The following is a 226,269-nucleotide window of genomic DNA, read 5'->3' on the forward strand; positions in this document are numbered from 1 at the left end:
GGGGCGTTTGCGGTTCACTGGCGGGCGCACGGGCTCTCATACGGCATTCCGAATTCCGTTCGCGACCATGTCGAAGCCGGCGGTCTTGCTGTCGTCAATGGATCGCGGCATGCCATGCCCGCTATTGCCAGGGCGTTTCCAGTTCTGCATGTGGTCGAGATCACCGCCGATCCGGCAATTCTCGCCCGCCGGCTAGCGGTACGGGGACGAGAGACAGCCGAGATGATCGCGGCGCGTCTGCGCCGTCCCCGGGCGGGCGCACCGGGCCTGCCATTGCCGACCGAGATCGACAATTCCGGTTCCCCAGAAGAAGCCGCCGCGCGCCTTGTCGCCCTTATCGGCAAGCTGGCGACCGGCGACTGAACGGTTTGTCCGGCTCGCCGCCTGCCATCAGAAGTCAAAGACAAGGGTCTTGTGGTGCACTCGGGCAGGACCGACTGTTCGTCCCGCTCCTGACCGTTCGAACCGGCACGGTTCCGATTAATTGATATCAAGCCGCAATTGTCTCGTTCCTGCCTCCCCTATTCTTACCAGTGGAACGGAACAAAAGGGGACAAGAGTTGATGGCGTCTGTTTCGCAGTCCTTGCGATCGCCCATGGACATTGTGCATATCGCATTACAGGGCTGCCTTCGCCTCGGTACCGTCGATTACGGTGTGACGTCCGATACGGGTGGCCATATTCGTTATCTTCAGGAACTGGTTGGCGCGCTCGATGGCGACGATCGCGTCCGGCGGCAGACCATCGTGACGCGCGGCTTCGACCGTCCCGACCTCGGATCGGACTACGCCCGGCCAGCCGAACAGCAGGGCGCCGTCGATCTTGTCCGCCTCTTCGATGGCGACAACCGTTATTTGCCGAAGGAAGAACTGTGGCGGCGGCATGAAGGCCTGGTGGCCGCCTTTCTCGATTATCTGCGAGGGCTGGAAAGACAGCCCGATCTTATTCACGCCCATTACGCCGACGCCGGCATCCTCGCCATCGCGGCCAAGAAAACCTTCGGTATTCCCTACATCTTCACCGCCCATTCGCTTGCCGAGGTGAAACGCGGGACGCTGAAAGGCGAGCCCTCTTCGCCAGCTTGCCGGACGGTGATCGAAACGATCGACCGCCGCTCCCGGATCGAAAACGAGGTTCTGGAGAAAGCGGACCTGGTTATTACATCGTCCCGCGACGAAGCGGAAAACCAGCTCGGTCTCTATTCCGGCGTTCGGCCCGAGCGAATCCGCGTGCATCCTCCCGGTTGCGATCTTGCGGCATTTGAGGCGCATACGGAGCAACCCGTTCGGCATTTCTGCGGCATCGAACGCTTCTTGCGCGAGCCGGATAAGCCCTGCCTTCTTGCCATCGCCCGGCCCGTGCGCAAGAAAAACCTCTCCGCGCTGATCGACGCCTACGGCAATAGCCCCGAACTTCAGAACGCCTGCAATCTGGTGATCGTCGCGGGCACACGGACCGACCTTTCCGAGCTGGAAGACGAGAACCGCGAGGTCATCGAGGATTTGATCCTTCGGATCGACCGCTACGACCTTTGGGGCAAGGTCGCCCTGCCGAAACGGCACCTCGTGGGCGATGTGCCGAACATCTACGCCTGGGCGCGGGAGCGGCGGGGCATCTTCGTCAATCCGGCCCTGAACGAGCCTTTCGGCTTGACGCTTCTGGAAGCGGCGGCATCGGGCCTGCCGGTGGTGGCGACCAATCAGGGCGGGCCGAACGACATTCTGGAGCGGTGCGGCAATGGGGTCCTCATCGACCCGAACAAGCCGGACGATCTGGCGCGCGACGCGCTCGATCTTCTGCAGAACGCGGAGAAATGGGATAGGCTGGCGCAAACCGGGCAGCGCAAGGTTCGTTATTACGACTGGGACCGCCACGCGCGCGACTATCTGGACGATGCACGGCTTATCGTTTCCGCCCACCATCTTCGGGCCAGCGACCCGCCGCTTCAGGGTGAGATCTTTCTTCTATCGGATATCGACAACACGCTGGCAGGCAGCACCGCGGCGCTCGGACGGTTTCAGAGCTTTCTGGAAAGACAGCCCGATATTCTTTTTGGAATCGCAACGGGGCGGTCGCTGCACGCCGCGCTCGCCATTCTGAAGGAAATCGCCGCGCCCATCCCGCGAATTCTCGTGACCTCGGTCGGCTCGGAGATCTACTACACCACGAGCGCCTCCTGGCTGCTTCGCCACGACGACGCCTTCGCGCGCCATATCGACCGGGACTGGGATCGGTCCGCCATCGCGGCCTTCATGACGCGGCAACCGGACGTGATGCCACAGGGGCCGATGGAGCAGCGACGTTTCAAGCTTAGCTATTTCGCCGATTTTTCCGCTGACGATGTGGACGCGCTGCGAGCACGGCTGAAAGCGCAAGGGCTCAACGCGAGCGTCGTTTATTCGCATGGGCGTTATCTGGACATCCTGCCGGTGCGGGCAGGCAAGGGAAAAGCACTGCGCTGGCTCGCCCGACAGTTCGGCATCGGCCACGCCGCCACCTTCGCCGCCGGCGACAGCGGCAACGATGTCGATATGCTGCTGGCCGCGGGAACCGGACTGGTCGTCGGCAATCACGACCAGGAAATCGCCCATTTGACGAGCCAACCCCATATTCGCTTCTGCAAGGCGCATTATGCGGGCGCAATCGTGGAGGGCATGGAGATCAGCCTCGCTTCGCTGCCGAACATGGCCACTCAACCCAGACTGACAACGAATTCGGAGGCTACGGCCGGTGTTATCTCTTCTTACGCTCGTACGCGGGCGCCGGGCGCAGCTGGCCAATCTGCTGAAGGGCGTAGCAGCTCAGAAGGTGGCGCCGGACGAGGTAGTGATCGCCAGGATGGACGCCGACCCGATTGATCTCGGCGGCTATGAAGGGCCCCCGGTCCGGATCGTCGATGTAGAGGGCGCGGAGGATTCTCTACCGCTTGCCAAAGCGCGGAACGACGCCGCTGCTTCTGCAACCGGCGATCTGCTTGTCTTTCTCGATATTGACTGCATCCCCTCACCCAGCCTGGTCGCGAGCTACCGCCAAGCGCTTGGCCGGGAGGATGGCTGCTTCATGGGTGAAGTGCGCTATCTGGCAATCGTTCCTCCAGCTGGAGAGCCGCTCGACATGGCGAAGCTCGATCGCCTGTCGTCCCGCCACGTTGCCAAGTCCGCACCGCCTACGGCCAATTACGTGATCGAGCCCGATCATGGCGAATTATGGGGACTCTCTTTCGCGCTTACCCATGCCGCTTTCGACCGAGCTGGCGGATTCGACGAGCGCTTCGACGGTTATGGCGGCGAGGAGACTGATTTTGCGATGAGCCTAAAACGGGCGGATATCCCTCTTTACCGCCTGGCCAATGCCTGCGCCTATCATCAGTACCATCCAATCCATATTCCACCGCTTCAGCATTTCGATAGCATCCTATCCAATGCGGAGCGGTTCCGGGAGAAGCACGGGCGGTGGTGTATGGATTACTGGCTCGGCCAGTTCGCAGAAAAGGGATTGATCGAATGGTCGACCGCCACCGACCGGATCGTCCGGCTGCGCCAGCCGACGGCGGATGAGGTTGCCAGGAGCTGCGCGCCCGATGGCACACTTTACAGCTAGGATCATTCGGTCATGAAGATCGCACAGGTTGCGCCCCTCTGGTTTCCCGTTCCGCCGATCGATCACGGTGGAACCGAGCGGGTCGTCCACGATCTGACGAACGCCCTTGTCGATCTTGGCCATGAGGTGACGCTTTTCGCGGCGGACGGGTCGAAGACGAATGCGCGACTGATACCCCAAGGCCCGGCGATCGCGTCGATACCCGATGCCCCGCCCTCCATGCCGAGCGCGGCGGAATGCGTGATGCTCGATCGCGTGGCGGCGATGGCCGACGCATTCGACATTATCCACTGCCACACCGAACTCTATCACGCGGCGGTTCTGCATCCTTATCGGCACAAGCTCTGCATGACGATCCACTGGCGTGCGGACGAAGCGGACCGGAAGGCCTATTTCTCCCATTTCGACGATCTGGCCGTGATTGCGATCTCGAAGAGCCAGCAGGGGCAGTTGCCGCCATCCAACCGCGCCGGCCTCGTCCATCACGGCATTCCAGGAAATCGCCTCGCCTTCGAACCGTCGGAAGAAGGGCGCCTTGCCTTTCTGGGTCGCATGACCGACCAGAAGCGCCCCGACCGGGCTATTGCGATCGCACAGGCGGCAGGCCTTCCGCTCGACCTTGCCGGCACGGTCGATGTCGGCAATCCCAGCTATTTCGAAAGCCATGTGACGCCGCATCTTTCCGAGACGATCCGTTATGTCGGACCAGTCAACGAGACCGGCAAGCAGGCGCTGCTCGGTGGGGCGACCGCTCTTCTGTTTCCCATCGACTGGCCGGAACCGTTCGGCCTGGTCATGATCGAGGCCATGGCTTGCGGCACGCCGGTCATCGCCTGGCGGAACGGCGCAGCGCCCGAAATCGTGGAAGACGGCGTGACCGGTTTTGTCGTGGAGACGGTGGACGAAGCGGTCGAAGCCGTTCGCAAGGCGCGGCAACTCGACCGCGCCACGATCCGAAAGCGTTTCGAAGAGCGCTTCACCGCGCCCGTCATGGCGGAAAACTATCTGGCGGCGTATCGGCGCCTGATCGAAGGCTCCGCGCGGTCGGCCGGATCATGAGGGTTCCGTCCGATGTGCCGACATGCTGGCCGAACGCCGATCCGTTCTGCGAGCTGGATACGGCTCGTTCCATCGCGATTGTCGGCAACCGCCCCGACGATTTCGGCGAAGGTGAGTTCATCGACGCTGCCGACCGTATCTATCGCTTCAACAACGCTTTCGGGTTCGGTGGGCAGACCGGCCATCGTATAAGCGACCTCGTGGTCGTCAATTATGGTGGGGCGATGGCCGAATGGCTCGATGAAGCCACGCTTGAACAAAGCCCTGCATTCGCCGCCGCGCAGCGCATCATTCTTCCCATCCATCCGGACAAGGACCATGCGGTCGTGCCGCCGCTGACTGCTGGCGAATGGGCCGAGCTCGACGGACCGCCGCTGACCGAACGCGCCATTCGCCGCTTCTCGCATCGTGGCAAGAGGGTTCGGTTGCTGCCGGCAACCTGTTTCATCTCGGCCGCCACCGCCATCGGCATAGAGCCTCTTCGCCGCAACTCCCCCGCTCCCAGTTCCGGCTATCTGCTGGTCAGCGCCATTCTGGAAAGGACCCATCCCGACCAGACCGTCACCATTCATGGGTTCGGATTCGAAGGCTGGAACGGTCATGATTTCGACGCCGAACGGCGATGGTTCGCGCGTCAGGCGAGCGCAGGTCGGCTGATCTACGCGCCATCCTCCAGCATCGAACGGTAGATTGCGAGCGTGGCCGCGCCGAGAGCCTCGCGCGTCAAAGTCGCCGCGTGATCGATTCCCGCTTCCCGAAAATCTGCCTGTCTTGCGGGATCGAGCGCCGTGACAATGGCGTCGGCAAGGGCGGTGTCGTCACAGCGTTCGGCCAGGACGCCGCAGGGCACGGCTGCGAGGAAGGCCCGTGCGCTAGGATCCTCGCGACAGGCGATGAGGGGCCGACCGAATGCAGCCGCTTCCCGATAGACGATGCCGTAACTCTCGTATCGCGACGGCGCGACCACAGCGGCAACCGACCCCAGCAATCGGCGGATCGTCCGGTCGTCCGCACGGCCATGCCAGACGATGTGTTTGGCCGTGTCTTCCGGCAGATCGTCTCGTACACGTTGCCATTCATCGTCGCTCAGCCCGACCAGATGAAGCGTGAGCGGCGGCTCGCCGCGCTCCGCGCGCTTCCGGTTCGCCAGAGGCATGGCCGCCATCAACGCATCGAACCCCTTCCGGCGTTCGGCCCGACCGATGAACAGCAGAGCGGCGGCGTCCGGTGCGGGCTTCGATCGTGCGCCCTCGGCAATGAGGTCGTCGGCAAGCGACAGGCCGACCACGCGATGGTTCGGATCGTCGGGCGGCAGGCCATAGAGGTCGACGATCGTCTGCCGGTGCGGCCTCGTGTTGCTGATAAGGGCATCGGACCGCCGCGCCGTCTGCCGTTCCAGCCGGTGCGCGTACCAATTGTCGATCCTGTTGCGCGGCGAAGGCTGCGCTTCGAAGGCATCGGCCGCCGGCGTGGAATTGCGAACCAGTAACGGCACCGATCCGCCCGTAAGAAAAGCCGCCGGCGCATACCAGTTGGTCGCCTCGATCACATCAAACGGCGTTTGCCTGTGGGCCCGCCGAAACGCCGATGCGAACGCCGCCGGCGCGACAAGATGGCCGATAGCCGCACGTTTTCGCAGGAAGGCCGGTAAACCCGTTTTCGCAGGCGCGCAGCCGATCATCCGCCCGAATGCGGTCTCTTCGGTTCCAGACCGGTCTGCCGAAAAAACGGTCACTTCCGCTCCATGTCCGGCTAGCCCGTGTGCGATCTCGCTCGCCGCACGGCCAAGGCCGGTCGGTTCCGGCGGGAAGTCCCAACTGAGAAGCGCGACACGCATGGTCAGGCCGTGGACCAGAACGGCAAGCGAAGAGCAAGGAGATCGGCATTGCGATCGGCGCTTTGGCCGAGTTGCGCATAGGCCCGGTGCCGCGCCTCGATCCGTTCGCCGCTCAGGAAATGATCGAGCGCCCCGGTCAGAGCAATCGTCGTGCGCGGCCATTCATTGCAGGCATCGGGCCGCTCGTGGACGGCTCCGACGAAGCGGACGTGATTGCGGATCAGACGGTACTGCGTGTCCGGGAAAAGGCTGGCCATCTGTCCATCGACAAGATTGCGCCGTGGGAAGCCGACTGCGTCGATACCGTCCTGCCTGGCCAGTTTCGCCAGCGGCCGCATCGTTGCGAGAAGCGAGTGATCCGGCCATTCGTCTATGTCGAGATGAAAAGCCCAGCCGGTCTTAACAATGGCCTGTGCCGCATTGCGCTGACCGGCAAAATCGCCATCGATGCGCCGCTCCAGAACGGTCATCGCTTCATCGTCCGCCAGCCGGACCGGGCCGGCGGTCGTATCCTCCAGAACGATGACGATCTGGTCGAAACAGAAACGGAGATCCCGCACGCGAACGAGAAGATCGGATGTGACCCTCGGGGCGAGCATGACAAGCGCAATCGTCTCCTCCGCCGCCTGGACCCGTTGAAACGGAATGATCTCGGCGGGCGGGCGATAGTCGGCGTGGCCGGATGGCCGGTGCTTCGTTCGCAGCCATACATGCTGCTCGCTTGCCGCAATGCGCGCCGTATAGGCATCCATATAATGCGAGCTGTCTCCGAGCCGTCCTTCCGGCAGAACGCGCCGTCCGAGCGTAGCCGCTTCGCCAAGGTCGCGGTTCGCCGTATCAGCCTCCCATCTGCCCGACTTACATCGCGCACCGCAAAAGTCGCATATCGTCCAGCCGCCTTGAACGGGACGATGCGCTGCATTCGGTGCGGAACACACCGCGCAACGGCCTGGCAATCGGGGAAAGAGCCGCTTCATCGCAGCGAAATTAGAACCCTGTGGCTCGTGGCCAATAAGCGGCTTCACTTGATAAAGATTGATCGCTTCGCGCTTTGTTCGGCAAGGCTGCGTTCTAGATGACTCTCCCAGGACATTTCCCTGTTTCGAGTTTCATCATGCCGTCCGACATCCATGCCCTGCCATCGAACGAGATAGCCGATCGGAGGCCGATCGGCTTCTTCGTCCATCATCAGGGGCGCGGCCACGCCAAACGCTGCGAGGCGATCATCCGGCACCTGCCGGACCGGCCGATCACCATCTTCACCGCCGATCCGTCGATCATCTCGCTCGAGCAGGACAATGTGTCCGTCGTTCGCCTGCCGGAGATGATCGCGCAGCCATCACGCACCCATGCGCTGCACGAACAGGTCGCACCGAGGATCATGCATTGCGCGCCGCTTGGCGTCCGCGCCCAGACCGAACATATGGGCATCATGGCCAAATGGATGATGGAGGCGGATCCGGCGCTGATGTTCATCGACGTCTCTGCGGAGATCGCCATGCTCTGCCGGATCCTGAGCATACCGGCGGTCAAGGTGCGGATGCATGGCGACCGGAACGATGCGGGTCATCTGGGCGCCTATGATTGCTGCGTGGCGATGTTCGCTCCTTACGCGGAAGCATTGGAACAGCCCGACTACCCCCGCGAATGCCACCGGCGAACCTTCTATTCGGGTGGGTTGTGCACCACAACCGACGCCGTACCGGCGAAGAAGGAGGCGAGGCGGACCTTAGGATTGGCGGAGGATCGGGAGATCGTTCTCGTCCTGTCGGGCGGCGGTGGAGCCGGCGCGCCGTTGGCGCCACTCACCATGGCGGCCCGCGCCAGGCGGGACGCGCTCTGGCTGACGGTCGGGCCGGTCAGCCGCGAAGGCCATGAGACCGAGTTTCACAATCTGCAGGAATGCGGTTGGGTACAGCGGCCGCTCGACTACATTGCCGCCGCCGATATTGTCATCGCATCGGCGGGCGACAACACCGTCCATGAGATCGCACGGGTCGGGCGGCCCTTTCTGTGCATTCCAGAATGGCGCTATTTCGATGAGCAGCGGATCAAGGCCGAGCAGATCGAACGCCTCGGAGCCGGTGCGGCGGCCATGGTCTGGCCTGGCAGCACCGATCAGTGGCTCGCGGCACTGGAGAAGGCGCGTCAGACCGACATCGAAGCGCAGAAGAAGCTGTTTTCAGCCGATGCCGCCGAGCGCAGCGCTGAATGGCTCAACCGGCTGATCGACCGCCTTTGGCAGGGCGACGGCCAATTGCACGACGACGAAACCGTTCTAAACGGCATCGCGGCGCAATAAGGCGTTACGAAACCGCCTCGCCGCTCCAGATTCGTGCCAGCGCCTGATCGTCCAGATAGAGGTAGGACGGCTCGAACTCGGCAAGTTTCCAAAGCTCCTTCAGATCGGCGATCTCGACCGTGCCGTCCTTGAAATAGGCGACTTCGCGCTCGCGCAGTTCGCGCAGAACGCGATTGGTATGGATCGCCGTGATGCCGACCACTTCAGCGATATCGGTCTGTTTGAGAGCCAGATCGAATGTCGACTTATCGGCAATGCCAATGCCGACTAACCGTGCGTGGCATTCGGCGAAGAAATGCGCAACGCGCGCCACGGCGCGCAGTGTGCCGATCCGCCAGATCCACTGGCGGTGAACGGCCGCGTCCAGAAGGGTGGCGAACCAGAGCTTCCGCGTAAGGTCGGGATGGTCGTATTGAAGCTGGCGAAGGTCGGCATGTTTGAAAACGGCCAGCGTGACATCGCTGAGCGCGCCGACATCGTGATCGAGATATTTCAGCGGATAAGCGTGAAGGTCGAGAAAGTCGCCGGGGAAATGCAATGACAGGAGCTGTCGGCGTCCTTTCCGGTCATCGCGCTGGCGGCTGACGATTCCGCTCATGCACAGAAGCGAAATGTCCAGTTCCTCATTGCGCCGGACGATAGTCGAGCGGGCTTCGATCTCTCGCTTCTCGAAGACCAGATCGGAGAGGATCGCCTTTTCCTCATCCGTCAATTGTCCGTGCGAACGGCCTTCGAGGAGATACGGGCTGATGGCGTGCCCGGACGATGGCAGCCCCGTCGCCCCGATAGGGCTATTCGATGAGTGGTTTGACACGAGCCGCCTCTTCTATCGCACCCGACACCAATGGAATAGATGACGAATTAAAGCGGCGAAACAGGCATTCAAGCTGTAACCGTGACAGAGGAGACGTTTAAAGCCCCGGCCCATCCTTCGAGGACAAGAAAGAGCTTTACCCCCGCGATGACGGCAGGAAAGATACAAAGACAGCATCTCTTTTGGAGACAACCAGCTGGACCATGCTGTTTGGGACTATCGCGCGGATCATCGTGGCTGTTCTTCTAGAATATTCGATTTCGGCAGCGGCGCAAAAAGCCCGCCTCAGCTTTCTGGAACGTCGGCATCGCCGTGGCGATCTGCGGCGTACTGTTTGGCCAGGGCAGGCTCTCTTTAGCGGCGGGAAAGCCGCGCCCGCAGCATGATCCGAGCCGATTCAGCTTATGCCGCGCAGTACCAGACGTGCTTGACGGTCATATAATTGTCCAGTCCTTCGGAGCCGCCTTCGCGCCCGTAACCGCTTGACTTCACCCCACCGAACGGTGTTTCCGGCATGGATGCTTCCAGCGTGTTGATCGACAGGTTGCCGACTTCGACTTCGTCCACCAGACGGTCGATATAGTCGGCGCGATTGGTGAATGCGTAGCCGGCAAGACCGTAAGGAACCGAATTGGCCTTCTCGATCGCATCGTCCAGAGACCGAACCGAATTGATGACCGCCAACGGGCCGAACGGCTCTTCCTGCATGATCCGCGCATCGTCCGGCGCGTTCAGCACGACCGTGGGCTGAAGGAAGTAGCCCTCATTGCCATGCCGCGCGCCGCCGGTGGCGATAGTCGCGCCCTTCTGCCGCGCATCCTCGATAAGCTCGGTCAGAGCGGGCAGCCGCCGGCTATTGGCCAGCGGACCCATCTCGACTCCTTCATCCAGACCGTTGCCGACAACCGTCGCGGCCGCGCGGGAAACGAAGGCCGAAGCGAACGTATCGAACAGGCTTTCATGAACGAAGAAGCGGGTCGGCGAGGTGCAGACCTGTCCGGCATTGCGCATCTTGCGAACTGCGCCAGCCTGGCCTGCGTCCTGCGCGCCGGCATCCTCGCAGACGATGACCGGCGCATGTCCGCCAAGCTCCATCAGAACCGATGTCATATTTTCGGAGGCCATCGTCGTCAGATGCCGCCCGATGGCGGTCGAACCGGTAAAGGCGACGAGACGGACGGGGTCCTGCGGAATGAGATGGGCGGATATCGCCGCCGGATCGCCGAAGACGAGGTTCAGAACGCCGCGTGGCAAACCGGCATCCTCAAAGGCTTTGGCGATGTGAATAGCCCCGGCGGGGGTCTCTTCGGCCGCTTTCAGAATGACGGAGCAGCCCGCCGCCAAGGCGCCGCCGATCTTCCGGGCGGGCTGGCTCATGGGAAAGTTCCATGGCGCGAAAGCCGCGACAACGCCGATAGGCTGGTGATGAACGGCAAATTTCTGCCCCTTCGGGGCGGGAATGATCCGGCCATATGTGCGCATCGCCTCGCCGGCGTCCCATTCGAAGAACTCTGCGCCGCGAATAACTTCGAGCCGGGCCTGTGCGAGCGGCTTTCCCTGTTCGAGCGTGATGGCCTGGGCGATAGTCTCCTGGCGTTCGCGCATCAGCCGGGCGGCGCGTAGAATGATGTCGGCGCGATCTCGCGGCGACGTCCGGCTCCATATCCGAAGGCCCGCCTGCGCGGCGGTCAGCGCGTCGTCCAGATCGCTCGTCTGCGCACATGGCAAACGGCCGATCACAGCCTCGGTCGCCGGATTGACCACCGGCATATCCGTAGCCGAGCCGCGCCATTCGCCTGCGATGTAGAGCTTCAGTTCAGGGTACATTACGCCGACGCCTCCTTGATCCAGCGTCTCCAAATCAGGCAAGTGCGCCCATCACTTCAAGTGAATTAGCCGAATACCGATATCGATTCGACGAATACCAGCCCATCGCCGGACACGGCTCTCCGCACCCGACTGTCAAAACCAGGGACATGGCGGCGATCCCGCGACGCTAGCGTTGCGCGGCAGCAGTATGGAGCGCCTGCCGGAAGGCGAGTCCAGCCGGCGAAAGGCTGCCATCGGTTCGATAGGAAATACCGATGGGTCCCCGCCCGAATGGCACAGCCCAGTCGAGCCGCGACAGATTGCCGTTTTCGATGTCCTGCGAGACCACTTCCGCCGGCATGAGACCAATCAGATCGCGCATCTGCAGGAGCGATCGGGTCGGCAGATAGGAGACCGACTCGATGGCGAGTTGAGGCTGGTATTGCCCTTCATTGACGAAGAACTGGTTGATCTGACGCCGCAATGTGGTCTCGAGCGGCGGGAGGATCCAACCGAACGGCTTGATCTGATCGAAGGACAGCGCCGCCTTCCCGGCCAACGGGTGCTGGTTGCCGACCACGGCGAGAACACGATCTTCGAACAGAATTTCCTGCGTGATCTTGTCGCGATGGCGATGCGACGGCAAACGCCCCACCACCATGTCGATCTCGCCTGAAAGCAGGGCCGGCATCAGTACCTCATTGGTGCCCTCATTGATCTTGATCGCGACTTTCGGCCGTTCGGTCAGCAGACTGTCGATCGCCGCGGGCAGCAGGCTCGTGGATGCGGCAAGCAGAGTGCCGACCACCACCCGACCGCTATTGCCTTCATTGAGATCGTCGAGCTCCTGCGCGGCGTTCGACACCTGCGCGAAGATAAGCTTGCCATGACGGATCAGGGTCTGACCGAAAACGGTCGGAATCACGCCCCGGTTCGTGCGGCTGAACAGCTTCACCTCGAAATCGAGTTCGAGATCCTGAATCATCTTGGTGGCGGCAGGCTGGGAAATGCCGAGCTCGCGCGCCGCGCTCTGTATATTGCCATGATCGCCCACGGCAACGAGCAGGCGCAGCTGGCGCAATTTAAGCCGGGTCAGGGCGCGGTCGACAATACGGGAATGCCTGGCGATCATAAGCGCTACTATATGGCGATCGGCTGGAATGTCTGTTCCAGCTTGCTGACGGCGCTCATCGCCGCGAGAGCCGAACTGCGCGGATTGTTCGGCAAAGAGCGGCCCTTGATCTCAAAACGCAGACTTCCGAACTCCCCCTCCGCCTCGATCTGGTGGATATTCTCCGTAATGTCGGCGTCCGCGATCAATTGGACTTCCGTTGCGTCGAACCCGACCCCGGCCAGCGCGACGGCCGCCGCGACATTGGCGTTCTTCGGGTAGGCCAGCGCCGCCTCGCGGGCCGTGCCCTTGAAATGCGGCCATGCGCCGCTTTGAAGCCGGTCCAGATCCAGCGACGCCTCCGCCGGCGATCCCTTCCATCCGCCCGGCGGCTTGCGTCCGGTATAGGTCACGCGGTCCAGCCGACCGATACGGGCAGCCTGAAGGCAATCAAGCGCGCCGATGGCGCCGCTGGCAAGATGTAGCCGTGCCTTGCCGTGGCGCGCGGCCGCCTCCAGCTCTTCGTGCAACCTGATGTCGGCCAGCGCCCCGACCGAAACGGTAATGAGACTGATCCCACTGGCCAGAATGTCGGGACCGTAATAGGCGAGTGCGGTATGACCGGCGCAGTCGATCACCGCATCCAGATCGTCCGGCAGATCCTGAACGGCCGCGACCTGGAGCGGCTGACCCCGCTCGATACTTCTTTCACGCAGCAGAACTGCGCCCACCACATGGCCACGCTCTTCGAGAGCGGTGCTCACATAATGCGCGATCGCACCTTTTCCGATCAGGCCCAGTTTCATCGTCACATCTCTCTTTTCGCAATGAAGTAGCCTGAATTGAAAGGAGTTTGGTATCGAAATTTTTGATAGCCAGTTTTCGTCTTTCGCATTGGCTGCGGCGGCCGGACGCGCCCTTTTAGGCGGCTTTCACGAATAGCTGGCCAGGAAGGTACTGACAGATGAAATACAAGGCTCTCGATGCGAAAGAGTATGCGCGCGAGAACATGAAGGGGATCTGGGCCGCCGCGCTCAACCCGTTCGACGGCGATCTGGCTCTCGACGAACAGGCGCTGCGATCCAACATCCGCCACTGGATCGACGAACTGGACATTCAGGGCCTGTTCATCGCTGGCAAGCAGGGCGAGTTCTTCTCCATGAGCCTGGAGGAACGCAAACGCAATTTCGAGATCGCGGTGGACGAATGCGCCGGAAAGGCCGGGGTGATCGTCTCCGTCTCGGACCAGAATATGAACACGGCCATGGAACTGGCCCTGCATGCGCAGGATTGCGGCGCCGACTATATCGTGCTGCACGCGCCGGTGCTGAGCTTCGTTCAGGATCGCGGCGAAGTTCTCTACCGCTACTACAAAGCATTTTGCGACGAACTCGACATCGGCATCGCCATGTGGAGCCATCCCGATAGCGGCTACGTCATGCAGCCGGAGGAATGCGCGCGCATTGCCGAGCTGCCCAACATCGTGGCGATCAAATATTCGGTGCCTCGCCCGATGTATGTGGAACTGTCGCGTATGGTCGGCGATCGGATTTTGGTGTCGACCTCTTCGGAAGACGAATGGCTCGACAATATCGAGGAGCTTGGATGGCAGCTCTACCTCTGCTCATCGCCCCCCTATCTGCTGCAATCGGCCAAGGACAAGCGGATGGACGCCTATACGCAGCTGGCCTTCGCCGGCCAGTTCGAGGAGGCCCGTAAAATCCGCGACAGTCTGGAACCGGTCCGCGAAGCCATCAAGCGTGCGCGCCCTGCCGATAAGCCGCAGGCTTTCGGAAAATACTGGCAGAGCCTCCTGGGCCAGGCCGGCGGGCGGGTGCGCGCGCCCATGCTGGAACTGACCGACGCCGAAAAGACGCTAATCGGCGAGGAATTCGGCCGGTGCGGCCTCAAGGTCTGATCGTTTGGCCCGGGACGCTTCGATATAACCAATTCCGATACCGACTTCGCCAATAGAGCTTTGCGGTCATGGGCGAAATCCCGGAAGTTTTCATCGACGGAGACACACCCATGACAAAACTCAAAGCTTTCAACTTTCAGGCCTGGATCGATGAGCACCGCCATCTTCTGAAGCCGCCGGTCGGCAACCAGCAGATCTGGGAAGATGCCGACCTTATGGTCACGGTGGTTGGCGGGCCGAACAAGAGAACCGATTATCACGACGATCCGGTCGAGGAATTCTTCTATCAGCTCGAAGGCAATATGGTGCTGAAGATCTATGACGGAGAAGAGTTCTACGACGTGCCGATCCGCGAAGGCGAAATCTTTCTTCTGCCACCGCATGTCCGCCACTCGCCGCAGCGGCCCGAGAAAGGCTCCATCGGTCTGGTTGTCGAACCCAAGCGTCAGCCCGGCGAACTGGATGCCATCGAATGGTACTGTTTCGAATGCAGCTCTCTCGTCCATCGCGCAGAAATGCAGTTGAAATCCATTGTCGATGACCTGCCTCCCGTTTACGAACAGTTCTATGCATCGGAAGATCAAAGAACGTGCCCGAACTGTAAAACGGTGCATCCTGGAAAAGAACCGCCCGAAGGCTGGGTAACTGTCTGAAACCATAACGCATGTAACGCAATGGACCGACCGGGGACGATAATGACACGATTTGCAAAACTTCTCGTATCGACTGCCATTCTGGCCACGACGGCTTTTTCGGCCCATGCCGAAGATTTCCGTCTGGGCCTGATCACGCCGCCGCCGCACATCTGGACCAAGGCGGCCGAGGCCTTCGGCGCCGAACTGGCCGAAAAGAGCGATGGCGCGCACAGCGTATCGGTCTTTCCCGCACGACAACTGGGCAATGAAGCCGAAATGCTGCAGCAGCTTCAGACCGGCGCGCTGGATATGGCGTTCATGACCGTCGCCGAAGTGTCCAACAGGGTGCCCGACCTCGGTGCGTTCTATGCGCCCTATATGGCCAAAGACATCGAACATGCCGGCCGTATCCTGCGTTCAGACGTCGCAGCATCGTTGCTCGAACCGCTGCCCGGCCAGGTCGGCGTGGTCGGTGTCGGCTACGGCATGGCGGGTCTGCGGCAGATCGTCAGCCGTGGAGACGTGGACAGCGCTGACGATCTGAGCGGCCTGAAGCTGCGGATCACCCCTTTCGCGCCTATTCTCGATTTCTACAACGCCCTCGGCGCGGCCCCGACGCCGATGCCGCTCCCCGCCGTCTACGATGCGCTCGCCAATGGGCAGGTCGATGCGATCGACATGGATGCCGAACTGATCTGGGTGTTGAAATATTACGAACACGCCGACACGATCCTGCAATCGGATCACATGATGTTCCCGATGGTGGGGCTGGTCTCGGCCAAGGTCTGGTCCCAGCTTTCCGAAGAGGATCGCGCCATGATCCGGGAACTGATGGCCAAGCATGTCGACACCACGATCGACAGCTACATCGCCAAGGAGGCGGACTGGCTGAAACAGATCGAAGGCACCGGCAAGACCTATACCAAGGTCGACGCATCCTTCTTCGGCGACGCCATCGAGAAATGGAACGCGATCTGGTCCGAAAAAGCCTCCTCCCTGGCCGATTTGCGCTCCGTCGCCAAGGATACCGAGTAAACTTCGCGACGGGGGCCTGTCGATGCGCAGGTCGAGCCTTCTTTGTTTCTGTAAGGATCGGTCATGCTATATCGGCTCTCGGCAGCCTGGGCGAAGATTGAACTTGGATGCGCCGCGTTTCTGGCGCTCGGCGTCACGGTATTGATCCTCCTCAATGTCGTGACGCGAACCGCCGGCAACGCTCTGTTCTGGGTTGACGAACTGGCCATCTACGCCATGGCCTGGATGACCTTTCTTGGTGCATCCGCTTCCCTTCATTACCGCACGGCCGTCGCCATAACGCTTTTGCCGGATGCGGTACCGCCGCGAGCGCGGGCCGTTATTCTGAAGACGGTGGATGCGATGGTTTTCGCCTTCGCCCTCATGATGGTCTGGTTCTGCTGGCGCTGGTTCATGCCGCTCGAACTGTTCAGGGCCGGGCTTGACACGATCGCTTTCCAAGGCACGACCTTCAACTTCATCTACGCGGAACCGACCTCGACCCTCGGCGTACCGAAATATCTCTTCTGGCTGGTAATGTGGCTGTTCGCGCTGGGCGCGACACTGCACTCCGCCGTGCATTTGCTGCGTCCGCCGCTAAGCGAGCCCGGCGCATGAGCCCGATCGTCTTTTTCGTCGCGCTGTTCGCCTCGGTTCCCGTCGCGATCGTTCTGGCGATCACCGCGATCTGGTACATCTGGGAAAGCGGCAATACGATTCTGTTCGACAGCTTCGCGCAGAAGATCTTCGGCGGCGTGGAGAACTACGGTCTCCTGGCCATCCCGCTCTTCATGCTCACGGGCGAACTGATGAATGAAGGCGGCATGACGCGCCGCCTGATCCGTATGGCGCAGGCTTTCGTCGGCGGCTTCCGGGGCGGCCTCGCCTATATCAACCTTCTGGCCAACACCTTCATGGCCGCCATAATCGGCTCGGCGACCGCGCAGATCGCCGTCATGGCCCGCGCTATGGTGCCGGCCATGGAGAAGGAAGGTTACGACAAGGGGTTCGCGGCGGCCACAACTGCCGCCGGCGGACTGCTTGCGCCGGTCATTCCGCCCTCGATGATGTTCGTCATCTACGGCGTTCTGGCGCAGGTGCCGATTGGCGAGATGTTCATTGCCGGCATCATTCCCGGCCTTCTGCTCGTGATCGCTTTCGCTCTCGTCATCACGCTGATCGGCTGGAGCCGGGAGTTTCCCAAGGGCGAATGGATGCCCTACAGACAAGCAGGCCGCGCCGTGCTGGAAGCGCTGCCCGCGCTTCTTATTCCGCTCGCCATTATCGGCGGCATTCTGCTTGGCATCGCCACGCCCACCGAATCGGCGGCGATCGCTTCGCTCATCGCCTTCATCGTCGGCTGGCTCGCCTATCGCGATCTGAAACCCAGTCATCTGGGGGCGATTTTCCGTCGAACGGCCGCAAACGCCTCGATGGTCATCTTCATGATCGCGGCGGCGAACGTCTTTGGCTGGGTGATCATCTACGAAGAGGTGCCGCAGAAGCTGGCAGCGCTCATCACCTCGATCACCGCCGATCCGTTCATGTTCCTTCTGATCGTGAACCTGGCTTTGCTGCTGGTGGGTATGGTGATCGACGGGATCGCGGCAGTCATCCTCATCACGCCGATCCTGCTGCCGATCGCGACGGGTTCCTACGATATCAGCCCCTACCAGTTCGGCGTCGTAATCTGCCTCAACCTGGTTCTGGGCCTCCTGACCCCGCCCGTCGGCATCGGCCTCTATATCGCCTCGTCCATGAGCGGGACGTCTCCGACCGCCATTCTTCGGGCGATCTGGCCGTTCCTTCTGGCGGTCGCGATCGTTCTCGTGCTGCTGAGCTATTTCGAGGTGCTTTCGACCGCCTTGATCTAAGCTCGGGTGCAATTGCACCACCGCCCACGCCTTAGAACGTATCGGCCAAAAGGCCGGATCGTTGCTCTTACCGTGGGCAGCGGTGCTTTTACGACAACATCAAGCGGACTGCATAAGCAGTGCCTTTCCCAGCCAGCCATCGTCATCGACGGCCCGCGCCAGCGTCGCGGCGACATCGCCGCGAGCAGCCTCGGCTTTCGGGTCCACCTCGTCGCCAAGAAGAATGTCGCGCGTGCCGTCTTCATCGGTCAGTCGCACCGGGCGGAGAATCGCATAAGGCAGCCCGGACGCCTTCAGATGTTCGTCGGCCTCATGCTTGGCATTGAGGTAATGGGCCAGTTCGGATTGCGGATCAGGGTCGTCGGCCCCTACCGAACTCAGCATTACGAAACGCTTCACCCCTTCCTTCGCCGCCAGATCGATCAGACGCTTGGCGCCATCGCGATCGACCTTGTCCGTCATTTCCGGACCGGTGTCGCCGCCCGATCCAGCGGCAAAGACGACCGTGTCGCAGCCTTTGCAGACCCCGTCCTGCAGATCCGTGAGATCGCCTCTGCGAAGGGTGACGTCCTCCGGCAGGCCGTTGGTGTCGGAACCGTCGCGGACAAGTGCGATGGGACTGTGGCCATTTGCGATCAGTTCTCCGATCAATCGTTTTCCGGTATTGCCGGTCGCTCCTGCAACTAGAATGTTCATCGAATTTCCTTTTCTACGGTTCGTTCTGGCGTCTCTCAGCACCTTTGATCAGGGCAGAAAGATCGCCTTGGCATTGGTGAATTCCTTCATGCCGAAACCGCCATGCTCGCGGCCGTAACCGGAATTCTTCACGCCGCCGAACGGCATATTGGGGTCTGCCGCGCCAAAATTGTTGATCCGCACCATGCCCGTATCGAAATGGTCGCGGGCCAGCCGGATGGCCTTGTCTTCGTCGCGAGTGAAGATACCGCCACCAAGGCCATAACGGCTGTCATTGGCTATGCGCATGGCGTCTTCGTCGTCGCGGGCCTTTATGATCGAGGCTACCGGACCGAAGAGTTCGTCATCATAGGCGGGCGTGCCGGGCTGACAGTTGGCCAGCACCGTAGCCGGATAGTACTGGCCGGGCCCGTCCTGCGGATCGCCGCCGCAGAGCAGGTCGGCGCCGCCATCGAGACTTTCTTGGACCTGCTCGACCAGCGTGTCGAACTGATCCTTACTCGATACGGGGCCGAGCTGGGTCTCGTCCGCCGTCGGGTCGCCGATCCTGACCGCCTTCATCTGGGCGACGAAGCCTTCGACGAAAGCGTCGTAAACCGCTTCGGTCACGACGAAACGCTTGGCCGAAACGCAGGTTTCGCCATTGTTGAACAGCCGCCCCATGACACAGGTCTTCACAGCCAGTTCGATGTCGGCATCTTCGAGAACGAGAAAGGCGTCGTTGGAGCCCAGTTCGAGAACGGTCTTTTTGAGGTTCTTGCTGGCCAACTGGCCGATGTGACGACCCGCAGCGTCGCTACCCGTCATGGTCACGCCGCGGATCAGATCGTGTTCGATGATTCTGTCGGAAGTGTCGTGGTCGATCACAAGCACGTCGAACAGGCCTTCGGGCAAACCGGCTTCACGGCAAATTTCCAGCAGTTTGAGACCGCTGCCGGTGCAAATGCTGGCATGTTTAAGGATAACGCCGTTGCCAGCCATGAGATTGGCCGCCAGAACCCGGACCGGCTGATAGATCGGGAAATTCCAGGGCTGGATGGAGTAGATCACGCCGATGGGCGCATGGGTAACAATGCCGCGCTTCTTGCCGCCCTCATAGGTGCGTTCCTCGTCCGCGAGGACCTTCGGCCCCTGATTGGCGCTGTATTCGAAGATCTGGGCGCAAAGCTCGACCTCCATTCTGCCATCGCGCAGCAGCTTGCCCGTTTCGTGCGTCATCAGCGCGGACAGCGCTTCGGCGTTGTCGCGCAGCCCCTTTGCAATGGCTTGCAGATAGGGCGCACGCTCGTCATGAGATTTGAGCCGCCAGTCGCGAAACGCCATGTGAGAGGCTTCGATCCTAGCGAAGGCCTCATCCTCGCCCATCAACTCGTAGGTTTCCAGCTTTTCGTCGGTGGCAGGATTGACCGTGGTAATCGATGTCATTGAAAAATCCCCTTTTGAAATGCGAGGAAAAAAATGGGGCGCAGCGCTTGGCCGCGCCCCTGCACTTAGCTGAGCAAAGCCAGTATTTCGCGCGCCGCTTCAGCGGACGAAGCAGGGTTCTGGCCCGTTACGAGCTTGCCATCGCGCAGCACGAAGCTGGCCCAGTCGTCGCCGCGGGCATAGTCGCCGCCTTTCTCCTTCAGCATGTCTTCGACCAGGAAGGGCACCACATCGGTCAGACCTGCGGCTTCTTCCTCGCTATTGGTGAAACCAGTGACCTTGCGGCCTTTCACGAGGGGAGCACCCGACGCAGCTGTGACATGACGGAACACCGCCGGTGCGTGGCACACGGCCCCCACCGGACGATCGCTGGATGCGAACGCCTCGATCAGGCGGCGGCTGTCGGCGTCTTCCGCGAGATCCCAAAGCGGTCCGTGTCCGCCGGGGTAGAAGATCGCATCGAAGCTGGTGGCGTCGACATCGGCCAGACGCTCCGTCGTCGCCAGATGCTGCTTTGCCTCTTCATCGCCCTTGAACCGCTCGGTTGCCTCGGTCTGGTTGTCCGGCTCATCGCTGGTCGGATCGATGGGCGGCTGACCGCCTTTGGGAGATGCAAGCGTGATATCCGCGCCGGCATCCTTGAAGACATAATAGGGCGCGGCGAATTCTTCGAGCCAGAAGCCGGTCTTCTTGCCGGTATCGCCGAGTTCGTCATGCGAAGTCAGAACCATCAGAATTTTCATAATATCTTCCTTTACTTGTCACTTTACTTGTCAGAAATGCGGATAACCCGCTTGCCGAAGTTCTCGCCTTTCAAGAGACCAATGAACGCTTCAGGCGCGCTCTCCAGTCCGTCGATCACCTCTTCGCGATATTTGACCTGACCGCTTTCGACCCATTGCTGCATCTGCTTGGCGAAATCCGGGTAGAGATGGCCGAAATCGTCGAAGATGATGAAGCCGCGCATGGTGATCTTCTTGCGCAGGATCTGGCCCATCAGCCATCCCATACGGTCCGGCCCTTCCGGCAGCGCGGTGGCGTTGTACTGCGACACCAGCCCGCATAGCGGAACGCGCGCATTGGCATTCAGAAGCGGCAGAATGGCGTCGAATACCCTGCCGCCGACATTTTCGAAGTAAACGTCGACACCGTCCGGGCAGGCGTCCTTCAATCGGTCGGCAAAATCATCGGCCTTGTGATCGATGCAGGCATCGAAGCCCAGCTCATCGACCGCGTAGGCGCATTTTTCGGCGCCGCCGGCAATGCCCACAACACGGCAACCGAGAATCTTACCGATCTGACCGACGGTGGCGCCGACGGGACCCGTCGCCGCAGCCACGGCGATGGTCTCGCCTTTCTTCGGCTGGCCGATCTCCATCAATCCTGCCCAGGCTGTGAAACCCGGCATGCCGAGAATGCCCAAGGCCCACGAGGGGTGATCGATGCCGCCGAGCTTTTGCAGTCCCTGCCCGTCGGAAAGCGCGTAATCCTGCCACCCGTTGAAGGACAGAACCAGATCCCCGCCCTCAAAACCTTCGACATTCGAGGTGACGACTTCGGCGACGGTGCCGCCGACCATGACGCCGCCGATCTCCACCGGGGCTGCATAGGACGGCGCGTCGGACATGCGTCCACGCATGTAGGGATCGAGCGAGAGATAGAGTGTGCGAAGGAGCATCTGCCCTTCGCCAGGTTCAGGCACGGCGGAGGTTTCAAGCCGCAGCGTATCTTCGGTCGGCTCGCCCTTCGGCCGCTCCGCCAGCACGAGCTGACGGTTCGTATCGTTTGTCTGTGTCATGTCTATGCTCCTTACGCAGCCGCGTTCAAAATACGGCGGGCGTCTTCCGGGGTGATGGCGCCATGCTCGCCCATCTCGGTCATGCCATGGTCCTTGAGCGCGGAAACGATATGATCGATGCCAGCTTCGCCGACGCCGTAATCGGCCAGTCGGGTCTCTATGCCCATGGTTTCGAAGAAATCGCGCGTCGCGGCGATGGCCGCATCAATTCGCGTGGCGTCTTCGCCCTCGTTGATGTTCCAGACATTGGCGGCATATTGCAGCAGCTTGCCCGTCTTCCGGTCGCGCTGGTCGTCCATCAGCGCGGGGAGTACGACCGCGAGCGTGCGCGCATGGTCGGTGTCGTTGAGGGCGGTGATCTCATGGCCAATCATGTGGCTCGACCAGTCCTGCGGCACACCGGCACCGATCAGGCCGTTAAGCGCCAAGGTCGCGGTCCACATCAGATTGGCGCGAACCTCGTAGTTCTTCGGATCCCTGAGCGCTCTCGGGCCGAGATCGATAAGGGTGCGCAGAAGGGTCTCCGCAAAACCGTCCTGCACACGGGCGTCGACCGGGTAGGTCAGATACTGCTCGATGATATGCACGAAGGCGTCCGCAACGCCGTTGGCGATCTGACGCTCCGGGAGAGTGAAGGTCACTTCGGGATCGAGAACAGAGAATTGCGGATAGCAATGCGCGTTCATGAAGGCGAGCTTCGCCCCCTTCTCCTCATTGGTAATGACCGAGCCCGGGTTCATCTCCGAACCTGTCGCCGGGATCGTCAGGACAGTGCCAAAGGGAGCGGCCTTGCCGACAACCGAACCATGGGAGGTCAGAATCTCCCAGGCATCGCCGTCATGATACATCGCGGCGGCAATGAATTTCGTGGCGTCGATCACCGACCCGCCACCAACGGCAAGCAGGAAATCGACGTCGTTCTGCCGGGCGGTATCGACCGCTTTCATCGCCGTGGCGTAACGCGGGTTCGGCTCGATACCTCCAAACTCCGTGATCGTGCGTTCGCCCAGCGCCGTGCGAACCTGGTCGAGAACGCCGGTCCGCTCGGCACTGCCGCCGCCGTAGAGGATCAGCACGCGAGCATTGTCCGGTACATGATCGTCCAGATCGGCAATGCGTCCTTTGCCGAAGAGGATACGCGTCGGGTTGTGATAGGTGAAATTCTTCATGTTCAAACGTCTTTCGTGTCGATGTGGAGGCGAACCTCGATATTGCCTCGGGTCGCATGGGAGTACGGGCAGACCTCATGGGTCGCCTCTACGAGTTTGCGGGCGTCGTCATCGGCCATTCCGGGCAGATGCGCGGTGATGTCGAGATCGAGCGCATAGCCGCCGTCCTGACGCTGGCCGATCCCGACCTCGACGGTGCTGGAAGCGTCTTTCGCGGAGAGACCGAGCTTTTTGGCGACAAGCTCCATGGCACTGTCGAAGCAGGCGGCATAACCCAGCGCGAACAGCTGTTCGGGGTTCACACCCGTCTCGCCGCTATCTGGGCGAACCATATTGACGGCAAAGCTTCCATCATCGAGCCGGGACTCGCCGGATCGGCCACCTCTGGCGGTCGCGGCGGTTCGATAAAAGATCTTCATGGCATATTCCTTCCTAAAATTAGACCGGTCGTCTACAACCTTGCAAAATTTTTTATCCCGCAGGGATTCTCTCGCGCGTGTCCTTCATTGCAGCGACAAGGGGAGCATCGCTACGCGACAGGCTGGCCACGAGGCTGGCGCCCAGCCATTGATTGTAGATCGACCAGGCCAAGGCGTCGGGATGTGCAATGAACGCAACGCTTCCGTCTTCGTTCCCTTGTCGCAGGGTCAAGGCCAGGCGATCGACGATCCGCGATACGCCACTTTTCAGGATGTCGCTCATCGTATCGGAAAGGTCCGCAACTTCAGCCGCCAGTTTCACGACCAGACAACGATCCTGAAGGTTCGAGCTGACCTGATTGCGATGCCAGTCCGCGAAATAGGCCAGAAACCGCTCCCGCCCATTCATGCCCGGATGATCCAAGGATGCGGCCAGTCGGGTCTGATAATCGTCGACGAAGGCCTTCAGAAGCGCGCAGCCATAGGCTTCCTTCGACGAGAAGTAATGGTAGAACGAACCTTTCGGAACGCCGGCCTCGGTCAGGAGTTCGCTCAGTCCCACACCGGTATAGCCGCGTTGCGCCGTCAGACGTCGCCCGACCTGGAGAATGTGGCTGCGTGTATCGGTCTGCTGATCCATGACTGCCATATAGGTGGTGTAGACCGATCGTCTAGAGGGCGCGTCTGCGGTTTGGCATATTTTGTTAGATCGATGCTCGACTCTTTCGGCCTGACATCGTCCCGGCCTGCGAGCCAATGGGCCGCTCCGTCTGTCGATCCGCAGCGTTTTGGCGCTACGCCGGCAGAAGAAAACGCTTGTCGCTGTGCCCCATATTTCATAGATTAGAGGTTCCTGGAATGGAGCTTTTATGTCCCGGTAAAGTGGGGAGGCGCAACGGCCCTCCCGATGCAGATTCGACGACGATCAAGGCGGCCGAGCATGTTTCGGCGCCCGCGTTGATTTGCGACCTCAGCTCATACCGACACTTTACGACCGCGCCTGGTTCGCGGTGCAGACGTGAAAGCGACCCATCATGCCACGGGACTATTCCGCATTGTTTCCCCTACAGAGCCGCACGGCCAGTACGCCACGGCCACCCTCGACCATTGAAGCACTTGGCTGGAAACCCTTCTTCGCCAGTCAGATCAGCGCCGATGAATTTATCCGCACACCACCGGTTCGCGTCGTCGAAGTGCATCGCGGCGCGCTTCACGTTCTCGGCAACGAAGTCGATGAAACCATTCCCCCGCTTCCCGATACGACGACCGGCGACTGGGTGCTGCTCGACCGCGAGCGCCATAAATCGAGCCGCGTTCTTGAGCGCACCAGCGTAATCAAGCGACGTGCGCCGGGAACGGATCGGCAGGTTCAGTTGATCGCCGCCAATATCGACACGATCTTCATCGTTTCGTCCTGCAATCAGGACTTCAACATCGCCCGCCTCGAACGTTACGTCGCCATTGCATTCGAGGCCGACGTCACGCCTGTCGTCGTCCTGACCAAGGCCGATCTGGTCGGCGATACCGCCGATTATGCGGCAATGGCGCAGACCATCTCGGAATTGGTTCCGGTCGTGACCCTCGATGCTCGCGGCGATGAGCCAAGAGTAAAGCTGGCCGAATGGTGCCGTCCGGGTCAGACCGTTGCGTTTCTGGGCTCGTCGGGTGTCGGTAAGTCGACGCTCACCAACGCCTTGGCCGACACGCAAGCCATTGCCACGCAACCCATTCGCGAAGATGACGCCAAGGGCCGCCATACGACCACACGGCGGCAATTGCACATGGTGCCCGGTGGCTGCGTCGTACTCGACACCCCAGGCACGCGCGAATTGCAGCTGACCGAGGCCGCAAGCGGTATCGACAGCGTATTCGCCGACCTTCACGACCTGGCGGCCCGGTGCCGTTTCAACGACTGCCAACATCTGTCGGAGCCCGGTTGCGCGGTGCGGGAGGCCATCGAAGATGGAGCGATCGATCCGGTACGGTTGGAACGCTGGCGCAAGCTCAGGGCGGAAGAGGCGTTCAATACCGCAAGCCTTGCCGAGCGCAGGTCGAGAGACAAGGCCTTCGGCAAGATGGTCCGCCGGGTGATGAAAGCGAAGGACTCGGAAGGAAGACGGTAATGGCCGGAATCGACGGACCCACCCCTTCCACGAACCGGCGCACATGAAATCACCCGGTTCGACAGCAGTGGCCCGCTTTGGCAAGGCGACCGGTATGATCGGCCCGACGATCCTCGTTCACACGGCCCGGTCGCTGCTCGGTCCGCCAGCCTGGGAAAACAGCGCTTTCGCCTAGGGATGGAAAAGCGTTCCGACCGCAAAGGCAATCGCCGCGGCCGTCCCGCCGATCAGAAGGGTTTCGGCGGCGGTCCACCATGAGGAGCGGAGCGACCACAGTCCGCGGATGGCGCCGATCGCGACGAAGACGATGAAAGTCATCACCCACGACACGGTAAAGGCATTTGCCAGCCCGAAGACGAAGGGGAGAAGCGGGACCAGCCCTGCAACCAGGAAAGCGCCGAATGTCGCAAGCGCGGCGCGTATCGGCGCCGGCGCCACAGGCGAGACGCCATATTCGTCGACGAGCATCATGTCGATCCACGCCGTTTCGCGGCTCGAAATGGCGTCGACCGCCTGTTCGAGCGGCTCGCCGGACAGCCCCTTTGCGGCGAGGATCTGCCGCAATTCCTCGCGCTCGCCCTCAGGTGCCCTGGCAATATGGTCCGCCTCGACGGCGCGCAGCCGCGCCACTTCCTCCGATTCCGCCCGCGTGCCCGCGTAATTGCCGGCCGCCATGGAGAAGCCGTCGGCGACGATATTGGCCGCGCCAAGTGCGATGATGACCTTTGGCGAGAAACCGGCGCCCTGAACTCCCGCGACGATGGCAAGCGTCGTAACGGCGCCGTCGATGCCGCCATAGATGAAATCCTTCAGATGGCTCGGCGTTTTTGCATCGGCAATCCTTCTCGCAATTCCTTCATGCGAGTGATCGTGAAGCGGTACGAGCGATTTGCGTTTCATGAATGGGGCCTCTGCGACTTGCGGCGGATTGCGACGGCCTTGACGAGTTCGGGCACGACGATGAGCGGTAGCGCCAGCAGGCCGATGGTCGTCCAGTGTTCGAGCGATAACGGAACGGTCTTCAGAAGCGCCTGCAAAGGCGCCCAATAGACAGCCGCCACCTGCAGGCAAAGGCTGACGGAGAAAGCGATGATAAGGACACGGTTGGAAAGCCAGCCAATGCTTGTCACCGGACGCCGGAGCGAGCGGAACGCGAAAACGCTGACCTTTTCGAAAACCAGCATGGCCGTGAATGCCGCGGTGCGCGCCAGATCGGCGCCGAAAGGCAGCAGGCTGTAGAAAATCCAGAGCGACGCCGCTGCGGTATATGAGCCGAAGAGGACGATGAGTGCGAGACCGTTCATGCCGAGGATCGGCTCATCGGCGGCGCGAGGCGGCCGATCCATCAGGTCCGGCTCCTCCTTCTCCAGCCCCAGCGCGACGGCCGTTACCCCGTCGGTCACCAGGTTCATCCAGAGGATCTGCGTGGCCAGAAAGATCAGCGGTCCGCCGATAAGGAGATTGACGACGATGGCGATGACCTCACCAGCATTCGACGACAGCAGATAACGAACGAATTTGCGAACGTTTTCGAATTGCCGGCGCCCCTCGCCGATCGCCTTGACGATCGTTGAGAAATTGTCGTCGAGAAGGATCAGATCCGCGGCGCTTTTCGACACCTCGGTTCCGCGAATGCCCATTGCGATGCCGATATCCGCCTGCTTGAGGGCCGGGGCGTCGTTGACGCCATCTCCCGTCATGGCAACGATTTTGCCATTCGTCTGCAGCGCCTTGACGATACGCAGCTTGTGCTCCGGGCGGGTCCGCGCAAAGAGGACGTCGCCTGTCAGGCGCGCGGCCAGCTCTTCATCGTCCAGACCGTCGATCTCCGCGCCCTCGATCACGTCGGGTGTGCCCAGCCCGATCTGGCAGGCGATGGCCGACGCGGTGACCGCCCCGTCGCCGGTAATCATCACGACCCGTATTCCCGACGCCCGCGCCAGATCGAGCGCGGCCTTCACTTCGACCCGTGGCGGGTCGATCATGCCGACGAGGCCGAGAAAAGAGAGCCGCTCTTCGGCCATATCGCCCGGCGCGGCATTTCGCACGGCAAGGGCCAGCACCCGCAGTCCCCGCCCCGCCATGCGGGCGTAGGATTGCAGAGCCGCATCGCGCGTCGTGCCATCCAGCGGCTGCGGGCCCGCACCGGTCATCACGTCGGTGCAGCGCTCCAGAATGGTTTCCGGCGCGCCCTTAACGAAGAGACGAACCGCCTCGCCATCCTGAGCCAGAACGCTCATCCGTTTGCGTTCGCTGCTGAACGGATTTTCGGCTAGGCGTTCAGCCTGATGGATGGGAGGCGACCATCCCTTGAACGCCAGCGTCACGAGCGCGCCTTCCGTCGGCTCGCCGATCATCTGCCAGGCCGGGCCGTCCTTCTGCAGGACGGCATGGTTGCAGACGAGTCCGGTCTTTAGAAGCGCGGCAAGGACCGGGTCGTCCCCGGCGCGCACCGGCTGTCGGTCGGTTTCGATACGTCCGGTGGGATCGTACCCCTCGCCTGTCACGACATAGGTCCGCTCTGCCGTCCAGACCTCGGTCGCCGTCATCTGGTTTTCCGTCAGCGTTCCGGTCTTGTCCGTACAGATGACCGAGGCCGCGCCCAGCGTCTCGACGGCCTGCAGCCGGCGTGCCAACGCCTTCTTGCGCGCCATCGCCGAGGCGCCCAGCGCCAGAGTGATCGTCACGACGGCGGGAAGACCCTCGGGCACCATGGCGACCGCAAGCGATAGGCCCGTCATGAACATTTCGAAAAGCGGACGACCGACGGCCATACCGATCGCGACGACCACGCCTGCAATGGCGATCGCACCGATCCCGATCTTCTGGGCCAGACGACCGAGACGGCGCTGAAGATTGGTTCGTTTTTCGCTGAGCTGTCCGGTCAATCGGGCGATGTTGCCGAATTGCGTGGCCTGGCCGGTAGCGGTCACGAGGCCTTGCGCCCGACCTTTCACAAGCGCTGTTCCGGCGAATATCCTGCTGTCGTCGCCTTCGGCATTTTCCGACTTTTCGACCGGTAGCGATTCGCCCGTCAGGGCGCTTTCGTCGACGCTGACATTCGTTGCCGCAGTGATCCAGATATCGGCGGGGACGGCGGCGCCTGTCGCAAGTATCACCAGATCGCCTGGCAGTAGCTCACGGGCGGCAATCTCCTGCTCGCGACCGTCCCTGACCACGATGGCCGTCGGCGACAGCATGGACCGCAAGGCATCGAGCGCGGTTTCGGCGCGCCATTCCTGAACAAAACCGATCACCGCATTGAGGATGAGGACGAGACCGATCGCCAGGGCATCGACCCGTTCACCGAGGAAGAAGGCGATGGCCGCAGCAATGACGAGAATTAGAACGAGCGTGCCCCGAAACTGCCTCAGGAAAACCCCTAGAGGCCCCGGTAATGGCGGGCGCGGCAGTTCATTCCAGCCATATTGGCCGCGCATCTTCTCAATCTGGTCGGAGGTCAAGCCATCGGAGGACTGTCGATCCAATGCCGTCACGCGCGTTTTCAAAGGTTCCGTTCCTTCCAAGTCTGATTGGCAATCGGCCGCGCCGGTTTCGTCATGTAAAATCAGTCTCGCCGTGGTTGACCGGGCGTCTAGAGAGCCGTTCTAGGCACGATCAGCGCGCCGTCGGTCAGATCTTCACGAGGATGCTCGACCACACGATCCCCGGGTGAAAGCCCCGATATGGCGACAGCGAAGCGCGCATTCCGGCGGCCTAGCTCGATCGGCACACGCGACACCCGGTCGCCGTCGGCCTTGAAGACCGCCCAGTCATCGTCAACCCGAAAGGTGGCGCTGAGCGGCACGAGAACCGCGTTTTCCTCTTCGTGGATCACGACGCGCAGATAGGCGGCGAAGCCGTGACCCAACTGTTCACGTGTTTCGGGCGGCGCCAGAAGATCGAACACCGCATCGACGCGCTGCTCTTCGATACCGAGCGCCGAGACCTTGGTCCGGCCAGCGGGCTCGATACGGGACAGGCGCGCCTCCAGCGGCTCTCCGCCCCATCGTTCCACGCGCGCGCGGGCGTTATCCGGCAGGCGCACGGCGTCCGACGAAAGAAGATCGGCGACCAGTTCGATCTGCGCCGCATCGCCGATCGTCAGCAGGCGCTGGCCCGCCGTGACGGGCCGCGCGCTGACATGGTCGATCTCGAGCACGACGCCATCGGCAGGCGCGACAATCGGAACGCAGCAGACTTCGGCGCCATTGCCCGGTTCTGCCTCGACCAGTGCCGCCCTGGCGCGTTGCAACCCACTTTTCGCCTGGTCGATACGCGCCCTCTCCGCCTCCAGCGCCGCCTCGGTCACAGCCAGCTGCTGCTGGATGTCTTCCAGCCGCGATGCCGATACCACACCACGCTTCGCCAAAGTGTTCGTCCGCTCGAATTTCAGTCGGGCGTAGGAATGAACTTCCAGGGCCTCGGCCAAGCCGGTCTGAGCCACGGAGAGGGTCGCTTCGGCCTCGCGAACCGCCGCCTCGGCCTGTAACCGCGTGCGCGCATCGAGCAGTCCGGGCGCCGAAGGCTCGACCCGCGAGACCACAGTCTCCCCCGCCACGACCGGGTCGCCCACCCGCACGGGCGAACGCATCGCCATGCCCGAGATCGGTGTGGAGACTTCGAAGATTTCAGCCACGCGGGTGGTGCCGTCGACATCCACGGTAATCTCGAACTTTCCTGTTTCGACCGTGTGCAGATCGACCGGGATCGGCTCTGGCCGGAACGTCAGGAACAGAAGCCCGCCGACCACACCGGCGCCGATCAGGCCAAGAACGATATTTCTGCGCGCATGGGCCATGGGTTCACTCTCTGGTTTTCATGACGGAAACGAGGTCAATGCGATCGAGTCGCCGGCGGACGACAAGGACGGAGGCCATCGCTGCTCCGAGGACGATAAGGCTGGCGGAGGAGAAGGTGGAAACCTTCAGAACCATTGGGATCGCGTAGAGATCGCTCGTGAAGCTATCGGTCATCAGCTTGGCGACCGCCCAGCCGATCCACCAGCCGAGCGGCTGCGCGATCAGGGCGAGCAGCATGATTTCGCCCATCAGGATGTAGGCGACCTCGCCACGGGTGAAGCCGAGAATCCGCAGGCTGGCCAGCTCCCGAGCGCGTTCGGAAAGTTGGATGCGCGCGCCATTGTAAGCGACGCCGACCGTGATCAATATACCGAGCAAAGCGTAGACCATTGTGGAAACAAGGATATTCTCGCTGATCGTTTCCTCGAAACCCCTGCGGTTCTCGACCATCATCGCCCGGCCGCCGAGCCGCGGCAGTTCCTTGAGCGCGGCCTGGAACGCCGCGTTGCGGGCGGGATCGACCGTCACATTGATGACCGAGACCTGCGGCGCCTGCTGGAAGAGGCGATCGGCGGTCTCTTGGTCCATATAGGCGCCCAGGCCGAAATATTGCGTGACAAGCCGCGTGACCGGCAGATCGTAGGCGCCCTTCCGGTTGCCCAGAAATTCGACCTCGACCATGTCGCCGACCGCGAGACCGAGCTGCGCCGCCAGCCGCTCGGACAGCATGATTCCACCCGGCGGCGCATCGACGATCTCGCCTTCGGCGGAGACGATACGGCTCAGATCGTTGCCCGGCCGCCGGGCCTCGATGACCGCACGTTTCTGCCGGTGCTCGTGGCGCAGAATCACGGGCAGATATTGCTGGCCCTCGACCTGCAGGACGCCGGGCAGGCGCGCGGCGTCCTCGAGGGCGCTTTCGTCCATGGTGTCGTTGAAGAACAGCACGACATGCTGCCGGTTCGACTGGTGAAAGCCGGTATCGATGATCAGATCGAGGGAATCGGGAAAGAAGTTGGACGATACCAGAATGGCGACGGCCAGCGACAGGCCGAGCACGCTCATCGCTGCACGCACGGGCCATCGGATCAGACTTCGAAGGATCATCATCGTCGGCTGGCTGACATGCATCCGACGAAGAGCGACGTCGATCCAGTTGCGCCTGAACCGGGGCGGCGCCGTTGGCGACATCGCCGTGGCGGGCGCGAGCCGTGCCGCGCTCCATGCCGCCCGCGCCGCCCCGGCGCTGGCTGCGAACAGCCCCAGCAGGCCGGAAACGACATAGGCGTTCCAGGACACCGTGTAGATCAGATAGGGAAATTTCAGGAAGTCCGCGTAGAGCCGCGCCAGCCCGTAGCTCAGCCAGCTGCCGACCGCGTAACCCAGCGCGACGCCGCAGACCGCCACGAGCCCGGCCAGCAGAAGATAATGAAAGAGGATTGCGATATCGGAGTAGCCGAGCGCCTTCAGCAGACCGATCTCGGCCCGTTCGAGCGCGACGATCCGTCCGATCACCATGTTCACCAGAAATATTGTGATCCCCAAAAAGACGGGCGGCAGGATGTAAGCCAGTGCGCGAAGCTGTGTGATCTCGGCATCGATGAAGGCGTTCGACGTCTGCTCGTCACGTCCGATCGCACCCCAGCTTCCATAAGGCTCCAGCAGCTGGTCCAGCATGTCGATGATCGGCTTTGGCCGGGCGCTGGGGCGCAGCTTGACGGCCAGATTGTCGAACGCGCCCGTCCGGTCCAATAGCGCGGCCAGCGCGCGTTCGGGCATCCAGACGATCCCGTAATCCTCGTCGTCGGGAATCAGGCTGCCCGGCCCGATCGTATAGATGAATTCCGGCGACAGCGCCCAGCCAACGACGGTCAAATCGCGTTTGACGCCGTTGAGCGTTGCGGTGAACCGGTCGCCCGGCCACAGATCGTTCGCCTCGGCAAAGGGTGCGTTCAATACGACCTCGCCGGTCGATTGCGGATCGGGCCATTGGCCGCGGCGCAGCGTCGGCCGGTTCAGGACCGGGCCAGCAGGCGCGAGCGAGGCCACATAGGCAACCGTCGTGTCGATCTTTCCGGGAATGTCGAGCGTCGTGAATGTGGTGACCCGTGCTTCGACTGCCTCGATTCCGTCGATCCGGCGGATGATCTCGACGAACGAGATCGGTACGCTGCGCGCATCGACGAAGATATCGGCAAACCGGTTGCGCTCGTAATAGGTCTTGCGGGTGTCCTCCAGCGCCGCCGACATGCCAAAGGACATGAGAAGCACCGCAACGCCGGCTGCCAGAACCAGCGAGATCGCCAGAAATTGGGGCCAGAGCCGTATGAAGTCGCGAAGGAGTTTCCGGTCGAGCGCTTCCACCGTCGTCACCAGTCGATCTCGGCCGGTTCAAGCCGTTCGTCATTGATCTCGGTATTGGCAATTCGGCCGTCCTGAAACCAGATGACCCGGTGCGCCATCTTTCGGATCTCTGCAGCGTGTGTGATCACGACGGTCGAGGTTCCCAACTCCTCATTCAGGTGTTTCAGGACCTCGAGAACCTGAATGCCGGTCTTGCTGTCGAGCGCCCCGGTCGGCTCGTCGCAGAGCAGCACTTCGGGCCGTTTCGCAACGGCGCGAGCAATCGCGACACGCTGCTGCTCGCCGCCCGACAGTTGCGCGGGGAAGTGATCGAGCCGGTGCGACAGGCCGACACGCTCCAGCGCTTCTTCCGGCGTCATCGGGTCGCGCGCGACATCGGTGACGAGCTGGACGTTCTCCCGCGCCGTCAGACTGGGCACCAGATTGTAAAACTGGAAAACAAAACCGACATGGTCGCGGCGGAAGCGCGTCAGGCCGCGGTCGCCCAAATCGGTCAGTTCCAGATCGTGGAACCAGACACGCCCGTCCGTTGCGTGATCGAGCCCGCCCAGAATGTTCAGAAGGGTCGATTTGCCGCTACCGGACGGGCCGAGCAGCACGGCCAGTTCACCGGAGAACAGTTCCAGATCAACCCCGGCAAGAGCGAAAACCTTCACCTCGCCCGTCTGGTAAACCTTCGTCAGGTTGTCGGTTCTGAAAACGAGTTCTTGGCCAGACATCGCATGCGCTCCTTTCGGGGTCCAATTTAAGTTCGCCATGCGGTATCGAGATTGAGCCATATCAATTACGCCGCACCTTTGCCGTGCGAGTGCTCCGGCCGCCATGACCACACCTTGGTCCCGATGCCCGACATTCTGCTGTCACACCGGGACGATACGGGGCGACCACGCAGCGACAGATGGGCTTACCGATGAAACAGATGCCGACCGTTCCGGCCGCCGACCGCCACCCCCTGACACCGCTGTTCGACCCCCGCTCCATCGCCGTTTTCGGCGCAAGCGAACGGTCCGGCAGCGTAGGCGCCCAGGTTTTCAGGAAGCTGGCGGCATCCGGCTTCGCGGGCAAGGTCTACCCGGTGAACACCCGGCACAAGACGGTGATGGGCCACCGCTGCCTCCCATCGATCAGCAAAGCGGGACAGCCTGTCGATCTCGCGGTGATCTGCACCCCCGCCAAAACAGTGCCAGCGATCCTCAAGGATTGCGCGGCGCACGGAACGAAGCACGTTATCGTGCTTTCGGCCGGTTTCGGTGAGGCCGATAGCGGAACGGCAATGCGCGACGAGTTGCTCGCCATCGCTCAGAAGTCCGGCATTCGCGTGCTCGGCCCCAATTGCGTGGGTCTCGTGCGCCCATGGCTGGATCTCGACGCCACCTTCCTGCGCACCACGGCTCCGAAGGGCTCGCTCGCCATCGTGTCGCAATCGGGCGCGCTGTGCTCGGCCATTTCCGACTGGGCAGAGCCGAACCATCTCGGGCTGTCCGCGCTCGTGTCGCTCGGCAACGGGCTGGATATCGGCTTCGGCGATGTGGTGGATTTCCTGGCAGACGATCCGAAGACCAAGGCGATCCTTCTCTATGTCGAAGGCGTGCGCAACGGCCCCGCCTTCGTGTCCGCCCTGCGCTATGCGACCTGGCACAAGCCCGTCGTCGTTCTCAAGGCCGGACGCAGCGCGGACGCTTCACGCGCCGCGGCAACGCATACGGGCGCGCTGATGGGCAATGACGACGTCTTCAACGCCGCGCTCGAACGCACTGGCGCGGTGCGCGCGATGACCTTCGCCCAGCTCTTTGCCGCCGCGGAAATTCTATCGTTCGGGCAGAAGGTTCGCGGAAACCGTCTTGCCATCGTGACCAATGGCGGCGGGGCCGGCGTTCTTGCTTCGGACCGCGCCAGCGAACTGGACCTGGCGCTTCCATCGCCGACGGACGAAACCGTCGCAAAGCTCGACGGGGTTCTGCCGGAGCACTGGTCGCGGAGCAACCCGGTCGACGTCATCGGCGATGCCACCGCGCCGCAATTCGGCGCAGCGGTTGCTGCCTGCCTCGAGGACGACACCTTCGACGGCGTTTTGGCGATGCTCACGCCACAGGCGATGACCGACCCCGAAGCCTGCGCCGACCATGTGATCGCTGCTGCACGCGCCGCACCGGGAAAGCCGGTTCTGGCCTGCTGGATGGGTCATACGTCCGTGGTTACTGCGCGCTCGAAACTGTCGCAGGCCGGCATTGCCGATTTTACCACACCCGAAGGCGCAGTCGACGCTTTCTCGATCCTTGCCCAGCACAAGAGGCAGCACGATCTGGCGCTCGAGGTTCCGCGTCCGCGCCATATGCCGGAGCACGACATTGCCGGCGCCCAAGCGATCATCGACGGCGCGAGGGCATCCAATCGAAATTCGCTGTCGCAGATCGAGGCCAAGGACCTGCTCTCGATCTTCGGTATCCCCACCGACAAATCCCATTTCGCCAAAACCGAAGAAGCGCTGGAGAGCGCTGTCGCATCGGTGGGTTTCCCCTGCGCCATCAAGATCCACTCGCCCGATATTTCGCACAAGTCCGACGTCGACGGCGTGCATCTCGATATCCAGTCGCTCGACGAGGCGAAGACCGTGTTTCGTGAGATGACGGCGCGCACGGCGCGGTTGAGACCGCAGGCGCGGATCCAAGGCGTGGCCGTCGAACCCATGGCGCGGATCCGTGATGCGCGGGAACTCTTTGTGGGCGTCACACGCGATCCGGTATTCGGTGCGGCCATCGCTTTCGGGCTCGGAGGCACACAGATCGAAGTGCTGCGCGACCGTTCGGTGAGCCTGCCGCCGCTGACCGAAGTTCTGGCCAGGCGCATGATTCGTAAAACCCGCGCCGACCGACTTCTCGACGAGTTTCGAAATCTACAGGCCGCCGATAGAGATGCGATCGTCGATGTTCTGATCTGCATCTCCGATATGGTAAGCGCCCTGCCCGAGATCGGCGAGCTCGACATCAACCCGCTTCTCGCCGGACCGGAAGGTGTGCTGGCGATCGACGCCCGAATCGTCCTGACCGATCCCGCCGATGCCGGTCCGCATCTCGCCGTCGCACCCTACCCGACGCATGTCGACCTGCGCGAAACGCTGCGCGACGGTTCGGTGATTCACATCCGGCCCATTCATCCGGAGGATGCGGATCAGGAGCGCGACTTCGTGGCCAATCTGTCGCCCAATGCCCGCCGCCTCCGGTTTTTCGGCAGCAGCCGCGGCTTGACGGCCGAACAGCTTGCTCGTTTCACGCAGGTCGACTTCCAGCGTGAATTCGCCATCGTGGCGCTGGCAGAGAACGGCGAAGACGAGCAGCAGGTCGGGGTGGCGCGCTTCCATGTGAATGCCGGTGGCTACTCCGCCAATTTCGCTATTGTCGTCAGTGACGCCTGGCAGCGAAAAGGCATAGCACGCCGCCTCATGGGTGAACTGGTCCGGGAGGCCAGGCGTCGAGGCATAAAGAAGCTGCGCGGCATAGTCCTTCGGGAGAACGAAGCCATGCTCGATCTGGTTCGCGCGCTTGGCTTCACCGTGGAGAAACAGCCGGACGATCCGGACGTCTATGCGATCGAATTCGATCTGACCGAAAACTGATCCGAACGGCGCTCATCCGACTGCAAACGTATTGCCGATTGCCTCGAAGATCGAGACAGACGAAGTCGACGACGTGGGCGACATCGTGTCGAGCAGGGAGGCATTGCGTTCGGCGGCGCCGGGCTCGAGCTGTTCAAGCACCGCATGGGCGGCGGCGCGGGAGTCTTGTAAAGGAAGGGGTATCGTCGGTCGTACAACATCCCTAATATCTGCGCTCCACGCATCAAGATGACATCGTTTGCCGGAGAGTTTTGCAGAAATGCGCGATCTTGACTGGAACCTGATCCGTGACTTTCTGGCGGTCGCGCGGCTCGGCAGTCTCAGTCGGGCTGGGGCGCGGGCATACCGGAATGCCTCGACGATCGGGCGGCGGATCGCCCTTCTGGAAGATCAACTCGGCGTCACGCTCTTCGCCAAATCGAAGACCGGTTATTTGCTGACGGATGACGGGGAAGAGTTGCTTGCGAGGGCCGAGCGCATGGAAGAGGCGGCCAATGCGGTGGAAAGGGGTGCGGCCGACAGGCAGGCCGTGTCGGGTCACGTCACCCTGGCGACGGCGGAGAATCTGGCCAACATGCTCATCCTGCCGGACCTGCCGCGTCTCGTGGCGACCCATCCATCGCTGGTACCAGAGGTCATAACGGATATCCGCTCTGCGAATCTGAACCGGCGCGAGGCGGATCTGGCCCTGCGGCTGACACGGCCGACACAAGGCAACGTCGTCATCCGCAAGATTGGGGTGCAGCGTTACGGAGTCTATGGCCGACCGGACATTGTGCGCGAAGCGGAGAAGACGGGCCCGAGGCGCATCGTGACATGGTCGGAGACGTATGCCGATCTTCCCGCAGCCCAATGGGCGGCCGGGGTGCTGCAGGGAATGTCCCCCGCTCTGGTGACATCGAGCCTTTATGCCCAATATGTCGCCGTCCGCGCCGGCATGGGGCTCGCAATGCTGCCGTGCTTCATGGGCGACCGGGCCAAGGACCTCGTCAGGTTGAACTCTGACGCCGACGCCGTGTCCCAGGATCTTTGGCTTGTCCTGCATGCTGATCTTGCGGCTTCGGCCCGGGTGCGCGCCGTTGCGGAATTCGTGTTCGATATCGTGGAACGTAACCGCGCCTTTCTGGAGGGTACGGGCTCCCGCTATCTTTAAAAGGCAGGCTCACGCCGAAGCGTGGCGCAGCATAGTCTTCTCCGCAATGTCGGGACCGGTCAGCTCCGCCACTGGCCGACCGTTTGCGAGTACGACGACCCGATCGGCGAGACGTTCGAGCTCGGGCAGGTCGGAGGAGACGAGGATAACAGCCACGCCGTCGGCAGCGGCTTTCCGAACAAGCCCATAAATCTCTGCCTTTGCATCGACATCGACCCCATGAGTTGGCTCGTCGAGAAGCAGGAGCCGCGATCCGACCGTCAGGGATCGGGCGATGATCGCCTTTTGCTGGTTACCGCCCGAGAGCGATCCGATGCCCGCGCTCGGTCCGATTGCCCGGATGCCAAGACGCGCGATCATCTCGCCGCCACGGCGATGGTCGATCCTGCGGGACAGCAGCGGAACCCCTCTGAACAAACGCGATCGCCGCATCGAAGCCGCGGTGATGTTACCGGCAAGATCGAACGGGGCGATAATCCCAAGGCCCCGACGATCCTCAGGGACGATCGAGACGCCGGCGGCAACGGCCGCGCGCGGGGACCGCAGCTCGATACGCTCGTCCGTCTCCCGCAGCGTGACCGTCGACCGCCCAAGGCCCATGATTTGCTCGAACAATTCGGTCCGTCCGGCTCCTGCAAGACCCGTAAGGCCGAGAACCTCACCGCGCCGGACGGCCAATTCGAATGGCTCTCCGGTGGCGAATGGGTCGAGATTTTCGAGCGTCAGCCTTGCCCCTAAAGGCGCCGCTGCGGAGACAGAAGACTTCTGTGCAAGCGATTGGCCGGCGATGATCGAAATCAGACGCTCGCCGCGACAGGTGTCGATCGGACCGTCCGCGACCAAATGCCCGTCCCGCAAGACGACGACACGGTCGCACAGCATGTCGACCTCCTGCATCCGATGGGTGATGTAAAGGATCGCCCGGCCCTCCCCGCGCAAGACCCGCAAGAGGTCGTGCAGGCGCGCGATCTCCGGTTCGTTGAGAGAGGCTGTCGGCTCATCGAGGATCAGGATACGGGCATCCTTGCGCAATGCCCGGGCAATCATGACGAGGCGACGGTCGGCAACGCTCAGATCCGCAAGCCGCGACCGCGGATCGGTGGCGAGGCCGACGCGGTCGAGAGCAGCTCGCGCGAGGGCATCGCGTCTTGCACCGTCGATAAACTGGCCCGCGCGTCGTGGCAGATCGCCGAGCAACACATTTTCCGCGACAGTCGCACGTGGCAGGTCCGACAGCTCCTGATGGACGACGGCAACTCCGGCGGCGGCCGCGTCGGACGTTTTCGAAAAGCGAACAGGTCGACCGTCCACCATGATGCATCCGACACTCGGCGATTCAGCGCCCGCGATAAGTCGGATCAGCGTACTCTTGCCGGCTCCGTTCTTTCCCATGATGCCGGTGATCTCGCCGGCATTAAACCAAAGGCTGGTCGGGTGGAGCGCAACAGTCCCCGGGTAGCTCTTGCCGAGACCACGGACTTCAAGAAGCGCGGTCATCGACGCTCCTTCCGCCCTAGGCGGCTTAAAAGAACGGCGCCGATCAGAAGAGCCCCTTGCACCAGCGAGATCGCGCCCGTCGACAATTGGACCATTGTGAGCCCGGTCTGGACAATCCCGATGAAGAAGACGGCAAGCACCGTTCCGAAGGCGGTGAAACGGCCGTCGGATGAGGCGGTCGAACCCAGGAACGCCGCTGCATATGCCGGCAGCAGAAAGGCCTGACCCGCGTTGGAGAAGGCCGACGCCGTCTGGGCCGTCAGGAGGATGCCGGCAATCGCGGCCCCGAGGCCCGCGATCACGAAACCGGCTATTCGGAGAGCCGAAACGGGGAGGCCCGCCAGGATCGCCGCCTCCGGGTTCTCTCCCGCCGCATACATGCCGCGTCCCCATTCCGTGTGCCACAGAAGCGCATGAACGCATATGGCGATCAGGCCGGCGATCCAGACCTGAAGGTTCAGGCCAAGGACCTCCGATTGGCCGAGCGCGATGTATCCTTGCGCAATGCCGGTGTAGATTGTGCGCTGATCGGTCATGAGAAATTCGACACCCGTCAGCACCGAAGCCATGCCGAGCGTGATGATCAGAGAGTTTGCGCCCAGGCGCACCACCATCGCGCCAGTGAGAAGTCCGGCCGCAGCACCTGCGGCGAGACCGAGGACGATCGCCACGGGCCATGGCGTCCCGAAAAACGACATCGCGCAGACGGCAAGTGCCCCTCCGAGCCCGATGGCCGATCCCAACGACAGGTCGATCTCTCCCATGGCGAGCACCACGGTCAGGCCGAGCGCAGCGACCAGCATCGGCGCGGCGAGGGTCAGCACGGCGGTCGCATTGCGCCATGTGAGAAACGCATCGGGCCGGAGCGAGCCGAACAGGGCGACGGCCAGGAGGATCGCGATGGGTAGGGCATATCGCTGCAAGATCCCGATCACGCGCGAGAGCGCGGGTGTGGAGCCGGCGAGCGCCGGCCCCCGGGTCTCCACGGTTGTCATCCACCCACTCCGAACTCGGCGTTCCACTTCGCCTCGAAGAAGGCGACGAAGTCGTCGGCAGGCTGGACGTATTCGCCTTCCGGTGGGAGTTTGTCGCGCGTGATCAGCGCTGCTTCAGTCAGGTCGATGCCGTAGACCTCCTTGCCCGACAGGTAAGCGTCGGGGTCGAGCTCATGGCCACGAGCGAAATGCTGGGCGAGCTGGTCGATCGCGACGTAGCTCGGTGCGTCAAGTCGCATCGTAGCTATCGCATCGACCTGCCCGCGCCGGACGGCTTCGAGATTAACGAGATCGTCGAGATACCCCACAATGAGGGGCCGCTCGGGGTAATCGGCACCGCCAAAACGCTGCGCCACCAGCTGGCCCATCACCGGAACGGTGTAGTTTGCCGTGCCGAGCAGGGCGTCGACTTCGGGGTAAGCCGTTAGCTGGCTGGTGACTGACTGACGTGCATCCGCGATCTGGTTGGCCAGATCGCTCACATGCTCGTCGACCACCGTCACGCCCGTGCCTTCGAGGTCGGCATACAGATCATCGGAGCGCTGCTTCCCGGCCCAAACCTGACTGAAGGTCGAGATCGCAATTTCGGGATCGGGATCGCCGCGCTCGGGCAGCCGATCGAGCAGGTAAGCATGGAGAAGGTCGGACATTTCTGTCTCGAGCGGCGCGTATTGGGCCGTGACGAGTTCGCTCGGGGTCGTGCCGCCGCCCATTGTCACCCACGGAACGCCCGCTTCCCGTGCGCGGCGCAGTTGAGCGGTCACGGGTCCGGGCTCGATGGCGACGGTGACGATAGCGTCCACGCCCTGGGCCAAGAAGCTGTCCGCGCAGGAGGCCATCCGGCGCGGATCGCCGAGGCTATCGCAAGTCACCGTTTTCCAGCCCAGGTGAGTAGCGGCCTGGCGCGCGCCTTCGGCGATGCGGAAGGCCACCTCAGCCTGCGCGTTAAGCTGCAGCACACCGATGGTCTTGGCCGGCAGGTCCACAGCAGGACCGGCTGCATTGGCTCCCAGCGCCTTGACGTCGCTTTGTGCATGCGCCCCGGTCGTCGCCAAGGCCAGCAAGGCCGTGCCGCATGCCAGACGCAACCGTTTCGTCGAGATGTCGATGGCCATATCAGATCCTCCCCAGATCGTTGGTAGTGGTTTGCCAAAGGGCGCGCTCGCGTGAGACAAGAGCGTGCGTGCCCAGAATTTCATTAATCCCGTCGAAGCCGCCGCAATGCTGCGCTTTGCCTCCCACGAGCGTGCGTAGCGTCGCCTCCACCGCCGCCGTGGCCGCAAGCAGGCCCTCGATCGGGTGGATCACAGCAGCGATGCCAATCGTCTGGAGGGCCTTGTGATCAAGGGCAGGCCCGCTGCCCGTCGGCGCCGCGTTGAAGACAACAGGGGCCGATGCGTTCTCAGCAATCGTCCGGACCTCTTCAGCGCTTCTCGGCGCATCGACCAGGACTGCGACCACGCCGGTCTTGTGAAAGGCCTCCGCGCGCCAGAGCGCCTCGTCCAGCCCCTCGGGCCCCAATGCGTCCGTGCGCCCGATAATCTCGACGCCGGCCTTCCGCCCCGCCGCCACCGCAGTGGCAATCCGGGCGATGGCCTCGTCGCGAGACACCACCATCTTCCCGTCCAGATGTCCGCAACGCTTGGGCGCAACCTGGTCCTCGATGTGAACAGCCGACACGCCGATCCGTCCCAGACGATGGATCGTGCGTTCGACGTTGAGAAGACCGCCATGGCCGGCGTCGCCATCGGCCACAACCGGTTTGCCGCCCGCCGCCTCGACAATCCGCACAAGGGCACCGGATATTTCTTCGAACGACAGAAGTCCGAGATCGGGCAGGCCCGCCACCGCGGCGGTAGCAAAACCGCCGCAGTAGACGGCTTCCGCCTTGCTGCCGGCGATCAGCTTTGCCGTCAGACCGTCATGGGCTCCCGGCAGGACGAGCAGCCCGGCGGACGTGTCCGCCAAGCGTTCCGATAGCCAAGCCATCGGATCACCCGATCGAGAACGGGTCGCGCGTCGCGCCGGTCAATTCCACCCAGACGGATTTGGTCTCGGTATACTGCTTCATGGCGTCGAAGCCGTTCTCCCGGCCCATGCCAGAATGGCCGAACCCGCCAAACGGAACATTTGGGGCGACGACGCGGTAGGCATTGATCCATACCGTGCCCGCGCGCAGACGGTGGGCGACGCGGTGACCGCGCTGACCCGACCGGGTCCAGACGCCGGCAGCCAGGCCGAAACGCGTATCGTTGCCGAGGCGAACCGCCTCGTCCTCTGTTTCAAAGGTGAGGACGGAAAGGACGGGCCCGAAGATCTCGTCCCGAACGACCTCCATATCCGGGTCCACATCGACAACGATCGTCGGTTCGATGAAGTAGCCGTCGTGATCGGGACTCGCGCGACCGCCCCAGGCGAAGGTAGCGCCCGCCTCGCGGGCCCGGTTGAGGATGCCGAGCACCTTTTCGAACTGCGGCTTTGTCGCCATCGGACCCATTTCGGTGGCCGCGTCCATCGGATCGCCCATGACGATTGTCCGCGCCCGCGCGGCAACACGCTCGATCAACGCGTCTCTCACAGCAGCGTGTACCAGAAGGCGCGAGCCGGCCATGCAGGTCTGTCCCGTCGCCCCGAAAATGCCCGCGATCACACCGTTGGCCGCCGCTTCGAGGTCGGCGTCCTCGAAGACGATGTTCGGGGACTTTCCGCCAAGTTCGAGCGAGACCCGAGTAAAGTTCTCTGCCGCCGCGTGAAGAACCTTGCGTCCAGTGGTGTCAGATCCGGTGAAAGCGGCTTTGTCGATGCCCGGATGCGCGGTCAGGGCAGCGCCTGCGGCAGGTCCGCCCGTAACGACGTTGAACACCCCTTTCGGAAAGCCCGCGCGATCAAACAACTTGGCGAATTCCAGCGTGGAAACGGGGGTATGCTCGGATGGCTTGACCACAAAGGTGCACCCCGCCGCGAGCGCCGGGGCCAGCTTGAAGCCCAAGAGCAGGATCGGTGAGTTCCACGGCGTCACCGCGCCCACGACGCCCACAGGCTCATAGCGGGTGTAGATCATGAAGTTCGGCCGTTCCGAAGGCAGCACCTCTCCGGACAGCTTGTCGGCCGCGCCGCCAAAATAGCGAAACCATTCAGACAGGTAGCTGGCTTGCGCGCCCATCTCCTTCAGAAGCTTGCCATTGTCGGTGCTCTCGACCTCGGCAAGCCAGGCGGCGTTCTCGGTGATCAGATCGGCCAGCTTCTGGAGCAACCGACCGCGGTCCCGGGCACTCATGGAACCCCACTCGCCATCGAACGCGGCGCGCGCGGCCTTCACAGCCCGATCGACCTCCGCCTCGGTCGCGTCGGCGACCTTGGCCCAAACCTCACCCGTATAGGGGTTCACGCTATCCAATAAAGCGTTCCCCTGGGACGGAACCCATTCGCCCCCAATATACAAACCATACGCGTCGCCGCGCGTCGCGATAGTGTCCAACATGCGCTCCTCCCAAAGCATTGTCCGGGAAGTTTTACATTTGCGTATGGCAGGCAGTTAGAAGAAATCACGCCAATAGGTTTTGCGCAGGACGCATGACATGGTCAATAAATGATGACCCGAACCCGTAAGCTTGCGAGAAAATTTATAGAAATGGCCGCATTGCAGGCTTCATCCACATCGTTGATGCTGCGATATTGCCGGTGCGACGCCCGTCAATGGAACCGAATGCGCGCATCTGTCGAACCATATACGGTTCACGCATTTACAGTTTCATCGCGGCGGGACCCTCTCTTCCTGTCGTGAATTGAAGCACCTCCGACAATCTGCAACTCCATGGCACCGGACGTCCGGGTGCGCTCCAAGACCCTCAATACGCCTCGGGTCGCTCTGGCGCTGGCATCGGGCAGTCTTCTTCCCTTCGATAACTCAACAATCAAGAGCGCGGTGAAGAGGTCGCCAGTCCCGCAAGGCCGGATCGACAGGCGGGGAGAGACAGTTCGATGAAGATCGTTCGGAGCGTGAACGATCGTCTCGATATCTCCCTTGGGCGTATCGTCCAGAACGCAGCCAGTGACGACAACCTCGTCCGTTCCCTGTGCGCGTAACTTCCATGCGGCATCTTTCAGGTCATCGGCGGAGCGGCACCTCTTCCCGGCCAGCAGTTCCAGTTCGTACTGGTTCGGCGTGATGTGGGAGGCCATTGGAACGAGCCGGTCGCGAAAAAGCTCCGGCAATCCATTCGCCACAAAGACACCGAGATCATCGTCACCCATCACTGGATCGCAGACATATCGGATCGCCGGATTGCGCTGTCGCGCGCGCACCACGAATTCGGCGACGACCGCGCCGATCTCCGGCGAACCGAGGAAACCGGTGACGATGAAGGACGCGGTTTCGAGCAGTCCGCGCTCCTCGATGCCGCGAAGAAGGTCGGCAACCAGATCCGGGTCGAGCACCCGGCCGCGAGCGGTCGGGTAATGCGGATGGTTCGACAATAGCGTTGTCGGAACCGCGGTCACCGTCAGGCCGGCGGCCTGCATGGGAAACACCGCTGCGCTGTTCCCCACACACCCATAAGCAACCTGGCTCTGGATCGAGATCACATGCAAAGAGGTCGTCCCCCTCTTCGGCAAGACCGTCCCGTCGCCTGCGCCGCGGGACAGACAGTTCGGACCCGCCGGTCGACAGTAGTGCTTCTCTGCCGCATGCCGCTATCTTTCGACCGGAAAGGACCGCGTCAGGTCTTCGACACGGGCCCTTGTCTCGTCCACGTTCAGGTTTCCGCCGCGAAGCCCTTCCAGAACGTCGAGAATGAGCTCGCCGATCTTGTGAAATTCGTCGACACCGAAACCCCGGGATGTGCCGGCGGGCGTGCCGAGACGGATACCTGAGGTGACCTGGGGGCTCTCGGTATCGAACGGCACGGCGTTCTTGTTGGCGGTAAGATTGCAATGTCCCAGTGCTTCGGTGGCCTCCTTTCCGGTCAGGCCGAAGGAGCGGAGGTCGACGAGCACCAGATGGCAGTCGGTGCCACCGGTGACGAGCCGCAAGCCACCTGCCTGCAATGTCTTGGCCAATGCCTGAGCATTTGCCAGGACCGCGTGCGAATAGTCCCGGAAGCGATCGTCCAGCGCCTCGCCAAAAGCGACGGCCTTGGCGGCGATCACATGCATGAGCGGACCGCCCTGCGTGCCGGGAAAGACAGCCTTGTCGATACGTCTGGCAAGATCCGGGTCGTTCGTCAGGATCAGGCCGCCGCGCGGCCCGCGCAAAGTCTTGTGGGTCGTGGATGTGACGATGTGAGCGTGCGGCAAGGGATCGGGATAGAGGCCCGTCGCGATCAGCCCGGCATAATGGGCGATGTCGGCCACCAAATAGGCTCCGACCGAATCGGCCACTTCACGCATCCGGGCGAAATCGATCTTGCGCGGATAGGCCGAGCCGCCCGCGAAAATCAGGCGCGGCCTTACTTTCCTGGCCACCCGCTCCATCTCGTCATAGTCGATCAGTTCGTCGTCGCGCCGGACCCTGTAGGCCGAAACCTTGAACCAGCGCCCCGATAGGCTGACGGGGGAACCATGGGTGAGATGGCCTCCACAGGCGAGATCGAGACCCATGATCCGGTCGTCCGGCGCAAGAAGAGCGAAGAGGACAGAAATATTGGCATTGGCGCCGGAATGCGGTTGGACATTCGCATGGGCTGCCCCGAAAAGCGCGCAAGCACGGTCGAGCGCAATTCGCTCCACCATATCACTCGGCTCACAACCGCCATAATATCGGCGGCCCGGATAACCTTCGGCATATTTGTTGGTCAGGATGGAGCCCTGCGCCATGCGGACATCGCGACTGACGATGTTTTCCGAAGCAATCAATTCGATATGATCTTGTTGCCGCCCGCCTTCCAGACGCAGGGCAGCGCTCACTTCGGCATCCGACACCGCGCCGCCGTAAGGAAGGTTCGTTTCGTATCGACCGACTGGCTGGTGCATTTCATTCCAATCCACTTTTCTCACTGTTTCGGACGCATCAAAGGGTTCAGCCTGCGGCGCGGACCTTGCCCGTCAGCCGCCGCGACCAATCCTCGACCTTCCGGTTCTTCAGCCGCTGACTTGCATAGCGCCGCCAACTCTCCGGCAGATGCGGAAGCGCCGCCATTGCGGTGAGTTCGTCATAGTTCAGCGTATCGACGTAAAGCGTGCGCCAGAGCCGGCGCAGCGGCCATTCCGGGGAGCGGCGATCGATGAGGCGCAATTCGACGCCGGGAGCGACGCGACCCTCTTCGAGCACCCGATAATACCAACCGGTACGTCCGCTCTTCTGCACGCGCTTCGCCATGTCGGATACGCCGAACCGGGTGTTGAGCTTCCAGCAGGGCTGTCGTCCCTGCGAAACCTCGATCACGGCGTCGCCGAAGCGGAAAATGTCGCCGATGGCGACAGTGTTCTCGTCCATAGAGAGGGTGGAGATGTTTTCGCCGAATGCGCCCGGTGCATGAAGGACAGGACTGTTACCGACCTCCATTCGCCAGGCCGCATAGTGGTCGAAGGCGTAGTGATGAAGGGCCTTGTCCGCGCCGCCATGATGTTTGCGATCGCCCTGCGCATCGCCCTCCAGACCGTCTTTCCTCAGAAACACGGCACGTTCGACCGGATGCTTGTCGATCCCGCTCGGGACCGCATCTTCGCCAAGCGGCGCGACCTGTCCGACCAGCAGCATATTGACCGGGACAATCATTCCGTCAGTCCCTTCAGCCATTCCATCAGCATCTTACGGGCGCCATCCCGAAGGGTCGGGCCCATCTTCTCGGCCTGTTCACGCAGTTCGCGCGGATCCTTGCCCGCCATCGCCAGCTCGGCTGCGTGCCCGACGAGCCAGCGTTCCACGCCGGCACAGGCATCGACTTCCGGGTGAAATTGCAAGGCGAGAACGTTGGAGCCGAGCGCAAACGCCTGATTTTGGCAGACCGGTGTCGACGCCAGGCAGGCCGCAGTGTCGGGAATCTGGAATGCGTCTCCATGCCAGTGCAGGACCGGCACACTGGCCAGGTGCCGCAGCGGGCCGTTTCTGCCCGCCTCCGTCAGCGACAGCTCGGAAAAGCCGATCTCCTTCTCACCCATCGAGGCGACCTTCGCTCCCAATGCGGCAGCGATCTGCTGGGCGCCGAGGCATAGGCCGAGCGTCGGCCTGTTCTCCGCCAGCCGGGCGCGCAGCAGATCGAGCTCCTCGGTCAGAAACGGGTAGAAATCCGCCTGGCCGACGCCCACCGGTCCGCCCAGAACGATCATCAATTCGGGACGAAGGGGATCGAGCGTCCGCAGGTCGTGAACGCCGAGATCGTAGTAATGAACCCTGTAGCCCGCGCTCGACAGAACCGCTTCGAAGGTTCCGAGATCCTCGAAATGGACATGCCGGATGGCGACCGCTGTTTTGACCATCAATCGACCTCACAACCGCCCGGTCAGCGTAGCGCCGACAGATCGACGCCGTGATTGATGTGATAGGCAGAACCATCGATGACGAGTGCGGGAACGGATTTGACGCCGGCCCTCTCGGCTTCGTCAATGCGGTCCTTCTGCTCGCCGAGATGGACCACTTCGACACTGTATCTGTCGCCGTCCAGCGCATCGACAAAGCGGCGCTCCGCTTCGACGCATACGGGGCAGCCGGCATGATAGAAAACCGCTTTGTCAGCCATTTGGCAAACTCCTTGCTATGGGCCGCGGCAAGAGGGTCGCGCGCGGGAATGTCAGGAAAATCTACAGCCGAACCGGCCTCTCCATAAGAGCCAGTTAGAGAAAAGCAGATAGGCCGGATTGGATCGTATCGATGATGCTTCGCGCAACCGGTATCGAACATTCATGCGCCCGCCACGAAGTGCCGCACGTCAGCCGAAGAAGTTGATGTCCGACGCGGCCATACATCGACCAGTGCCTCGATCAGATGCGTTTCGTCGGCGTCAGTATGTTGCGGCGTCGGCGTGATACGCAGGCGTTCCGTGCCCCGAGGAACTGTTGGATGGTTGATCGGCTGCACATAGATGCCGTGCCGCTCCAGCAAGCTGTCGCTGAGGCGCTTGGCAAGCACGGCGTCACCGACCATCAGAGGAAGGATGTGGCTCGGCGACGGCAGAATCGGCAGATCGCATTCGAGCATTCGCATCTTCACCGATGCGACCCGTCGCTGAAGGGCCGCGCGTTCATTGCCACATTGTTTCAGGTGACGAATAGCCGCGCGTATGCCTGCCACCACAGCGGGCGGCAGCGCGGTGCTGAAGATGAACCCCGGTGCGAAACTCCGGACGAAATCAACGGATGCGGCATCTCCGGCAATGTAACCGCCGATCGCGCCGAACCCTTTGCTGAGCGTACCCTGAATGAGATCGACCCGATGCATCACACCGTCGCGTTCGGCAACACCGCCGCCGCGCTCGCCATAGAGGCCGACGGCATGAACCTCGTCGAGATAGGTCATCGCGCCATGCTTTTCGGCGACGTCCAGCATCGCCTCCAACGGTGCGAAGTCTCCGTCCATCGAGTAGCAGCTCTCGAAGCAGACGAGTTTGGGCCGCCCCGGTCCGATCCGCTGCATCTGCCTGTCGAGATCCAATGGATCGTTATGAGCAAAGACCACCTTGTCGACGCCCGACCGGCGTATGCCTTCGATCATCGAGGCATGGTTGAGAGCGTCGGAGAAGACGACGCAGTTCGGCACGAGCCGCGCGATCGTCGACAGGGCCGCATCGTTCGCGACATAGCCGGAGGTGAAAACAAGCGCAGCCTCCTTGCCGTGCAGATCGGCAAGCTCGGCCTCCAAAAGAACGTGCTCGTGACTTGTGCCGGAGATATTGCGGGTTCCGCCAGCTCCGGCGCCGTAGCGATCGGTGGCCGCGTGAATGGCCGAGAGCACTCTGGGATGACGGCTCATGCCAAGATAATCGTTGGAGCACCAGATCGTCACCTCCCGACCGAGGCGGTGATCGAAAGCCTGCAAGGCTCCGCCGGCTGTGCGCAAGCGCGCCGTCAGCCCATCATTCTTTTTTGGTTCGGGCTTTTGTCCGGGTGAACGGCGCTCGAGATCCGCAAAGATTCGATAGCCGCCTTCCTGGCGAAGCTGCGTCAGTCGTTCCTGGAAAAAGTCTCCAAACTCAAAGCGGATCATCTACGGGCTATCTCTATGCAGGGGTTTGACGCGACGAAAGCGGTGACGCGGCCGTTAGGCCCTTCAGCAAGGTTGCTTGGGGTGCGTTCTGTGGAATATCACTATCCGGCCTATCGAAAAGGGCCGGTTAGGAGAACTGCAATGGGCCGGATCAGACGGGGAAGCGCGATCATGATCGAAGTGATCGACGACGCCACCCAACCTCTCTTCATCAATCTGGCGCGGTCCATCACCGGCGAGATCGAGCGCGGACGGCTGAAGCCGGGGGACGCATTGCCAGGCACCCGAACACTGGCGAAAACCTTGAAACTGCATCGAAACACGGTGGATGCCGCTTATCAGGAATTGATGATGCAGGGCTGGCTGGTCGCCAGGTCGTCGCGCGGCACTTTCGTTGCCAACGACCTTCCCGAAGGCCAGACATTGTCGGGGAAAAAGCCGCCTGTGAGAAAGGCGAACCGGTCCGAAAAGACCGCGACCGAGCGGCCGCTTCTGCGCCTGTCCGATGGTGTGCCGGACGCGCGACTATTACCCAATGTCGCCTTGGCGCGCGCTTTTCGCCGGACACTGACATCGTCGGCCTTTCTTTCGAATGCGGGCTATGGCGATCCGCGTGGCTGCCAGGCCCTGAGAGCGTCTCTTGCGGAATATCTCATGGAGGAAAGAGGGCTTGCCCCTTCGCCGGACGATGTTCTGGTGACGCGCGGCAGCCAGATGGCCTTGTTTCTCGCCGCCAGCGCGACCCTCGAACCGGGCCAAGCCATCGCTGTCGAACAGCCCGGCTACCCGCTTGCCTGGTCCGCCTTTCGCGCCGCGAACGCGCGTGTCATTCCGGTCCCGGTGGATATCCAGGGCCTCTGCGTGGATCGCCTTGCCGACCTTGCGAAAAACGAACCGGCCCTGAAAGCGGTCTATCTCACGCCGCACCATCAATATCCGACAACCGTGACAATGGGAGCGGGCCGCCGGCTGAAGCTTCTGCAGATCGCCAGGCAATACGGGCTCACGATCCTCGAGGACGATTACGATCACGAATACCGTTTCGAGGGGCGGCCCGTCCTTTCGCTGGCGGCGCGCGCAGGTACCGATACCCGGGTGATCTATATCGGTTCCCTGTCCAAGCTGCTCGCCCCTGCTCTCAGGATCGGGTATGCCATTGCCAGCCCGGCCATGATCGAAAGAATGGCCGATCGGCGCGAAGCGATCGACCGTCAGGGCGATGTGCCGCTCGAGCAGGCGCTCGCCAACCTCATCGACGATGGCGAATTGCGACGCCACGCCCGCAAGGCGCGGCGCATCTACAGGTCCCGGCGCGATTATCTGGCCGATGAACTCCTACGCCGACTGAACGATGCGGTCTCTTTCGATGTACCGGCGGGCGGTCTGGCCATATGGCTGCGCGTGGCGAACGGGCTGAGCGCTGAAACCTGGGCGAACAACGCCGCACAGGCCGGTCTGGCCATTGCGCCGGGGCTCCGTTTCGTTCTGGATACGCAACACGCTCCCGAGGCCTTTCGGATCGGCTATGCAAGCCTGGATGAAGGCGATCTGCGCCGCGCCGTCGATATTCTCGCTCGGACAAGGCCCTGAAAGGTGGCACCAGACATGTCGTTCGCGCCCAATTATCGCGCCATCCACCTGTTCCTCACGGTCGCCAGCGAAGGCACGTTCTCCGCGGCGGCCGACCGCCTGGGCATGTCGCAACCCAGTCTGAGCCAGCAGATCGCAAAGCTGGAAAAGGAATTGGGGCAGCTTCTGTTTCACCGTGGCGGGCGCCGGCTGAGCCTCACTCCTACGGGACAAACACTGAAGCAAACGATCGGTGCCGCGTTCGGCCAGATCGATCAGGCATGGTCCGAAGTCCGTTCGCAGACGTCGGCCGTCGACAGCCTGGTCCTGGCTTCGGTCCATACGCTTTTCACCTATTTCCTGCCGGAACTGTTGCCGAGCTACCTGGAAACGGCTCCCCACGTCAGACCGGATCTTCGCGCCAGAAGTTCGGCGGACGTGGTCGCGCTCGCACGGGGACGTACGGTCGATGTCGGCTTCGTTTACGATACGCAGAATCTGCACGACGATCTGGCAAGCGAAATGCTCTTTCGCGAAGACATCGTGGCCGTCTTCCACCCATCGGCGCCCTGGGCGGATCAGCTTCGTCAAACGAAGCGGCTCGCCACGAACATCCCTGTCATCGCCTTCCAGAACGGCTATGCCATCCGCTCCCTTCTCAATCGCGCCACACGTGAAAACCCGCTGCATATCCGGGCCGAAGTGGACAGCGTCAATCTCACCCTTCGTCTGGCCGAAGCACAATATGGCGTAGCGCTCATGCCAAAAGGGGTGGCGGTCGGTCGCGCCGCCGGGCTTGGTCTGATCCACGCCGAACTCGAATATCCGCGCTTGAAGCGGCACGTCGTGGCCATCTGGCGCAACGATGAGCAGTTGCGTCCGCACGCCAGAGATTTCCTCGACCATTGCAAACGCGAATGGCCGGCTAAATCATAGGCTAAGACTATACCTGATATTGATAAAATGAATTGAAGCGACGAACGCTCCCGCTGTATGCCTTTGGTGACAGGGAGGGAACGTCATGAAAGCTATTCGAGCGAGCCTCAACACAAGCCGGCGCAATGTTCTGATGGGTGGCTCGGCCGCCGCATTGGTCGGGTTGCTTGGGGCGCCCCGCGGCCTACGGGCTGCCGAAGGATCGGAATACGTTCTTTCGACGGCGTCGACCGGCGGAACATTCTATCCGGTCGGCGTCGCCATCGCGACATTGACGCAGGTTCGGCTGGCCCCCGAAACCGGCATCCGGCTCAACGCCATCAACTCTGCCGGCTCCGGAGAGAATGTCTATCTGCTGAAGCGCAACGAAGCCCAATTTGCCATCATGCAATCGGTCTTCGGCCATTTTGCCCGCACTGGCAGCGGCGCACTCTCCGAACTGGAGCCGCAGCGCGATATTCGCGCCATCTCCATGCTCTGGAACAATGTCGAGCATCCCGTCATCCGCAACGATTTCGTCGACACTGGTACGATAGACGACCTCGCCGCCCTCAAGGGACACCCGGTTTCGTTCGGTCGGCCCAATTCGGGAACCATCGGATCGAACACGGTGATGCTGAACAATCTCGGCTACGATCTGGACAGCGATTTCGATCTGACGAGTCTAAGCTATAATGCGACGGTCGACGCCTTCATGAACGGTCAGATCGACGGTGCGATCATAGGCGGCGGTGTTCCCGTCGGCGCGGTCACCCGCCTCATGGCGTCCGCAGGCAGCGAAATCTCGCTTCTGTCATACACCGAGGATCAGATTGCCAAGGCGAATGCGGACCTGGGTATCTGGTCCCCCTATGTGATCCTGGCCGGCACCTATCCGGGTCAGTCGCAAGACCATATGACGATGGCCACGCCCAACCTGCTGACGTGCCGCAGCGATGTGCCGGACGAGCACGTCTATCGGATCGTCAAGACCATGTATGAAAACCTGCCATTTCTTCAGGCGATCCATGGCGCGACCAAAGAGATGGCGCTTGAAAACGCCATCCAGGGTTCCCCGCTTCCGATCCATCCCGGCGCCGTCAGCTTCTATCGCGAGGCGGGTGTGGACGTGCCTCAATCGCTTCTCGCGGACTGAGCTGGATTTGCAGCGACATGAACGCGATCAAGCCCGAAGGCTTCGATGCCCGGACATTGGGTTGTGCGGCGGTCTCCCTTCTGCATTTGTGGCTCAACCTGTTCGCGGTGCCACCGCTGCAGCAACTGGCGGCCCTGCATTTTGCCGCATTGGCCCTCGTACTGCTTCTGGTCGCGAGGCCCAAGACCCGGTGGGCATGGCTGGTCGTCAGCCTGGTGACGCTCGCGCCGGCCCTGGCAGCCCTTGTTCTCGTCGCCCGCCAGAGCGCATTCTATGCACGGGGAATGAACTTCGACACCTGGGAGCTTGTCTGCGTCGGGCTCGTTATTCTGGGCGGCATTGAGTTCGCGCGCCGTAGCGGCCCGATCGTCGCCGTCGTCATAGCGCTGTTTCTCAGCTACGCGCTCTTCTGGGGCAAGTTTATCGACGGGCCGCTCGGCTTTCCGGGATTGAGCATCGAGACGGTGCTGTTTCGGAGCGTTTATACCGATGAGGGAATGTTCGGCAGCATTGCCGGCATATCGGCCAGCTTCGTCTTCATGTTCGTTCTGTTCGGGGCGTTCCTCATGCGCTCGGGCGCTGGCGAGTTCATTGTCGATATTGCCAAGGTGACTTCCCGCCGAATGGTCGGTGGACCAGGCTTCGTCGCGATCGGCGCATCGGCGCTGACCGGAACAGTTTCAGGATCGGCCGTCGCAAACACGGTCAGCACGGGTGTCGTCACTATCCCGCTCATGAAACGCAGCGGCTTTTCTCCGCAATTTGCAGCCGCGGTGGAAGCCAGCGCATCGACCGGCGGGCAGCTCATGCCGCCCGTCATGGGCGCCGGCGCTTTCCTGATCGCCAGCTACACGCAGACCTCCTACGCCAATATCGTGCTGCTCAGTCTCGTGCCCGCCCTCCTCTTCTTCCTCTCGCTGGCGCTCAATGTTCGCATCGAAGCAAAGCGGATCGGTCTGGAAACGGGTGAGGACGTGCTCCAGGACGAACAGAACGCCTGGGACATCGTCAGGAAACGCGGCGTATCGTTCCTGATCCCCGTCTGCGGTGTCGTCGTGATGCTCGCGCTGGGCTATACGCCGGTCTACGCTGCGGGCCTTGCGATCGGCCTCGTCATCGCCACGTCGTGGCTGACGGACCGGCCGATGGGTCCGCGCCGGATTTTGCTGGCGCTATCGGAGGGGTCGCGAAACGCGGCGCTGACCGGCCTGTTGCTCGTCGCGATCGGTCTTGTCGTCAATGTCATAGCGATGACGGGCCTCGGCGCGACCTTTTCGCTGCTCGTCGTCGACTGGGCCGGCGGCAATCTGCTGCTCGCCCTTCTGCTCATCGCCATAGCGTCCCTCGTTCTGGGAATGGGCCTGCCGGTCACCGCCGCCTATGTGGTTCTGGCCACATTGAGCGCTCCCGCATTGGCGCAGATCGTTTCACTGGAGGCGATTATCCAGCCGCTCGCCACGGGCGATATTTCGGACGCCCTGCAACCCGTTCTGCTTTTGCTCGATCCCCAATCGGCGTCCATCGGCAAGGGAGAAGCGGCTGCGCGCGTCTTCCTGAACGAACTCCCTCAGGAATCGCGAGCGTTGCTTGTCGACCAAGCGGTCGATCCCGCGACGATGGCTGCCATTCTCGTTGCCGCTAATCTGGCGATTTTCTGGCTCAGCCAGGACAGCAATGTCACGCCGCCGGTTTGCCTCACCGCCTATGCGGCGGCGGCTATTGCCAACAGTCCGCCGCTGCGCACCGGCATGATCGCCTGGCGGATCGCCAAGTCGATCTACGTTCTGCCGATTGCCTTTTTCACCACACCGATCTTGAGTGGAGAGCTCATCGGCGCTCTCACCGGCGGCGCGATCACACTGATTTCTCTTGCCGCGCTATCGGTGTCGGTCGAGGGGTTCTTCGAGCGCGAGGTACCGTTCGTTCTGCGGCCGTTGCTCGGCATTGCCGGCCTTGCGTGCCTGCTTGGCGATGACCCGCTTTGGCGGAGCGGCGCAATGATCCTGGCGATCACCATTCTCGCATGGCTTGTGGCCTCGGCTGTTCGGCGCCGTCCCAATGCCTTTCCCCCTACCCCACAGGAACTCCAATAAATGTCTCAAGCTGTCATTGAGTACTATTTCTGGCCGTCGTCCGACTGGTCCTTTCTGGGCCATCGCCGCCTTCGGGACCTTGCAAGGCGACTGAACGCAACCGTGGCATACAAGCCTGTGCGCAGCGGGTCCCTCCTCCAGGCCACCGGCGGGCTGCCGCTGATGCAGCGATCGCAGCAACGGCAGGCCTATCGAATGGTTGAACTTGAGAGATGGGCGCAGGCGCTGGGCTCCGACCTGATCCCGCAACCGCAGCATTTTCCGGTCGACAATGAAAATGCCCTGCGGTTGCTCGCCGGCGCCATTCTCCAAAATCACGATATCGGCGATCTGGCCGAGGCTGTGATGCGCGCGCTCTGGATCGAAGACCGGAATATTGCGGACATGGCGACGCTGCAGGACATTGCCTCCATGTTCAAATATTCCGGCGAGCAGGTGCAGCACTGGATTGGAAGCGCGGAGTCCGGCTCCCTCATCGACGACAACACACAGGCAGCGATCGAGGCCGGCGTCTTCGGTGCGCCCAGCTATGTCGTTGAGGGTGAGATTTTCTGGGGGCAGGACCGGTTGCCGCAATTGGAGAAACGGCTTGCCAGTGATCGCGCCACCGATGACACCAGTCTGACCTGGCGCGGACGTCTTGAAGGCATCTACATCGCAGAAGCGGCAGGGGTGGAAATGGAAACTCTGTCCAGCGCGCGGCTGGTCGAGGGCGTCGGTCTTGAAGGCGACAGATACGCGCTGGGCAATGGATACTACTCCGGAAAGCCGCATCCCGACCGCCAGGTGACGCTGATCGAACAGGAAACGCTCGAAGCGATCGAGCGGGATCACGGCATCACGATCGAACCGCATGAGACACGCCGCAACCTCGTGACAGTCGGCGTTCCCCTGAACCACCTTGTCGGCAAACGCTTCCGCGTCGGTTCCGTGGAGCTTTACGGCGGACGCCTCAACGTGCCCTGCAAATATCTGGAACGCCTGCTCGACCGCCCCGTCTTCGATCCCCTGATCAATCGGTCCGGCCTGAACTGTCAGATCGTCAAGGGTGGCACGATTGCAAGGGGCGACACGATCGCACCGCTCTTCTGAGGGTCCCTCATGGCAATGAAGCTTCTGCAGAAGACCGTGGTGGAAGCGGTCAGTCGCGAAACCGACCGTGTGCGCGCGGTGACGCTGCGACACGCCTATCGCCCGCAGCTGCAGCCCTTTGAGGCTGGCGCGCATGTCACCGTGCACCTGCCGAACGGGATCAGGCGGCCCTATTCCCTCTGCAGCGACCCTGGCGATCCGACCACATACCGGATCGGGGTTCTGCTGGAGGCCGAAAGCCGCGGTGGCGGGATTGGCGTTCATGCTCTTCGTCCCGGCGATGAATTGTTCGTCACCTATCCGGCAAACCAGTTTCAACTCACCGCAGAGCCGGGTCACTCCGTGCTGATCGCCGGCGGCATTGGGATCACGCCGATCCTCGCGATGATCTACGAATGCGTTCGCTACGAGCGTAGCTTCGAGTTGCACTACTGCGGGCGTACCCTGCAGGACATGGCCTTTCTGGAGGAAATCCGGACGCTTTGTCCTGCCGATCGTCTCTTTCTCTATGCTGATGAGGATCCCACGGCTCCACGGCGGCTTGATTTTGAAGAGCTTCTCACAGGCATGTCCGAAACGACGCATGCATATTGCTGCGGGCCAGCCGGCATGCTGGAAGCGTACCAGCGAACTGCTGTTTCCCTGGCAATTTCGGCCGAACGCATTCACTTCGAGCAGTTCTCGGCTCTCGCCGCGTCCGACAATCGATTCGGACCCGCATTCCAGATCGAAATCAGCAAAACTGGCGAAACCTTCGAAGTGTCGGAGCAGCAGACGGCGCTCGAGGCCCTGCATGAGCACGGCATCGACGTGCCGTTTTCCTGCGAAGGCGGCATATGTGGCGAATGCCGGACTGAGCTGCTTTCAGGCGACGTCGATCACCGCGACAAAGTGCTTGGCGAGGACGAACGCCAACGCGCCTTCATGCCGTGTGTTTCGAGGGGCAGACGGCGGATCGTTATTGACCCATAAGTTTTGCGCCGGTTGCTGAGCCATGGCCGTGCTGCCGCCCGAAATGATGGGGAGGTTCCGTGCAGGTCCGCCAAATCGTCTTTAATCGTAGCCAAGCGACCGAACAGCAGCCGACCTTGTTGGGCAATCATGAGGATGCAAATCGCGATCTGATCCACTTGCTGATTCGAACATTTGGCCTTCGCCTAAGGAGACGCAACGAGCTTTGCGGACAACAGATCCTCGCATCCGTACCGCTTGATCGCTGAGTCCAGCGCTTTGCCATAGTCGGCTTGTGCGCCTTGAAGGCGCGCTCGGCCCGTTTCGGTCAGGACCGTGTAGACGCCACGCTTGTCGTCCGGACAAAGATCGCGAACTGTAAGCTCCGCGCGTTCCAGACGCTCCACCAACCGCGAGATGGAACTTTGATTCAATCCCAAATACGCAGCCAGTTCCTGCATGCGCAGTTCGGAATCGGGCGAACGCGCGAGCACCTGAAGCGCCCGGTATTCCGAAAGTCCCAACCTATGCTTTTCCTGCATGGCTTTGCCGACAGCCACCTCGATTTGGCCGACCGCCTGAACCAGCTTGAGCCATGCATCGCTTCTCTTGGACATGCTGAATAGGAACTCCTGACGGGCAATGTCTCTCATATGTATGTCCATGCAACAATCCCGTCATGCTTGTCCGGCGTCAGCACTGATGGGACCAAATTGGCTTAACTGAGAGCGGAGGGTTTCTGGTTTATCGTAGCCTTTCAAAGGAGCGCAGATGAGACAGAAATCCGGGATAGGGAAAGCGCCTGCGGAACAGGTCATCAAGGACATCCGCCGCGCGACCCGCAAGCAGTATGGCGGGGAGGAGAAGAGCCGCATTGTGCTTGAAGGCCTTCGCGGGGAGGAGTCGATCGCGGCGCTTTGCCGGCGCGAGGGGATCGCCGAGAGCCTTTATTACAACTGGTCGAAGGAGGTCTTGGAAGCCGGCAAGAAGCGGCTTGCCGGCGACACGGCGCGCGCCGCAACCAGCGACGAGGTGAAGGTGCTGCGCAAGGAGGCGCGCGATCTTAAGGAGGTCGTCGCCGAGCAGGCGCTGAAACTGCGGCTGCGCAAAAAAAGCATGATCGCGGATGGGGGCGACGACGAATGAGATACCCCGCATCCGATAAGGCGGAGATCATCCGCCTGGTCGAGAGCTCGCATCTGTCGACGCGGCGCACGTTGCAGAAGTTCGGTATTCCGCGATCGACCTTCAACCGCTGGTATGACCGCTTCCTTGCCGGCGGCGTCGACGCTCTGGAGGATCGCAGCCCCCGTCCGAGCCGGGTCTGGAACCGCATCCCCGATGAGGTCCGCGACCAGATCATCGAGCTGGCGCTGAACGAACCGGAGCTGTCGCTGCGGGAACTGGCGGTCACCTTCACCGACACGAAGGGCTACTTCGTCTCAGAATCCTCGGCCTATCGCCTGCTCAAGGCCCACGACCTGATCACCAGCCCGGCCTTCGTCGTTATCAAGGCCGCCGACGAGTTCCACGACAAGACCACAGCGCCCAACCAGCTGTGGCAGACCGACTTCACCTATTTGAAGGTCATCGGCTGGGTTGGTTCTATCTGTCGACGGTACTCGACGATTTCTCCCGCTACATCATCGCCTGGAAGCTGTGTACCACAATGAAGGCCGGGGACGTCACCGACACGCTGACCCTGGCACTCACGGCATCAGGCTGTGACAGCGCCAGGGTGCTGCACAAGCCGAAGCTGCTCAGTGACAACGGCCCGTCCTACATCGCCGCCGAACTCGCCGAGTGGATCGACGCCAACGGCATGAGCCATGTCCGCGGAGCGCCACTTCACCCGCAGACCCAAGGTAAGATCGAGCGTTGGCATCAGACGCTCAAGAACCGCATCCTGCTCGAAAACTACTTCCTGCCGGGCGATCTCGAGCGGCAGGTCGCGGCGTTCGTCGATCATTACAACCACCGCCGATACCACGAGAGCATCGGCAATCTCACTCCCGCCGATTGGCCTGCGATTTCTGAACTGCTAGCCTGGCCGAACTGGCCTCCTTCGACGACCACGAGTTGCGGTTGGCCTGCGATTTCTGAACTGCTAGCCTCGGCGACCAAATCGGTCGACGCACGGAGTGGTTGCGGTTGGCCTGCGATTTCTGAACTGCTAGCCTTCTTGCAAGAAAGCCTGCCGCCCGCGCAGCGTTGCGGTTGGCCTGCGATTTCTGAACTGCTAGCCTGGTAGAGGCGGGCTATCGCGCAACCGGCTCGTTGCGGTTGGCCTGCGATTTCTGAACTGCTAGCCTCGATAATGGCTTGGGCATGGGCCGCCTTGTGTTGCGGTTGGCCTGCGATTTCTGAACTGCTAGCCTGCAATGCAGATCGCATCTTCTCGACTGCACGTTGCGGTTGGCCTGCGATTTCTGAACTGCTAGCCTGGACAGCTCCGACAAGTCCACCCCCTTCCTGTTGCGGTTGGCCTGCGATTTCTGAACTGCTAGCCTCACCTCATGCGGCGGCACCTTGCCATACCAGTTGCGGTTGGCCTGCGATTTCTGAACTGCTAGCCTGCTCCTTCTCATTCCCATATTCGCCCGCGAGTTGCGGTTGGCCTGCGATTTCTGAACTGCTAGCCTTCGGCCCGGCAGATGGCGGCCTTGTTTGCAGTTGCGGTTGGCCTGCGATTTCTGAACTGCTAGCCTCCAGCATAACGCGATCGGTTATTCGTTTTCGTTGCGGTTGGCCTGCGATTTCTGAACTGCTAGCCTCATCGATCGCGATGACATGTCAGGGACGGTGTTGCGGTTGGCCTGCGATTTCTGAACTGCTAGCCTGGATGTTTCCCCAAGCCCCTGTTTTCACACAGGGCTTGGGGTTTCATTCTGGCGCAGAACAAGTCAGAGCCGCTAGAACAGGGCGATTTGCTCTGGATTTTTCCGACGTGCACGGCGACTTTGATCGCTGAATCTGACGATGTTTTCATATTGCCGGTCCGTAAATTGGAAGATGAAGACATCCCCGCGTTCCGGAAGATTGGATTCGATCCGCCGGGAATAGGTATCAAACTGATCCTGCCCGTTGACCAGCCGAAGATAGTTCGAAAGCTGGCTCATCTCAAAGCCCTGATCGAGCAGAAACTGGCGGAATTTCGTGGCTTGCGCTCGGTGCTTTCTTGTATCCACCGGCAAATCAAAGGTTACGAGCATCCACATCAGCCTGTAAGCGGACATATAGGACAGTTGCGTCCGCTCTCCCCGTTTCTGCGTGTACAGCGTGGTCATGCAGCTTTACTTCGGTGCGCCAAACCCGTCAGCGTCAGCGGATCCGGTGGCACCGGCAGATCGAGACCCTTTGCCTCGTCGCAGAACGAGGCCGCCAATTGCTGTGCAAGACGTGTCGCGTGCACGTGAAGCGGGCTCATGCCGTGCGGCGCGGGCAGATCCAGTGCCATCAATGCCGCCAAGGCGGTCTTGGCTTCGGGCGACACCTCCGCGCAGCCATCTCGCACAAGATTGTAAACGGCACGATCGACCAGCGGGCGATACGGCTCCATGAGATCATCGGCAAGCGCGAACGCATTGCCGCGATTGGTATGATGAAGGCCGATCGAAGGATGAAGCCCCGCGGCACACACGGCCCGGCAGATCGTCGCGCGGAGCACCGTGTAGCCGTAGTTGAGCAGTGAATTGGTACCTTCCGCGGCCCGGTCGCGACGGAAATCCTTCCCCATCAACGCCTGCCAGTAACGCCGCGCGGCCTGCGCTTCCACATTGTCCGGGTCGCCGGAACGCACCTTTCGCATAAGCCTGTCGAACGCGCCGGATTCCACGCCGACAGAGGCCAGGACGGCACCCTGCATGCGTATTTTCGCAACAACGATATCGCGCCATATGCGCTTGGCCTTCGGACGTGGTGCGCTTGCCTGAGCATTGAGCCTTGCGCCCTGCAGATGGTTTCCCTCCAGCGGCCAGATACAAGCCACCGGCATATGGTTCTGAGAGCAGAGAACAACGGGTACTGCCCGTTCGGAAAGACGGACGAACACCGTGTTGGACCATGTCAGCCCATGGGCATGGGCAATGACGCCTCCGATATCGTCGAGTGCGATACGTCCGACTTCCTCACGATCCTTGGAGACCGTGAGAAAGCCGCGGTGGACGGCCACATACAAGCCGTCGGTGGAAAGATCGACCACGCGCAACATGTTCGCAATCTACCACCGTGGCGTACTGCGCGCCCTGCCGAGCTTAACTCTTGGTTAACCGCCGCGGTTCTCCCACCAGGGGCCAGGGTCGAACACCTGACCAATCTCGTCGATACGGACCTGGCGCGGCCGGTATTTCTTCAGCGGGTTCGGCATGGGTCGGAGCGGTTTGTACGTCTTCTCCCTTTCACGCTTGTCGAGTTCACCTGCTTCATTGTGCGGATCGAGATAAAGCTGCTTGTTGCGCTGATCGAACTTGCGGACGATTGCGATGATGCGCCTCCCACTATCGGGGTCGTTGTAGGCGACCATGTCGCCCTTTTTCAGGCTCATGATCTTGCGGGCATTGTGATGCGCCTGTCGCATCCGCGGAACGAAGTCCGGTCGATGAGCATCGAATGTCGTCACGACTTCGGCTTGCCATCGGCCGTCGGGCATTTCCCAGACCTCGTAGCGGTCGTTGCCGCCGGGTAGATAGCCTTTGCGGTGTTCCCCGCCCGGGCCATGCTCGATCCACACAGGGCTTTCGACTTCGGCGATCCGCACATGGCGGATGCCCTTGAACTTCGAGTCGTTGTTTACAAAGTCCAGTACGGCCTCCTCGAAGGCTTTGCCTTCCAAGCCGCGCGTGGCTTGCCACAACCGGTCGCGAAGTTCGCTATGTCCATGTTCGTTGGCGCGGATCTTCATGATGTCAGCCGGCTTCCTGATGTCGGTGATCAGAATACGGCGCACGACGAGATCGTTGCCTTTCCCGTCCTTTTCGCCGGTCAGGCCGTAGGCAGTATCATTGTGCAGCTTGCCGGCGGTCTGCCCGCGTCCATTGGCGTAACCGGCGCGGCTGACCGTGCCATGATCCGGCTTGTGGCTGACCGTGATGTCATTGACGGCTGCGCGCACATCCTCTCGAAAACTCTCCCACGGCGGCGCGATCTTCTCCACGACCCGTTCCGCGCCTTTCTCTTCCGCCTGAGCAGCAGCCGTCGCCAGCTTCTGGATCAACGCCCGCGAGGTGCAGGCGATGACGATGGCGTCGATGGCGTGGTGACGGTGGTCGAGACGGTTCTTATGCCTGGTCAAGTCAATATCGACGAGGTTGTGGTCCGGGAGCAGCTCGTTGAGGCTCCAATACCGGCGCAGCATCTCCGTCATGCGTCCAGGCAGCGCGCGCACACGGGCATGGCGTCTGAAGACCCCATCGAGGTCCGGCTCCTCGTAGTCATAGAGGTGAGCGAGATAGGTCAGCGCCAAGCGCGAGATATACTGCATATCGGTCAGTTGCCGGGCGAGGAACCCTTCCTCCGCGCCGAAACGGTCCATGGCATCCTCGGCAAAACGCCACTGCTTGTTTTTCGGCAACGTGGTTGCGCGGGCGAGAATATCTGGATAGCGCCCGCGCCATTGCGGCACGTCGGCCGGGGCGCGGTTCTTCTTTTCGCGGTTGCAGGCGGTGCAGCACAGCACCTTGTTCGCCTGACTGTCGTCCAGCGTCTTCGAATAGGGCAGGATATGATCGATGTCGGTCTCGGCGCTCAACACCATGGCCGCCGACAACGGTTTGCCGCAATAGACGCAAGGACGGTTGAGCGGCTGGTCGGCATTGATCTCCTCCCACAGCTTCAGCCGCAGTCGGTTGTAACCGGTATCAGCCGCCTTGTGGGTATCGGTCAGTTCAGCAGAACGCCGCCGTGCTTCCTTCGTGTTTTTCCCGATGCGCTTGTTGACCGCCTCGCGCTGCCTGTCATTCAGCTTCAGCTCGCGGCCGACCTCGATGGCGATGCGGTCCGGCTTGCCATGCTTGGCGATCAGCGCATTGACGATGCGTCGCAACTGGTTGAGCGCGATATGCACGGTCGGATTGGTAATGCGGCCCATGCGCTCGTCGTAAGGATCGTCGGCCTCGCCGGTTCCCGGCGGAATGTGGCGTTCCAGCACCTCCTGGTATTTCGGCAGATAGGCAGTGCCCCTGCGGTTGGGATCCGCCTCGGAGTTGGTGCGGCCATAGATTTTTTTCGCGGCAGCAGCCTCGGTGATGACGTGGCCGTTCTCGTCGGTGTCGTTCTCCATTGCGTCGATAAGCGCCGCCAACGCCGTAGGCCCAAGGCGGCCGAAGCCATCTGGCACCGGCATGCCAACCACCGCCTTGGCCTGTGTCTCGTCCAGCCCGGCTTCCAGTTGCAGCCAGCGAACGAGTTCCTTGTAGTCCGCTTCCGTGCGCAACTTGTCGGTGATCGCGGCCTGGTCTTCCACCGTTATGTCCGCCCAGCGATTGCCGAAGCACTCCGGGCGCGACATGCGGAAATAGATGACGTCGCCTTCCAAGTCGGAGCGGTTGTCGGTCTCCTTGTTAAAGCGCGCTTCCTTGCCAAGGCCGAGTTGCTTCTTCAGCTTGGAGAACGGTATCTTGCCTTGTTTATTGAGGTCGGTGCGCAGTGCTAGCACCAGCGCGTCACGCTGATCCGGCCTCAACTTAATATGCTGCTGGTCCTCGCCGACGATTTCCAGTTCGTTGACTTCTTTTAGCAGCCTAAATTTCTGGAATAAGGGATGCGCCTTGGGCAGCCGGGTTTCCTTCGTATTGTAAGAGCATTTGCCCGCCAGAACCGGCTTCAGCGGGCGCTGGAAAAAAACGGCTTCGCGGATGTCGGCGATAACGCCGTCGCCCAGCAGTTTCGGGTGGAAGCGCTTCTGGGTCTGCATGATCCTGTCGAACTCGCGCTCAAGCGCCGCACGCGAAGGATAGAAGTCGTAACCCTTACCATCGGCAGTCATGCGCGCGCGCACCGACAGACCCTGTTCACGACGCATATGCAGCCACTCACCGAAAGTCCGCGCTTCGTTCTCAATCATCTGTGCTTCCAGGGCATTGATGGCGGTCGCGATCTTGCCTTGTTCGGGATCGTTGCGGTCGGTCTTTCGATTGGATTTGAAGCCACGGCGCTGGTTGAGGTGAAATATCGCACGTCCGATCTCGTGCGGCGTGAGCGCTGTGTCGAGCGCCCGGGCACGCAGGGCATAAACCGATTCCGACAAGTCGCCGCCCTTGCGGTCCTCATGATCGCGCACGAGCTTTTCGCGCGCTTCGCCGTCAACCGGCATCAAGCCGTATTGTGTCAGGAGATCGAGCAGCCGCCGCCGGCGTTTCAGGTAGCGATCGCGGCGTCGCCGCGCACCGCGCGCCTCGCGCCTGGCAACGGCCAGTGAGGCTTTCGACTGCGGATCGCGCCCCGCCATTTCAGCCTGCGAGAAAATCCGCACGCCGCTGTCAACGATACGACCTTCGTTGCCCTGGCCCGGCTCGCCGCGTGTTTCGATAACCGCCCAGCCGAGCGAATTGGTTCCGAGGTCAAATCCCCAGGTTGTATGATAATCGGCCATCGTCCCCTACTTCAAAATAATTCCTTACATGCTCCACGTGCTGACACATCGCTTAAGCAATGACATTCTGCTTTTGCGAATCGGTCTTGGTGTCAGCACTTTTGATTTGCTCCAAAAGCGCTGGCTACACAGAAAGATCAACTGTGGCGCAAACTCGGTTCGCCGCGCGTCGCGCAATTACGTTACCCTCTTACTTGATGCGTTCAAGTAAAGTGGAGCGTGTAGTTGCGGTTGGCCTGCGATTTCTGAACCCGGGCGGAAAGGAGGGGCTTCGGCCTCTACTTTTTGTTTGATTTCTGTGGCCTGCGGAGCTATATGGAGTTTGTTCAGAAATCGCAGTCCAGCCGTTAACAAGCTGAGATATGCACCAGATAAGGCGCTCGCTCCGGCGAGCGCTTTTTTCTTGGGCAACTACAGTTTGGACGCAAGAACGCGCAGCCGAGCGCCTTGGACATGACGACTTTAGACCCCTGTAAGCAAAGGCTGCTCCCCCTATGGTGGCACCTTCAGCCCGTATGGGTGAAGGGCAGCTTTGCGGGTAGAACTTATAGGTTTTGAACGACTAATATGGCGGCGCGAAGCTGCCGTTCTATGAGGATAGCGCGAACGTCCGCTACTGGGGCAGGACAAGCTATGCCGGAATGTCCTCGATGGGAGCGCTTAGCTGACTGGCAGGTCCTCCGAGAAATGATTAATCGGCTCGGGGGCCGCCGTTAAGCAGACGGAACGTCTGTCGATGTGTTTGACATTAAGCCGACGCCTCTGCGGCCCTTTCGAATGTATCAATTAAAATTCCGCAGGCCTTTTTTACGCCAGAGCAAATGTAACCGATTTGGCGTTATAGAATCTTCTTGAATACAACTAAGGAGTGCTGGACTTGGCATCTGGCGCGCGCTTATTTTCCTATTCTAGAGGTGTGGCCGCCAGAGGGAAAAGCGGTTCAAGGTTTTTTGTCTTGAAGGGTGAAACTATGAAGAGCGCTGGTCGACTGTCAGGGACTCGCTCATATTTTGCAGTAGTTCGTTCGTGAGCGGTTAGAACCAGCATGGCCGTACGAAATCTCTTGCTCATTTTTTCGGTTCTTGTCGTGGGCGGCCTCTTGACATGGAGATATGGATTGACCGCTCACGGTGAGCGAAACCATCAGGTTCTCGACCTCACATGTAATGCCGACTGTTCTTTGATCTCATTCAGCGTGCTGAAAGGCGGTGAGGTGAGGTCGTTCCTCTACGATTCACGAAAGGAACTGCTGCAGGAGATTATCGTCGAGGGAGAGGGCAGTCTCAACCAGATTAATCTCTTTCCGGATCCAGTAGCTCTCGTCGGGCAGCGGATCGTCGAGGTGGACTTGGAGGGCAATCGTTTCCATCCAATTTACGAAGGTGAGAGGGCGGTCTTCTATCCCACGAAAGTGGGCAAAGAAATCTATTTTAGCGAGCAGCTGTCCGAACCAAGCAGGACATCGCGCAATCCCAACCAGCGGCGAGCTCTCTTCAAGTTCGACGTTGTCACGGGCGAGCGAAAAAGGCTTCTTCCCGGCATTCTCGCCTATCAAATTGGACGGCCCTTCTTGGCCAACCAATGCATTGCAATTAAGCTGGGTATTCCTTTCGGGGAACAGTGGCCGCCTAGCAAGATGATTGAACGGTCCTCGTCAGAACCCTGGCAGCGCAACTTGAGTTTCTGCTTCTCACAAGAAGATATTGTCAAAGACATCGATCCGTATCAATTGATTTCATATCAATTGATTTCAAATTTAAAAAGTGTCGAGAGAAGCTCTGTCGATAAAAATCTCAAATATGCTGTGATTTATTCGATTGATTCAGGCCCGAAGTGGCGTGTAATTCGACTGGGCTCAGAGAATAATTCGACGACTTTGAGCGAATCGCCTAAAGAACTGTTTTTTATGGCTCCGACAACTAATAAGGTCGTCGGCCTCAAGCCTATCGGTTCAAAATTCGAGATCGTTGAGTGTTCACTTGATTTGCCGTGTCGCCTCTTGGTTGCAACAGATCTGAGCGAGGCCACCAAACGCTTCTTTACGAGGGCTTATCAATGAGTATCAATTGGAACGTGAAGGTGCAAATTCCTGGCCATCTGATTTGGATACCGACCTACGGCAACTACGGAGGCCCCGGATATTCCGGTGGGGAAGTCCACCCAGAGCTACTCGACTTTGGAGCAACCCTGAAGGATGCACTAGACGTGCTCTTCTATAATCATGATAAGAGATATCAAAATCCTGACACTCACGCCCGCGCTCAGGCAGATCTGGATCTACTACGAGCGATCTCGAGTCTGCCTAACGACGAGTTCCCTACATGGGGAGCTCAAGCATATGCAGCCGCCTGTATCCCTCTTTTTCTGCTTTAAATAGAATACTCTTATGGAAAGGGTAATCTCCTATCCTCGGCAGAAAAGGATGCCCTATGAGGAACAGCAAAGGATCTACTTCTCCATGCCGAAATTGGAGATGTATTTAACATATACGATAATCTAACACTTTTATAAATTGGATAATTGATACGACTCCGTCTCTTGGTCCTGACCTTATATAACAGTGTTTGAAAATCTGGTATCCAGGCATTAAGATCGACTTCCCCTTCGGCTGGCCGCCTTCGCCTCCGATGCCGCCGCTCGATCCGTTTGTGATCGACCTAGACGGTGACGGTATCGAACTGATTTCCGTCGAGGCGTCCAATGCCCACTTTGACTTTATGGATGATGGTTTCGCAGAGCGCACCGGCCGGCTGAGCGGTGATGATGGCTTTCTACTCGCTGACGCCAATGGCAACGGCGTCGTGGATGGGATCGGTGAACTGTTCGGCTCGGCGACCGAAGACGGTTTCACCGAACTGGGGCGGGCCGACAGCAATGGCGATGGCTTGATCGATGCCAACGATGCGATCTTTTCCTCGTTGCGAATCTGGCAGGATTTGAATGGCGACGGTGTCGCGACGTCCGACGAGATCAGCACGCTGTCCGACCACGGTATCGTTTCGATCGGCGTTGATGGGACGCGTGTGTCCGAATATCTCGTGGGCAACGAAATCCGCTATGAGGGCGATGTCAAGCTGAGCGACGGCACCAGCCTTGATAGCGGCGCGGTCTTCTTCGCGCGAAATACGACATTATCGAAATGGATTGCGCCGGAAGGTTTTGCCGTTGATCCGGCGACCAACGACCTTCCGAACATTAAGGGATATGGCGAACTGAAAGATCTCAACGCCGCAATGTCCCTCGATTCCGGGCTCAGGGCGGCAGTGGAAGCTCTTGTTGATGACGCGGCCGGCCTTTCAGCCCTACCCGCGAAATACCGATGGCAAGCAAGAATGCTGAATAAGCGCGGTTTCGACCACGGTATCACCGGAACGCCAGAGCGAGTCTGAGCCATTCTTCAGCATGCCGCAACACCCCGCCTATTAACGCGAATTTCCTACGTAAGCATCTACGCATTGCAGCAGGCCCAAGTTAAGTCTTTGATCTACCATGGTACTGCACGATAGGGTACGCTAGACCGCGCTACTCATCTGAAAAACAGTGCTTTTCAGAATCATGAATCGGCAAGCTCCCCATAGCGACATGGTTTCCGCCGAGCACTCACCTTATGAACTCCAACAGGATGGCGCGAAACAGGTCCGGCTTTTCCAGATGGAGCGCATGGGATGCGCAGGGCACCACGCTGAGGTCGACATTCGGTATGCCCCGCCAGAGCGTTTCGATCTGCGGCCATCGGTAGGAGCGGTCGGAATCGCCCCAGATCACGAGCGTCGGCATGGACAGCGCGCCCAGCGCTTGGCGACCGTCCCAGGCCGCCATGGCGTCCAGCGCGGCCAACGCCGCCTGCGGATTGGCCCGTTCGCCGATCTCGACCAGCCTGCCGTAACCGCGGGCCCGTTCGCCATCCTTGAACCAGGTCGCTCCGATCCGGGCGATGGTCTTGGCCACGCCATCGCGCTGCACACGCTGGCGGGATACGGCGATCGGCTCGAAGCGATCCGGCATCAGCCCGACCGGGCCGGTGCCGTAGAGGATCAGCTTGCGAACGGCCTTCGGACGCGTCGCCGCGATTTCCTGCGCGATCATGCCGCCCATGGAGTGGCCCAGCAGGGTGAAGGTGTCGATCCCCAACTCGTCCAGAAGCTTCGTGATGGCCCGCGCCATCCCGCTGATCGTCGCCTCGCCGGGCCGGTCGGCGGCGGCGCCGAAGCCGGGCAGATCGGGCGCGATCACATCGTAGGAGCGGCTGAACCATTCGATCTCGCGCTCCCACTGGGCGGCGCCGCCGAGATAGCCGTGCACGAGGACAAGCGTCGGACCCCGTCCTGCCCGCAGATAAGGCAGTGTTTCCATCAGCGCATCTGCTCCGGCAGCCAGAGCGCCACATCGGGAGCGAAGATCAGGATGGTGATCAGCAGGATCATCGCGCCGATGAAGGGCAGGCAGCCGATGATCACATCGCCGATGGATACCTTGTCCCGACTTATCGCCTGTATGACGTAGAGATTGAGCCCCACTGGCGGCGTCAGCACCGCGATCTCCATCGTGATGGTGTAGACCACGCCGAACCAGATGAGGTCGAAACCGGCCGCGCTCATCAGCGGATAGATCGTTGGCAGGGTGATGAAGGTCATCGAGACCGGCTCGAGGAACATGCCCAGAATGATGTAGAACACCAGCACGATCGCGAGAACGGTATAGGGCGACAGGTCGAAGGACAGAAATAGCTCGGTGAACTGCTGCGGCACGCGATAATAGGTCAGAACGAAGCCGAAGAGCACGCCGGCCGAGAGCAGAAGGCCGAGATAACCCATGGTGCGCATGGTGGCGAAGATCGAGGCCTTGAAGCCCTGCCAGGTCAGCCCGCCGACCCAATAGGCCAGAATTACCGTGAGGAGCGCGGCGACGGCGGCCGCCTCGGTCGGCGTGGCGATGCCGGCATAGATGGCCACGGTGATGACGAGGCCGATGAGCACGACCGGTCCGACCGTGCTGAGGATCAGCAGCATCGGCATCTTCTCGGCATGTTCGCTGCTCGGAATATCCTGCGGCTTCAGCATACCCCAGACCAGAACGACGATGACGAAGCACGAGACCAGAATGATGCCGGGGATGACGCCGGCGATGAACAGATCGCCAATGCTCTGATCGGTCACGATGCCGTAGAACAGCAGGATCAGGCTGGGCGGGATCAGCACCGACAAGGTGCCGCCGGCGGCCAGAACGCCGCTCGACAGCCGCCTGCCATAGCCAAGGCGCAGCATTTCGGGCAGGGCGACGCCGCCGATGGTGAGCGCGCCGACCATGGAAGAGCCGCAGACCGCGCCGAACCCGGCGCTGGCGCCGATGGAGCCGTAGGCGGCCGAGCCCTTGATGCGCACACCCTGGTGCAGGAACTGATAGAGGTTCGGGCCGATATTGGATTTGCCGATCAGCTCCCCCAGGAAGACGAAGAGCGGCACGGCCAGAAGAATATAGTCGATCCATACGCCCCAGAGCTTCAGCTCGGACGAGACGATCGAGGTTTCCCACCCCTGGATCTGCCAGAGGAACGGCAGCGAGGCGGCGGCCAGGGCGAAGGGGATGGGCAGGCCGATGGTGATGAACAGCATCAGCAGGCCCAGAAGGCCAAGGCCCACGACATACCATTCCATCAGAGGTCTCCCGACGGTGCAGGGTTTCGAACGAGACGGATCAGCCGCAGCGTCGCGTAGATCGAGAACATCACGAGCGCGAAGGCGCCCGGGCCCCAGAAGAGAAAACGGGGCCAATGCAGGATCTCGGACGCGACGCCCGAATTGAACGAACGGATCGTGGCGCTGACGCCGGCATAGGCGAAGAAGGCGCCGACGCCGACCATGAGGATGTGATTGACGATGTCGAACACGCGGCGCAGGCCGGGCCGCAGCTGATCGGTCAGCATCGTGACCTTCGGAAAGGCATCCTCGCGCAGGGCGTAGGCGAGCCCGGCAAAAGCGACCGGGAAGAGGAGAAGAGCCGTCGCTTCGGTCACCATCCGGTCCGGCCGCCCCAGCCCGTACCGGACGAAGACGCCGTAGGAAATCCAGACCATCTGCACCAGGACCAGAGCGGCGCCCGCACCGGCCAGCCACACGACCACCCGCTCGACCGCGCGGATCAAGCGATCGATTCCGTCATCCATGACACGTCTCCAGAATTTCAACGGAAGGTCGGTGGCCCCGGCATGGGGGTGGGAAGCAGGGCCACCGGAAGCGCCGCAATCAGGGCGTGTGGCTGGCCAGAAGCGTCCGAATGCTGTTGGCCAGATCGTCACCGCAGGCCTTGTCGACCTCGGACTTCCACTTGTCGGTGACAGTGGCCAGAAGCGCGGCCGTCTGTTCGGCGGAGAGGTTCGTTTCGGTGCCGCCTTCGGCGACCGCGGCGGCCACCTGCTCGTCGACCCAGCCTTCGTAGCGCGGCTGCAGCCAGGCTTCGGTCTCGGCGGCCGCTTCGGAAAGCGCGGTCTGCTCGTCCGGCGTCAGCGCGTCGAACTTGGACTTGTTCATCATGTAGATGATGTTGCCGTAGAAGAGGTTGGCGTTGATCATGTGCGGCATGACGTTCCACAGCTTCCAGGAGCTGTAGGTGGCGACGCCCATATTGATGCCGTCGACGACACCGCGCTCGGCCGACTGGAACACTTCCTTGGGCGCCACGAAGACCGGCTCACCGCCCCACGTCTCGATCATCATGCTGACCAGCGGCCCGATGGAGCGGACCAGCTTGCCGTCCAGCTTGCCGATGTCCTCGATCGGATCGTCGAACCACCACTCCTGATCGTAGGAATAGTTGGAGTTGAGCAGCGGCACGAGGCCGGCTTCGGCGGCTTCGTCGCGGATCAGATCGGCATAGGCCGAGTCGAGACCGACCTGATCTTCCAGGCTCACCTGCGCGGGATAGAGAGAGGTGACCGCATAGCAGGGCAGGCGGTTGTCGGCATTGATCCAGCTGATGTCCGATACGCCGCCCTGAACGGCGTCGACGCCTTCGGACCAGCCATGCAGCGTGGCCGATGGAAAGACGTCGACCTTGACCGATCCGCCGGTCTTCTCGGCAACGAGCTTGGCGAAATGCGTGAAACCCTCATAGCGGATATCGGATTCGTTCACATAGGTGCTCAGCCGCAGGGTCGTTTCGGCCGATGCAGCGCCTGCGATGGTGCTGCCGGCCAGCGCAAATGCGAGCGTCGCGGCGGTTTTTCTCGGAAAAGTCATCTGTTCCTCCCAAAGGTCTGCGGAGCCTCCCTGACGAAATCCCCATCGCCAGTCCCCGGCAGTTCGGCCTCGATGCGGCATTTGCGCCAATGAAGCTGATCGAATTGTTAGCGAGCCGCCTTCGCCTATTGCCAACTCAAATATTTCATCAAACTATGCAGGTCTTGCATAGATCAGGCAATTCAGCCGTTTGAGGCGAAAGAGGCAGCGGAAATGGACATCAACTGGCTGCGCGATTTCACCTGTCTTGCGCGAACGCTGAACTTCACGCGCGCCGCCGAAGAGCGGAACATCACGCAGTCGGCGTTCAGTCGGCGCATCAAATCGCTGGAAAACTGGCTCGGAACGCCCCTGATCAAGCGCTCGACCTATCCGGTGCAGCTGTCGGAGGCTGGACAGCAATTCCTGCCCGTCGCGCTGGAGACCATTTCAAACCTGACCGACGTGCGGCAGACCCTGCGCGCCCAGCAGCAGGGAATAACGGCCTTTCAGCGCTTTGCCGTCCTGCACACCATCTCCGTCAATTATCTGACCCGACGGATCGCAGAATTCGAGCATCTGATCCCCAATCTGCGGGTGCGCGTCTATTCCGACAATCTGCGCACCTGCTGCCAGCTGCTGTCGGACGGCACCTGCGATTTCCTGCTCTATTACCGCCACCAGGACGTTCAGCCCGTCTTCGAGGAGGTGCAGTTCGCCCGCAAGGACATCGGCGTCGAACGGATGCTTCCCGTCGCCCAGAGCGCGGCCGCCACGGAGGGCGGCTGGTCGCTGGACGCGCCCGTCAGCGCGATTCCGTATCTCGGTTACGATCCCAGCAGCTTCCTCGGTACGGTGGTCGATCAGACCATTGGCGGGCGCACGCCGCCGCTGACGCTGCGCTACATGGACGCGCTGACCGAAGCCATCAAGCGCCGCATGCTGTCCGGCAGCGGGATCGCCTGGCTGCCGGAAGGCGCGGTCGCCGCGGAGATGGAAGCGGGCGAGGTCCAATGCGTCGGCGGCCCGGACTGGCAGGCCAGCCTGACACTGTCGCTCTTCTGTTCGTACGACCGGCTGGACGAGACCGGCCGAAAGGTCTGGAACGCGCTATAGGGGCGGCGAAAGGGGGCCGATCGATTCAAGACGGCGCCAGATCTCGTCGGTACGAGCGCCGGACGGCCGGGTCAGACGTCTCATTCTGATCTGCAGCGGATGGGTCGGCAGTTCGTCCAACTGATGCAGGCGCTCATCCGCCAAATGTTTCCTGACCAGGCTGAAGGGCAGCCACGCCACCCCCATGCCCTGCAGCGCATATTCGCAGGCGGCGAGCGTCAGCGCCGTTTCCGCCTTGGGAACGAAGCTGCTCCGTTCCGGCAGGAACGGTGCGATATGATGATCGAAGACCGCCCGGAAGAAGATGCCGCCCGGATAGCTGATGACGGGAATGGTCGGGGCGTCCCGTTCCGCCAGCAGGGACGTCGCGCAGACGGGGACGAACCGGTCGATGCCCAGATCCACCACTTCGAAGCTGTCGGTCCTGCCGGAATCGGCCATGCCCTGGCTCTCATAGGTCACGATGAAATCGGCCTCGCCCGAGGCGAGCAGCAGAAGGCATTCATCGTTGTTGCCGGACCGGACCCGAACGGAGACGCCATCCATGCTGGTCAGTTCGGCGACGATGCGGGGCGAGATCGTCGTGGCCAGCGCGTGCTGACATGCAAAGACGATCCGCCGGTCGCCATGCTCGGCGGACAGGCGCAATTCCTGCTGAAGCCGTCGCAGCCTGGCGCTGATCTCCCGCAGTTCCGGCTCCAGCGCGCGCACGCCGGGCCGCACCTCGACCGGTTTTCGCGAGCGGTCGAACAGGCTGGTTCCGATGCGATCCTCGATCATGCGCACGCGCCGGGTGAAGGCCGACTGCGTCAGAAACCGTCGCTCGGCCGCGCGGGCGAGCGAACCGGTGTCGATGACGGCCAGAATATCGTCGATCCAGTCCAGATGCATGGCGGGAGGATAGGCGTCCGCTCTAAAAATGCAAGATTCGCATAATCTTTCGTGAAATTTGCATTAGCCTGCTGAAAATCCGGGCAGTAAGTTTCCTGAAATCGAATTAGGAGCCCTCCGATGCATCTCGCCCGCTATCCTCGCCGTTTCATCGCCCACCTTCCGACGCCGCTCGAGCGTCTCGACCGGCTGACGGCCGAACTCGGCGGGCCGGAGATCTGGATCAAGCGCGACGACTGCACGGGGCTGTCCACCGGCGGCAACAAGACCCGCAAGCTGGAGTTCCTGATGGCCGAGGCCGAGCTTCAGGGCGCCGAGATCGTGATGACGCAGGGCGCGACGCAATCGAACCACGCCCGCCAGACCGCGGCCTTCGCCGCGAAGCTGGGCATGCAGTGCCATATCCTGCTGGAAGACCGCACCCAGTCCAACAACGCCAATTACAATCACAATGGCAATGTGTTGCTGGACCATCTGCATGGCGCGACCACCGAGAAGCGGCCGGGCGGGCTCGACATGAATGCGGAGATGGAAAGGCTCGCCGAGCAGATGCGCGCCGACGGCAAGAAGGTCTACACGATCCCTGGCGGCGGCTCGAACCCGACGGGCGCGCTCGGCTATGTCAATTGCGCGTTCGAACTGGTCGGCCAGGCCAATGATCGCGGCCTGAAGATCGACCATATCGTCCATGCGACCGGCAGCGCCGGCACCCAGGCCGGCCTGATCGTCGGCCTGAAGGCGATCAATGCGCAAATTCCGCTTCTCGGCATCGGCGTGCGCGCGCCCAAGCCGAAGCAGGAGGAAAACGTCTACAATCTGGCCGTCGCCACCGCCGAGAAGCTCGGCTGTCCGGGCGTGGTCCAGCGCGAGGACGTGGTCGCCAATACCGATTATGTCGGCGAAGGCTACGGCATTCCGACCGAGAGCGGCATCGAGGCCATCCGGATGTTCGCGGAACTGGAAGCGATCCTGCTCGATCCGGTCTATTCGGCCAAGGGCGCGGCCGGCTTCATCGACCTGATCCGCAAGGGGCACTTCAAGAAGAGCGAGCGGGTCGTGTTCCTGCATACGGGCGGCTCGGTGGCCCTGTTCGGCTACGATTTCGCCTTCGATCACAGCGCCCGCTGGGTCGCCTGAGCGGTCCGCCAACGCCCATTCGGCGCCGCCGGCCCGGCCGGGGCGCCCAACCGCAGGAAAAGCCGATGGTATCGTCGATCCGGACGCGCTGGAACAGCCATTTTGGCGGCGTTCTTCTGGTTGCCGTGATCGCCGCCGCGGCGACTTTCCTGTCGGAGCATTACGGCGCGCCGGCCATGCTGTTCGCCTTGCTGATCGGCATGGCCTTCCATTTCCTGAACGACGATCCGGCCTTCGCGCCGGGGCTTGAATTCTCCGCCAAGACCCTTCTTCGCCTCGGCGTCGGGCTTCTGGGCCTGCGGCTGACCGTTAGCGATGTGGAGAGCGTCGGGTTCACGGCGGTGGCCGCCGTCGTCGGTTTCGTGCTTGCCACGCTTGCCTGCGGCGCGGTGCTGGCCTTTCTGTTCGGCCGCCGGCTGGCCTTCGGCCTTCTGGCGGGCGGAAGCGTGGCGATCTGCGGCGCATCCGCCGCGCTCGCCATTTCTTCGGTACTGCCGGCGCGGGCCGAACGCGAGCACGATACGCTCTTCGTGGTGATCGGTGTCACGGCGCTGTCGACGGTCGCCATGATCGCCTATCCGATCCTCTTCCGCTCCATCGGCATGAGCGATCTGGAGGCCGGTTTCCTGATCGGTGCGACCATTCACGATGTGGCGCAGGTCGTCGGCGCGGGCTATTCGATCAGCGAGGAGGCCGGCGTCATCGCCACCTTCGTCAAGATGGTCCGGGTGGCGCTTCTGCCCGTCGTGATGATCGTCGTCATGATGAGCTTTCGCGGCGCCCGGTCGCAGAAGGTTTCGCTGCCCTGGTTTCTGGTGATGTTCATCGTGCTGGCGATCGTGACCAATACGGGTATGGTGCCGATCCCCGTGAACGAAACCGTCGCGACCCTGTCGCGCTGGTGCCTGGTGATCGCCATATCGGCGCTCGGCGTGAAGACCAGTCTTGCCACCATCCTGCGCGTCAAACCGAGCTACGGCATCATTCTGGTGACCGAAACGCTCTTTCTCCTGGCCCTGGCCGTGGCCTTCATCTTCACCATAGGCCTCTGAACCAAGCCCGAAAAGGAACGACCATGACCGAAATCGAACGCCACCACACTTCCGAACGCATGAGCCAGATCGTCACCTATGGCAATATGATCTATCTGGCTGGCCAGGTGGCGGCGCCTGGCGCGAGCGTTACCGAGCAGACCCAGGGCATACTCGACAAGATCGACGCGCTTCTGGCCGAAGCCGGCAGCAGCAAGGAAAACATCCTGCAGGCGATCATCTGGCTGGCCTCGATGGACGATTTCGCGGAAATGAACGCGGTGTGGGATGCCTGGGTGCCGGCCGGCAAGGCGCCGACACGCGCCTGCGGCGGCGCACCGCTGGCGACGCCCGACTACAAGGTCGAGATCATCATCACCGCCGTGCGCAGCTGAAAACCGCGCGCGATGGGAGGCAGCGGGAGCACGTCAGCTTCGCAACGCCCGGCAAAGGCGGTTCCTCCTCCCTACCGCGCCGGTTGCGGCGCAGGCGGCTCCGTCCGCTTACGAGATCGCGAAAGGGTCCAAACTCGATGTGCGCGACCGGGCAGGCCATCGCGGCTGTCGCTAACGATCCCGATATAATCTCGTTCACCATGAAACCGGGCAGCCGTCCCAACCAGATCGCCAGGATTTGGGGGGATAGCGGCCTTCACTGACTGGTTTTTGGTCCGTAGCCTGAGAATTCGACCAGCACCGCATCGATCTCTTCAGCGCTGAGAATATGCGGTTCTCCGCCAATCCGGCTCATAATGTCCATGCGCGCCAGCACTTCGAGTTCCTCAAGGCGCCATAGCGCCCGCTCCAGCGTTTCGCCGACGACGACGGCGCCGTGATTGGCCATCAGGCATCCATGGCGCTCAGCCATCGTGTCGACCACGGCGTCCGCGAGCACCGAACCGCCAAACAGGTGATAAGGCGCGAGAGGAACCGTATCGCCGCCAAAAGCTGCGATCATGTAATGGCAGGCCAGAATGGGTCGGCGCTGGATCGCGATGGCGCCGGCATGCGGGGGATGGGCATGAACAACGGCCTGCATGGACGGCTTGGCGCGCAGCAGGGCCTGGTGAAACCGCCATTCGGTGGATGGCTTGAACGTCTGGGGCGGGATCGGACCGTCGATCGGCATGCGGACCATCATGTCCGCCGTCAGGCGATCATAGGGCACGCCAGAAGGGGTGATCAGCATCTCGTCACCGTCGATCCGCTGGGAGATGTTGCCGGACGTCCCCTGGTTGATGCCGCGCTGGTTCATCCATCGGCAGGCTTCGATGATCGCTTGCCGAACCTCGACGGTGTCAGTGGCGGAAGGCATGAATGTCAGTCTCCGAGCAGGGTTTGCGCCGTGTCGCTGCAGGTCGCGAAGTGGGTTGCGTAGCCGCCGAGTATGGCAGCACGCGATGGAGGAACGCGCTCGCGCCCCGAAGCGACGAGAAGGCCGAGCGACTTGCCGCGCATCTGGTCCAGCGTGACGCCAATCATCCGTTCCTCGATCTCCGTTGGAATCGGCGCGCCATTTGCATCGATCAGTCGAGCGCAGATGACGCCTGTCGCGCCCTCGCCGCGATATCGAGCAAGCTCCTCGGTGGTCAGAAGACCGGTCCTGCGTATGTGGCTGTCGTCGTCGACCGTACCGCAGGCAAAAATCACCTTGTTGCAGGATGCGACGGCGTCGAGCTGTGTGGCGACGACCGGCTCTTCCTTCAACCGCTCGGTCAGGTCGCGGTCGGAAAGCAGCAGCGGCACATGAAGATTGCTGAGATTGGCGCTGAACCGCGCTGCAAGAGCCGCGGCGCAGGTCTCGGCAGCAAAGCCCATCGCCGCAGGGCGAGAGCCGACGAGCTGGACAATGGTCAAATCATCGATTGGCTGACGCGGTGCGGCGTCCGCGACCCGTGAGATCGTCTCGCCCCACGCCACGCCGAGCCGGTCGCCCGGTTCGAGCAGATGGGGCAGCCAGTCCGCCGCCGCGCGCGCAACCCGGTCATAGCTGCGGTCGGGTTCGTCCGAAGCCGAGGGGACGACAAGAACCTGCTGCAGACCGAAGCGTTCTCGCAAGCGCTCCGCAAGGCGGTGATTGAGAAAAATCTGCGTGTCGAGCGTCACGCGAACATAGTCGCGGCGTCGCGCCTCGGCGAGGTAGTTGACCACGGTCGCGCGACTGACACCCAGACGCGCCGCGATCTCATTTTGGTTCATGCCCTCGTGAAAGTAGCACCAACTCGCCTCGACGATCGCATCGTCCTGACGGATCGTACGGCGCTCCGGCGCGCATTCGTTCGGCTGGTTGCGGGCCGGACTCATGGTCTACTCGGCCGCTTGCGCCATTTCCGGGAACAGGCCGGCGAGACCTTCCGTCGTGGCAGCGCACACACCGCGTTCCGTGATGAGCCCGGTGACAAGGCGGTTTGGCGTCACGTCGAAAGCGTGGTTGGCGCCCTCGGTCCCATCCGGCGTCACCTGAACCGAGGCAATAGAGCCGTTGTCGAGCTTGCCCTGAATATGGGTCGTCTCACGCGGGTCGCGTTCCTCGATCGGAATTTCCGCGACACCGTCCTCCACCGTCCAATCGATGGTGGGAGATGGAAGCGCGACATAGAAGGGCACGCCATTGTCATGCGCGGCGAGCGCTTTCAGATAGGTGCCGATTTTGTTGCAGACATCGCCGCGCCGGGTCGTTCGATCGGTGCCGGTAATGACCATGTCCACCTGTCCGTGCTGCATCAGATGGCCGCCGGCATTATCGGTGATGTATGTGTGGGCGATGCCATGGCTTCCAAGCTCCCATGAGGTCAGCGCACCTTGGCATCGCGGTCGTGTCTCGTCGACCCAGACGTGAAGCGGAATGCCCTCGTCATGGGCGCGATACATCGGAGCGGTTGCGGTGCCCCAATCGACCGTGGCGATCCAGCCGGCATTGCAATGAGTGAGGATGCGCACTGGCTCGCCGGCAGGCTTTTTCGCTGCGATCTGGCGAATGAGGGCAAGGCCATTCTCGCCGATGGCACGGCAGATGCCGACATCCTCCTCAGAAATCTCATGCGCCAGTTTCAACGCAGCATCCTTGCGGTCCGCTTCCGCAATGGCGCGCAGCGTGGCGCGACAGCGGTCGAGCGCCCAGCGCAGATTGATGGCGGTCGGCCGCGTTGCGTTCAGATATGACCAGGCCTTGTCCATGCTTTCGTCCGATGGATCGTTGGCCATGGCGAGGGCCATCCCGTAAGCAGCCGTGGCGCCGATCAATGGCGCGCCGCGCACTCTCATCTCGACGATTGCGGTCGCGAAGGCTTCGATGGTTTCGACGGACTCGATGCGAAAGTCATGCGGCAGCCAGCGCTGATCGATAATCTGCAGCGACCCTTTGCTCTCGTCCCACCAGAGGGAGCGATAATGCGTTCCGTCGACTTTCACAGGACGTTCCTTTCATTGTATTGGCGCGCCAGCGAGCAAAGAGCTTGCGCATCGGCGAAGCTTTCCGCGTTCAGGATGAGTTCGGCGCCCATCGTCAGGTTTCTCGCTTCGAGCGGAGCGCGTATGCGCACATCCTCTATGTCTTCGAAGTCGGCATTGTGGGCCAGGGAAAGGCATCGGCGATGCATCTCGATGCCACAGAAGCTGATCGCGTCCGTCCAGATGTCGCCCAGCAGTGCGTTGCAGGCCGGCATCGGATCGTGGCCCTGCCCCTCAAACAGCACTTGGGGATAGAACATGCCCTGGCGTTCATCCCGCCAAAGCCGGCGGAACTCATCCTGGAAGGTTTCGAAGGTCGCTTCGATGACCGATAGGATCCACTCCTGATACCCGGCGAGATCGGCTTGCGAACGATGCGCAGGCTGGCTGAAATAGGCCATGAGAAAATTGGCGGTCAGCATGCCGATATCGAAGCCGAATGGCCCGTATTGCACAAACTCGGGATCGATGATTCTAGCTTCGGTTTCGGTGGCCATGATCGATCCGGAGTGAAGATCGCCATGAAGCATCGTCTCGGTATTGGAGGCAAATTTCGTCATCATTCGCTGAACACGCATCTTCAGATCCACATTGCCACGCAGGTCGGCAACGACCGGGTCCAACCCGTCGGTATGCGCGTTCATCTCGGCGTCGAAATAGGGATCGGTGAAAACCAGCGCTTCCGTGATCGCTGGAATTGCGACATTGCCCGCGAAAAGCGCGACATCGGCCTTCTTGTCGGCACTCTGCATGTAGAGTTCCGAGCCGTAGAACGCCGTGCGCGCGCAGAACCGGCCAAGAATTGCGCCGAGATCGACAACCTTCTCTCCGGCGATCAGCTTGCGACGCAAGATCACGTGAGGGGAGAGAAACTCCATCACAATAAGCGCTTGGGCTTCGTCGAAATGGTAGATTTCCGGCACCAAACCTGGATCGCGCGCGGCCTGTCGGCTTAATGCGTGATACTCGTAAAATGCGCGGTAAAGCGGAAGCGGCCAGCTATCTCCGACTAGGCGGACATAGGGTAACGCCTGTTTCGCGATAACCGTCTCGTCCGGACCTTCAACTATGAAAACAAGGTTGAGGTTGCCGTCGCCAACTTCGCGAACCGACCAGCCATCGGCGTTGCCGCCAAGACGGCTCCTGACCGCGTCGACTGCGCCCAGATGCGCGCCGATCGTTTCAACGCTCAGCGTTTTGTACGAATTGTCCTCGGGCATGCGGACCCCTCCTCAATTCTCCAGCCTCCATTTTTACAATAGTCAGGTCGTTTGACAAGTGTATAATTCTACGGCAGTGTCATGCCGTGGAGAGGGGTCGGATGAACGGCCGGAGGAGCGATACTTGGCAAAAGCCTTGGAAATCAGCGGGCTGGAGAAGTCGTTCGGCAGGAACCACGTCCTGCGGGGAATCGATCTGGTTCTGCGATCCAGGGAGGTAACGGTGCTTATGGGCGCCAACGGCGCCGGCAAATCGACGCTGGTCAAGGTGATTTGCGGCTATCACAGCGCCGATGGCGGAAGCCTCGAACTCGCAGGCGAGCCGTTCCATCCCCAGGATGCCGCCGATGCCATCTCGAAGGGCGTCGTGACGGTGCACCAGTCGATCGACGATGGGGTCATTCCCGATCTCGACGTCGCCAACAATCTCATGCTGGACCGATTGGCCAAACCGGGTAGCGGACTTTTCGTACGCGAGCGGAAAATGCGGCGGGAAGCCAGGCGTATCGCGGAAAGCATGGGCCTGCATCTCGATGTAACCGCACGCGTCGCAGATCTCGAAGTGGCCGATCGGCAGATGATCGCGATCGCTCGTGCAATGGTCGGCGATCCGAAACTTCTTATCCTGGACGAGCCGACATCTTCGCTTTCCGCGACAGAGGCCGACCGCCTTTTCTCGCTGATCGACCGGCTTCGGGACCAAGGGGTCGCCATCCTCTACATATCGCACCGCATGTCGGACATAAGGCGCATCGCCGACCGCATCGTCACGATGCGTGACGGCGCCGTATCGGGTGTCTTCGAAGCCGACAATCTGGATTATGAAGGCGCTGTCACAGCCATGCTCGGCCATCGGATGACCGAGGTCGATATCGATCCGGTGGCTGTCGATACGCCAATTCTCCAATTGAACGACATTGTCCTGCGCCAGGGCGCCGCGCCCATCGATGCAAGCTTTCATGATGGCGAGGTCGTTGCCATCACCGGCCTTCTCGGCAGCGGCAAAACCAGGCTCGCCGAAATTCTCTTCGGGCTCGCCGAGCCGTTGGCCGGCCGCTTGCGTCTCGATGGCAAGCCCTATGCGCCACGCTCTGCCCGCGAGGCGGTTTCGAGCGGCGTCTTCATGTCACCGAAAGACCGCGCCGCCAATGCGGTAATCGGCGCATTCGACATTGCCGACAATATGACGCTCCCATTCCTCGAGGCCTTCAGCCGACTGTCATTTGTGAAGACCCGCGCCCAGCGGAATGCTGCGGATGGAATGATCGATCGGATCGGCGTGGTCTGTCAGTCTGCCGAGGACGGGATCGGGACGCTTTCGGGTGGCAACCAGCAAAAGGCGATGATTGCGCGCTGGCTCCTGAAGCCTTGTCGCGCGCTGCTGCTGGACGAGCCTTTTCAGGGTGTCGATATCGGCGCGCGTCGCGATATCGGCCGCCACATCCGTCAGACCGCGAAGGGGCGGACGACCATCGTCTTTGTCGCCGAAATCGATGAAGCGCTGGAAATTGCCGACCGCATCGTGATTTTGAACGAAGGAGCTGTTGCTGGTGAACACATCAACCGAGACATCGACCTCACAAGAATGGTGGCGGAAGTCTCCGGGCAGCAAGACGCAGCGTGATAGCATGAGCGGCGAGCGTCTTCTGAATTTTGCGATCCGATATGGATTCCTGATCCTGCTGATCGGGATGGTCCTGTTCTTCAGTTTTGCGGCAAATGGTTTTGCCAGCCCGCGCTCTGCGGTGTTCGTGCTGCAGTCCGTGGCGATCACCGGCATTCTTGCGCTCGGCGTCACCTGCACACTCGTGGTGGACGGGTTCGACCTGTCGATCGGTGCGGTGGCGACCTCCGCACTGATGCTCTCCGCCTATTCGATGGTGATCTTGGAGCAGTCCGCCTTCACGGCCATTGTACTCTGCCTCCTGATGGGCGCCTTCGTCGGGCTCGTGAACGGCATCCTCATCGTCAAGTTTCGTGTTCCGGACCTGCTCGCCACCCTCGGCATGATGTTTCTGCTGATCGGCCTGCAGCGTATCCCAACGCAGGGCAATTCCATTGCCACCGGTATGAGCCTGTCCGCCGATTCGGTGGCTGAGGGTGTTTTTTCACCTGCATTTCTATGGCTTGGCCGGCATCGTTTCGATCTTGTCATCGAGCGACTCGTGCCGGTTCCGGTGGTGATCTTTCTTGTCATCGCGCTCGCCATCTGGGCCTTTCTGAGCCTGACCCGACATGGTCGCCTCATGTATGCGATCGGATCGAACGAGCGTGCCGCGGCGCTCGTCGGTACGCCGGTCAGTCGCTACAAGATCGCGGCCTACATGATTTCGGGCGTTACGGCCTCGATCGGCGGCATCCTGCTCGCCGCACGGCTCGGCCGCGGCGATATTGCAAGCGGCACCAATCTGCTGCTCGACAGCGTCGCCGCCGCGCTTATCGGTTTTGCCGTTCTCGGCGCCGCTCGTCCAAACGCCTTTGGCACCGTTGTCGGCGCACTCTTTGTCGGCATCCTGCTGCAGGGCATGACGATGATGAATGCGCCCTACTACACGCAGGATTTCGTCAAGGGCGCCGTCCTTGTCGTCGCACTCGTCTTCACCTTCTATCTGTCCTCGCGACGCGGGGCCGGTGGCAAGGTCTGATTTCAGTTGAAAAGGGAGGAAACCTCATGCTGAGACGTGAACTCATGAAACTGGCCTGTGCCACGGGCCTGGCTTTCGGGACCGGTGGCCTTGCACTGGCGCAGGACGCACCGGCACCGTTCGATAATCCGCAGGACGTGACGATCGCGCTTGTCCGCTATCTGTCGACTGGCGATTTCTTCCAGGCTTATCTGTCCGGGGTCGAGGAACAGGCCAAGGCGCTTGGCGTCGAGCTGCGCGTTCTCGACAGCCGCCAGGACGCCGCTCTTCAGGCCGATATGGTCGACCAGGCCATCGCGCTCGGCGTGGACGGCATCATCATCCAGCACGGGCTGACGGAGTCCATGAAGGCCGCTGCACAGCGCGCGGTCGATGCGGATATCGACGTGGTCGCCTTCGACGTCGACGTCGAAAACGACTCGATCCCGCAGATCGAGCAATCCGATTATCTTCTTGGCAAGTTGGCCCTTGAGCAGGCCATCAAGGATAATGGCGATTCCTTTACCGCCGGATATGTCTATGTGCCCGGTATCGCGCCGCTCGATCGCCGTGACGTCGCCTGGGAAGAGGTCAAGAAGGCCAATCCGGGCATCACCGAAGCGGCCACGTTCGGCACGCTCGACAACCCGATCGCAAACTCGGTCGCCAATCAGGCCCGTTCGGTGATGCAGGCCAATCCCAACATCAATGTCGTGTTTGCGCCATATGACGAATTCGCCAAGGGCGTGAAGATCGCCGTCGACGAAGCCGGTCTGAACCAGGACATCGACATCTACTCCGCCGACGTCTCCACAGCCGACATTTCGGCAATGCGCGAGCCGGATTCCGCCTGGGTTGCGACTGTCGCGACGAACCCGGCCGTCGTCGGCCGCGTATCGGTGCGGGCACTGGCGCTTCTGATGGCGGGTGAGAATGTGGGCGAACAGGTCGTCGTGCCGCCGACGCTGATCACGCAGGATTTTCTCAATGAGAACGATATCAAGAACATGGACGATCTGAGCGCCAAGATGCCGCAATTCGCCAATGCGGATGTCGCTACAGCCGAGTGGATACCAGTCCCTGGCAAGTGATCCGGAACAAGGGCTAAACGCGGCTCGCCTCGGGGCGGGCCGCTTCTCAAGGAGGAATTGGCCCAGGTCCTCAAAGTCCATCGACCGGCGTGCCTGACCATAACGGAAAATCGACCGAACGGCCGATACGAAAAGGACGCTGGAGCGCACCGGTTAGCGCCTAAAACCAAGACCGCAGGCACAATGATTTGATAGGGATGCCTGAACACTTAATTATGAGGCTTGGCAGTTAATTTTGAGACTCGGCTTGGATTATGGCAGTTTATTTGAGACTGCGGCTCCCGACCTTGAGTGAATCTGAACCGCAATTGACTGGCGTTCGCCAAGTGTGCCGCGTTTTGGCAGGCATATCGAGCGGTTGATCGGCACTGAGATGGGACGACTGCACCTCTTGCCCGCACAACATTCAGCAATCCTTCCGCTATACATCTAACATCAACCACTACAAAGACCTTGCAGCGTATCGTGACGCCGCCCCTCGCGGCGAGAATCTGCTTGACGACGAAACAGAATACAGCGTCGAGACTTGGGTCTCACCGTTGGAGCTGGCACGATCGCTTTTGATGCGGCGGATACCCCGTCCGCTCCCACGTGAAGTCGATTTCTGGCGCTTTCGGGTTTTCGGGGTCATCGTCCCCGAACTCAACACCATTCTCGAAAGAGAAACGTTGTTCCCCTACTCGCACAAATACCCAATGCTGCCGATTCACATTCGTCCGGCGCTACTGGCCAGCGTCGCCATTGTCACGCAAGCCGGGCCTGAGATGCTGCACATGCTTCAGAGTCACACATTCGGGGAAAACAGGAACCGGTTCATCAAGGCAACCGACCCCTTAGTCTCTTCGGCTTTCGAATGGAGGCCGCCCAGACAGACGCAATTGATATGAGAAGTGCAATAAGCCGGATCTCAAAATTGAGTGCTAAACTTTGCAAAAACAGCCGAAATATTATAATTAACTGCTAATTTACAACAGACAATCTTAAAGCGCGCCCAAGGAACAGCGAATGTCGCGTTACTAGTTGCTCGGAAGATTCGATTTGCTGTGTTGCTCTGCAACAACGACCGCAGCTCAAGCCACTATATCAACAAGCTGATGGATGTGATGAGGGACCTGCCCCGACCAGCCCAAGAGTCGATCACATTCGACCCAGGTTTCCATATCCTATTTGGTGCAAATTAGTATCCGGCATCGATACTGAGAGAGGTTGTTCTGCGACCTACAAGCAACCTGGCAAAATGGACCGGTCGAAAGCTTAAACAAACGAGCGTTTCGATACCTGCCACGCGACACGCGGTTCGCGGCGCCAATAAATCGCGATATCAAGGCGTTCTGCGACCGCCTGAATGGCTCACCTAGAAAGGGCCGCGGGTGGCGCTTCTCAACTGAAGCCTTCAGAAAGGAGATAATGAAACTAAAATAGCGCAAACCGCCGCAGTTACCTTTGAGCCGCCGGCCGCGGTAGAAGGCAATGGGGCATCGACAGCATTGGAGGTGCCGCTCTTGCGGACCTATTTTGCCCTGCGCGGGATGGCCTGACAGAGACCACCTCCTCACCGACTTCCCAACCCAAAACCTCCGCAATTAAATAAATAAATTGATCTAGTAGGTTATTCTTCTCTACAATAGACTTACAGGAAATAAAACGATCGCATCAGAAATTGTTATCAGCAGCACCGCAAACAGCATCAATATCAAAAACGGCAAAACGCCCATGGCCACATCTCGCATCGACGCACCGCCCACTGATTGGATCACGAAAAGATTAAGCCCGACCGGGGGCGTTATGAGTGCGCATTCGATCATGATCACGAAAAAAATGCCGAACCAGATGACATCGATGCCCAGAACCGCCAGCGACCCGGCAAGAACCGGCACCATGATCAGCATCATGGACAGCGCCTCCAGGAACAATCCGACGACCAGCAAAACCAGGGCGATGACGAAAATGAACGCCAATGGCTCATGCACATTTGTCGAAATCAGTTCGCTGATGTTCTGCGGCACGCGCCACAATGCGATCGCCTTGCCAAAAACCTTGGCGCCCGCAACGATGAGCAGGATCGATACCGACGTCACCATGGCCCGGTAGATCGCCGCCTTGAACCCCGGCCAGGTTATGCTGCGAAGCACAACGGTCGTCACAAAAATTGCACCCGCAAAACCAATTGCAGCCGCTTCGGTCGGCGTGAACCAACCGCGATAGATCCCGGCCAGCACAAACAACGCAAGAGCCGCGGTTGGCCCGGCCCGGAGCGTTGCCGATTTTCGGATGGCCCAACCGGCGGGTTCGGATGGTTCGTATTCCTGGGAGCGAAGAGCATAGACGACGGAGTAGAGAATAAAGAGACCGACGATCAACAACCCTGGCCCAATCCCGGCGGTGAACAGTTTGAGGACAGAGCTTTCCGTAATCACACCGTAGATGATCAAAACAATGGACGGCGGGATCAGGATCCCCAGGGTGCCGCCCGCAGCCAGCAGACCGAGAACGAACCGGCGTGGATATCCCCTCTCGATCATCTCCGGGATGGCCACTGTCCCAACGGTCGCGGCTGTGGCGACGGATGATCCAGAAATCGCCGCAAAGATCGCGCAGCTGATCACAGTCGCCACCGCCAGACCACCCGGCCAATGCCCCACCCAGGCTTGCACGGCCGCGAACAGGTCCTGTCCGACTTTGCCTTCCAATAGGATGTTCGACATCAGCAAAAACAAGGGGACCGCCAGCAACACAAAAGAATCCATCGAGGAAAAAAGCCCCAATGGCGCAAGCGTTATGGAGAAATCACCGACGACGAGAAGAATAAGGCCGAAACCCAAAAGGGCGAACGCGACCGGAATTCCGCATAACAACAGCGTCAACAGACCTGTCACGATGAATAGCGTGGTCATTTCAACCGTCCGGAAGATTGGATTTTTGGGACAAGGCGTCGTCAGCGAGACATTTGACGCACTCCGCGCCTGTACGAAGAACGACAAGACCCATCGCGACCGGCAACGCCATATCAAATGGCCATGAGGGCATATCCAACATGCTGCCGGTGGTCTTGCCGCTCGTCAAAGCCGAAACGACCAAGGGGATCGACGCGTAAACGATCACGCCGGCGCAAATCATCACGAACCCCAGAGAGACCAGATAGAGAAGCTTTCGTTTTTGCCGCCCCAAATTATCGGTCAGGATGGTTACCTTGATATGATCACCGTCCTTGAAGAGATACGCCGCGCCGCCAAAAACCGACCACACGAACAAAAGCCGCGCCACTTCTTCGACCCAAATCGTTGGCGCATTGAAAAAATACCGGGCAATTACTTCGATCACCAATATCACGCCCAAGACAAAGAATGCCCACATCGCGCAGTAGGCGACCCAACGGTCCAGCTTGGAAAGCATTTCGACGACCCTCCCCCGGGTACTCGCCCTGACGGTGGTATTCCACCGTCCCGAAGCGGTCTCACTTCAGCGCTTGTGCCGCTGCGAGAACTTTTCCTCCGAGATCGCCTAAACGCGAGGCCCAATCTGAGATGACCGGGTTCGATGCCTCTCGCCACGCTGCAAGATCATCTTCCGTGGGTTGATAGACGCTCATGCTGTGGGATTCGGCGTCGGCGAGGATGTCTCTGTGCAAAGCGGAAGCGGCTCTGCGCATCTCATTTTCTGCTACGCGTGCTGCCGCGGAAATCTTCTCCCGCTGTTCGTTGGTCAAACTTTGCCAAAAGGCTTCGTTTATCACGACGACGAATTCGACATTTGCATGGTTCGTCAATGTGACGTGATCCATGACTTCCCAGAGAGAACGGGAGCGAATCGAACCGATGCCCGTCATGCCGACATCTACGGTGCCCCGCTGATATGCCAGAAACTGCTCGGATCCGGAGATGACGGTTGGCACACCACCGACCTGAGCGATCCAAGTTCCGAGGGTCTTTCCGAAAACGCGAACCTTTTTGCCCACAATGTCACTGGGTCGAACAATGGGCGCATCATTTGACAAGAGCACAACAGGACCGTTCGTTTGCCACCAAAGCACGCGGGAGCCTGTTTCCAGAATCGCGTCGTCCAGAAGTTGGCGAACCGCCCCTCCCGGACTAACCGCCGTTGCCTGTTTCTCTTCCGTCTCAAAGAGAAAAGGCATATAAAATACGTCGACTGCCGGAATTTGCCCTCCGTAGGTAGTCAACGACGCAATCCCCATTTCCACCGCGCCTCGTCCAATAGCTTCCGGGACTTCTTTATCCCGAAAGAGCTGCGCGGAGTCGTAAATCTCCACGTCAATGTCAGACGTCTTTTCAAGCTCTTTCTGAAACACAAGCAGATTTTGGCCAAAGTTGCTTTTCAGTGGCGTCTGCATCGTGATCCGGAGCGTCGTGTCGGCTTTCGCGACAGAGGCCGCAGCCAGGACCATCGCACTGATGCGCAGGACTCGGCCCAAACGCGCAGCCCGCACCAAACTTGTAAGTTTCATCACATCTCTCCTCCTACGCGACATTTAAGACCGTCATTATCAACTTTAATTGTCCGATCGCATCTTTAGTGTCGGACACTATTGACTGGTGACGAGTGCGATGTCAACATCCTTTTGGAGAATGTATTCGCTGAACCAGGGGTCGAGCTGTGCCACCATCAAAGTCTAGAATTGCCGTCGGATATGACTTTCCGACCCATCACCCGCGCGCGGAGTTCATGGAACAAGCTGCGGGGCAATGCGACCCTTCGGTGAGCCTTGTCATGAATCCAGGTGGCCGAATTTTCCCCGGCGCCGAAACCATCGATGCTGTGCGGTCAAGCGAACTCGACCTGGGATGGGTAAACTTTGCGCACCTTGAATCTCTCGCAAAGGATCTTGCTGCAATTCATGCGCCCTTCACCTTGTCAGACGACTCCATGCGTACAACCGAGCGACGTCGTCAGTATCTCGATCGGATCAACGCACTATTGGACGGAACCGACCTGTGCATTTCGGCAGTGATGCGAGGAGCCGATCAAATCCTGTGTTCTGCGGAAAAGATCGACCCTTCCGGGGCGCGGTTCTCGGGATTGCCCATAAGGATACCGGGACCAGGTGTTTACGAAGACATCGTCAAAGCGCTTGGAGCCATACCCGTTGAGGCGTCCATCGTAGCCGCATCGGATCTTGTTGGGTCCGGCAAAGCCCGCGGTGCAATTACCTCGCCCGGTGCTTGGCAAACACTATTCAGATATCATTTCCCGCATGTTTACCACATGAAGGGACTGATGATGATCACCTACGTATTGGTGTTGCGGCGGTCGGATGTCGATACGGATTGGGCGAAGGCCGCCAACGCTGCCTTCACGCGTTGTGTGACCGAGAAATGGGACGAAATGCGAGTTCAGGATGAAGAGATCCTCGCTGCCATCGAAGCCTGTAATGCGTGGACATACGAGGCGATCGGACCCACGGATCACGAACTTCAACGCCTGACGCGCGGATAACGAAACCCGTTCGGTCTTTCATTATCGCCTCTTCATTCCCGAACTGACTGCCATCCGGGACGCATTCTATTTTTCCGAAAACGAGTCCCTTGGCAGCCCATTCTGCGAGTTCGAACAGATCTGCGTCCGTTTGCGACCCCGATTGCAGGATCGGGTCAACGCAAGCTTGCCGTGATGCAAGGCCATTGGTGGAATTCATCGGAGGCGGCGGCCCTATACCCGCCCCGCCTGCCACATCTCCTCTCAGCGCGTCCTGCAACACTGGGCCACATCGTCGTTTCCGCGGGCGGTCGGTGTCTGACGATGCGCTTCCGCGCAAACCGGGTCACGGCCAGCGCGCTTCCAATCTTTGGTAATGCAGGCCGCAATTTCTATTGCCTCGGTCGACAAATGCATTTATCAATTTACTGTCCGACAATAAATAAGGCACTTTAATGCTCCAGCCGGGTCGAAACAGCAATCCTGCGCAATTCAATTATCCGGGTCTCGATTTGGAGCGCCTCGCCGCGCATCTGAGCCGGCACGGCCTTACCCTGGACCGGTCAATCGATCCAAAGAGGTTCTCGGCGGGCTACGGCAACATGAATTTTTTGCTTCAGATTGAAGACAAACCGTTGGTGCTTCGGCGCCCTCCGCTCGGTCCGGTTCCGCGTGGTGCCAACGATATGGCCCGCGAATACCGCATCCTCTCGGGACTTCATCCGGCGCTGCCGCTGGTCCCGAAAGGCGAACATTTCTGCGATGATCCATCGGTGATCGGGGCGCCATTCCTCTTGATGGAATACCGGCCCGGTCTCGTTATTGGGTCGGACATAAGCGCCGAAACACTCAACGGTTGGGGAGGCCAGGAGCCGATCGGTCTCGTCGTCGGTGCCCGGATCATCGACGTCCTGTCCCAGTTGCACGCAGTGGATCCCGACGCCTGTGGTCTTGGCACGCTGGGTCGGCCCGCTGACTTTGCGACGCGCACCCTGGACGGATGGCGCAAGCGGGCGCATCTGGTCTGGGACAGCACGGCGCCGGACGATCTGGTCGTTCTTCTGAGCTGGCTCTCGAACCATCCGCCCGAGGCCGCCAACCCGCCGACGCTGATCCATAACGATTTCAAGCTCGACAACATCATCCTTGACCCCGAAACGCTGACCCCCCGCACCCTGATCGACTGGGACATGGGTACCCTGGGCAACCCGCTTTACGATCTCGCTGTTCTGCTCAGCTACTGGACCGATGCAGCCGATCCCGAGCCCATGCATCAATTGCGCCAGATGCCCACCGCTCGCCACGGCTTTCCCTCCCGAGAAGACGCGGCGCGCCTCTATGCGCAGGCCAGTGGTCGCATCCTGAACGATTTCGCGTTCTACCGAGTGCTGGCCACGCTGCGCATCGCGGTGGTTTTCCAGCAGCTTTATCGCCGCTTTGAACAAGGCGGCACAGACGATGCCGAATTCGCCCGCTTTGACGAACTCTCTCGCGGCTTGCTGCGCTTCGGCGTCCAAGTCGCGCGCGGACAGTATTACTGAAGAGGACAGACTGTGATCACCTTTGACCCGACCTTCGAACAGGATGCCTTGCGCCAGCGGATCGAGACCTTCATCACACAGCAAATCATTCCGTTCGAGAAAGACCCGCGCAACACCGCGCACGGCCCCACCGAGGAATTGCGGATAGAACTGAACGCCCTGGCGCGCGATGCCGGGCTCTTTACACCGCAGGTACCCGAGGCATTGGGCGGCATGGGGCTGGATCATGTCAGCATGGCAATCGCCTTCGAAGCCTGCGGTCTGTCGCCGCTTGGCCCCATCGCGATGCATTGCGCCGCGCCCGATGAAGGCAATATGAACCTGCTCGAAAAGGTTGCCACCGAGGCACAAAAGGAGCGTTGGCTGAAGCCGTTTGTCGCCGGTGAATTCCGCTCGTGTTTCTCGATGACGGAACCGTGGGGCGCGGGCGCCGACCCGTCCGAGCTGAAAACCACGGCGCGCTACGATGGCGACGGGTTCGCGGTCAACGGGGTCAAATGGCTCATCACCGGAGCCAAGGGGGCGGGATTCACCATCATCTTTTGCGACGTCGAGGCGCAGGGCGACAAGCCCGGCGGGCCGACTATGCTGATCTCCGGCATGGATGAAGACGGCATCGTCTTGTCGCGTCAAATCGATACGCTCGACAGTTCCTTCGCCGGTGGACATTGGGAGCTTCGCTTTGAGGACCTGCACATCCCGGCCGAGAACGTGCTGGGCGAGATCGGCGAAGGGTTCCGCTACGTGCAGGTACGACTGGCGCCGGCGCGGTTAACCCATTGCATGCGCTGGCTGGGCGGGGCGGTGCGGGCGCAGGGGATCGCGCTCGACTACGCCCGCAGGCGCGAGGCTTTCGGCAAGCCGATTGGCAGGCATGGCGAGATCGGCGCGATGCTGGCGGAAAACGAGATGGAATTGCAGCAATGCCGGCTGATGGTTTGGTGGGCTTGCGCCCTGCTCGACAAGGGCGCGCAGGGGCGCCACGAGAGTTCGATGGTCAAGACAGTGGTCGCCGAGGCCCTGTTCCGGGTGGCCGACCGCTGCGTGCAGGTGCTGGGCGGCATGGGGGTAACGGGGGATACGGTGGTCGAGCAGATCTTCAGAGAGACTCGGGCCTTCCGCATCTATGACGGGCCGTCCGAGGTCCACAAATGGGCGATCTCCCGTCGGATCATGAAGGTCTGAACGGGTCCAGGGGAGGGGAAAGCATGCAACGTATCGAAATGACAAGCTACGAGACCGCGGCGACGCATTTCTCGTGGGAGGTGCCGGCGGTTTTTAACTTTGGCGGCGATGTGGTCGATGCCTGGGCCGAAGACCCCGAGCGCATTGCGCTAATCTGGGTCAATGACGCGGGTCGCGAGCGGCGCTTCACCTATGCCGATATCCGGGACCTGACCAACCGCTTTGCAAATTACCTGACCAAAAAAGGCGTCGGCAAGGGTGACCGTGTGCTGATCATGCTTCCGCGCATCCCCGAGTGGCAGATCGCAATGGTCGGCTGCAACAAGATCGGCGCCATTCCGATCCCGTGCGTCACCATGATGACCGAGAAGGACGTGACGTATCGGTTGGAGCATTCCGGCGCGGTAGCGGTGGTGACTACGGCGGCGAATGCACACAAGGTCTCCCGCACAACGAAGGTTCGGCTGGCCGTCGGCGCGGCTCCGGGCTGGGACACGTTCGAGATCGAGATGACCGGGCAGAGTGCAGAGTTCAACCCGGTCCGCGTCGCGGCAGACGACCCGGCGATTATGTTCTACACCTCCGGCTCGACTGGCCTGCCCAAGGGTGTGCTTCACGCCGGCCGGGCGCTGTTTTGTTGGCGCGTGTCAGCCTGGTACTGGCTTTCGCTGACCGAGGACGACGTGATGTGGTGCACCGCCGATACCGGCTGGTCAAAGGCCGGTACCTCGATCCTCTACGGCCCCTGGAGCTGTGGCGCGACCGTGTTACTCTATGACGGAACTTTCGATCTGGAAAACCGTCTCGACCTGCTCGAACGCTACCAAGTCAACGTCTATTGCGCCGCCGCCACCGAGATTCGGCAGCTGGTGCAGCTGGACACCGCAGGGCGCGATTTTTCGGCCCTGCGGCTTTCTGTGTCGGCAGGCGAATCCGTCAATCCCGAGATTGTGCGGGCGTGGTCCGAAAAGACCGGTGCGCTGCTCCTGGACGGCTACGGCCAGACCGAGACGTTGATGACCGTGTTGAATTATCCGCAGATGCCGGTGCGACCCGGCGCCATGGGCAAACCGTTACCGGGAACGCAGGTGGCGATCCTGACCGACGACGGGTGCCAGGCCCCGGCCGGCATGCCCGGGCAACTTGCGATCCGCTGCCCGCATCCGCAGTTGATGCTGGGCTACTGGAACAACCCTGAAAAGACCGCGCAGAGCTACAGGACCATGGGCGGTGCCATGTGGTTTCTGACCGGCGACATCGCCAGTATGGACGAGGACGGATATTTGTTCTTTGGCGGTCGGGATGACGACGTGATCAATTCGTCGGGCTATCGCATCGGCCCGATGGAAGTAGAGAACGCGCTGATGGAGCACACGGCTGTTCTGGAATGCGCCGCCGTGGCCAGCCCAGACGAGATACGCGGCGAGGTAGTGAAGGCCTTTATCGTCCTGAAGGCCGGGCACATGCCGAGTGACGCGCTCGTCAAGGAATTGCAAGATTTCGCAAAGGCCTTGACCGCGCCCTACAAGTATCCGCGGCGGATCGCCTTCATCGACGAGTTGCCCAAGACGCCCACCGGCAAGATCCGGCGACGGCTTCTAAAGCAGCAGGAGTTCGCGGGCCAACCGGCATGACCAGTCCCGGTCGGCAGGAGAATTGCAGCGCGGCAGAAGCCATCATGTCGCGCCGCTCGATCCGGGCCTTCCTGCCCGATCCGGTGCCGTGCGAGACGGTCCGGCGCATCCTAGAAATCGCGGGACGCGCGCCCAGCGGATCCAACATTCAGCCTTGGCAGGTGGAGGTTCTGACCGGACGCACCCTTGCCAGATTGAAAGCAGCGATCACCGCCCGGTTCGACGCCGGGGATGCGGGCGAGGAAACCTATCAATATTACCCGTCCCCTTGGCGCGAGCCCTACCTGGCCCGGCGGCGTGAAACCGGCTGGGGGCTTTATGCGGCGCTTGGCATCGCCCGAGGCGATGATGCGCGCATGCGCGCTCAGCACCGGCACAATTTCCTCTTTTTCGACGCGCCGGTTGGGCTCATTTTCAGCATTGACAGCGATCTGCCGATGGGAAGCTGGCTCGACACCGGCATGTTCCTGCAAAGCATCATGATCGCGGCGCGGGGCTTCGGGCTGGACAGCTGCCCACAACAAGCTTTCGCGGCCTATCACCAAACCATCCGCGACGTGACAGGCCTGCCCGAAGACCGCACGGTGATCTGCGGCATGGCGCTGGGGCGGGCAGACCTCACCGATCCGGCGAACCGGTTCGAAACCCGGCGACTGTCGGTCGAGGACTACGCACGGTTTCACCAATGAGCACGGTTCGATGCCAAGCGCCTTACCGTCCCGGCCCCGAACCCGGGACCTCTCGGTCAGTCTGGCCGGAAGCTACGGGGCAAATCCGCGGCGCGGATCGTATCGTTCCTGCGTTCAGTCGAAGCTTTCACCCTGGTGTTCGCCAACTTCCGGCGCCCGGCGCAATGGTGCATTGTCATAGGCCGAGAATTTCACCGGCTGACGCAGAACCTGCTGCACTGTGCCATCCCGCCGCGTGACCAGCTCGAACAGTCCGCGTTCGTTAAATTGCGGGTCCTGCGCCAATTCCTCGCGCGGCAAGGCCGGCCCCCACATCTGGCCCGACGCCTCAAACAGCGCCTCCCAATGGGCGAACGGCATCCTGCGTATGCGCTCGGCGATCTTGGCAACCAGCTCGTCGCGTCGCGCCACACGATCGGGCCGTTTCAGGCCGACACCGTCGACCAGACCGACATCGCGGCACAGCCGATCCCAATAGGCGTCCTCATGCGCCACCGAGGTTGTCAGCCAGCGCGCGTCGGCGGTCTCGTAGAGCGCATAGCCCGCATCGCGCTGTGGCAGGGCGGCGTCCTCTGCGGCATCGGCAGCCACGAACGGTGCCTGAAACGCCAAAACTGCGTCGCTCATGGCGATATCGACATAGCTACCCTGCCCGGTGCGTTCTCGCGCCAGCAGCGCCGAGAGCACACCCGCCACCGCATAGAGCGCCGAAACGGTATCGCCCAGCAGCACCGCCGGCGGCAGTCCGTCGACCGCGCCGCTGATTCGTTCACCTAGAGCGCCGCCAACCCCCTGAAAGGTCAGGTCATGCGCAGGGCGCATCCGGTAAGGGCCGGTCTGTCCGAAGCCCGAGATCGACGCATAGATCAGACGCGGATTTACCGTCTTCAAATCGTCATATCCAAGATCCAGCTTGGCCAGCTTGCCCGGCCGGAACCCTTCGAGGAACACATCGGCCCGTTCGATCAGAGCCAGAAGCTCGGCCCTTTGGGCAGGGTCACGCGCATCCAAAGCAACCGAGCGCTTGTTGCGGTTCAGCGCCTCGAAAAATGCCGGCAGGAAGCGGGACGGATCGCCGCCCGGCCGCTCGACCTGGATTACATCCGCCCCCATGTCCGACAGGGTCATGGTACAAAACGGGCCGGGATATTGCTCGGCCATCGAGACGATCCTGAGACCGTCGAGGGCCCCAGGTTTCCGCGCCGCCATCAGATCGCCCAGCTTTGAGCGTCATCCACCGTCAGCGCTTCGCCATTGACGAACTGGCTGCGCGAATCGACAAGAAACAACAGCGCGCTGTCGAGGTCTTCGGGCGCGCCCACTCTGTTGCGGGGCAGTTTGACCAGCTCGGCATGTCCCTGCTCAGTGTCCCAGAACGCATCATTGATCGAGGTGCGGATATAGCCCGGACACAGCGCGTTGACGCGAATTCCATGCTGCGCCCATTCCAGCGCGTGGCCAGCGGTCAGATGCCGGATCGCAGCCTTGGACATCGTATAAAGCGACACGCCCCTTGCCACGCGGGTCGACAGCATCGACGAGACATTGACAATGCAACCCTCGCGCCCTTCGCCGATCCACAGATCGGCGCAGAGCTGCGACAACCGCCACGGGGCGCGGATATTGACCGCCACGGTCTGTTCGAAATCCTCCATTGTGGCCTTGTGCGCGCGCCCCGGCCGGCTGATGCCGGCATTGTTGATCAGGATGTCGGGTGTACCCATCTGCTCGGCAACGGCGGCGATCAGGGCATCCGGGGCGGCGGGATCGAGGGCATCGAAAGCAAGGGCCTTCGCCCTGCCGCCCTCGGCTTCGATCCGGTCGACCAATGCTGCCAGCTTTTGGATGCTGCGGGCGGCAACCGCGACCGCGGCCCCCTGCCCGGCCAGCGTCAGAGCGAATTGATAGCCGAGCCCCGACGAGGCCCCCGTGACGATCGCGATCTTGCCTTCGAGCATGTTTTCCCCACCAATGGTCCGATCCGCTCGCAGACTACCACGCATATTAGTGTCGGACAATAATCTATTATCGCCCTAGGCAGATTCGCCGGAAAAGCGCGCTTGCAGGGCCTGCCTGACCGACGGGATGCGGGTCAGTTCAACGAACCGACGCACCTCCAGCCGCAGCGCCGGTTCGATAGGCATTTGCAGCCCGTGATAAACCGCCTCGGCAATCAATCTCTGCTCGGGCCGATCCGCCACACCGTCCCGTGTCAACCCGGCGTTCAGAGCGTGAAAGAACTGTTCAATGTCCGGGGCGGCCGGCCCTCGATACCCGCGCGCCATCCACGGCTGGTGGGCCGCGGAATTGTCCAGAAGCCACCGGCGAGCAACATCCCGCAGGGCGTCTTCGGGAACAATGTCGGTCAACAGGCCTAAGGATCTGGCTTCCGACACGTCGTAGGTGACACCGTGCAACATGTCGGGCGTCACCCGCCGCCACGGCGCAAGTCGCGTCAGGCGCTGTGTGCCGCCAAAGCCCGGCATCAGCCCCAGACCCGCCTCGGGCAGGCCGAGCTTGATCGCGGGATCGTCCACTGCGAACCTGGCATGCGTCGACAAAGCCATTTCGAAACCGCCGCCCAAGCAATGCCCGTTGATCGCCGCGGCCACTGGCTTGCCACAGGTTTCCAGCCTATAGAAGCTGTCCTTGACACGCGCCATGACGGTCCAGAGTTCTTCGACGGACATGTCGGAGAAACCGCCAACCATGCGCAGATCCGCGCCGGCGTGAAACGAAGGCTTGCCAGAGGTTATCAGCACGCCGCGAATGGCCGGGTCAAAGGCCACCTGCTCCACCATCGCCGCCCATTCCGAAATGGCCTCAGCGGAAAACACGTTGACCTTCCGGTCTGGATCGGCCCAGCACAGTTCTGCAATGCCGTGGCCGTCGACGCCCAGGGTAACGATCTTGCTCATGCGCCTTCTCCGTCCAGTCGTTCGATGACCATGGCGATCGCCTGTCCGGTAGCCGCGCACAGCGTGGCGCAGCCGAACTGCCTGTCCGCGCGGTCCAGCTCATCAAGCAGGGTGCCCAGGATCATCGCCCCCGTGGCCCCCAGGGGATGGCCCATGGCAATGGCGCCGCCATTGACGTTCATCCGGTCACTATCAACGCCGGTCTGTTCCAGGAAGTAGAGTACCACGGAGGCGAAGGCTTCGTTCAGCTCCCACAGATCGATGTCTGAGTAGCTCAGCCCGGCCTGCGCCAGCGCCCGATCGCAGGCGGCCTTGGGACCGGTCAGCATGATCGTCGGTTCGGACCCTACCGAGGCCAAACCGAGGATTCGGGCACGCGGCGTCAGACCGTTCGCCTGACCGGCCGCCCTGGACCCTAGAAGTATGGCAGCCGCGCCATCGACGATTTGCGAAGAATTCCCGGCATGGTGGACGTATTTCAGCGCGCCGATCTCGGGATATTTCTGTTCCGCAACGGCGTCATATCCCATCTTCTTAGCGTAGCGCTCAAAAGACGGGGTCAGCGATCCCAGAGACTGCATGTCCGCCCCGGGTCGTATGGCCTCGTCACGGTCGAGCACGGTCAGGCCGTTCCGATCCGTCACCGGCAGGATGGAGCGGGCAAAGCGCCCCTCCTCCCAGGCCCGTCCGGCGCGCCGCTGGCTTTCCACCGCCAATGCATCCACGTCGTCGCGGCTGTATCCCCGCAAGGTGGCAATCAGATCCGCCGAGACGCCTTGCGGCACCGACTTGCGCGGGATGGCGATGCCCGGATCGGCCAGCACCGGCATGCCCGACGATAGCATGGGCACCCGGCTCATCATCTCGACCCCGCCGGCTACCACGAGGCCCGCCTCGCCGCTGGCCACCTTGCCCGTCGCAATGGCGCAGGCTTCCAGTCCCGACGCGCAGAAGCGGTTGACCTGAACGCCCGGCACCGTCTCTTCATAGCCCGCCTCCAGCGCCACTATCCGCGCGATGTCGCCACCTTGATCGGCCACCGGGTCGACACAGCCGAGCACCACGTCGCCCACTGCGGCCGTATCGAGATCTGATCGATCCTTCAGCGCCCTCAGCGGAACGGTGGCCAGCTCGACCGGACTGAGTTCTGCCAGCGCGCCAACCGAAGCATTGCCTTTGCCGCGCGGCGTGCGCACGGCATCGAAAATCCGTACATGCTGCATCCGTCCCCCCTATTTCGCCGTCATGCGCAGCGCGCCGTCGAGCCGGATCACCGCACCGTTCAGCATCGGGTTGGCAAAGATCGCCGCCACCAAATCGGCGAACTCTTCGGCCTTCCCAAGACGCGGCGGAAACGGCACCTTCGCACCCAGAGAATCCCGCACCTCCTGCGGCAGTCCGGCCACCATCGGCGTCTCGAAAATGCCCGGCGCTATGGCCATCACACGGATGCCAAAGCGCGCCAGTTCGCGCGCGGCGGGCAGGGTCAGGCTGACCACGCCGCCCTTCGACGCTGCATACGCCGGCTGCCCGATCTGCCCATCGAAGGCGGCGACGGAGGCGGTGTTGACGATCACGCCGCGCTCACCATCCGGGCTCGGCTCTGCTTGGATCATCGCTTCGGCAGCCAGCCGCAGCGTGTTGAAGGTGCCGATAAGATTGATCGATACGGCGCGTGCGAAAGACTCCAGATCGTGCGGCCCGTCGCGCCCCACAATTTTTTCCCCCGGCGCAATCCCCGCGCAATTGACCAACCCGTGCACGTCGCCGAAGCGGCGTTTGGCGGACTTGATGGCCTCTGCCACCTGCTCGGGCGAGGCCACGTCAGCCCTGACCATCGCAACCTGATCGCCGTACTCCGCGCTTTCCACGGCGAGGTCGAGGCCGACCACATTGGCGCCGTTGGCCACCAGGCGTGAAACCACGCCCGCACCGAGGCCGGAGGCCGCGCCCGTTACCAGAATTGTCTTGCCCTCAGTGTTCATCTGTTCGCCTCCGGACCGATTTCTTTCGATGCGTAGAAGGCAGTGACATGGCAAACAATGATATTATTGTTCCAAATCATGACCGAAAATGCCATGACCAAGCATGTCCAAACTCGATGATCCGATCTCCGACCTCTTCCTACACGAGGCCTTCGACTGCGCCCGCCGCGCCGGTCTGGACCCTGCGCCGCTGGCGCGCCGGGTCGCGCCATCCGGGGCGATGACCTTGAAGCAATACGGCCAATTCTGGTTCGCACTGGCCCGTCAAATGGAAGATGAGATGCTGGGCATGACGGCGTATCCCATGCGGCCGGGAAGCTTTGCCCTGCTGTGCCATGCCATCCGCGGCGCGCCGACGCTGGGCAAGGCGCTCGAACGGGCGCTCTGGGCGCTGACCGTGATGGTCGGATCGCCGCGCGGAACGGTCACGCTGCGCAACGGCCGGGCCTGCATCACCTTCGGCGAGGACGGTCCGCCCGCCTCCGCCTTTGCCTACCGCACGCTGCTGATCGTTCTGCTCGGGCCCATCTGCTGGCTGGCTCGGCGGCGCCTGCCGCTGAAACAGGTGACGTTTCGCTGCGTTGCGCCCCCCGACGCCATCGCCTATTCTAGGCTGTTCGGAACGCAGGTTCAATTCGGCGCAGACTGTACGAAGGTCGAAATCGATGCCGCCCCCCTCGCCCTGCCGATCCATCGAAACGAGGCCGCACTAAAGCGGTATCTGAAGCAAGCGCCTGGCAATCTACTGATCGGCTATCGCGGGACGGACGACACGGCCGGACAGGTGCGCGCGCTGTTGTCCAGTCAATCGCCACGCGACTGGCCGGATTTCGAGAGCCTGGCGCGGCGCTTTCGCATCTCGCCCAGCACGCTGCGGCGACAGTTCAAGGAACAGGGTGCAAGCTACCGGCAACTGAAATCCGAGCTGCGCGCGGCCCGGGCGCGGCACCTGCTGGCCCAAACCGAAACGCCAGTGGCAGAAGTGGCCGATCTGTTGGGATATGCCGAGCCCAGCGCTTTTTTCCGCGCGTTTCAGGGCTGGGCGGGCACCTCGCCAGCACAATACCGCACCATGATGCGCATCAGGCGGTAATGACCGACTAAAAGAACGAATTTTGAAAACGCTCGCTTTAACGCCGGGCGATCTGTAAACTCGCTTCCTTGGGAGCAGCTCGCGAAAGGACCACATGAAGCTCGACCTCGATAATACCGCCGATCAGCCTGTCTTTCGCCAGCTTGCTCAGGCATTGAAACAGAAAATCCTGTCTGGCGAACTTCAGCCGGGGGCGCGCATGCCTGCCGAAACGGCACTGGCCGGCGAAAACGGCATTCACCGGTCAACCGTGCGGGAGGCGATTCGCGCTTTGGAGCAGCAAGGGTTGCTTTACCGCGAGGAGGGCAAACGCAAACTTTTTGTCTCGCGCCCCGATACTGAGGCACTCTCGCGCCGGCTCGTCACACCAATGGTGATGAACAGGGTGACGTTCGAAGAGATCTGGGAAGCGATCCGCGCGCTAGACCCTGCTGCGGCCGAAGCGGCGGCAAACCGACGCAATGTCGAGGATCTGGCGGCTCTCGACGACAACATCGCCCGCACCAAGGCAGCGATGGGCGACCCGGATGCCCTAGTGAGGCTCGATATCGAATTTCACGAACTGATCGCCCTGGCCGCCGATAATCGCGTTATCAAATCACTGAGGCTGCCGATCAGCGACCTCTTCTACCCGTCCTTCCAGACGGTGATGACCAGCCTGAACGCCAGCGAACGCCTTCTGGCGGCGCATGAAAAGATCCTGCAAGCGATAAAATGGGGCGATGCGGACGAGGCGAAAGAGTGGATGATCAAGCATCTCAACGACTTCCGCAAAGGCTACGAACTGGCAAGCCTCGACATCACCGGACCGGCGGTTTTGCCCAAGATGCAGGACCGTTAGGCGCCAAAGGGTTGCCTTGAGGACCGGGAGGCGTCGGCGGAGCCTTCGATCCGGCACGCGGCCATTGGCTCTCGATCATCCGGCTGCGAGTCTGTTCCGTCACAAGAACCCCAATTGTCGGCAATCGGAACGACGGTCCTTGCGAGGCGATCCGTCCCTAAGATCGAGCCCGTCGCATTCGATGTAGGCCGGCACGCGCCGCGGCTCTCGCGGATCGCCCTAAAACAGGGCTGTCATGCCTCGCTCCGCCATATCTCGTCTCCCGCTTCGGTCTGGCGCGCGAGCCGACGCCCCTCGGGCTCGGCGCATCAACGCATGACACCCTAGCGCCGCACGCGCTGCCGGGCCTGTTTGTCGCCCAGCCTCCAGCACTGTGACGCAGACCGTTGCGCGCGCCCTCTCATAGGGTCAGCTTTTTGCGTTGATTTCACCCAAATTTCACTTTATCGTCGGACACTAAATGGGAGGATAAGTAAAATGACCAGGATAACGCAGTTATTGCACATCACTTCGGCGCTGGCTTTGTTATCTGGATTCGCCAGTGCCCAAGAGCACCGCATTGAAATTTCGCTTGAGACGGCGCCAAGCCATATTCGCAACATCATGGTGTCCGAATACGCCGAGGTGCTCGAGGACGCGTCGAACGGCGCGTTGGAGGTTGTCGTCTACCATGCGGCATCGAAATATGCGGGATCGAAAGTTCCGATCGCACTGGCGCAGGGCGCTCTCGACATGGGCCTGCCCGGAACCTGGCACATGGGATCCATTTTACCCGAGTTCAATTTACCGGGCTTGCCGCTTTTCTACGGCAGACCCCGCGAGGAGCAATATGCCGTTTGGGACGGCGAAATTGGCCAGGACATGGCCCGAAGACTGGAAGAAAAGCTCGGCGTCAAAGTCATTGGGCGCTGGATCGACCTGGGCTACGGACAAATGTTCTTCGTCGACGATGCGGTGGCCTCGCATGCGGATCTCGCCGGACTGAAGTTGCGCGCGCCCGGCGGCGCTGCAAACATTGCACGCTACGAGAGTTTCGGGGCCACGGCGATCGCCATGGGATGGGGTGACGTTCCACAGGCGCTCCAGCGCGGAACGGTTGACGGATTATTAACGACGCACGAGGCCGTCAGGAGTGCGAAGCTCTGGGATTCCGGCCTGAAACACGTCTTCGACGATAATCAAACGTTTTTCCAATATGTCCCCATGATGAGCAAACAGGCATGGGATGAGCTGCCCGAGGCCTTGCAAGAGCTCGTGGTCGATACTTGGGACGCTTCCGTCGACGAATATCGAATCCGGGCTAAAAACGCTCAGATCGAGGCACGGGACGTAAATTCCCAAAATGGTATCAACCGAATAGAAGCGAGTCCCGTCGCAATCGAAGATATGCGGTCCAAGCTCATGGAGAAGCAACAAGCCCTAATCGCAGACCTCGGAATTGATCCCGTCGTTGTGGCCGACTCCCAACGCGTCTTGGAGAAATGACCCGGACGGCCTGCCGCTTTGTCGCGCCAGGTTCCTCTTCCTCGATGAGGACTGTTTCATGAAAAAGCGCGCAGGCCTGGGGACGGTGATCCTCGCAATCGAGAATCTCCTCCTGACGGCCATGGTGCTCGCCGCCCTCGCTCTCATCTCCTGGGATATCGTCATTCGGTATTTCTTTCCGAGCAAACTTGCGGATTGGACCACCGAAGTCATCATATACTTGGTTGTGTCGGCAATGCTCCTTTCCGGATGGTCATTGGTTCGGGCGAACATGCATGTCCGCGCTGAACTTATCGTAGAAAGATTTAGACCGGGTGTCCGACACTGGATCGAAGTCATCATCGTTTCAATCGGCGTTCTCTATTGTAGCGCTGTTGCATGGTATGGAAAAGCCATGGTCCAGTTCGCCGCAAGTCTTGGAATCAACTCCGCAAGTTCTCTTCATTTTCCGGTATGGGTCTTCTACTTGTCGGTCCCTGTTTCCTTCGCGTTGATGGCGTCGGCATATCTCATACGATTGCTTAATTTGTTGCACATGACCCATCAAGGCCGTCACCGATCACCGCGCGCATCCGCCCCATCGAAGGATGATGCCGCGAAATTACGGGGATAATCATATGTACGGACTTCTGACTATTGGATCTTTCATGGGCATGCTTGCCGCCGGAATGCCGATATTTCTGTCTCTCGGCGTTCTTTCTCTGATTCTGATCTATTCAGAAGGTACGCCGCTTATTGCATATCCGCAGATCTTCGTGGATCATCTGGAATCGGATACCTTGGTGGCGATCCCGTTTTTTGTTCTGGCAGCAACGTTTATGCAGCGGGGCGGTATTGCAAAAGCACTTGTCGAATGCGCTACCGTTTGGATCGGGAGTCTACGCGGCGGGCTTGCCTTGGTGTGCGTGGCGGCAACGACGATTTTTGCAGCCATTTCCGGGTCTTCCATAGCCACTGCGATGGCAATGGGCACTTTGTTGGTTCCAGCAATGGTCGAACGATCCTATTCAAGACCATTTGCTTTGGGCGTCGTCGGGGCCTCGGGAACCTTGGGAATCCTGATTCCACCAAGCTTACCGATGATCGTGTATGCCGTTATCGCCGAGGAGTCGATTCCAAGACTGTTCCTTGCCGGCGTGGTTCCGGGGCTCCTACAGGCTGCCCTTTTTAGCATCTGGATTATCTTCTTCACGTGGAGGAAGGGATATCCCTCCGAAGAAAGAGTGAACGCACCAGTTTTTATTTCTACAAATCTACAAGCTCTACCGGCCCTGTCACTTCCGGTAATCATACTGGGCGGGATCTATAGCGGAATTGTGACCGTCTCTGAATCCGCCGGCCTAGCCGCGTTGGTCTCAATTATTGTTGCTCTGTTTGTTTACAAGGGCTGTACAATACGGGACCTTCCCGAAATCGTCGGGCATTCTGTCCGAACAACCGCATCGATAATCTTTATTGTTATGACAGCCGGCGCGTTTGCCCATTGGATTGTGGGGTCTGGCGTTTCGGATAATCTGGTTGATTTCGTTGAGAACTCACAACTAAAAGCTTGGCAGTTTTTGTTGTTCATCAACATTTTATTACTTGCGCTTGGTATGTTTTTGGAAGTGTTCGCTGTCATCTTGATAACAATGCCGATCGTCTTGCCCTTGCTGGGCCCCTTGGGTATCAACCCTATCCACTTTGCTATCGTCCTAATGGTCAATATGGAAGTTGCCCTTTTGACACCTCCAATCGGAATGAACCTCTATGTTTTGTCAACGATAACAAGCTCCCGGATCGCAGATGTGATCAGGGGTGTTGGCCCTTTTGTGGTCATAATGTTGATCTTATTGCTGTTAGTCACATTCGTTCCAGAAATCTCTTTGTTTCTACCAGGTTACATATTCGGGTAGTGAACGTCTTTTATGCCCCTATACATCACCAGATGAATTTTCCCGGAAATAGACGCACGAGGTTATGGCGAACATATACATCAGAATCAGCTTCTTACTACTGCGCCGGTCGCGATTACGCGAGATTTTGCAATATCAGTATTCGAACTGCCAGAGCTGACTGCGCTACGTCTTGCGGTAGGTTGCGAAATCTACTCTTCGCGTCAAACAGGTTGGTCTTGGGCTGAAAGTCGATGGGTGGTGACCTGAAATTCGGCTTCCCTCCAGCCTCTAGAGGGATCGGCGGGTGACTGCGCCGCTGCCCGACATTAGGTCACATACCCATAAAAGGAGTTCTGTTTTCATTGCGAGTTAGATTCCCTGCGCGCGCGACGCAGGAGATTGCCACGGCTCGTTTTGATCTGACGGATTTCGAGTGGTCTGTGATTGAACCGCTATTACCGAGCAGGCCGCGCGGCGTGCCGCGGGCTGATGACCGCCGGGTCCTGAGCGGCATCTTCTGGCGGCTTCAGACGGTCGCTCGCTGGTTATCTTGTACCCTGCACCGACAATTTCGTGGACCCCGGAGCACCGGCCAGGGCATCTAGGATCGCTGAAGCGCGCAGACAGCCCGCATCATCACGAGTTTCGCCGTCTCATTGACAGGAGCACCTTCAGCTTTGGGGAGGGGAAACCCTACTCAGATGGAGAAGAGTGTCGGTTTCCTTCGCTATCACGATGGCAGTGAGGCAAAACCATCTGCGAACCCGATTTCCTTGACTACAAATCGGCAGCGCACTCTGGGAGCACTAGTGCGCTGCCTGTCGGGCCATCAGTCGACGGCGATCACGTCTCCGAACAAGGCCCAGTTCTCGCCGTCAAACTTCATCAACGACATCGCCTCGATCGGCGCGAAATCCTCCGGCGATGTGGTAATGGCGATCCCCGGCAGCAGCATCGGCGCCTCGAACTCTTCGAGGTTCGACGCCAACTTCATCAGGTTCTCGTGCGTCAGCACATCGCCCGCCTGCGTCAGGATATGCTCGATGGTATAGGCTGTGGCGTAGCACGACCAGTCCCACCAATTTCCATCGGATCCCTTGGGAAAGTAGGTGGACTGAAACTCTTTCCATGCGGCTACATCCGCATCCTCGGCATAGGCAGGGTTGGTGGGCTCCTTGAGATATTGGGTCGAGATGATGCCGGTGGCGTATGCCAACCCCGCGGGCTCCAGCACGGCGGATTTGGCGTTTGCCACCGAGACGAGGAACTGCGTCGTATCCCATCCGATTTCTCCCGCCCGCCGGATGGCCTGCGCCGCGAATTTGGGTGAGGCGATGTTGAAGAACACATCTGCGCCGCTGTCTTTCAGGGTCGACATCTGGCTTTCGATCGTCGCCGTCGACGTGTCGTAGCTGACCGCCGCGGCGACCATGCTCTCATCGCTCAACTCGGCAACGAATGCATCCAAATAGTCGCGGCCAAAATCGTCGTTCTGGTAGAGAATGCCGATCATGCTGTCGGGCATCGTTTCCTTGATGTATCTGGCATAGATCCGCCCCTCGGCGGCGTAGCTGGGGATAAAGGGCATGGTCCACGGATAGCTCTCGGGGTCGTCCCATTTCGAGGCGCCCGTGGTCAGGAACAGATGCGGCACTTTACGCTGGTTCATGTAGCGGTGGATCGCCGAATTTGTGGGCGTGCCGATATTGCCCGCGATGAAAAGAACGCCCTCGCGCTCGACGAGACGACGGGCCTGTTCCAGCATTTTGGCGGGGTTGTAGCCATCATCCTGCACAGACACGGTGACCGTGCGGCCATTGATGCCGCCCCTGTCGTTGACCATGTCGAAATAGGCCGCGATACAGGTGCCGGTCGAGCCATAGGCCGAGGCCGGGCCGCTGAGCGGTACGATTGTGCCGAACTTGATTTCGTCGTCCGAGGCGCCCTTGTCGTAATCGGCTGCCATAGCGGCGCTGGCAAGAACGAGGCCCAAGGCAAGGGCCGTGGTTGATTTCAGCATATTCGCTTCCTCCTATTTTCGCTCATATCTGGTCGTCGTTTGACCGGTGATCCTGTCGCGGACCCAGCTCGTAATCCCGGTCATAATCCCGGCCAGCCCGCGCGACTGGATCGCGATGACGCCGATGATGACGCCGCCATAGACAGCCCAGCTTCCGCCCTGCCAGATCTCCTCGGTCACGTTCGGAACCAGAACGATAAAGGCCGCGCCCAGCAGCGGTCCGAGAAGCGGCGAGCAGAGCCCTCCGACGACGACGGCGGTAAAGAGCGCGATCGACAGGAAGAAGGGGAAGCTGTCGGGGGCCACGAACTGCACCGCCACCGCCTGCAACGCGCCGCCGACCGAGCAGGCCAGCACCGAAAAGACAAAGGCGCGGGTCTTGGCGCGGGTGACGTCGAAGCCCATGGCCCGGGCTGCGATCGGGTTGTCGCGTGTGGCGATCCAGGCCTTGCCGTTCAGCCCCTGCACAAGCCGCAGGGTGAGAAAGGCAAAGAGCCCGAAATAGGCCACCACGGTGAGGTAGATCGACTGGTCGAGATCCAATCCCATCCATTCGGGGGCAGGTTCGATCCCGAGAAACAGTCCTTGCACGCCGCCGGTCCATTCTGCAAAAAGGTCCGAGCGCAACACGGTCGGCGTGGCAATGGCCAGCCCGAAAGTGGCGAGCGCGAGATAGACGCCCTCGAGCCGCAGGGCCGGTTTGCCGATCAGCCACCCCGCCCCCATTCCAACGATGCCGGCAATGACCGGCGTCAGGGTGAACGGCACCGCAAACCGGTCGATGCAGATCGCGGCCGTATAGGCGCCAATGGCAAAGAACGCGCCATGTCCAAGCGAAATCTGCCCGTTATAGCCCATCAGGACATTCAGCCCCATGGCGGAGATCGCATAGGACAGGATCGACGAGGCGAGAAACAGATCGTAGCCTTCGAGACCCGAGGTGGCCGCCAGCAAAACCAGCAAGGCGGCAGCGTATCCGAGCCTCGCAAGCGGCACCGAGAGATTGCGGTGCGGACCGGTTCGACCTTCGGTCATGTCTGTGCTCTCCATGATCATTTCACACCCTCCGGGCCACGATTTCGCCAAACAGACCAGCGGGCCTCACCAAGAGCACTGACAGGATCAGCATCAGCGCTATCAGCTCGCGGAACTCGATGCCGTAGGGCACATAGGCCGAGATCATCGCCTCGAGCACGCCCACGATCAGCCCGCCCAGCGCCGCGCCAAACGGGCTGGTGATACCGCCAAGCAGCGCACCCGCCAGGGCGAAGATCAGCGGCGCAAGGCCCATCCCCGGATCAAGGAACGTCACCGGCGCGATCATCACGCCAGCCACCGCGCCGATTCCGGCCGCCAACCCCCAGCCAAGCGCCAGCATGAGAGACACGTTGATGCCGACCAGGCGGCTGCTTTCACGGTTATCAGCGGCAGCCCTCAGCGCGAGTCCCAGCTGCGTGTAGCGGAAAAAAATCCACACCGCCGTCAAGACCGCGCCGGTCGTCACCAGCGAGCCCAGCGTATGGGTGCGGATCGACAGGTCGACCATCAGGCTGACCGAGCCGTCGGAAAAGGCGCTCGGGAAGGGTTTGACCTCGTAGTTCCAGATCGCGCCGGCAAGGCTGTGGATGCTGAGGAACAGCCCCACGAAAACCGCCACCACGACCAAGTCGTCCGCCTCCGCGAAGGGCCGGACGACGACGCGCTCCAGCACGATGGCCCCGACGAAGGACACAGCCACGGTCAGAAGGATTGCGGGCCAGAGCGGCATACCCGTCTGCACAAGCGTCCACGCGATAAAGGTCGAAAAGACTGCCATCTCCCCCTGCGCGAGGTTCACGTGGCCGGTGGATTTGTAAATCATCACCAGCGCCAGCGCCATGATCGCGTAGATGCCGCCCGATGACAGACCGATGATCAATTGTTCGAGAAAAAAGGTCATGCGCCGGCCTCCGCCCCTGCGCCATCGCCCAGATAGGCCCGCGCGATGTCCTGGTTCTGCGAAAGCGCCTCGGCGCTGCCCTGCGCAACGAGATTGCCCACTTCCAGAAGCGCCGCGTTCGAGGCCAGTTTCAGCGCGAGATTGGAATTCTGCTCGACCAGCAGCATCGACACGCCGGCATCTTGCGCGATCTGTTCCAGGATGCCGAAGAGCTGCTTCACGATCACCGGCGCCAGTCCGATCGAGGGCTCGTCCAGGAGGATCAGGTGGGGCTCGGACACCAGCGCGCGGCTGATCGCCAGCATCTGTTGTTCGCCGCCCGAAAGCGTGCCGGCATGCTGGCCCATGCGTTCCTTGAGCCGGGGGAAATAGTCGAACACGCGGTCGAGCGAGCGGCGGAAATTGCCGCGCCTTTTGGCGATCAAGGCGCCAAGCCGGAGGTTGTCCATCACCGTCAGACCAGTGAAGGTTCCACGCCCATCCGGGACATGCGCCACCCCCATCCGCGCAATCGCATCGGGGCTCTTGCCGGTGATGTCTTCGCCGAACAGTCGCACCTCGCCACCGGTCTCGATCATGCCGCAGATGGCGCGCAGCGTGGTGGTCTTACCCGCACCGTTCGCGCCCAGAAGCGCCGTGACCTCGCCCTCGGGCACAGCAAAGTTTATGCCGTGCAGGATGCTGCCATGGCCATAGGAGGCCGTGACATCGTTCAGTTCCAACGCATAACTCACGCCACGTCCTCTCCGAGATAGGCCTGAAGCACCTGCGGATGCGCGCGAACTGCCTGTGGCAGCCCGTCAGCGATCTTCTGGCCGAAATCCATAGCCACGACCCGATCGGAGACCTTCATCACAAGGTTCAGGTGATGCTCGACCAGCAGCACCGCGACCTTGAACTGGTCGCGCACCTGCCGGATCAGGTCTTCCAAATGCGCCACCTCTTCGCGGTTCAGCCCGCCTGCGGGTTCGTCTAGCATCAGCAAACTGGGTTTGGCAGCCAGCGCCCGGGCGAATTCGATGCGCTTTCGCACCGCAAAGTTCTGATCGGCGATGCCGTGATCCGCGATATCCGCAAGGTCGAGCAACGACAGCAGATGCATGATCCGGTCCCGCGTCTCGCCCCGCTCCCGACGCAGCTTAACGCCGCCAAAAATATCCGCCGCGAGCCCGCAATTCATCGCGAATTGCGCGCCGGTCAGAACATTGTCGAAAACCGTCATCGTTTCGAACAGCGCGATGTTCTGGAAGGTGCGCCCGATGCCGCGCGCCGCCATATCCTCGGGGCTGAACGGGGTGATGCTTTGGCCATGCACCAATATGTCGCCGGAGCTTTGTCGATAGAGCCGGCTCAGGCAGTTGAACAGGGTCGTCTTGCCGGCGCCATTGGGGCCAATCAGCCCCAGGATCTCCTGGTTATAAATTTCGAGCGAAATCTCGTTGAGCGCCACAACGCCGCCAAATTGTACGGTGAGATCGCACACCTCAAGCAGCGCATCGCCTTTATGCAGCACAGTAAATCCTCCAATATCGCAATATCATCCGTATATTCCGATACTGTCCGACAGTATGTGTCACTTTCGGCTCGGTCAACCGTGTTTGTGGACGGAACGCTGCGACGTTTCAGGAGGTGCCAAGTAGAAATTGCATCGAAAACAGTAACGGTGGATGCTACATCAATCCGAACCAAACCGCGCAGAGTTTGCCGGAGGCTCCGAGCATGCCCCGAACGCTGGACCGCCTGCTGCGGGCTTTCTCGGGCTATGATCCAGTCGGTTGGTTGGTTCGGCCGATGGATTTCATGAACTCGACCGGGGTCTTAAGGCAGATCGAGGAGTGCGGACGGACGTGATTGTAGTCGTGTCCGATCGCCTCGACGAAGCTGTTGTCGGCCGGCGCGATCTTCGAGAATGCACCGACGGTGATCAGCCCGCGGATCTTGCGACCGTCGAACAGCCGATCCGACAGGAAGTCCATCAACCACACGTCGTTGGATCCCTGAGGTGGCCGCCGGTCTTCCCGCAGCTTCGCGGAGACCTTCCGCTTGGGACGCTTGTTCCTGATTTGTAGACCTAATTCCGTGTAGAGCCGATACGCACGCTTCACCTTCACCCCCCATCCTTCTGACTGCAGAAGCACATGGATGCGCCGATAATCGTATCGCACACACGTCTCGGAGATTTCGTTGATCCGCTGTTTAAGGGCGGCAGCAAGCCTGTCGGATCGATGCTCCGAACGCGCCTTGCAGATAATCGAAGATCCCGCGTGCCTGTGCAGGCCTCACAGTTTTTTGCGAGCACATTCTGCAGCATGGCCTTGTCGAGTGACAGGTCGGCGACCATCTCCTTCAATCGCCTGTTCTCCTCTTCCAACTGCTTCAAGCGCTTGACCTCCGACGGCATCAACCCGCCGTACCTCTTGCGCCAGCGGATGGTAGGCCTATGCCAATCACCGGCGTTGCGGCCCACCTTACTTACACCCAGACAGCCATCGACCTGCTTCCAAATCATCGCGATCTGCCGTTCGGCAAAGCGGGGTGTCGTCATGGCGTTCTCTCCTATGCCCAACCAGGGACATTATTAGAAGATTCCCGCTTCAAACGGCCCAGTTCCTGACCCAGGGGCTGCCCACAGTCATGTGCATCGAAACTCGCTCGGGCTCATCGGCGATGGTTAAACGACAACCGCCACCACCGCCAGGCAGTCGCCTGCCTTGATCAATCCGGGAAAGTGGCGCGACGCCAGGATGCCGGATCGCTTTGACCGATAGTCGACGGGTGGACGGCCGGTGCGGTCCGCTGGCCAGATCCGGGCGATTACGTCGCCCTGTTCGACTGGATTACCGAGGTCCAGCATAGGCTCGATCAGCCCATCGTCTTCGCTGAAGACGAAGCAATCGTTGTCCGGCATGTCGAGCATTGTTGTGGGGGCAAGCTCCATGTCGCCCTTCAAGATGCCTGCGTGTTTCAGCACGTTACGCACGCCCTTCTTGGCGATAGCGATGGAATGCGCGGTTGCCGAGCCGCCACCGCCGATCTCTGTGGTCACGAACACCTTGCCCTGCTCTTCGACCGCGGTGTCGTACATGCCAACATTATCGATCTCCAGCAGCATCATCGTATAGGGGGCGTTAAAGGCCGTAACAGCGGCCACGCAGGCGGCCTGCTGATCCTTGTTATCGAGCACATGCGCAGAGGCGAAAGGCACGAAATCGAGGGTTTTGCCACCGGAGTGAAAATCCACGACGATATCGGCCTGCGGCAGCAAGGCGGTATTGACGTAGTCGGCGATCTTCTCGGTTACTGTTCCGTCAGGACGCCCTGGAAATGACCGGTTCATATTGCCGCGATCGATCGGCGAAGTCCGAGAACCAGCGCGAAACGCTGGGTAGTTGAATGCCGGCAGAATGATGACCCGTCCGGTAATCTCCGAGGCTTTGAGCGTCAGTGCAAGGTCCACGAGAGCTACAGGGCCCTCGTATTCGTCGCCATGGTTGCCGCCGGTCAACAATGCCGTTGGCCCGTCGCCGTTCCTGATGACGGAAATCGGAATCATCACCGACCCCCAGGCGGAATCATCTCGACTATAAGGCAAGCGGAGAAAGCCGTGATGTTCGCCTGCTGCGTCTAGGGCAATCGTTGCCGTGATGGGATTGGCAGCCATCCGGATCAATCCTTCACATACATACGACGCGGAACGTCGGCCAGGCACTCCGGCCCGGTTTTGCCTATGATGATGCTCTCGGTAATCTCGAAGCCCCAATCATCCATCCAAAGGCCGGTCATGAAATGAAAGGTCATGTTTTCTTCAAGGACCGTCTTGTCACCTGGTCGAAGCGACATCGTGCGCTCGCCCCAGTCGGGCGGGTAGGACAGACCGATGGGGTACCCGGTGCGGTTGTCCTTGGATATTCCGTATGTCTTCAGCACAGCGAAAAAGGCGTTGGCGATATCCTCACATAAATTGCCTGCCTTGGCGACCGCCAGACCGGCCTCCATGCCTTCCAGAACGGCTTTCTCCGCATCTATGAACGTCTGTGTCGGCTTGCCCAGAAACAGGGTTCGCGACAGCGGACAGTGGTAGCGCTTGTAGACACCGGCGATTTCGAAAAACGTTCCTTCGCCGGCTTTCATCGGCTGATCGTCCCAGGTCAGATGTGGAGCCGAGGCGTCCGCGCCTGAGGGCAGCAGCGGCACGATCGCCGGGTAGTCACCGCCAAATCCGAGCGTCGCGTCATAGCGTAATCCTGCTTCGTAGATGTCGGCGACCAGATCGCATTTGCGGTATCCCGGTTCGCACTTCTCCAAGATGGTCGCGTGCATGCGTTCGACCAGCCGGGCGGCCTTGCGCATGTAATCGAGTTCTTGTGTGGATTTTACCGCCCGCTGCCAGTTCACCAATGCGGTCGCATCCAAAAATTTGGCATTGGGCAGGTGCTTTTGCAGCGAAGCAAAGGCGGCGGCGGAGAACCAGTAATTGTCCATCTCGACGCCGATCCGTTTGGTCGCCCATCCCCGCTCCAGGACTTTTTCGGAGAGGTAGTCCATCGGGTGCCGCTCGGTCGACTGTACATAGTGATCGGGATAGCCGATGATGTTACTCTCCGTGAGCCAGGAGGTGCGGCGCGCGCCGTTGGCGTCCTGTCCCCGTCCAAACCAGACCGGGTCGCCATCGGGACCCACAACCACGCATTGATGGACATAAAACGACCAGCCGTCATAGCCGGTTAGCCAGGCCATATTCGAGGGGTCTGAAACGATGATGACATCGACGCCTGCGGCCGCCATGGCGGTGCGTGTCTTTGCGACGCGTCGAGCATATTCATCGCGGCTGAAATTCAATGCAGGCGCGGACATCGGCGTTTTTCTTTCTGTGGGTCGGTTGCAGATCAGTTTGTAAAATCAGCGCCGATGCCCGACGCAATTGCGCGTTGGCGGGCCAGTGTGGCGATTGCGGTGTCCTGCACTCCGGTTCCGGTAAGATCGGCAATGGTGATCGCCTCGGGGCATATGCGGCCTTTCGCTCGACCGGCGACAACTTCACCCAGCTCGGCAAATTTGGCGGATGGGTCCACCAGTCCCGCGGCGATCGCCCAGTGCAGTTCCCCGAGCGATCGCGTTTGCGACAGCCGGTCCGGCACATAAAGGTCGGCTTTGACCAAGCAGGCGGGCTCAATTTCATTCTTATGAACTTGGTCCGATCCCATCGCGGTGACGTGCTGGCCCGGTTGCAGCCATGCGGAAGGCAGGATCGGAGCGGACGCCGGGGTCGTGGTCACGACGATGTCGGCTTCCTGCACCGACGCCTGCAAATCGGTCGCGACGCTTACAGCGATACCCAACTCGTTCGACATTTCCACAGCTGCGGCCCGAGCCTTGTCCAGATCTCGTGCCCAGATGGCGGCGCGGGAAATCGACCGAACCAGGCACAGCGCCTTGAGCTGCAACTTGCACTGACTGCCCGCCCCGAGAATGCAGGCGGTGGAGGCATCGTCGCGTGACAGATGCCGCGCGGCGACCGCCCCAGCAGCAGCTGTCCGAATATCGGTAAGATATCCGTTGTCCAAAAGCAGCGCCTCGACCGTTCCGGTCCTGGCGGCAAACACCACCATCAGGCCGGATGTGCTCGACAGACCGATTTTCGGGTTATCGAAAAAGCCAGGTGAGATCTTGATGGCGAAACTATCGATTCCAGGAACGAAGGCGGTTTTGACATCGACCTCGCCATTGAAGGGTGCGATGGCCATGGAGAGGATTGGCGGCATGATGACATCGGTGGTCGCCAATGCAAGAAACGCCTGCTCAACGCAATCCACCGCGTCGAGATCGAGTTGAACAGCATTGCGCAGGTCAGCTTCTGTCAGAATTTTAACGTTGGCCACTTCACGCGACCTCGCGGGTTACATCGACGTCTTCGCCGGAAACAATGCGATGATGCTGCCCCATATCGATATTGCCGCCGCTGAGGATGGCTACCACTGGTCCGGCGCTTGCAATTCTGCCGGCCAGCAAGGCTGCGATGCCGACCGAACCCGATCCTTCGACGATCTGCCGTTCCCTCCAGTAGAGGTGGCGAATGGCTGCGGAAATCCCCACTTCGGTAACAAGTAGTGTGTCGTCCACCAATGCGCGGGTCATGGGGAATGTGAGCTGATTGTCGAGCCCAATACCGCCGCCAAGTGAATCGGCCAGTGTCGCAAGCTCGTCAATGAGAACAGGCCGGCCCGCGTGCAGGCAAGCATGCATCGCCGCGCCACGTTCCATGGTTATCCCGATGATTGTGGTTTGTGGGCGTCTAGCCTTCACGGCGGCGGCGACGCCGGAAATCAGTCCGCCGCCGGACAGCGGAACCAGCACTGTGGCGACGTCAGGAACTTGGTCGAGCAGTTCGAGCCCGACTGTTCCCTGACCGGCAATAACGGCCCGATGGTCAAAGGGCGGGATCATGGTCATACCTTCATCGGCCACCAGACGGACCACTTCCTCTTGCGCCTCATCTTGAGAGCGGCCGACTATGCGAACCTCCGCACCTTCCGCCTCGATGCCATCGATTTTTGCCTGCGGCGCCAGTTTCGACATGCAGACGATGCACGGGATACCCGCGGCTTTGGCTGCATAGGCCAGCCCGCGGCCATGATTGCCCGTCGACACACCGACCACGCCGGCGCGTTTCTGGTCATCGGTCAAACCTGCAATGGCGTTCGTCGCACCACGAATCTTGAAACTGCCGCTGATCTGCGTGTGTTCGAGCTTGAGATGAACCGGCCTGTCCAGCAGATTGGATAGATATGGAGAAGCATTGACCGGCGTGACCCGAATCGTGTCGGCAATGGCGGTTCGCGCCCGTTCGATCTCACTCACATCGACAAAGGGGATTTGCTCGCTCATGCGGCTTCTCCGAACGTATGGGCTGGGAGAGCGTGCTCGAAAAGGCGGCCGTAGCGGGCTGGACGGTGATCGGTGAAACCGCCGAGCCGTGCCATCGCCCAGGCACTGGCTTGGTTCGAAGTGACCACCGGCTTTCCAACGCGCCGCTCAATGTCCGCAATAACGCCGATCGCTGGCAGACTGGTGCAGGAAAGAAAGAGAGCCTGCGCCTCTGGCGTATCAGCTGCGATGGCAGCATCGAATATGGTCTGGCGGCTGACCAACGCCATATTGCGATCGTCGTCGAGGCCAAGGCATTCGAACCGGGTAACGTCGACTTCATGACGGGCGAAATAGGCGGCCATCGGCTTGCTGGTGGCGAGTGTGTACGGTGTCAGCACTGCAATGCGCTGCGCCCCAAGCGTCACAAACGCCGCGAGCGACGCGCTGGCCGGAGTGACGACGGGAACCTTGCCGGCGGTTTTCTGGATCGCCGCACGAACCTCGGATTCGCCGATGACGACGGATGCGGCGGTACAGCTGAAGCAAATCGCGCGCAGCGGCTGCAGCGGTGCTAAAAGAGCGGCAGCAGCAGTCAGGCGCGGACTCATTTTTCGCAGGTTTTCAAGTGTCGTCGGATTTTCAAATGCCACACGCGTCACATGGAAGGATGCAGCCTCATTGGGCAACTGCCGGTAGAGGTCGCCTTCGCTTGTCAGATCGGTCGCCAGCGCGATCAATCCGAAACGCGCCGTTTCGCTTGCCGCTTTGAATTGCGGCGCGACCGGGGACATCGAGACCGGACATATCTTCATTTTATCGCCTTCATAGTTTCATCACGTCACGACGACGCACCCCCGCCCTTGGACCTGCGCGTCAAACCACCATCACGGGACAGGTCGCCAGACTGGTGACCTTGTGGGACACGCTGCCGAGCAAGAAGCCTTCCACGTCGCCCAGGCCGCGACTCCCGACGACGATCAAGTCCGCTTTGCGGTCCTCGCCGAATTTCACAATTGTGCGTGCGGGCTGGCCGGCCTTGACGAAACCGCGGACCATGCCTGCCCCAAGCTCGGTGGCGACCTTCTTGGCTTCCTCCGCGATATCCTTGGCGTGACCGCGCATGGTGTCGTCGAGATTCTGAGGGTCCTCTGGGCGAACCATCGACATGGAAGCTTCCAGCAGAGAGTGGTGGCGGAACACTGTCAGTATCAAAAGCTCACTGCCGCAGATCTTCTGCATTCCGGCCGCCATCTCCAGCGCCTTCAGCGAACCGTCCGATCCATCGACTGCGACAAGGATTGTCTTGAACATGAGAGCATCTCTAGTCATCGAAAGGCCAAGTCGCGCAGGAACAGCGCAATCTGCGGGAAAAAGATGAGCGCAACAGACACGCTCAACAAAATGACCGTGAAAGGAAAAATGCCGCGAATGACATCGACATAGGGACGCTTGAAGATCGCGATTGCCGTGAAGATATCGCACCCGAACGGCGGCGTGGCCGAGCCAATGGCAACCTGAAGCGTAATGATCGTGCCGACAAGCACTGGATCGAGCCCAACGGAGTTCACCACCGGCGTGAAGATCGGCACCAGGATCAGGATTACCACAATCGGGTCGACAAACATGCAGCCGACAAAAAACGCCACCGAAATCACGGCGAGGACGCCCTTCGGACCCATATCCGCAACGCCGACGGCCGCGAGTATCTCCTGGGGCACCTGGGCGAAGGATATTACCCAGGAAAATGCCGATCCGGCGCCGACAAGGATAAAGACCACGCCGGTGATCAGCCCAGTGGACATGGCAATGCGATAGATATCCGACAGATTAAGGGAGCGGAACACCACAAACTCGAGGACGATTGCGTAGAGCACGCATGCGGCGGCAGCTTCTGTCGGGCTGAAGATGCCGCCATAAATTCCACCGACAATGATCACTGGAAAACCTAACGGCCAGACCGCCTTGCGGACTGCCTCGAACCGTTCGGCCCAGCTCGCTTTTTGCTCCGTGGGTACGCCCTTTATGATCGCATAGATCATGCTGTAGACGGAAAACAGCGCCATCAGCAACAAGCCGGGACCAACTCCGGCGATGAACAGCTCGGAAATCGATGTGCTCGAAATGACGCCGTAGATAATCATTCCGATCGAAGGCGGTATGAGAAAAGCGATATCCGAGGCGTTGATAATCAACGCGAGAATGAACGAATCCTTATAGCCGGCTTTCAGCATGCGTGGACGCAGCGGCGATCCCACGGCAACCACCGTCGCTTGGGTCGAGCCGGAGACGGCGCCAAAAAGTGTGCAAGCGACCGCCGTGCTGACAGCAAGTCCACCCTTGATGTGGCCGACGAATTTCATGACCATATCGATCAATCGATTGGCCGATTGGCCACGGGTCATGATGTCGGCTGCGAGAATGAACATGGGAACGGCTATCAGCGAGGCCGGGCGAATGCCGGCCATGATCTGCTGAACCATGAAGTCCATCTTCCCGATATCGCCGAACATGAAGAGGAAGCCGACGAATGTCGCGATCAACAGCGGGATCATCATCGGGAACCCAAGCAGCAGCAGAACGATCATGATCAAGAAAATTGTCAGCGCCATGGATCGCCTCCGCTAGACTTCGATTTCGTCGTCGTCATAGCCTTCGAGCACATGGGTCGAGAGATGGATGTCCTTCTCGACAATGTTCTTGATGGCGGTCAGCGCGTATTGAAGGCCTGTCATGAAGAAGCCGACCGGCACCCAGAGGAAGATCCAGTAGACAGGCAACTGCAAAGATGGCAGCACGCGACCCGAGCTCGCCACTTTAAGAATGTAGCTCACCGAGAAATAGCAAAGCCCGAACATCGCCAAGGCGGTGATCGCGGAGATCAAGATCATGAAGGCTTTGCGGGGGACCGTTGGCAGAGCGTCATAGATCGCCGACATGCGAATGTGGCGGCCTTGCCGCGCAGCGTAGCTGATACCGGCAAATGTTATTACGATAATCAGGATACGGTTCAGTTCTTCGGAGAAGAACAAGCTGTATTGAAAGACGAAGCGTCCGATGACGTTGGCGACGGTATTGAGCGCCATGAGCAGGACGCCACTGGCCAGCAGCACCGATTCTACCCGGCTGATTGTACTGTCGATCACGCCCAGCAAACCGGGCAGCGATGAGGCGTGCGGATCGAATTGTTCTGCCCTGTCCATGATCTTCCCCTCGGCCCGTGCCCACATGAATCGGAGGCCAGTGCCCGATGGCCTCCGATTATTTTTCGATGAGCGATGCGTAAGGCCCCGATCAGTTTGCCGTTGCCTGCAAGTCAGCCTTCAACTGGTCGAGAATCGCCTTGCCGCTATCGCCAGTCATTTCGATGAACTTGGCTTCAACCTCAGCAGCAGCTTCTTTGAAGCAGGCGCGTTCCTCCTCCGAAAGCACGGTTACCGTCATTTCGGGCTTGGCGTCGGTGATCTTCTTCAGTTCCGATTCCGCCAAACCCTTCTGGTATTCGACAATGTAATCATAAGCCGAGGCGGCGGCTTCTTCGACGATCTTCTTGTCTGCGTCATCGAGACCGTCATAAAAGTCCTTGTTGGCCATCACAGCCGTCGTGAAGTTGTTGTGACCGGTATATGTGATATAGTCGGTGACCTCGTATATTTTGGTCGAATAGAGAAAGAAGGTCGGATTTTCTTGGCCTTGAATGATGTTGGTCTGCAGCCCGCCATACACTTCGCCCCAAGGCAATGGCGTCGGCGTGGCGCCAAAAGCCCTGTAGGCCTCCACCAATAGCGGATTGGTCATGACGCGAAACTTGACCTCGTCGAGGTCGTCGCAGCTCCTGACCGGATCTTTCGTTGTCATGGCCACCTCGCCCTCCGGGAACATGACCAGCAGCTCAAGACCCTGCTCTGCATAAAGGCTTTCGAAGTCTTCGTTGATAGCCTTGCTCTGCTTGTAAAAACGGGCCAGATGCGCTTGATCGGTCGGCAGGAGGTAAGGCACGAAAAACACTTGCGCTTCCGGGATCAGCGCGCCGGTAAACCCGGGTGACTGATCGACGAATTGTAGAATTCCCGCTTGCGCCTGCTCCATGATGTCGGCGGATTCGCCAAGCGTACCGTAGGCAAACAGCTCGACGGTATGGTCGGAATTGGCTTCAATAGCTTCCTTGAATTTCGTTGCGTAGACGCCCTGGACTTCAGTGAGGGACTCCTCGAACGCGTACTTCCAGTTGTCGGCCTGCGCATACACCGTACCCGCTGCAAGCAAAGCCGCCGTGGCAACACCACTGCAAAACATTCTGACTGTCGACTTCATGGGAAGTTTCTCCTCTTTCATCAATTCGATGTCCTCCGATGTTTGACCCATGCGCTGACGACAAGCAGCGTCGACAGATCGAGTAGGAACCGCGATCAGATTGCAATTGTCGTGGAGGCGCGCTGCTGCGGGTACTTGCGAAATGCCTATTCCTCCGTCGCAGCTTCCAATTATTGTTATGATTATTAGAGGTTAAACAAGGACAATGCAGAGTCAATGCGATTATTAAATCATGACAATTTTACGAGGCGGCGCTTATCAGCTACCGATAGACTCGGCGGCGATTTCGCACTGTCACGAATGGGATCGGCACGTTTGCGAGGGAGCTACAATGTTAGTAATGGGGGCTCGGGATTGCTTCGAGCAAGACGCGATACGACCGTCAGTCCCCGTTCCATCGTCTCAATGGTTTCGGCGCCAAGGCAAATGCGAACGCCCTTTTTGTTCACGGAATCCGACAGTTCAAACGAGGATCCGTGCGCCAGCGCCACCCCATTGAGCCGGGCGTGAGCCACGAAGGCGTCTTCTGTCCATGAGCCGGGCATCGGCAGCCAGATATGCATGCCGTTTTCACTACAGTTGAAGACGGTGCTGGAAAGAATGGCGGCAGCCTTTCGGTTGCGCTCCCCCAGCGCTTTCATTTGCCAATCGAGCAGAAATTCTGAAGTTCCGTCTTCGATCCAGCGGCTGCCGATTTCAGCCATTAGCGGCGTCACCATCCAACTCGTTACCAGGTGACGGTTTGCTGCGGCAGACTGATAGGTTTCCGGCACGACGAGAAATCCGTATCGAAGGCCGGGCATGATGCACTTGGTCAAGCTGGTGAAATACAAGGTGCGTTCCGGCGCCAAAGCCGCGATCGGCTCTGGCCGGTTCGGTTGCAGCGGTCCCCAGGCGTCATTCTCGATAATCAGCACATCATGCAACCGGGCCAGTCTCACCAGTTCCTTCCGACGCTCCATCGACATCGTGGCAGCGCGTGGATTGAGCCCGGTGGGCATCAGGTAGATTGCTTTGACAACCGATTTTTCGCAAGCCCGTGCAAACGCCGAGGGGACAACGCCTTCATCGTCTATTTCAAGCCCCTGGATACGCAGCCCGATATAACGCGACAAAGGCCTGAGAGTATGGTGCCCCAACTCTTCGGTGACGATGAGATCGCCCGTGCCAGCTGCCGTCATAAGCGCCACCGTCATCGCCGCGGTGTTACCGTTGGTTAACAGCAGACCTTGGGATGGCACATCCAGTCCGCACCGCTTCAGCCATTTCAGCGCCGATGTCGTGTAATTGCGCAAGACACCTGAGGGTCTGAATGACGACACCGCGGAAGCCGGTAGATCGCCGCCCAGCTTTGAAAGGGCGCGCCGCATCATGTTCAGATGCATTGGCTCAAATACCGGCTTCAGCAAGGAAAAATCGATTAGTTCGCCATACCGGCCATCCGGCAGGAAGGGAGTCTGCGTGTCGCTGCGCCCAGACTTAACGAAGGTGCCCCGCCCGACCTCCCCGGCGATCACTCCGCGGCGGATCAACTCATCATAGGCCCGGCTGACAGTCTGGACGCTCAGTCCAAGATCATAGGCGAGATTGCGATGTGTCGGTAAGCGATCTCCGTCGCGCAGTTCGCCGGCATCGACAGCGCTGATCAACGCCTCCGCCAGCGATCGATAGGCTGGACGGCGCAAATCATCTGGATTGGGGGGCCAAATTGTCATGATAAATAATTGACTTTTATCATGACAATTGACAACCCCTGATCGTTGGCTCACAAAACCCGATGGCCACCATCAAACTTGATGATCGAGATCTGAAAATCCTCGCGATCTTGTCGCAAAAGGGCCGGATGTCGAAATCGGAATTGGCTAAGCGGCTCAATCTGAGCGTCACACCCTGCTGGGAACGGCTCAGGCGACTTGAAGAGGCCGGCATTATCACCGGGTATCGCGCAAACATCGAATTGCGCGATATCGCACCTCATGTGTCGGTGTTCGTGATGGCCGAACTCGAAAATCATCGCGCAGCGACATTTCAGGTTTTCGAGCAGGCGGTGGCAAAATGCGACGAGATCATTGCCTGTTGGGCGCTCGGCGGAGGGTTCGATTATCTGCTGCAGGTGATGACTCGAGATATCGATAGTTATCAGCGACTTATTGACGAATTGCTTGCATGCCGCGTCGGACTTGCGCGGTATTTCACCTACATTGTCACAAAGCCGGTAAAGCAGATGTCGGCTCCTCCGTTCGACATATTGCTTTCCTCAGGTCTGGCGAAAGACTGACGCTTCGAACCACGATTTTCGGATGGTCTGTCTTCTGCGCGGACGCTGTTCAGAAGATTCGTCTTGTGATGCGACGCTAGCATAAGGCGTCAAATCCACTTTGTGAGAATTGCAATGCCGGCCGATCCTTCGACCTACACCAACCCGCCCTGGGATCTGAGCGATCCCGCATTGTTGAAAAGCTTCGCCTACGTCGGCGGGCGATGGACTACAGGGACCGCCGCGGAAGCTCTTGCAGTCACGGATCCGGCAGATGGCAAAAAACTCGGCGAAGTGGCAAGCCTGTCCTCCCAAGACAGTGTGGCTGCAGTCGATGCGGCGCAGATGGCGTTCTCCAGCTGGTCGTCATTGTTGCCGCAGCAACGTGCGTCGATCCTGCGACGCTGGTTCGGACTGATGGTCGAACACAGGGAAGATCTGGCGCGCATCATTACGCTGGAACAGGGCAAACCGATTTCAGAAGCACGTGGCGAAATCGATTATGGGGCGTCTTTCCTAGAATTTTACGCCGAAGAGACCAAGCGTCCAAATATCGAGAGCGTGACCTCGCATCTTCCCGACGCGGAAGTGGAGATCTGGCGTGAACCGGTTGGCGTGGCGGCACTGATCACGCCCTGGAACTTTCCTGTTGCGATGCTGACTCGAAAGGCCGGCGCCGCTCTGGCTGCGGGATGCACGATCGTCGCTCACCCTTCGGCAGAAACGCCGTTCTCAGCTTTAGCGCTGGCTGAGCTGTCCGAACGTGCCGGCGTTCCGCCTGGAGTGTTCAATGTAGTCACCGGCGCCGCCCGGGCGGTTGTCGCTCCTTGGATGGAGGATAGTCGTGTCCGGGCAGTTTCGTTCACCGGTTCTACGGAAGTGGGCAAACTTCTGTACAAACAGGGGGCCGAAACCATTAAGCGACTGGTTCTCGAACTCGGCGGCCATGCGCCTTTTATTGTGTTTGCCGACGCCAATCTTGAACAGGCGGTCAATGAAGCTATCGAGGCAAAATTTGCTACCTCAGGTCAGGATTGTCTTGGCGCCAACCGGTTTTTCGTCGAACGATCTGTCTACGATGCATTTTGCAAGCGCTTCGCGGCCCGCGCCGCCGCATTGTCCGTTGGCCGGGGGATGGACGATCCCGATATCGGCCCGCTGATGAACGCGAAGGCGATGGCCAAGCAGAAAGAGCATGTGACGGACGCTGTAAAAAAGGGCGCCCGTATCCTTACCGGCGGCAAGCGTCATGCGCTCGGCGCGTTGTTTTTCGAACCGACCGTGCTTGCCGATGTGCCCGCCGACGCACTTGTTATGCAGGAGGAGACCTTTGGACCGGTCGCCGCTATCGCGCCGTTTGACGCCGAGGCGGAGGTTCTCAACCGCGCCAACGACACAGAATACGGGCTTGTCGCCTATCTGCACACACAAGACCCGCGCCGGATTTATCGGGCCAGTCGTGCCCTTCAGTTTGGCATGATTGCCGTCAATCGCACAAAGGTTACCGGCGCGCCTATCCCCTTTGGCGGGATGAAGCAGTCTGGGCTCGAACGCGAGGGTTCACGCCTTGGCATGGAAGCCTTCACCGAAGTCAAATATGTCTGCCGCGACTGGGCATGACGCAAATCCAGAAGGATGAGACAAATGCTGCGCAACGATCAACTCGACCAGTGGGATCACGACCACTTTTTCCACCCCTCGACCCATTTGGGTCAGTTTGCGCGAGGAGAGATGTCCAACCGCGTCATCACCGGTGGTGAGGGTGTCTTCATCACTGATCGGGACGGCAACCGGTTGTTGGATGCGTTCGCGGGGCTTTACTGTGTCAACATTGGATATGGGCGGCAAGAAGTTGCCGATGCGATCGCCGATCAAGCAAAAGAGCTGGCCTATTATCACTCATATGTCGGCCACGGCACGGAAGCGTCAATCACTCTTGCAAAGATGATAATCGACCGGTGCCCAGCAAATATGAGCAGAGTTTATTTCGGCCTGTCCGGTTCGGACGCCAACGAAACCAACATCAAGATTGTCTGGTACTACAACAATATTCTAGGCCGCCCGGAGAAGAAGAAGATTATCTCGCGTTGGCGCGGCTACCACGGATCAGGGTTGATGACGGGTTCTCTGACCGGGCTGGAGCTGTTTCACAAAAAGTTCGATCTGCCGCTGTCGCAAGTCCTCCATACCGAGGCGCCTTACTATTACCGGCGTGCAGATCTATCGATGTCTGAGGCCGATTTCGTTGCGCATTGCGCCCATGAGCTGGAAGCGATGATCGAAAGCGAGGGCGCCGACACCATCGCAGCCTTCATCGGCGAGCCGGTACTGGGCACCGGTGGCATTGTGCCGCCACCGGAAGGCTACTGGGCGGCAATCCAGAAGGTTCTGAAGAAACACGATATCCTGTTGATTGCCGATGAGGTGGTGACCGGGTTCGGCCGTCTGGGAACGATGATGGGGTCGGCCCATTATGGAATTGAAGCCGACATTATCTGCGTTGCCAAGGGTCTGACGTCGGCTTACGCTCCGCTGTCTGGCTCCATCGTCTCGGAAAAAGTCTGGAAGGTGCTCGAGCAGGGCACCGACGAGACCGGCCCCATCGGGCATGGCTGGACGTATTCGGCGCATCCCATCGGCGCGGCTGCCGGGGTCGCCAATCTGAAGCTCATTGACAAGTTGGACCTGGTCGCCAATGCCGGTGAAATGGGTGACTACTTCAACAAGGCGATGTCTGAAGCCCTTGGCAACCGCGCCCATGTCGGTGAAGTGCGCGGCGAAGGCATGCTCTGCGCCGTCGAACTGGTGGAGGACAAGGCTAACCGGATCTTCTACGACCCCGCAAAGAAGATCGGACCGTCAATTGCTGCGGCGCTATTGAAGCGGGATGTGATTGCGCGGGCCATGCCGCATGGCGATATTATCGGGTTTGCGCCGCCGCTGTGTCTTTGCAAAGACGAGGCCGACACGGTCGTCTCGGCTGCGGCGGACGCAATCAGGGAAGTCTGCGGCTAGCGTCCGCAGCGCCCCACCTGAGTTGGTCGAGCGAAAACTCTACTGCAAAGGCGCGCTGCGGGATCTGACAGACCTATACTTTGAAGGCAACGCAGCCCGCCAAAAAACCTAACGTGATCACATACGCGCCTACCGGTGTAAGGCAAGCGGAGCTGCCGACTTGTCACGGGTTTTCATCCGGCCGTGACCCGCATCCGACTGGTGTTTACGCCGATTGGCGCCAGATCATGCTGCCGAACTTGGCTTTCGCCGACCCGACACGCGCGGCTGTCTCAGTATTGAGCAGTGAGCTGAACGGCGCCACCGTAGCCATATGAAACCAGTTGAGATCATACTTGCGTCCCATCATGGCGGTGTACGGCGAGATCGCCCTGTCCGACCCTCTTGGAGACGGCGGGCAGGATGGGCTTGCCCCGGAGATGTGTCGGGAACGAGTCGAGGATGTCCTTGCGCATTACGAGCGTCTGCGCCTGAAGCGGGTCGGCCATATCGTCCAACGCTCGGCCGAGGGTCGCTAAGGCGCCCATGGTCCTGTCGCGACCCGGTGGCTCAACCCGGTTCTTGCTGCGACTTCTGCCTGCCAGGGTTAGCGGAAAGCTTGCGCAATCGATCCAGACACTGCCTGATTATCGGCCATAGGCGAGCGGTATCCGGCGCGGTGTCCTGGCTTCTCGTAAGGGAACCCAGACAACCATCGTTCAGCGCTTCGCCGCGACATTGTGGGCGTTCTGAACCAGATCCGCCAGTTCCCGATAGGTTTTGAACCCGACAACGCCGTTTGCTTTGTCCACCAGGACGATGCGAGGGATCGCTACGACGATCCTGGTCGATCCGGCCACGATGTCCTCAAGCACGCAGCTCCTTCCCGCGGCGGCGTCTAGCACCGCACGCCTGGTTTTATCGTACTGCTCGCGGCCCTGCCCTGAAATCCTGCCAACTCCCGCGTCAAATTCCACGCTGTCCTTTGTCCAGCGCGGAACCCATCCAACGGCTTTGAAGAATGTGGAGGTGAATGCACGCTCTCTTCAACAGCAATCCCACCAGCGAAACGTCAGGGTGCAACCCCATCGTCTTTGCGGTTTCCTCGCCATTACCCTCGATCATCAAGGTGAAGGGTCTGGCCTGACAAAGAGATTGACATGTCAATCTTTCTCATGTCAATCAATTGTTCCATTGAATGACATGAGAAAGATATGATGACTTATCCTGCCTCGCCGGAACCCGTTGCCAGAGCGCATAACCCGCTCGCCTTTCCCGTCCTCGCCATCGTGCAGGCCACGCTTATTTTCACCATCGCGATCGTCGCGGTGCCGCTTCCTGTCATCGCTGAGGAATTCGGATTGACAGCCGCCGACCTGCTGCTGGTGCTTGCAGCTTACGGTCTTCCGTTCAGTGGGCTGTTGTTGTTCGGTGGGCGCCTGGCCGATCGGTTTGGTGGACGGCGCATGTTTGCCATCGGACTGATCGTCTTTGGCGCATCCTCGGCTGTCGCAGCGGCGGCGCCGAACTATCCTATCCTGGTCGCTATGCGTCTGGCGCAGGGAATCGGAGGCGCGATTGTCGCGCCCGCGGCCATGGCTGTCCTGCGCGCTCTGTTCCCAGAACCCGCCGCCTTCGGGCGAGCCATGGCGACCTGGGGCGGGGTGTCGGTGCTGGGGGCCGTGCTCGGCTTCATCGTTTCGGGCGTGCTGACCACCTGGATGTCCTGGCGCTTCATGTTCGCCATTCCGGTCGCGGTTTCGCTGATCGGTCTTGTTTCCACGCCTGGTCTCTTGCCCAGAGGCATCAGCGAGACGGCGGAACTGAGGCCGAGGCTGGATCTTGTGGGTGCCGTCTTTGCCACCCTCGGCATCTCGCTCTCCAGCTTCGGCCTCATCGCCACAGGCGATCACGGCTGGACCTCGACCATGGTGCTGCTTCCGCTCGGGACCGGCATCATCCTGCTCGTCGCGTTCTTTCTCCTCGAGCGCAAAGTGCGCGATCCGCTGCTGCCACCCGGTTTCATCCTGGAACCCGTGCGTATCACCGGGTTGGTCGGCATGTTTCTGGCGGCAGCCGGTTCCGGCGTCATCAACTTCGTCCTGTCCCTCTACCTTCAGCAGGTGCTCGGATGGTCGCCCTTGATGACGGCGCTCGCTTTCGTGCCGTTTGCCGTGGCGCTTATCGCGACCGGGCAGTTGGCGGCGCCACAGGTGGAGCGATTCGGGGCTGCCCGCATCACCGGCGTCGGCTTGATCGTGGCGGCGGTAGGCTTGGCTCTTCTGACACAGTTGACGCCGGACACGCGATATCTCCAGGGCCTTCTGCCTGGCATCGTGCTAATCGCGGTCGGCATCTCGCTGGCCTTTTCCGGCTCGGCCGTTCTTTCGACCACCAATGTCCCACAGCGCAGAGCGGGTTTGGCCGGTGGCGTCATGAATACGGCAATGGAACTCGGTCCCACAGTCGGGCTCGCGATCCTCATGTCGGTCGCCGCTACACAGGTCGAGACCGTCACCGGTTACGCCTGGGCGTTCGGGACGGCGGCCGTCGCCTATACGTTCGTGGCGCTTTTGTCCTTCGCGTTCTCAGGACGGGTCGCGGCATCGGCCGCGGCAGGAGCGTCCCCTGAATGAGAAGCCACACTGGTCGAGGGCGCGGTCGGCAGATCAGGCGACTGGCGGTTCCGCCCACCACAATATCTCCTCGGGATGACGATTTTCGCCATCTCGACCTCGCAATTCATGGTGGTAGGCGATGCGTTTGCCTGCCACGTCAATCGACGTCAGCGTCCTCCAGATTGGCTATCTCATCTCGCTCTAAGTGGTTGGCGGACCAGCCGCCGCGGTCTTCGCTTCTTCCATCATCGTCGGCGGGATGGATGCTGGCCACCTTTTGTCGGCGTGCCACCTCCATCAGCCGCTTCGCACTCCCACTCGACGAACAATATAGCCGCCCAAATCCTCAGTATCGCCGTGGCGTACACTCTGCGCGTTGTCAGGCGCGGATGGCCCGAGACCCCAGCATCGACGTCTGCCCGGCCCTGATAGGTTCGCCCAGTTCCGGGACCAACAGATGCTCCGTCGATCACATCTTCCGTCACGAGTTCCATCAGGCGGGTTACATCGCGGCGGGATGCCCGGGGTGGTTGCGAAGCGCTCCAGGCGGTGCGCATCGTGTGTTGGCCCGATGTTCCGCACCTTCCGTTCTCAGGCCGCTGCTAGCTGGCTGACCGTTTCGGCATATTTGCTGCGAGTGGCGACGCCGACGATCTGACTGGCAGGCTTGCCGTCCTTGAAGAAGATCACGGTCGGCACACCCCGAATACCGAACGCGCTGGCTATGTCTGGATCGGCTTCGACATCGACTTCGCCGAACTCGGCATCCTTGGCGAGTTCCTCGGCAAGGCTGGCATACATAGGCTGCATCATGCGGCAAGGACCGCACCATTCCGCCCAGAACCGCACCACGCTCACGCCTTCGCGCTTTAGCACATTGATCTCAAAATTCTTCGAAGTCAAAATCCTGACTGTCATGTCTCTTCTCCGTCTTCTTTGATTGGGTTCAGGCTGCCTGCGCCACGTGCAGGCAAGTGCGGAAATTGGGCACCGAGGTTGCTGTCGATCCCGCAGCGGTGCGTAGATAGCCACCCGGTTGGCTGCCGCTGATGATCATAGGTTCCAGCATCGCCCGGCTTGCATAGATGCCTGCCGTATATCCGGCAGGCCCGGCACCAAGTACGATCATCCTTGCGTGTAGCGTTCTGCTCATAGGGAGTTCGTTCCTCTTGAAAGCTGCGCAATCGCGTCCTTGACGGCAGTAATAATCAGACATAATATTCAATAGATCAATTGATTGTTATGTCAATACCGTGGAAAGGAATGACGATGTGCGAGCTTTTGGCGATGAGTGCCGCTCTTCCGACCGACCTTGAAACCTCCCTCGCACTGCTCAAGCCGCGCGGCGGGGAACTGTGCCCACATGCGGACGGTTGGGGCGTGGCTGTTTATGAAGAGCGGGCAGCGCGCCTTTACAAGGAACCGAAGGCGGCAAGCTCCAGCCGACTGTTCGGTTCACTGCGTGACTACGATATCTCCGGCAGGGTCATCCTCTCCCACATCCGCCGGGCCAACCCGGCGGCGATCGGCAAGTCCTATGCCAACACCCACCCATTTGAACGGGAGGTGGGAGGCCGATCATGGACATTTGCGCATAATGGCAAATTGACGGGTATCGACCAGGAACAGTTGACGTCGTTCAGGCCCCTTGGAGGAACGGATTCCGAACACGCATTCTGCCTGCTGCTGGATCACATGAAGGATTTCCTCAGCCGGGACGGAGGGATAGCCGATCTCGACCTCGCCCTGAATCAACTTGTTGAGAAAACAACCTTGATGAACCGCTACGGGGAGGCGAACTATTTTCTGAGCAATGGGGAACATCTTTTCGTCCATGCCCATACATATCTCCACATGCTGGAACGGCATTGCGCGGTCGATGGCCAGCCGCAAAGCGTCGTTCTCCTGGCGACGCAGCCAATGACCGACGAGGAGAACTGGAGTTGTCTCGTTCCGAACACGATCTGCGTGTTTTTGCGTGGTGAGATGATTGCTCAGAAGGCCACCTCCGGCGCGGCCACGCAAGACGCCTGGAAAGCCCAACAAAAGGAAGCGGAAAGCTTCAGAACGCGCAAAGCGGAGGCGGCCGCGAATGCCGCACGCATCGAAGCGGAAAAAGACATGTATTGGGAATGCAGTTGATGCCATCGAGTGGAAGGAGGACCATTCCAACAAGGCTGTCATTCCTCAACTGCTTCTTTTTGGATGCCGACTCGTCCTTCGGACAACGTCGCGTTAAGTCATTGTTGAGCGACTGATCCCTTCAATGGTGCGTTTGGAACACTGAGCGATTTGCGGCAGGCTGCCTTGAACTTCGGATCCCCGTAAATCTTCTGCGCCAATGTTCAATTCCTGCGAAAAGATTGGGACGAGGCACCATTCAAACCGAGAAAACCTCGTCCGCAAGAGCGAGGCCTGTATTGGCGTGTCGCTTGATCAGGACAGAACATAGCGGCAATCCAGAACGGCGCGGCTATGTATAGCGCATGACTGAGGCGCAGGCTCAAAGGGGAGCGGCTGCAACCACCCAGGCGCCAACAAAAAGACCTAGGCCGAAGACGGTGTGGGCCATGAAACTGCGCCAGCGGGCGACGTTTGGCCGCGGGGTCTTTGAAGCGGCTATACCGAAACCGAATCCAGGCTGCAAAATGAAGAATGGCGCCAACAGGGTAATCCAGCCCGTCAGCAGGGCCGGCCACACGGTTGGGGCCTCGACCCATTCCGGTCCGACCACCAGCAGCAATCCTGCGGCAAAGGCAATGCTGATCATATAGTGCGCCACCCAGCCGATAGCCCCTTCGCCGGCAACCGGTGCCGCCTTGGCGATGCTCGGGTGGCTAAACCGTCCCGCAGCAAGATGCCCGAACCAGCGACCCACGAAGGCATAGTTCAACGAGGGAATCGAAAACGCGAACTTCAGGAATATCGCCCAGACATCCATGACCACCGTGGCGATGACGCCGATTGCAATGGCGCTTAGCGCCCATTCACTCCAAATAGCCATCACTGCATCCTGCGGCCGGTTAAAATAATTATTCAATGGATTGATTGATTAAAGATAGCGTTTTATATGTCAAGTATGGATATCGAACGCGCACAGTTGACCCTCTTCACCGAACTAGCAGAGATCGCACGCACGCTTGGCAGTCCGCACCGCCTCATGCTTCTCCAGCATGTGGCCCAGGGCGCACGCTCGGTCGAGCGGCTTGCGGAGCTGACGGGTCTATCCATGGCCAATGCCTCGCAGCATTTGCAACACCTCAAGCGGAGCAACCTCGTCGCCACCGAACGTGATGGAAAGCGCGTTCTTTATAGCATTGCGAGCGGCCCCATCAATGAAGTGCTGGGCGCATTGACCCGTCTTGCCGAACACCAGAGGGCCGAAATCCAGTCCGTGATTTCCGACAGCTTAACCCAGCGCGATCGCCTTGAAGGCATTTCGCGGGAGGAGCTTCTGGAGCGGTTGCGCGAGTCATCGGTAACGCTGCTCGATGTCCGTCCGCGTGAGGAGTTCGAGATGGGACATCTTCCCGGCGCCATCAATATTCCTGCCGAAGTGCTGGAGGAGCATCTGTCCATGCTGCCACAGGATCATGAGGTGGTTGCCTATTGCCGTGGGCCGCATTGCGTTCTTTCGACCAGTGCTGTCGATACGCTGCGCCAGAACGGCATCAAGGCTCGGCTCCTGGATACGGGGTTTCCCGAATGGAAAGCCGCTGGCCTCACCATCGAGACAGGCGCCTAACTTCTGCGCAAAGTCTCCGCGCGGGGCTTTCCGCTCAGTCTCGCGCAACGATAGCCAAGCAGACCAGCAGCAAACAGTGTGAGAGCTGAGGAGGCACTGCGATCCGTCCGGCAAGTGATCTCATAGTCGGACACAAGCACATACTGAATTTTATGCCCAAGCCTCAATGGCAATGCCTGGGTGTCCCGTCGAAACGGAGGCCAGTTCAGCTTCCGAGGGACGGGAGCATGACAGAACTGACCAAACGGTTCGTGGAGACCGTCGAGCCGCAAAGCAAAGGCCCTGCTCGGACAGGCCGCCCTTGGCGGCGATCCTGCTGAAGAATGCGAGGACGACCGCAAGGCGCTCACCATCAAGCAGCTCTGCGAGCCATAACATTGCCGACATGGAGGCCGGCTTGGTTCGCGGAAAGGGCAGCCCGTCGTAGGAAGGACACCACCGTTGCGACGGACGTCGTTCGGACAATGTCTGGGACAATGCGCAGCCATGGAAAGCTTCTTCTCTTCGTTGAAGACCGAACGGACCGCCCGCAAGGGCTATCGTATGCGGGACCAAGCCAAGGCCGATTTGTTCGACTACATCGAGCGCTTCTACAATTCCCGGCGCCGTCATTCAAAGCTGGATGACTTGAGCCTAATGGCATACGAAAAACGAGCTATGAGAGCCTAATCAGCCGTCCGTCCATGGGCCCGGTCGGCGATACCTATGACGACGCCATGTGCGAGAGCTTCTTCGCAACGCTCGAATGCGAGCTGCCTGATCGGCACAAGTTCCAGAACAAGGCGTAGGCGCGCATGGCGATCTTCGAGTTCATCGAAGAATGGTACAACCCCGCCCGGCACCATTCGGCGCCCGAATATCAGTCCCTCATAGCCTGTGAAAGTAGCCAGGCTGAACGGCTAGAATCTGCTGGCGCGTGTCCGGACACGAAACCGGGAGAACTCCAGATCGTCCTTGAAGCACTGAACGGCGAGGAGAGGGTATCGGCTGGCCAGCCGGTTCTCAGCCACCGGTAATAACTCGACTGTTTCATGCGGACTTGGCTGGCACCATCATCGACAGACAGCACTTCATATTGCTGCGGCTTGAACACGATGTCTCGGGGCTTCTCTTGTTCCTCAGCTCTTTCCTTGCCCCCTCAATGATAAGGATCATTCTGTCCCAGTGGGCGAACCACATCAGTGGACAGCCCAACCGGCTTGACGTCACTTTCCAGAATATTGTACCAATTGGTAAAGAGTTATACGAAAGGTACAAGATGTTTTCTTTCATGACACGACATCAGCCGTCGCAATCCTTTCGTTCGGTTATTCTCGCCGGGATTGGAGGCCTTCTGGCCATCGCGATAATCGGCGCGCTGACGATCTATAGTCCCTCACCGCTTTTGATGGCCCCGTTCGGTGCAAGCTGCGTCTTGTTGTTTTCGCTTCCCGCAAGTCTATTGTCTCAACCGGCCAATGTCATTGGCGGTCATCTTGTGGCGTCTTCGATCGGTCTTGCCTTGCGCTTCATGCTGCCGGATGTCTGGTGGGCGGCTGCCTTGGCCGTGGGTTTGGCCATTGCGTTCATGGCGATCTTTCGCTTGACACACCCGCCGGCAGGCGCAGACCCCCTTGTCATATTCGCGGCCGATCCAGCTTTGGACTATCTCTTCTTCCCCGTTCTGTCCGGCAGTTGTGTTTTGGTGCTCGTTGCGAGCGTCTTTCATCGGGCAAGCGGAGTGACCTACCCCATAAGGAAAGCGTGATGGCCAGACTGGTAGCCGAGCGCGTCGACGCCATACCGGCGCTCGGCGAGATTTTTCGCAAGCACGGATTTGAGGGCGCGAGCCTCAAACTCATCAGCAAGGGGACTGGCCTTGGAAAGGGTAGTCTTTATCACTTCTTTCCCGGAGGGAAGGAGGAGATGGCAGCGGCCGTTCTTGAAGAGATCGCCGTTTGGTTTGAGACCCATGTCTACGAACCGTTGGAAACCATGGAGCCGGACCAGGCCGTTCCAGCCATGTTCGCCGCTGTGACAAGCTACTTCAAATCGGGGAGCCGCATCTGCCTGATCGGAGCGTTCGCGCTTGATGGCAGCAAAGATCGTTTTCCCGATAGGGTTCAATGCTATTTCGAACGATGGCTTTTGGCGCTCCAGGCGTGTCTGAAGCGGCATGGCCATGCGGATGACCGAGCATCGCAAATAGCCTTCGAGGTAGTCGGCGGCATTCAAGGCGCGATCATATTGGCGCAGGCTCTAGGCCGTGAGAGCCCGTTTGTAAACGCCGTCGAGCGTCTCGAGCGACTTTGTCTCGATTGACCGATGAACGCAACGTCATGCATTGTCTCGGGCAGGAGTAGCATGACTACTGCTCACCAACCGGCGAAAGACTACGTGTCGATGATTATCCGACCTCTGCCCTTGGAAAGGCTGGGCTTCAAGCGCCGTCTGCTGCTCCGACAACTCTAAGATCTCGCCGGTACTGACCGTTTCCACCTTTTTAGTTCGACCATCCGGTAGGCCTGTCGTTGCGGCAATCGCTGCATGAGCGGCAGCCCACCTGTGACCAGGAGGAGGGTCCCGCTGCGCACACAAATCTGTAACTCACGGCAGCATTTGCCCGTGTCGCAAGCGCCGGTCGGCGGCAATGACGGAGAAACGGCCAGTCGGATGAAGGGCGGAAATATCAGTCGGTCACAGTCTGAGACAACTTTACCGGATTTCCTGATGGATATCGGGAAAGGCAGACAAGCGGCGCCGGGCAGCCGAGACCACAAACCATGCGAGAATGGAGATCGCGAAGATCATCGAGCCGCCGCGCCAAAGCGGGTCGTCGCTCAGCAGGAAGGCGAAGCTGGCACGGTCCCTCAATATGTTGAATAAGTGTCGCCATCATCGCTCGGTCCGTACTTCTCCTCCGCCGGGTTAGCGATTAGTGGCGCCGTGTTGAAGACGCGCTCAGGGAGCCATGTGGCGATGCCGGGAGCGACGCTGACCAGCAGCAGCACCAGCAATTGAATCGCCACAAAAGGCACAACCCCGGCATAAATGTTTCGGATTGTCAGCAATGTTCCCGCCGCGCCGCGCAGATAGAAGAGCGCGAAACCGAATGGCGGGGTCAGGAAACTGGTTTGGAGATTGATACCGATGGCAACGCCGAACCAGATTGGATCGAGCCCAAGCTTTAGGAGGGTAGGGCCTGCGATCGGAATAACCAAAAAGACCACCTCGAACGTATCAAGAAAAAAGCCCATAATGAACATAAGCGCCATGATGAAGACGACTGCGCCGACCAGACCTCCGGGAAGAGACAACAGCAATGTCTCCAACAGTTCTTCACCGCCAAGACCCCGAAAAACCAGTGAGAAGACCGTTGCGCCAATCAGGATGGTAAACACCATCGCGGAAACGAACATGGTGTTCTTAACAGCCTCGAAAATGTCCGAAACTGACAGACGCTGCTTGCTGAAGGCAAGAACGAATGCCCCGATGGCTCCGACCGATGCGGCCTCGGTTGGGGTGGCGAAACCCAACAGAATCGAGCCGAGCACTGCAATGATCAGCAGGATCGGCGGCAACAGGTAATAGCCCGCCCTGAGCAGCATCGAGCTTTCGATTTTCTTGTTTTGTGGAACGGCCGGGCAGGCCGATGGCCTGAAAAGCGCAATCCCGATGACTGTGATCATATAAAACGCCACAAGAAGCAGGCCTGGGAGAAGCGCTCCCATGAACAGCGCGCCGACCGAGACCGGAGTGGCCGAATAATTGCCCAATGACAGCTGCGCCGTGGAATTTGCGCTTTGCAATATATCCGCGATGAAAATGAGCACGATCGATGGCGGTATGATTTGCCCAAGGGTCCCGGATGAACAGACGATACCGCTGACAAGCCGGGGATCGTACCCGGCACGCAGCATGGCCGGCACACTGAGCAGACCCATGGTAACAACAGTGGCACCGACGATCCCGGTCGAAGCGGCCAAAAGTGCACCAACGAAGATGACAGAGACGCCCAGCCCGCCGGGAAACCTTTGAAGCATCTGCCCGAGAGTCACAAGCAGATCCTCAGCGATCCTGGAGCGTTGTAGGATAACTCCCATAAGCACGAATAACGGCACTGCCACCAAGGTTTCGTTGATCATGATCCCGTAGATTCTGGAGGGCGTGCCAGACAGCAGGGCCAGATCGAATTGGCCGAGCTGTGCGCCGAATAAGGCGAACAAAATGCCAACACCACCCAATGTAAAGGCGACTGGAAAGCCACCCATGAGCACAAGCACTGCCGCAAGAAGCAGAAAGATGCTGAGATAGTGCGCCATACGAAGGTCCTCGTGATCGTTATGTGGGCCGGGCGGTGGAGTTGGAGTGCCCGGACAGCACGAGCGTATTGCGTATCAAGCCAACGATGCCCTGGAGGCCAAGAAGCAGGACGAAGATCAGAAGCGAGCCCTTGAGCAGATAAACCCCCGATAACCCGCCCGACTGTCCGGTCGTCTCTCCAGTTGCCCAGGATGTTAGAACGAAAGGCCAGGCGGTAAGCGCTATGAATGCGATAAACGGGAACAGCAGAAAACAGATGCCCAATAGTTCCAGAGCGGCCCTGGTTTTGTCGCTTCGGCTCTCCGTTATCAGATCGACCCGGATATGCTTGTCATGGGTCAAGGCAGGCCCTGAACCGAGAATGAAGAGTAGCGCATGCTGCCAGACGTAAAGCTCCTGCATCCATATGACGCCGATACCGAAGGCGTAACGCAGGATCACCACCAGAAAGCAGAACAACGCACAGCCCAATGCGAGCCAGCAAACCACATTGCCTATTTTGATATTGAAGCCTTCGAGCCATCTCAGGACAGCCACCGCAATGCAGACCCCGGCGTGGCGGTCGGATGTCTGTCTACCCATCCTTCGCGGCCAGTTCTTCAAGAAAATCCAGTCTGTCCTGCCCCCAGAAACGGTGGCCGCGATAGATATAGAACGGCGATCCGAAGACCCCCTTGCCGATCGCATCGGCAGTTTTCTGGTCGAGTTCGGCGATTATCGACCGGTCGCGCGCCAGATCGAGTAGCGCATCGCCATCAAGCTCGTGCTCGCGACAGATATCGGACAGCACAGCGGGGTCCGATATGTCTCGGCTCTCCGCCCACAGCGCTGCCATGATGCCAGCGCTCAGCTCGCCCACATCGCCACCGCGCGATTTGTGCGCATAGACCAGGCAGGATGCCAGTTCATCGTTGGGCGGAAAGCCAGTGGGTTCCAGCACCAGCGGCATATTCAGCCTATCCCGCCACCGTCTCATTTCCTCGAAACGATACGTCTGGCGTTCGATCGAACGATCGGGCAGCGGGATACCGCCGGTTTTTGCATATACGTCGAGCAGTCGAACCGGATAATGATCGACCTCAAGGCGGTATTTGGCGGCCAGAGCGTTCAGTCGCTTTGACCCCAAATAAGCCCAATCGGATATGATCCAGTAGTAATGCTCGATACGGGCCTTGGACTGCACCCTGGTCATGCTAACCTTGAACCAGCTTGCGGGCGTTCAAATAGGCCTGTTCGGCAAACGAGGTATATTCGCTTTGCTTGGTCAGGGATGCATCCCAGGAATCGAAGATCTTCACCGTGATGGGATCGGCGTTCGCACGCTCCTCTTCCAACACGTCGCGTGTGGCACGACCCAGGGCTTCGATCACCTCGCGTGGAGCCCGCCTCAGGCGGACGCCGTGCTCATTCTTCATCACCTGCAGGGCCGCAGCGCTACCGTTCTGATATTCGCCCCACATATCGACATAACCAGCCTGACAAGCGACCCGGACAATGTGCTGCAGATCTTTCGGAAGCTGATTGTACTGAGTTTTGTTGACGACACACTCCAGCGCGGTGCCAGAATCCTGGAAGCCGGGGGAATAATAATTCTTGGCGACCTGATGTAGTCCGAGGGCTATATCATTGTATGGGCCGATAAATTCCGCCGCATCGATGGCACCGGACTGGAGCGCAGGAAAAATCTCGCCTGCGGGCAGAAGGACAACGGTCGCGCCCACTTTTTCCAGAACCGCACCGCCCAGCCCTGGCATGCGCATCTTCAGTCCCTGCAGATCGTCGATTGACGACAGTTCGTGACGGAACCACCCCAGCATTTGGGTGCCGGTGGTGCCGGCCGCGAACGGTTGTAGATCGAAGGGCTCATAGAGTTCCTCCCAAAGGGCCTGTCCACCGCCATGGTCGATCCAGGCTGACGTTTCATTGGCGCTCATCCCGAAAGGAACTGCGGAAAAAAAGGCCGTCGCCTTGGATTTACCGAGATGATAAAAGGATGCGTCATGACCCATTTCCACGGAGCCCTGCGATACGGCGTCGAACACCTGCAGTGCTGGGACGATTTCACCGGCGGCATGCACTTTTACCGTCAGTTTTCCATTGCTCATCGCAGAAATGCGCTCTGCCAGCCGCTCGGCGCCAGTCCCCACCCCTGGCAGCCCCTTCGGCCATGCCGTCACCATTCGCCATTCGCGCAAACCCTGCGACAGGGCAGGTTTCGCCAGAGCCAAGCCTGCGGCCGAAGCCGAGGCAGCCATGAAGCTGCGTCGTCCAATATTCTTCATCTCGTCCTCCCATTGCAGTTCCATAAAAAGGGTACGGACGGCTTGAAACCATAGCGTCTACGATATAGCGGAAATAACGACTAGTTATATGAGTGGCGCCAGTGAACCGTGAACCAAGACTGAAGGTTTTCGTTGCCGCGGCCATTGCACGGTCCATCACGCGGGCCGCTGAGAAGCTTGAAATCAGCCAGCCAGCCGTTAGCCGACACATAAAACTTCTGGAAGAGGATGTGGGTTGCGCGCTGTTTCGCCGGAATGGTCGCGGGATTGAATTGACCGATAGCGGGCAGCAATTGTTCGAGGTCGTCAATCCTGCTTTCAACCGTATCGATGCTGTCGTCGGGCAGTTGCAACTGTCGGCGGAGGCGGTGGCGGGGCATCTGCGGATCGCCAGCGTTCATACGCTGAATACATATTTTGTCGTTCCGCTGCTGCAGGAAATTATGACAGCATTCCCTAATCTGTCCCTGCAGATGTTCGAGCGAAGTTCGCTGGATGTGGGTGAACTGGTGGAACGAGGTTTGGCCGATGTCGGGCTGGCCTACGATACAATGATCTCTTCGGAAAAGTTGCAGGCTGTCCGGCTGCAAGAAGAGACCATGCAGGTCTTTTACGGCAAAGCTAGCCAAGTGCAGATCGACGGTGCGACTGACCGCGCAGGCAAGGTGGAACTAACTGAAAATCTGAAGTTCGTCGCGCCCCCAGTCGGTTACGCACTACGGCAGCTGATGGATCAGCATCTGGGCCAAAAATTGCGGCATTCGATCGAGGTCGAGACGATCACCCTGATGTTGGACGCGGTGCATATCGGGCTAGGCGTTTGTATCCTGCCCGCCAATATGCCGAGATATCTTATCGAGGATCGCGGGCTGATGCGGAGAGATATCGTCTATCCGCAAATGTCGCGGTCAGTCGTTTTGATCACACATCGCCATATGAAGTCCGTGCCCGTCGTCGCCCATATCATCGACAGGTTCGTACAGGCTGCAAAGCAGATCGGAGATAAAGAATAGTTATATCTGATAGTGGGCAATGGGACTAGCAGGACTATCGTCACGCAGGCAGGTTGCTTGCACATTCGATGGAGGTCCAAAGTGTCGACACGTGCAACTCACAGAGACAAGACATATTTTTCAGATCGCAGCGCACAGGAAATGAAGCAGTTTCTCAAGGGTCGCGATCTGACAGTGCAGCAGCAACTGGCCGTGACGGCGCGAATGCTGGCCATGGACGGCCATGAGGCAGGTCTGGCCGGTCAGATTACTGCGCGGGCGGAACAACCCGGCTCCTACTGGACATTGCGATTTGGCCTGGGATTCGACGAAGCAACGCCCGAAGATTTTATCAGGGTGGACGACGATTTACACACGGTGGAAGGGAGTGGGATGGCCAATCCCGCGACGCGGTTTCATCTTTGGGTTTATGATGGCCGTCCTGATGTGAATTCCATCGTCCATACCCATCCGCCCTTCACATCCGCCCTGACCATGCTCGAAGAACCCCTCGTCATTGCGCATATGGATCAAACGCCATTTTACAACGACTGTGCGTTCTTGAAGGAATGGCCAGGCTTGCCCATCGCAGACGAGGAGGGCCGGATCATAACCGAGGCGCTGCAGGACAAACACGCGATTATCCTTGCGCATCATGGCTATCTGGTTGCTGGCAAGTCGGTGCAGGAATCCTGTTATCTGGCAGTCTATCTTGAGCGCGCCGCCCGTATGCAGTTGCGCGCTTCGGCTACCGGGAAAATTCGTCCCGTGCCTGACGCGTTAGCGCAGGAAGCCGGCGCCTATCTCAGAAAGACCTCGATCGTGAATGCGACCTTCGATTACTACAGCAGACAGACCGAGAGATATTTCGGCAATTATCTTCAGTAAATGGACCGCGTCAGGTCGCGGGCCAGCTCAGATCAAGATATTGCTCCCAACAGCGCTGCCGCCGACCTGTCCCGCCGGTACTATTGGACCAAGGGGGCTTCTAGGCCGCAAGCCCGGTGAATATCGCGGTAATTGAGTGCGAAGGGCATGTCTGATGCCACCTTTCAGGGCCTCGTCCAAGCGAGAATATTGACGGCGCGGCATAGATCGCCTCCATCCAGGCTCGCATAGCCGATCCGAAAGGCCTCAGGAGCGTTTTCCGTTTCCAGAACGAAAGGAGCCCCCGCGCAATGGCCAGACCGGCCTGGGTGGCCTTGTTCGCCCACGTTTCAACACTGAGCCCACCAGCACGGCGCAGCCATATCGCCAGCGGGCGTGTCGAAAGATACAGCGCTATTCAATCGGCGTCGGGGTTCATCGGCAAGGACTACGCGGCGCGATTCATGAATGCACCGCGACTTGCCGGCGTGGCGGTGCACTTCGCCATCATTGATCAGATTGCCGAGCGCCTGTTCCAGAGGGCTATTGCTCTGGCGATCAAATGCTACGCGCCGATCCGCCATTGGCCGAAGCGTAGTCGGATCGGCAACGGCATAGCCTAGCCCATAAATACGGTTGGGAGCGGTTCGCAAACGGTCTTGAGCGGGTAGCGTACCGCAATTAGATACGACTAGCATGTCGGCGTCGTAGCCTTGGCTATCGAAGTCAAAGCGACCGTAACTTTATGGAGATGTGCATTCCGAACCTAAACGCCCGCCGCGGAAGCGCACTATCTCTTCGAAAAATTCGTTTGTGGAGATCGGATCTTCGTGTCGATCGACGGCAAACCGTTCGAGCATGATATTGCTGCATATCTCCTTGATATCGGCAGGACTGAACCCTTCACTCTTGAGCGCAAGCTGTTCCGTATCCAGTAGTGCGGCATCGACGAACTTGGCCGAATACAATGCGAACAGCTTTTCCCTCTGCCGGAGGTTTGGCAGGGGAACCTCCACATGGATTGACAGACGCCCGGCGCGCACGAATGCCTTGTCGACTTGATCCGGCCTGTTCGTCGCGCCGATGACGAAAACGCCGTCAACACCCAATACGCCATCAATCTCCTGCAGAATTTGATTGAGAACCTTATCGCCGAACACATCCTGGCTTCCACGTTCACGGGCGAGGGAGTCGATCTCGTCGATGAAGATGATACACGGTATCTGCGAGCGCGCCTGCGAGAAGAGCTCTCGCACGTTCTTCTCCGAATTGCCGATCCATTTCGACAATATGTCCGAGGCCGAGATGTAGGCGAAGGCGCATTTGCTTTCGGTTGCCAGAACGCGTGCAAGTACCGTTTTCCCGGTCCCGGGAGGTCCATAAAGCAGCATACCTCTCGGCAACGTGACACCCGCGGCAATTGCCTTCTGCGGATCTCGCATGATCTTCACGATCTTCTCAAGCCTGAGCCTCAAATTGTCGTCGATGGCAATCTTATCCCACTCGACAGCGCCGTTCTCCGAAACAGTGTCGAACCAGATCGTATCGCTCTCCTTCTCAGAGTTCATGTTCCCCCGGTTCGCGGCCCAGAACGTTAACGTTCCCAGGGACGAGGTCAGGAGTATCACCGCAAGGAACTTGTCGGGATAGATGATGAAGCACAGGACCATTCCAGCAATCTGAATGCCGAACGCCCAGACGAACACCGCTTCGGACGATATCTTCTCGATCCGAAACCCTTTCTTCCTGAAGAGCCGATCGAAAAGCCCCGCGACCCACTTCCTGAACACGAACAGGCCAATGAAGAACAACGATACCGCCGCAATGCTTTTCCAGTACGCTTGCAGCGTAAAATACCATCGCCCTAACGTATCCATGTCATTGAGGTTGAGGCGGGACGAGGGGTCGATACCATCGGGCAGTTGGTCGGATGTTGCGGAATAAAAGCGCAACGTTGCCTCGTCGGTGACAGGCTTGCCGGTTTTTTCCTCGATCAGAACGCGGCCGCCGAACTCGATCCTATTGGGCGCATTCACGCGATAGAGATCGACGAAATAATACCCATCGACCGTTCGGTCTCCATCGAAGTACTGAACGACCGGCCTGAAGCTACTGTCCAGTTTCGCCGCTTCCGTCGCGATCCTTTCAAGCTCGGGATTGCTTATGTCGGCGCGCGCCGGGTCGGCAAACAGGCCGATAGCCAGAACGTACACGATCAATAAGCAACGCAAGCAAACGTTCATTTTCGTGCCTTCAATCCAGACCTCTACGTGGCAAGTTCATAGCATCCCAAGTTCGTGAAGTGGTCCCGCCTTTCCGGACAGTTTTGCAGCTTCGCCGAGGTGTATCGGGTTTGATGGTCATGCTGCTTGTTGCTGTTCGGTGCTTTCCCAATATGCGTCGTCGGGCGTGCGTCGATCAAGCGCGGAATGCGGGTGCGCCGTGTCGTAGAAGTGTCCGTCTTCAGAGTATTTCGGAGAGCAGAAGCTGTATCGTAACGGAGGCTCTGTGAGGTTCCCCTAGATTTGTAGACGCTTTGCTCCCTTACTTTGAGCCGAGGAGGCGACCATGGGGACAAGCAACTACAGCGACGAGTTCAAGCGCGATGCGGTGCATCAGATCATGGTGCGTGGGTATCCGGTGCGGGAGGTGTCCCGGCGGTTGGGCGTCAGCACGCATTCTTTGTACAAGTGGATGAAGCTGTTCGGTGATCCCAAGGCAAAGGAGCCGGGCTTGGACCATGCAGCCGAGAACCGGCGGCTGAAGCGCGAGTTGGCCAGGGTGACCGAAGAGCGCGACATCTTAAAAAAGGCAACGGCGTACTTCGCGCGAGAGTCCCAATGAAGTACGCCTTCATCCGGGCACATCGCGAGGAGTTCGGCATCCGGGCCATGTGTCGGGTGCTACGGGTTCATTTCAGTGGCTTCTATGCATGGCTTAAAGAACCGTTAAGCCACCGTGCGCAGGAGGACGTGCGCCAGACCGAGCTGATCCGGCAGGCCTGGACCGACAGCGGCAAGGTCTACGGCTATCGCAAGCTGACCGACGATCTGCGCGATCAGGGCGAACAGATTTCCGAGATCCGTGTTGCCCGACTGGCGTCGCTGGCCGGGATCGCTGCGCAGATCGGCTACAGGCGCCGTCCCGGCCGATATGGTGGCAAGCCTGCGATAGTCGCCGAGAACAGGCTCGAGCAGCGCTTCGATGCGTCTCAACCCGATCGGGTCTGGGTGACCGACATCACCTACATCAAGACCCATGAAGGCTGGCTGTCCCTGTGCGTCGTCATCGATCTGTTCTCGCGCCGGGTTGTCGGTTGGTCTACCCAGTCCCGCATGACAACGGACCTGGCCTTGCAGGCCCTGCTGATGGCCGTGTGGCGGCGCAAACCTGCAGGTAAGGTCATGGTTCACTCAGACCAGGGCTCCCAATTCACCAGCTGGGAGTGGCAGACATTCCTGCGCCAGCATAATCTGGAACCCAGCATGAGCAGACGACGCAATTGTCACGACAACGCTGTCGCGGAGAGCTTCTTCCAATTGCTGAAGCGCGAGCGGATCAGGCGTCGAACCTACCCGACCCGCGACGACGCAAGGGGGGACGTGTTCGAATACATCGAGCTGTTCTACAATCCGAAACGCAAGCACACGTACAACGGCATGCTATCGCCTGTTGATTTCGAGATCAGACAGCGGAAACTGAACGAGGCAGGTGTCTAGAAAACTGGGGCCACCTCAGTCCTCCGGGAGCGGCAGGTGGAAGCTGTTCTTCATTACGCTCTTTCAACCGGACACGAACTGTCTTGTTGGCGATGAGCTTTTTATCAAAGACGATCAGCTCCATCACACGATCTCATCGACGGATGGGTTGAACGGCGAAAAACTCAGGCGCATTCCACCTCCGTGCTTTCTCCGGGTTGGTGATAGTCCAAGCTTCTGGAGTAAAGGTCCACCACCGGTCGGTCCCGCCCGTTGGACCAGACGCGTTCCCTTCGGCAGGCCCCTCCACGTGGACTGACGCACTACCGGTCAGACTCAACTGCCGACCGGAAGTGAAATCAAGGAAGACCAAACCAGCCCGTGGGTCGAGATGGAAGTTGCCCAAGTTGTTGAACATAGAGTTTCCAGGATAGTCCGGCACCCGCACCAGCCCGTCCACCACCTGAATAGAGCCAGGCTCACCACCCCTATGTGAAATGTCTAGCCGCCCTCCTTGCGGACCGGACGCCACGAACATCGTATCGGCTTTTCCAATCCAAGACTTCAGTGGCTCTGTTAAGCTCGTCCCAGACTCGACGTGCCACGCTGCGGCGTTCTCGTCCGAGATCGGTTCCATTGTCCGGCGTTGGATGTACTTTGGGCAAGAAGGGTAAGCCTCCTCAATCAGAATTTGAATCCGATCTTCTTTCAAGTCTTCGACAGTTCCGTTTACACGCAGCCTTCGCCGGGTCGTCAACTCGATGAAAAGAGAACCCAGACGATCACCAACCTCGAGACCGTCGAGCGGAGCACCTCTTGCGATAGCTCCTCCCGTCGGTGCTATCGTCAAACGTCGACGATCATCTGAAACCGATGCAAAGCCTTTCTGGCCGAAAACTATACCAGGCCACAGCCGACCTTCAGCATCTTCGCGCGAACATATGGCAAGTTCCTGAGAGGCAACAAACGGCACGGCAGGTACAGGAACAGCATCAGCGATGATGCGGCCGTTCGCCAACGCTGCTTCCCGTTCTCCGGTTATCTCTTGAATGGCGCGTTCGCCCTCGTGGAAAGGGTCAGGCATGAGAACCTCCGAACTCTTAGGTGACGGCGTCTTGAAGTCTCGACTGGAGGATCGACGTCAAAACGAAACAATCCGGGCGTCGTCAGCCAGATAACGACTGAGACCAACGACACCTGTAGTAACTGGAACATCGCTCACGAACGAGTGCGAGGCCGGACGCTGACGCTCCATCAGTGGCTCCGAATACGTCAGCACACCCGCCACAGATAACAGCCCGGTCTTTTACAGCTTCATACAGCGCATAAGCAGGGTGTCCTTCATCACCCGCGACCTACGGCTATCGCGAACCAGCACCCTGAAAAATGAGATCGACGTCCTTTCCGTTCTCTTTGAGCTCGTGAGTCAAGATGAGAGCGTTGAACAGTCGCCCCAATGCTTCCTCGGAGGCAGCTTTAGGGTCAGAAAACACGACTATAGGGGTCTTGGTCATGGAACAGCATCCTTGATTCTGTCGCATCAAGTTATTTACCGATTGTTCGGTAATAAATTTCTCTAGGCCCTTCCCGTCAGCGCTGTCAACTGTTATTTACCGTACATTCGGTAACATATGAGACTCTTGGATGCCGCGTCCCGCACTGGTGAACTCTGATGATTTGCTCGCTCGACTCAGCTTCACGTTTCGTGACGTTGGGTTTGAGGCAGCCAGCATGTCGGTTCTTTCGGAACGAACAGGTCTGAAACGTGCAAGCCTCTATCATCGCTTTCCGGGCGGTAAGCAGGAAATGGCTGAAAAAGTACTTTCGCGGGCGCATGAATGGATGAGCGAAAACGTGATCGCATCATTGCGCTCGAGCCGAGATCCAGAAGAACGCCTCACGACGATGATGAGAGCACTGGAAGACTTTTACGAGAATGGAGCACGCGCTTGCTTACTCAATATGCTTGCGACAGATGCAGAAACAAAAAGCCCTTTTGCTGATGCAATTCGACAGACGTTAGAAGAGTGGATTGGCGCGCTTGCATTCTGCGCTCGCAGCGCAGGAATAAGCGAGGCAGCTTCCAAACAGCGCGCTTTACGTATTGTAACGATGATCCAAGGTGGGCTTGTTGTATCGCGCGGCCTAAGGACGAACGCGCCCTTCGGCGCTGTGATTGAAGACCTTCCTCGCGTTCTTCTGGAACGCGAAGCATGAGCTCGTCGTCCGATACCGTCGAAAGCAGACGTTTCATTGTTGGCGCGGCGTGGGCCATCGCCGGGATCTCAATTTGGGCAAGTTGGATGGTTGTTACACGACTAGACCTTCTTACGTCCGGCCTTATCGCCCAAAGAGTTGGCCTATCTGGAACACTCATTATGGCCAGCGGCTCTGGCCTGATTTACGTCCTTATCGGCTCAGGCGGGCTTTTGTTCGCGCCAGCCAATCACGCCGGCCCACTTATTCCCGGCACTATGCCGCTCTTTGCAGCACTTCTGAGCGTATTGATACTAGGGGAACGAATCGATCGGTCCCGACAACTGGGCTTGGCACTGATCCCATTCGGTGCGGCAACGATACTCGTTGGCTCATTCTTGACGTTTGAGACTGGTGAATGGCGCGGTGACCTTCTGTTTCTTTGTGCAGCTTTCCTATGGGCCAGCTATACTGTGACCCTACGACGCGCGCAGATTGGTCCGTTCCATGCTGCTGCACTTGTTGCAGTGTGGTCCGCAATGGTCTTCTTACCGGTTTATCTTTTTGTACTGCCCAAACAGATATTAGAGGTGCCGTGGTCCGCAATTCTGCAGCAGGTCGTTTTCCAGGGCATCCTTGTCAGTGTCGTTTCACTGATATGCTTCAATAGAGCAGTGACAATTATCGGCGCCTCGCGCGCCGCTGGCTTTGCTTCTTTGGTCCCAATTCTTACGGCACTCATGGCGCTCCCTGTTCTCGGCGAAGTGCCATCGGCATTTGAGATCGGAGCCCTACTAGCGGTTACCGCAGGTGTTCTTTTGGCCTCGGGCGCGGTGCGTGTATTCGGACGCAACACGCGACCAGCAACCGGAAAACTATGACTAAGTGTGCTCCGGTGCCACATGAAATCGATCGAGCAAACCTTATGGCCGAGGAAGACGACCCGAGCACGGAGCAAATGCTCCGCCAACAAATCGAAGAACTTCAAGCCGCACTGTTGGCGCGAGACAGTCATATCCGAACCCTAGAAGCGGAGATTGCAACCTTAGAGCAGCAGCAGTGGCTGCGCGAAGGCTGCGCAGGAGCGGGCGACTTCGAATGAACCGAGATGGCACATCGGCTGGGTGGCTTCCCGACAACCTGCCCGATATAGGGCTCGGAGAGACGCGTGCCTATTCACAGGTTGCAGAGGTGATCGAGGCCCGGTCAACCCGCCTTGGCGCCCCTGATACCTTGGCGCACATGGATCCACCTACGCCCGACGTTGCAGCTCGGCTCGTGGGCCTGAACGCAAAATATAATCAGAACTTGCTCCACCCCGATCTGTCGCCCTTTGCGAGCGAAGCCGAAGCTCGGGTGATTGCCTGGCTTGCCCCGGCGTTCGGGATGGCAACAGGCCATATCTGCGCCGGATCAACCGTAGCCAATCTGACAGCGCTCTGGGCGGCGCGCGAACACGGCGCGAGGAAAATCATCGCTTCGGCGGATGCACATCTGTCGGTACCAAAGGCGGCCCATATCCTAGGCTTGCCGTTTGAAGCTGTGCCGGTCGACGCGGTCGGGCGAATGGATCAGGCGTGCTTTCCAGATACCAACGATGCAGCGCTTGTTCTAACCGTGGGCACCACCGGACGCGGTGCTATCGATCCGTTGTCGACCGCAGCCAGCGCCAGACAGGGCGGTGCGCGTTGGATTCATGTGGACGCCGCCTGGGCTGGACCACTCCGGTTGACCATGTATGCCGACCGACTGGCCGGGGTCGAGCAAGCCGACAGCGTCGCCGTATCCGCTCACAAGTGGCTGTTCCAACCCAAGGACTCCGCCCTCGTCCTTTTTCGGCGCGCGGCCATGCAGGACGCCGTTTCCTTTGGGGGCGCTTATCTCGCCGTCCCGGACATCGGGGTACAAGGTTCTCGCGGCGCGGCAGGCGTGGCGCTCTTAGGGACACTCCTCGCCTGGGGACGGGAAGGTTTGGCAGAGCGAATTGAACACTGCATCGCTACGGTCGACGTTTTGGCTGAACGACTTGAGAATGACACTCGAACGAATTTGCTGAATCGTCCAGAAACAGCCGTGATCAACTGGCAGCCAAGCGATGCTGCCCGAACCGAAGCCATCATTGCGAAACTGGGTCACACCGCATCGCGTACAATCATCAACGGCTTGCCGTGGGTACGGCAGGTCGCCGCGAACTATTGTGCCGATGTTGATTTGATATGGAGGCGCATAGATCAAGCGCTTGACTGACACCCTGCAGCGCGGCGGAATGCTCCGTACGGAGCCATATGTGACAATGACCAATTCCGAGCCGCTGAAGCACCTGAGATTCAAACCCTCAAGCACCGTATCAGTGAACAGGTCAACGTACGTTTAAGTGCGTCCGAATGAGCGGCTCGCTTCCGGAAAATGGCCACGTAAGCACCGCGTAAGCACTATTTCCGAGTGAGTGGAAATTTCTAAGGTGCTGATTTTATAAAGAAAAATGGCGCGCCCGAGAGGATTCGAACCTCTGGCCTCCGCCTTCGGAGGGCGCGGGGATGGGCTTTTCTGAGCTTTCTCGGCTTTTCTCAGTCTTGCCTTTGGTATTGAAAAATAAGCGATTTTGTCTTATCTAACTTTCTACGCTCTACTTCGGCTTACCCCGGATTGGCGCTTTGGTGTTAGCCCGGTGTTAGCCGGGTGTTAGCCTGAGAGGGTAGGAATGGATAATCGCAAGCTTACGAAGACCGTCGTCGATGCGCTTGAACTGCAAACCGACCCGGCCAAGGATTACATTGCTTGGTGCGGCGAACTTCGCGGCTTCGGGTGCCGCGTTCGCAGTTCGGGCGCGAAGAGCTTCATCGTCATGTACCGGGTCAAGGGAACCGGGCGCAGCGGCAAGCCGCGCATGGTGACAATCTGCAAGGTCGGGGAACTGACCCCTGATCAAGCGAGGGCCAAAGCGAAGGAAACACTGGCCAAGGCTGCGCTGGGTGAAGACGAAGCCGCTGAAAAGGCGCGGAAGCGGGCCGAACTGACCATAGCCCTACTTTGCGAAGAATACCTAGAAGAAGGCTGCGACGGCAAGAAAGCATCGACCATCGCAACCGACCGGGGGCGCATTGCGCGTCATATCAAACCCTTGTTGGGGAAGAAGCGCATCGGCGAAGTGAAACGCGGCGACGTAGAGCGCTTCATGCGAGACGTAGCAAACGGCAAGACGGCTGTCGAAGAAGGCGGACGCGCCGTTGTGACCGGTGGCAAAGGGACCGCCGCACGAACAGTTCGTTTGCTTGGCGGCATCTTCAGCTATGTCGTGGCGCCGGGGCTACATAGAAACCAATCCCCGCTTCGGCGTGAAGGTCTATGCCGACGGCAAGGGCGAACGATTTCTGACCATGGACGAAATGCAACGATTGGGCGACGCGCTGCGTGAAGCGGAAACGGTCGGCCTGCCTTGGAACTTCAACGAGGGCAAAAAGGCGAAGCATCGTCCCGTGAAGGACGAAAACCGACGCGAAGTCATATCGCCCTTCGCCGTCGCAGCTATTCGGCTATTGATGCTGACAGGTTGCCGCGCGGGAGAAATCCTTGCCCTTCGGTGGTCAGAAGTCGATTTCGAACGTGGCGTTCTCAACCTGCCTGATTCCAAGACCGGTGCAAAGAAGGTGCTGCTTGGCGCACCGGCGCTTGAGGTTCTTTCCGACTTGCCACGCATGGGCGACTATGTGATTGCCGGTGCGCTGCCCAACAAGCCGCGTTCAGACCTGAAGCGCCCGTGGGAACGGATCACGCGCCACGCAGGGCTTAAGGACGTGCGCTTGCATGACCTTCGGCATTCTTTTGCGTCTGTCGGGGCCGGTGCGGGCATGGGCCTTGCCACCGTCGGGAAGTTGCTAGGCCACGCATCCCCCGCGATGACCGCACGATATGCCCATTTGGCCGACGACCCGTTGCGCCGCGCATCCGAAAGCATTTCCGGTACGATTGCGGCGGCGATGAACGGGGCAGCCACGAAGGAAACGAACGTAGCGGCGTTTCGAAAGGGTGCGAAGGGCAATGACTAGCGAAAAGCACGGCTTCGAAATTGATGACGGACTTGCGGTCACGAAGAAGAAGCGACGCTTGAAGTATGATTGGGACACGCAAGTTATCGAAGACGTGAAACGTCTTTTGCGAGATGATCCGTCGCAGTCCCGTCATGCTGCCCTGACAGAAGTCTTGAACCGAACGCTGAACGAAGATGAACGCGTAGACTTCGTATCCCATCATCGGCGAATTTCGGACCGGATGAAACTTTTCTGACGTAGTATAAGCCGTATTTTGATCTTCCTATCAATGGCTTGGCTCTGATTCTATTTCTCTTGGGGTGATCTGAAAGGATACCCCATGACTGAGCAAACCTATCTGCGCCGCGACAAGGCAGCGGCTTATCTCCAAGAGCGCTACGGCGCATATACAATCGACACCCTTGCCAAACTGGCCTGCGTGGGCGGCGGGCCGAAGTTTCGCAAGCTGGGGCCGTTCCCGGTCTACCTGCCTCGCGATCTAGATGACTGGGCACAGTCTCGCATGTCGCGAACGGTTTCAAGCACCTCGGAGCTTGGAGCGGGAAGCAAAGGGGCGAACAAATGAACCCTTTGCCGCCCAACCTCTTGTTAGCGTTGACCTACGCCGAAAACGGCGTGGCTGTATCTCCGTGCCGCGAACGTGATGACCAATTCGGCAAGTGCAAGTCGCCCTACATTTCCGGCGGCATGAACAGCGCTAGTAGCCATATCCAACAGGTGTACGCGTGGTGGGAGAACACGCCGGGCGCAATTATCGGCCTGCCATGCCGTGCGAACGGAATTGTCGTCATAGACGCCGACCGCCACGGGCAAGAAGACGGCGTTGAAATCCTGTCCGGTTGGTTTCGCGACAACGGGTTCAATCCGGCCCTTGTGCCATGCGTCGCAACACCGAACGAAGGGTTTCACTTCATCTTTCGCCGCCCGGCGTCCCTGACTGACACGAAGGGAAAACTTGCACCCGCCGTCGATATTCGCGACCGCGCCTATGTGATTGCGGCGGGATCGCGTCTGGCCGATGGCCGCGAATACCGACTGTGGAACGCGACTCCTTTGCTCTTGGCGCAAGCTCTTCAGATGCAAGCGTTAGCCGAACCGCCGTCGTGGCTACTTGCCATGATGCAGAAAGCTTCAGTCATCGCGAAGCCCAAAAGCACGCAGTCTGAGTACGGCCTTGTTTCGGCGGAAGTGCTGACTTTGGCGCGGTTGAAAGGCATCACTCAAAAGGTCGCGATGGCCCCGGTTGGTCAGCGCAACAGTACACTTCATTGGGCTGCTTGCCGCCTAGGCGAGATGGTTGCTGATCGGCACATATGCCGCGACGTTGCGTTGGGCCTGATTGTCGCTTGCGGAAGGCAAATCGGTCTTTCGCAGAACGAAGCCACCAAGACGGCGCTAAGCGGGCTTGGCGACATGGCCTTGGGTGGCGTCGATGACTTCTGACCCCGCCCGCTGGACACCACACGACGCGGCTTCCTTCGCGGAACGCACCATAGGCGAAGCCAAGACACCAGAAAAGCGCCCCCTTTTTCGGGAATTGCCCCCGGCTCCGGTCTTTCCAATTGAAGCGTTGGGGCCGCTGAAGGACGCCGCCTTGGCGGCTCACCAAATGACGCAGGCACCCATTGCGATTGCCGCTCAATCGGTGCTGGCAGCGGCGACGTTGGCCATTCAGGCGCAGCGGAATGTTCGTCTACCAGCGGGCGGTTCCAAACCGCTGACAGGGCTGTTCGTATCCGTAGCAGAAAGTGGCGAACGAAAGTCTAGCATTGACCGTATCGCGCTTGATCCCATTCACGCGGTCGAACAGGAATGGCGGCGGCAATCCGACGGTGAACGGCTGGCCTATATCAATGCCAAGGAAGCGTGGGACTTTGCCCGCGAACAGGCCAAACGCAACGCAAAGAACAACCCGGCGGGGCTTCGCAGCGCATTGGACGCAATCGGCCCTGAACCGAAAGCCCCGCCCCACCCAATGCTTCTTGTGTCCGATCCGACACCCGAAGCCCTTACTATGCACCTTGCCGAAGGTCGGCCCTTCGCAGGCGTCTTCACCGCCGAAGGTGGAATGCTCATTGGTGGCGCGGCTTTCAGCGACGAAAGCAAGATGCGTACGGCGGCGCTGTTGAACATTTTGTGGGACGGTGAACCGATCCGCCGCAAGCGCATAACCACGGGTTCGACCTACTTGCCCGGACGGCGATGCAGCGCCCACATCATGCTTCAGCCGGTCGTCGCCGATGAACTATTCGGCAAGAGCCTCTTCGACGGTATCGGATTGACCGCGCGTATGCTCTTGGTCGCGCCTGAAAGCACGGCGGGAATGCGCCTTTTCCGTGCGCCGCCTGTGTCAGCGTCTAACGCCTTGGCCAACTATGGCGACCGATTACGCCACCTACTTCTACGCCCGCCGGTGATGGCGGACGACATGCCCGACGCGCTCAATCCCCCGGCGCTTTCCTTATCCAATGACTCAGCGACGGCTTGGATTGCCTTCCACGACGAATGCGAACGCGCCATGCGGTCAGACGGGGCGCTGAATCGCATCCGGGCATTCGCCGGGAAACTTGCCGAACATGCGGGAAGATTGGCGGCTGTCCTGTCCGTCTACCACGACCCCGACACGATGGAAGTTTCGCTGCCTGCCATGCAATGCGGGATTCAGTTAGCATACCACTATGCCAACGAAATGCTTCGCTTGGCCGATGGCGCGTCCGTTCCCCGCGACCTTCGATCCGCTCAAAAACTGCTTTCATGGTGGCAGTCGTGGGAAAGCCCAATCGTTCATTTGGCGACGATCTATCAGCGCGGCCCGTCTGACCTTCGAAATGCCAAGGCCGCAAGAGCAGCGGCACAGACACTTGAAGATCATGGATGGCTTGAACGCCTGTCCCCCGGAATAGAAGTGGAAGGCAAACCCCGTAAGGAAGCTTGGAGGTTGATACCGTGAACGACGACACGGACCCCGGCGCTAAAGGTGCTAAACCTGCTAACGAATTAGCGCCATTAGCAGAATTAGCGGACCTGTCCGACCAACCCGAACGCGGACCGGATGGCCGTTTTCTAACGGGCAATAACGGCGGTAAGCGGCCCAAAGGCTCACGGAATAAGCTGTCTGAAGTGTTTCTGTCCGCGCTCGCAACCGACTTTCAGGAACACGGCGCAGACGCAATCGAAGCGCTGCGTCTAACCGACCCCAAGGCGTATCTGCAAATCATCGCGGTCGTGACGGCCAAGGTGCCGTTGGCCGAAGTCAACGTGCAGAACAATACACAGGTACACCAAAACAAGGTCATGGTGGTAGTTGACCATGGGTCCGATGAAGAATGGGAAGCGAAGCTGCTACGGCAGCAGCGCGCCTTGATGGAAGAAGCTGCTACGCCGAAGGGTAACGAAGCCTCCGAAACGTAGCGCCCCGCGCCCGTTCCCGTCGCATGATTTCTTCGCGGATACGACGCCAGCGCCCTTGTTCAAACTCTTCCGACCGATACCAAGCAGCGTGTTCCTCAATGCAGGCCCGTTCGAAAGCACGATCCCTGTCCTGCACCCAAAGCCTGTCAGCTTCGGTCAAGATTTCCTGTCGCGGTATCATGCGCGGGCGAACTGACCCTTCCCAGAAGCACCATGCGAACGCGCCCCAGATTGGAGATAGGCAAACAATCCAAATCGCGGTTTCAATCCAAGTTTTCAATCCCATGGCTGCAACACACCAATGTACCTATTGACTACATTATGTTCGTGCAGCACTACGCAACGTACGTAGCAATATTTGTGTCGATAGAGAACAAAATGTTCCCATGGATATATTCGCAAAACGGTTACGGGAACGCGCCAAGCAACTCGGCATTTCAAACGCTGAAGCTGCAAGACGTATTGGCTTGGAAGAGCGTAGATATGCTCACTACGCTTCGGGGCGTCGGGAACCAGACTTGGCAACTCTCAAGTCTATTTCTGAAGTTCTTGGAACAACACCAAACTGGTTGCTTGGCGTCGTCGATGCACACGATCAGGAACCAAAGAAGGCGGAACTTGTAGGCCGCTTTGCAAACGCGGCTACTGGAATGGCCGTGGAAGAACTTGAACTATGCGTCATACAGGCCGAAGCGGTCGTAGCGGCGAAACACTCGAACGGGAATGATGAATAATGGCGTACGAAGAAAATCTGGACCGCTTCAAGCGCGAAAACGAAGCCGCGTTGCAGGGTGGCATCATCGCCTTAGATGAAGATGAGAAGAACGTCATCTATGTCGCCCTGAACAAAAAATACAGGCTAAGCGACCCTGAAGAGTTCGTCCGTGCAAGCGCCTACGTGTCGTTGGTACTCGACTACGGTTACTCCCAAGAACAAATCGATATCGAATTCACCGTCCCGCACCGTGTCCCAAACATTCATTCGGATATCGTTGTCTTCAAGGACAAAGCTAAAAAGACGCCCTACATCGTTGTTGAATGCAAGCGTGAAGAGGCCAGCCAAGGTGAACTGGATCAGGCCGTCGAACAGGGCTTCGGGTATGCCAATTCTCTGAAAGCCGATTTCATGTGGATGACGTCAGGCATCCGCAACGATTACTTCAAGGTATCCGGTTTTGGCGGCGCTGAACGCGTTGAAAACCGGATCGCTGACCTTCCCAAAGAGGGTAAGGAAGAGGCGTCGCGCGCCAAATACACCAAGGGCGGAAAGGACGGCTTTGAACTTGAGATCGTCGAAGAGAACGAACTTACGCGAAAGTTCAAACAAGCCCATGATGCGTTGTGGGCGGGTGGCAAGCGCAACCCGTCCGAAGCGTTCGACGAACTCGACAAACTTATCTTCTGCAAAATTTGGGACGAACGGACCAACCGCAAGCCGGGTGAGCCCTACGACTTTCAAGTCTTCACGGACGACAAAGGCGACGACCTGAAAAGGCGTATTCAGGCGCTCTACCATAAAGGACGTGAAAAAGACCCCGAAGTTTTCAAGGAAGATATTCGGCTGTCAAATTCGGAGCTTCAAACCGTTGTTGGTTATCTTGCAGGCACAGACCTTGGCAAGACCGACTTGGACAGCAAAGGCCGCGCTTTCGAAACCTTCATGACCGGCTTTTTCCGAGGCGAGTTCGGGCAGTATTTTACCCCTCGCAACATCGTCAAGTTCATCGTCGACGCCTTGCCGATCAATCACGATTCTGTCGTGATCGACACATCATGCGGCAGCGGCGGATTCCTGCTACATGCGCTGGACAAGGTACGCCGTGAAGCCGACAAAATGGCGGAAGACGGCTACTTCGAACTGGCATCGGTCCAGCACCACAAGCATTGGCACGACTTCGCCGAAAACAATCTCTTCGGCATTGAGATTTCCGAAGGCATCGCCCGAACGGCAAAGATGAACATGATCATCCATGATGATGGTCATACCAATGTTATTGCTTTCGACGGGCTTGAGTCTATCGACACAATGCGCGACCGGACGAAGAACCAAGGCTTCAAACCCAACAGTTTTGACTACATCATCACCAACCCGCCTTTTGGCGCGAAGGTGAAATTGAACGAAAAGCGTTATCTTGAAGACTATGACCTTGGCTGCAAGGACGTCGATTGGATCGATGCCAAGCTGAAGAACATCACGGTCAAACAGAAGAAGGTTGGCGAAAAAGACTTCATCCGCCGCACCCTCTTGGACAAGGCGCGCGACCAACAGACAACCGAGGTGCTATTTATCGAACAATGCCACCGCTTCCTGAAGCCGGGCGGTTACATGGCGATGGTCATCCCGGATAGCATCCTGACCAATTCCAGCATGCAGTATGTGCGCGACTGGATCGAAGAGCATTGGCGCATTGTCAGCGTCGTTTCACTTCCCCAGTTTGCCTTCGCGGCCAACGGTGCCGGTGTGAAGAGTTCCGTTCTGTTCCTGCGCAAGCACGACGATGCAACCACCATCGCCATTCAGCGCGCCAAAGAAAAGGCGCAAGACGATATCCATGCCCGCAAGGACGGCGGCAAGGCACTGGAAAAGCTGATCAAGGAAAAGGCAGCGAAGCTGAAGAAGGGCGATGCCACCATTCAGCAAATCGACGAAGAGCTTGTGGCCAAACTGGGTGCATTGGACGCCCAAGGCAATCTAACCACGGATGCCAAGCGCAAGCTGAAGGCTGAAGCAGACAAGGCTAAGAAGGCGCATGAGGCCACCGAAGCCTATCAACAATGGAAAGCCGCAACATCGGAAGAATACAATGAGCGTATCGCTACCTTACGCGAAACGCTGAACGACGAATTCTTGGCCGAAGTGAAGGCGAAAGTTAATGACTATGAAATCTTCATGGCGATTGCCGAAGACATTGGCTACGATGCAACCGGACGACCAACCGGCGCGAACGAACTTGATACTGTTTCGCGGGAACTGAGCCGTTTTATCCAACATGTCGAAAGCGGGGTGCCGCGCCCTTTTGCCTAAGCCCCGGCGTCGATGAAGAACGGTTCTTCATAGTCAGTTGGGGCAAACTTGAACGTAGGCATGATGCCCGCTTCTACCTTCCGCACTTTGTGCGGTTGGAAGAAAAGGTGCGCTTAAAGACCAATAGAAAACTTCGGGATTTTTGCTTGGCGTTGGCGGGCGGGGCGACGCCCAAGGCGGAAGAGAAGGAACTGTACTACTCCGATGACCCTGAAACGGGCATTCCTTTCATCCGTGTACAGAACCTGAATACTAATGGTGATCTTGATGCAAACGACGTCAAATTGATCAACGAGGCAACGCATAGCGGAATGCTTGCGCGTAGCCATGTTCAAGAAAATGACCTTTTGGTGAAGATCACGGGCGTTGGCCGTATGGCCGTTTCGTCGGTGCCGCCCGTAGGTTTTGTGGGCAACATCAATCAGCATATTGCACGCGCAAAAACCCGAAGCAGGCTGGAAAGCCGGGCGCTTGCTGCGTTCCTTAACACCGACATTGGTGAAGCGTTGGCCACACGCCGAGCAACAGGGGGAACACGACCGGCACTCGACTATCCCGCCCTTCGATCCATCCCGATCATATACAACGAAGCAATATTGTCAGTCATGGACAACGGGAACACTCGTCGTAAAGTGGCCTTGGACAAGGCCGACGCGCTACTTGCGTCAATCGACGATTACCTGCTTTCCGAACTTGGCATCGTGCTTCCGCCTGAACAGGAAAACACCATAGCTAACCGCATGTTCCGGGTGTCTATGCATGAAGTTCAGCTACGGCACGACCCTAACTTCTTTGGACGAAAATACGTTCATCTGACAGAAGCAATAACCGCCCACCCTTTCAAACTCTTGCGGGATATCTGCTCATTTTCTTCCGAGGCTTGGGATCAGAGAACCGGTTACGAAGGCACGTTCCCCTATTTGGAAATCTCGGCAATTGACTTGAAGACCGGAGATGTTACTGAAATTTCGGACACATCAATTGAAGAAGCGCCAAGCCGTGCCCGAATGGTTGCGCGACCGCACGACATACTTGTTTCGACAACGCGACCTTCGCGTGGGGCAATAACACTCGTTCCGCAGGAACAATCCCCTTTCATCGCATCAACGGGGTTTGCGGTAATCCGCGATGTCGATACGAGCTTGATTGATCGCGAGTATTTATACCACCTCCTACGTTCAAAGTTGGGGCTGACGCAGATGGAACAGCGCTCAAGTGGTGGTAACTATCCTGCAATAACGCCATCTGAGTTAAAGCGCATCGAAATCCCGCTTCCTGAATTGAATACGCAAACGCGCATTGTCGCGGAAATCCAGAAACGGAAATCGGCGGCCCTTTCGATGCGTCAAGAGGCAAACGCCGAACTGGAAAAAGCCAAGGCAGAGATCGAAGCAATCTTGTTGGGGGATGCCGCATGAGCACGGTTTTCAATGGTGCCTTTGCGACATCAATGGGTAGCTACCTGACTATTCGGGGATACGCTCGTCTGAACGACATAGCCACCTGCTCTTTTGCCAATTCCGAGTACCAGCGTGATCTGAAGAAAGATCATGTTGAAGAAATAGAGAGGTTCTTTCAAATCGGCGAAGACCTTTTCTTTCCAGAAATCGTGCTGTCCGTGCCCTTGGAAACTGAACTGGAGCAAGGTGAAAACTGGGCTGAAAAGATTGATCCGCTTAGGACACTTTTGGAAGGAAAGCGGTTTGCATCAAAAGAAGCCGGTATTGATATAAGGCCAAGGGCGCAAAAAGGAAGAAATGACCTTCGACGCTATGACATATTTGTCGGTGATGAAAAGAAGCCGTTCAGGCGCATTGATGGAAACCATAGACTTGCTGCGTTCGAAGCTCTCACCGATCTTTCATCAGACTATTTGTCCCCTTTTTGCATCTTGCTTTTCAACCACGATAATGCTCGCCGAAATGAAAAGGCGTTGTTCCACAACATCAATTCTAAAGCATGGCCGCTGACTTCAGAGGAAACGTATAAAGGCATTATTGATTTTAGAAACGACTTCCCAGACGATGTGCTTGAGGAGCGTTTCGGTCTAGAATACCTTCAATGCCGCCAACTCAAAGACCGGCTGGACTTCACCTACCTGTCCAACCTAAAGAACGTTTTCGGCAAGAACAAAGGGCAAGACGAATGCGCCCGGTCTGTGCTCATCCAGTCCTTGCAGGACGTTCGCAAACAAACTGACCCGAAGGCCGCACTTGACCCCGAAGCCGTATTCGAAGCGATCAAACGCATTAATGACACCTACGGCGACAAACGATTGCAGGCGTGCACCGCACAAGGGCTGTTCGCGGCGTGCCTGTTTTTCCAATTGAGTGGCGACCGTTCGCGCGGAACCTATGAGCAGTTCACCAATTGGGTATTGCGAACGCACCAATACGAACTGCAATCGATCCATGCGGCGGACCTGATAAAGATTTTCGGCAAGATTGCCCAATCGCGCAAACGCCAAGTGTTTGTGTCTATGCAGTTCAGCGAAGACACCAAACCGAACTTCGATGCCATTAAAAGCGCGGTCGATGATCTGAACAAGGCTCACGAACTCGACATCGAAATCCGGCCAATCCGTATCGACCAATTCGACACCGGCTATTCCTACGAAATCAACGCCGAAGTGTTACGTTTGATCGAAGATTCCGGCCTTCTGATTGCAGACCTCACGCACGGCAACAAAAACGTCTATCAGGAAATCGGCTACCTTATGGGCCTGAACCAAGGCAAAGGGCTTGCGCACGAGAACTTCCTTCTCATCCACAATGGTTCGATTGGTGATGCCAAGAAGGATATTGGATTCAACATTGCCGGGATCAAGCAATTGCGCCTGAACGACACCAACGCGCTTCGCGAAGCGGTGAAGGATCAGGTCTCGAAATTTTATGGTTTGGGGTGAGGGTTAGGATATGGACGCGAAGGCACATGATCTGAATTTTGTTCTTGGACAACGGCAACAATGGGTCGTGCCTGTCTATCAGCGCCATTATGAGTGGGAAACGGACGCTGACAAACAAATTCCAAAACTGTGGGATGATCTTCGCGACAAGGCCGTTGAACGGTTGGAGGAAGACCGCACTCCATTGCCGCACTATTTCGGTGCGATAATATACGCTGAACCAAGCAAGCAGGCATTTGGAGTGGTACCGCTTCGTTTTCTGGTAGATGGCCAACAACGAATAACGACGTTTCAGATCGTGCTTGCCGCAATTCGTGAGGCGGCTCGCAAACTCGATATCAAGCATCTAATCGAAGTTGCAAACACCTATCTGTTCAACGACGAAAACAAGGGCATGAAGGACGCCGAAAAGGAGCGCTTCAAGCTTTGGCCGTCGGCATATGACCGCGACTTGTTTCAGAAAATCGCCACCGAAGAATATGCGGAAGTAGTAGCGTCATTCACGCCAAGGTATTTTCACGGCACGGGGCGTGTCAAGAAGGGCGGCACGCCCAAGCTTTTGCTCGCCTACCACCATCTACACACCGAAATAGCTAGCTTCGTTGCTGATCGCGTAGAGGTGGGCGACGATGCCGAAGCCGTGCTTGGCGCACTGCTTGAAGGCTTTCTCGCCGGGTTTCAAATTGTAATAATTCAACTGGACGAGAACGACGACGCGCAAGAGATTTTCGCTTCACTGAACGGGCTGGGCAAGCCGCTAGCACCTTTCGACCTTATCCGAAACAGCGTCTTCCACCGTGCGCGCAAGCTTGGGGAAGACGATGAAAAGCTATTCGATGGTCGGTGGAAGTTATTCGAAGAGCCGTTTTGGTCAGACGAAGTACGGCAAGGGCGACTAAAACGGGCGCGGGCAGACCACCTTATCGCACATACAGTTGTCGCTGAGACCGCAAGGGATGCCAATATCGGTAAAATCGCAACAGAATATCAGCATTATGCCCGCGACCGCGCCTTTCCGACAGTTGCGGAAGAATTGGATGTGCTTATCAGCCATGCCAAAAATTATCGGCTTCTTGAAGAGGCCAAGGAAGGCTCTAACGTTGGGCGCATTTCCAATGTTTTAAAGACTTGGGACTTATCGACCTTCCATCCCTTCGTTTTGTGGGTTCTCAGCTACGTTCCCGACGAAAGCGAACTACGAAAAATCCTTGAGCTTCTTGAAAGCTATCTGGTGCGCCGCGAGCTATGCGGACTGACCACGAAGAACTACAACAAGGTCACAACAAGTTTCATCCGTGCCGCAAAATCCACACCGGATGCATTCAACGCTTTCAGCAAGCACATGGCGTCGATGACAGGCGACATATCGAGAATGCCGACGGACGCCCAAGTGAAGGAAGCCGTGCTGCGTCGCAAAGCCTACGCATTGATCCCGACACCCCGACTCCGGTTCATCCTTCAAAACGTGGAATACGATCTTCGTGACAAATTCGACGAAGTGACCGTTTCGACCTCAAACCTGACCATCGAACATTTGATGCCCCGCAAGTGGGCTGAACATTGGCCCCTAAGTGACGGAAGCAATGCGTCCCACGAATCAAGTTTCGAAGCGATGATTGCGGGTGTGCCCATGGATGACGCTATGAAAGCTCTGGTCGAAACCCGCGCTCAAGCAGTGGACACGATAGGAAATCTCACGCTCATAACGGGTTCACTGAACCCAAGTTTGGGCAACGCCGGTTGGGTGAAAAAGCGCGAAAAGCTGTCCGGTTCGCTGCTCGCCCTAAACCGCATGGTCGCGAAGGTCGAAGACTGGACCGAAAAGAGCATCGAAGCGAGAGCCGGGGCAATTGGCGACGTGATTGTCACTCGCTGGGACGCGCCAACAATCGACGAGTGATTGCTTGAATTTTCTTCGCGGTGTTAGCCGGATGTTAGCCCAATCAATTTATGCGCAAGCGCGTTTTTGCTAACTCATTGAAATAATTGGCGCACCCGAGAGGATTCGAACCTCTGGCTTCCGCCTTCGGAGGGCGGCGCTCTATCCAGCTGAGCTACGGGTGCCCAAATTCGGCGAAGCAGGCGCTCAACCGATAGCGCCTTCTAGCCGAAGCATAAGGCGGCATCAATCGGCGCGACAGCATTTTCTGACTACTGGGCCAAACGGCGGGTCTCACGGCCGCGAAGCGACCTTCCCAGCCCGAACTTCCCTCTATACAAGACTCTGCATTGGCGCGGCGGCAGTCAGTCAAAGAGAACGGATGCGTTGCCTGCATCCAACATTCGGTCCGGCCCGAACTTTCCTGCCTTCGAGACGGCATCGGCGCCATGGCGGCCAGCCAGAATCCCCAAGCGCCCCCGTCCCAGCTGCTCGTGAAAGCCGACTTCCCGCACAAGCGGCCGATGTCAGAGCTTTCTCAGCGAGACGCTCTCGACCAGATGGTTGGTGCCCTTGCGCAGGATCAGATCGGCGCGGGGGCGCGTTGGCAGGATATTCTCGATCAGATTGCGGCGATTGATGGTCTCCCACAGCGTTTCCGCCTTGCGGCGCGCCTCGGCGACGCCAAGTGTCGAATAGCGGTGGAAATAGCTCTTCGGATCGGTAAAGGCGGTCAGGCGCAGATCCATGAAACGATCGACATACCAGTTGCGGATCAGCGCTTCGTCGGCATCGATATAGATCGCGAAATCGAAGAAGTCCGACACGAAGGGAACGATGCGTCCTTCCGATGGCAGGTCGCGCGTCTGCAGGACATTGATGCCTTCGAAAATCAGAATGTCAGGCGTTTCGATATCGACCACCCTATCCGGCACCACATCATAGGTCACATGCGAATAGACCGGCGCGGAGACATGGCGTTCGCCCGATTTGATGGCCGACAGGAAACGCAGCACCGCCGCGACATCGTAGCTTTCGGGAAAGCCCTTGCGGTCCATCAGCCCTTCGCGCTCCAGAACGGCATTGGGCAACAGAAACCCGTCCGTGGTGACCAGATCGACCTTCGGGCTCGACGGCCAGCGCGCCAGCAATTCCTTCAGGATGCGCGCGGTGGTGCTTTTGCCGACCGCCACCGAGCCGGCAACGCCGATGATGAACGGGGTCTTCACAGCCTCGGTCGCGTTCAAAAACATGGCGCGCTGGGCAAAGAGCAGCTGCGTCGCCTCGACATGCGCGGACAATAACCGCGACAGGGACAGATAGATGCGGCGCACCTCGTCCATATCGATGGGATCGCCAAGAGAGCGAAGCCGCTCCAGCTCCTCGCGATTCAACGTCAGCGGTGTATCTGCCCGAAACGCCGACCATTGCTGGGCCGTGAAGGTGCGATAGGGCGATACGCCGGTCGCATGGCCATCCGTCGGGCGCAGGTGATAACCGGCCTCCCCGCCGATCTGCAGTGTCATATCCTCAACCCCGCTCCCCGCTCCTCAGTCGGATTGCTTTCGCATCGCCTTCTCGTTCAGCCCCGATTGGCCCGTGCGCCTTTCCAGTTCGGCCATCACTTCCGACAAAGGCACATTGGCAAGGTTGAGAACGACAAGCCAGTGATAAAGAAGGTCGGCACTTTCGGCGACGAGCCCGTCCCGGTCGTCCGATACGGCCGCGATAACCGTTTCGACCGCTTCCTCGCCGAGCTTCTGGGCGGCCTTGCCCTGGCCCCTGGCGATCAGTTTCGCGGTCCAGCTTTCATCGGGCGATGCGGCCGCGCGCTCGGCGATCCGCGCCTCAAGATCGGCCAGGGTGAACCCACTCATGCCGCTGCCTCCGCTTGCAGGCCGTCCATGCGCATGGCAAGGCCCGCCGCGGCCATGTGGCGCTTGGCCTGCGGAATCGAATAGGTGCCGAAATGGAAGATTGAGGCGGCCAGCACGGCGGTTGCGTGACCGTCCCTGATGCCCTCGACCAGATGATTGAGCGTGCCGACGCCGCCCGACGCGATGACCGGCGCCGTCACCGCATCGGCGACGGCGCGGGTCAATTCCACGTCGAAACCGGATTTGGTGCCGTCCCGGTCCATGGAGGTCAGCAGGATCTCGCCGGCGCCCAGATCGACCACCTTGCGGGCGAACTCCACCGCATCGATACCGGTTTCCGTTCGCCCGCCATGGGTGAAGATTTCCCAGCGCGGCGTCTCGTCCGGCTTGGAGACGCGCCGCGCGTCGATGGCGATGACGATGCATTGATTGCCGAATTTGTCGGCGGCTTCGGCCACGAAGTCCGGATTAAGAACGGCGGCGGTGTTGATCGACACCTTGTCGGCACCCGCCAGCAGCAATTTTCGAATATCCGCATTGGTCCGCACGCCGCCGCCGACCGTGAGCGGCATGAAGCAGTGCTCGGCCGTTCGCGCGACCACATCGAAGATCGTGGCGCGGTCTTCATGGCTTGCCGTAATATCCAGAAAGCAGAGTTCATCGGCCCCTGCCGCATCATAGGCGCGCGCGGCCTCCACGGGGTCGCCCGCGTCAATCAGATCGACGAAATTAACGCCCTTGACGACGCGGCCATCCTTGACGTCCAGGCAGGGAATCACTCGGGCTTTCAGGGTCATGGTCGCAATTTCCGATCCCTCATCGTTCAGCAGAAAGCACGGCGCGTATTGGGGATCAAGGCTCGGCGCGTTTTTCGAAATCGGCGGGGCGCGATGATTACGCCTGGCCCGACGCGCTGTTCAGCACTTTGAGCGCTTCGGTCGGATCGAGCCGGCCATCATAAAGCGCGCGCCCGGAAATGGCGCCTTCCAGCCGTTCGGCATCCGGCATCGTCATCCGCACCACATCGGCCAGCGAAGCAAGACCGCCCGAGGCGATCACAGGGATCGACACCGCATTGGCCAGGTCGATGGTCGATTCCCAATTGATGCCGGTCAGCACGCCGTCGCGGTCGATATCGGTGTAGATGATCGCCGCAACGCCCGCGCCCTCGAAGCGCCTGGCCAGTTCGATGACGCCGAGTTCGGAGGCTTCGGCCCAGCCCTCGACCGCCACCTTGCCGCCCTTGGCGTCGATGCCGACCGCGATCTTGCCGGGAAAGGCCCTGCAGGCCTCTTTCACCAGATCCGGATCGCGCACGGCAACGGTGCCGAGAATGACCCGCGCCAGCCCCTTGTTCAGCCAGCTTTCCATATGCGCCAGAGTGCGGATGCCGCCACCGAGCTGCACCGGATTGTTCGTCGCGGAGAGGATAGCCTCGACTGCCGCGCCATTGACGCTTTCGCCTTCGAAGGCGCCGTTCAGATCGACGACATGCAGCCAGTCGAAACCCTGCTCCTCGAAGGCCCTCGCCTGCGCCGCCGGATCGTCATTGTAGACGGTTGCGCTGTCCATTTCGCCGAGCTTCAGCCGGACGCACTGGCCATCCTTCAGATCGATGGCGGGGAAGAGGATTTTGTGGGTCATCAAGGCGTCCAGCGCAGGAAGTTGGCGATTAGGGCCAAGCCGAGGGTCTGGCTCTTTTCCGGGTGAAACTGGGTGCCGGCCCGGTTGCCGTCGGCGACGATGGCGGTGACCGGCCCGCCATAATCGGTTGTGGCGATGAGTTGCTCCGGCCTGTCACAGGCGAGTTGGTAGGAATGGACGTAATAGGCGTGCAGCCCGGCCGGCCCGGCCGCGATGCCCTCCAGCAGAGCGTGAGGCTGTTTCACGTGAATCGTGTTCCAGCCGATCTGCGGGATTTTCAGGTTGTGGTCCAACGGCTCGATGTGCTTCACATCGCCGGCGATCCAGCCGAAGCCGGGCGTCGTCACCTTCTCCAGACCGCGATCGGCCATCAATTGCATGCCGACGCAGATGCCGAGGAATGGCCGGCCCCTTATCACCACCGCCTCGTCCAGCGCTTCGTGCATGCCCGGCACGGCGTCGAGCCCCGCGCGACAATCGGCAAAGGCGCCGACGCCCGGCAGGACGATGCGGTCGGCGGTGCGGACGCGCTCGGCCTGGTCGGTCAGTTCGATCTTGTGATCGTCGAGGCCCGCCTCGCGCGCGGCCCGTTCGAACGCTTTCGTCGCGCTCTTCAGATTGCCGGAGCCGTAATCGATGATCGCCGTGCGCATCAGACCGGCGCTCCGGCCAGCAGGGAATGATCAGCCGGATTCGTTTCCCGGCTTCGTCCGGCGAACCAGCGCGTTTCGGCGTCCTCTATCGTATCGCCCGTCGCCGCGCCGATCTCTCGCCAGCCGCGCTTTTCCAGCCCACTGACGATCAGACCGGTGGACTCCAGGCCGACGATCAGGCCCAGCGCCAACCCGCATATCAGCACGTAGCCTTCCCCGAAACCGAGACGCGGCAGGGCGAGACCCAACGCGAAACCCAGCGTCAGAACGAGGAACGCCGTCAGCCACAGCCGCCGAAACAGCAGCCAGACGACCGGCAGTAGAAAGGCCAGCCAGCGGAAACGCTCGGCAATGAAGCGCGTTTCAACCGGCTCGTCGGCGGAGACCTGCCGCTCCATCACACGGTAAACCCTCATCGCGGTCTCCTCAGCCGGCAAGCGTGCCCTTGGTGGACGGCACGGCATCACCGACCCGCGGATCCGGCTCGAAAGCGGTGCGCAGCACCTGCGCAACGGCCTTGAAGCAGGTCTCGGCGATATGGTGGCTGTTCACCGCATAATGGTTCTTCACATGAAGGGTGATGCCTGCATTGCCGGCGAACGCCTGGAAGAACTCACGCACCAGCTCGGTGTCGAACGTGCCGATCTTCGGCGCGGTGAACGCCACGTTCCAGACGAGGAAGGGCCGGCCGGAGACATCGACCGCCGCCAGCGTCATCGCTTCGTCCATGACGAGATCGAGCGAGGCATAGCGGCGGATGCCGCGTCGTTCGCCGAGCGCCTTGCTGACGGCCTGCCCGAGCGCGATGCCGACATCCTCGACCGTGTGGTGGTCGTCGATATGCAGATCGCCCTTGGCGCGCACTTCGATATCCATCAGCGAATGGCGGGCGAGCTGTTCCAGCATGTGGTCGAAGAAGCCGATACCGGTTTCGACATCGTATCGGCCCGTCCCGTCTATGGCGACGGTGACGGCGATCTCGGTTTCGCTGGTCTTGCGTTCGATGGTTGCCTTGCGCGCCATCACATCGTTCCCCGTTGAAAGTCAGCGCTGATTTATCGCAATCGCCGGCAAAGCGAAACCACCCTGCCCCGGCAAATGCTTGGCAGCCTCGTCGACAATGCCTATCTGCCGAGGCGAATGGAACAAGCTGGGCCATATGCGGCCCATGAAAGGACGAACAATGAGCGAGACCGTCATGCATGGCACGACAATCGTGACGATCCGCAAGGGCGGCAAGGCCGTGATCGCGGGCGACGGCCAGGTGTCGCTTGGCCAGACGGTGATGAAGGGCAATGCCCGCAAGGTTCGCCGGATCGGCAAGGAGGGCAAGGTGATTGCCGGTTTCGCCGGTGCGACCGCCGATGCCTTCACCCTGCTGGAACGGCTGGAGACCAAGCTGGAGCAATATTCCGACCAGCTCACGCGCGCCTGCGTGGAACTGGCCAAGGACTGGCGGACCGACAAATATCTGCGTCAGCTGGAAGCGATGATGCTGGTGGCCGACAAGGACGTCACGCTCGCCATCACCGGCAATGGCGATGTGCTGGAGCCGCAGCACGGCGTGATGGCCATCGGCTCGGGCGGCAATTACGCGCTCGCCGCCGCCCGCGCGCTCTATGATACCGAGACCGATGCCGAGGAGATCGCCAGGAAGGCGATGGCCATCGCCGCCGAGATCTGCGTCTACACCAATGACAGCGTGATCGTGGAGACCATCGAGGACGCAGCCGAAGGCTGACGGCGAAGCGCTTACGCCGCTCGGATCATATCGGCTGCCTTCTCGGCGATCATCATGGTCGGCGCATTGGTGTTGCCGCTGATCAGCGTCGGCATGATCGACGCATCCACCACGCGCAGCCCTTCCAGCCCGCGCACGCGCAATTGCGGGTCGACCACGGCCATCTCATCGGCACCCATTTTGCATGTGCCGACCGGATGATAGATCGTGTCGGACCGGGCGCGGATATGCTGCTCCCAGTCCTCATCGCTCATCGTGTCCGTAACACCGAACAGTTCCTGATGGCGGTATTTCGCCAGCGGTTCGGCCAACATTATGCGGCGGGTGATCTTGGCGCCCTCGATCAGCGTCTCCAGATCGCGCTCGTCGGAGAGATAATTCGGGTCGATGGCGGGATCGACCATCGGATCGGCGGAGTTCAGAAAGACGCGGCCGCGCGAATAGGGCCGCAGCGCACAGACATGGCAAGAGAAACCGTAACCCGGATGAAGCTTGCGACCGTGATCGTCGACAATGCTGATGACGAAATGCAGCTGAATATCCGGGCGATCCATGGACGGATCGGTTTTCAGGAACGCCGCGCCCTCGGCAAAGGGCGTCGTGATCATGCCCGTGCCGTCCTTGCGCCATTGTCGCATATGGCCGAGCAGCGCCCAGCTGCCCTTCAGGCCGATGCCGAAATTGTCGGTGTCCTTCGATTTGAAGGCCTGCGTGAAATCCAGATGGTCCTGCAGGTTCTGACCGACACCCGGCAGTTCATGAACCATATCGATGCCGTGCGGCGTGATATCCTCGGGCCGGCCGATGCCCGAAAGCTGCAAGAGCTGCGGGGAGCCGAATGCGCCACCGGCCACGATCACCTCGCGCCGGGCGCGGACGGTGTGCGTCGTACCTCGTTTACGGTAGTCGACACCCACCGCCCGGCGGCCTTCGAGCAGGATGCGGCTGGCCCGCACGCCCGTCACTACCTCCAGATTGTCGCGTTTTTCCATGACGGGATGCAGATAGGCGGCCGCTGCCGAACAGCGCTCACCCTTGCGCGGGCCTTCATGAAACTGCGTGACCTCGTAGAGGCCAATGCCCTCATTGTCGCCAGTGTTGAAGTCGTCCCGCCGCCGGTATTGCAGGCTCTCGCCGGCCTCGACAAAGGCTTGCGAGATCGGACGCGGGCTGAATTGCGGCGCGACCTGCAGCGGGCCATCCCGGCCATGAAGGTCGCCCTCGCCCGACCCATGGCGATTTTCCGAGCGTTTGAAATAGGGAAGGACCGTATCCCAGTCCCAGCCGTCGCAGCCGAGATCGGCCCAACCGTCGTAATCCTGCCGTTGGCCGCGAATATAAAGCATCGCATTGATGGCGGAGGAACCGCCGAGCGCCCTGCCCCGCGGCTGGTAGCCGCGCCGCCCGTTCAGCCCCTCCTGCGGTACGGTCTTGAACGCCCAGTTCGAAATCTTGCCGTGGCCTGGCAGCATGGCGACGATGCCGGCAGGCGCGCGGGTCAGGATGCCGCGTCCCTCACCGCCCGCTTCCAAAAGGCAAACGGTGACGTTCTTGTCTTCCGACAACCGATTGGCCAGAACGCAACCGGCCGAACCGCCACCTGCAATCACATAGTCATACTCTTTCACGAACTGCTCTCCCCCAAGGTCCCGAGGGCGAGGCTATGCGTTCTGCCGCAGCCTTTCCAGCCGCTCGGCGACAAAATCCGGCATTCGCCGCGCTTCGAACAGGGCCGCGCGCACAAGGCCGTCGAAATGACGCGTCAGTTCCAGGATTTGCCGGCGCTCGCTCAGCACGAAATAGACCCGGCCGATATAGATGGTGGCCTGAAAGGTGCCGTAGACGGTGATCGGCGCGGAGAAAATCTTCTTTCGGTCGAACAGATAGAGTCGCAGCGACGGATAAAGCTCTTCGGTCAGCCGTTTCAGATGTTCGAGCTGCTCAATGCGCAGTTCGACCGGCAGGTCCGCCCAATAGCTGTCGCCGTGGGCGAACCCGTCCAGCGCATCGACGGGCATCGCGATCTCATAATCGGTATCGGGCGCGCGCAGATAGGCCAACCGGTCGCGCATGTCGGTTACCGCCTGGTCGGAGGTGCGGCCCAGCGTATCTCCATATTCGAAGCGCAGCACCGATTCGGTTTTCAGCATATCCGGCAGGGTCGCGGGCACATGCCGCACCTTCATGCCGCGCGACTGTTCGTGCCACCGATAGATTGCATCGTCGGACGGCGCGCGCTCGGCCGTTTCCATCCGAACCGCGACTTCCAGAATGTCGGCGCCCTTTTCGCGCCGGTCGGTCAGACCGAGAAGCCAGTCGGTCGAAACGCCGAGTTCGAAGGCGCATTCCGCCGCCAGCTGGGCATTCGGCAAACGCGCCGCATCGCTGGTCAGAAGAATCGAAACGGTCGATCGGTCGGCATGAATCGCCCGAGCCAACGCGCTTTTGGAGATGGCGCGCTCCGCCATGACCGATGCCAGTCGCTCTTGAAACAGCCGTGCTCGTTCTCTTTTATCCATGATCGATAGTTATTATCACGTCTGATGAGAAATATCTTATTTCGCGAAAATCGGCGCGATAATTTGCACGATACCGCGAACCGATGTGCACTGGTAGAAGGGCTTATTGGGAGCCGCGCACATCAAGAAGCTGGTTCTGCTATCGATAATCGATCCGATTTGGAGTGAGTGATGGAAACGCGCAAGCGGAGCCTGGTGAAGGCCGTGTCATGGCAGGTCTGGGGGCTGGTGACGATGGCCATGCTCGGCTTCATGATGACCGGCTCGATCCGTACCGGTGGCCAACTGGCGCTTCTTTCGGCGCTGATTGGCTTTCTATGCTACCTGCTGCACGAGCGCATCTGGTCGGCAATCCGCTGGGGCATCGATTTCAACCGCACCAGCGCCTGACACGAAAGCAGGACGTTCAGCCCTTCTTTTCCCGGCGACGTTGCAGCACGTATAGCGTCAACATGGCCGGCGCGGTCCACCACAAGGACGAGGCAGAGGGGCGGCGCGACGATGCTTTGCGACCCGTTTCATGGCCCGATTGCGTATTGCTGTCCGACGAGGTTTCAGAACGCGACCGGCCCCCTGTCCGATCCGGACCACCGGCTACGCGATCGGCGACCACGGCGCCCCGTTCGCCCATCGGTTCGCGTGGCGATGTCGTCGTGTCGCGCCGGGTCTGATGCTCCAGTTCGGCATTCAGTTCCGCACCGATCATCAAAATGGCGACAGCCAGCCAGATCCACGTCATGAAGCCGATAAGGGCGCCGAGCGAACCGTAGGTTTCGTTGTAGGAGCCGAAATTGGCCGCATACCAGGTGAAGATCACGCTCATGACGACGAGAACGATCAGCGACACGATCATGCCGGGAGTGATCCATTCCCAGCGCGCATTGGCGCGGCTAGGGCCCCAGCGGTAGATCGCGGCAATGCCCAGCGACACCGCCACCGCCAAAAGAATATAACCCGCGATCTGTGCGATCCAGCTCCAGCTATCCGGCAGGTTGAACAATGCGATCAGCGCCGGAAGCGCAAGAACCAGGGCCAGCACGGCGACGATCGAAACCAAGAAGCAGACGGTGAAGAGCAGCGAAACGAGGGTAAGCTTGATGAAGCCGCGTTCTTCGACTTCGTCATAGGCAACGTTCATGCCTTCGAAGATCGACTTCATGCCGGCATTGGCGCTCCATAGCGCCAGACCGAGAGAGATCGCGAAAGTCAGTCCCAGCGTGGTCTTGCCCTGGCTTGCTAGCCGGCTCATCTGCTGTTCCAGGATTTCCATGCCGCCACCCGGAATGAAGCCGGACAGCATGGCGATCTGCTCCTGTATCTGCGTCGGATCGGTGAAAAGGCCGTAGACCGAGACCAGCGCCGACAGCGCCGGCACCATCGCCAGCAGCAAATAGAAGGTGACGCCCGCCGCGACCAGAAGCACGCGGTCGTCGGTGATTTCCTGATAGACGCGCAGCAGAACGTCTTTCCACCCCGCGGCCGGAATGTCCGTCACGCTCCTGGCCTGTCGGCCACGCCCATCCGCCATAATCGTCCCACCCTTCGATATGCAGCCTTGCCGCATCTTCCAACGGCAATGCGCTAACGTGCAAAGATGTTCCCCGCCTTATCCGACATCCGGACGCTCGCAGGCGCCGTTTGTCGAAACGGTCGAACCGTCATTCGCAATTTCAGTTGGTGCCGCCTATCTAGAGGCGCATGAACAATCCGGACATCGCTTTCAGACCTGCAAGAGCCGAAGATCTGCCAATATTGGCAGTCTGGCTTGCTCGTCCGCATTGGCGGGAATGGTGGGGCGCCCCGGAGGACGAACTGAGCATGATTCGCGACATGATCGAAGGCCGGGACCCGGCCGAACCCTATCTGATCGAGATGGATGGCGAACCGGTCGGCTACATTCAAAGCTGTCGGGTCGCCGACATTCTGGATTCAGGCCTCGGCGAAGATCATCCCTGGCTTTCCTCCCTACCACCCGAAGCGGTCGGCATCGACCTCTCGCTGGCTGATGGGGAAACACTAGGCAGGGGTCTCGGTTCGGCTGCCCTGACGCTTTTCCTCGATCACCTATATGCGCAGGGCCACCGGATCATCGTCATCGATCCGGCGGCGGACAATCATCGCGCCATCGGCGCCTATCGAAAGGCCGGCTTCGTTGCCGTGCCCCGTGTGAAAGACTGTCCAAACGACATACACATCATGGTCCACGGACCCAGCAATCACCATCTCATCCCGACAGACAACAAGACCAGGCTTGCATGACCCACTTCTCTCCCCGCGAGATCGTTTCCGAACTCGACCGCTTCATCATCGGCCAGAAGGACGCCAAGCGCGCCGTCGCCATCGCCCTGCGCAACCGCTGGCGCCGCCAGCAGCTGGAAAGCCCGATGCGTGAAGAAGTGATGCCGAAGAACATTCTGATGATCGGGCCGACCGGCGTCGGCAAGACCGAAATCTCCCGCCGCCTGGCGAAGCTGGCAGGCGCGCCCTTCGTCAAGGTCGAAGCGACCAAGTTCACCGAGGTCGGCTATGTCGGCCGCGATGTCGAGCAGATCGTCCGCGATCTCGTGGAAGACGCCATCCGAATCGTCCGCGACAAGAAGCGCGAGGCGGTGCGGACCAAGGCGCACGCCAATGCGGAAGAACGCGTCCTCGACGCCCTCGTCGGCAAGAATGCCAGCCCCGCGACGCGCTCCTCTTTTCGCCAGAAGCTGCGCGACAACGAGTTGGACGACAAGGAAATCGAGATCGAGGTCGCCGATGCGGGCGGCCAGCAGTTCGACGTGCCCGGCATGCCGGGCCAGATTGGCATGATCAACCTGTCCGACATGATGAGCAAGGCGCTCGGCCAACAGAAGACGAAGACCCGGCGGACGAGCGTGCTGGAAAGCTATGAGTTTCTGATCGACGATGAATCGGACAAGCTGCTGGACGATGATGAAATCATTGCCGAGGCGCTGCGCAGCGCGCAGGAAGACGGCATCGTCTTCGTCGACGAGATCGACAAGATCGCCGCCGGCAATCAGGGTGTGCAGGGCGGCGTCTCCCGCGAAGGCGTGCAGCGCGATCTGCTGCCGCTGGTCGAGGGCACCACGGTCGCCACGAAGCACGGTCCGGTGAAGACCGATCACATTCTCTTTATCGCCTCAGGCGCATTCCATGTCGCCAAGCCGTCCGATCTTCTGCCGGAATTGCAAGGCCGCCTGCCGATCCGCGTGGAACTGCGGGCGCTGACCAAGGACGATTTCCGCCGCATTCTCACCGAGCCAGAAGCCAGCCTCATCCGCCAATATGTGGCGCTGATGAAGACCGAAGGCGTCGATCTGGACTTCACCGACGATGCCATCGACACGTTGGCCGATGTCGCAGTGAAGCTGAACTCGGAGGTGGAGAATATCGGCGCGCGTCGGCTACAGACGGTCATGGAGCGCGTCCTGGACGATATCTCCTTTACCGCAGCCGACAAGGATGGCGAGACGATCACCATCGACGCAGACTATGTGAACGCCAATGTCGCCGACATCGCCAAGGATACCGATCTCAGCCGGTTCATCCTCTGAGGCAGCAGCGCCACATATGCGATACAATGTCGCCGCCAGGGCATCGGCGGCGATGACATTGCGGCGACAATCGCTTATCGGACGTCTTATGCGACGTCTCACGCCTCTTTCGCTGTTTCTGGCGCTGTCCGTCTGCACGGTCGCACCATCCCTTGCGGCCGGGCTGACGATCATGCCGGCCGGCAATCAGTCCGCCACCCAGCCGCCCATTCCCGGAGCCTCTGCGAACCGGACTGCGCAGCTGGATACGACCTTCCAGGCAAAATACGAGAAGATCCGGGATCTGATCGCAGGTGACCGGAAACTGCAGAAGAAGATCAAGGCCGCCGCGGCGGCCTATGAGATCGACCCGATCCACATCGTCGGGGCACTCGTCGGCGAGCACACCTTCAATGTCAACGCCTACGATCATTTCCAAACCTATTACGTCAAGGCGATGTCCTATGCGGGCTCGGCGATCCGCTTCGCCTATGATGGCGAAAAGGTCACGGATTTCGTCGAGCGGCCCGAATTTTCGCCCTGCGAGCGACAGACCGACAGTTACGGCCTCTGGACATGCCGCGAGAGCGTCTGGAACGAGACATTCCGCGGCAAAACGGTGGATGGCACAAATTGGCCTGACAACCGCTTTTCGGCGGTCTTCTTCCAGCCCTTCTATGCCGGCCAGACCTTCGGTCTCGGTCAGCTCAACCCGCTGACGGCGCTCGAGACCTCCGATCTCGTCAACCGTGTCTCCGGTTTTCCGAAGCTGTCCGCCGACCGGCCCAAGCAGGTTTATGCGACCATCATGGATCCGGATAAGACGCTGCCTTACGTCGCCGCAGCCATCCGTCTGAGCATCGACGCCTATCGGGACATTGCCGGCATCGATATCAGCGGCAATCCCGGCATAACGGCGACGCTCTACAATCTCGGCAATCCCGAGGAACGAGCCGAGGCGCTCAAGGCGCGCGGGGGGCTGCCGAAAGAGAATTTCTATGGTTGGTTCGTCAATGACCGACTCGACGAGCTACAAAAGCTCCTCTGAATCCTCAGCCGGATTCCCAATGGTATGATTTACCGTGCCATGCGTCTCAGGCGAACGTAGATTGCGCCCGAACCGCCGTGATGCCGCGCCGCTGGCTCGTGCGCTGAAACCAGCGCCCGAAAGGCCGGCGTCTTCAGCCATTGCGGCACCATGCGCGCCAGGACGCCCTGGCTCTGCGGGGACGACCCCTTTCCGGTAATGACGAGAACGTGGCGCACGCCACGAAGCGAAGCGGCGGAAAGGAACGCGAGCAGCCGGTCATGCGCCTCGGCCTGAAACATTCCGTGCAGGTCGATCCGCGCCTCGATCGGCAGCCTTCCCTTGGCGAGTTTTCGTTTGTGAACCCGATCGATCGTATGTTGGGGCGGCCCGCCATCATGACGGGCCGGGCGTTTATCAGCCGGATTCGTAGACGATCCCGTCAAGGACGACGCCCCGCGCGTCACCCTTGCCGGCTTGTCCGCGCCAGTCTGTTCCGTCTCCGCCATAAGCGCCGATAGGGACGATGTGCCGTGAAGCGGCTGCGTTGTCCTGGCCACGGCATGCCACAGAATGCGATCCTCCTCGGTCAGCGTCTTGACCGACCGGTGAACCGGGCCATGAGTCGGCCGGCGTTTCAACCCATCTTCCCCGGTCGCGTCGCACCTTTCGGCCAGAAGACCCAGAACCGCGCATCTTCCTTGACGCCGCCGGCCATTTCGCCCGCCCGGTCGCCGGAGCCGAAGAAGAGGTCAGCCCGCGCCGCGCCCGTGATCGCGCTGCCCGTATCCTGCGCGATCATCAATCGCCGGAATGGTTTGCCGAAGCCGCGCACGCCCGGCGCATCGATGAAGAAGGGCGTACCATAGCGCCAAAGCGTCTTATCGACCGCGATGGACCGACCTGTCGTGAGCTGGCACCCTTCCGCGCCGAACGGCCCGCGTTTCGGATCGCTTTCGGTAATCTCCTGAAAGAAGATATAGGACCGGTTGCGGGCCAAAACCTCGCGGTGACGGTGCGGATTGGCATTCAGCCAGGCGCGCGTGCCTTGCATGGAAAGGCCCGAGCGGTCGATCGCGCCCTCCCTGAGAAGGCCCATGGAAATACCGGAAAAGCGATGGCCGCTCTTGCCGGCATAACCGACGCGCGTCGTCGTTCCATCGGCGAAACGCACGCGCGCCGAACCCTGTATATGGATGTAGAAGGCATCGACGGGTTTCAGCCAGACCAGTTCGAGCCCGCGCCCGTCAAGAGCGCCGTCCATGATCGCGCCGCGATCGAAAAATTCAGTGATGCCGCCGGCGGTCTGACGCCCGAAACGGAAATAGGGATCCATGCCTTCCGGCCGGTTCTCGTCGTCCAGATCGACCAGATCGGCCGGGCGCCGATGAAGAGGGGTGGAAAAGATGGCGGTTCGCTGGCGGGATGCATCCACTTCCGGCTCATAATAAGCGGTGACAAGGCCCGGCCGGTCATCGGTGCGGCGGACCTGCCAGGCATCGAAGTGGTCGGCGAAATAATCGCGCGCTACGGCCGCCGTTTCGAGCGAGTGGCAGAGCGTCCCGCCAAGGGCGGCGGACAAGGATGTTTCGGACGGATCGTACCGGCGGTTTTCGATCGTGCGAACCGGCATCAACGCGCTCTGGCGCGCCGCTTCGGCGGCCAGGTGCTGCTCATCATCGCGCCAACCGGGCAGATCGGTCAGCCGAACCGGGCCGGTAAAGCGCGCATCGGCTGGAGTCGCCGCCATGCCGGCCGGCTCAGGATTCGCCGGTTGCGATCAGCAGCCAGTTCGGATCGGACGAATCCACATTGCGTGCGAAGGTCCAGACATCGACGCCTTCGGTCACCTGCTCCGGATCGCCATCGACAAGGGTTCGAGCCTCATCGTAAGTGGCCGTGATCATCTGCGAGACGAAACGGAGGCTGACGCTGGCCTCTCGTCCGCTCAGACCGGCCGACCGGATATCCGCCTTCTCCAGGCCGACATAAGTGCTCTCGACAGTGTGGCCGGCCTTTTCGCGTTCGGCGAGCGCCGCCTCGAAATCCGCCATCACCTCTGGAGAAAGCAGACTTTGCAGCGTTTTGCGATCGCCTTCGGCAAAAGCTTGAACGATCATTTCGTGAGCGGCGCGCGCGCCGTCCACAAAGCGCCGGGGTTCGAAGGACGGATCGGCCCGGACAATTGCTTTCAAGCCTTCATTGGCCGGCGTATCGGCAGGCGCAACCTGATCGGCTTGCCGCAAGCGCTCCTCGGTATCGTCTTCGGTAATTTCCGGCACTGGCTGCCCGTCGCGTCGCGGCAGTGCCACAACCTTGTCGTCACGACCATCCTCCGGCGTGCGGAACACATCGGTCGGCGGGCGCTCGCGACCGGTCCGGCGGCCCAGCACACTTCGAAGCTGGAAGGCGATCACGACGGCCAGCACGAGAAAAAAGAGTGTACTCAAATCGACAAATTCCATGACCGGTTCGGGATCCATGTCTTAAAGGCGCCTGTGGCGACGTTTCTTCCTAACGGGATATAGACCCAAAACCCAGCCGTTCAAATGGCAGGTCATCGTGCCCATATAGCAAAAAGCATTATATTCGAGCTTTGGAAAAGAGAAGGATCGTTCCTTTGCGCTTCGGCATTATCCCGTTTCTCCTTTTGGTCATACCGATCACGGAGATCGCGGCCTTCATTCTCGTCGGGCAGTGGATTGGTGTTCTGCCAACCCTTCTGGGCATCGTCGTGACGGCGGTCCTCGGATCGATCCTCCTTCGCCGGCAGGGTATGGCGACACTGACGGCGATCCGCAGCGAGATCGACGCGGGAAACGTTCCGGGCCGCGAACTCGTGCATGGGCTGATGATCGCGCTGGCGGGCGTGCTTCTGATGACGCCCGGTTATGTCACCGATGCACTTGGCCTGCTGCTTTTCGTGCCATCGCTACGCGACGCGGCCTGGCGTGTCCTGAGCCGTCATGTCGTGATGGTGAGCAGCGCCAGCGTCTTTTCAAATCGGCCGAGCGGTGACGACGGTCCCCGGCCCGGTCCATCACGGGCTGGCGCACGGCGCGGCGGCCCGCGCATCGTCGATCTGGATAGCGACGATTACAGCGTGCATCGCGAAGAGCGACATTAGGATGCGGCGAACTTGTTCGCCCCCCAATCCCATGATAGCCCTCGCCGCAATTCAAATGGCCCGCCCCGGCGCCGCCAGTGATATCGATGAAAGGATATTTGCCCCATGGCCGAGAACGAAACGCCACAGCCCGCCGCTGCCGACAGTGAGCAGAAGGCGACGCCGCAGATCAATGCCCTTGCCCAATACATGAAGGACCTGTCCTTCGAGGCCCCCGGCGCCCCTGGCATCCTGCGGGAGCTCAAGAGCAATCCAGCCATCAATGTCAATGTAGCGGTTAATGCGAATGCGGTTGGCGAAGACACGTTCGATGTCGTTCTGAAACTGGAAGCCAAGGCATTGATGGACGAAAAAGTCGTCTTCGCTACCGAACTGGAATATGGCGGCGTCTTTCGCGTCACCGGTTTTCCGAAGGAGCATGTGACGCCGGTCATCTATATTGAGTGCCCGCGCCTTCTCTTCCCGTTTGCCCGACAGATCATCGCCAATACGGTTCAAGCTGGCGGCTTCCCACCCTTGATGCTTGAACCAATTGATTTCGCACAACTTTTCGCTCGGTCCGCAGCAGAAGCCAAGGCACGCGAGGCCGTCTCGAACAATTCGCAGACAGTCAACTAAACGCGCTACAAGTTTCACGTGAAACAGCCCGGCCGTTCGCGCGGTCGGGTTTTTATTCGGTCGTCTCAAGAAGTTCGGTCGGCCGGTAGGCGGGATCGCAGCGCTGCCAGAGCGCATCGGTCCCCAGCGCTTGCACCATCTGATAGTGGCGCGCCTTTTCTTCGGCACTCAGGCGCGTCTGTAGCGAACGCGCGCGAACTGGCAATGGCAGGGCCTGTCCAGAAGAATCAACGCCTCCGCTACCGCGTGAATCGAGGCTGAGCGATGTCTGGCGACCACCGGTTAGTTCGAGATACACATCGAGCAGCAATTCGCTGTCGAGAAGAGCACCGTGAAAGGTCCGGCGCGAGCTGTCGATGCTATAGCGCCGACAGAGCGCATCCAGGCTGTTGGGTCCCATCGGATGACGGCGCTTGGCCAGTTCGAGCGTATCGACGATCATATGCGGCGGCAGAGGGTCTCTCTGAAGCCGTGCCAGTTCCGCGTTGATCATGCGAACATCGAAACTGGCATTGTGCGCGACCAGTTTTGCGTCGGCGAAGAATTCCAGGAACTCGCCACAAACATCCCGAAAGAACGGCTTTCCAGCCAGCTTGTCCATTCCGATTCCGTGAATGGCCAGCGCATCGGGGTGGACATCCCGATCTTCCGGATGAATCAGCATATGAAAAGTCTGACCGGTCGGAATGCGGTCGACCATTTCCACGCCGCCGATCTCGATCACCCGGTCCAGCGCAAAATCCAGGCCGGTTGTTTCGGTATCGAAAATGATCTCGCGCATCGTATCCGCTCTCCAACTGCAACCCGTATTGAATCAGGGATGAATCCCTTGCGGTAGTGAACGCTTAGAGAACACCCCGCGCATCAACATGAAGCGGTCAACCAGCGGTGCTTTCGATCTCCCCGACGATCCGTCGAACCTGGCGGCGGGCCGCATCCATACCGTTCCCCGTATCGACGATGAACCGGGCCCGGCGGCGCTTTTCCGCGTCCGGCACCTGACGCGCGAGGATCGTCTCGAATTCGGCTTCGCTCATCGTGCCGCGCTCGAGCACCCGGCGTCGCTGTTCGTCGGCCGGCGCCGTCACAACGACAACCGCGTCCATGCGGCTATCGCCGCCCGTCTCGTAGAGGAGCGGAATATCGAAGAGAACGAATGGGGCGCCATCGATCTGCGCCTGCTGCAGGAATGCCTCCTCTTCAGCCCGAACCAGGGGATGGACGATCGCTTCCAAGCGTTTCATTGCGGCATCGTCACCGACCACTTGGGCGCGGAGCGCGGCACGATCGATAGCGCCGTCCCTGACCGTTCCGGGAAAGGCCGCGCCGACCGGTTCGACCGCCGCGCCACCTTTACCATAGAGCCGATGAACGACCGCGTCGGCATCGTGGACGGGAACGCCTTGCGCGGCGAACATTTTAGCGGTGGTGCTTTTGCCCATCCCGATGGAGCCGGTCAGGCCAATTCTCTTCACCGCAGCCCCCTGCCCTTTTTCCGCTGATTCACGCATGGCGATCGAGATCCGCGACGAGCTGTTCACGCAGGGCCGGCGTAACTGCCGGACGGACACCGAACCAGCGTTCAAAACCCGGAACGGCTTGATGCAGCAACATTCCGAGCCCATCCACCGTTCGAAAACCTTGTCGTTCCGCGGCATTGAGGAGCGAGGTTTTCAGCGGCGTATAGACAATGTCGGTCACGGTCGCGCCATCGGCCAAACGTTCAAGACCCGGCCATGGCCGTTCATCCATCTGTTCGCCCATCGTCAGCGACGTCGTGTTCACCACGAGATTGGCATCGCGATAAAGATCCGGATCATCGAGCGCGACCGCACGGCAAGGTCCGCCAAACCGATCGGCCAGGCGCTGCGCGCGATCCGGTGTCCGGTTGGCGATATTGACGGCGGCGAACCCCCTTTCGATCAGTGCGTGAACGATGGCAAGTGCAGCGCCGCCGGCACCAAGAACAAGGGCGCGGCCACCAGCGCGATCCCAGTCGGGCGCGTGTTCGTCCAGATTGGCGGCAAAGCCATACGTATCGGTATTGTCGCCGATCAGGCGATCTCCTTCCCGCCACACCGTATTGACGGCGCCGATGGTTCTGGCTGTATCGGTTAGGCGATCCAGATGGGCAAGAACCGTCTCCTTGTGCGGGATCGTGACATTGCATCCGGCCATCGCGCCATCACGCATGGCGGCGACGAACGATATAAGATCAGCCGGCGAAATATCATGGGCGTCGTATCGCCCGTCGATCCGATGCCGCGCCAACCAGCTTCTGTGAATCAGGGGCGACCGGCTATGGCCGATGGGATGGCCGATCACGCCGGCCCGAATGATCGTCTCAGTCATCGATCGCTCCCATGGCGCGAAGCTGCGTCAGCAATGGCAAAAGGGGCAGGCCGACAATCGTCCAGTAATCGCCGTCGATCCGCTCGAAAAGCTGAATGCCGGGCCCCTCGATCTGGTAGGCGCCGACGCTGCCGAGAACCGCTTGACCGGCAAGGGCGAGATAACGGCCGATAAAACCGGGATCGAGATCGCGCATGGTCATCTCGGCGACACTCACATGACGCCAAAGGGTTTTGCCACCGCGGCATAGGGCGAGCCCGCTATTGAGCCGGTGCGTCTTTCCGGACAGTTGCAGAAGCCGGCGGCGCGCCTCCTCGAAATCACGGGACTTGTGCAGGGTCTCCCCTTCAAGGGAGAGGACCTGATCGGCGCCGAGAACCAGCGCGTCCGGATGGCGTTCCGAAACCGCCATGGCCTTGGCCTCGGCCAGAATGAGCGCCAGATCGTCCGGCCCGGTTCCCGGTCCTTCTAATGCGGTATCGATGGCCCGCTCGTCGATGTTGGCCGGCTCCGCCAGGACCGACAGCCCAGCCTGTTCGAGCATGGCGCATCGCCAGGGGCTTGCGGAAGCGAGGATCAGCGTTTTTTTCATTCGACGGGCCTCTTATCGGCTTTCGCGACGGTTAGCCGGCGAACCGAATCGCCGCAAGACCGGGCGGATCGAAAAGGAAAGCGGGAGTCCAGACGGGTTGGTAAGGATTTGTTAACTTCTCCCCGCTGCAATGGGCTGCATGTGAATCGCTGGGGGCAGCGGTCGAGGGCGAGAGCGGCTCGCCCGACCCGCATGAATAACCCTCAGCTTTCTCCACAATCAGCCCCAGGATGGATGCGTTTTCCCTGCGTGTGGAACTCCGGGGAAAGAAGCCTTGCCCTCCACAATATCTCCGACCTGTATGCGAGCGCGTCGGTCCAACGACAACCCCATTCAAATGATTAAGAAAGTCTTAATGCGGCGAGCCCTTGTCCCCGCTCCTCGTTCCACGATATGGCCTTTCTCCAGAATATCCGATTTTCGGCGGACCGTTGGGGACAAACGATAATCCCAGACACTCACCGACTCATAGAATCAACAATCTCCCTTCGGGAGTTTTCTTTAGAGATTTGGGTGGGATAGTCATCCATGTCAGAGCGAGGATCAAAGTGACGAAGACAGATCGTATCGTGCTCGACGTGTTGAAGGGTCAAACCGCCCCGACACCGCCGATCTGGATCATGCGCCAAGCCGGACGTTATCTGCCGGAATATCGGCAGACCCGGCAGACAGCCGGTTCTTTTCTCGATCTCTGTTACAATCCGGAACTGGCAAGCGAAGTCACGCTGCAGCCGATCCGGCGGTTCGGATTCGATGCGTCGATCCTGTTCTCCGATATTCTGACCGTGCCGCATGCGCTCGGACGCGACCTGCGCTTCGAGGAAGGCAGAGGGCCGCTCATGACGCCGATCGAGCCGGAAGAGATCGACGGGCTTTCGAACATTGGCGGATTTCACGACAAGCTCGCGCCAGTTTACCAGACTGTCGGTAGGCTTCGTACCGAGTTGCCTGCAGAGACGACGCTACTCGGCTTTTGCGGCGCGCCGTGGACTGTCGCCACCTATATGATCGCTGGCCATGGTACGCCCGACCAGGCCCCTGCCCGGTTGTTCCTCTATCGGCATCCGGAGCGGATGGATGCGCTTCTGACCCTTCTTGCGGCGCGTTCGGCCGAATATCTGATCCGGCAGATCGAAGCTGGTGCGGATGCCGTCCAGATCTTCGACTCCTGGAGCGGTGTTCTGGATGAAGCCAGCTTCGAACGCTGCTGCGTTCGGCCCGTGCGCTCCATTGTCGAAGCCATTCGAAAGCGCTTTCCCGATGTTCCGATCATCGGGTTTCCAAAGGGCGCTGGTGCCGCCTATGACGATTATCGGCAGAAGACGGGCGTCGATGCGCTCGGTCTCGACTGGTCCGTTCCCTTGTCGCAGGCACAGCGCCTGCAGAAGGATGGGCCCGTGCAGGGCAATCTCGATCCGTTGCGGCTCGTTGCCGGCGGAACGGCGCTGGATGAAGGTGTCGACGCGATCTTGAACGCGCTGGCCGACGGGCCGTTTATCTTCAATCTGGGTCATGGGATCACACCGCAAACGCCGATTGAGAATGTGCAGCGGATGATCGATCGTGTACGGGCATGGCCATCAAGCGCAAACGGGTAAGCTATGCAGCCGGCTGAACGATCATTGAGGGAGAAGCCCGCCTTCCGGGCGCTGGTCGCGATTGTGGCGACGGGCGCGCTGCTGGCGGCGCTGCTTGTTTTTGCCGCAGACGGTTTCTACCTATGGGCCAAGGCCCTGCATGTCATGGCGATCATCAGTTGGATGGCCGCTATGTTCTATCTGCCGCGGCTTTTCGTCTACCATACCCAGGTGGAGCCCGGTTCGGCGCAAAGCGAACTGTTCAAGATCATGGAACGGCGTCTGCTGCGGGCCATCATGAACCCGGCCATGATCGTCGCGTGGGTTCTCGGTCTCTATCTCGCCATTGAGAGCGGCGCCTTTACCGAGGGCTGGTTTCACATCAAGTTTCTGGCGGTTTTTCTTCTGTCCGGCGTGCACGGCTATCTTTCGGCCGCTACCCGCCGTTTTGCCGAGGACCGCAACGAAAAGCCCGAACGCCACTGGCGTATCGTCAACGAGGCGCCGACCCTTCTGATGATCGTGATTGTCATCATGGTGATCGTCAAACCGTTCTGAACGTACGGGCGCGATGCGTCGTCGCACGGTCTCTTGAACAAGCGCGAACAGTTCGCTATGGAGCGCTCACCCACCTTTCGCGCGGTCGCTGCCCGTTGCCCTTATCGAAGCCCCATACCGCAGCTTTAACCGCGCTCTTCCCCGACGTTTTGGCCTTGCCGGCGAACCATAGCCGAAACGCGGGCCGCCCATTTGGATGATTCACATGAAACAGATGAAGCTCCAGGAGCTGAAAAGTAAAAGCCCGACCGATCTGATCGCGTTCGCCGAGGAGCATGAGGTCGAGAATGCTTCGGTCCTGCGTAAGCAGGAACTGATGTTCGCAATCCTCAAGCGCCTTTCCGACCAGGACGTCGAGATCATCGGCGAAGGCGTCGTCGAAATTCTGCAGGACGGGTTCGGGTTCCTGCGATCCGCATCGGCCAATTATCTGCCGGGACCGGACGATATCTATATTTCGCCGTCGCAGATCCGCCGTTTCCAACTGAAGACGGGCGACACAGTCGAAGGGCCCATTCGCAGCCCGAAGGAAGGCGAGCGATACTTCGCTCTTCTGAAGGTCAATACGATCAATTTCGACGATCCGGAGAAGATCCGCCATAAGATCCACTTCGACAATCTGACGCCGCTTTATCCCGACGAGCGGATCAAGATGGAAATCGAGACGCCGGACAAGAAGGATCTGTCGGCACGCGTGATCGATCTGGTCGCGCCTCTCGGCAAGGGTCAGCGCGCGCTGATCGTTGCGCCGCCGCGGACGGGTAAGACGGTTCTTCTGCAGAATATCGCGCATTCCATTACGTCCAATCACCCCGAATGCTACCTTATCGTGCTGCTGATCGATGAGCGGCCGGAAGAGGTGACGGATATGCAGCGTAGCGTCGATGGCGAGGTCGTCTCGTCGACCTTCGATGAGCCGGCGACACGCCATGTGGCGGTGGCCGAGATGGTCATCGAAAAGGCCAAGCGCCTGGTCGAACATGGCCGCGATGTCGTCATTCTTCTGGATTCGATCACTCGCCTCGGCCGCGCCTACAATACGGTCGTGCCGTCCTCCGGCAAGGTTCTGACAGGCGGCGTGGATGCCAATGCGCTGCAACGGCCGAAGCGCTTTTTCGGCGCGGCGCGCAATATCGAAGAAGGGGGCTCGCTCACCATCGTCGCGACGGCGCTGATCGATACCGGCAGCCGCATGGACGAGGTCATCTTCGAAGAGTTCAAGGGTACCGGTAACAGCGAGATCGTGCTCGACCGGAAAGTCGCCGACAAGCGGACATTCCCGTCGATGGATATTCTCAAATCCGGCACCCGCAAGGAGGATCTTCTGGTTCCGCAGAAGGATCTGAAGAAGATCTACGTTCTGCGCCGCATCCTGTCTCCGATGGGAACGACCGACGCGATCGAGTTCCTGATCGATAAATTGAAACAGACGAAGAGCAATGACGAGTTCTTCGACAGTATGAACACGTAAAGGCGGCGCGGCGCGGCATAACCGCATCGTCCATACGGGGAGGGCGCTCTCATGGATACCATCTTTGCGCTCTCTTCCGGCGCTCTGCCGAGCGGTGTTGCCATTGTCCGCATGAGCGGAGAGGGCGTGGACCAGGCTTTCCCGGCGTTTGGTCTTCACCGTCCGGAACCCCGCTCGGCGTCACTGCAGACATTCCTGATCGGAACGGAGGCGATCGATCGGGCCTTGGTGCTGTTCTTTCCTGCGCCACGCAGCTTCACAGGCGAAGATTGCGCGGAATTTCACCTGCATGGCAGCCCGGCCATTCTCGCCGCCGTGCTGGGGCATCTCTCGACACTCGCGCACTTTCGGCCAGCCGAGCCCGGCGAGTTCACCCGTCGGGCCTTCGCCAATGGCCGAATGGATCTGACGGAAGCCGAAGCGCTCTCTCAACTGATCGATTCGGAAACCGAAGCGCAGCGCCGGTTGGCGATGTCGGGCGCTGCTGGCCGTCAACTGGCCATGATCTCTACGTGGCAGCGCAGTTTGACGGGGCTTCGGGCCCGGCTCGAAGCCGAGATGGATTTTTCCGATGAGGGCGATGTACCGGCCAACGTTTCGGACGCAGCACGCCAATCGCTGTGTGACCTGATCGATGTGATGAACCGCCACAACCGGGCTTTTGCGGGTGCGGAGATCGTTCGCCGTGGCTTTCGGGTCGCCCTTACCGGCCGTCCAAATGCTGGAAAATCGAGCCTGCTAAACCGGTTGGCTGGTCGTGATGTCGCGCTCGTAACGGAAATTCCCGGTACGACTCGCGACCGCCTTGAGGTCGCTCTCGATCTCCAAGGGTATAAGGTGATCCTGGCCGACTTGGCTGGTTTGCGCGATACGGACGACAGAGTTGAGCGCATGGGCGTGGATCTGGCGAAGAAGACGGCTGGTGATGCGGACCTGGTTCTGTGGATGGACGATAATGAGAACGAGCCGGACGATCCGGGTTTTGCCGATGGGGCAATTCTTGTTCGCAGCAAGGCCGATACGGGGGCTCAGACCGCACATGGCGAGAACTGGATCGCCGTGTCGAGCCGAACCGGGGAGGGGATCGAAGCGCTGCTATCAGCGATTGCAGGCCGGCTGCGGGACCATCTCCCGAAGGAGGATGCTTTACCGCCGGCGACAGAACGCCAGCGCCATCATCTCGCCGCTGCCATCGAGCACTGTGAGAGCGCCGTTCAACAATGGGAACATGCGCCGCTCGAGATCATTGCCGAGGATCTCCGCGCTGCGAGTTTCGCGTTGGGTCGCCTCGTTGGACAGGTCGACGCTGAAAACGTATTGGATGATGTCTTCGGGCGATTTTGCATTGGAAAGTGATTCACGTGAAACACGTCCCAGAATGATTCACGTGAAACAATATGGAACTTGATGGCTGATTCACGTGAAACAGATGGATAACACACGCCCGTTCGACGTGATTGTGGTTGGCGGTGGTCACGCTGGCTGCGAGGCTGCGAGCGCAAGCGCGCGTATCGGGGCGGCGACCGCGCTCGTTACGATGGCCGCGAGCAATCCCGGCACCATGAGTTGCAATCCGGCCATAGGCGGTCTTGGCAAAGGCCATCTCGTTCGCGAAATCGATGCGCTGGGCGGTTTGATGGGACGAGCGGCGGACGAATCGGGCATCCAGTTCCGCATGCTGAACCGTCGCAAGGGTGCGGCTGTCCGCGGACCACGAACCCAGGCCGATCGGAAACTCTATCGCGAAGCGATTGGGCGTCTCATTGATGCGCAATCCGGGCTTTTGGTGATTGAAGGCGAAGTCGTCGATCTATTGGTCGAAGAGGGAACCTGTCGTGGCCTGATCCTTGCGGATGGTACCCATCTCCGGGCCGCGTCGGTCGTGCTGACGACGGGAACATTTCTGGGCGGCGTGATCCATATCGGCGACCAGTGTTACCCGGCCGGTCGGGCAGGCGAGGCGGCGTCGAACGAATTGGCGAAGCGCCTGCGCGCGCTCGGTCTCGCCACAGGGCGTCTAAAGACGGGAACACCCGCCCGTTTGGATGGCCGAACCATCAATTGGGACGCCGTCGGACGGCAGGAGGCCGATCCGGAGCCTGTGCCGTTTTCATTGATGACGGACCGAATCGATGTTCCGCAAATCGCCTGCGGGGTCACGCGGACCACGATGGCGACGCATCGGATCATTCGCGACAATCTCAGGCGATCCGCGCTTTTCGGAGGTCATATCGAAGGCGTGGGACCACGCTACTGCCCTTCCATCGAGGATAAAATCGAACGGTTCGGTGACCGTGACGGCCATCAAATTTTCCTCGAACCGGAGGGACTGGATGACGATACCGTCTATCCGAACGGTCTTTCCACCTCTTTGCCGGAAGAGGTGCAGGCGGAGTTGATCGCGACCATACCGGGTCTGGAAAACGCGCGCATTTTGCAGCCGGGCTACGCAATTGAATATGACTATCTCGACCCGCGCGGGCTGGAAGAAACGCTGCAAAGCCGCGCGATGGGGGGACTCTTCCTAGCCGGACAGATTAACGGCACAACTGGCTATGAGGAGGCCGCGGGGCAGGGGCTTGTCGCGGGTATCAACGCCGCGCATCGCGCGCTCGGCCGATCGTCGCAGACATTCGGTCGAGGTGACGCCTATCTCGGTGTCATGATCGATGATCTTGTGACACGCGGCGTTTCCGAGCCCTATCGGCTGTTCACAAGCCGGGCCGAGTTCCGTCTGTCGCTGCGTGCCGACAATGCCGATCTTCGCCTGACGCCGTTGGCGGACCGGCTTGGTTTGATCGATGCGGACCGACGCGACCGGTTCACGAAACTGAAGACCGAGCTCGATCAGGCACGGGCCCTTCTGATGGAGCGAAATCTGACGCCCAATGAAGCGAACCGGCACGGTCTGACACTCAATGCCGATGGCAGACGCCGCAGCGCCTATGAGCTTCTATCGCGCCCGACGATCGATCTGCAGATACTGTCGACTGTCTGGCCAGAGTTGAGGGCGATCGACAGGAAGGCGGCCGAATTGGTGGATATCGAAGCTGCCTATGCCGTGTACACCGAACGCCAGAAATCGGACATCGCCTCCCTCGATCGGGATAAGGCCATTTCTCTTCCGGAAGAGATCGATTTCCAGACAATTGCCGGTCTGTCGACTGAACTCGTTGAAAAACTTAAGAATTTCAAGCCACGTTCAATTGCCGAAGCTGCGAAGATCGAAGGCATGACGCCAGCCGCGCTCGGCCTTCTCATTGCTTTTACTCGCCGCCACGGCAAGAAGCGTGCGGCTTGATGGCTGTTTCACGTGAAACAGAAGCGTATCTGACGCAGTATGAAACTTTGTTCCGGACCTGGAATGCGCGAATCAATCTGGCATCGTCCGCGACGTTGAGTGATTTTCGCGCTCGACATATCGAAGACAGTCTTCAGTTGCTCCATTTGGCGAAGGCGGGAAGGCAATGGATCGACCTTGGATCCGGAGGCGGCCTGCCGGGCATTCCACTCGGGATCGCGCTCGCGGAGCAAGACGGCGCTCACATCCATCTGGTCGAGAGCAATCGCAAAAAGACGGCATTTCTCCTTAGTTGCGTGGCGCAGTGTCGCGCCGCCGCGAGCGTTCATCCCGTGCGGATCGAGGTGGCGTCAGAGCAGGTGACGAAGGTCGACTACGTCACGGCTCGCGCTCTGGCTCCGCTTACCGATCTTCTGTCGCTTGCTGAGCCTTGGCTTTCGAACGGCGCAGTCGGTCTCTTTCACAAGGGGCGCAGCCATGAAGGGGAGATTGCTGACGCCAAAAGCCGCTATTCTTTCGAAATGACTGTGCATCAGAGCCTCATTGATCAAGAAAGCGTCATTCTGCGGATTCAAAATCCCGTTCGTTTGTGATTTAACCAAAACTGAACAATTTGACGTCCGATGCGGAGGCAAGCATGCGCATCATTACGATCGCCAATCAAAAGGGCGGGGTCGGCAAGACAACGACGGCCATCAATCTCGGCACCGCCTTGGCTGCAACCGGGCAACGCGTCCTGCTTGTCGATGTCGATCCGCAGGGCAACGCCAGTACCGGGCTCGGCATCGAACGCGAGGAGCGGCTGATCAGCGCTTATGATGTGCTGCTCGGTAACCATGGCATAGCGGAAGCGGCCATACCGACAGCCGTGCCGGGCCTCCATGTCGTCGCTTCGACCATGGATCTGCTTGGTGTCGAGATGGAAATTTCCGGCGACAAGGACCGCGCGATGAAGCTGAAGCATGCTTTGCGCGCGGCGCGGATCACCGGGGTCAACTACGATTATGTTCTGGTCGACTGTCCGCCCTCGCTCAACCTGCTGACGCTCAACGCCATGGCCGCGGCGGATTCCGTCCTCGTTCCGCTGCAGTGTGAGTTCTTCGCCTTAGAAGGCCTGAGCCAGCTTCTGCGAACCGTGGAGCAGGTTCGCCAGACGATTAATCCGAGCCTGAGTATTCAGGGCATTGTTCTGACGATGTTCGACCGGCGCAACAATTTGTCCAATCAGGTGGTTGAAGATGTCCGGGAACATATGGGCGAGAAGGTCTACAATACCGTTATTCCGCGAAATGTCCGGGTTTCCGAGGCGCCATCGCATGGCAAGCCGGCCATTCTCTACGATCTGAAATGCACGGGCAGCCAGGCCTATCTTCAACTGGCGTCCGAGGTGATCCGCCGCGAACGCCAGCTGCAGGCAGCATAGGAGATGTCGATGATGAATGATGATGCTCCGAGAAAGCGGCTCGGCCGTGGTCTGGCCGCGTTGATCGGCGAGATCGACCCGCCGGCGAATGAGACGCCCGCGCCCGTGGCCGCGCCACCTGCCGATGGACGAATGGCCATCGATCGCATCGTTCCGAACAGTCGCAATCCGCGCCGTCATTTCAACGAAGATGAGATTGCCGACCTTGCGCAATCGATCCGCGCGCACGGTCTTGTTCAGCCTGTCGTCGTTCGTCGCCAACGTGGAAATTCCGACCGGTTCGAGCTGATCGCCGGCGAGCGCCGCTGGCGCGCTAGCAAGATGGCGGGTCTGACGGAGGTGCCGTATCTGCTTCGGGACGTCGACGACCGAACCGCACTGGAACTTGCGATCATCGAAAATGTGCAGCGGGCCGATCTCGATCCGATCGAAGAAGGGCATGGCTATCAGGCTCTGATCGCGGAGCATGGCTACTCGCAGAACGATCTTGCAGGCGTGATCGGCAAAAGCCGCAGCCATGTCGCCAACACACTGCGCCTCCTGCGCCTGCCGGAGAGCGTACAGGCCATGCTGAGCGATGGCCGTCTCTCCGCCGGTCATGCGCGGACGTTGATCACCGCTGCGGAGCCGGAAGCCCTGGCGAAACGGATCGTCGATCAGGGTCTGACCGTTCGCCAAGCCGAAGCAATCGCCCAGGGCGAGGCGGAAGAAGGCGTCAAGCCGCGTAAGGAGCGGCTCGAAAAGGACGATGCCGTGGCAGCACTCGAGCAGCGATTGGCGCAAAGCCTTGGTCTGAAGACCCGTATCACCCCATCGAAAAAGGGTGGCGAGGTACGGCTGAAATATCGCAGCCAGGATGAACTCGACCAGTTACTCAGCCGGCTGTTTAGTGAATAGGAAGTTGCATCGGGCCTGATCTCAGGCGGCGCGGTGCCGCCGCCGCGCTTCGATAGCCAGCGCCAGAAGTGTGTGACGCAGCGTCTGAATCTCCAGCCGTCCCGTTTTCCGGATTGTCAGAACCGTTTCGTGGATTCGGTCCTCGGCCGCTGCGATACGGTCGCTCGACCAAGCCGAGAGCGCGTCCGTCACAGCCTGCTTTCGCGTGAAGAAAACTGGGGGGCGGGCCTGCTGTACCGCTGCGCTGGCCGATAAATTGCGCTTTTCCATCGCCAGCCGCAGTTCGTGCAATTGCCCGATGGCGCGGATCAGCGTGGCAAGGATCGCGTTGGCATCGGTGCCCGCCTGAACCAGACGGCCGAGTTCGCGATCCAGGGTCGTCAGATTGCCGGTCAGAGCCGCATCGACCAGCGTATCGGCCGAAAGCGCGGCGACATCGCCGATGCTGGCGATCACGTCGTCGACGGTGATTTCCGCCTGGCCTTCGGCGTAGAGCGCCAGTTTCTCGAGCTCGCCGCGCGATGCGAGGCGATCGCCGCCGAGCGCGTTTGTCAGAAGGCTTCGCGCTTCGGCCCGCAGCGTCAGGCCCGCACCGCCGAGGACGTCCTGAATCAGCTTCTCCAGGTCGCGCGCCTTGTCGGCATAGCAGGGCAGGGCGATGGCCGACTCGGCCTTTTCGCACAGGCCGCGCAGGTTACCGGCGGCGCGTTTCAGATCGCCGGCCTCGATCAGAATGCGGGCATCGGCGGGTGGGGCGGTCAGAAGATCGGAAACCACCGTCAGAAAGGCCTTCGACGCACCCGCATTGCGCAACCAGATCAGCCGCTCGCCGCCAAACATGGAAACGGTTCGCGCTTCGTCCGCCAGGCGGGCCGGATCGGCCTCGACTTCGGGCCCTTCGAGGCGGATGACGGCGAAGGGATCGTTCGGATCTAGCCCGGTCTGCCGAGCGAACGCCTTGGCCCGTTCGGAAACGAGGCCGCGATCGGGGCCATAGATCAGCACTGTCCGGATACGCGGGTCCGGGCGTGCGATCCAGCTATCCACCTCATGCGCTTTTCTCATTGCCATGGCGGTGGCCTAGCATGGGTATCAAGGAATCGGGAGCCCCATATGCGATGGCGACGACCGGGTTCGCGAACATCCACGCTTCCGTTGCGCCAAGGCGTTCAGGGGGTGACGGGAAAGGCGGCCCGCCAGCGTTGGCGGAACAGGCCGCGCTTGTGCTTGTCGAGCGCAACAAGCAGCGCCGGGGTCAAGGCGATGGGCCGCTGGATGGTCTGGGCATCGGGCGGCGATTCCAACAACGCGCCTTCCTCTCCATCGAGGCGAACGAGAAGAAGAGCGTCTTCCAGCGCCTTGCGGCCCGCTGGCGACAGGAGATAATCCAGATAAGCCGCAGCTTCCCGCCGAGCGGGTCCGTTATTCGGGATCATCGCGCCACGCGACAGGATCAGCGTATAGTCCGCCGGAGCGACGATCCCGAGACGGGCTTCTCCTTCGGCGCGGGCCAGAGCGTAAGAGCCGAGGACATTATAGGCCAGAAGGTATCGGCCTTCGATGACCGCATCGATGATTTCCGCCGAGCAGCAGGTGGCCACCGCGCCGCTGCGCCCGAAGGATTCCATCAGCCCGCCAAAGGTGGAAGCCTCCAGCGAGTCGGCGAAGGCCAGCAGATAGCCGAGCCCGGAGGTTTCAATGTCGTATGTGGCCACCCGGCCGCGATAGGGGCTGTCTTCCGGCCGCAGGAGATCGAGCAGATCGAAGCGGGAGCGCGGCACTTCACTGGCCGGCACGCGCTCGCGATTATAGACGATGACGGCCGGTTCGCGCGAAATGCCCCACAATTCGTCGCGCCATCGCAGTTGCGCCGGTAGCGCGGCGGTAAAATCCGACCGGTGCGTCGCCGCGCAGCCATCATTGACGAGACGAACCATCTGGTGAACGGCGGAGCTGACCACGATGTCCGCGCCGGCCTCTTCGTTCCGACAGTCCAACGCCGTCAATTCGTAGAGATCGTTCGACCCCCATTGCTCGTAATCGATCCGCAAATCCGGCCTGCCGGTCAGATAGCTGGCGATGACCGGCGCCATGACCGCCAGATCGGTGGTGGAACGGATTGTCAGCGTCCGGTCCGCACTGGGCAGGCCGAACGAACCCGTCAGTTCCTGCGCTGCGGCTACTGTTGGAGCGAGTGCTGCGAAGATCACGAACAGCAGACCGATCATGGCGTATCCTTCGGCAGGGTCATGGCGATCTCGAAACCCTCGTCATCTGTCGTCATGCGGATCGCTCCGCCATGGCTGTCCGCCACGGCGTGCGCGATCGCCAGTCCGAGACCGCTGCCTCCGCCGGCGCGGTCGCCGGCAAACCGAACGGCGGGATCGATTCGGATCGACGCAGGCGGGCCTTCGCCGCAATCACGCACCCAGAGTTCGGCCTGGCCGCTATTGCGTATTCCAATGCGAACCGGCGGCCGGCCATGCGACAGGGCGTTGGCGAGCAGGTTCTTGGCCGCTTCGGCCAGAGAGAGCATATCGCCGCGAATCGCTACCGGCTCATCCGGCAGCACGAGCGACACCGCATTGGGTGACGCCAGAACGTTCGGCTCGTTCGCTTCGAAGGCTTCCACGGCGACATCGCGCAGATCGACGGGATCGCGCGGCGCGGTGTCGGCCCGGTGTATGATCATCGCGTGGTTCAGCATCTGGTCGAGGAGATGACTGAGATCAACGGCCCGTTCGTGAATGCGCTGGACCATTTTCGCACGCCGCTCGAAGTCCGGCTCCTCGGCAGCGAGCTGGGCATGTGCGCGGATCGCCGCGACGGGTGTGCGAAGCTGATGGGCCGCATCGCCGATCAAATGGCGATTGGAGGTCATCTGTCGGTCGAGGCGCGTCATGAAGCCGTTCAGGGACTGGATCAGGGCCGCGATCTCCGCCGGGGCCGGCTGATCGATGGGTGTCAGATCGGTCGGGTCGCGCCGTCTCAGCGCCTCGCCTATGCGGGGGAGGGGACGAAGCGCCGACTGCATGACGAGCCAGGCGAAAAGCGCCATCGCCGCACCGGCGGCGCCGAGGACAAGCAGCACATTCTGGGCGATGTCGCGGGCAAGCTGGCGGCGGGCCTGCACCGTCTGGCCGACGATCACTTGCACGGAGCCGGAAAAGCTGCGCTCGGCGAAGCGGCGCGTCAGGCTGACATAGCGCGCGGCTTCGCCGCTGAATTCGCTGTCGTAGAAGCTGATCGCGCCGGCTTTCTCCGGTCGGGGCGCGGTGTCGTATCCGGTGAGCGTCTCGCCATCGGGGCCGAGCACGCGATAGACGATGCGGTCGTCAGGCGCGAGTGCCAGCAGTTCGAAGGCCGATACGGGCACGTCCACCAGAGCCGCGCTGCCCTGAATGGTGATCGACTCGGCGATGTCGGTGGCCGCGCCGACGAGAAGTCGGTCATAGGCTTCGCGGGCGGCCTGCCGGCCATAAGCCAGCGCCGCCACCAGCACCACGGCCCCGCCGACGAGCAGAACCGTCGCCATTGCCAGTGCGACACGGCTCTTCAGCGACAGGGTTCGGGACTGACGGAACAGTCTAGCCATCAGCGAGATCCAGCCGGTAGCCCAGGCCGCGATGGGTCTCGATGGCGATACCCGCTCCGGCCAGCCTCTTGCGCAGGCGGGCGATGTAAAGCTCCACGGTGTTAAGGCCGACATCGGCGCTGTCGAAGGAGAAAAGCCCCTCGAAGAGCCGCTCCTTGGACATGATCTGCCCGCGATGCGCGACAAGCAGGTTGAGGAGCGCGGTCTCCCGGCGTGTCATGGGTACCAGCGCGCCATCGCAATGGACCGTCTGGCCTGCCGTGTCGATGGTCAAGCGGCCAAGAGTGATCTGGCTTTCAGCCATGCCGTGATGACGCCGTGTCAGAACCCTGATGCGGGCTTCCAACTCGCGCAGATCGAACGGTTTGACCAGATAATCGTCGGCGCCCTCATTCAGCGCATCCACGCGGGCCGCGACCTCAAAGCGGGCCGTCAGCATGAGCACGGGTGTCAGGTTGCCGTCGCGGCGCAGCCGCCGCAGGAAGTCGCGCCCGTCACCGTCAGGCAGATTGATATCGAGCACCAGCGCGTCGAAGGTCTGAATTGCGATGAAGCCCGCCGCCTCGTTGAGGTTGGCTGCAATATCACAGGCAAAACCGGCGCGCCCGAGGCTGGCGGCCACAGCTTCGGCGACATCCGCCGCATCTTCCACGATCAGAACGCGCATGCGCTTTCGTCACTCCTCCCTGCCGCAGACATTATGTCGACCGCCAAACGGGCGAAAGTGCGAAGCGGCCCATCATGACAGGTTGATGACAGGGTGCGGTGATAGCCTTCCTCATCCGGGCTGTGAAAACAGCTATCCGGACTTGTTTGGAGGAGAAATCATGCGCTTTTCGATCACGGGGCGCGGCCTTCTGGCTGCCGCTGCCCTTCTACTCACGCCCATGGCCGCTTCGGCCCAGGATTTTACGCCAGAAAATCCTGAATGCATCGCGCCGGCCAATCCTGGCGGCGGCTGGGACTTCACCTGCCGACAAGTCGGCAAATCTCTCCAGGATCTCGACATTATTCCGTCCACCATGCAGGTGGTGAACCTGTCGGGTGGCGGCGGCGGCGTGGCTTTCGCCGAAGTCGTCAACAAACGCAATGACGACAATGATCTGATCGTCGCGGCATCGTCGGCCACCGCGACCCGTCTTGCGCAGAACGCCTATCCCGGCAACACGATGGATCAGGTGCGCTGGCTTGGGGCCATCGGCGCCGATTACGGCGTCATTGCCGTCGCGGCCGACAGTGAAATCGACACGCTGCCGGCGTTGATGGATCAGATCAAGGCCGATCCGAGCGCGATTTCCATCGGTGGCGGTTCGGCCGTTGGCGGCTGGGACCATCTGAAGGTTCTGATCGCAGCGCAGAAGGCCGGCATCGAAGATGTCCGCCAGGTCAAATACATCGCCTTTGCGGGTGGCGGCGAAGCGGTGACGCAGCTGCTGGCCGGTTCGCTCCAGGCCTTCACGGGCGATCTGTCAGAAGCCAAGGGTTTCGTCGATTCCGGCGACATCAAAGTGATCGCCGTTCTGGCGCCGGAGCGTCTGGAGGGCGAATTTTCAGAGTTCCAGACCGCCAAGGAGCAGGGGATCGACGCGATCGGCGCCAATTGGCGCGGCTTCTACGCGCCGGGTGGGATGAGCGATGACGCCTATGATTATTGGGTCAAGGCTATCGGCACGCTCTACGCCTCCGACGAATGGAAGGCGATCATGGAAGCCAACGGTCTGGCGCCGCTCGATCTGCAGGGCGAGGCGTTCCAGTCCTTCGTGTCGGATTCGGTGCAGGAGATCACGGATCTGTCCAAGGAGATCGGCATTCTGCAGTAAGCCGATCGATCAGAAAGCGGACCTTCGCAATGCTTTGCGGAGGTCCGCATCTATCATCGCTCGATCGGGAGGATCGGATGAGTGACCGGATTTTTGGCGGGATCGGCCTGATTCTCGCTCTCTTCTATGGCTGGCAGGCGGCCATCATTCAGGAAAGCTTCCTGACCGACACGGTCGGCCCCAAAATGTTTCCTTTCATCATCGCCGCGATGATGGGGCTGTCATCGGTATATTTCCTGCTCAAGCCCGATCCAGAGCCGCATTGGCCGCGCGCCGGACGGCTGGCCGAGATCGGCCTCGCCGCTTTGGTCCTCGCCGCCTATGCCGAGCTTCTGCCGGTCGCCGGTTTTCTCATCTCGACCGCCATCGCCGCCGCCTATCTCACCTGGCGGCTCGGCTCCGGGCTCATCGAAAGCCTGATCATCGGCGTCGGTACTTCCGTCGGCATCTACGTCATCTTCCGCCTGGTGCTCGGCCTGTCGCTGGCCCGCGGCCCGTTCGGTTTCTAGAGGGGACAGACGATGGAACTTCTTTCTTCGCTCGCGGACGGTTTCGCAGTCGCGTTGACCTGGCAGAATATCGGCCTGGCGCTCCTCGGATGCTTTCTCGGCACCATTATGGGCGCGCTGCCGGGTCTCGGTCCCTCGAACGGTGTTGCGATCCTCATTCCGCTCGCCTTCACGCTGGGCCTTGGCGCCACGCCCTCGCTTATTTTGCTGACCTCGGTCTATTACGGGGCGATGTATGGGGGGCGGATCTCGTCGATCCTGCTGAACATTCCCGGCGACGAGCCGGCCATGATGACCTGCCTCGATGGCTATCCGATGGCGCAGCAGGGCCGCGCGGGCGAAGCGCTCGCGCTGTCGGGCGTCGCCTCCTTCGTCGGAGCGTTTTTCGCAACATGGGGCCTGGTCTTCCTTGCCCCCCAGCTCGTGAAGGTCGCGCTTCTCTTTGGTCCAGCGGAGTATTTCGCTCTCTTTGCGCTCGCCTTCGCGACCCTTGGCGGCATTTCCTCCACCAATCAGGCAAAATCGGCCTTTGCCGCGGCGCTCGGCCTCGGTCTTGCGATGATCGGCGTCGATACGCAGACCGGTGTGCCGCGCTTCACCTTCGGCGAAGTGCATCTTTATGACGGTATCGACTTTCTCGTCGCCATTGTCGGCCTGTTCGCATTGTCTGAGGTTTTCATCTTCCTCGAACATCGCGGGACCGATCGCGACATTTCCGATAAGCCGCGCATGAAGATCGGCAAGATCATTCCGTCCTGGAAACTGATCCGCTATTGCACGCCGACCATGCTGCGGACGACCGGGCTGGGCTTCCTCGCCGGCGTTCTGCCGGGAGCGGGGGCTTCGCTCGGCTCGTTCATCTCCTATTCCATGGAAAAAAGGCTGGTCGACCGGAAAGGTACGTTCGGCAAAGGCGATCCGCGGGGCGTCGCCGCGCCGGAAGCCGGCAACAATGCCGCCGCCGGCGGTGCGCTCGTGCCGATGCTGGCGCTCGGCGTGCCGGGATCGGGCACCACGGCCGTGCTGCTTGCCGTGCTGCTGGCGCTCAATATCACGCCCGGCCCGCTCCTGTTCTCGCAGAACCCGGATGTCGTCTGGGGCCTGATCGCCGCGCTCTTCATCGGCAACATCATGCTGCTCGCCATGAACATTCCGATGGTCGGCCTCTTCACGCGGGTGCTGATGGTGCCGCCGCGCATTCTCATGCCCATCGTCGCGATGGTCTCCTTCGTCGGCATTTACGGCATTTCGGGATCGAGCTTCGATCTCTTGGTCATGGTCGGGTTCGGCGTCATGGGCTGGGTGCTGCGAAAGCTCGACGTTCCGCTCGTGCCGGTGATTCTCGGCACGCTGCTCGGCAATGAGATGGAGGTGAATTTCCGCCGCGCGGTGAACATTTCCAATGGCGATTACTGGACGCTGGTCGGATCGCCGCTGGCGATCACGCTTTGGGCCATCGCCATTGCCGGGTTCGTGCTGCCGATCCTTGTCGGCGGTGTGATCCGCAAGCGCATGCGGATGCCGAAGGACAATGAAGGCGCAGTGACGGACTGACGCGAAAGCGGCACGCGAAATGTAAGAAGCGAGAAGGGTGGAGCGTGTCTCCGCCCTTTTTTGGCTTGCCCGATCCAAAACGACAAAAGCCGCGGCGATCCGCGGCTTTCAGCATGTTCGGCGAAATGGAGCGGGCGATGGGATTCGAACCCACGACCCCAACCTTGGCAAGGTTGTGCTCTACCCCTGAGCTACACCCGCTCGTCATGTCGCGCGCCAATCTCGACTGGCGTGAACGCGCGCTATATCGCCGAACCGACCGACGATTGCAACAGGAAAAATCACCAATGGCGCCTTCCGGTGTCGAATGACGGCCCACCGCCTCCGCCGGCTTGACGTGGGTCCATGGCTGGGCGATCCCGAAAGCCGCGAACGAACTATTGGAAGACGGACGGATATGACGGCTATCGAACCATCGGCGGAGGCGCGCCAGCTGGCCGAGCCGCTTCTTCAGCGGCTGGCAGCACTCGGGATCGCCGAGAAGACGCATTGGCACCGGCCTCATTTCACGGTCGAGGAAAGCCGCAAAGATCGCGGCGAAGCGAGTGGTCATACGAAAAATCTCTTCCTTAAAGACAAGAAGAGCCGCTATTTCCTGGTCACCGTACGCGACGATGCCGAACTCGATCTGAAAGGGCTTCACCGCCATATCGGCGCGCAGGGCCGTCTGTCCTTCGGGTCGGCCGAAAAGATGGAAGCGCTTCTGGGCGTCAGTCCCGGTTCGGTCACGGCGCTGGCGGCGTTGAATGCGAAAGCCGATGCGGTCCGGTTCGTCGTCGAGGAAGCACTTCTCGCCTCCGATCTGGTACATTGTCACCCGCTGACCAATGAGGCGACAACGAGCCTTCGGCCAGCCGATCTGCTGAGCTTCATGCGAGCATGCGGCCACGATCCTCTGATCTTGAATGTCGATGGCACCAACCCTCTATAAGGGAACGATTCATCGAAGGCCGCGGGAGTTTGATCATGAGTGCGAGCGAAGGATTTCTGGACCTTTCGGGGGCCGGCGCAGAATCGAATGAGGCAGCGGGCGATCTCATCGCCGACACAACGACGGCGAGCTTTGCGCAAGACGTCATCGAGCCGTCCAGGCAGGTTCCCGTTCTGGTCGATTTCTGGGCGCCGTGGTGCGGTCCCTGCCGGCAGCTCGGTCCGGTGCTTGAAAAGGTCGTGCGCGAAGCCAAAGGTGCGCTTCGACTGGTCAAAATGAATATTGACGAGCATCCCGCCGTAGCCGGCCAGCTCGGGGTCCAGTCGATCCCGGCGGTGTTCGCTTTCGTCGGCGGTCGGCCCGTGGACGCCTTCATGGGCGCGCTGCCGGAAAGTGAAATCAAGGCCTTCATCGCCAAGCTTCCAAAGGCCGATGGCGCGCCGGTCGATCCTATCGCGCAGGCCATGGATATGGCGCGCGAGGCTGAAATGAGCGGCGGGACCGAACGGGCCATGCAGGTCTATTCCGCCATATTGCAGCGCAAACCGGATCATGGCGAGGCGCTGGTGGCGTTGGCGGGTCTGCTTTGGGATGTCGGGCAGAAGGATGAAGCGAGCGCCATGATCGCCGAACTTCCGGCCGATAGCGATCTGGAAGGGCTCGCCATGCTTCGCAAGCGCATTGCGCTGGAGGAGGAGGTCGCAGCTCTTGGCGATCCGGCTTCGCTGGCCGCGCGGCTAGAGAAGGATCCGAACGACCATCAGGCCCGCTACGATATGGCGGCCATCGAAAATGCCCGCGGCGACAAGCAGGCGGCGGCGGATCATCTTCTGGACATTATTCGCCGCGACCGCGACTGGCGCGACGGCGAAGCGCGCGCGAAGCTTCTGTCGTTTTTCGAAGCCTGGGGGCCGAAGGAACCGGTTGTGGCGCAGGCGCGCCGCAAGCTCTCCTCCATGCTGTTCGCCTGATCGCCGTTCGGTTCATGCTTGAGAAGATGGCGGCCTGCGCCACATGCTGCTTTGGGCCGCATTTTCGGCCCGGTGGCATGGAGCAGCGATAATATGCAGGCCGGCAATCGGAATTATCGCAGCGCGGACGAACTGCCTGAATCGGTTCCGATCTTTCCGCTTTCCGGCGCACTTCTTCTGCCGGGCGGACGGATGCCGCTCAATATTTTCGAACCGCGCTATCTGGAAATGGTCGAAGCGGCGATGGCTGGCGAGCGGCTGATCGGCATGATTCAGCCCTCCCTGGATGGGAGCCGACGCGCCGATGACGAGCCGATGCTCGCGCCGGTCGGTTGTCTTGGGCGGATCATCTCCTTTGCTGAAAGCGGCGACGGCCGTTACCTCATCACCTTGAACGGGGTCTGCCGGTTCCGGCTCGGCGAGGAGTTGGAAAAACCGAGCCGTCCCTATCGGCGTGCGATCATCACGCCTTTTGCTGCCGATCTGAAGGATGACGATCGCAGCGCGGTGGATCGCGAAGCGCTGATCGGCGCATTTCGCGATTTCGTCGACGCCAACGATATGGAAGTGGACTGGCCGAGCGTCGAGCAGGCCAGCACGCAAACGCTCGTCAATGTGCTGTCCATGATGTCGCCTTACGGGCCGGCGGAGAAGCAGGCGCTTCTGGAAGCGCCGGATCTGAAGACCCGCGCCCAGACGCTCATCGCCATAACCGAACTGCTGCTGGCCAGGGTACCTGACGGTCAGGGTGGCAATAGCCTGCAATAGGCCCGATATCCGACGCCTCGAACGGAAGCGACCAGCAAGGGAAAAGCGATGAACGATCCCGATCGCCAACCGCGACAGCCGGAAAAGCCCGATCGCCGGATGCTCGATATCCTGGTCTGTCCGCTGACGAAAACGTCACTGCGCTACGACGAAAAGGCCGGCGAACTGATCTCCATGGCAGCGAAGCTGGCCTATCCGGTGCGTGGTGGCGTCGCCATCCTGCTGCCATCGGAAGCGCGGATGCTGGCCGACGAACCGGTCGTGCCGGCCGACAAGGCGGGCGCAGCGCTGAGGGACAATCGGACGCCTTCCGGTCGGTCGGATGACTGAACGGCGGCATATCCTTTCTCTACCTTCGGAGCAGATTGGATGACTGGGCCTGCCGAACGCTCTTTCCTCGCCCGACCGGATTGCCTATAGGCTGGCGGACATGGCACGCATCGACCGAACAGGGGACTGGGCCGGCAGACATTCGCCTTCGCTGGAAGAGCTGGAGCTCTTGGCGCAGCAGGCCTATGCGCATCTTCCCCTTCCTTTTCGCGAATTGTCCGGACAGGTTCTGATTTCCGTTGCGGAATTCCCGCAGGAAGAGATCATGGACCATCTGGCGATGGAAACGCCTTTCGACCTGCTGGGCCTGTTCGAAGGGCGCGGCATCGCCGAGCGCTGGAACCCGCAGACCGGCGAGGGACCGAACCGCGTCACCCTCTATCGCCGCGCGATTCTCGATTACTGGGCCGAGAATGAGGAAACGCTGGGCGACATCATCACCCATGTCCTCATTCACGAAATCGGCCATCATTTCGGCCTTTCCGATGACGATATGATGCGCATCGAAGCGAGTGCCGATTAGGCGCTTAATCTTTCGACGAGATAGCGAATCAGTCGATCAGCCCGAGGCGGATGGATTTGGCCACGGTGTGCGTCTTGTTCTGCGTTTGCAACTTGTCCGATGCCGAGGCCAGATGGTGGTTCACCGTATTGGCCGTGGTGCCCAGAAGCGCCGCCGCTTCGGCGGATGTCTTGCCGGCGGCCGTCAGGCGTATGCAGTCCAGTTCCTTATCCGACAGGTACGGGCCGCCGGGCATGGTTTGCGTGCCTTTGTTCAGTTCCGTGATCCGCTCGAAGAACCGGGCGCTGAGATAGGTGAGCCCAGCGCTTTCGTCGGCAGCCATTTCTTCGCGCCGACCGCCATATCCGATCGCGCCCCGATGACCTTCCGGCGTGACGGTTGGTATATAGACGCCATTAAGGTGATCGAATTTCTGAAACAGTTGCACCGCGACGTCGCTGTCGCGCCGGCAACGCTTCGCCTTGACCAGATCCATGTTGTAGGCAAGGGGCAGTGTCGTCTTGCGCAGCCGGCTGAAGATCGGACTGCCTTTCGCAAGCATGTGGGTGTCGTAAGCGCGACTCAGTTCCGGCTCCCAATTGGTGAGCAGGGTCAGTTCGGAAAGCGATTCCTCGCTGGTTTCGGGCAGGTGCAGAACGATAAAGTGTCGCCAGCGGAAGAAGGCGACAATCGTTTTCATGACTTTGAGCAGGTCATAACTTGTCAGCGTCGCCGCGATGGCGGCGCTCGTCGTTTCGTAGAAGTCGGCCACCGGGGCCGACGCGAATGTCTTTTTTGGCATCGCCTTCACATGGGTTCAAGCGGGGTTGCACTCGAATGATTGTTACGCCGGCCTGAAACAGGGCCGGTACTGAACATGCACCCTTACTGTTCTCCGAGCTTCATATCGGAGGAATATTTCGCGCCCTGGACCGTTTTGACGACAGCCTGGGCGACCCGCATCGTTCCGGCGACCGGATCGTGGGCGTAAGAGGGATCGCCGTATAATTGCCAACCTTTGGAAAGGGCTTCGCTGACGCGATGGCAGAAGCTGGAATCGTCCGGACCCGTCAGAACGCGATAGAGCTGCATCATTTATCCCCTTGGCTGGCTGATTCGCGCCGGTATGCGCGGCGGAGAAGTCGGAGCGCAGCGTCGCGATGAAGATGTTCCACCATCTGTCCGTCCACCTTGATGACCGCCTTGCCCGAATTGACGGGATCGGCAAAGGCATCGACGATCTGCCTTGCCCGATCCTGTTCTTGCCCTGACGGTGTAAAAGCCGCTCTGGCCGCTTCGATCTGCGCCGGATGGATCAGCGTCTTGCCGTCGAAACCCAGCGCGGCGGCCTGGCCGCATTCCGACGACAGACCGTCCCCGTTGGCAATATCGTTGAAAACGCCGTCGAGAACGGAAAGGCCGCCGGCGCGCGCGGCCATCACCATCTGCGCCAGAAAAGGGATGATATTGGCCCGATCCGGACCGGGCGCCATGCCGCTCATTGCCACCAGGTCGTTCGTGCCGGCGACAAGGGCGGAAAGGCGCGCTGCCGGCGCACGGCCCAGTTCGGCGACGGCGGACAGGTTCATCATGCCGCGCGGCGTCTCGATCATGGCCCATATGCGAAAAGCGGCGGCATTGCTGATGGAGGAGAGCGCCTCGGCAAGGGTCAGAATATCGGAGGGCTGCTCGACCTTCGGCAGCAGAATGGCGTCCGGCAGGCACGCCACGGCGGCCAGCATGTCTTCGGTTCCGTGGGGTCCCCGGAGCGGATTGATTCTGACGACGCGGTGAAAGGGGGCGGTCCTGTGGACCCTGAAATGATCCCGGAGCCTTTCGCGCGCCTCGCCCTTTCGATCCGGCGCAACAGCATCTTCGAGGTCGTAGATGACGGCATCGGGCGACAGGGTGGCAAGCTTCTCCAGTGCGCGCTCATTGGTGGCGGGCACGAAAAGGGTGGCGCTCAGTGACGGTTCGGCATCGGACGAATCAGCTTGCATTGGGCCAGTATTCCTATCGCCGGACGATCCTTGCAAGGTCGTGGCAGACCATTTGGTCTTTTCGGCTGGCCCACGCTTTGCTAAGGCGGTGCCAGAACTGGAGAAGGCCGACACCATATGGATAAGTTCACCACGCTGACCGGCGTTGCCGCACCCCTTCCCGTGGTCAATGTCGATACCGACATGATCATTCCGAAAGACTATCTGAAGACCATCAAGCGCACCGGACTTGGGCGCGGGCTTTTCGCAGAGATGCGCTTCGGCGAGGACGGTACGGAAAACCCGGACTTCGTGCTGAACAAGCCGGCCTATCGGAATGCCCAGATCCTGGTCGCCGGCAACAATTTCGGCTGTGGCTCGTCACGTGAACATGCGCCCTGGGCGCTGCTCGATTTCGGCATTCGCTGCGTCATCTCCACCGAGTTCGCCGATATTTTCTACAATAATTGCTTCAAGAACGGCATCCTGCCGATCGTCGTGTCGGAAGACGATCTGGAGAAGCTGATGGACGACGCCGAACGCGGCGCCAATGCCACTTTGACGGTCGATCTGGAAGCGCAGGAAATTCGGGGGCCTGATGGCGGCGCCATCGCGTTCGAGATGGATCCCGACCGCAAGCATCGCCTCCTGAACGGTCTCGACGATATTGGAGAGACCCTGCAGAAGGAAGCGGCAATCAGCACGTTCGAGAACAGGCTGGCCGAGGACCGCCCCTGGACCTGACGTCCTTCGAAGCGGTGGCGTTGAAGGGCAGGAGACGTTTCATGCCACCGGCATGACCGTCCACAGATCAGTTCCGCGCAAAACTTCATGTGATTGGCGCGGCTGCGGCTTTGGCGATAATGAAGGGGCGGGAGACCGTCATCGGAGTGTCACATGTCGTGCCTGACGCGATTGTTGCTATTGGCGGCCGGACTGGTGGCAACCGCCGTGCCGGCCTTTGCGCAGGAGCCGTCTTCTGCGCCTTCCGCTGTGGGCAATTCGACAGAAGAGAAACCGGTGACGCTCGATCTGCCCGGCGAGCCGGTCAGCGCCGTTTCCTTTGCCGGCGGAACGCTCTCGGTTCGGGCGGTGGATGGCGAGAAGGCCGTCTTCTTCAATGAGGGCGAGATCGCGCGCGATCTGTCTGCCCAGCTTCTTCGCCAATTCAACGTAGGCGGTGCGCCAGTGGCGCTCTACGCCATGGGTGCCAATGCGGAATCGTCGGCGCCCTGTAACGGCTTCCTTGTCATCGTCTGGCGCGATCCCGGCGGCACCGTTCGCGGCGGCACACCGCCCTTCATCTGCGGGACGGACGAGCCGGCCGTTACTCGCGATGCGCTCTATTTCTTCTCCGATGAGATCGCGCCCGGCCAGATCAATCCCATGGTGCGATGGACGGCGAAAGGCGGCTTCGCCATTGCCGCCGATCTGGCCTTCGCGCCGGTTCCGGGGTCTGGTTGGGACCAGCTGTCCGACCGCGGACTTTCGGTCCGTCAGCTGATGGAGAACGCCGCGGTCTACGGGCAGGCTTCGACGACGCTCGGCGACCAGCTCTTCGGTGTCGTTCAGGCGCTTGAGAATGGCGAGCGGGTGGCCAATCCGGAGCCTGGCGTTCACGTTGCTCAGGGATGCGCGCCAAACCAGTGCGATCAGGTGCAAGCGCTCGGCGTCGTCGATGGCGTCCATCAGGGCACCTTCTTTGCCGCGCGGGTCAATGGCGAAGTTGCCCGGGTCTGGCCGGATCTGGAAAAATGGCCACCTCGCGCCAAGGAAATCTTCGAGCGCTTCAAGGCTGGGGAAGATGTTCTGGCGGCCACTCCGCCGCTCCAGAAGAGCGAAAATGAGCCGACCGGTGACGATGTTACAGCAAAACCCGGCGTTGCCGAGGCCGGCCAGCAGGCGCTTCGGCCGCTTGCGCCATCCGATGGAGAACCGGCACCGAAAACAGGCCAAGCGCAGTGAGCGGCCGGCATTTGATTTCCAGCGGGTCGCCTTTCGAAGAAAAGGCCGGCTACAGCCGTGCGGTAGCGGTCGGCGACATGGTGTTCGTCGCCGGGACGACCGGCTATGATTACGAAACGATGACCATGCCCGATGACGTTGGCGCGCAGGCGGCCAATGCGCTTGCCACCATCGACAAAGCGTTGACCGATGCAGGCGTTGCGATAGCGGACGTGGTACGCGCCACCTATTACGTTACCGATATGAACGACGCCGATGCAGTGTTCGCCGAAACGGGCCGCGTCTTCTCCGCCATTCGCCCTGCGGCAACGATTGTCGAAGTCACGAAACTGCTGAAGCCGGAAATGAAAGTCGAGATCGAGGTGACGGCCAAGCGGGGATGAGCGCCGCATCTCTTGCGGCAACAGCCCGCGCACGCTAGCAGGACGCATCCCTTTTCCCGTCGCCTGTTCCACGGGCCATTCACTGCGAGGACCTTCGACCATGACCAAGACGCTTCTTCTGCTGCCCGGCGACGGTATCGGCCCGGAGGCGATGGCCGAGGTCGAGAAACTGATCGATGTGCTGAATGCGGAGGAGAGCGCCGGATTCGAGACGGATCGCGGCCTGGTCGGCGGTTCGGCCTATGATGCCCATGGCGCCGCCATTTCGGAAGAGGATATGGCCAAGGCCATGGCGGCGGATGCGGTGCTGTTCGGCGCGGTCGGCGGGCCGAAATGGGACGACGTGCCCTATGATGTTCGCCCGGAAGCCGGGCTGCTGCGTCTGCGCAAGGATATGGAACTGTTCGCCAATCTGCGTCCGGCCATCTGCTATCCGGCGCTTGCATCGGCCTCTTCGCTACGGCCCGAAGTGGTGGAAGGGCTCGATATTCTGATCGTTCGCGAACTGACCGGCGGCGTCTATTTCGGCGAGCCGAAGGAAATCGTCGATCTCGGCAATGGCCAGAAGCGCGGCATCGACACCCAGGTCTACGACACGTTCGAGATCGAGCGGATCGCCGGCGTCGCCTTCGAACTGGCGCGGACGCGGGGCAACAAGGTCTGCTCCATGGAAAAGCGCAATGTGATGAAGAGCGGCGTGCTCTGGAACGAGGTCGTTACCGCCACGCACAAGGCGAACTATTCCGATGTCGAACTGACCCACATGCTGGCCGATGCCGGCGGTATGCAGCTCGTCCGCTGGCCCAAGCAGTTCGACGTGATCGTGACCGACAACCTTTTCGGCGACATGCTGAGCGATGTGGCGGCCATGCTGACCGGTTCGCTCGGCATGCTGCCCTCGGCCTCGCTCGGCGCGCCGGATCCGAAAACCGGCAAGCGCAAGGCGCTCTACGAGCCGGTGCATGGCTCCGCGCCGGACATTGCCGGGCAGGGCGCCGCCAATCCGATCGCGATGATCGCCTCTTTCGCCATGTGCCTGCGCTATTCCTTCGAAATGGTGGAACAGGCCGACCGGCTGGAGAGGGCCATCGCCGCCGTGCTCGATAGTGGCATCCGCACCGGCGACATCATGGCCGAAGGCGCAAGACAGGTTGGAACAGTCGAAATGGGTGACGCCATCATCGCTCAATATCGCGAACTGGCGGGCTAGAGGCTCAGGCGAACGCTGCCTGAGACGCAGGTGACGGCTCCGGTTTCACGCCTGCCGGCACCAGCGTCTGAAGGAAGATATCGGCGCAGGCCTGCCAGCTGAAGGATCCCAGCACGCTTTCCGGATCGACCCGGCCGAGCTCCAGTGCGCCAAGCGCCGCCCTGCCGAGATCGTCGTCGCAGAGTCCGGCGGCCGGGCCGGCTTCGGCCATGACGTCGGCCGGACCCGGCACCGGGTAGGCCGCGACCGGCAGACCGCTTGCCAGCGCTTCCAGAAGGACGAGCCCGAATGTATCGGTCCGGCTCGGAAACACGAACACATCGGCGCCGGCGAAGTGAGCGGCGAGATCGATACCGGTCTTGGCGCCCAGAAACACGGCTTCGGGAAAGCGACGCTCCAGTTCGGCGCGCTGCGGGCCATCGCCAACGATCAGCTTGGTGCCTGGCAGGTCGAGCTTGAGAAACGCCTCGATATTCTTTTCCGTCGCCACGCGGCCGACATTCAGGAAAATCGGACGGGGCAGGTCGAGCGGGATGGCGCGCGCGGGATGGAAAAGATCGCGGTCGACGCCGCGCGTCCAGACCTGAAGATTGCCATAGCCGCGCGTCTCAAGGTCGGCGGCGATGGAGGCGGTCGGCACGAGAGTCGCTTCGCCCTTGCTGTGGAAACGCCTTAGAATGGCGTGAGTGAGCCGCACCGGCACGGGCAGGCGCGCCCGCAAATATTCCGGAAACCGGGTGTGGTAGGCGCTGGTATAGCGCCAGCCATTGCGGATACAGGCGCGCCGCATGGCCCGGCCGACCGGTCCTTCGGTCACGATGTGGATGTGGTCGGGACCGATCTCGCGCGCCATGCGTTCCATCGCGCCCGACGTGGCGAGAGCGAGCGGAATTTCAGGATAGGAGGGCAGGGCGATGCTGCGGAAGCGGGAGGGGCCAATAGTCTCGACCCGATGGCCGGCGGTGCCCAGATGATCCGCCACGATGCCCATGGTGCGGACCACGCCGTTGATCTGCGGCGGCGCCGCATCGGTGGCGATCAGAATGGTCTGGCCCATCAGGCGGCTTGCGTCTTTCGTACATCTGGCGCGGGAAGCGCCTGGACGCTTGGTTGCCGGGCATCCGCTTCCCGTTTGGCCAGAACGTCCATCCAGCGGATCAATTCAAGGCGACCGTCGAAATGCTCGACGATGGCGGTGCAGCTTTCCACCCAGTCGCCCGTGTTCACATAGGTCATGTCGCCGTCGATCGTTTCGATGGCCGCATGGTGAATGTGGCCGCAAATGACACCGTCCAGACCTTCCTTTCTGGCTTCGGCGGCAAGGGTCGTCTCGAACGAGCCGATGAAATTGACGGCGCGTTTGACCCGCAGCTTCGCCCAGGCCGAGAAGGACCAGTAGGGGAGGCCAAAGGCTCTTCGGATCAGGGCGATGAAACGGTTCAGATTGATCGCCGCGACATAGGCCCAGTCGCCCAGATGGGCTAGAAGCCTTGCGTTCATGACGACCACGTCGAACTGATCGCCGTGGATGACCAGAAGCCGGCGACCGTCGGCCGTTTCGTGAACGGTTCGGTCGATCACTTCGATGCCGCCAAAGTGCAGCCCTTGGAAATCGCGCGCGAACTCGTCGTGATTTCCCGGCACATAGATCATCTCGACGCCCTTGCGGGCCTGGCGCAGCAGTTTCTGGACCACGTCGTTGTGACTTTGGGGCCAATGCCAATGACGCTTCAGCTTCCACCCGTCGACGATATCGCCGACAAGGACGATCTTCTCGGCCTGATGCTCGCGCAGAAAACCGAGCAGTGCCGCGGCATTGGACGCTTTGGCGCCAAGATGAATATCGGACAGAAAAAGTGTGCGGATTTTCCTGGAAGTCCCGCTCATGGCGACTGACATCCCCTACCGTATACAGTGTCCCTCCCCTATGCGCTTCGCGTAACAGTTGGATGACAATGGCGCTGCTCGGCCATCTGCCCTGCCTGTCTCCACAGGAAACGCGGCATGGCTGCCTCAACGGAAGGGCAATTGACAAGCCGACGCTACAACGGCTTGTCTTTTCCGGCAGACGGGAGGACCATCATGCAGGATACGACACGGGACCAGGAAGAAGAACGGATCGAAGGCGTCTATCGCTCATCCGACGATTACTGGTGGAGTGGCCGGATCGCCGGCCCCGACGGGCAGTCCTACCGATTTCAACATAGCGATCTGGTATCGGACGAGACCGCCTATCAATCAGGCGAACGCGTGACGTTTCGAGCTGACGGACGATTTGCCCGTGACGTGCGTCGGTCGGGCGGCCGGGTTCGCCCGTTCCGGGTCGATACGCGCGCGGATCCCGGACAGGATGAACCGCCAGCCGACCTGGAAATGTCGGCCATGAGCCCGGCAGGCGGTGTCGGCGTGGTCGCGCCGCAGGGCGAAACAGCCGCATCGGGCTCAAGCGCACGCTGGCTGCTATGGCCATTGGTCGTGGGCATCGTGGCGGGCCTGATTTACGTCTATCTATCCTAGGTTCCTGGCCCTGGCCGCCGCTTGCGCCCTTGGCCGGCAATTGACGGCGACGACCGGCATGACCAGAATTGGACGATGAACGTGGCCAATTATCCCGTATGGACGCTTCGCCGGTTTGCCGCCTGCTTGTGGGTTCTGCTGCTCGGCAGCCTTCCCGCGCAGAGCCAGTCGCCAATCCGGGTTCTCGAACTCTTCACCTCCGAGGCCTGTCGTGCCTGCCTGCGAGCCGATGGCCTGCTCGACCGGGTGGCCCGGGAGCCGCGCACGGTCGCGATCGCCTGGCATGTCGATTACTGGAACATGCGTGGGTGGACCGATCCCCTGAGCCTGCCATCGGCGGGGCATCGGCAATATGGCTACCGCGATGCGTTCGGTCTGACCGGTGTTTTCACGCCCCAGGTGGTGGTCGACGGCGTCGCCAGCATGGTTGCCGGCAAGCGATCGCTTGTCGAAGAAGCGCTGCCGCAGAGCGATGTCACGACCATTCCCATTGCGGTCGAGCGCATGGCCGATTCCGTGATGATCGGCCTGCCGGAGCGATCGGACATGACAGGCGATGTGCGCGTGCTGCTCGTTCTGACCCGGCCCGATCGCGTTCGGTATATTTCCGGTGGCGATAATGCCGGACGCAGTTCGCTTTCGGTCAATGTGGTGGCGGAACTGCGCACGCTGCAGCGCTGGCGCGGCGGCGCGGAGAAGATCGAACTGCCACGGTCCGACATCGAGGCGCATGGCGGTGACAGCTTTCTGCTGATCCAGCGCTTCGACGGGTTGGGGCGCCCGCGTGCGATCATCGGCGCGGAGCGCCTGCTCGGAGAGAAAAGTGCCGGCAGTTAGAGCTTGGGTCCCGTTATACCTTGCGTTGGCAGAGTCGCCCCGCCAATCTGTGACTCATGAGTAAGAAGGTTCACGCATGAATCAGCCCAAACCGACGGGCAATCTGGTTGATCTGCGGGCGCACCGCCGTGAAACCCATGGCACGGTGGAGCCGGAGATCACCTTCCACCGCCAGGAGTTGGAGCGAATCCTCAATCTCTACAGTTTCATGGTCGCCGCCGGGGAGTGGCGCGATTATGCGATCGACTTCATGCAGGACCGGGCCGTGTTCTCGGTTTACCGCCGCGCGCGCGAAGTGCCGCTCTATCAGATCGTCAAGGAGCCCAAGCGCGCCCGCCGCCAGGGCGAATGGAGCGTGGTGACGGGCGAGGGCCTTGTTTTGAAGCGCGGCCGTGACCTGGCTTTGGTGCTGCGGGTGTTCGACCGGCAATTGAAGATCGTTCGCGACTAAATAGTCGGTCTTGCGGGTGGCCGGGCCATCACGCCCGTTCACGAAAGTTTGTTTGGAATATGCGACTGAGACGGTGACGGGCCGAAGGCGAGGCGCTAAAGTCTATTCGCTGATGCGTTAGCGTTTCCGCTTGCGAACAGCAGCCTCCGGTGTGATACGCCCCCTTTCATACTGGAGGCCTGTTCGGCGGGCCGGCAGCCTTCTTCAACCCCCCATTTTTTGAGCCGTTAGTCCGGGGATGCGTCGCCGCCTTGTGAAAGCGCACGCTGCATGATGGCTGTATCGCGCCATTGTCCGCCCTTCCAGCCCGTATCCTTCAGCGTGCCGACCATCGCGAAACCGTGCCGGGCGTGGAGTGCGACCGAAGCTTTATTGTTCGCCGAATCGCCGATCACCGCGACCATCTGCCACCACGGGCCGGCCTCCGCCTCGCGTATCAGGTCGAGAAGAAGGGCATTGCCGATGCCCTCGCCCATGCGATCGGCCGCGATATAGATCGCATCTTCCAGCGTGAAGCGCCAGCCGGGCCGCGTATGATAGGGGCCGGCATAGGCATAACCCACCAGGGTGCCATCGCTATCGCAGGCAATACGGAAGGGGAAATCTTCTGCGACCAATCGCTCGAAGCGAGTTCGCAACTCAGCCAGTGTCGGCGCTTCCAGTTCGTAGGAACCGAAGCCGGACCGCACATGCTCGCCATAAATCGCGGCAATCGCTTCAATATCGTCCGGTTCGAAGGGCCGAATGGTGATGGCCATGGGATCTCCGCAGAAAAGACAGTCCCTTACGTCAGCGGACCGACAAGAAAAAGGGCGGCCCGATGGACCGCCCCCAGATTTCCATGGTTCTGCCGGTTACTCGCGATTGCCGAGGAACTGCAGCAGGAACATGAAGAGGTTGATGAAATCGAGATAGAGACGCAGTGCGCCAATAATGGCCTTGCGGCCATGCACAACATCGTCGTCGCCCTCGTAATACATCTCCTTGATCTTCTGGGTGTCGTAAGCGGTCAGGCCAGCGAAAACCAGAACGCCGATCGCCGAGATCGCGAACTGCAGCGCAGACGATTCCAGGAAGATGTTCACGACCATCGCGATCAGAAGACCGATCACGCCCATGATCAGGAACGAACCCCAGCCCGACAGATCCTTCTTCGTCGTATAGCCGTAAAGGCTCAGCGCGCCGAAGGCAGCGGCCGTGATGAAGAAGGTCCGGACGATGGATTCCTGCGTATAGACAAGGAAGATCGTCGAGATCGATGCGCCCACCAATGCGGCATAGATCCAGAAGGTGGTCTGTGCCGCCGGCACACTCATTTTGTGCACGCGGAACGACAGGAAGAACACCAGGGCAAGCGGCGCGAAAATCAGCACCCAGCGCAGCGCGCTCGTATACATCAGCGCGCCGATCTGAGTCAGCATCACGCCGTTGATCTCACCGACGGCCAATGCTGGATCGGTGGTAGTGGACAGCGAAAACACACCCCATGCGGCAAGACCCGTCAGGGCCAGGCCGATCATCATGAGGTTGTAGACCTTGACCATATAGGCGCGCAGGCCCTGATCGATCGACGCATCGGCGACCGGACCGCCCCGGGTCGTCTGATAGGTCTGATAATTGCGGACAGGGTCAGCCATTGTGATCCTCTCATTAGCTGGCAAAAACCGTTCAGCGGGCGCAAACCCACCTGTTGAACGTAATATGCGTATTGCCGAGCCATAGGACAAGACCAACGGCAGTGCGAGCGTCGATAATCGTTAAGTGTTTGGTCCGACGACGAAGAATGTCTCTTCCCGCAACCGGAGCGGCATCTGCGCGTTGCAGACACATGATCAGAACAGCTCTTATTCTCGCCGCCGGCTTTTTCGCGTTCGATAATCTGCTACCGCAGGTTTCTCCCGCTCATGGCCGCCCCTTATCCACTTTGAAGTGGGAAAAGCGGCCGCTTCTCATTTTCGCGCCGGATGCCGGCCAGGCCGATCGTCAATGGTCCATTCTGCAACAAAGCAGCGATGGACTGAAGGACCGGGACATGGTGGTGCTGACGATTACCGACCGCGTGGATGTCCGTCACGGGCCAGCACCCACGGATCTTTCGGCCGCCGGCCTTCGCGCCTATTACGACGTGCCGCAGGACCGCTATGAATCGATCCTGATCGGCAAGGACGGCACCCGCAAGGCGCTGTGGCGCGATCCAGTCGAGGCGGTTGCGATTTTTCGGATCGTCGACGCCATGCCAATGCGTCAACGCGAGATGATCGACGACTGATCGGCTTTTGCGATCGCGTTGATCGATGTCAATATGTCGTTGTCACGGCAGGACTATTCTTATCCTCGTCATATTGCATTTGGTGAGGATACCCATGCTCAAGATCACCGCTCTCGTTCATGTCATGACCATGCCCGTTCTCATGGGCATGTTCGTTATCGCGGCGCTCAGCATTCCAGAATTCGCCGACAGTCAGGGCATCATTCTGGCTGCGGCGATCGGCTTCGTCGTCGCCATACCGGTGAGCTGGTTCATCGGCTCGCGGATATGGCGCGCCCGCCGCGCCTGATACCGATCGATCCGCCGACCCGTCCGCGTTATCGCCGGTGAGGCTGCATCCGCCTCCGGACCGGTTCCGACGCATCTGAAATTGACAGGTCGCCGGACCTGCTGCATAAGCGCGCCATCATGATGACGCCGACCCATTCTTCGTCGAAAACGACGACCACGCTCTGATCCCTCCTTCCGTGCCTTCCCGGAAGGGGAGGGACGGCGCATGTTCAGGATGGAAGGCGGAACAAGGATCGGATCGATACCATGGGTTTCAAGATTGCAGTGGCCGGCGCGACCGGCAATGTCGGGCGCGAGATGCTCGACATTCTGGAAGAGCGCGGCTTTCCCGCCGACGAGATTGTGCCGCTCGCTTCGCGGCGCTCGATCGGAACGGAAGTATCCTATGGCGACAAGACGCTGAAGGTCCGGGCGCTGGAGGATTACGATTTCTCCGATACCGATCTGTGCCTGATGAGCGCCGGCGGCGAGGTTTCCAAGAAGATGAGCCCGGCCATCGGCAAGGCCGGCTGCATCGTCATCGATAATTCCTCGGCCTGGCGCTACGATTCAGACGTGCCGCTCATCGTCCCCGAGGTGAACCCCGATGCAATCGAAGGCTTCCGCAAGAAGAACATCATCGCCAATCCGAACTGCTCGACCGCCCAGCTCGTCGTCGCGCTGAAGCCGCTGCACGACGCCGCGACCATCAAGCGCATCGTCGTGTCGACCTATCAGTCGGTCTCCGGCGCCGGCAAGGATGGGATGGACGAGCTTTTCAACCAGTCCCGCGCGGTGTTCGTCTCCGATCCCATCGAAACCAAGAAGTTCACCAAGCGCATCGCCTTCAACGTCATCCCGCATATCGATGTGTTCATGGAAGACGGCTACACCAAGGAAGAGTGGAAGATCCTCGCCGAAACCAAGAAGATGCTCGACCCGAAGATCAGGGTGACGGCGACGGCGGTGCGCGTACCGGTCTTTGTCGGTCATGCCGAGGCGGTGAATATCGAATTCGAAAAGCCGATCACGGCAGACGAGGCGCGCGACATCCTGCGCGAGGCGCCGGGCTGTCTCGTCGTCGACAAGCACGAGGATGGCGGCTACGTCACGCCGCATGAATGCGCCGGCGACGATGCCACCTACATCTCGCGCATCCGCGAGGACGCCACCGTCGAGAACGGCCTGGCGCTATGGGTCGTCTCGGACAATCTGCGCAAGGGCGCGGCGCTGAACACGATCCAGATCGCCGAGCTGCTCGTCGCCAAAGGGCTGATCCAGCCAAAGAAGCAGGCTGCCTGACGGCTTGCATCTTCACTGCCGAAGCGCATTTACGGGCGGGACCTGCAACGGTCTCGCCCGTTTTCGTCTTGCGCCACCCCGGGAGACTGCATGAGCATCCGCACACTGATCGTCGGCGCTTCGGGCGGCATTGGCGCGGCGCTCGTCGCAAGATGCGGCGACGATGGTGAGGTGGTAACGCTCTCGCGCTCCGCCGACGGTCTCGATGTCACCGACGAGGCCAGTGTCGAACGGGCGGTCGCGACGCTGGACGGCGCGTTCCAGCGCATGTTCATCACGGTCGGCATTCTGGCGCCGGCGGGCGGCGAGCCGGAACGGCGGCTGGGCGAGGTGGCGCAGGATGCTCTGGCGCAGCTTTTCGCCGTCAACGCATCCGGGCCGTTGCTCGTCCTCAAACATCTCGTTCCGTATCTGCCAAAGGGCGAGATTGCGCGCATCGGGGTTTTGTCGGCGCGGGTCGGCTCCATCGGCGATAACGGGATCGGCGGGTGGTATGCCTACCGGGCCTCGAAAGCGGCGCTGAACCAGTTCGTCCGTACGGCGGCGATCGAACTGTCGCGCAGCCATCCGAAAAGCATTCTCGCGGCCCTTCATCCCGGCACGGTGGCAACGCCCTTCACCGCCGACTATCAGGGCCGGCACAAGACGGTACCGCCCGAGGCCGCGGCGGAAAATCTCGCCCGCGTGCTGGGCGAACTCGCGCCCGCCGATACGGGATCGTTCAGGGATCAGAACGGCGAAACGGTCGAGTGGTGAAGTCCTATCGTTTCACGTGAATCATATTTCGCGGCCCGCTTCGGTCAGAAGACCGCGCTTCCGCATCATGGCGTCGGGGTTCGGCATCTGTCCGCGAAAGGCGCTGTAGAGCTTTTCGGGGTCCGCGCTGCCGCCGGCGGCATAGATGTTGTCGCGTAGCTTCTGCGCGATTTCGGGATGAAAGGGATCGCCCGCCTCGGTAAAGGCTTCGAAGGCGTCGGCGTCCAGCACTTCGCTCCACATATAGGAATAGTAGCCGGCTGAATAACCGTCGCCGGCAAAGATGTGCTGGAAGTGCGGGCTGCGATGGCGCATGGCGATGGCGTCCGGCTTGCCAAGCATTTTCATGGTCTCGGCCTCGAAGGCGATGGGATCGTCGGCAGGCGCGCCGGCGTGGTACTTCATGTCCATCAGCGCCGAAGCCGTGAACTCGACCGTCGCGAAGCCCTGGCCAAAATCCTGCGCCGCCTTCAGCTTGTCCATCAGATCCTGCGGCATCGGCTCGCCGGTCTTCACATGGCGCAGATGGCTTTGCATGATTTCCGGGACGGTCAGCCAGTGCTCGTAGAGCTGGCTCGGCAGTTCGACGAAATCGCGGCTGACGGAGGTGCCGGAAATGGACGGCCAGGTGACCTCGGACAGCAGGCCGTGCAACGCGTGGCCGAATTCATGGAAGAGCGTGCGCGCCTCATCCATGGAGAGCAGGGCCGGCTGGCCGGTCTGCGGCTTGGCGAAGTTCATGACATTGTAGATGATCGGCATGTCGCCGCCATCGAGCTTGTGGGCGCTTTGCAGCCGGCTCATCCAGGCACCGGAGCGCTTGCTCGGACGATTGAAATAGTCGGCAAGGAAGACGCCGCGCAGGCTGCCGTCGCCGTCGCGCACCTCGAATGTGCGGACATCCTCATGCCAGCCTTTCAGGTCTGGCCGTTCCACCATCTGCAGGCCGAACAGGCGGCGGGCGACATCGAAGCACGCTTCGATCACGCGCTCCAAGGCCAGATAGGGCTTCAGTTCCGCCTCATCGAAGGCGAAGCGCTCGGCGCGCAGCTTTTCCTGCCAGTAGCGCCAGTCCGGCCCGGCGATCTCGGCGTTCTGCCCGGCGTCGGCTGCCAGCCTGCCCAAAGCCTTGCGGTCGTTCTCGGCGACGGCCTTGGCGCGTTCCCAGACCGGCTCCAGCAGGCCCATCACGCGGTCGGGCGTCTTGGCCATGGTGTTGTCGAGCTTGAAGGCGGCAAAGGTCGGATAGCCGAGAAGCTTCGCCTTCTCATCGCGCAGTTTCAGCGTCTCGGCGATGATCGGCGCGTTGTCGGTCTCGTCGGAGAGGCTACCGCGATTGGTGAAGGCCTCATAGGCGGCCTGGCGGAACTCCGCCTTGTCGGAGGCCTGCATGAACGGCTCGTAGAGCGAGCGCGACAGGGTGACAACGTAGCGGCCTTCATGGCCGCGTGCTTCGGCCGTGGAAGCCATCGCAGCGATCAGATCGTCCGGCAGGCCGGCGACATCGGCCTCGTCCAGAACCAGTTCCCATTCCGCCTCATCCTTCAGGACGTTCTGGCCGAAGGCGGCGCCGAGTTCGGCCAGCCGCGCGCCGATTTCGGCGAAGCGTTCGCGGTCGGCCCCTTCCAGCTTGGCGCCGGCGCGCACGAAACCCTTCCAGGTCTTCTCCAGCACCTGCGCGGTTTCGCCGTCGAGGCCGAGCCGGTCGCGCTTCTCCCAGAGCGCATCGACGCGCGCAAAGAGCTTCTCATTCATGGCGATGGCGGTGAAATGCCGGCTCATCGCGGGCGACAGCTTGCGTTCCAGCGCCTGGATATGCGGGTTGGTGTCCGCACCGGCGAGACCCCAGAAGATGGCCGAGACCCGCGACAGGGCTTCGCCCGCCAGTTCCAGCGGCTTCAGCGTGTTGTCGACCGTCGCTTCGGCATCGTCGCCGGCAATCGCCTCGATCTCCGTCAGATGGGCAGCCATGGCGGCTTCGAAGACGGGTTCGAAATCGGCCTGGTCGATGGCAGCATAGTCGGGCAGGCCATGTTCGCCCGTCCAGTTCGTGAGGGGATGGGCGGCAAGATCGATGGAGGCGGTCATGAAACAGTCTTTGGCTGGGAATGAATGATCCCGACTACATAGGCAGCCTCACCCGGCCCGCCAATGCGTCATCCCATGCCGAGCGCAGCCTTCGCCTTGTCGGTCGGCTTCCAGCGGAACTCCGTGCGGATCACGCCATGGTCGCCGGTGCCGCTGAATTTGTGGTCGTCGACGTTCAGGTGGTCATTCTCGACGATCATTTCGCGGAACAGCCAGAGACGGTCATCGCTATTGTCGTAGAACTGTTCGGAAAACAGGATGTGGTCGAGGCTCTCCCGGTCCTTCTTGAAGATATGGGTGTAGTAGACGTCGCGGGTAGAGCGATATTCCTGCAGCGTCTGGGCGGTATAGAGCCCGTTGTCGACGCCGCCGAAGGAGAGCGGCGCCAGATAACTCGGCTGTTCGGTCAGGATGTTCAGCGTGTTGCTCTGCTTGCCGTCATTCATGTCGCCGATGATCACGACGGGCGTGTCCGTTTCCTTGGCGATTTTCGTAACGATGACGCGCAGGGCGGCCGCCTCGGCCGTGCGGCGGATGGTGGAGATGGCATAGCCGAGCGCGGTGACGTGATCGCCGTGAACATCGCGGTCGTACCAGTCGTCGCGCCAGATCTGCGTCGGGCGGCGGCTCTTGAAGTGGCAGACGAAGACATCGATGACCGGCGTTGTGGGGTGCGGCTGGACCCTTGCGTGAAGGACGGGGCGCGAAAAGCTCGACAGATTGACGGCGATCGCCTCGGTCTGCGGATCGTCGCCTTCGGAACGCAGGACCATCTCATCGGGGAAATCGGTGATCCATTCCGGCTCGCCAACCAGTATCTCCTCGCGCACCGCGCCGGCGCAGACAATGCTGCGGCCATCGTGATCGGGCGGCACGAGAGGCGTATGGCTGTCGCTCAGGCCGGCGCTCTCCAGCGCATCGACCAGCGCTTGGCGCGCCCATAATTCCTGGAAACCGACGAAATCCGGAGAGAGCCTTGCCAGCGTGTCGCCGGTCCATCGAATCTTGCGGTCGTAGATCTCCTGCGTCCAGCCATCGGCGTCGCTATAGATCGCTTCGCCCGGCAATTGCAGGTTGTAGAGATTGAAGCTGGCGAACGAAATGTCGCGATCGGCCATGGCACACCCTTTCCAAACCACTAGCCGAGGAAAAATATCTGCAAATTGCGACGGAGCCGTGACAAATAGGAATAGATACCGAAGGGCCCGCCGCCTCTGATGAATGCGAATGCGATGCTTCTCCAATCATCCCCTTGCAAGGTCAAAAGGCCACCATATAATAAGGCGCTCTTATAATCATATGGTCTTATTATGTCTCCCTACGATTGCGACTCTTCCATTTTCGTTGTGTTCGATCTCGTGCGGGCCTTTCGAAGCCGCTTCGAGGAGGCCGTGGCAGCCTCATCCGTTGCGGTGACGCCTGCAGAATCGCGTGTATTGCTCGATCTGACGAAGCATGGGCCGTCGCGCCAGGCTGAGATCGGCGAGCGGCTTTCCATTGGTGCGATGAGCGTGACGGGTCTGGTCGACCGGCTGGAGCGCGCCGGGTTCATCCGCCGCGAAGCCGATCCGCATGATCGCCGGGCAAAATGTATCCATCTGACCGATGCGAGCCGATCGGTTCTGGACGAGGTCCAGTCGGTCAAACAGGCACTGCGCGAACGTGCCGGTCGCGGCATCGACCCAGCCGATTACGAGGTTTATGCACGGGTCATCCGCCGCATGCGGTCCAATCTGGCCGACGATCCACAACCCGAAGACGCTTTGCCGTCGAACGCCGGATCGGAGCGGTCCAATGCTTGAGCGCTCCGGTCTCACTACGTTCGAAACAGATGGCGATAGCGAGCCGAAGGCGGAATCGCGGCCGATCATGAGCGAACGGCGGGTCAGCCTCCTCGGCGCGCTTTTCGTTGCCATCGGGCCGATCTCCATGGCCCTCTACACTCCGGCAATGACAGAGATCGTCAATGCTTTCGGCACCACCGAATCCATGGTGAAGCTGACACTGACGCTCTATTTCGCTGGCTTTGCCGTATCGCAGCTTATTGCAGGCCCGCTCTCGGACGCGCTTGGGCGCCGGCCTGTGACCATCCTTTTCATGGCGATCTATCTCGTCGCCTCCCTGACGGCGCTTTTCGCTCCCTCGATCGGGTTCCTGATCGCCGCGCGGTTCGTCCAAGGCATTGGCGCATCCGCAGGGCAGGCCATTGCGCGCGCGGTCGTCCGCGACCTTTTCACCATGGACCAGAGTTCGCGGGTGATGAACCTGATCGGGATCATTCTGGCGGTCGGTCCCGCCGTCGCGCCGACTGTCGGTGGGCTGATGCTGGAAGTCACGACATGGCAGGCGCTTTTCGTCCTCATGGCCGTTCTCGGTTTGACCGTCATCGCCGGGGCGGTGTTCGGCCTTCGAGAAACCGTCACGCCGGATCGCTCGCGCCTGAATTTTCGGGCGCTGGGCGGCTCCTATCTGCAATTGCTCGGCAATCGGCATTTTCTGACCACAAGCGGGGTGCTCGGTGGCACCGTCGGCGCGCTTTACGCCCAGTCGACCTTTCTGCCGTTTATTCTGATGAACGATGTCGGTCTTTCGGCGAGCCAGTTCGGCGCGTCCATGTTGATGCAGTCCGGCAGTTTCTTTGCTGGCTCGCTTGTCACACGCGCGCTGATGAAACGCTTTAGCGCCTACCGGCTGGTCCCCGGCGGAATGGTCTTTATCGCCATTGGCGCGCTCGGCATATCACTGCTGCTGTTTCGAGCACCGAGCTTTCTGAATGTGATGGGACCGGTCGCCTTCTACGCGTTCGGCATCGCGCTGATCATGCCCGCCATGCTAACGGCGTCGCTTGCACCCTTTCCGCACATTGCGGGCGCGGCATCCTCGATGAACGGGTTCATCCAGATGGGCGCGGGTCTCACCGTCGGCACGATTGGCGCCCTTATCGGCGATCCGACCTTCGCGATGGGGCTTCTGATCCCGCTCATGGGGCTGTCGGCCATCGTCTCATACGCGATCTATCGCCATAATCCGCATCTGGCCGAACCCGAACCGGTGCGCAATGTCACCATCGGTCCGCAATCGACGGGCCGGGCGCTACGCATCGAGACGAACCGGAACGATTGACGCGTCAGTCGTCAGCCAGTCTCGTCTCGATATGGCTGGCGGCTTCCAGCGTCTTGTGGACCGGACATTTGTCGGCGATGGCGAGAATGGAATCGTGCTGATCGGCCGGTGCGCCATCCTCGATGGAGATGAAGCGGCGGAACCGGTCGATCCGACCGGTCAGTCCCTTCTCGGCGCATTCCTCGCAATCCTTGACGTGGATCTTGTCGTGCTCGACCGCGACGCTCACCTTGCCGATCGGCCAGCCTTTGCGCTCGACGTAGAGGCGTATGGTCATCGCGGTGCAGGCCGCCAGCCCGACTGACAGATAATCGTAAGGGGACGGGCCGCTGTTCAGACCGCCATAATCCTCCGGCTCGTCGGCCAGCATGGTGTGGCCATCGGCGTTGATAGCAAGCTGGAACTTCCCGCCGCCCGTTTCCGCGGCGACGACGCGGCCGGGCTGAACTTTCGGGAAATGGATCTGGCCGTGATCGCCGATATAACGCGCGGCCCAGGCGCCGATCATCGCTGCGACGAATTCGGCATCGGCCGGATCGTCCAGCAAATGGCTTGCCCCATCCAGCCCGATGAAGCTTTTCGGGTGGAACGCCGCTTCGTAGAGCGCGCGAGCATTCTCCACGTCGACGGTATCGTCGGTCGGTGAATGCATGATGAGGAGCGGACGACGCAGGCCACGCACCGTCTCCAGCAGCTTCTGCTCGCAGGCATCGTCGATAAAGCTTTTGCGGATGGCGAATCGCCGCCCGCCGAGCGTCACCTGCGCTTCGCCTCTGGTTTCGATGGCGTCCAGATCGGCTTCGAAATTGCCGAGCACGTGGCTGACGTCGGAGGGCGCGCCGATGGTCACGACGCCTTCGATCGACGGCGCGCGGGCTGTCGCCTGCAACACTGCCGCGCCACCCAGCGAATGGCCGATCAGCAGGCGCACGGCCATGCCGCGTTGCTCCATGAAGGCGAGCGCCGCGCAGAGGTCCTCCACATTGGACGAAAAATCGGTATTGGCGAAATCGCCGCCTGAGCCGCCGAGGCCGGTGAAGTCGAACCGCAACACGCCGAAGCCATGTTCGGTGAGCGCGGCGGCCACACGGCGTGCGGCGTGGATGTCCTTGGAGCAGGTGAAGCAATGGGCGAAAAGCGCATAGCGCGTCGCTACGCCGCTTTCCGGCAGGTCGAGCCGGGCGGCCAGTTCGTTGCCCAGCGCTCCGGTGAAGGTCAGTTTTTCGCTTCTCGCCATGTCCCGCTCCGTTTTATGCATTGCTACAGAATTCGGCTGGAATTGCGAAGTGTTACGCCTGGGACTTGGGCAGAGGCGGTCCGTGTCGTTGCGCCTCCCTTGCGACATGGCGGAAGATTGGACGCACGGATCGTTCGAAGCGGTCTCGGAGAAGCCTAGCGGTCGATGAGCTCCGGGGTCGAGCGATGCTGCCAGCCGCGCGCGGCCAGTTCCGGTTCGTCGGTCTGGCTTTTCGGATAGCCGATGCACAGAATGGCGATCAACGACCAGTGTTCTGGCACATCCAGCAGATCGGCAACGAAGCGCGGCTCGAGGATCGACACCCATCCCACGCCGATGCCTTGTGCGCGAGCTGCGAGCCAGAACGTATGGATCGCCATCACCGTGGAATAGCGCAGCATTTCCGGCATGGTTGCGATGCCGAGACCATGGCCGGCCGCTGGATTTTCATCGGAAAACACGGCGAGAACCTCCGGCGCTTCCCGAAGACCATGCAGTTTGAGCGCGCGATAGGCGGCGGCCCTTTCCGAGTCATAGGCGCGCACGGCTATGCGGCTGGCGGCGTCGACATGCGTCGTCAGCCTGGCGCGGCGATCCGGCGACGAAATGCGGATAAAGCGCCATGGCTGCGCATTGCCGACGGACGGGGCGAGCGCCGTTAGTGCGATCAGCCGTTCGAGCGCGCCATCCGGTAGCGCCTCGTCGGAAAAGTGCCGCACATCGCGACGCCAGGCGAGCAGGGTTTCGAACTCCGTCCGAAAGTCCTCGTCGAATACGGGAGGGCGCGCACCGTCTTGCAGAATAGGTCTGTCCTCCGCGAAGCTTCGCGTTCCCCTCTACCGGTCGCGCTTGGCCAATGTTCGCAGCCGAAGGGCGTTGAGCTTGATGAAGCCGGCGGCGTCCTTCTGGTCGTAGGCGCCCTGATCGTCCTCGAAGGTGACCAGTTCCTCTGCGTAGAGGCTCTTGGGCGACTTGCGGCCGGTGACGATGACATTGCCCTTGTAGAGTTTCAGGCGCACCTCGCCCTCCACCGGCTCGGACGCCTTGTCGATGGCGGCCTGCAGCATCTCGCGCTCGGGGCTGAACCAGAAGCCGTTATAGATCAGCTCCGCATAGCGCGGCATCAATTCGTCCTTCAGATGGGCCGCGCCGCGGTCGAGCGTGATGCTTTCGATGGCGCGGTGCGCAGCCAGCAGGATCGTGCCGCCGGGCGTCTCGTAGACGCCACGGCTCTTCATGCCGACGAACCGGTTCTCGACGATGTCGATCCGGCCGATGCCGTTATCGTGGGCCAGCTGGTTCAGTTTCGTCAGGATCGTCGCCGGCGACAGTTCTTCGCCATCGATTGAGACGGCGTCACCGCGCTTGAAGCCGATCACGATCTCGGTCGCTTCATCCGGCGCGTCCATTGGGCTGATGGTGCGCATATGGACGTATTCGGGCGCTTCCTCCCATGGATCTTCCAGCACCTTGCCCTCGGACGAGGAGTGCAGAAGATTGGCGTCGACCGAGAAGGGCGCTTCGCCGCGCTTGTCCTTCGGTACCGGGATCTGGTTCTTCTCGGCGAAGTCGAGCAGGTCCGTCCGGCTCTTATATTCCCAGTCGCGCCAGGGGGCGATCACCTTGATGTCCGGGTTCAGCGCATAGGCGGACAATTCGAAGCGCACCTGGTCGTTGCCCTTGCCGGTCGCGCCATGAGCGATGGCGTCAGCGCCGGTCTCCTCGGCGATCTCGACGAGGCGCTTGCTGATGAGCGGGCGGGCGATGGAGGTGCCGAGAAGGTAGGTGCCCTCGTAGACCGTATTGGCGCGAAACATCGGAAACACGAAGTCGCGAACAAATTCCTCGCGCAGATCCTCGATGTAGATTTCCTCGATGCCGAGCATCTCGGCTTTTTTTCGCGCCGGCTCCAGCTCGTCGCCCTGGCCGAGATCGGCGGTGAAGGTGACGACTTCGACGTCAAGCTCGGTCTGCAGCCATTTCAGGATGATCGAGGTGTCCAGGCCACCCGAATAGGCCAGCACCACCTTCTTGACGCCCCGCCACTTTTCGGCTGCTTCGCTCATCGCCTGTCCCTCTCAACCATGTTGCAGCGCAAATGCGCCTTTCGTCCGGCGCTTCTAGCGCAGGGTAGGCTGGCTGAACAAGTCGTCGATGGACCGATTGTCGCTGGCTTCCGACACCCAGCACCCGCAAACGATCGAACCGTTCACGGAGCGCGATGCTGCGTTGCAATATTTTTATGGCGACTCGCCGGGCAAGCCACTATATCGATCACCAGCGGGAGGGAATGTAGTGACCGGCGTCCATTGGCGCTCAAACCAGGATCGAAGCACAATGTACCCGCATCTGTCCCATCTCGTTCACAAGGTTCTTCGCCATCCGAAAGCCGGTAGCGACAAGGCCGGGGCTTCGTCGTGGAAGACGACGGATATACGCCGTTTCACCGAAACCAAATGCGGCATGAAGGTCATGGTCCGGTATGGTGGGCCCGAAGATGCTGCGGCGCTCTCCGACTTCCACCGCCGCCAGCGACCGGAAGACCTGCAGTTTCGCTTCCTGTCCTCCATGTCCACCGTCTCGCCGGAGCGGATCGCCGAAATGCTCGATGGCGATCACGAACACAAGGCCATTGTTCTGGCGTTCGAAGAACATGGCGCAGCCGTTCTCGGCTACGCGCTGGTCGCCGGCGACAACCGATTCGATACGGCTGAGATTGCAATCAGCGTCGATCCGGCTTTTCGCCGACGCGGCATAGCATCGCTTCTGGTCTATGAGGCAGAACGGTTCGCCGAGGCGCGCGGTTACGGCGCGGCGCTCCTGATCGGCTCCCGGCGCAACCGGGCGGTGATCGAATTGGAACGTTCGCTCGGTTACCGGATCAGCACCATGCCCGACGACGCCACGCTGAGCATGGCCGAACGGCCTCTGGTCAGCTGAACGACCCGGCCGGAATCTTTTGCGCCAACCGTGTTCGCCGTCTCATTTTCGACCTGAAATTCCGGTTGTGGTATCAATCTGAATTGAAACGATTCGGGATGATGAGGGGATCACGAATTGGACGACCGGACGCGGGGCAGCCGTCTGACACAACGGTTCGATAGTGAAGACACCATTCTCGATGCTTTGGAGACCTTGCATCGCGAAGGGGTGGCGATTTCGGAATTGGAAAATTGTCTGGTGAGAATCGGTCCGACCGATCTGGACCTTCTTTCCGATGTTCTGGCGCGGTTGCGCCAGACAATGGCGGCAAACGACCAGGATGCGATGCAGTCGCCAGCCCAAGCCACCATGCCGTCATCGACACGAACCGGTCGGTTCGCGCCTTCGAGATAGTTGCGCTGCGGTTATCCGTTCCGGGTTTTATCGGCTGTCCGCCGCCTGCCAGCGGCCTGCATTGCGGCCGGCGATCAACCAGTAGGTGAGACCGCCAAGGGCTGCCGAAGCCGCCAATGGAGCAGCGTCGACGACGCCATCCGGGCCGAGGAATGCGCCGACAATGCCGACGCCCATTCCAAGGCCGACATAGACGAGCCAGTTCCGCCAACTCTGCCATTCGGCAATCACGACGATCGGCAGCCATGCTTTGAGGGCGAAAGCGCCGAAGACCGGCAACATCGAAGCGAAGAAAACCAGCGCACTCAGCCCTTCGACCAGCCGGTCGCCCTCGCCGATAAAGGCGAACAGGACAGTGACGGCCGCCGTCGTGACGCCGACCGCCAGGCAATAGCCGATACCGATGGCAAAGAGGCGGAGCACGGCGCGCATATCGATCTAATCCGCGCCGTGGCCGGCGATCATCATCGTCTCCAGCTTCAGGCGTTCGGACTTGCGCATGCGCTCGCTTTCGCTCTTGAGCTGCCCACATGCGGCCAGAATGTCGCGGCCGCGCGGCGTGCGGATGGGCGAAGCATAGCCGGCGGCGTTCACGAAATCGGCGAAGGCCTCGATCTGCTCCCAGTCGGAGCATTCGTAATCGGTTCCGGGCCAGGGGTTGAACGGAATCAGATTGATCTTGGCGGGAATGCCCTTGAGCAGTTTCACCAGATCGCGCGCATCGGCCATGCGGTCATTGACGCCCTTGATCATCACATATTCGAAGGTGATGCGGCGTGCGTTCGACAGGCCGGGATAGGCGCGGCAGGCCTCCATCAGCTTTTCCAGCGGGTACTTCTTGTTGATCGGCACCAGCACGTCGCGCAATTCATCGTTGCAGGCGTGCAGGCTGATGGCGAGCATGACGCCGATTTCCTCGCCGGTGCGGTAAATCTCCGGCACCACGCCGGATGTCGACAGCGTGATCCGGCGCTTGCTGAGCGAAAGACCATCGCCGTCGGACGCAATGAGAAGCGCCTTCTTGACGGCCTCAAAATTGTAGAGCGGCTCGCCCATGCCCATCATGACGATATTGGTGACCTTGCGCCCCTCGGCCGGAACGATCCCGCCGGCCGGCGTGTCACGGTCGGGAAAGTCGCCGAGCCGGTCGCGGGCAATCAGAAGCTGGGCAAGGATTTCCTCCGCGGTCAGGTTCCGTACGAGACGCTGCGTGCCGGTGTGGCAGAACGAGCAGGTGAGCGTGCAGCCGACCTGGGAGGAGATGCAGAGCGTGCCGCGATCCTCCTCCGGAATATAGACGGTTTCGACCTCG

General features: G+C 60.3%; 220 protein-coding genes, 2 tRNA genes, 4 pseudogenes and 1 CRISPR repeat array (2 of these 227 only partly in view). Of the genes and pseudogenes, 113 read left to right on the forward strand and 113 right to left on the reverse strand.

The features are described from left to right. The 5 genes from phnN to B7H23_RS04010 all read left to right on the forward strand — a co-directional run. A protein-coding gene (gene phnN / locus B7H23_RS03990) for a phosphonate metabolism protein/1,5-bisphosphokinase (PRPP-forming) PhnN (RefSeq protein ID WP_094076056.1) crosses the window boundary here: on the forward strand, positions 1-363 show its 3' portion. It extends 225 nt beyond the left edge of the window; 363 of the gene's 588 nt are visible here — the last part of the coding sequence; the start codon falls outside the window, past its left edge; its stop codon occupies positions 361-363. Positions 364-563: 200 nt separating this feature from the next. Continuing rightward, positions 564-2,858, forward strand: coding sequence for an HAD-IIB family hydrolase (locus tag B7H23_RS03995; protein WP_094076057.1), 2,295 nt, complete (start codon positions 564-566; stop codon positions 2,856-2,858). Continuing rightward, the gene (locus tag B7H23_RS04000) at positions 2,827-3,600 is read left to right on the forward strand and encodes a galactosyltransferase-related protein (protein ID WP_206608842.1); all 774 of its coding nucleotides are present in this window, start codon (positions 2,827-2,829) and stop codon (positions 3,598-3,600) included. The genes B7H23_RS03995 and B7H23_RS04000 overlap by 32 nt, the downstream gene beginning before the upstream one ends. 12 nt (positions 3,601-3,612) lie before the next feature. Beyond that, positions 3,613-4,659, forward strand: coding sequence for a glycosyltransferase family 4 protein (locus B7H23_RS04005; protein ID WP_094076059.1), 1,047 nt, complete (start codon positions 3,613-3,615; stop codon positions 4,657-4,659). Then, positions 4,656-5,348, forward strand: a complete 693-nt coding sequence (locus B7H23_RS04010) for a hypothetical protein (protein ID WP_094076060.1) — start codon at positions 4,656-4,658, stop codon at positions 5,346-5,348. The genes B7H23_RS04005 and B7H23_RS04010 overlap by 4 nt, the downstream gene beginning before the upstream one ends. Here B7H23_RS04010 and B7H23_RS04015 read toward each other — a convergent pair. Together B7H23_RS04015 and B7H23_RS15990 are read right to left on the reverse strand one after the other, a co-directional pair. Continuing rightward, on the reverse strand, positions 5,318-6,496 hold the full coding sequence (locus tag B7H23_RS04015) for a glycosyltransferase family 4 protein (protein ID WP_158215758.1): 1,179 nt from the start codon (positions 6,494-6,496) through the stop codon (positions 5,318-5,320). The two genes, B7H23_RS04010 and B7H23_RS04015, sit on opposite strands and share 31 nt — an antisense overlap. A gap of 2 nt (positions 6,497-6,498) precedes the next feature. Beyond that, positions 6,499-7,248, reverse strand: a complete 750-nt coding sequence (locus tag B7H23_RS15990; RefSeq protein WP_158215759.1) for a glycosyltransferase family protein — start codon at positions 7,246-7,248, stop codon at positions 6,499-6,501. 362 nt (positions 7,249-7,610) lie between these two features. On the opposite strand from B7H23_RS15990, the gene B7H23_RS04020 reads away from it, so the two are divergent. Further along, positions 7,611-8,798 carry a glycosyltransferase gene (locus B7H23_RS04020; protein WP_094076062.1) on the forward strand — a complete coding sequence of 396 codons (1,188 nt, stop codon included), beginning with the start codon at positions 7,611-7,613 and terminating at the stop codon, positions 8,796-8,798. A gap of 4 nt (positions 8,799-8,802) precedes the next feature. On the opposite strand, the gene B7H23_RS04025 is transcribed toward B7H23_RS04020, so the two are convergent. The 4 genes from B7H23_RS04025 to B7H23_RS04040 form a co-directional block, all read right to left on the reverse strand. After that, a complete protein-coding gene (locus tag B7H23_RS04025) occupies positions 8,803-9,510 on the reverse strand; it encodes a Crp/Fnr family transcriptional regulator (protein ID WP_206608843.1) in 708 nt (235 codons plus the stop codon). A 504-nt stretch (positions 9,511-10,014) separates the two neighbouring features. Further along, on the reverse strand, positions 10,015-11,439 hold the full coding sequence (locus B7H23_RS04030) for an NAD-dependent succinate-semialdehyde dehydrogenase (RefSeq protein WP_094076063.1): 1,425 nt from the start codon (positions 11,437-11,439) through the stop codon (positions 10,015-10,017). A gap of 169 nt (positions 11,440-11,608) precedes the next feature. Then, on the reverse strand, positions 11,609-12,553 hold the full coding sequence (locus B7H23_RS04035; protein ID WP_094076064.1) for a LysR substrate-binding domain-containing protein: 945 nt from the start codon (positions 12,551-12,553) through the stop codon (positions 11,609-11,611). Between the two features lie 8 nt (positions 12,554-12,561). After that, a complete protein-coding gene (locus tag B7H23_RS04040) occupies positions 12,562-13,338 on the reverse strand; it encodes an aspartate dehydrogenase (protein WP_094076065.1) in 777 nt (258 codons plus the stop codon). A gap of 158 nt (positions 13,339-13,496) precedes the next feature. Here B7H23_RS04040 and B7H23_RS04045 point away from each other — a divergent pair, with 158 nt between their 5' ends. From B7H23_RS04045 to B7H23_RS04065, 5 genes are all read left to right on the forward strand, one after another. After that, positions 13,497-14,450 carry a dihydrodipicolinate synthase family protein gene (locus B7H23_RS04045; protein WP_094076066.1) on the forward strand — a complete coding sequence of 318 codons (954 nt, stop codon included), beginning with the start codon at positions 13,497-13,499 and terminating at the stop codon, positions 14,448-14,450. A 110-nt stretch (positions 14,451-14,560) separates the two neighbouring features. After that, positions 14,561-15,103, forward strand: coding sequence for a 3-hydroxyanthranilate 3,4-dioxygenase (locus B7H23_RS04050; RefSeq protein WP_094076872.1), 543 nt, complete (start codon positions 14,561-14,563; stop codon positions 15,101-15,103). Between the two features lie 42 nt (positions 15,104-15,145). Next, a complete protein-coding gene (locus B7H23_RS04055) occupies positions 15,146-16,120 on the forward strand; it encodes a TRAP transporter substrate-binding protein (RefSeq protein ID WP_094076067.1) in 975 nt (324 codons plus the stop codon). Positions 16,121-16,183: 63 nt separating this feature from the next. Next, positions 16,184-16,717 carry a TRAP transporter small permease gene (locus B7H23_RS04060; protein ID WP_094076068.1) on the forward strand — a complete coding sequence of 178 codons (534 nt, stop codon included), beginning with the start codon at positions 16,184-16,186 and terminating at the stop codon, positions 16,715-16,717. Further along, positions 16,714-17,973: a TRAP transporter large permease gene (locus B7H23_RS04065; protein WP_094076069.1), complete on the forward strand. Its 1,260-nt coding sequence runs from the start codon at positions 16,714-16,716 to the stop codon at positions 17,971-17,973. The genes B7H23_RS04060 and B7H23_RS04065 overlap by 4 nt, the downstream gene beginning before the upstream one ends. Before the next feature lie 99 nt (positions 17,974-18,072). Here the strand turns inward: B7H23_RS04065 and B7H23_RS04070 are convergent, their stop codons facing one another. The 7 genes from B7H23_RS04070 to B7H23_RS04100 form a co-directional block, all read right to left on the reverse strand. Then, positions 18,073-18,669, reverse strand: coding sequence for an SDR family oxidoreductase (locus B7H23_RS04070; RefSeq protein WP_094076070.1), 597 nt, complete (start codon positions 18,667-18,669; stop codon positions 18,073-18,075). 48 nt (positions 18,670-18,717) lie between these two features. Then, positions 18,718-20,094, reverse strand: a complete 1,377-nt coding sequence (locus tag B7H23_RS04075) for an NAD-dependent succinate-semialdehyde dehydrogenase (protein WP_094076071.1) — start codon at positions 20,092-20,094, stop codon at positions 18,718-18,720. Positions 20,095-20,159: 65 nt separating this feature from the next. After that, a complete protein-coding gene (locus B7H23_RS04080) occupies positions 20,160-20,837 on the reverse strand; it encodes a type 1 glutamine amidotransferase domain-containing protein (RefSeq protein ID WP_094076072.1) in 678 nt (225 codons plus the stop codon). A gap of 23 nt (positions 20,838-20,860) precedes the next feature. Then, positions 20,861-21,892, reverse strand: a complete 1,032-nt coding sequence (locus B7H23_RS04085) for an NADP-dependent oxidoreductase (protein WP_094076073.1) — start codon at positions 21,890-21,892, stop codon at positions 20,861-20,863. 11 nt (positions 21,893-21,903) lie between these two features. Further along, positions 21,904-23,061 (reverse strand): iron-containing alcohol dehydrogenase, encoded by a 1,158-nt coding sequence (locus B7H23_RS04090; protein WP_094076074.1) that lies wholly within the window; start codon positions 23,059-23,061, stop codon positions 21,904-21,906. 2 nt (positions 23,062-23,063) lie between these two features. Then, complete coding sequence (locus tag B7H23_RS04095; RefSeq protein WP_094076075.1) at positions 23,064-23,480, reverse strand: organic hydroperoxide resistance protein; 417 nt, start codon at positions 23,478-23,480, stop codon at positions 23,064-23,066. 52 nt (positions 23,481-23,532) lie between these two features. After that, positions 23,533-24,120, reverse strand: coding sequence for a TetR/AcrR family transcriptional regulator (locus B7H23_RS04100; protein ID WP_094076076.1), 588 nt, complete (start codon positions 24,118-24,120; stop codon positions 23,533-23,535). A 394-nt stretch (positions 24,121-24,514) separates the two neighbouring features. Between B7H23_RS04100 and rsgA the strand changes: the two genes are divergently transcribed. Both rsgA and B7H23_RS16265 read left to right on the forward strand, forming a co-directional pair. After that, positions 24,515-25,603, forward strand: a complete 1,089-nt coding sequence (gene rsgA, locus B7H23_RS04105; protein WP_094076077.1) for a ribosome small subunit-dependent GTPase A — start codon at positions 24,515-24,517, stop codon at positions 25,601-25,603. A 43-nt stretch (positions 25,604-25,646) separates the two neighbouring features. Continuing rightward, positions 25,647-25,778: a hypothetical protein gene (locus B7H23_RS16265; RefSeq protein WP_276293554.1), complete on the forward strand. Its 132-nt coding sequence runs from the start codon at positions 25,647-25,649 to the stop codon at positions 25,776-25,778. Here the strand turns inward: B7H23_RS16265 and B7H23_RS04110 are convergent. The 5 genes from B7H23_RS04110 to B7H23_RS04130 all read right to left on the reverse strand — a co-directional run bounded on the left by B7H23_RS04110 (position 25,775) and on the right by B7H23_RS04130 (position 33,488). Continuing rightward, positions 25,775-26,503 carry a VIT1/CCC1 transporter family protein gene (locus tag B7H23_RS04110; RefSeq protein ID WP_094076078.1) on the reverse strand — a complete coding sequence of 243 codons (729 nt, stop codon included), beginning with the start codon at positions 26,501-26,503 and terminating at the stop codon, positions 25,775-25,777. The genes B7H23_RS16265 and B7H23_RS04110 overlap by 4 nt on opposite strands. Next, on the reverse strand, positions 26,500-29,112 hold the full coding sequence (locus B7H23_RS04115) for a cation-translocating P-type ATPase (RefSeq protein WP_206608845.1): 2,613 nt from the start codon (positions 29,110-29,112) through the stop codon (positions 26,500-26,502). The genes B7H23_RS04110 and B7H23_RS04115 overlap by 4 nt, the downstream gene beginning before the upstream one ends. Positions 29,113-29,198: 86 nt before the next feature. Then, complete coding sequence (locus tag B7H23_RS04120; protein ID WP_094076079.1) at positions 29,199-30,404, reverse strand: efflux RND transporter periplasmic adaptor subunit; 1,206 nt, start codon at positions 30,402-30,404, stop codon at positions 29,199-29,201. 4 nt (positions 30,405-30,408) lie between these two features. Then, positions 30,409-32,778, reverse strand: coding sequence for an ABC transporter permease (locus B7H23_RS04125; RefSeq protein ID WP_206608846.1), 2,370 nt, complete (start codon positions 32,776-32,778; stop codon positions 30,409-30,411). Continuing rightward, a complete protein-coding gene (locus tag B7H23_RS04130) occupies positions 32,775-33,488 on the reverse strand; it encodes an ABC transporter ATP-binding protein (RefSeq protein WP_094076080.1) in 714 nt (237 codons plus the stop codon). Before B7H23_RS04130 ends, B7H23_RS04125 begins: the two co-directional genes overlap by 4 nt. Positions 33,489-33,679: 191 nt before the next feature. On the opposite strand from B7H23_RS04130, the gene B7H23_RS04135 reads away from it, so the two are divergent. Both B7H23_RS04135 and B7H23_RS04140 read left to right on the forward strand, forming a co-directional pair. Beyond that, positions 33,680-36,382 carry a bifunctional acetate--CoA ligase family protein/GNAT family N-acetyltransferase gene (locus B7H23_RS04135; RefSeq protein WP_206608847.1) on the forward strand — a complete coding sequence of 901 codons (2,703 nt, stop codon included), beginning with the start codon at positions 33,680-33,682 and terminating at the stop codon, positions 36,380-36,382. 259 nt (positions 36,383-36,641) lie between these two features. Further along, complete coding sequence (locus B7H23_RS04140) at positions 36,642-37,535, forward strand: LysR family transcriptional regulator (protein WP_094076081.1); 894 nt, start codon at positions 36,642-36,644, stop codon at positions 37,533-37,535. 9 nt (positions 37,536-37,544) lie between these two features. Here the strand turns inward: B7H23_RS04140 and B7H23_RS04145 are convergent, their stop codons facing one another. The 11 genes from B7H23_RS04145 to hemA form a co-directional block, all read right to left on the reverse strand. After that, positions 37,545-39,032: a sugar ABC transporter ATP-binding protein gene (locus B7H23_RS04145; protein WP_094076082.1), complete on the reverse strand. Its 1,488-nt coding sequence runs from the start codon at positions 39,030-39,032 to the stop codon at positions 37,545-37,547. After that, positions 39,029-40,027, reverse strand: coding sequence for an ABC transporter permease (locus tag B7H23_RS04150; protein ID WP_094076083.1), 999 nt, complete (start codon positions 40,025-40,027; stop codon positions 39,029-39,031). The genes B7H23_RS04145 and B7H23_RS04150 overlap by 4 nt, the downstream gene beginning before the upstream one ends. Beyond that, positions 40,024-41,142 carry a sugar ABC transporter substrate-binding protein gene (locus tag B7H23_RS04155; RefSeq protein WP_158215760.1) on the reverse strand — a complete coding sequence of 373 codons (1,119 nt, stop codon included), beginning with the start codon at positions 41,140-41,142 and terminating at the stop codon, positions 40,024-40,026. The genes B7H23_RS04150 and B7H23_RS04155 overlap by 4 nt, the downstream gene beginning before the upstream one ends. 1 nt (position 41,143) lies before the next feature. Beyond that, positions 41,144-41,995: an isocitrate lyase/PEP mutase family protein gene (locus B7H23_RS04160; protein ID WP_158215761.1), complete on the reverse strand. Its 852-nt coding sequence runs from the start codon at positions 41,993-41,995 to the stop codon at positions 41,144-41,146. 25 nt (positions 41,996-42,020) lie between these two features. Next, entirely contained in the window at positions 42,021-43,508 is a 1,488-nt protein-coding gene (locus B7H23_RS04165) for an aldehyde dehydrogenase (protein WP_094076086.1), read from the reverse strand. Between the two features lie 254 nt (positions 43,509-43,762). Continuing rightward, a complete protein-coding gene (pdxY, locus tag B7H23_RS04170; protein WP_338044323.1) occupies positions 43,763-44,611 on the reverse strand; it encodes a pyridoxal kinase in 849 nt (282 codons plus the stop codon). A gap of 108 nt (positions 44,612-44,719) precedes the next feature. Then, the gene (gene glyA, locus B7H23_RS04175) at positions 44,720-45,997 is read right to left on the reverse strand and encodes a serine hydroxymethyltransferase (protein WP_094076088.1); all 1,278 of its coding nucleotides are present in this window, start codon (positions 45,995-45,997) and stop codon (positions 44,720-44,722) included. 46 nt (positions 45,998-46,043) lie between these two features. Further along, positions 46,044-46,742 (reverse strand): MOSC domain-containing protein, encoded by a 699-nt coding sequence (locus B7H23_RS04180; protein ID WP_094076089.1) that lies wholly within the window; start codon positions 46,740-46,742, stop codon positions 46,044-46,046. Beyond that, the gene (locus B7H23_RS04185) at positions 46,739-47,443 is read right to left on the reverse strand and encodes a glutamine amidotransferase (RefSeq protein WP_094076090.1); all 705 of its coding nucleotides are present in this window, start codon (positions 47,441-47,443) and stop codon (positions 46,739-46,741) included. The genes B7H23_RS04180 and B7H23_RS04185 overlap by 4 nt, the downstream gene beginning before the upstream one ends. Positions 47,444-47,466: 23 nt before the next feature. After that, the gene (locus B7H23_RS04190) at positions 47,467-47,703 is read right to left on the reverse strand and encodes a thioredoxin family protein (protein ID WP_094076091.1); all 237 of its coding nucleotides are present in this window, start codon (positions 47,701-47,703) and stop codon (positions 47,467-47,469) included. A 161-nt stretch (positions 47,704-47,864) separates the two neighbouring features. Then, positions 47,865-49,166, reverse strand: a complete 1,302-nt coding sequence (hemA, locus tag B7H23_RS04195; RefSeq protein WP_094076092.1) for a 5-aminolevulinate synthase — start codon at positions 49,164-49,166, stop codon at positions 47,865-47,867. Positions 49,167-49,337: 171 nt separating this feature from the next. Between hemA and pdxR the strand changes: the two genes are divergently transcribed. From pdxR to B7H23_RS04225, 6 genes are all read left to right on the forward strand, one after another. Next, a complete protein-coding gene (gene pdxR / locus B7H23_RS04200; protein WP_173861880.1) occupies positions 49,338-50,756 on the forward strand; it encodes a MocR-like pyridoxine biosynthesis transcription factor PdxR in 1,419 nt (472 codons plus the stop codon). 15 nt (positions 50,757-50,771) lie between these two features. Further along, positions 50,772-51,671, forward strand: coding sequence for a LysR family transcriptional regulator (locus B7H23_RS04205; protein WP_094076094.1), 900 nt, complete (start codon positions 50,772-50,774; stop codon positions 51,669-51,671). Positions 51,672-51,756: 85 nt separating this feature from the next. Beyond that, entirely contained in the window at positions 51,757-52,806 is a 1,050-nt protein-coding gene (locus B7H23_RS04210; protein WP_094076095.1) for a TAXI family TRAP transporter solute-binding subunit, read from the forward strand. 17 nt (positions 52,807-52,823) lie between these two features. After that, positions 52,824-54,899 carry a TRAP transporter permease gene (locus B7H23_RS04215; RefSeq protein ID WP_094076096.1) on the forward strand — a complete coding sequence of 692 codons (2,076 nt, stop codon included), beginning with the start codon at positions 52,824-52,826 and terminating at the stop codon, positions 54,897-54,899. Further along, positions 54,900-55,991: a DsbA family protein gene (locus tag B7H23_RS04220; protein ID WP_094076097.1), complete on the forward strand. Its 1,092-nt coding sequence runs from the start codon at positions 54,900-54,902 to the stop codon at positions 55,989-55,991. A gap of 9 nt (positions 55,992-56,000) precedes the next feature. Then, a complete protein-coding gene (locus tag B7H23_RS04225; protein ID WP_094076098.1) occupies positions 56,001-56,963 on the forward strand; it encodes a PDR/VanB family oxidoreductase in 963 nt (320 codons plus the stop codon). A gap of 185 nt (positions 56,964-57,148) precedes the next feature. On the opposite strand, the gene B7H23_RS04230 is transcribed toward B7H23_RS04225, so the two are convergent. Then, positions 57,149-57,595, reverse strand: a complete 447-nt coding sequence (locus B7H23_RS04230; RefSeq protein ID WP_240534962.1) for a MarR family winged helix-turn-helix transcriptional regulator — start codon at positions 57,593-57,595, stop codon at positions 57,149-57,151. Positions 57,596-57,713: 118 nt separating this feature from the next. On the opposite strand from B7H23_RS04230, the gene B7H23_RS04235 reads away from it, so the two are divergent. From B7H23_RS04235 to B7H23_RS16325, 3 genes and pseudogenes are all read left to right on the forward strand, one after another. Then, positions 57,714-58,088 (forward strand): transposase, encoded by a 375-nt coding sequence (locus B7H23_RS04235; protein WP_094076099.1) that lies wholly within the window; start codon positions 57,714-57,716, stop codon positions 58,086-58,088. After that, the gene (locus tag B7H23_RS04240; RefSeq protein WP_094076100.1) at positions 58,085-58,615 is read left to right on the forward strand and encodes a helix-turn-helix domain-containing protein; all 531 of its coding nucleotides are present in this window, start codon (positions 58,085-58,087) and stop codon (positions 58,613-58,615) included. Before B7H23_RS04235 ends, B7H23_RS04240 begins: the two co-directional genes overlap by 4 nt. Further along, positions 58,501-58,896: pseudogene (locus tag B7H23_RS16325) on the forward strand (transposase); the annotation flags it as partial. The gene B7H23_RS04240 and the pseudogene B7H23_RS16325, both read left to right, overlap by 115 nt. Before the next feature lie 58 nt (positions 58,897-58,954). Beyond that, positions 58,955-59,782: direct repeats of the CRISPR family, unit length 36 nt; unit sequence GTTGCGGTTGGCCTGCGATTTCTGAACTGCTAGCCT. 72 nt (positions 59,783-59,854) lie between these two features. On the opposite strand, the gene cas2 reads toward B7H23_RS16325, so the two are convergent. From cas2 to cas9, 3 genes are read right to left on the reverse strand one after another with little or no spacing between them, the layout of a single operon-like run. Continuing rightward, positions 59,855-60,229, reverse strand: a complete 375-nt coding sequence (gene cas2, locus B7H23_RS04250; protein ID WP_240534964.1) for a CRISPR-associated endonuclease Cas2 — start codon at positions 60,227-60,229, stop codon at positions 59,855-59,857. After that, on the reverse strand, positions 60,226-61,152 hold the full coding sequence (cas1, locus tag B7H23_RS04255) for a type II CRISPR-associated endonuclease Cas1 (RefSeq protein ID WP_094076101.1): 927 nt from the start codon (positions 61,150-61,152) through the stop codon (positions 60,226-60,228). Before cas1 ends, cas2 begins: the two co-directional genes overlap by 4 nt. A 54-nt stretch (positions 61,153-61,206) precedes the next feature. Further along, positions 61,207-64,530 (reverse strand): type II CRISPR RNA-guided endonuclease Cas9, encoded by a 3,324-nt coding sequence (cas9, locus tag B7H23_RS04260; protein WP_094076102.1) that lies wholly within the window; start codon positions 64,528-64,530, stop codon positions 61,207-61,209. 1,045 nt (positions 64,531-65,575) lie between these two features. Here cas9 and B7H23_RS04265 point away from each other — a divergent pair. Together B7H23_RS04265 and B7H23_RS04270 are read left to right on the forward strand one after the other, a co-directional pair. Further along, complete coding sequence (locus B7H23_RS04265; protein WP_094076103.1) at positions 65,576-66,589, forward strand: hypothetical protein; 1,014 nt, start codon at positions 65,576-65,578, stop codon at positions 66,587-66,589. Positions 66,590-67,157: 568 nt separating this feature from the next. Continuing rightward, complete coding sequence (locus B7H23_RS04270) at positions 67,158-67,919, forward strand: hypothetical protein (protein ID WP_094076104.1); 762 nt, start codon at positions 67,158-67,160, stop codon at positions 67,917-67,919. A 211-nt stretch (positions 67,920-68,130) separates the two neighbouring features. On the opposite strand, the gene B7H23_RS04275 is transcribed toward B7H23_RS04270, so the two are convergent. The 4 genes from B7H23_RS04275 to dctP (B7H23_RS04290) form a co-directional block, all read right to left on the reverse strand. Beyond that, on the reverse strand, positions 68,131-68,883 hold the full coding sequence (locus tag B7H23_RS04275; protein ID WP_094076105.1) for an alpha/beta fold hydrolase: 753 nt from the start codon (positions 68,881-68,883) through the stop codon (positions 68,131-68,133). Beyond that, on the reverse strand, positions 68,883-70,184 hold the full coding sequence (locus B7H23_RS04280; RefSeq protein ID WP_094076106.1) for a TRAP transporter large permease: 1,302 nt from the start codon (positions 70,182-70,184) through the stop codon (positions 68,883-68,885). The genes B7H23_RS04275 and B7H23_RS04280 overlap by 1 nt, the downstream gene beginning before the upstream one ends. Continuing rightward, positions 70,184-70,693 (reverse strand): TRAP transporter small permease, encoded by a 510-nt coding sequence (locus tag B7H23_RS04285; protein WP_094076107.1) that lies wholly within the window; start codon positions 70,691-70,693, stop codon positions 70,184-70,186. Before B7H23_RS04285 ends, B7H23_RS04280 begins: the two co-directional genes overlap by 1 nt. A 79-nt stretch (positions 70,694-70,772) precedes the next feature. Then, complete coding sequence (dctP, locus tag B7H23_RS04290; protein WP_094076108.1) at positions 70,773-71,765, reverse strand: TRAP transporter substrate-binding protein DctP; 993 nt, start codon at positions 71,763-71,765, stop codon at positions 70,773-70,775. A gap of 213 nt (positions 71,766-71,978) precedes the next feature. Between dctP (B7H23_RS04290) and B7H23_RS04295 the strand changes: the two genes are divergently transcribed. Continuing rightward, positions 71,979-72,860: a LysR family transcriptional regulator gene (locus B7H23_RS04295; RefSeq protein WP_094076109.1), complete on the forward strand. Its 882-nt coding sequence runs from the start codon at positions 71,979-71,981 to the stop codon at positions 72,858-72,860. On the opposite strand, the gene B7H23_RS04300 is transcribed toward B7H23_RS04295, so the two are convergent. Continuing rightward, positions 72,855-73,751 carry a LysR family transcriptional regulator gene (locus B7H23_RS04300; RefSeq protein WP_094076110.1) on the reverse strand — a complete coding sequence of 299 codons (897 nt, stop codon included), beginning with the start codon at positions 73,749-73,751 and terminating at the stop codon, positions 72,855-72,857. The genes B7H23_RS04295 and B7H23_RS04300 overlap by 6 nt on opposite strands. A 120-nt stretch (positions 73,752-73,871) precedes the next feature. Here B7H23_RS04300 and cuyA point away from each other — a divergent pair, with 120 nt between their 5' ends. The 3 genes from cuyA to B7H23_RS04315 all read left to right on the forward strand — a co-directional run bounded on the left by cuyA (position 73,872) and on the right by B7H23_RS04315 (position 76,314). Beyond that, on the forward strand, positions 73,872-74,888 hold the full coding sequence (cuyA, locus tag B7H23_RS04305; protein WP_094076111.1) for a D-cysteate sulfo-lyase: 1,017 nt from the start codon (positions 73,872-73,874) through the stop codon (positions 74,886-74,888). Positions 74,889-74,953: 65 nt separating this feature from the next. Further along, positions 74,954-75,940 carry a YeiH family protein gene (locus B7H23_RS04310; RefSeq protein ID WP_094076112.1) on the forward strand — a complete coding sequence of 329 codons (987 nt, stop codon included), beginning with the start codon at positions 74,954-74,956 and terminating at the stop codon, positions 75,938-75,940. 23 nt (positions 75,941-75,963) lie between these two features. Then, positions 75,964-76,314 (forward strand): RidA family protein, encoded by a 351-nt coding sequence (locus B7H23_RS04315; RefSeq protein ID WP_094076113.1) that lies wholly within the window; start codon positions 75,964-75,966, stop codon positions 76,312-76,314. A 256-nt stretch (positions 76,315-76,570) separates the two neighbouring features. Here B7H23_RS04315 and B7H23_RS04320 read toward each other — a convergent pair whose 3' ends face one another. From B7H23_RS04320 to mtnK, 4 genes are read right to left on the reverse strand one after another with little or no spacing between them, the layout of a single operon-like run. Continuing rightward, positions 76,571-77,233 (reverse strand): class II aldolase/adducin family protein, encoded by a 663-nt coding sequence (locus B7H23_RS04320; RefSeq protein WP_094076114.1) that lies wholly within the window; start codon positions 77,231-77,233, stop codon positions 76,571-76,573. A 5-nt stretch (positions 77,234-77,238) separates the two neighbouring features. Further along, complete coding sequence (locus B7H23_RS04325; protein WP_094076115.1) at positions 77,239-78,222, reverse strand: sugar-binding transcriptional regulator; 984 nt, start codon at positions 78,220-78,222, stop codon at positions 77,239-77,241. A gap of 3 nt (positions 78,223-78,225) precedes the next feature. Further along, positions 78,226-79,329, reverse strand: coding sequence for an S-methyl-5-thioribose-1-phosphate isomerase (gene mtnA / locus B7H23_RS04330; protein ID WP_094076116.1), 1,104 nt, complete (start codon positions 79,327-79,329; stop codon positions 78,226-78,228). Next, positions 79,326-80,588, reverse strand: a complete 1,263-nt coding sequence (gene mtnK / locus B7H23_RS04335) for an S-methyl-5-thioribose kinase (protein ID WP_094076117.1) — start codon at positions 80,586-80,588, stop codon at positions 79,326-79,328. The genes mtnA and mtnK overlap by 4 nt, the downstream gene beginning before the upstream one ends. Positions 80,589-80,712: 124 nt before the next feature. On the opposite strand from mtnK, the gene B7H23_RS04340 reads away from it, so the two are divergent. From B7H23_RS04340 to B7H23_RS04350, 3 genes are read left to right on the forward strand one after another with little or no spacing between them, the layout of a single operon-like run. Then, the gene (locus B7H23_RS04340; protein WP_206608848.1) at positions 80,713-82,212 is read left to right on the forward strand and encodes a sugar ABC transporter ATP-binding protein; all 1,500 of its coding nucleotides are present in this window, start codon (positions 80,713-80,715) and stop codon (positions 82,210-82,212) included. A 4-nt stretch (positions 82,213-82,216) separates the two neighbouring features. Beyond that, a complete protein-coding gene (locus B7H23_RS04345; RefSeq protein WP_094076118.1) occupies positions 82,217-83,233 on the forward strand; it encodes an ABC transporter permease in 1,017 nt (338 codons plus the stop codon). Positions 83,234-83,277: 44 nt separating this feature from the next. After that, the gene (locus tag B7H23_RS04350; RefSeq protein ID WP_240535017.1) at positions 83,278-84,303 is read left to right on the forward strand and encodes a substrate-binding domain-containing protein; all 1,026 of its coding nucleotides are present in this window, start codon (positions 83,278-83,280) and stop codon (positions 84,301-84,303) included. A 1,619-nt stretch (positions 84,304-85,922) separates the two neighbouring features. Here B7H23_RS04350 and B7H23_RS04360 read toward each other — a convergent pair. From B7H23_RS04360 to dctP (B7H23_RS04370), 3 genes are all read right to left on the reverse strand, one after another. After that, positions 85,923-87,197 (reverse strand): TRAP transporter large permease, encoded by a 1,275-nt coding sequence (locus B7H23_RS04360; RefSeq protein ID WP_094076121.1) that lies wholly within the window; start codon positions 87,195-87,197, stop codon positions 85,923-85,925. A 1-nt stretch (position 87,198) separates the two neighbouring features. Next, the gene (locus B7H23_RS04365; RefSeq protein WP_094076122.1) at positions 87,199-87,696 is read right to left on the reverse strand and encodes a TRAP transporter small permease; all 498 of its coding nucleotides are present in this window, start codon (positions 87,694-87,696) and stop codon (positions 87,199-87,201) included. A 61-nt stretch (positions 87,697-87,757) separates the two neighbouring features. Continuing rightward, the gene (gene dctP / locus B7H23_RS04370) at positions 87,758-88,768 is read right to left on the reverse strand and encodes a TRAP transporter substrate-binding protein DctP (RefSeq protein WP_173861881.1); all 1,011 of its coding nucleotides are present in this window, start codon (positions 88,766-88,768) and stop codon (positions 87,758-87,760) included. Positions 88,769-88,986: 218 nt separating this feature from the next. On the opposite strand from dctP (B7H23_RS04370), the gene B7H23_RS04375 reads away from it, so the two are divergent. From B7H23_RS04375 to B7H23_RS04395, 5 genes are all read left to right on the forward strand, one after another. Next, entirely contained in the window at positions 88,987-89,757 is a 771-nt protein-coding gene (locus tag B7H23_RS04375) for a type 2 periplasmic-binding domain-containing protein (protein ID WP_094076123.1), read from the forward strand. A gap of 434 nt (positions 89,758-90,191) precedes the next feature. After that, on the forward strand, positions 90,192-91,277 hold the full coding sequence (locus tag B7H23_RS04380) for a phosphotransferase family protein (protein ID WP_094076124.1): 1,086 nt from the start codon (positions 90,192-90,194) through the stop codon (positions 91,275-91,277). 12 nt (positions 91,278-91,289) lie between these two features. Beyond that, positions 91,290-92,462, forward strand: a complete 1,173-nt coding sequence (locus tag B7H23_RS04385) for an acyl-CoA dehydrogenase family protein (RefSeq protein ID WP_240534965.1) — start codon at positions 91,290-91,292, stop codon at positions 92,460-92,462. A 23-nt stretch (positions 92,463-92,485) separates the two neighbouring features. Then, on the forward strand, positions 92,486-94,096 hold the full coding sequence (locus tag B7H23_RS04390; RefSeq protein ID WP_240534966.1) for an acetate--CoA ligase: 1,611 nt from the start codon (positions 92,486-92,488) through the stop codon (positions 94,094-94,096). Beyond that, entirely contained in the window at positions 94,093-94,785 is a 693-nt protein-coding gene (locus B7H23_RS04395; protein ID WP_094076125.1) for a nitroreductase, read from the forward strand. The genes B7H23_RS04390 and B7H23_RS04395 overlap by 4 nt, the downstream gene beginning before the upstream one ends. Positions 94,786-94,899: 114 nt before the next feature. Here B7H23_RS04395 and B7H23_RS04400 read toward each other — a convergent pair whose 3' ends face one another. From B7H23_RS04400 to B7H23_RS04420, 5 genes are all read right to left on the reverse strand, one after another. After that, entirely contained in the window at positions 94,900-95,994 is a 1,095-nt protein-coding gene (locus B7H23_RS04400; RefSeq protein ID WP_094076126.1) for a CaiB/BaiF CoA transferase family protein, read from the reverse strand. Beyond that, positions 95,994-96,743: an SDR family NAD(P)-dependent oxidoreductase gene (locus B7H23_RS04405; RefSeq protein WP_158215763.1), complete on the reverse strand. Its 750-nt coding sequence runs from the start codon at positions 96,741-96,743 to the stop codon at positions 95,994-95,996. The genes B7H23_RS04400 and B7H23_RS04405 overlap by 1 nt, the downstream gene beginning before the upstream one ends. A gap of 75 nt (positions 96,744-96,818) precedes the next feature. Next, entirely contained in the window at positions 96,819-97,703 is an 885-nt protein-coding gene (locus B7H23_RS04410; RefSeq protein ID WP_094076128.1) for an enoyl-CoA hydratase/isomerase family protein, read from the reverse strand. Further along, positions 97,700-98,926: an acetyl-CoA C-acetyltransferase gene (locus B7H23_RS04415; RefSeq protein ID WP_094076129.1), complete on the reverse strand. Its 1,227-nt coding sequence runs from the start codon at positions 98,924-98,926 to the stop codon at positions 97,700-97,702. Before B7H23_RS04415 ends, B7H23_RS04410 begins: the two co-directional genes overlap by 4 nt. A 9-nt stretch (positions 98,927-98,935) precedes the next feature. Next, positions 98,936-99,688: an SDR family NAD(P)-dependent oxidoreductase gene (locus B7H23_RS04420; protein WP_094076130.1), complete on the reverse strand. Its 753-nt coding sequence runs from the start codon at positions 99,686-99,688 to the stop codon at positions 98,936-98,938. A gap of 103 nt (positions 99,689-99,791) precedes the next feature. On the opposite strand from B7H23_RS04420, the gene B7H23_RS04425 reads away from it, so the two are divergent. The 6 genes and pseudogenes from B7H23_RS04425 to B7H23_RS04450 all read left to right on the forward strand — a co-directional run. Beyond that, positions 99,792-100,781, forward strand: coding sequence for an AraC family transcriptional regulator (locus B7H23_RS04425; protein WP_094076131.1), 990 nt, complete (start codon positions 99,792-99,794; stop codon positions 100,779-100,781). 94 nt (positions 100,782-100,875) lie between these two features. Next, positions 100,876-101,622, forward strand: coding sequence for a FadR/GntR family transcriptional regulator (locus B7H23_RS04430; RefSeq protein WP_094076132.1), 747 nt, complete (start codon positions 100,876-100,878; stop codon positions 101,620-101,622). Positions 101,623-102,099: 477 nt separating this feature from the next. Further along, complete coding sequence (gene dctP, locus B7H23_RS04435) at positions 102,100-103,107, forward strand: TRAP transporter substrate-binding protein DctP (protein WP_094076133.1); 1,008 nt, start codon at positions 102,100-102,102, stop codon at positions 103,105-103,107. Between the two features lie 58 nt (positions 103,108-103,165). Beyond that, positions 103,166-103,720, forward strand: a complete 555-nt coding sequence (locus B7H23_RS04440; RefSeq protein WP_094076134.1) for a TRAP transporter small permease — start codon at positions 103,166-103,168, stop codon at positions 103,718-103,720. A 4-nt stretch (positions 103,721-103,724) separates the two neighbouring features. Continuing rightward, positions 103,725-105,002, forward strand: coding sequence for a TRAP transporter large permease (locus tag B7H23_RS04445; protein WP_094076135.1), 1,278 nt, complete (start codon positions 103,725-103,727; stop codon positions 105,000-105,002). 380 nt (positions 105,003-105,382) lie between these two features. Next, positions 105,383-105,529 (forward strand): annotated as a pseudogene (locus tag B7H23_RS04450) (transposase); the annotation flags it as partial. Positions 105,530-105,813: 284 nt separating this feature from the next. On the opposite strand, the gene B7H23_RS04455 reads toward B7H23_RS04450, so the two are convergent. From B7H23_RS04455 to ehuR, 17 genes are all read right to left on the reverse strand, one after another. Continuing rightward, the gene (locus B7H23_RS04455) at positions 105,814-106,977 is read right to left on the reverse strand and encodes an ABC transporter substrate-binding protein (protein ID WP_240534967.1); all 1,164 of its coding nucleotides are present in this window, start codon (positions 106,975-106,977) and stop codon (positions 105,814-105,816) included. A 39-nt stretch (positions 106,978-107,016) separates the two neighbouring features. After that, complete coding sequence (locus B7H23_RS04460; RefSeq protein ID WP_158215764.1) at positions 107,017-108,039, reverse strand: branched-chain amino acid ABC transporter permease; 1,023 nt, start codon at positions 108,037-108,039, stop codon at positions 107,017-107,019. Between the two features lie 22 nt (positions 108,040-108,061). Then, positions 108,062-108,943: a branched-chain amino acid ABC transporter permease gene (locus B7H23_RS04465; RefSeq protein WP_094076138.1), complete on the reverse strand. Its 882-nt coding sequence runs from the start codon at positions 108,941-108,943 to the stop codon at positions 108,062-108,064. Then, entirely contained in the window at positions 108,940-109,677 is a 738-nt protein-coding gene (locus B7H23_RS04470) for an ABC transporter ATP-binding protein (RefSeq protein WP_094076139.1), read from the reverse strand. Before B7H23_RS04470 ends, B7H23_RS04465 begins: the two co-directional genes overlap by 4 nt. Next, positions 109,674-110,456: an ABC transporter ATP-binding protein gene (locus tag B7H23_RS04475; protein ID WP_094076140.1), complete on the reverse strand. Its 783-nt coding sequence runs from the start codon at positions 110,454-110,456 to the stop codon at positions 109,674-109,676. The genes B7H23_RS04470 and B7H23_RS04475 overlap by 4 nt, the downstream gene beginning before the upstream one ends. A gap of 247 nt (positions 110,457-110,703) precedes the next feature. Further along, positions 110,704-111,108 carry a hypothetical protein gene (locus tag B7H23_RS15830; RefSeq protein WP_338044318.1) on the reverse strand — a complete coding sequence of 135 codons (405 nt, stop codon included), beginning with the start codon at positions 111,106-111,108 and terminating at the stop codon, positions 110,704-110,706. Next, entirely contained in the window at positions 111,051-111,488 is a 438-nt protein-coding gene (locus B7H23_RS16330; protein ID WP_094076142.1) for a transposase, read from the reverse strand. The genes B7H23_RS15830 and B7H23_RS16330 overlap by 58 nt, the downstream gene beginning before the upstream one ends. Positions 111,489-111,614: 126 nt before the next feature. Continuing rightward, complete coding sequence (doeB, locus tag B7H23_RS04490) at positions 111,615-112,604, reverse strand: N(2)-acetyl-L-2,4-diaminobutanoate deacetylase DoeB (protein ID WP_094076143.1); 990 nt, start codon at positions 112,602-112,604, stop codon at positions 111,615-111,617. 5 nt (positions 112,605-112,609) lie between these two features. Beyond that, the gene (gene doeA / locus B7H23_RS04495) at positions 112,610-113,797 is read right to left on the reverse strand and encodes an ectoine hydrolase DoeA (RefSeq protein ID WP_094076144.1); all 1,188 of its coding nucleotides are present in this window, start codon (positions 113,795-113,797) and stop codon (positions 112,610-112,612) included. A gap of 32 nt (positions 113,798-113,829) precedes the next feature. Next, on the reverse strand, positions 113,830-114,822 hold the full coding sequence (gene eutC / locus B7H23_RS04500) for an ectoine utilization protein EutC (protein ID WP_094076145.1): 993 nt from the start codon (positions 114,820-114,822) through the stop codon (positions 113,830-113,832). 1 nt (position 114,823) lies between these two features. Beyond that, a complete protein-coding gene (eutB, locus tag B7H23_RS04505; RefSeq protein WP_094076146.1) occupies positions 114,824-115,828 on the reverse strand; it encodes a hydroxyectoine utilization dehydratase EutB in 1,005 nt (334 codons plus the stop codon). Further along, on the reverse strand, positions 115,825-116,547 hold the full coding sequence (locus B7H23_RS04510) for an aspartate racemase/maleate isomerase family protein (protein WP_206608849.1): 723 nt from the start codon (positions 116,545-116,547) through the stop codon (positions 115,825-115,827). Before B7H23_RS04510 ends, eutB begins: the two co-directional genes overlap by 4 nt. Before the next feature lie 136 nt (positions 116,548-116,683). Further along, on the reverse strand, positions 116,684-117,121 hold the full coding sequence (locus B7H23_RS04515) for a universal stress protein (RefSeq protein WP_094076148.1): 438 nt from the start codon (positions 117,119-117,121) through the stop codon (positions 116,684-116,686). Positions 117,122-117,135: 14 nt separating this feature from the next. Beyond that, a complete protein-coding gene (locus tag B7H23_RS04520; protein ID WP_094076149.1) occupies positions 117,136-118,419 on the reverse strand; it encodes a TRAP transporter large permease in 1,284 nt (427 codons plus the stop codon). 12 nt (positions 118,420-118,431) lie between these two features. Further along, a complete protein-coding gene (locus tag B7H23_RS04525) occupies positions 118,432-119,010 on the reverse strand; it encodes a TRAP transporter small permease (RefSeq protein WP_139945976.1) in 579 nt (192 codons plus the stop codon). A 91-nt stretch (positions 119,011-119,101) separates the two neighbouring features. Then, positions 119,102-120,121 (reverse strand): TRAP transporter substrate-binding protein, encoded by a 1,020-nt coding sequence (locus tag B7H23_RS04530; protein ID WP_094076881.1) that lies wholly within the window; start codon positions 120,119-120,121, stop codon positions 119,102-119,104. A gap of 326 nt (positions 120,122-120,447) precedes the next feature. Further along, positions 120,448-121,836, reverse strand: a complete 1,389-nt coding sequence (ehuR, locus tag B7H23_RS04535) for a MocR-like ectoine utilization transcription factor EhuR (RefSeq protein ID WP_094076151.1) — start codon at positions 121,834-121,836, stop codon at positions 120,448-120,450. Between the two features lie 62 nt (positions 121,837-121,898). Here ehuR and B7H23_RS04540 point away from each other — a divergent pair, with 62 nt between their 5' ends. The 4 genes from B7H23_RS04540 to B7H23_RS15995 all read left to right on the forward strand — a co-directional run bounded on the left by B7H23_RS04540 (position 121,899) and on the right by B7H23_RS15995 (position 125,911). After that, positions 121,899-122,399 carry an Lrp/AsnC family transcriptional regulator gene (locus B7H23_RS04540; RefSeq protein WP_173861883.1) on the forward strand — a complete coding sequence of 167 codons (501 nt, stop codon included), beginning with the start codon at positions 121,899-121,901 and terminating at the stop codon, positions 122,397-122,399. A gap of 114 nt (positions 122,400-122,513) precedes the next feature. Beyond that, complete coding sequence (locus tag B7H23_RS04545) at positions 122,514-123,998, forward strand: NAD-dependent succinate-semialdehyde dehydrogenase (protein ID WP_094076152.1); 1,485 nt, start codon at positions 122,514-122,516, stop codon at positions 123,996-123,998. A 24-nt stretch (positions 123,999-124,022) separates the two neighbouring features. Next, positions 124,023-125,393, forward strand: coding sequence for an aspartate aminotransferase family protein (locus tag B7H23_RS04550; RefSeq protein ID WP_094076153.1), 1,371 nt, complete (start codon positions 124,023-124,025; stop codon positions 125,391-125,393). 347 nt (positions 125,394-125,740) lie between these two features. Then, positions 125,741-125,911, forward strand: a complete 171-nt coding sequence (locus B7H23_RS15995) for a hypothetical protein (RefSeq protein ID WP_158215765.1) — start codon at positions 125,741-125,743, stop codon at positions 125,909-125,911. A 180-nt stretch (positions 125,912-126,091) separates the two neighbouring features. On the opposite strand, the gene B7H23_RS15835 is transcribed toward B7H23_RS15995, so the two are convergent. Further along, positions 126,092-126,349 carry a hypothetical protein gene (locus B7H23_RS15835; protein WP_143534723.1) on the reverse strand — a complete coding sequence of 86 codons (258 nt, stop codon included), beginning with the start codon at positions 126,347-126,349 and terminating at the stop codon, positions 126,092-126,094. Between the two features lie 237 nt (positions 126,350-126,586). Between B7H23_RS15835 and B7H23_RS04560 the strand changes: the two genes are divergently transcribed. Next, a complete protein-coding gene (locus B7H23_RS04560) occupies positions 126,587-128,008 on the forward strand; it encodes an MFS transporter (RefSeq protein WP_094076155.1) in 1,422 nt (473 codons plus the stop codon). Between the two features lie 573 nt (positions 128,009-128,581). On the opposite strand, the gene trxA is transcribed toward B7H23_RS04560, so the two are convergent. Then, on the reverse strand, positions 128,582-128,908 hold the full coding sequence (gene trxA / locus B7H23_RS04565) for a thioredoxin (RefSeq protein WP_094076156.1): 327 nt from the start codon (positions 128,906-128,908) through the stop codon (positions 128,582-128,584). Between the two features lie 351 nt (positions 128,909-129,259). Here trxA and B7H23_RS04575 point away from each other — a divergent pair, with 351 nt between their 5' ends. Then, positions 129,260-130,132, forward strand: coding sequence for a class II glutamine amidotransferase (locus tag B7H23_RS04575; protein WP_158215766.1), 873 nt, complete (start codon positions 129,260-129,262; stop codon positions 130,130-130,132). A gap of 361 nt (positions 130,133-130,493) precedes the next feature. Here the strand turns inward: B7H23_RS04575 and B7H23_RS04580 are convergent, their stop codons facing one another. Next, positions 130,494-130,994 (reverse strand): DUF2938 domain-containing protein, encoded by a 501-nt coding sequence (locus tag B7H23_RS04580; protein ID WP_094076159.1) that lies wholly within the window; start codon positions 130,992-130,994, stop codon positions 130,494-130,496. 66 nt (positions 130,995-131,060) lie between these two features. Between B7H23_RS04580 and B7H23_RS04585 the strand changes: the two genes are divergently transcribed. The 5 genes and pseudogenes from B7H23_RS04585 to B7H23_RS04605 all read left to right on the forward strand — a co-directional run bounded on the left by B7H23_RS04585 (position 131,061) and on the right by B7H23_RS04605 (position 134,036). Then, entirely contained in the window at positions 131,061-131,735 is a 675-nt protein-coding gene (locus B7H23_RS04585; protein ID WP_206608850.1) for an ArsR/SmtB family transcription factor, read from the forward strand. Between the two features lie 442 nt (positions 131,736-132,177). After that, positions 132,178-132,404, forward strand: a pseudogene (locus B7H23_RS04590) (IS3 family transposase); the annotation flags it as partial. A 5-nt stretch (positions 132,405-132,409) separates the two neighbouring features. Further along, positions 132,410-132,601 (forward strand): annotated as a pseudogene (locus B7H23_RS04595) (integrase core domain-containing protein); the annotation flags it as partial. A 173-nt stretch (positions 132,602-132,774) separates the two neighbouring features. Continuing rightward, a complete protein-coding gene (locus B7H23_RS04600) occupies positions 132,775-133,482 on the forward strand; it encodes an HPP family protein (protein WP_240534968.1) in 708 nt (235 codons plus the stop codon). Next, positions 133,482-134,036 carry a TetR/AcrR family transcriptional regulator gene (locus tag B7H23_RS04605; protein WP_094076161.1) on the forward strand — a complete coding sequence of 185 codons (555 nt, stop codon included), beginning with the start codon at positions 133,482-133,484 and terminating at the stop codon, positions 134,034-134,036. Before B7H23_RS04600 ends, B7H23_RS04605 begins: the two co-directional genes overlap by 1 nt. Before the next feature lie 548 nt (positions 134,037-134,584). Here the strand turns inward: B7H23_RS04605 and B7H23_RS04610 are convergent. Genes B7H23_RS04610 through B7H23_RS04625 form a run of 4 tightly spaced genes read right to left on the reverse strand, consistent with a single transcriptional unit; the run spans position 134,585 to position 138,319 of the window. Next, positions 134,585-136,036 carry a TRAP transporter large permease gene (locus B7H23_RS04610; protein WP_094076162.1) on the reverse strand — a complete coding sequence of 484 codons (1,452 nt, stop codon included), beginning with the start codon at positions 136,034-136,036 and terminating at the stop codon, positions 134,585-134,587. A 19-nt stretch (positions 136,037-136,055) separates the two neighbouring features. Further along, complete coding sequence (locus B7H23_RS04615) at positions 136,056-136,619, reverse strand: TRAP transporter small permease subunit (protein WP_158215767.1); 564 nt, start codon at positions 136,617-136,619, stop codon at positions 136,056-136,058. Continuing rightward, positions 136,612-137,229 carry a 2-hydroxychromene-2-carboxylate isomerase gene (locus tag B7H23_RS04620; protein ID WP_094076164.1) on the reverse strand — a complete coding sequence of 206 codons (618 nt, stop codon included), beginning with the start codon at positions 137,227-137,229 and terminating at the stop codon, positions 136,612-136,614. The genes B7H23_RS04615 and B7H23_RS04620 overlap by 8 nt, the downstream gene beginning before the upstream one ends. A 1-nt stretch (position 137,230) precedes the next feature. Beyond that, positions 137,231-138,319 carry a TRAP transporter substrate-binding protein gene (locus B7H23_RS04625; protein ID WP_094076884.1) on the reverse strand — a complete coding sequence of 363 codons (1,089 nt, stop codon included), beginning with the start codon at positions 138,317-138,319 and terminating at the stop codon, positions 137,231-137,233. Between the two features lie 101 nt (positions 138,320-138,420). Between B7H23_RS04625 and B7H23_RS04630 the strand changes: the two genes are divergently transcribed. The 3 genes from B7H23_RS04630 (at position 138,421) to B7H23_RS04640 (ending at position 140,801) form a co-directional block, all read left to right on the forward strand. After that, positions 138,421-139,332 carry a LysR family transcriptional regulator gene (locus B7H23_RS04630; RefSeq protein ID WP_158215768.1) on the forward strand — a complete coding sequence of 304 codons (912 nt, stop codon included), beginning with the start codon at positions 138,421-138,423 and terminating at the stop codon, positions 139,330-139,332. Between the two features lie 81 nt (positions 139,333-139,413). After that, positions 139,414-140,199 carry an aldolase gene (locus B7H23_RS04635; protein ID WP_094076166.1) on the forward strand — a complete coding sequence of 262 codons (786 nt, stop codon included), beginning with the start codon at positions 139,414-139,416 and terminating at the stop codon, positions 140,197-140,199. A 290-nt stretch (positions 140,200-140,489) separates the two neighbouring features. Continuing rightward, positions 140,490-140,801, forward strand: coding sequence for a hypothetical protein (locus tag B7H23_RS04640; protein ID WP_094076167.1), 312 nt, complete (start codon positions 140,490-140,492; stop codon positions 140,799-140,801). A gap of 120 nt (positions 140,802-140,921) precedes the next feature. Here B7H23_RS04640 and B7H23_RS04645 read toward each other — a convergent pair whose 3' ends face one another. Then, positions 140,922-142,421, reverse strand: coding sequence for an ATP-binding protein (locus tag B7H23_RS04645; protein WP_094076168.1), 1,500 nt, complete (start codon positions 142,419-142,421; stop codon positions 140,922-140,924). A gap of 325 nt (positions 142,422-142,746) precedes the next feature. Here B7H23_RS04645 and B7H23_RS04650 point away from each other — a divergent pair. Then, positions 142,747-143,897, forward strand: a protein-coding gene (locus B7H23_RS04650) for an IS3 family transposase (protein ID WP_094076169.1) whose coding sequence is annotated in 2 segments (ribosomal slippage) — positions 142,747-142,993 and positions 142,993-143,897 — 1,152 coding nt in all. Because the reading frame shifts where the segments join, the coding sequence is not laid out codon by codon here. A 133-nt stretch (positions 143,898-144,030) separates the two neighbouring features. Here B7H23_RS04650 and B7H23_RS04655 read toward each other — a convergent pair. Beyond that, entirely contained in the window at positions 144,031-144,960 is a 930-nt protein-coding gene (locus B7H23_RS04655) for a pyridoxamine 5'-phosphate oxidase family protein (RefSeq protein WP_094076170.1), read from the reverse strand. 560 nt (positions 144,961-145,520) lie between these two features. Between B7H23_RS04655 and B7H23_RS04660 the strand changes: the two genes are divergently transcribed. From B7H23_RS04660 to B7H23_RS04740, 16 genes are all read left to right on the forward strand, one after another. Next, the gene (locus tag B7H23_RS04660) at positions 145,521-146,093 is read left to right on the forward strand and encodes a TetR/AcrR family transcriptional regulator (protein WP_094076171.1); all 573 of its coding nucleotides are present in this window, start codon (positions 145,521-145,523) and stop codon (positions 146,091-146,093) included. Continuing rightward, positions 146,090-146,953: a DMT family transporter gene (locus B7H23_RS04665; protein WP_094076172.1), complete on the forward strand. Its 864-nt coding sequence runs from the start codon at positions 146,090-146,092 to the stop codon at positions 146,951-146,953. Before B7H23_RS04660 ends, B7H23_RS04665 begins: the two co-directional genes overlap by 4 nt. Before the next feature lie 44 nt (positions 146,954-146,997). Continuing rightward, positions 146,998-147,174, forward strand: a complete 177-nt coding sequence (locus B7H23_RS16000; protein WP_158215769.1) for a hypothetical protein — start codon at positions 146,998-147,000, stop codon at positions 147,172-147,174. Further along, positions 147,171-148,319 (forward strand): pyridoxal phosphate-dependent decarboxylase family protein, encoded by a 1,149-nt coding sequence (locus B7H23_RS04675; protein ID WP_094076174.1) that lies wholly within the window; start codon positions 147,171-147,173, stop codon positions 148,317-148,319. The genes B7H23_RS16000 and B7H23_RS04675 overlap by 4 nt, the downstream gene beginning before the upstream one ends. 454 nt (positions 148,320-148,773) lie before the next feature. Then, entirely contained in the window at positions 148,774-149,487 is a 714-nt protein-coding gene (locus tag B7H23_RS15850) for an integrase arm-type DNA-binding domain-containing protein (RefSeq protein WP_143534724.1), read from the forward strand. Then, positions 149,450-150,118: a site-specific integrase gene (locus B7H23_RS04685; protein WP_173861862.1), complete on the forward strand. Its 669-nt coding sequence runs from the start codon at positions 149,450-149,452 to the stop codon at positions 150,116-150,118. Before B7H23_RS15850 ends, B7H23_RS04685 begins: the two co-directional genes overlap by 38 nt. After that, complete coding sequence (locus tag B7H23_RS04690; RefSeq protein ID WP_094076176.1) at positions 150,111-150,356, forward strand: hypothetical protein; 246 nt, start codon at positions 150,111-150,113, stop codon at positions 150,354-150,356. Before B7H23_RS04685 ends, B7H23_RS04690 begins: the two co-directional genes overlap by 8 nt. Positions 150,357-150,440: 84 nt before the next feature. Beyond that, complete coding sequence (locus B7H23_RS04695; RefSeq protein ID WP_094076177.1) at positions 150,441-150,686, forward strand: hypothetical protein; 246 nt, start codon at positions 150,441-150,443, stop codon at positions 150,684-150,686. Next, entirely contained in the window at positions 150,683-151,564 is an 882-nt protein-coding gene (locus tag B7H23_RS04700; protein ID WP_094076178.1) for a bifunctional DNA primase/polymerase, read from the forward strand. The genes B7H23_RS04695 and B7H23_RS04700 overlap by 4 nt, the downstream gene beginning before the upstream one ends. Continuing rightward, a complete protein-coding gene (locus tag B7H23_RS04705; protein WP_094076179.1) occupies positions 151,554-153,071 on the forward strand; it encodes a YfjI family protein in 1,518 nt (505 codons plus the stop codon). The genes B7H23_RS04700 and B7H23_RS04705 overlap by 11 nt, the downstream gene beginning before the upstream one ends. Beyond that, positions 153,068-153,532 carry a hypothetical protein gene (locus B7H23_RS15855; RefSeq protein ID WP_143534725.1) on the forward strand — a complete coding sequence of 155 codons (465 nt, stop codon included), beginning with the start codon at positions 153,068-153,070 and terminating at the stop codon, positions 153,530-153,532. Before B7H23_RS04705 ends, B7H23_RS15855 begins: the two co-directional genes overlap by 4 nt. Positions 153,533-153,918: 386 nt before the next feature. Further along, entirely contained in the window at positions 153,919-154,266 is a 348-nt protein-coding gene (locus tag B7H23_RS04715) for a helix-turn-helix domain-containing protein (protein ID WP_094076181.1), read from the forward strand. After that, on the forward strand, positions 154,266-156,557 hold the full coding sequence (locus B7H23_RS04720) for a type I restriction-modification system subunit M (RefSeq protein ID WP_094076182.1): 2,292 nt from the start codon (positions 154,266-154,268) through the stop codon (positions 156,555-156,557). Before B7H23_RS04715 ends, B7H23_RS04720 begins: the two co-directional genes overlap by 1 nt. 107 nt (positions 156,558-156,664) lie before the next feature. Then, entirely contained in the window at positions 156,665-157,975 is a 1,311-nt protein-coding gene (locus B7H23_RS04725; protein WP_094076183.1) for a restriction endonuclease subunit S, read from the forward strand. Then, positions 157,972-159,462: a ParB N-terminal domain-containing protein gene (locus tag B7H23_RS04735; protein WP_143534726.1), complete on the forward strand. Its 1,491-nt coding sequence runs from the start codon at positions 157,972-157,974 to the stop codon at positions 159,460-159,462. Before B7H23_RS04725 ends, B7H23_RS04735 begins: the two co-directional genes overlap by 4 nt. Positions 159,463-159,472: 10 nt before the next feature. Further along, entirely contained in the window at positions 159,473-161,362 is a 1,890-nt protein-coding gene (locus tag B7H23_RS04740; protein WP_094076186.1) for a DUF262 domain-containing protein, read from the forward strand. Positions 161,363-161,449: 87 nt separating this feature from the next. Here the strand turns inward: B7H23_RS04740 and B7H23_RS04745 are convergent. The 8 genes from B7H23_RS04745 to hisB all read right to left on the reverse strand — a co-directional run bounded on the left by B7H23_RS04745 (position 161,450) and on the right by hisB (position 166,538). Continuing rightward, a tRNA-Arg gene (locus B7H23_RS04745) sits at positions 161,450-161,526 on the reverse strand. Positions 161,527-161,868: 342 nt separating this feature from the next. Then, on the reverse strand, positions 161,869-162,867 hold the full coding sequence (gene coaA, locus B7H23_RS04750) for a type I pantothenate kinase (protein WP_094076187.1): 999 nt from the start codon (positions 162,865-162,867) through the stop codon (positions 161,869-161,871). A 24-nt stretch (positions 162,868-162,891) separates the two neighbouring features. Further along, on the reverse strand, positions 162,892-163,218 hold the full coding sequence (locus tag B7H23_RS04755; RefSeq protein ID WP_094076188.1) for a phosphoribosyl-ATP diphosphatase: 327 nt from the start codon (positions 163,216-163,218) through the stop codon (positions 162,892-162,894). Beyond that, positions 163,215-164,015 carry an imidazole glycerol phosphate synthase subunit HisF gene (hisF, locus tag B7H23_RS04760; protein ID WP_094076189.1) on the reverse strand — a complete coding sequence of 267 codons (801 nt, stop codon included), beginning with the start codon at positions 164,013-164,015 and terminating at the stop codon, positions 163,215-163,217. The genes B7H23_RS04755 and hisF overlap by 4 nt, the downstream gene beginning before the upstream one ends. 97 nt (positions 164,016-164,112) lie before the next feature. After that, positions 164,113-164,862, reverse strand: a complete 750-nt coding sequence (gene hisA, locus B7H23_RS04765) for a 1-(5-phosphoribosyl)-5-[(5-phosphoribosylamino)methylideneamino]imidazole-4-carboxamide isomerase (protein WP_094076190.1) — start codon at positions 164,860-164,862, stop codon at positions 164,113-164,115. Then, the gene (gene hisH, locus B7H23_RS04770) at positions 164,862-165,515 is read right to left on the reverse strand and encodes an imidazole glycerol phosphate synthase subunit HisH (protein ID WP_094076191.1); all 654 of its coding nucleotides are present in this window, start codon (positions 165,513-165,515) and stop codon (positions 164,862-164,864) included. Before hisH ends, hisA begins: the two co-directional genes overlap by 1 nt. Beyond that, positions 165,515-165,931: a DUF2628 domain-containing protein gene (locus tag B7H23_RS04775; protein ID WP_158215770.1), complete on the reverse strand. Its 417-nt coding sequence runs from the start codon at positions 165,929-165,931 to the stop codon at positions 165,515-165,517. Before B7H23_RS04775 ends, hisH begins: the two co-directional genes overlap by 1 nt. 10 nt (positions 165,932-165,941) lie before the next feature. Continuing rightward, on the reverse strand, positions 165,942-166,538 hold the full coding sequence (gene hisB / locus B7H23_RS04780; RefSeq protein ID WP_094076193.1) for an imidazoleglycerol-phosphate dehydratase HisB: 597 nt from the start codon (positions 166,536-166,538) through the stop codon (positions 165,942-165,944). 160 nt (positions 166,539-166,698) lie between these two features. On the opposite strand from hisB, the gene hslV reads away from it, so the two are divergent. Beyond that, on the forward strand, positions 166,699-167,256 hold the full coding sequence (hslV, locus tag B7H23_RS04785; RefSeq protein WP_094076194.1) for an ATP-dependent protease subunit HslV: 558 nt from the start codon (positions 166,699-166,701) through the stop codon (positions 167,254-167,256). An 11-nt stretch (positions 167,257-167,267) separates the two neighbouring features. Here the strand turns inward: hslV and B7H23_RS04790 are convergent, their stop codons facing one another. Beyond that, positions 167,268-168,884, reverse strand: a complete 1,617-nt coding sequence (locus B7H23_RS04790) for a GMC family oxidoreductase (RefSeq protein WP_094076195.1) — start codon at positions 168,882-168,884, stop codon at positions 167,268-167,270. Between the two features lie 33 nt (positions 168,885-168,917). Then, on the reverse strand, positions 168,918-169,775 hold the full coding sequence (locus B7H23_RS04795) for a helix-turn-helix domain-containing protein (protein WP_173861884.1): 858 nt from the start codon (positions 169,773-169,775) through the stop codon (positions 168,918-168,920). Positions 169,776-169,946: 171 nt separating this feature from the next. Between B7H23_RS04795 and B7H23_RS04800 the strand changes: the two genes are divergently transcribed. After that, positions 169,947-170,165: a DUF2061 domain-containing protein gene (locus B7H23_RS04800; protein WP_094076197.1), complete on the forward strand. Its 219-nt coding sequence runs from the start codon at positions 169,947-169,949 to the stop codon at positions 170,163-170,165. A 16-nt stretch (positions 170,166-170,181) separates the two neighbouring features. Here the strand turns inward: B7H23_RS04800 and B7H23_RS04805 are convergent, their stop codons facing one another. Further along, entirely contained in the window at positions 170,182-171,303 is a 1,122-nt protein-coding gene (locus B7H23_RS04805; RefSeq protein ID WP_240534970.1) for a YihY/virulence factor BrkB family protein, read from the reverse strand. A gap of 170 nt (positions 171,304-171,473) precedes the next feature. On the opposite strand from B7H23_RS04805, the gene B7H23_RS04810 reads away from it, so the two are divergent. The 3 genes from B7H23_RS04810 (at position 171,474) to B7H23_RS04820 (ending at position 174,359) form a co-directional block, all read left to right on the forward strand. Beyond that, complete coding sequence (locus tag B7H23_RS04810) at positions 171,474-172,034, forward strand: GNAT family N-acetyltransferase (protein ID WP_094076199.1); 561 nt, start codon at positions 171,474-171,476, stop codon at positions 172,032-172,034. Further along, a complete protein-coding gene (hslU, locus tag B7H23_RS04815) occupies positions 172,031-173,332 on the forward strand; it encodes an ATP-dependent protease ATPase subunit HslU (protein WP_094076200.1) in 1,302 nt (433 codons plus the stop codon). Before B7H23_RS04810 ends, hslU begins: the two co-directional genes overlap by 4 nt. An 88-nt stretch (positions 173,333-173,420) precedes the next feature. Next, positions 173,421-174,359, forward strand: a complete 939-nt coding sequence (locus B7H23_RS04820) for a DUF1402 family protein (RefSeq protein ID WP_094076885.1) — start codon at positions 173,421-173,423, stop codon at positions 174,357-174,359. Between the two features lie 29 nt (positions 174,360-174,388). On the opposite strand, the gene B7H23_RS04825 is transcribed toward B7H23_RS04820, so the two are convergent. The 3 genes from B7H23_RS04825 to B7H23_RS04835 are packed head-to-tail and all read right to left on the reverse strand — an operon-like array spanning position 174,389 to position 176,803. Further along, positions 174,389-174,979: a Smr/MutS family protein gene (locus tag B7H23_RS04825; RefSeq protein WP_240534971.1), complete on the reverse strand. Its 591-nt coding sequence runs from the start codon at positions 174,977-174,979 to the stop codon at positions 174,389-174,391. Further along, on the reverse strand, positions 174,976-176,088 hold the full coding sequence (gene mltA / locus B7H23_RS04830; protein ID WP_094076201.1) for a murein transglycosylase A: 1,113 nt from the start codon (positions 176,086-176,088) through the stop codon (positions 174,976-174,978). The genes B7H23_RS04825 and mltA overlap by 4 nt, the downstream gene beginning before the upstream one ends. Positions 176,089-176,098: 10 nt before the next feature. Beyond that, on the reverse strand, positions 176,099-176,803 hold the full coding sequence (locus B7H23_RS04835; RefSeq protein ID WP_094076887.1) for a Tim44/TimA family putative adaptor protein: 705 nt from the start codon (positions 176,801-176,803) through the stop codon (positions 176,099-176,101). A gap of 155 nt (positions 176,804-176,958) precedes the next feature. Here B7H23_RS04835 and B7H23_RS04840 point away from each other — a divergent pair, with 155 nt between their 5' ends. Then, positions 176,959-177,465 (forward strand): FxsA family protein, encoded by a 507-nt coding sequence (locus B7H23_RS04840; protein ID WP_094076202.1) that lies wholly within the window; start codon positions 176,959-176,961, stop codon positions 177,463-177,465. Between the two features lie 105 nt (positions 177,466-177,570). Beyond that, positions 177,571-178,083: a protein-export chaperone SecB gene (secB, locus tag B7H23_RS04845; protein WP_094076203.1), complete on the forward strand. Its 513-nt coding sequence runs from the start codon at positions 177,571-177,573 to the stop codon at positions 178,081-178,083. 52 nt (positions 178,084-178,135) lie between these two features. On the opposite strand, the gene dnaQ is transcribed toward secB, so the two are convergent. From dnaQ to B7H23_RS04865, 4 genes are all read right to left on the reverse strand, one after another. Next, on the reverse strand, positions 178,136-178,864 hold the full coding sequence (dnaQ, locus tag B7H23_RS04850; RefSeq protein WP_094076204.1) for a DNA polymerase III subunit epsilon: 729 nt from the start codon (positions 178,862-178,864) through the stop codon (positions 178,136-178,138). Between the two features lie 97 nt (positions 178,865-178,961). Continuing rightward, positions 178,962-179,594 (reverse strand): dephospho-CoA kinase, encoded by a 633-nt coding sequence (gene coaE, locus B7H23_RS04855; protein WP_420814462.1) that lies wholly within the window; start codon positions 179,592-179,594, stop codon positions 178,962-178,964. Next, positions 179,587-180,435: a shikimate dehydrogenase gene (locus tag B7H23_RS04860; protein ID WP_094076205.1), complete on the reverse strand. Its 849-nt coding sequence runs from the start codon at positions 180,433-180,435 to the stop codon at positions 179,587-179,589. The genes coaE and B7H23_RS04860 overlap by 8 nt, the downstream gene beginning before the upstream one ends. Beyond that, positions 180,428-181,027: a Maf-like protein gene (locus B7H23_RS04865; protein WP_094076206.1), complete on the reverse strand. Its 600-nt coding sequence runs from the start codon at positions 181,025-181,027 to the stop codon at positions 180,428-180,430. Before B7H23_RS04865 ends, B7H23_RS04860 begins: the two co-directional genes overlap by 8 nt. A gap of 548 nt (positions 181,028-181,575) precedes the next feature. Here B7H23_RS04865 and hemE point away from each other — a divergent pair. The 8 genes from hemE to B7H23_RS04905 all read left to right on the forward strand — a co-directional run bounded on the left by hemE (position 181,576) and on the right by B7H23_RS04905 (position 190,254). After that, positions 181,576-182,625 carry a uroporphyrinogen decarboxylase gene (hemE, locus tag B7H23_RS04870; protein WP_173861885.1) on the forward strand — a complete coding sequence of 350 codons (1,050 nt, stop codon included), beginning with the start codon at positions 181,576-181,578 and terminating at the stop codon, positions 182,623-182,625. A gap of 24 nt (positions 182,626-182,649) precedes the next feature. Then, complete coding sequence (hemJ, locus tag B7H23_RS04875; protein ID WP_420814463.1) at positions 182,650-183,162, forward strand: protoporphyrinogen oxidase HemJ; 513 nt, start codon at positions 182,650-182,652, stop codon at positions 183,160-183,162. 205 nt (positions 183,163-183,367) lie between these two features. After that, positions 183,368-184,633 (forward strand): transcription termination factor Rho, encoded by a 1,266-nt coding sequence (gene rho / locus B7H23_RS04880; RefSeq protein ID WP_094076890.1) that lies wholly within the window; start codon positions 183,368-183,370, stop codon positions 184,631-184,633. A 51-nt stretch (positions 184,634-184,684) separates the two neighbouring features. Next, the gene (gene mnmE / locus B7H23_RS04885) at positions 184,685-185,989 is read left to right on the forward strand and encodes a tRNA uridine-5-carboxymethylaminomethyl(34) synthesis GTPase MnmE (protein ID WP_094076208.1); all 1,305 of its coding nucleotides are present in this window, start codon (positions 184,685-184,687) and stop codon (positions 185,987-185,989) included. A gap of 73 nt (positions 185,990-186,062) precedes the next feature. Beyond that, on the forward strand, positions 186,063-187,934 hold the full coding sequence (gene mnmG / locus B7H23_RS04890; protein ID WP_094076209.1) for a tRNA uridine-5-carboxymethylaminomethyl(34) synthesis enzyme MnmG: 1,872 nt from the start codon (positions 186,063-186,065) through the stop codon (positions 187,932-187,934). Then, complete coding sequence (rsmG, locus tag B7H23_RS04895; protein WP_094076210.1) at positions 187,934-188,527, forward strand: 16S rRNA (guanine(527)-N(7))-methyltransferase RsmG; 594 nt, start codon at positions 187,934-187,936, stop codon at positions 188,525-188,527. The genes mnmG and rsmG overlap by 1 nt, the downstream gene beginning before the upstream one ends. Positions 188,528-188,571: 44 nt before the next feature. Beyond that, entirely contained in the window at positions 188,572-189,357 is a 786-nt protein-coding gene (locus B7H23_RS04900) for a ParA family protein (RefSeq protein WP_094076211.1), read from the forward strand. 12 nt (positions 189,358-189,369) lie between these two features. Next, a complete protein-coding gene (locus B7H23_RS04905) occupies positions 189,370-190,254 on the forward strand; it encodes a ParB/RepB/Spo0J family partition protein (protein WP_094076891.1) in 885 nt (294 codons plus the stop codon). A gap of 21 nt (positions 190,255-190,275) precedes the next feature. Here B7H23_RS04905 and holA read toward each other — a convergent pair whose 3' ends face one another. The 4 genes from holA to B7H23_RS04925 form a co-directional block, all read right to left on the reverse strand. Beyond that, on the reverse strand, positions 190,276-191,325 hold the full coding sequence (gene holA / locus B7H23_RS04910) for a DNA polymerase III subunit delta (protein WP_094076212.1): 1,050 nt from the start codon (positions 191,323-191,325) through the stop codon (positions 190,276-190,278). Between the two features lie 98 nt (positions 191,326-191,423). After that, positions 191,424-192,482 (reverse strand): ABC transporter substrate-binding protein, encoded by a 1,059-nt coding sequence (locus tag B7H23_RS04915; RefSeq protein WP_094076213.1) that lies wholly within the window; start codon positions 192,480-192,482, stop codon positions 191,424-191,426. Continuing rightward, on the reverse strand, positions 192,479-193,849 hold the full coding sequence (locus B7H23_RS04920; protein ID WP_240534972.1) for a sensor histidine kinase: 1,371 nt from the start codon (positions 193,847-193,849) through the stop codon (positions 192,479-192,481). Before B7H23_RS04920 ends, B7H23_RS04915 begins: the two co-directional genes overlap by 4 nt. Further along, complete coding sequence (locus tag B7H23_RS04925) at positions 193,842-194,516, reverse strand: response regulator (protein WP_094076215.1); 675 nt, start codon at positions 194,514-194,516, stop codon at positions 193,842-193,844. The genes B7H23_RS04920 and B7H23_RS04925 overlap by 8 nt, the downstream gene beginning before the upstream one ends. Before the next feature lie 160 nt (positions 194,517-194,676). Here B7H23_RS04925 and B7H23_RS04930 point away from each other — a divergent pair, with 160 nt between their 5' ends. The 3 genes from B7H23_RS04930 to B7H23_RS04940 all read left to right on the forward strand — a co-directional run bounded on the left by B7H23_RS04930 (position 194,677) and on the right by B7H23_RS04940 (position 197,732). Beyond that, complete coding sequence (locus B7H23_RS04930; RefSeq protein ID WP_094076216.1) at positions 194,677-195,669, forward strand: Bug family tripartite tricarboxylate transporter substrate binding protein; 993 nt, start codon at positions 194,677-194,679, stop codon at positions 195,667-195,669. 77 nt (positions 195,670-195,746) lie between these two features. Continuing rightward, the gene (locus tag B7H23_RS04935; protein ID WP_094076217.1) at positions 195,747-196,178 is read left to right on the forward strand and encodes a tripartite tricarboxylate transporter TctB family protein; all 432 of its coding nucleotides are present in this window, start codon (positions 195,747-195,749) and stop codon (positions 196,176-196,178) included. 12 nt (positions 196,179-196,190) lie between these two features. Further along, positions 196,191-197,732, forward strand: a complete 1,542-nt coding sequence (locus B7H23_RS04940) for a tripartite tricarboxylate transporter permease (protein WP_094076218.1) — start codon at positions 196,191-196,193, stop codon at positions 197,730-197,732. 126 nt (positions 197,733-197,858) lie between these two features. Here the strand turns inward: B7H23_RS04940 and B7H23_RS04945 are convergent. Continuing rightward, positions 197,859-197,933: transfer RNA gene (locus B7H23_RS04945), tRNA-Gly, on the reverse strand. Positions 197,934-198,129: 196 nt separating this feature from the next. On the opposite strand from B7H23_RS04945, the gene B7H23_RS04950 reads away from it, so the two are divergent. The 5 genes from B7H23_RS04950 to B7H23_RS04970 all read left to right on the forward strand — a co-directional run bounded on the left by B7H23_RS04950 (position 198,130) and on the right by B7H23_RS04970 (position 201,255). Then, on the forward strand, positions 198,130-198,663 hold the full coding sequence (locus B7H23_RS04950; protein ID WP_094076892.1) for a prolyl-tRNA synthetase associated domain-containing protein: 534 nt from the start codon (positions 198,130-198,132) through the stop codon (positions 198,661-198,663). A gap of 35 nt (positions 198,664-198,698) precedes the next feature. Beyond that, positions 198,699-199,634 (forward strand): thioredoxin family protein, encoded by a 936-nt coding sequence (locus B7H23_RS04955; RefSeq protein ID WP_240534973.1) that lies wholly within the window; start codon positions 198,699-198,701, stop codon positions 199,632-199,634. A gap of 93 nt (positions 199,635-199,727) precedes the next feature. Beyond that, positions 199,728-200,402: an LON peptidase substrate-binding domain-containing protein gene (locus B7H23_RS04960; protein WP_094076893.1), complete on the forward strand. Its 675-nt coding sequence runs from the start codon at positions 199,728-199,730 to the stop codon at positions 200,400-200,402. Between the two features lie 48 nt (positions 200,403-200,450). Then, positions 200,451-200,732, forward strand: a complete 282-nt coding sequence (locus B7H23_RS04965) for a Trm112 family protein (protein ID WP_094076220.1) — start codon at positions 200,451-200,453, stop codon at positions 200,730-200,732. A 100-nt stretch (positions 200,733-200,832) separates the two neighbouring features. After that, on the forward strand, positions 200,833-201,255 hold the full coding sequence (locus tag B7H23_RS04970; protein ID WP_094076221.1) for a metallopeptidase family protein: 423 nt from the start codon (positions 200,833-200,835) through the stop codon (positions 201,253-201,255). 28 nt (positions 201,256-201,283) lie between these two features. Here the strand turns inward: B7H23_RS04970 and B7H23_RS04975 are convergent, their stop codons facing one another. From B7H23_RS04975 to B7H23_RS04985, 3 genes are all read right to left on the reverse strand, one after another. Next, positions 201,284-202,036: a helix-turn-helix transcriptional regulator gene (locus B7H23_RS04975; RefSeq protein ID WP_094076222.1), complete on the reverse strand. Its 753-nt coding sequence runs from the start codon at positions 202,034-202,036 to the stop codon at positions 201,284-201,286. 83 nt (positions 202,037-202,119) lie between these two features. Further along, positions 202,120-202,326, reverse strand: coding sequence for a DUF1737 domain-containing protein (locus tag B7H23_RS04980; protein WP_094076894.1), 207 nt, complete (start codon positions 202,324-202,326; stop codon positions 202,120-202,122). Continuing rightward, positions 202,326-203,234, reverse strand: a complete 909-nt coding sequence (locus tag B7H23_RS04985; RefSeq protein WP_094076223.1) for an HpcH/HpaI aldolase/citrate lyase family protein — start codon at positions 203,232-203,234, stop codon at positions 202,326-202,328. Before B7H23_RS04985 ends, B7H23_RS04980 begins: the two co-directional genes overlap by 1 nt. Positions 203,235-203,351: 117 nt before the next feature. Here B7H23_RS04985 and leuD point away from each other — a divergent pair, with 117 nt between their 5' ends. The 4 genes from leuD to leuB all read left to right on the forward strand — a co-directional run bounded on the left by leuD (position 203,352) and on the right by leuB (position 206,771). Further along, complete coding sequence (gene leuD, locus B7H23_RS04990; RefSeq protein ID WP_094076224.1) at positions 203,352-203,957, forward strand: 3-isopropylmalate dehydratase small subunit; 606 nt, start codon at positions 203,352-203,354, stop codon at positions 203,955-203,957. Between the two features lie 153 nt (positions 203,958-204,110). Beyond that, positions 204,111-205,178, forward strand: coding sequence for a hypothetical protein (locus B7H23_RS04995; RefSeq protein WP_094076225.1), 1,068 nt, complete (start codon positions 204,111-204,113; stop codon positions 205,176-205,178). Further along, positions 205,175-205,561: a RidA family protein gene (locus B7H23_RS05000; RefSeq protein WP_240534974.1), complete on the forward strand. Its 387-nt coding sequence runs from the start codon at positions 205,175-205,177 to the stop codon at positions 205,559-205,561. The genes B7H23_RS04995 and B7H23_RS05000 overlap by 4 nt, the downstream gene beginning before the upstream one ends. A gap of 100 nt (positions 205,562-205,661) precedes the next feature. Beyond that, a complete protein-coding gene (leuB, locus tag B7H23_RS05005) occupies positions 205,662-206,771 on the forward strand; it encodes a 3-isopropylmalate dehydrogenase (RefSeq protein ID WP_094076226.1) in 1,110 nt (369 codons plus the stop codon). 4 nt (positions 206,772-206,775) lie between these two features. On the opposite strand, the gene B7H23_RS05010 is transcribed toward leuB, so the two are convergent. Together B7H23_RS05010 and B7H23_RS05015 are read right to left on the reverse strand one after the other, a co-directional pair. Continuing rightward, entirely contained in the window at positions 206,776-207,828 is a 1,053-nt protein-coding gene (locus B7H23_RS05010) for a glycosyltransferase family 4 protein (RefSeq protein WP_094076227.1), read from the reverse strand. Continuing rightward, positions 207,828-208,658: a UDP-2,3-diacylglucosamine diphosphatase gene (locus B7H23_RS05015; RefSeq protein ID WP_094076228.1), complete on the reverse strand. Its 831-nt coding sequence runs from the start codon at positions 208,656-208,658 to the stop codon at positions 207,828-207,830. Before B7H23_RS05015 ends, B7H23_RS05010 begins: the two co-directional genes overlap by 1 nt. A gap of 195 nt (positions 208,659-208,853) precedes the next feature. Here B7H23_RS05015 and B7H23_RS05020 point away from each other — a divergent pair, with 195 nt between their 5' ends. From B7H23_RS05020 to B7H23_RS05030, 3 genes are all read left to right on the forward strand, one after another. Continuing rightward, a complete protein-coding gene (locus tag B7H23_RS05020; protein ID WP_094076229.1) occupies positions 208,854-209,288 on the forward strand; it encodes a hypothetical protein in 435 nt (144 codons plus the stop codon). 75 nt (positions 209,289-209,363) lie between these two features. After that, positions 209,364-210,125: a DUF1223 domain-containing protein gene (locus B7H23_RS05025; protein WP_094076230.1), complete on the forward strand. Its 762-nt coding sequence runs from the start codon at positions 209,364-209,366 to the stop codon at positions 210,123-210,125. A 76-nt stretch (positions 210,126-210,201) separates the two neighbouring features. Next, complete coding sequence (locus B7H23_RS05030) at positions 210,202-210,576, forward strand: DUF2794 domain-containing protein (RefSeq protein WP_094076231.1); 375 nt, start codon at positions 210,202-210,204, stop codon at positions 210,574-210,576. 227 nt (positions 210,577-210,803) lie between these two features. Here B7H23_RS05030 and B7H23_RS05035 read toward each other — a convergent pair whose 3' ends face one another. Beyond that, positions 210,804-211,334: a GNAT family N-acetyltransferase gene (locus tag B7H23_RS05035; RefSeq protein ID WP_094076232.1), complete on the reverse strand. Its 531-nt coding sequence runs from the start codon at positions 211,332-211,334 to the stop codon at positions 210,804-210,806. A 96-nt stretch (positions 211,335-211,430) separates the two neighbouring features. Continuing rightward, entirely contained in the window at positions 211,431-212,213 is a 783-nt protein-coding gene (locus B7H23_RS05040; RefSeq protein WP_094076233.1) for a Bax inhibitor-1/YccA family protein, read from the reverse strand. Positions 212,214-212,404: 191 nt separating this feature from the next. Here B7H23_RS05040 and B7H23_RS05045 point away from each other — a divergent pair, with 191 nt between their 5' ends. The 4 genes from B7H23_RS05045 to B7H23_RS05060 all read left to right on the forward strand — a co-directional run bounded on the left by B7H23_RS05045 (position 212,405) and on the right by B7H23_RS05060 (position 215,173). Continuing rightward, positions 212,405-212,845: a DUF4174 domain-containing protein gene (locus B7H23_RS05045; protein WP_158215771.1), complete on the forward strand. Its 441-nt coding sequence runs from the start codon at positions 212,405-212,407 to the stop codon at positions 212,843-212,845. A 94-nt stretch (positions 212,846-212,939) separates the two neighbouring features. Next, complete coding sequence (locus B7H23_RS05050; protein WP_094076235.1) at positions 212,940-213,134, forward strand: hypothetical protein; 195 nt, start codon at positions 212,940-212,942, stop codon at positions 213,132-213,134. 248 nt (positions 213,135-213,382) lie between these two features. Further along, positions 213,383-214,417: an aspartate-semialdehyde dehydrogenase gene (locus B7H23_RS05055; protein ID WP_094076236.1), complete on the forward strand. Its 1,035-nt coding sequence runs from the start codon at positions 213,383-213,385 to the stop codon at positions 214,415-214,417. Positions 214,418-214,507: 90 nt separating this feature from the next. Further along, positions 214,508-215,173: an SDR family NAD(P)-dependent oxidoreductase gene (locus tag B7H23_RS05060; RefSeq protein ID WP_173861886.1), complete on the forward strand. Its 666-nt coding sequence runs from the start codon at positions 214,508-214,510 to the stop codon at positions 215,171-215,173. Positions 215,174-215,194: 21 nt separating this feature from the next. On the opposite strand, the gene B7H23_RS05065 is transcribed toward B7H23_RS05060, so the two are convergent. Both B7H23_RS05065 and B7H23_RS05070 read right to left on the reverse strand, forming a co-directional pair. Then, positions 215,195-217,261, reverse strand: a complete 2,067-nt coding sequence (locus B7H23_RS05065) for a M3 family metallopeptidase (protein WP_094076237.1) — start codon at positions 217,259-217,261, stop codon at positions 215,195-215,197. Between the two features lie 68 nt (positions 217,262-217,329). After that, positions 217,330-218,379, reverse strand: coding sequence for an endonuclease/exonuclease/phosphatase family protein (locus tag B7H23_RS05070; protein WP_094076238.1), 1,050 nt, complete (start codon positions 218,377-218,379; stop codon positions 217,330-217,332). 192 nt (positions 218,380-218,571) lie between these two features. Between B7H23_RS05070 and B7H23_RS05075 the strand changes: the two genes are divergently transcribed. Together B7H23_RS05075 and B7H23_RS05080 are read left to right on the forward strand one after the other, a co-directional pair. After that, positions 218,572-219,063 (forward strand): MarR family winged helix-turn-helix transcriptional regulator, encoded by a 492-nt coding sequence (locus B7H23_RS05075; RefSeq protein WP_094076239.1) that lies wholly within the window; start codon positions 218,572-218,574, stop codon positions 219,061-219,063. Between the two features lie 67 nt (positions 219,064-219,130). Continuing rightward, complete coding sequence (locus tag B7H23_RS05080; protein ID WP_094076897.1) at positions 219,131-220,384, forward strand: multidrug effflux MFS transporter; 1,254 nt, start codon at positions 219,131-219,133, stop codon at positions 220,382-220,384. 4 nt (positions 220,385-220,388) lie between these two features. Here the strand turns inward: B7H23_RS05080 and B7H23_RS05085 are convergent, their stop codons facing one another. From B7H23_RS05085 to B7H23_RS05095, 3 genes are all read right to left on the reverse strand, one after another. Then, complete coding sequence (locus B7H23_RS05085; protein ID WP_094076898.1) at positions 220,389-221,621, reverse strand: bifunctional alpha/beta hydrolase/OsmC family protein; 1,233 nt, start codon at positions 221,619-221,621, stop codon at positions 220,389-220,391. 155 nt (positions 221,622-221,776) lie between these two features. Further along, complete coding sequence (gene bluB / locus B7H23_RS05090) at positions 221,777-222,424, reverse strand: 5,6-dimethylbenzimidazole synthase (RefSeq protein ID WP_206608876.1); 648 nt, start codon at positions 222,422-222,424, stop codon at positions 221,777-221,779. 33 nt (positions 222,425-222,457) lie between these two features. Further along, positions 222,458-223,687: an argininosuccinate synthase gene (locus B7H23_RS05095; RefSeq protein WP_094076241.1), complete on the reverse strand. Its 1,230-nt coding sequence runs from the start codon at positions 223,685-223,687 to the stop codon at positions 222,458-222,460. A 271-nt stretch (positions 223,688-223,958) separates the two neighbouring features. Here B7H23_RS05095 and B7H23_RS05100 point away from each other — a divergent pair, with 271 nt between their 5' ends. Both B7H23_RS05100 and B7H23_RS05105 read left to right on the forward strand, forming a co-directional pair. Further along, a complete protein-coding gene (locus tag B7H23_RS05100) occupies positions 223,959-224,561 on the forward strand; it encodes a GNAT family N-acetyltransferase (protein WP_158215772.1) in 603 nt (200 codons plus the stop codon). Positions 224,562-224,678: 117 nt separating this feature from the next. Then, positions 224,679-224,957, forward strand: coding sequence for a hypothetical protein (locus tag B7H23_RS05105; protein ID WP_094076243.1), 279 nt, complete (start codon positions 224,679-224,681; stop codon positions 224,955-224,957). A gap of 27 nt (positions 224,958-224,984) precedes the next feature. Here B7H23_RS05105 and B7H23_RS05110 read toward each other — a convergent pair whose 3' ends face one another. Continuing rightward, positions 224,985-225,389 carry a hypothetical protein gene (locus B7H23_RS05110; protein WP_094076244.1) on the reverse strand — a complete coding sequence of 135 codons (405 nt, stop codon included), beginning with the start codon at positions 225,387-225,389 and terminating at the stop codon, positions 224,985-224,987. Between the two features lie 6 nt (positions 225,390-225,395). Beyond that, on the reverse strand, positions 225,396-226,269 hold the 3' portion of the coding sequence (gene rlmN / locus B7H23_RS05115) for a dual-specificity RNA methyltransferase RlmN (RefSeq protein ID WP_094076245.1). 374 nt of this gene lie beyond the right edge of the window; 874 of the gene's 1,248 nt are visible here — the last part of the coding sequence; its start codon lies beyond the right edge, outside the window; its stop codon occupies positions 225,396-225,398.

This window comes from Notoacmeibacter marinus, assembly GCF_002238045.1.
GTDB classification, from domain to species: Bacteria; Pseudomonadota; Alphaproteobacteria; order Rhizobiales; family Rhizobiaceae; genus Notoacmeibacter; species Notoacmeibacter marinus.

What these genes read in the sequence shown, in the direction of transcription:
- B7H23_RS04075 (WP_094076071.1), bottom strand. Translation starts at nt 20,094, where the DNA reads ATGACATCGATTACCACGGTCAATCCTGCCACCGACGAAAAGCTGGAA.
- B7H23_RS04380 (WP_094076124.1), top strand. Translation starts at nt 90,192, where the DNA reads ATGCTCCAGCCGGGTCGAAACAGCAATCCTGCGCAATTCAATTATCCG.
- B7H23_RS04405 (WP_158215763.1), bottom strand. Translation starts at nt 96,743, where the DNA reads ATGCTCGAAGGCAAGATCGCGATCGTCACGGGGGCCTCGTCGGGGCTC.
- B7H23_RS04960 (WP_094076893.1), top strand. Translation starts at nt 199,728, where the DNA reads ATGCAGGCCGGCAATCGGAATTATCGCAGCGCGGACGAACTGCCTGAA.
- B7H23_RS04400 (WP_094076126.1), bottom strand. Translation starts at nt 95,994, where the DNA reads ATGGCGGCGCGGAAACCTGGGGCCCTCGACGGTCTCAGGATCGTCTCG.
- B7H23_RS04375 (WP_094076123.1), top strand. Translation starts at nt 88,987, where the DNA reads ATGGAACAAGCTGCGGGGCAATGCGACCCTTCGGTGAGCCTTGTCATG.
- B7H23_RS04320 (WP_094076114.1), bottom strand. Translation starts at nt 77,233, where the DNA reads ATGCCTTCCGCCACTGACACCGTCGAGGTTCGGCAAGCGATCATCGAA.
- B7H23_RS04715 (WP_094076181.1), top strand. Translation starts at nt 153,919, where the DNA reads ATGGATATATTCGCAAAACGGTTACGGGAACGCGCCAAGCAACTCGGC.
- B7H23_RS05080 (WP_094076897.1), top strand. Translation starts at nt 219,131, where the DNA reads ATGAGCGAACGGCGGGTCAGCCTCCTCGGCGCGCTTTTCGTTGCCATC.
- B7H23_RS04915 (WP_094076213.1), bottom strand. Translation starts at nt 192,482, where the DNA reads ATGATCGGTCTGCTGTTCGTGATCTTCGCAGCACTCGCTCCAACAGTA.
- B7H23_RS04620 (WP_094076164.1), bottom strand. Translation starts at nt 137,229, where the DNA reads ATGACCAGGGTGCAGTCCAAGGCCCGTATCGAGCATTACTACTGGATC.
- B7H23_RS04905 (WP_094076891.1), top strand. Translation starts at nt 189,370, where the DNA reads ATGAATGATGATGCTCCGAGAAAGCGGCTCGGCCGTGGTCTGGCCGCG.
- B7H23_RS04215 (WP_094076096.1), top strand. Translation starts at nt 52,824, where the DNA reads ATGAACGCGATCAAGCCCGAAGGCTTCGATGCCCGGACATTGGGTTGT.
- B7H23_RS05035 (WP_094076232.1), bottom strand. Translation starts at nt 211,334, where the DNA reads ATGGCCATCACCATTCGGCCCTTCGAACCGGACGATATTGAAGCGATT.
- B7H23_RS04190 (WP_094076091.1), bottom strand. Translation starts at nt 47,703, where the DNA reads ATGGCTGACAAAGCGGTTTTCTATCATGCCGGCTGCCCCGTATGCGTC.
- B7H23_RS04130 (WP_094076080.1), bottom strand. Translation starts at nt 33,488, where the DNA reads ATGTCTGGCCAAGAACTCGTTTTCAGAACCGACAACCTGACGAAGGTT.
- B7H23_RS04580 (WP_094076159.1), bottom strand. Translation starts at nt 130,994, where the DNA reads ATGGCTATTTGGAGTGAATGGGCGCTAAGCGCCATTGCAATCGGCGTC.
- B7H23_RS04070 (WP_094076070.1), bottom strand. Translation starts at nt 18,669, where the DNA reads ATGAACATTCTAGTTGCAGGAGCGACCGGCAATACCGGAAAACGATTG.
- B7H23_RS04040 (WP_094076065.1), bottom strand. Translation starts at nt 13,338, where the DNA reads ATGAAACTGGGCCTGATCGGAAAAGGTGCGATCGCGCATTATGTGAGC.
- B7H23_RS04955 (WP_240534973.1), top strand. Translation starts at nt 198,699, where the DNA reads ATGAGTGCGAGCGAAGGATTTCTGGACCTTTCGGGGGCCGGCGCAGAA.
- B7H23_RS04045 (WP_094076066.1), top strand. Translation starts at nt 13,497, where the DNA reads ATGAAATACAAGGCTCTCGATGCGAAAGAGTATGCGCGCGAGAACATG.
- glyA (WP_094076088.1), bottom strand. Translation starts at nt 45,997, where the DNA reads ATGCACCAGCCAGTCGGTCGATACGAAACGAACCTTCCTTACGGCGGC.
- B7H23_RS04055 (WP_094076067.1), top strand. Translation starts at nt 15,146, where the DNA reads ATGACACGATTTGCAAAACTTCTCGTATCGACTGCCATTCTGGCCACG.
- B7H23_RS04690 (WP_094076176.1), top strand. Translation starts at nt 150,111, where the DNA reads ATGACTAGCGAAAAGCACGGCTTCGAAATTGATGACGGACTTGCGGTC.
- B7H23_RS04975 (WP_094076222.1), bottom strand. Translation starts at nt 202,036, where the DNA reads ATGCCAAAAAAGACATTCGCGTCGGCCCCGGTGGCCGACTTCTACGAA.
- B7H23_RS04420 (WP_094076130.1), bottom strand. Translation starts at nt 99,688, where the DNA reads ATGAACACTGAGGGCAAGACAATTCTGGTAACGGGCGCGGCCTCCGGC.
- B7H23_RS04010 (WP_094076060.1), top strand. Translation starts at nt 4,656, where the DNA reads ATGAGGGTTCCGTCCGATGTGCCGACATGCTGGCCGAACGCCGATCCG.
- B7H23_RS04050 (WP_094076872.1), top strand. Translation starts at nt 14,561, where the DNA reads ATGACAAAACTCAAAGCTTTCAACTTTCAGGCCTGGATCGATGAGCAC.
- eutB (WP_094076146.1), bottom strand. Translation starts at nt 115,828, where the DNA reads ATGAGCGAGCAAATCCCCTTTGTCGATGTGAGTGAGATCGAACGGGCG.
- B7H23_RS04225 (WP_094076098.1), top strand. Translation starts at nt 56,001, where the DNA reads ATGGCAATGAAGCTTCTGCAGAAGACCGTGGTGGAAGCGGTCAGTCGC.
- B7H23_RS04985 (WP_094076223.1), bottom strand. Translation starts at nt 203,234, where the DNA reads ATGCAAGCTGATTCGTCCGATGCCGAACCGTCACTGAGCGCCACCCTT.
- B7H23_RS04425 (WP_094076131.1), top strand. Translation starts at nt 99,792, where the DNA reads ATGTCCAAACTCGATGATCCGATCTCCGACCTCTTCCTACACGAGGCC.
- B7H23_RS04350 (WP_240535017.1), top strand. Translation starts at nt 83,278, where the DNA reads ATGAAACTGGCCTGTGCCACGGGCCTGGCTTTCGGGACCGGTGGCCTT.
- B7H23_RS04020 (WP_094076062.1), top strand. Translation starts at nt 7,611, where the DNA reads ATGCCGTCCGACATCCATGCCCTGCCATCGAACGAGATAGCCGATCGG.
- B7H23_RS04445 (WP_094076135.1), top strand. Translation starts at nt 103,725, where the DNA reads ATGTACGGACTTCTGACTATTGGATCTTTCATGGGCATGCTTGCCGCC.
- B7H23_RS05065 (WP_094076237.1), bottom strand. Translation starts at nt 217,261, where the DNA reads ATGACCGCCTCCATCGATCTTGCCGCCCATCCCCTCACGAACTGGACG.
- cas2 (WP_240534964.1), bottom strand. Translation starts at nt 60,229, where the DNA reads ATGACCACGCTGTACACGCAGAAACGGGGAGAGCGGACGCAACTGTCC.
- B7H23_RS04090 (WP_094076074.1), bottom strand. Translation starts at nt 23,061, where the DNA reads ATGAAGAATTTCACCTATCACAACCCGACGCGTATCCTCTTCGGCAAA.
- B7H23_RS05075 (WP_094076239.1), top strand. Translation starts at nt 218,572, where the DNA reads ATGTCTCCCTACGATTGCGACTCTTCCATTTTCGTTGTGTTCGATCTC.
- B7H23_RS04615 (WP_158215767.1), bottom strand. Translation starts at nt 136,619, where the DNA reads ATGGGTAGACAGACATCCGACCGCCACGCCGGGGTCTGCATTGCGGTG.
- B7H23_RS04145 (WP_094076082.1), bottom strand. Translation starts at nt 39,032, where the DNA reads ATGACCGCGCTTCTTGAAGTCCGTGGTCTCGGCAAGAGCTACCCGGGG.
- B7H23_RS04005 (WP_094076059.1), top strand. Translation starts at nt 3,613, where the DNA reads ATGAAGATCGCACAGGTTGCGCCCCTCTGGTTTCCCGTTCCGCCGATC.
- B7H23_RS04810 (WP_094076199.1), top strand. Translation starts at nt 171,474, where the DNA reads ATGAACAATCCGGACATCGCTTTCAGACCTGCAAGAGCCGAAGATCTG.
- B7H23_RS04065 (WP_094076069.1), top strand. Translation starts at nt 16,714, where the DNA reads ATGAGCCCGATCGTCTTTTTCGTCGCGCTGTTCGCCTCGGTTCCCGTC.
- B7H23_RS05070 (WP_094076238.1), bottom strand. Translation starts at nt 218,379, where the DNA reads ATGGCCGATCGCGACATTTCGTTCGCCAGCTTCAATCTCTACAACCTG.
- trxA (WP_094076156.1), bottom strand. Translation starts at nt 128,908, where the DNA reads ATGACAGTCAGGATTTTGACTTCGAAGAATTTTGAGATCAATGTGCTA.
- B7H23_RS04660 (WP_094076171.1), top strand. Translation starts at nt 145,521, where the DNA reads ATGCCGCGTCCCGCACTGGTGAACTCTGATGATTTGCTCGCTCGACTC.
- B7H23_RS03995 (WP_094076057.1), top strand. Translation starts at nt 564, where the DNA reads ATGGCGTCTGTTTCGCAGTCCTTGCGATCGCCCATGGACATTGTGCAT.
- B7H23_RS04520 (WP_094076149.1), bottom strand. Translation starts at nt 118,419, where the DNA reads ATGGCGCTGACAATTTTCTTGATCATGATCGTTCTGCTGCTGCTTGGG.
- B7H23_RS04805 (WP_240534970.1), bottom strand. Translation starts at nt 171,303, where the DNA reads ATGGCGGATGGGCGTGGCCGACAGGCCAGGAGCGTGACGGACATTCCG.
- B7H23_RS04415 (WP_094076129.1), bottom strand. Translation starts at nt 98,926, where the DNA reads ATGCAGCATGTACGGATTTTCGATGCCGTGCGCACGCCGCGCGGCAAA.
- B7H23_RS05060 (WP_173861886.1), top strand. Translation starts at nt 214,508, where the DNA reads ATGAGCATCCGCACACTGATCGTCGGCGCTTCGGGCGGCATTGGCGCG.
- rho (WP_094076890.1), top strand. Translation starts at nt 183,368, where the DNA reads ATGAAACAGATGAAGCTCCAGGAGCTGAAAAGTAAAAGCCCGACCGAT.
- hslU (WP_094076200.1), top strand. Translation starts at nt 172,031, where the DNA reads ATGACCCACTTCTCTCCCCGCGAGATCGTTTCCGAACTCGACCGCTTC.
- B7H23_RS05110 (WP_094076244.1), bottom strand. Translation starts at nt 225,389, where the DNA reads ATGCGCGCCGTGCTCCGCCTCTTTGCCATCGGTATCGGCTATTGCCTG.
- B7H23_RS04185 (WP_094076090.1), bottom strand. Translation starts at nt 47,443, where the DNA reads ATGGTCAAAACAGCGGTCGCCATCCGGCATGTCCATTTCGAGGATCTC.
- B7H23_RS04015 (WP_158215758.1), bottom strand. Translation starts at nt 6,496, where the DNA reads ATGCGTGTCGCGCTTCTCAGTTGGGACTTCCCGCCGGAACCGACCGGC.
- B7H23_RS04720 (WP_094076182.1), top strand. Translation starts at nt 154,266, where the DNA reads ATGGCGTACGAAGAAAATCTGGACCGCTTCAAGCGCGAAAACGAAGCC.
- B7H23_RS05030 (WP_094076231.1), top strand. Translation starts at nt 210,202, where the DNA reads ATGAATCAGCCCAAACCGACGGGCAATCTGGTTGATCTGCGGGCGCAC.
- leuB (WP_094076226.1), top strand. Translation starts at nt 205,662, where the DNA reads ATGACCAAGACGCTTCTTCTGCTGCCCGGCGACGGTATCGGCCCGGAG.
- B7H23_RS04230 (WP_240534962.1), bottom strand. Translation starts at nt 57,595, where the DNA reads ATGAGAGACATTGCCCGTCAGGAGTTCCTATTCAGCATGTCCAAGAGA.
- B7H23_RS04085 (WP_094076073.1), bottom strand. Translation starts at nt 21,892, where the DNA reads ATGACACAGACAAACGATACGAACCGTCAGCTCGTGCTGGCGGAGCGG.
- B7H23_RS04440 (WP_094076134.1), top strand. Translation starts at nt 103,166, where the DNA reads ATGAAAAAGCGCGCAGGCCTGGGGACGGTGATCCTCGCAATCGAGAAT.
- B7H23_RS04705 (WP_094076179.1), top strand. Translation starts at nt 151,554, where the DNA reads ATGACTTCTGACCCCGCCCGCTGGACACCACACGACGCGGCTTCCTTC.
- B7H23_RS04240 (WP_094076100.1), top strand. Translation starts at nt 58,085, where the DNA reads ATGAGATACCCCGCATCCGATAAGGCGGAGATCATCCGCCTGGTCGAG.
- B7H23_RS04530 (WP_094076881.1), bottom strand. Translation starts at nt 120,121, where the DNA reads ATGAAGTCGACAGTCAGAATGTTTTGCAGTGGTGTTGCCACGGCGGCT.
- B7H23_RS04795 (WP_173861884.1), bottom strand. Translation starts at nt 169,775, where the DNA reads ATGGATAAAAGAGAACGAGCACGGCTGTTTCAAGAGCGACTGGCATCG.
- B7H23_RS04280 (WP_094076106.1), bottom strand. Translation starts at nt 70,184, where the DNA reads ATGGAATGGTATGTCGTGGGCCTTGGCCTTCTGGGCCTGCTGATGCTG.
- B7H23_RS04205 (WP_094076094.1), top strand. Translation starts at nt 50,772, where the DNA reads ATGTCGTTCGCGCCCAATTATCGCGCCATCCACCTGTTCCTCACGGTC.
- dctP (WP_173861881.1), bottom strand. Translation starts at nt 88,768, where the DNA reads ATGAAACTTACAAGTTTGGTGCGGGCTGCGCGTTTGGGCCGAGTCCTG.
- B7H23_RS05085 (WP_094076898.1), bottom strand. Translation starts at nt 221,621, where the DNA reads ATGGCGAGAAGCGAAAAACTGACCTTCACCGGAGCGCTGGGCAACGAA.
- B7H23_RS15850 (WP_143534724.1), top strand. Translation starts at nt 148,774, where the DNA reads ATGGATAATCGCAAGCTTACGAAGACCGTCGTCGATGCGCTTGAACTG.
- B7H23_RS04640 (WP_094076167.1), top strand. Translation starts at nt 140,490, where the DNA reads ATGGCCAGACCGGCCTGGGTGGCCTTGTTCGCCCACGTTTCAACACTG.
- cas9 (WP_094076102.1), bottom strand. Translation starts at nt 64,530, where the DNA reads ATGGCCGATTATCATACAACCTGGGGATTTGACCTCGGAACCAATTCG.
- rsgA (WP_094076077.1), top strand. Translation starts at nt 24,515, where the DNA reads ATGCCACGGGACTATTCCGCATTGTTTCCCCTACAGAGCCGCACGGCC.
- hisH (WP_094076191.1), bottom strand. Translation starts at nt 165,515, where the DNA reads ATGCGCACGGCGATCATCGATTACGGCTCCGGCAATCTGAAGAGCGCG.
- B7H23_RS04295 (WP_094076109.1), top strand. Translation starts at nt 71,979, where the DNA reads ATGGACATCAACTGGCTGCGCGATTTCACCTGTCTTGCGCGAACGCTG.
- B7H23_RS04180 (WP_094076089.1), bottom strand. Translation starts at nt 46,742, where the DNA reads ATGATTGTCCCGGTCAATATGCTGCTGGTCGGACAGGTCGCGCCGCTT.
- B7H23_RS04610 (WP_094076162.1), bottom strand. Translation starts at nt 136,036, where the DNA reads ATGGCGCACTATCTCAGCATCTTTCTGCTTCTTGCGGCAGTGCTTGTG.
- B7H23_RS05095 (WP_094076241.1), bottom strand. Translation starts at nt 223,687, where the DNA reads ATGAGCGAAGCAGCCGAAAAGTGGCGGGGCGTCAAGAAGGTGGTGCTG.
- leuD (WP_094076224.1), top strand. Translation starts at nt 203,352, where the DNA reads ATGGATAAGTTCACCACGCTGACCGGCGTTGCCGCACCCCTTCCCGTG.
- mnmE (WP_094076208.1), top strand. Translation starts at nt 184,685, where the DNA reads ATGGATACCATCTTTGCGCTCTCTTCCGGCGCTCTGCCGAGCGGTGTT.
- B7H23_RS05015 (WP_094076228.1), bottom strand. Translation starts at nt 208,658, where the DNA reads ATGAGCGGGACTTCCAGGAAAATCCGCACACTTTTTCTGTCCGATATT.
- doeA (WP_094076144.1), bottom strand. Translation starts at nt 113,797, where the DNA reads ATGTCCGCGCCTGCATTGAATTTCAGCCGCGATGAATATGCTCGACGC.
- B7H23_RS04950 (WP_094076892.1), top strand. Translation starts at nt 198,130, where the DNA reads ATGACGGCTATCGAACCATCGGCGGAGGCGCGCCAGCTGGCCGAGCCG.
- B7H23_RS05020 (WP_094076229.1), top strand. Translation starts at nt 208,854, where the DNA reads ATGCAGGATACGACACGGGACCAGGAAGAAGAACGGATCGAAGGCGTC.
- B7H23_RS04345 (WP_094076118.1), top strand. Translation starts at nt 82,217, where the DNA reads ATGAGCGGCGAGCGTCTTCTGAATTTTGCGATCCGATATGGATTCCTG.
- B7H23_RS04210 (WP_094076095.1), top strand. Translation starts at nt 51,757, where the DNA reads ATGAAAGCTATTCGAGCGAGCCTCAACACAAGCCGGCGCAATGTTCTG.
- B7H23_RS04165 (WP_094076086.1), bottom strand. Translation starts at nt 43,508, where the DNA reads ATGTTGGACACTATCGCGACGCGCGGCGACGCGTATGGTTTGTATATT.
- hslV (WP_094076194.1), top strand. Translation starts at nt 166,699, where the DNA reads ATGAGCGAGACCGTCATGCATGGCACGACAATCGTGACGATCCGCAAG.
- B7H23_RS04030 (WP_094076063.1), bottom strand. Translation starts at nt 11,439, where the DNA reads ATGTACCCTGAACTGAAGCTCTACATCGCAGGCGAATGGCGCGGCTCG.
- dctP (WP_094076108.1), bottom strand. Translation starts at nt 71,765, where the DNA reads ATGACTTTTCCGAGAAAAACCGCCGCGACGCTCGCATTTGCGCTGGCC.
- B7H23_RS04515 (WP_094076148.1), bottom strand. Translation starts at nt 117,121, where the DNA reads ATGTTCAAGACAATCCTTGTCGCAGTCGATGGATCGGACGGTTCGCTG.
- mtnK (WP_094076117.1), bottom strand. Translation starts at nt 80,588, where the DNA reads ATGCCCGAGGACAATTCGTACAAAACGCTGAGCGTTGAAACGATCGGC.
- B7H23_RS04575 (WP_158215766.1), top strand. Translation starts at nt 129,260, where the DNA reads ATGTGCGAGCTTTTGGCGATGAGTGCCGCTCTTCCGACCGACCTTGAA.
- B7H23_RS04560 (WP_094076155.1), top strand. Translation starts at nt 126,587, where the DNA reads ATGATGACTTATCCTGCCTCGCCGGAACCCGTTGCCAGAGCGCATAAC.
- mnmG (WP_094076209.1), top strand. Translation starts at nt 186,063, where the DNA reads ATGGATAACACACGCCCGTTCGACGTGATTGTGGTTGGCGGTGGTCAC.
- secB (WP_094076203.1), top strand. Translation starts at nt 177,571, where the DNA reads ATGGCCGAGAACGAAACGCCACAGCCCGCCGCTGCCGACAGTGAGCAG.
- B7H23_RS04285 (WP_094076107.1), bottom strand. Translation starts at nt 70,693, where the DNA reads ATGGATGACGGAATCGATCGCTTGATCCGCGCGGTCGAGCGGGTGGTC.
- hisF (WP_094076189.1), bottom strand. Translation starts at nt 164,015, where the DNA reads ATGACCCTGAAAGCCCGAGTGATTCCCTGCCTGGACGTCAAGGATGGC.
- B7H23_RS05040 (WP_094076233.1), bottom strand. Translation starts at nt 212,213, where the DNA reads ATGGCTGACCCTGTCCGCAATTATCAGACCTATCAGACGACCCGGGGC.
- B7H23_RS15995 (WP_158215765.1), top strand. Translation starts at nt 125,741, where the DNA reads ATGGCGGTGTACGGCGAGATCGCCCTGTCCGACCCTCTTGGAGACGGC.
- B7H23_RS04140 (WP_094076081.1), top strand. Translation starts at nt 36,642, where the DNA reads ATGCGCGATCTTGACTGGAACCTGATCCGTGACTTTCTGGCGGTCGCG.
- B7H23_RS04860 (WP_094076205.1), bottom strand. Translation starts at nt 180,435, where the DNA reads ATGACTGAGACGATCATTCGGGCCGGCGTGATCGGCCATCCCATCGGC.
- B7H23_RS04700 (WP_094076178.1), top strand. Translation starts at nt 150,683, where the DNA reads ATGAACCCTTTGCCGCCCAACCTCTTGTTAGCGTTGACCTACGCCGAA.
- B7H23_RS04995 (WP_094076225.1), top strand. Translation starts at nt 204,111, where the DNA reads ATGTCGTGCCTGACGCGATTGTTGCTATTGGCGGCCGGACTGGTGGCA.
- B7H23_RS04100 (WP_094076076.1), bottom strand. Translation starts at nt 24,120, where the DNA reads ATGGATCAGCAGACCGATACACGCAGCCACATTCTCCAGGTCGGGCGA.
- B7H23_RS04365 (WP_094076122.1), bottom strand. Translation starts at nt 87,696, where the DNA reads ATGCTTTCCAAGCTGGACCGTTGGGTCGCCTACTGCGCGATGTGGGCA.
- B7H23_RS04110 (WP_094076078.1), bottom strand. Translation starts at nt 26,503, where the DNA reads ATGAAACGCAAATCGCTCGTACCGCTTCACGATCACTCGCATGAAGGA.
- B7H23_RS04275 (WP_094076105.1), bottom strand. Translation starts at nt 68,883, where the DNA reads ATGGAAACACTGCCTTATCTGCGGGCAGGACGGGGTCCGACGCTTGTC.
- B7H23_RS04270 (WP_094076104.1), top strand. Translation starts at nt 67,158, where the DNA reads ATGCCGCCGCTCGATCCGTTTGTGATCGACCTAGACGGTGACGGTATC.
- B7H23_RS04755 (WP_094076188.1), bottom strand. Translation starts at nt 163,218, where the DNA reads ATGAGTGGGTTCACCCTGGCCGATCTTGAGGCGCGGATCGCCGAGCGC.
- B7H23_RS04585 (WP_206608850.1), top strand. Translation starts at nt 131,061, where the DNA reads ATGTCAAGTATGGATATCGAACGCGCACAGTTGACCCTCTTCACCGAA.
- B7H23_RS04655 (WP_094076170.1), bottom strand. Translation starts at nt 144,960, where the DNA reads ATGCCTGACCCTTTCCACGAGGGCGAACGCGCCATTCAAGAGATAACC.
- B7H23_RS04360 (WP_094076121.1), bottom strand. Translation starts at nt 87,197, where the DNA reads ATGACCACGCTATTCATCGTGACAGGTCTGTTGACGCTGTTGTTATGC.
- B7H23_RS04675 (WP_094076174.1), top strand. Translation starts at nt 147,171, where the DNA reads ATGAACCGAGATGGCACATCGGCTGGGTGGCTTCCCGACAACCTGCCC.
- B7H23_RS04980 (WP_094076894.1), bottom strand. Translation starts at nt 202,326, where the DNA reads ATGCAGCTCTATCGCGTTCTGACGGGTCCGGACGATTCCAGCTTCTGC.
- B7H23_RS04685 (WP_173861862.1), top strand. Translation starts at nt 149,450, where the DNA reads ATGGACGAAATGCAACGATTGGGCGACGCGCTGCGTGAAGCGGAAACG.
- B7H23_RS16000 (WP_158215769.1), top strand. Translation starts at nt 146,998, where the DNA reads ATGGCCGAGGAAGACGACCCGAGCACGGAGCAAATGCTCCGCCAACAA.
- B7H23_RS04935 (WP_094076217.1), top strand. Translation starts at nt 195,747, where the DNA reads ATGAGTGACCGGATTTTTGGCGGGATCGGCCTGATTCTCGCTCTCTTC.
- B7H23_RS05050 (WP_094076235.1), top strand. Translation starts at nt 212,940, where the DNA reads ATGCTCAAGATCACCGCTCTCGTTCATGTCATGACCATGCCCGTTCTC.
- B7H23_RS04060 (WP_094076068.1), top strand. Translation starts at nt 16,184, where the DNA reads ATGCTATATCGGCTCTCGGCAGCCTGGGCGAAGATTGAACTTGGATGC.
- B7H23_RS04135 (WP_206608847.1), top strand. Translation starts at nt 33,680, where the DNA reads ATGAAACAGATGCCGACCGTTCCGGCCGCCGACCGCCACCCCCTGACA.
- B7H23_RS04395 (WP_094076125.1), top strand. Translation starts at nt 94,093, where the DNA reads ATGACCAGTCCCGGTCGGCAGGAGAATTGCAGCGCGGCAGAAGCCATC.
- B7H23_RS04605 (WP_094076161.1), top strand. Translation starts at nt 133,482, where the DNA reads ATGGCCAGACTGGTAGCCGAGCGCGTCGACGCCATACCGGCGCTCGGC.
- B7H23_RS04465 (WP_094076138.1), bottom strand. Translation starts at nt 108,943, where the DNA reads ATGACCTTTTTTCTCGAACAATTGATCATCGGTCTGTCATCGGGCGGC.
- doeB (WP_094076143.1), bottom strand. Translation starts at nt 112,604, where the DNA reads ATGGCTGCCAATCCCATCACGGCAACGATTGCCCTAGACGCAGCAGGC.
- B7H23_RS04735 (WP_143534726.1), top strand. Translation starts at nt 157,972, where the DNA reads ATGAGCACGGTTTTCAATGGTGCCTTTGCGACATCAATGGGTAGCTAC.
- B7H23_RS04080 (WP_094076072.1), bottom strand. Translation starts at nt 20,837, where the DNA reads ATGAAAATTCTGATGGTTCTGACTTCGCATGACGAACTCGGCGATACC.
- B7H23_RS04035 (WP_094076064.1), bottom strand. Translation starts at nt 12,553, where the DNA reads ATGATCGCCAGGCATTCCCGTATTGTCGACCGCGCCCTGACCCGGCTT.
- B7H23_RS04625 (WP_094076884.1), bottom strand. Translation starts at nt 138,319, where the DNA reads ATGAAGAATATTGGACGACGCAGCTTCATGGCTGCCTCGGCTTCGGCC.
- hisA (WP_094076190.1), bottom strand. Translation starts at nt 164,862, where the DNA reads ATGACCCACAAAATCCTCTTCCCCGCCATCGATCTGAAGGATGGCCAG.
- rsmG (WP_094076210.1), top strand. Translation starts at nt 187,934, where the DNA reads ATGGCTGTTTCACGTGAAACAGAAGCGTATCTGACGCAGTATGAAACT.
- B7H23_RS04265 (WP_094076103.1), top strand. Translation starts at nt 65,576, where the DNA reads ATGGCCGTACGAAATCTCTTGCTCATTTTTTCGGTTCTTGTCGTGGGC.
- coaA (WP_094076187.1), bottom strand. Translation starts at nt 162,867, where the DNA reads ATGACACTGCAGATCGGCGGGGAGGCCGGTTATCACCTGCGCCCGACG.
- B7H23_RS04900 (WP_094076211.1), top strand. Translation starts at nt 188,572, where the DNA reads ATGCGCATCATTACGATCGCCAATCAAAAGGGCGGGGTCGGCAAGACA.
- hemA (WP_094076092.1), bottom strand. Translation starts at nt 49,166, where the DNA reads ATGATCCGCTTTGAGTTTGGAGACTTTTTCCAGGAACGACTGACGCAG.
- B7H23_RS04430 (WP_094076132.1), top strand. Translation starts at nt 100,876, where the DNA reads ATGAAGCTCGACCTCGATAATACCGCCGATCAGCCTGTCTTTCGCCAG.
- B7H23_RS04800 (WP_094076197.1), top strand. Translation starts at nt 169,947, where the DNA reads ATGGAAACGCGCAAGCGGAGCCTGGTGAAGGCCGTGTCATGGCAGGTC.
- B7H23_RS04390 (WP_240534966.1), top strand. Translation starts at nt 92,486, where the DNA reads ATGCAACGTATCGAAATGACAAGCTACGAGACCGCGGCGACGCATTTC.
- B7H23_RS05025 (WP_094076230.1), top strand. Translation starts at nt 209,364, where the DNA reads ATGAACGTGGCCAATTATCCCGTATGGACGCTTCGCCGGTTTGCCGCC.
- B7H23_RS04410 (WP_094076128.1), bottom strand. Translation starts at nt 97,703, where the DNA reads ATGAGCAAGATCGTTACCCTGGGCGTCGACGGCCACGGCATTGCAGAA.
- cuyA (WP_094076111.1), top strand. Translation starts at nt 73,872, where the DNA reads ATGCATCTCGCCCGCTATCCTCGCCGTTTCATCGCCCACCTTCCGACG.
- dctP (WP_094076133.1), top strand. Translation starts at nt 102,100, where the DNA reads ATGACCAGGATAACGCAGTTATTGCACATCACTTCGGCGCTGGCTTTG.
- cas1 (WP_094076101.1), bottom strand. Translation starts at nt 61,152, where the DNA reads ATGTTGCGCGTGGTCGATCTTTCCACCGACGGCTTGTATGTGGCCGTC.
- dnaQ (WP_094076204.1), bottom strand. Translation starts at nt 178,864, where the DNA reads ATGCGCGAGATCATTTTCGATACCGAAACAACCGGCCTGGATTTTGCG.
- mltA (WP_094076201.1), bottom strand. Translation starts at nt 176,088, where the DNA reads ATGGCGGCGACTCCAGCCGATGCGCGCTTTACCGGCCCGGTTCGGCTG.
- B7H23_RS04550 (WP_094076153.1), top strand. Translation starts at nt 124,023, where the DNA reads ATGCTGCGCAACGATCAACTCGACCAGTGGGATCACGACCACTTTTTC.
- B7H23_RS04695 (WP_094076177.1), top strand. Translation starts at nt 150,441, where the DNA reads ATGACTGAGCAAACCTATCTGCGCCGCGACAAGGCAGCGGCTTATCTC.
- B7H23_RS04325 (WP_094076115.1), bottom strand. Translation starts at nt 78,222, where the DNA reads ATGAGTCCGGCCCGCAACCAGCCGAACGAATGCGCGCCGGAGCGCCGT.
- holA (WP_094076212.1), bottom strand. Translation starts at nt 191,325, where the DNA reads ATGGCAATGAGAAAAGCGCATGAGGTGGATAGCTGGATCGCACGCCCG.
- B7H23_RS16330 (WP_094076142.1), bottom strand. Translation starts at nt 111,488, where the DNA reads ATGACGACACCCCGCTTTGCCGAACGGCAGATCGCGATGATTTGGAAG.
- B7H23_RS04775 (WP_158215770.1), bottom strand. Translation starts at nt 165,931, where the DNA reads ATGAGGGTTTACCGTGTGATGGAGCGGCAGGTCTCCGCCGACGAGCCG.
- B7H23_RS04315 (WP_094076113.1), top strand. Translation starts at nt 75,964, where the DNA reads ATGACCGAAATCGAACGCCACCACACTTCCGAACGCATGAGCCAGATC.
- B7H23_RS05100 (WP_158215772.1), top strand. Translation starts at nt 223,959, where the DNA reads ATGTACCCGCATCTGTCCCATCTCGTTCACAAGGTTCTTCGCCATCCG.
- B7H23_RS04965 (WP_094076220.1), top strand. Translation starts at nt 200,451, where the DNA reads ATGAACGATCCCGATCGCCAACCGCGACAGCCGGAAAAGCCCGATCGC.
- B7H23_RS04645 (WP_094076168.1), bottom strand. Translation starts at nt 142,421, where the DNA reads ATGAACGTTTGCTTGCGTTGCTTATTGATCGTGTACGTTCTGGCTATC.
- B7H23_RS04120 (WP_094076079.1), bottom strand. Translation starts at nt 30,404, where the DNA reads ATGGCCCATGCGCGCAGAAATATCGTTCTTGGCCTGATCGGCGCCGGT.
- B7H23_RS04665 (WP_094076172.1), top strand. Translation starts at nt 146,090, where the DNA reads ATGAGCTCGTCGTCCGATACCGTCGAAAGCAGACGTTTCATTGTTGGC.
- ehuR (WP_094076151.1), bottom strand. Translation starts at nt 121,836, where the DNA reads ATGACAATTTGGCCCCCCAATCCAGATGATTTGCGCCGTCCAGCCTAT.
- B7H23_RS15990 (WP_158215759.1), bottom strand. Translation starts at nt 7,248, where the DNA reads ATGGATGCCTATACGGCGCGCATTGCGGCAAGCGAGCAGCATGTATGG.
- B7H23_RS04970 (WP_094076221.1), top strand. Translation starts at nt 200,833, where the DNA reads ATGGCACGCATCGACCGAACAGGGGACTGGGCCGGCAGACATTCGCCT.
- hisB (WP_094076193.1), bottom strand. Translation starts at nt 166,538, where the DNA reads ATGGCGCGCAAGGCAACCATCGAACGCAAGACCAGCGAAACCGAGATC.
- B7H23_RS04310 (WP_094076112.1), top strand. Translation starts at nt 74,954, where the DNA reads ATGGTATCGTCGATCCGGACGCGCTGGAACAGCCATTTTGGCGGCGTT.
- B7H23_RS05010 (WP_094076227.1), bottom strand. Translation starts at nt 207,828, where the DNA reads ATGGGCCAGACCATTCTGATCGCCACCGATGCGGCGCCGCCGCAGATC.
- pdxR (WP_173861880.1), top strand. Translation starts at nt 49,338, where the DNA reads ATGATCGAAGTGATCGACGACGCCACCCAACCTCTCTTCATCAATCTG.
- B7H23_RS04460 (WP_158215764.1), bottom strand. Translation starts at nt 108,039, where the DNA reads ATGACCGAAGGTCGAACCGGTCCGCACCGCAATCTCTCGGTGCCGCTT.
- B7H23_RS04540 (WP_173861883.1), top strand. Translation starts at nt 121,899, where the DNA reads ATGGCCACCATCAAACTTGATGATCGAGATCTGAAAATCCTCGCGATC.
- B7H23_RS04740 (WP_094076186.1), top strand. Translation starts at nt 159,473, where the DNA reads ATGGACGCGAAGGCACATGATCTGAATTTTGTTCTTGGACAACGGCAA.
- B7H23_RS04220 (WP_094076097.1), top strand. Translation starts at nt 54,900, where the DNA reads ATGTCTCAAGCTGTCATTGAGTACTATTTCTGGCCGTCGTCCGACTGG.
- B7H23_RS04835 (WP_094076887.1), bottom strand. Translation starts at nt 176,803, where the DNA reads ATGGAATTTGTCGATTTGAGTACACTCTTTTTTCTCGTGCTGGCCGTC.
- B7H23_RS04155 (WP_158215760.1), bottom strand. Translation starts at nt 41,142, where the DNA reads ATGGCCATCGACATCTCGACGAAACGGTTGCGTCTGGCATGCGGCACG.
- B7H23_RS04300 (WP_094076110.1), bottom strand. Translation starts at nt 73,751, where the DNA reads ATGCATCTGGACTGGATCGACGATATTCTGGCCGTCATCGACACCGGT.
- B7H23_RS04865 (WP_094076206.1), bottom strand. Translation starts at nt 181,027, where the DNA reads ATGAAAAAAACGCTGATCCTCGCTTCCGCAAGCCCCTGGCGATGCGCC.
- B7H23_RS16265 (WP_276293554.1), top strand. Translation starts at nt 25,647, where the DNA reads ATGAAATCACCCGGTTCGACAGCAGTGGCCCGCTTTGGCAAGGCGACC.
- B7H23_RS04940 (WP_094076218.1), top strand. Translation starts at nt 196,191, where the DNA reads ATGGAACTTCTTTCTTCGCTCGCGGACGGTTTCGCAGTCGCGTTGACC.
- B7H23_RS05055 (WP_094076236.1), top strand. Translation starts at nt 213,383, where the DNA reads ATGGGTTTCAAGATTGCAGTGGCCGGCGCGACCGGCAATGTCGGGCGC.
- B7H23_RS05045 (WP_158215771.1), top strand. Translation starts at nt 212,405, where the DNA reads ATGATCAGAACAGCTCTTATTCTCGCCGCCGGCTTTTTCGCGTTCGAT.
- B7H23_RS04920 (WP_240534972.1), bottom strand. Translation starts at nt 193,849, where the DNA reads ATGGCTAGACTGTTCCGTCAGTCCCGAACCCTGTCGCTGAAGAGCCGT.
- B7H23_RS04545 (WP_094076152.1), top strand. Translation starts at nt 122,514, where the DNA reads ATGCCGGCCGATCCTTCGACCTACACCAACCCGCCCTGGGATCTGAGC.
- B7H23_RS04930 (WP_094076216.1), top strand. Translation starts at nt 194,677, where the DNA reads ATGCGCTTTTCGATCACGGGGCGCGGCCTTCTGGCTGCCGCTGCCCTT.
- B7H23_RS04095 (WP_094076075.1), bottom strand. Translation starts at nt 23,480, where the DNA reads ATGAAGATCTTTTATCGAACCGCCGCGACCGCCAGAGGTGGCCGATCC.
- B7H23_RS04150 (WP_094076083.1), bottom strand. Translation starts at nt 40,027, where the DNA reads ATGACAACCGTGGAGACCCGGGGGCCGGCGCTCGCCGGCTCCACACCC.
- B7H23_RS04925 (WP_094076215.1), bottom strand. Translation starts at nt 194,516, where the DNA reads ATGCGCGTTCTGATCGTGGAAGATGCGGCGGATGTCGCCGAAGCTGTG.
- B7H23_RS04525 (WP_139945976.1), bottom strand. Translation starts at nt 119,010, where the DNA reads ATGGACAGGGCAGAACAATTCGATCCGCACGCCTCATCGCTGCCCGGT.
- B7H23_RS04235 (WP_094076099.1), top strand. Translation starts at nt 57,714, where the DNA reads ATGAGACAGAAATCCGGGATAGGGAAAGCGCCTGCGGAACAGGTCATC.
- coaE (WP_420814462.1), bottom strand. Translation starts at nt 179,594, where the DNA reads ATGCGTGAATCAGCGGAAAAAGGGCAGGGGGCTGCGGTGAAGAGAATT.
- B7H23_RS04820 (WP_094076885.1), top strand. Translation starts at nt 173,421, where the DNA reads ATGCGACGTCTCACGCCTCTTTCGCTGTTTCTGGCGCTGTCCGTCTGC.